At 47.1% G+C, this 230,686-nt stretch carries 182 protein-coding genes and 6 tRNA genes (1 of these 188 cut by a window edge); 57 read left to right on the forward strand and 131 right to left on the reverse strand.

The genetic code is table 11. The features are described from left to right. The first annotated feature begins 139 nt into the window (after window positions 1–139). A complete protein-coding gene (locus BMZ56_RS12845) occupies window positions 140–331 on the forward strand; it encodes an SGNH/GDSL hydrolase family protein (RefSeq protein WP_090627308.1) in 192 nt (63 codons plus the stop codon). Window positions 332–340: 9 nt separating this feature from the next. On the opposite strand, the gene BMZ56_RS12850 is transcribed toward BMZ56_RS12845, so the two are convergent. From BMZ56_RS12850 to BMZ56_RS12860, 3 genes are all read right to left on the reverse strand, one after another. Beyond that, the gene (locus BMZ56_RS12850) at window positions 341–1,303 is read right to left on the reverse strand and encodes an SGNH/GDSL hydrolase family protein (RefSeq protein ID WP_245893234.1); all 963 of its coding nucleotides are present in this window, start codon (window positions 1,301–1,303) and stop codon (window positions 341–343) included. Between the two features lie 123 nt (window positions 1,304–1,426). After that, window positions 1,427–2,119, reverse strand: coding sequence for a LemA family protein (locus BMZ56_RS12855; RefSeq protein WP_090627311.1), 693 nt, complete (start codon window positions 2,117–2,119; stop codon window positions 1,427–1,429). Window positions 2,120–2,134: 15 nt separating this feature from the next. Further along, entirely contained in the window at window positions 2,135–2,740 is a 606-nt protein-coding gene (locus BMZ56_RS12860) for a hypothetical protein (protein ID WP_090627314.1), read from the reverse strand. Window positions 2,741–3,025: 285 nt separating this feature from the next. On the opposite strand from BMZ56_RS12860, the gene BMZ56_RS12865 reads away from it, so the two are divergent. After that, on the forward strand, window positions 3,026–4,810 hold the full coding sequence (locus BMZ56_RS12865; RefSeq protein WP_090627316.1) for a tetratricopeptide repeat-containing sensor histidine kinase: 1,785 nt from the start codon (window positions 3,026–3,028) through the stop codon (window positions 4,808–4,810). An 11-nt stretch (window positions 4,811–4,821) separates the two neighbouring features. After that, window positions 4,822–5,574: a LytR/AlgR family response regulator transcription factor gene (locus BMZ56_RS12870; protein ID WP_090627319.1), complete on the forward strand. Its 753-nt coding sequence runs from the start codon at window positions 4,822–4,824 to the stop codon at window positions 5,572–5,574. Window positions 5,575–5,578: 4 nt separating this feature from the next. Here the strand turns inward: BMZ56_RS12870 and BMZ56_RS12875 are convergent, their stop codons facing one another. From BMZ56_RS12875 to BMZ56_RS12900, 6 genes are read right to left on the reverse strand one after another with little or no spacing between them, the layout of a single operon-like run. Beyond that, a complete protein-coding gene (locus BMZ56_RS12875) occupies window positions 5,579–6,457 on the reverse strand; it encodes a glycerophosphodiester phosphodiesterase family protein (protein WP_090627885.1) in 879 nt (292 codons plus the stop codon). Window positions 6,458–6,467: 10 nt separating this feature from the next. Further along, window positions 6,468–7,064, reverse strand: a complete 597-nt coding sequence (locus BMZ56_RS12880) for a histidine phosphatase family protein (protein ID WP_090627321.1) — start codon at window positions 7,062–7,064, stop codon at window positions 6,468–6,470. A gap of 2 nt (window positions 7,065–7,066) precedes the next feature. Further along, entirely contained in the window at window positions 7,067–8,542 is a 1,476-nt protein-coding gene (locus BMZ56_RS12885) for an FGGY-family carbohydrate kinase (protein WP_245893232.1), read from the reverse strand. Continuing rightward, window positions 8,503–9,948 carry an FGGY-family carbohydrate kinase gene (locus tag BMZ56_RS12890; protein WP_090627324.1) on the reverse strand — a complete coding sequence of 482 codons (1,446 nt, stop codon included), beginning with the start codon at window positions 9,946–9,948 and terminating at the stop codon, window positions 8,503–8,505. The genes BMZ56_RS12885 and BMZ56_RS12890 overlap by 40 nt, the downstream gene beginning before the upstream one ends. 2 nt (window positions 9,949–9,950) lie before the next feature. Continuing rightward, entirely contained in the window at window positions 9,951–10,955 is a 1,005-nt protein-coding gene (locus tag BMZ56_RS12895; RefSeq protein WP_090627327.1) for a 2-hydroxyacid dehydrogenase, read from the reverse strand. 42 nt (window positions 10,956–10,997) lie between these two features. Further along, entirely contained in the window at window positions 10,998–12,263 is a 1,266-nt protein-coding gene (locus BMZ56_RS12900; RefSeq protein WP_090627330.1) for an MFS transporter, read from the reverse strand. Between the two features lie 112 nt (window positions 12,264–12,375). Here BMZ56_RS12900 and BMZ56_RS25995 point away from each other — a divergent pair, with 112 nt between their 5' ends. Both BMZ56_RS25995 and BMZ56_RS12905 read left to right on the forward strand, forming a co-directional pair. After that, a complete protein-coding gene (locus BMZ56_RS25995; RefSeq protein WP_256213832.1) occupies window positions 12,376–12,504 on the forward strand; it encodes a hypothetical protein in 129 nt (42 codons plus the stop codon). A gap of 270 nt (window positions 12,505–12,774) precedes the next feature. Then, window positions 12,775–13,539: a DeoR/GlpR family DNA-binding transcription regulator gene (locus BMZ56_RS12905; RefSeq protein WP_090627333.1), complete on the forward strand. Its 765-nt coding sequence runs from the start codon at window positions 12,775–12,777 to the stop codon at window positions 13,537–13,539. Here BMZ56_RS12905 and BMZ56_RS12910 read toward each other — a convergent pair. Continuing rightward, the gene (locus BMZ56_RS12910) at window positions 13,536–13,886 is read right to left on the reverse strand and encodes a hypothetical protein (RefSeq protein ID WP_090627335.1); all 351 of its coding nucleotides are present in this window, start codon (window positions 13,884–13,886) and stop codon (window positions 13,536–13,538) included. The two genes, BMZ56_RS12905 and BMZ56_RS12910, sit on opposite strands and share 4 nt — an antisense overlap. Before the next feature lie 94 nt (window positions 13,887–13,980). Here BMZ56_RS12910 and BMZ56_RS12915 point away from each other — a divergent pair, with 94 nt between their 5' ends. Further along, window positions 13,981–15,162 carry a glycosyltransferase gene (locus tag BMZ56_RS12915; protein ID WP_090627338.1) on the forward strand — a complete coding sequence of 394 codons (1,182 nt, stop codon included), beginning with the start codon at window positions 13,981–13,983 and terminating at the stop codon, window positions 15,160–15,162. Here the strand turns inward: BMZ56_RS12915 and BMZ56_RS12920 are convergent. Continuing rightward, on the reverse strand, window positions 15,144–16,427 hold the full coding sequence (locus BMZ56_RS12920; RefSeq protein ID WP_218146556.1) for a dipeptidase: 1,284 nt from the start codon (window positions 16,425–16,427) through the stop codon (window positions 15,144–15,146). The genes BMZ56_RS12915 and BMZ56_RS12920 overlap by 19 nt on opposite strands. Before the next feature lie 90 nt (window positions 16,428–16,517). Between BMZ56_RS12920 and BMZ56_RS12925 the strand changes: the two genes are divergently transcribed. The 4 genes from BMZ56_RS12925 (at window position 16,518) to BMZ56_RS12940 (ending at window position 20,922) form a co-directional block, all read left to right on the forward strand. Beyond that, window positions 16,518–17,072: a TetR/AcrR family transcriptional regulator gene (locus tag BMZ56_RS12925; RefSeq protein WP_090627341.1), complete on the forward strand. Its 555-nt coding sequence runs from the start codon at window positions 16,518–16,520 to the stop codon at window positions 17,070–17,072. A gap of 29 nt (window positions 17,073–17,101) precedes the next feature. Next, window positions 17,102–18,019, forward strand: coding sequence for an NAD(P)/FAD-dependent oxidoreductase (locus BMZ56_RS12930; RefSeq protein WP_090627343.1), 918 nt, complete (start codon window positions 17,102–17,104; stop codon window positions 18,017–18,019). Window positions 18,020–18,121: 102 nt separating this feature from the next. Further along, on the forward strand, window positions 18,122–19,459 hold the full coding sequence (locus BMZ56_RS12935) for a M16 family metallopeptidase (RefSeq protein ID WP_090627890.1): 1,338 nt from the start codon (window positions 18,122–18,124) through the stop codon (window positions 19,457–19,459). Between the two features lie 32 nt (window positions 19,460–19,491). Continuing rightward, window positions 19,492–20,922: a M16 family metallopeptidase gene (locus tag BMZ56_RS12940; RefSeq protein ID WP_090627346.1), complete on the forward strand. Its 1,431-nt coding sequence runs from the start codon at window positions 19,492–19,494 to the stop codon at window positions 20,920–20,922. Window positions 20,923–21,036: 114 nt separating this feature from the next. On the opposite strand, the gene BMZ56_RS12945 is transcribed toward BMZ56_RS12940, so the two are convergent. From BMZ56_RS12945 to BMZ56_RS12955, 3 genes are all read right to left on the reverse strand, one after another. Next, entirely contained in the window at window positions 21,037–23,028 is a 1,992-nt protein-coding gene (locus BMZ56_RS12945) for a RagB/SusD family nutrient uptake outer membrane protein (protein ID WP_090627348.1), read from the reverse strand. Between the two features lie 21 nt (window positions 23,029–23,049). After that, a complete protein-coding gene (locus BMZ56_RS12950) occupies window positions 23,050–26,580 on the reverse strand; it encodes a SusC/RagA family TonB-linked outer membrane protein (protein ID WP_218146557.1) in 3,531 nt (1,176 codons plus the stop codon). A gap of 189 nt (window positions 26,581–26,769) precedes the next feature. Further along, window positions 26,770–27,900: a FecR family protein gene (locus BMZ56_RS12955; protein WP_090627350.1), complete on the reverse strand. Its 1,131-nt coding sequence runs from the start codon at window positions 27,898–27,900 to the stop codon at window positions 26,770–26,772. 165 nt (window positions 27,901–28,065) lie between these two features. On the opposite strand from BMZ56_RS12955, the gene BMZ56_RS12960 reads away from it, so the two are divergent. After that, on the forward strand, window positions 28,066–28,653 hold the full coding sequence (locus tag BMZ56_RS12960) for an RNA polymerase sigma factor (RefSeq protein WP_090627894.1): 588 nt from the start codon (window positions 28,066–28,068) through the stop codon (window positions 28,651–28,653). A 321-nt stretch (window positions 28,654–28,974) separates the two neighbouring features. On the opposite strand, the gene BMZ56_RS12965 is transcribed toward BMZ56_RS12960, so the two are convergent. Beyond that, window positions 28,975–29,496, reverse strand: a complete 522-nt coding sequence (locus BMZ56_RS12965) for an NADPH-dependent FMN reductase (RefSeq protein WP_090627353.1) — start codon at window positions 29,494–29,496, stop codon at window positions 28,975–28,977. 125 nt (window positions 29,497–29,621) lie between these two features. Between BMZ56_RS12965 and BMZ56_RS12970 the strand changes: the two genes are divergently transcribed. Genes BMZ56_RS12970 through lepB form a run of 5 tightly spaced genes read left to right on the forward strand, consistent with a single transcriptional unit; the run spans window position 29,622 to window position 34,388 of the window. Next, window positions 29,622–30,419, forward strand: a complete 798-nt coding sequence (locus tag BMZ56_RS12970; RefSeq protein ID WP_090627355.1) for a ParA family protein — start codon at window positions 29,622–29,624, stop codon at window positions 30,417–30,419. 6 nt (window positions 30,420–30,425) lie between these two features. Further along, entirely contained in the window at window positions 30,426–31,349 is a 924-nt protein-coding gene (locus tag BMZ56_RS12975) for a ParB/RepB/Spo0J family partition protein (RefSeq protein WP_090627357.1), read from the forward strand. After that, on the forward strand, window positions 31,349–32,125 hold the full coding sequence (locus tag BMZ56_RS12980) for a DUF5683 domain-containing protein (protein ID WP_090627359.1): 777 nt from the start codon (window positions 31,349–31,351) through the stop codon (window positions 32,123–32,125). The genes BMZ56_RS12975 and BMZ56_RS12980 overlap by 1 nt, the downstream gene beginning before the upstream one ends. A 49-nt stretch (window positions 32,126–32,174) precedes the next feature. Beyond that, complete coding sequence (gene dapB / locus BMZ56_RS12985) at window positions 32,175–32,924, forward strand: 4-hydroxy-tetrahydrodipicolinate reductase (protein ID WP_090627361.1); 750 nt, start codon at window positions 32,175–32,177, stop codon at window positions 32,922–32,924. Window positions 32,925–32,963: 39 nt separating this feature from the next. Next, entirely contained in the window at window positions 32,964–34,388 is a 1,425-nt protein-coding gene (lepB, locus tag BMZ56_RS12990; protein WP_090627363.1) for a signal peptidase I, read from the forward strand. A 25-nt stretch (window positions 34,389–34,413) separates the two neighbouring features. Here the strand turns inward: lepB and BMZ56_RS12995 are convergent, their stop codons facing one another. After that, window positions 34,414–35,133 (reverse strand): pyridoxine 5'-phosphate synthase, encoded by a 720-nt coding sequence (locus BMZ56_RS12995; protein ID WP_090627365.1) that lies wholly within the window; start codon window positions 35,131–35,133, stop codon window positions 34,414–34,416. 61 nt (window positions 35,134–35,194) lie between these two features. Between BMZ56_RS12995 and cdaA the strand changes: the two genes are divergently transcribed. Beyond that, complete coding sequence (gene cdaA / locus BMZ56_RS13000; RefSeq protein WP_090627367.1) at window positions 35,195–35,977, forward strand: diadenylate cyclase CdaA; 783 nt, start codon at window positions 35,195–35,197, stop codon at window positions 35,975–35,977. 66 nt (window positions 35,978–36,043) lie between these two features. On the opposite strand, the gene BMZ56_RS13005 is transcribed toward cdaA, so the two are convergent. The 4 genes from BMZ56_RS13005 to BMZ56_RS13020 form a co-directional block, all read right to left on the reverse strand. Then, on the reverse strand, window positions 36,044–36,892 hold the full coding sequence (locus BMZ56_RS13005) for a DUF2911 domain-containing protein (RefSeq protein WP_090627369.1): 849 nt from the start codon (window positions 36,890–36,892) through the stop codon (window positions 36,044–36,046). Window positions 36,893–37,094: 202 nt separating this feature from the next. Further along, window positions 37,095–38,390: a sugar MFS transporter gene (locus tag BMZ56_RS13010; protein WP_245893230.1), complete on the reverse strand. Its 1,296-nt coding sequence runs from the start codon at window positions 38,388–38,390 to the stop codon at window positions 37,095–37,097. Between the two features lie 385 nt (window positions 38,391–38,775). Beyond that, window positions 38,776–39,288 (reverse strand): DinB family protein, encoded by a 513-nt coding sequence (locus BMZ56_RS13015; protein ID WP_090627373.1) that lies wholly within the window; start codon window positions 39,286–39,288, stop codon window positions 38,776–38,778. Then, complete coding sequence (locus tag BMZ56_RS13020; protein WP_090627895.1) at window positions 39,269–40,489, reverse strand: sensor histidine kinase; 1,221 nt, start codon at window positions 40,487–40,489, stop codon at window positions 39,269–39,271. Before BMZ56_RS13020 ends, BMZ56_RS13015 begins: the two co-directional genes overlap by 20 nt. A 231-nt stretch (window positions 40,490–40,720) precedes the next feature. On the opposite strand from BMZ56_RS13020, the gene gltX reads away from it, so the two are divergent. Next, window positions 40,721–42,244, forward strand: a complete 1,524-nt coding sequence (gltX, locus tag BMZ56_RS13025) for a glutamate--tRNA ligase (RefSeq protein ID WP_090627375.1) — start codon at window positions 40,721–40,723, stop codon at window positions 42,242–42,244. A gap of 276 nt (window positions 42,245–42,520) precedes the next feature. On the opposite strand, the gene BMZ56_RS13030 is transcribed toward gltX, so the two are convergent. Together BMZ56_RS13030 and BMZ56_RS13035 are read right to left on the reverse strand one after the other, a co-directional pair. Next, window positions 42,521–45,406, reverse strand: a complete 2,886-nt coding sequence (locus BMZ56_RS13030; RefSeq protein WP_090627377.1) for a DEAD/DEAH box helicase — start codon at window positions 45,404–45,406, stop codon at window positions 42,521–42,523. 318 nt (window positions 45,407–45,724) lie between these two features. Beyond that, window positions 45,725–47,944, reverse strand: a complete 2,220-nt coding sequence (locus BMZ56_RS13035; protein WP_090627379.1) for a helix-turn-helix domain-containing protein — start codon at window positions 47,942–47,944, stop codon at window positions 45,725–45,727. A 279-nt stretch (window positions 47,945–48,223) separates the two neighbouring features. Here BMZ56_RS13035 and BMZ56_RS13040 point away from each other — a divergent pair, with 279 nt between their 5' ends. The 5 genes from BMZ56_RS13040 to BMZ56_RS13060 all read left to right on the forward strand — a co-directional run bounded on the left by BMZ56_RS13040 (window position 48,224) and on the right by BMZ56_RS13060 (window position 53,757). Continuing rightward, entirely contained in the window at window positions 48,224–50,647 is a 2,424-nt protein-coding gene (locus tag BMZ56_RS13040) for an ABC transporter permease (protein WP_090627381.1), read from the forward strand. A gap of 84 nt (window positions 50,648–50,731) precedes the next feature. After that, complete coding sequence (locus tag BMZ56_RS13045) at window positions 50,732–50,980, forward strand: FeoA family protein (RefSeq protein ID WP_090627383.1); 249 nt, start codon at window positions 50,732–50,734, stop codon at window positions 50,978–50,980. Further along, window positions 50,977–53,061 carry a ferrous iron transport protein B gene (gene feoB, locus BMZ56_RS13050; protein ID WP_090627385.1) on the forward strand — a complete coding sequence of 695 codons (2,085 nt, stop codon included), beginning with the start codon at window positions 50,977–50,979 and terminating at the stop codon, window positions 53,059–53,061. Before BMZ56_RS13045 ends, feoB begins: the two co-directional genes overlap by 4 nt. 1 nt (window position 53,062) lies before the next feature. Continuing rightward, window positions 53,063–53,236 carry a FeoB-associated Cys-rich membrane protein gene (locus BMZ56_RS26175; protein WP_090627387.1) on the forward strand — a complete coding sequence of 58 codons (174 nt, stop codon included), beginning with the start codon at window positions 53,063–53,065 and terminating at the stop codon, window positions 53,234–53,236. A gap of 20 nt (window positions 53,237–53,256) precedes the next feature. Then, complete coding sequence (locus tag BMZ56_RS13060) at window positions 53,257–53,757, forward strand: cupin domain-containing protein (RefSeq protein ID WP_090627389.1); 501 nt, start codon at window positions 53,257–53,259, stop codon at window positions 53,755–53,757. Between the two features lie 5 nt (window positions 53,758–53,762). Here BMZ56_RS13060 and BMZ56_RS13065 read toward each other — a convergent pair whose 3' ends face one another. The 31 genes from BMZ56_RS13065 to BMZ56_RS13215 all read right to left on the reverse strand — a co-directional run bounded on the left by BMZ56_RS13065 (window position 53,763) and on the right by BMZ56_RS13215 (window position 104,060). Next, window positions 53,763–54,935 carry a glycoside hydrolase family 76 protein gene (locus tag BMZ56_RS13065; protein ID WP_218146558.1) on the reverse strand — a complete coding sequence of 391 codons (1,173 nt, stop codon included), beginning with the start codon at window positions 54,933–54,935 and terminating at the stop codon, window positions 53,763–53,765. Window positions 54,936–54,967: 32 nt separating this feature from the next. Continuing rightward, entirely contained in the window at window positions 54,968–56,683 is a 1,716-nt protein-coding gene (locus BMZ56_RS13070) for a GMC oxidoreductase (protein WP_090627394.1), read from the reverse strand. A 44-nt stretch (window positions 56,684–56,727) separates the two neighbouring features. Further along, window positions 56,728–57,243, reverse strand: a complete 516-nt coding sequence (locus BMZ56_RS13075) for a gluconate 2-dehydrogenase subunit 3 family protein (RefSeq protein WP_090627396.1) — start codon at window positions 57,241–57,243, stop codon at window positions 56,728–56,730. Window positions 57,244–57,326: 83 nt separating this feature from the next. Continuing rightward, window positions 57,327–59,489, reverse strand: a complete 2,163-nt coding sequence (locus BMZ56_RS13080; RefSeq protein WP_090627401.1) for an alpha/beta hydrolase family protein — start codon at window positions 59,487–59,489, stop codon at window positions 57,327–57,329. A gap of 50 nt (window positions 59,490–59,539) precedes the next feature. Continuing rightward, the gene (locus tag BMZ56_RS13085) at window positions 59,540–61,168 is read right to left on the reverse strand and encodes a RagB/SusD family nutrient uptake outer membrane protein (protein WP_090627402.1); all 1,629 of its coding nucleotides are present in this window, start codon (window positions 61,166–61,168) and stop codon (window positions 59,540–59,542) included. A gap of 13 nt (window positions 61,169–61,181) precedes the next feature. Then, window positions 61,182–64,556 (reverse strand): TonB-dependent receptor, encoded by a 3,375-nt coding sequence (locus tag BMZ56_RS13090; protein ID WP_177195146.1) that lies wholly within the window; start codon window positions 64,554–64,556, stop codon window positions 61,182–61,184. Window positions 64,557–64,750: 194 nt separating this feature from the next. Next, entirely contained in the window at window positions 64,751–65,923 is a 1,173-nt protein-coding gene (locus BMZ56_RS13095) for a FecR family protein (RefSeq protein WP_090627406.1), read from the reverse strand. 66 nt (window positions 65,924–65,989) lie between these two features. Continuing rightward, entirely contained in the window at window positions 65,990–66,667 is a 678-nt protein-coding gene (locus BMZ56_RS13100; protein WP_090627409.1) for an RNA polymerase sigma factor, read from the reverse strand. A gap of 18 nt (window positions 66,668–66,685) precedes the next feature. Then, window positions 66,686–68,881, reverse strand: a complete 2,196-nt coding sequence (locus tag BMZ56_RS13105; protein ID WP_090627411.1) for an alpha/beta hydrolase — start codon at window positions 68,879–68,881, stop codon at window positions 66,686–66,688. A 51-nt stretch (window positions 68,882–68,932) separates the two neighbouring features. Continuing rightward, window positions 68,933–70,300: a dipeptidase gene (locus BMZ56_RS13110; protein WP_090627414.1), complete on the reverse strand. Its 1,368-nt coding sequence runs from the start codon at window positions 70,298–70,300 to the stop codon at window positions 68,933–68,935. A 127-nt stretch (window positions 70,301–70,427) separates the two neighbouring features. Then, window positions 70,428–72,146 carry a RagB/SusD family nutrient uptake outer membrane protein gene (locus tag BMZ56_RS13115; protein WP_090627416.1) on the reverse strand — a complete coding sequence of 573 codons (1,719 nt, stop codon included), beginning with the start codon at window positions 72,144–72,146 and terminating at the stop codon, window positions 70,428–70,430. Window positions 72,147–72,155: 9 nt separating this feature from the next. Beyond that, window positions 72,156–75,512 carry a TonB-dependent receptor gene (locus tag BMZ56_RS13120; protein ID WP_177195147.1) on the reverse strand — a complete coding sequence of 1,119 codons (3,357 nt, stop codon included), beginning with the start codon at window positions 75,510–75,512 and terminating at the stop codon, window positions 72,156–72,158. A 246-nt stretch (window positions 75,513–75,758) separates the two neighbouring features. After that, a complete protein-coding gene (locus BMZ56_RS13125; RefSeq protein WP_090627422.1) occupies window positions 75,759–76,961 on the reverse strand; it encodes a FecR family protein in 1,203 nt (400 codons plus the stop codon). A gap of 115 nt (window positions 76,962–77,076) precedes the next feature. Beyond that, window positions 77,077–77,658 carry an RNA polymerase sigma-70 factor gene (locus BMZ56_RS13130; protein ID WP_245893229.1) on the reverse strand — a complete coding sequence of 194 codons (582 nt, stop codon included), beginning with the start codon at window positions 77,656–77,658 and terminating at the stop codon, window positions 77,077–77,079. Window positions 77,659–77,762: 104 nt separating this feature from the next. Continuing rightward, complete coding sequence (locus tag BMZ56_RS13135) at window positions 77,763–78,833, reverse strand: DUF6807 domain-containing protein (RefSeq protein WP_090627424.1); 1,071 nt, start codon at window positions 78,831–78,833, stop codon at window positions 77,763–77,765. Window positions 78,834–78,855: 22 nt separating this feature from the next. Next, on the reverse strand, window positions 78,856–80,235 hold the full coding sequence (locus BMZ56_RS13140; protein WP_090627427.1) for a Gfo/Idh/MocA family protein: 1,380 nt from the start codon (window positions 80,233–80,235) through the stop codon (window positions 78,856–78,858). 289 nt (window positions 80,236–80,524) lie between these two features. Beyond that, a complete protein-coding gene (locus tag BMZ56_RS13145; protein ID WP_218146559.1) occupies window positions 80,525–81,964 on the reverse strand; it encodes a sulfatase in 1,440 nt (479 codons plus the stop codon). Next, window positions 81,957–83,417 (reverse strand): RagB/SusD family nutrient uptake outer membrane protein, encoded by a 1,461-nt coding sequence (locus BMZ56_RS13150; RefSeq protein ID WP_090627432.1) that lies wholly within the window; start codon window positions 83,415–83,417, stop codon window positions 81,957–81,959. Before BMZ56_RS13150 ends, BMZ56_RS13145 begins: the two co-directional genes overlap by 8 nt. A 35-nt stretch (window positions 83,418–83,452) precedes the next feature. Then, complete coding sequence (locus BMZ56_RS13155; protein ID WP_218146560.1) at window positions 83,453–86,776, reverse strand: TonB-dependent receptor; 3,324 nt, start codon at window positions 86,774–86,776, stop codon at window positions 83,453–83,455. Window positions 86,777–87,043: 267 nt separating this feature from the next. Next, window positions 87,044–88,210 (reverse strand): FecR family protein, encoded by a 1,167-nt coding sequence (locus tag BMZ56_RS13160; protein WP_090627434.1) that lies wholly within the window; start codon window positions 88,208–88,210, stop codon window positions 87,044–87,046. Between the two features lie 129 nt (window positions 88,211–88,339). Continuing rightward, window positions 88,340–88,936: an RNA polymerase sigma factor gene (locus BMZ56_RS13165; protein ID WP_090627437.1), complete on the reverse strand. Its 597-nt coding sequence runs from the start codon at window positions 88,934–88,936 to the stop codon at window positions 88,340–88,342. A gap of 110 nt (window positions 88,937–89,046) precedes the next feature. Further along, complete coding sequence (locus tag BMZ56_RS13170; protein WP_090627439.1) at window positions 89,047–89,238, reverse strand: cold-shock protein; 192 nt, start codon at window positions 89,236–89,238, stop codon at window positions 89,047–89,049. Between the two features lie 104 nt (window positions 89,239–89,342). Then, entirely contained in the window at window positions 89,343–90,809 is a 1,467-nt protein-coding gene (locus BMZ56_RS13175) for a sulfatase family protein (RefSeq protein WP_218146561.1), read from the reverse strand. Further along, window positions 90,806–92,644: a sulfatase-like hydrolase/transferase gene (locus BMZ56_RS13180; RefSeq protein ID WP_090627441.1), complete on the reverse strand. Its 1,839-nt coding sequence runs from the start codon at window positions 92,642–92,644 to the stop codon at window positions 90,806–90,808. Before BMZ56_RS13180 ends, BMZ56_RS13175 begins: the two co-directional genes overlap by 4 nt. A 44-nt stretch (window positions 92,645–92,688) precedes the next feature. Beyond that, the gene (locus BMZ56_RS13185) at window positions 92,689–94,116 is read right to left on the reverse strand and encodes a sulfatase family protein (protein WP_218146562.1); all 1,428 of its coding nucleotides are present in this window, start codon (window positions 94,114–94,116) and stop codon (window positions 92,689–92,691) included. A gap of 39 nt (window positions 94,117–94,155) precedes the next feature. Then, window positions 94,156–95,526 carry a sulfatase family protein gene (locus BMZ56_RS13190; RefSeq protein WP_090627443.1) on the reverse strand — a complete coding sequence of 457 codons (1,371 nt, stop codon included), beginning with the start codon at window positions 95,524–95,526 and terminating at the stop codon, window positions 94,156–94,158. 13 nt (window positions 95,527–95,539) lie between these two features. Further along, complete coding sequence (locus tag BMZ56_RS13195; RefSeq protein ID WP_177195148.1) at window positions 95,540–96,868, reverse strand: sulfatase-like hydrolase/transferase; 1,329 nt, start codon at window positions 96,866–96,868, stop codon at window positions 95,540–95,542. Between the two features lie 17 nt (window positions 96,869–96,885). Next, window positions 96,886–98,445 carry a RagB/SusD family nutrient uptake outer membrane protein gene (locus BMZ56_RS13200; protein ID WP_090627449.1) on the reverse strand — a complete coding sequence of 520 codons (1,560 nt, stop codon included), beginning with the start codon at window positions 98,443–98,445 and terminating at the stop codon, window positions 96,886–96,888. Window positions 98,446–98,449: 4 nt separating this feature from the next. Then, window positions 98,450–101,809: a TonB-dependent receptor gene (locus BMZ56_RS13205; protein WP_218146563.1), complete on the reverse strand. Its 3,360-nt coding sequence runs from the start codon at window positions 101,807–101,809 to the stop codon at window positions 98,450–98,452. 223 nt (window positions 101,810–102,032) lie between these two features. Beyond that, entirely contained in the window at window positions 102,033–103,169 is a 1,137-nt protein-coding gene (locus BMZ56_RS13210) for a FecR family protein (RefSeq protein ID WP_090627451.1), read from the reverse strand. Window positions 103,170–103,268: 99 nt separating this feature from the next. Further along, window positions 103,269–104,060, reverse strand: coding sequence for an RNA polymerase sigma factor (locus BMZ56_RS13215; RefSeq protein WP_090627453.1), 792 nt, complete (start codon window positions 104,058–104,060; stop codon window positions 103,269–103,271). Between the two features lie 177 nt (window positions 104,061–104,237). On the opposite strand from BMZ56_RS13215, the gene BMZ56_RS13225 reads away from it, so the two are divergent. Together BMZ56_RS13225 and BMZ56_RS13230 are read left to right on the forward strand one after the other, a co-directional pair. Continuing rightward, the gene (locus BMZ56_RS13225) at window positions 104,238–110,306 is read left to right on the forward strand and encodes an alpha-2-macroglobulin family protein (protein WP_090627457.1); all 6,069 of its coding nucleotides are present in this window, start codon (window positions 104,238–104,240) and stop codon (window positions 110,304–110,306) included. A gap of 5 nt (window positions 110,307–110,311) precedes the next feature. After that, window positions 110,312–111,286, forward strand: coding sequence for a helix-turn-helix transcriptional regulator (locus tag BMZ56_RS13230; protein WP_090627460.1), 975 nt, complete (start codon window positions 110,312–110,314; stop codon window positions 111,284–111,286). A gap of 23 nt (window positions 111,287–111,309) precedes the next feature. On the opposite strand, the gene BMZ56_RS13235 is transcribed toward BMZ56_RS13230, so the two are convergent. After that, window positions 111,310–111,783 carry a DinB family protein gene (locus BMZ56_RS13235; protein WP_090627905.1) on the reverse strand — a complete coding sequence of 158 codons (474 nt, stop codon included), beginning with the start codon at window positions 111,781–111,783 and terminating at the stop codon, window positions 111,310–111,312. A 141-nt stretch (window positions 111,784–111,924) separates the two neighbouring features. Here BMZ56_RS13235 and BMZ56_RS13240 point away from each other — a divergent pair, with 141 nt between their 5' ends. Together BMZ56_RS13240 and purU are read left to right on the forward strand one after the other, a co-directional pair. Then, on the forward strand, window positions 111,925–113,790 hold the full coding sequence (locus tag BMZ56_RS13240; protein ID WP_090627462.1) for a DNA topoisomerase IV subunit B: 1,866 nt from the start codon (window positions 111,925–111,927) through the stop codon (window positions 113,788–113,790). A 9-nt stretch (window positions 113,791–113,799) separates the two neighbouring features. Further along, a complete protein-coding gene (gene purU / locus BMZ56_RS13245) occupies window positions 113,800–114,642 on the forward strand; it encodes a formyltetrahydrofolate deformylase (protein WP_090627465.1) in 843 nt (280 codons plus the stop codon). On the opposite strand, the gene BMZ56_RS13250 is transcribed toward purU, so the two are convergent. The 4 genes from BMZ56_RS13250 to BMZ56_RS13265 all read right to left on the reverse strand — a co-directional run bounded on the left by BMZ56_RS13250 (window position 114,611) and on the right by BMZ56_RS13265 (window position 117,470). Then, a complete protein-coding gene (locus tag BMZ56_RS13250; protein WP_090627468.1) occupies window positions 114,611–114,967 on the reverse strand; it encodes a cupin domain-containing protein in 357 nt (118 codons plus the stop codon). The two genes, purU and BMZ56_RS13250, sit on opposite strands and share 32 nt — an antisense overlap. Further along, on the reverse strand, window positions 114,967–115,860 hold the full coding sequence (locus BMZ56_RS13255; RefSeq protein WP_090627471.1) for a class I SAM-dependent methyltransferase: 894 nt from the start codon (window positions 115,858–115,860) through the stop codon (window positions 114,967–114,969). The genes BMZ56_RS13250 and BMZ56_RS13255 overlap by 1 nt, the downstream gene beginning before the upstream one ends. 103 nt (window positions 115,861–115,963) lie before the next feature. Continuing rightward, a complete protein-coding gene (locus BMZ56_RS13260) occupies window positions 115,964–116,716 on the reverse strand; it encodes an ABC transporter ATP-binding protein (RefSeq protein ID WP_090627473.1) in 753 nt (250 codons plus the stop codon). Window positions 116,717–116,735: 19 nt separating this feature from the next. Further along, complete coding sequence (locus tag BMZ56_RS13265) at window positions 116,736–117,470, reverse strand: MlaE family ABC transporter permease (protein WP_090627475.1); 735 nt, start codon at window positions 117,468–117,470, stop codon at window positions 116,736–116,738. A 143-nt stretch (window positions 117,471–117,613) separates the two neighbouring features. On the opposite strand from BMZ56_RS13265, the gene BMZ56_RS13270 reads away from it, so the two are divergent. From BMZ56_RS13270 to ispG, 5 genes are read left to right on the forward strand one after another with little or no spacing between them, the layout of a single operon-like run. Continuing rightward, window positions 117,614–118,333 carry an SDR family NAD(P)-dependent oxidoreductase gene (locus BMZ56_RS13270; protein ID WP_143072921.1) on the forward strand — a complete coding sequence of 240 codons (720 nt, stop codon included), beginning with the start codon at window positions 117,614–117,616 and terminating at the stop codon, window positions 118,331–118,333. A 12-nt stretch (window positions 118,334–118,345) separates the two neighbouring features. Next, complete coding sequence (locus tag BMZ56_RS13275) at window positions 118,346–118,909, forward strand: PspC domain-containing protein (RefSeq protein WP_090627480.1); 564 nt, start codon at window positions 118,346–118,348, stop codon at window positions 118,907–118,909. A gap of 9 nt (window positions 118,910–118,918) precedes the next feature. Then, entirely contained in the window at window positions 118,919–119,872 is a 954-nt protein-coding gene (locus tag BMZ56_RS13280) for a toast rack family protein (RefSeq protein WP_090627482.1), read from the forward strand. Then, window positions 119,872–120,486, forward strand: a complete 615-nt coding sequence (locus BMZ56_RS13285; RefSeq protein WP_090627484.1) for an RDD family protein — start codon at window positions 119,872–119,874, stop codon at window positions 120,484–120,486. The genes BMZ56_RS13280 and BMZ56_RS13285 overlap by 1 nt, the downstream gene beginning before the upstream one ends. Window positions 120,487–120,522: 36 nt before the next feature. Then, a complete protein-coding gene (ispG, locus tag BMZ56_RS13290) occupies window positions 120,523–122,529 on the forward strand; it encodes a (E)-4-hydroxy-3-methylbut-2-enyl-diphosphate synthase (RefSeq protein WP_090627486.1) in 2,007 nt (668 codons plus the stop codon). A gap of 35 nt (window positions 122,530–122,564) precedes the next feature. Here the strand turns inward: ispG and BMZ56_RS13295 are convergent, their stop codons facing one another. The 3 genes from BMZ56_RS13295 to BMZ56_RS13305 form a co-directional block, all read right to left on the reverse strand. Beyond that, entirely contained in the window at window positions 122,565–123,077 is a 513-nt protein-coding gene (locus tag BMZ56_RS13295) for a T9SS type A sorting domain-containing protein (protein WP_090627489.1), read from the reverse strand. A gap of 210 nt (window positions 123,078–123,287) precedes the next feature. Then, a complete protein-coding gene (locus tag BMZ56_RS13300; RefSeq protein ID WP_090627491.1) occupies window positions 123,288–124,979 on the reverse strand; it encodes an amino acid permease in 1,692 nt (563 codons plus the stop codon). A 68-nt stretch (window positions 124,980–125,047) separates the two neighbouring features. Further along, window positions 125,048–125,722 carry a hypothetical protein gene (locus BMZ56_RS13305; protein WP_090627493.1) on the reverse strand — a complete coding sequence of 225 codons (675 nt, stop codon included), beginning with the start codon at window positions 125,720–125,722 and terminating at the stop codon, window positions 125,048–125,050. Window positions 125,723–125,832: 110 nt separating this feature from the next. On the opposite strand from BMZ56_RS13305, the gene tyrS reads away from it, so the two are divergent. Next, the gene (tyrS, locus tag BMZ56_RS13310) at window positions 125,833–127,116 is read left to right on the forward strand and encodes a tyrosine--tRNA ligase (protein ID WP_090627496.1); all 1,284 of its coding nucleotides are present in this window, start codon (window positions 125,833–125,835) and stop codon (window positions 127,114–127,116) included. A 221-nt stretch (window positions 127,117–127,337) separates the two neighbouring features. Beyond that, window positions 127,338–127,889, forward strand: coding sequence for a hypothetical protein (locus BMZ56_RS13315; protein ID WP_090627498.1), 552 nt, complete (start codon window positions 127,338–127,340; stop codon window positions 127,887–127,889). A gap of 168 nt (window positions 127,890–128,057) precedes the next feature. Here the strand turns inward: BMZ56_RS13315 and BMZ56_RS13320 are convergent, their stop codons facing one another. Next, window positions 128,058–128,798 carry a DUF4397 domain-containing protein gene (locus BMZ56_RS13320; protein ID WP_090627500.1) on the reverse strand — a complete coding sequence of 247 codons (741 nt, stop codon included), beginning with the start codon at window positions 128,796–128,798 and terminating at the stop codon, window positions 128,058–128,060. Window positions 128,799–128,920: 122 nt separating this feature from the next. On the opposite strand from BMZ56_RS13320, the gene BMZ56_RS13325 reads away from it, so the two are divergent. Both BMZ56_RS13325 and lolA1 read left to right on the forward strand, forming a co-directional pair. Next, a complete protein-coding gene (locus tag BMZ56_RS13325; protein ID WP_090627503.1) occupies window positions 128,921–131,509 on the forward strand; it encodes an FtsK/SpoIIIE family DNA translocase in 2,589 nt (862 codons plus the stop codon). A gap of 2 nt (window positions 131,510–131,511) precedes the next feature. Next, the gene (gene lolA1 / locus BMZ56_RS13330) at window positions 131,512–132,168 is read left to right on the forward strand and encodes an outer membrane lipoprotein periplasmic chaperone LolA1 (protein WP_090627505.1); all 657 of its coding nucleotides are present in this window, start codon (window positions 131,512–131,514) and stop codon (window positions 132,166–132,168) included. Between the two features lie 6 nt (window positions 132,169–132,174). Here the strand turns inward: lolA1 and BMZ56_RS13335 are convergent, their stop codons facing one another. After that, window positions 132,175–132,981 (reverse strand): lytic transglycosylase domain-containing protein, encoded by an 807-nt coding sequence (locus BMZ56_RS13335; RefSeq protein WP_090627508.1) that lies wholly within the window; start codon window positions 132,979–132,981, stop codon window positions 132,175–132,177. A gap of 245 nt (window positions 132,982–133,226) precedes the next feature. Here BMZ56_RS13335 and BMZ56_RS13340 point away from each other — a divergent pair, with 245 nt between their 5' ends. Together BMZ56_RS13340 and BMZ56_RS13345 are read left to right on the forward strand one after the other, a co-directional pair. Beyond that, window positions 133,227–134,372: a pseudouridine synthase gene (locus BMZ56_RS13340; protein ID WP_090627509.1), complete on the forward strand. Its 1,146-nt coding sequence runs from the start codon at window positions 133,227–133,229 to the stop codon at window positions 134,370–134,372. Window positions 134,373–134,410: 38 nt separating this feature from the next. Next, entirely contained in the window at window positions 134,411–134,881 is a 471-nt protein-coding gene (locus BMZ56_RS13345; protein ID WP_090627511.1) for a pyrophosphohydrolase domain-containing protein, read from the forward strand. On the opposite strand, the gene mnmL is transcribed toward BMZ56_RS13345, so the two are convergent. From mnmL to BMZ56_RS13420, 15 genes are all read right to left on the reverse strand, one after another. Next, window positions 134,868–135,818, reverse strand: a complete 951-nt coding sequence (gene mnmL / locus BMZ56_RS13350; protein ID WP_090627514.1) for a tRNA modification radical SAM protein MnmL/YtqA — start codon at window positions 135,816–135,818, stop codon at window positions 134,868–134,870. The two genes, BMZ56_RS13345 and mnmL, sit on opposite strands and share 14 nt — an antisense overlap. 110 nt (window positions 135,819–135,928) lie before the next feature. Then, window positions 135,929–140,209: a DNA-directed RNA polymerase subunit beta' gene (rpoC, locus tag BMZ56_RS13355; protein ID WP_090627516.1), complete on the reverse strand. Its 4,281-nt coding sequence runs from the start codon at window positions 140,207–140,209 to the stop codon at window positions 135,929–135,931. A 34-nt stretch (window positions 140,210–140,243) separates the two neighbouring features. After that, complete coding sequence (gene rpoB / locus BMZ56_RS13360; protein WP_090627519.1) at window positions 140,244–144,053, reverse strand: DNA-directed RNA polymerase subunit beta; 3,810 nt, start codon at window positions 144,051–144,053, stop codon at window positions 140,244–140,246. Between the two features lie 178 nt (window positions 144,054–144,231). Further along, complete coding sequence (rplL, locus tag BMZ56_RS13365) at window positions 144,232–144,612, reverse strand: 50S ribosomal protein L7/L12 (RefSeq protein ID WP_090627521.1); 381 nt, start codon at window positions 144,610–144,612, stop codon at window positions 144,232–144,234. Window positions 144,613–144,686: 74 nt separating this feature from the next. Then, a complete protein-coding gene (rplJ, locus tag BMZ56_RS13370; RefSeq protein ID WP_090627523.1) occupies window positions 144,687–145,205 on the reverse strand; it encodes a 50S ribosomal protein L10 in 519 nt (172 codons plus the stop codon). Window positions 145,206–145,207: 2 nt separating this feature from the next. Then, a complete protein-coding gene (gene rplA, locus BMZ56_RS13375) occupies window positions 145,208–145,906 on the reverse strand; it encodes a 50S ribosomal protein L1 (protein ID WP_090627525.1) in 699 nt (232 codons plus the stop codon). Window positions 145,907–145,928: 22 nt separating this feature from the next. Continuing rightward, window positions 145,929–146,372: a 50S ribosomal protein L11 gene (gene rplK, locus BMZ56_RS13380; RefSeq protein WP_090627528.1), complete on the reverse strand. Its 444-nt coding sequence runs from the start codon at window positions 146,370–146,372 to the stop codon at window positions 145,929–145,931. A gap of 153 nt (window positions 146,373–146,525) precedes the next feature. Beyond that, window positions 146,526–147,071, reverse strand: a complete 546-nt coding sequence (gene nusG, locus BMZ56_RS13385) for a transcription termination/antitermination protein NusG (RefSeq protein WP_090627530.1) — start codon at window positions 147,069–147,071, stop codon at window positions 146,526–146,528. A 17-nt stretch (window positions 147,072–147,088) separates the two neighbouring features. Beyond that, complete coding sequence (gene secE, locus BMZ56_RS13390) at window positions 147,089–147,283, reverse strand: preprotein translocase subunit SecE (protein WP_090627533.1); 195 nt, start codon at window positions 147,281–147,283, stop codon at window positions 147,089–147,091. A gap of 19 nt (window positions 147,284–147,302) precedes the next feature. Beyond that, window positions 147,303–147,373, reverse strand: a tRNA-Trp gene (locus BMZ56_RS13395). 89 nt (window positions 147,374–147,462) lie between these two features. Continuing rightward, a complete protein-coding gene (gene tuf, locus BMZ56_RS13400) occupies window positions 147,463–148,650 on the reverse strand; it encodes an elongation factor Tu (protein ID WP_090627535.1) in 1,188 nt (395 codons plus the stop codon). Between the two features lie 64 nt (window positions 148,651–148,714). Then, window positions 148,715–148,786: transfer RNA gene (locus tag BMZ56_RS13405), tRNA-Thr, on the reverse strand. Window positions 148,787–148,860: 74 nt separating this feature from the next. Next, window positions 148,861–148,933 (reverse strand) — tRNA-Gly (locus BMZ56_RS13410). 5 nt (window positions 148,934–148,938) lie between these two features. Continuing rightward, a tRNA-Tyr gene (locus tag BMZ56_RS13415) sits at window positions 148,939–149,019 on the reverse strand. 9 nt (window positions 149,020–149,028) lie between these two features. Then, a tRNA-Thr gene (locus BMZ56_RS13420) sits at window positions 149,029–149,101 on the reverse strand. Between the two features lie 239 nt (window positions 149,102–149,340). On the opposite strand from BMZ56_RS13420, the gene BMZ56_RS13425 reads away from it, so the two are divergent. Beyond that, window positions 149,341–150,495 (forward strand): BamA/TamA family outer membrane protein, encoded by a 1,155-nt coding sequence (locus BMZ56_RS13425; RefSeq protein ID WP_090627537.1) that lies wholly within the window; start codon window positions 149,341–149,343, stop codon window positions 150,493–150,495. On the opposite strand, the gene BMZ56_RS13430 is transcribed toward BMZ56_RS13425, so the two are convergent. Further along, window positions 150,496–152,007, reverse strand: coding sequence for a hypothetical protein (locus BMZ56_RS13430; RefSeq protein WP_143072922.1), 1,512 nt, complete (start codon window positions 152,005–152,007; stop codon window positions 150,496–150,498). Window positions 152,008–152,735: 728 nt separating this feature from the next. Beyond that, window positions 152,736–155,438, reverse strand: a complete 2,703-nt coding sequence (locus tag BMZ56_RS13435) for a zinc-dependent metalloprotease (protein ID WP_245893227.1) — start codon at window positions 155,436–155,438, stop codon at window positions 152,736–152,738. Window positions 155,439–155,705: 267 nt separating this feature from the next. Here BMZ56_RS13435 and BMZ56_RS13440 point away from each other — a divergent pair, with 267 nt between their 5' ends. Continuing rightward, a complete protein-coding gene (locus BMZ56_RS13440; protein ID WP_090627906.1) occupies window positions 155,706–156,128 on the forward strand; it encodes a secondary thiamine-phosphate synthase enzyme YjbQ in 423 nt (140 codons plus the stop codon). Window positions 156,129–156,179: 51 nt separating this feature from the next. Here BMZ56_RS13440 and BMZ56_RS13445 read toward each other — a convergent pair whose 3' ends face one another. From BMZ56_RS13445 to BMZ56_RS13500, 12 genes are all read right to left on the reverse strand, one after another. Then, window positions 156,180–156,869 carry a YiaD family glycine zipper/OmpA-like lipoprotein gene (locus tag BMZ56_RS13445; RefSeq protein WP_090627544.1) on the reverse strand — a complete coding sequence of 230 codons (690 nt, stop codon included), beginning with the start codon at window positions 156,867–156,869 and terminating at the stop codon, window positions 156,180–156,182. A 103-nt stretch (window positions 156,870–156,972) separates the two neighbouring features. Continuing rightward, window positions 156,973–157,722, reverse strand: coding sequence for a peptidase associated/transthyretin-like domain-containing protein (locus BMZ56_RS13450; protein ID WP_090627546.1), 750 nt, complete (start codon window positions 157,720–157,722; stop codon window positions 156,973–156,975). 76 nt (window positions 157,723–157,798) lie between these two features. Then, window positions 157,799–158,197 (reverse strand): hypothetical protein, encoded by a 399-nt coding sequence (locus tag BMZ56_RS13455; protein WP_090627550.1) that lies wholly within the window; start codon window positions 158,195–158,197, stop codon window positions 157,799–157,801. Between the two features lie 30 nt (window positions 158,198–158,227). Beyond that, window positions 158,228–159,649 (reverse strand): 23S rRNA (uracil(1939)-C(5))-methyltransferase RlmD, encoded by a 1,422-nt coding sequence (gene rlmD / locus BMZ56_RS13460; protein ID WP_090627552.1) that lies wholly within the window; start codon window positions 159,647–159,649, stop codon window positions 158,228–158,230. Window positions 159,650–159,832: 183 nt separating this feature from the next. Next, complete coding sequence (locus BMZ56_RS13465) at window positions 159,833–160,414, reverse strand: TetR/AcrR family transcriptional regulator (protein ID WP_090627554.1); 582 nt, start codon at window positions 160,412–160,414, stop codon at window positions 159,833–159,835. A gap of 3 nt (window positions 160,415–160,417) precedes the next feature. Continuing rightward, on the reverse strand, window positions 160,418–160,840 hold the full coding sequence (locus tag BMZ56_RS13470) for a hypothetical protein (RefSeq protein WP_090627556.1): 423 nt from the start codon (window positions 160,838–160,840) through the stop codon (window positions 160,418–160,420). An 8-nt stretch (window positions 160,841–160,848) separates the two neighbouring features. Continuing rightward, complete coding sequence (gene pheS / locus BMZ56_RS13475) at window positions 160,849–161,886, reverse strand: phenylalanine--tRNA ligase subunit alpha (protein ID WP_090627558.1); 1,038 nt, start codon at window positions 161,884–161,886, stop codon at window positions 160,849–160,851. A gap of 102 nt (window positions 161,887–161,988) precedes the next feature. Continuing rightward, window positions 161,989–162,438 (reverse strand): single-stranded DNA-binding protein, encoded by a 450-nt coding sequence (locus BMZ56_RS13480; RefSeq protein ID WP_090627560.1) that lies wholly within the window; start codon window positions 162,436–162,438, stop codon window positions 161,989–161,991. A 22-nt stretch (window positions 162,439–162,460) separates the two neighbouring features. After that, on the reverse strand, window positions 162,461–163,513 hold the full coding sequence (mutY, locus tag BMZ56_RS13485; protein WP_090627561.1) for an A/G-specific adenine glycosylase: 1,053 nt from the start codon (window positions 163,511–163,513) through the stop codon (window positions 162,461–162,463). Between the two features lie 31 nt (window positions 163,514–163,544). Continuing rightward, window positions 163,545–164,387 (reverse strand): glutamate--tRNA ligase family protein, encoded by an 843-nt coding sequence (locus BMZ56_RS13490; RefSeq protein ID WP_090627563.1) that lies wholly within the window; start codon window positions 164,385–164,387, stop codon window positions 163,545–163,547. A 290-nt stretch (window positions 164,388–164,677) separates the two neighbouring features. Further along, on the reverse strand, window positions 164,678–165,538 hold the full coding sequence (locus BMZ56_RS13495) for an alpha/beta hydrolase (protein ID WP_218146564.1): 861 nt from the start codon (window positions 165,536–165,538) through the stop codon (window positions 164,678–164,680). A 62-nt stretch (window positions 165,539–165,600) separates the two neighbouring features. After that, entirely contained in the window at window positions 165,601–166,812 is a 1,212-nt protein-coding gene (locus tag BMZ56_RS13500) for an alanine dehydrogenase (protein ID WP_090627568.1), read from the reverse strand. Between the two features lie 213 nt (window positions 166,813–167,025). Here BMZ56_RS13500 and BMZ56_RS13505 point away from each other — a divergent pair, with 213 nt between their 5' ends. The 4 genes from BMZ56_RS13505 (at window position 167,026) to BMZ56_RS13520 (ending at window position 171,236) form a co-directional block, all read left to right on the forward strand. After that, entirely contained in the window at window positions 167,026–168,954 is a 1,929-nt protein-coding gene (locus tag BMZ56_RS13505; protein WP_090627570.1) for a polysaccharide biosynthesis protein, read from the forward strand. A 72-nt stretch (window positions 168,955–169,026) separates the two neighbouring features. Next, window positions 169,027–169,704, forward strand: a complete 678-nt coding sequence (locus BMZ56_RS13510) for a tetratricopeptide repeat protein (protein WP_090627571.1) — start codon at window positions 169,027–169,029, stop codon at window positions 169,702–169,704. Further along, window positions 169,704–170,189, forward strand: coding sequence for a 6,7-dimethyl-8-ribityllumazine synthase (gene ribH, locus BMZ56_RS13515; protein WP_090627573.1), 486 nt, complete (start codon window positions 169,704–169,706; stop codon window positions 170,187–170,189). The genes BMZ56_RS13510 and ribH overlap by 1 nt, the downstream gene beginning before the upstream one ends. A gap of 297 nt (window positions 170,190–170,486) precedes the next feature. Then, on the forward strand, window positions 170,487–171,236 hold the full coding sequence (locus tag BMZ56_RS13520; protein ID WP_090627575.1) for a hypothetical protein: 750 nt from the start codon (window positions 170,487–170,489) through the stop codon (window positions 171,234–171,236). Here the strand turns inward: BMZ56_RS13520 and BMZ56_RS13525 are convergent. After that, on the reverse strand, window positions 171,233–171,631 hold the full coding sequence (locus BMZ56_RS13525; RefSeq protein WP_090627577.1) for an RNA-binding S4 domain-containing protein: 399 nt from the start codon (window positions 171,629–171,631) through the stop codon (window positions 171,233–171,235). The genes BMZ56_RS13520 and BMZ56_RS13525 overlap by 4 nt on opposite strands. A 181-nt stretch (window positions 171,632–171,812) precedes the next feature. Between BMZ56_RS13525 and BMZ56_RS13530 the strand changes: the two genes are divergently transcribed. The 3 genes from BMZ56_RS13530 to folP are packed head-to-tail and all read left to right on the forward strand — an operon-like array spanning window position 171,813 to window position 174,117. Beyond that, window positions 171,813–172,631: a 2,3,4,5-tetrahydropyridine-2,6-dicarboxylate N-succinyltransferase gene (locus BMZ56_RS13530; RefSeq protein ID WP_177195149.1), complete on the forward strand. Its 819-nt coding sequence runs from the start codon at window positions 171,813–171,815 to the stop codon at window positions 172,629–172,631. Window positions 172,632–172,673: 42 nt separating this feature from the next. Beyond that, window positions 172,674–173,252, forward strand: coding sequence for an L-threonylcarbamoyladenylate synthase (locus tag BMZ56_RS13535; protein ID WP_090627579.1), 579 nt, complete (start codon window positions 172,674–172,676; stop codon window positions 173,250–173,252). 58 nt (window positions 173,253–173,310) lie between these two features. After that, window positions 173,311–174,117: a dihydropteroate synthase gene (gene folP / locus BMZ56_RS13540; RefSeq protein ID WP_090627581.1), complete on the forward strand. Its 807-nt coding sequence runs from the start codon at window positions 173,311–173,313 to the stop codon at window positions 174,115–174,117. A 9-nt stretch (window positions 174,118–174,126) separates the two neighbouring features. Here folP and metG read toward each other — a convergent pair whose 3' ends face one another. Continuing rightward, window positions 174,127–176,202: a methionine--tRNA ligase gene (gene metG, locus BMZ56_RS13545; RefSeq protein WP_090627583.1), complete on the reverse strand. Its 2,076-nt coding sequence runs from the start codon at window positions 176,200–176,202 to the stop codon at window positions 174,127–174,129. 157 nt (window positions 176,203–176,359) lie between these two features. On the opposite strand from metG, the gene BMZ56_RS13550 reads away from it, so the two are divergent. The 4 genes from BMZ56_RS13550 to BMZ56_RS13570 all read left to right on the forward strand — a co-directional run bounded on the left by BMZ56_RS13550 (window position 176,360) and on the right by BMZ56_RS13570 (window position 181,546). Further along, complete coding sequence (locus tag BMZ56_RS13550) at window positions 176,360–176,767, forward strand: DoxX family protein (protein WP_090627584.1); 408 nt, start codon at window positions 176,360–176,362, stop codon at window positions 176,765–176,767. 290 nt (window positions 176,768–177,057) lie between these two features. Beyond that, window positions 177,058–177,129, forward strand: a tRNA-Glu gene (locus BMZ56_RS13555). Between the two features lie 297 nt (window positions 177,130–177,426). Beyond that, on the forward strand, window positions 177,427–180,486 hold the full coding sequence (locus BMZ56_RS13560; RefSeq protein WP_090627586.1) for a DEAD/DEAH box helicase: 3,060 nt from the start codon (window positions 177,427–177,429) through the stop codon (window positions 180,484–180,486). Window positions 180,487–181,183: 697 nt separating this feature from the next. After that, window positions 181,184–181,546, forward strand: a complete 363-nt coding sequence (locus BMZ56_RS13570; RefSeq protein ID WP_090627588.1) for a DUF2200 domain-containing protein — start codon at window positions 181,184–181,186, stop codon at window positions 181,544–181,546. A gap of 69 nt (window positions 181,547–181,615) precedes the next feature. Here BMZ56_RS13570 and BMZ56_RS13575 read toward each other — a convergent pair whose 3' ends face one another. The 8 genes from BMZ56_RS13575 to BMZ56_RS13600 all read right to left on the reverse strand — a co-directional run bounded on the left by BMZ56_RS13575 (window position 181,616) and on the right by BMZ56_RS13600 (window position 186,571). Continuing rightward, complete coding sequence (locus tag BMZ56_RS13575) at window positions 181,616–182,746, reverse strand: IS481 family transposase (RefSeq protein ID WP_245893226.1); 1,131 nt, start codon at window positions 182,744–182,746, stop codon at window positions 181,616–181,618. Between the two features lie 66 nt (window positions 182,747–182,812). Next, entirely contained in the window at window positions 182,813–182,953 is a 141-nt protein-coding gene (locus BMZ56_RS25615) for a hypothetical protein (protein ID WP_177195150.1), read from the reverse strand. A gap of 25 nt (window positions 182,954–182,978) precedes the next feature. Next, window positions 182,979–183,395 carry an SRPBCC family protein gene (locus BMZ56_RS13580; protein WP_090627589.1) on the reverse strand — a complete coding sequence of 139 codons (417 nt, stop codon included), beginning with the start codon at window positions 183,393–183,395 and terminating at the stop codon, window positions 182,979–182,981. A 34-nt stretch (window positions 183,396–183,429) separates the two neighbouring features. Then, the gene (locus BMZ56_RS13585) at window positions 183,430–183,921 is read right to left on the reverse strand and encodes an anthrone oxygenase family protein (RefSeq protein ID WP_090627591.1); all 492 of its coding nucleotides are present in this window, start codon (window positions 183,919–183,921) and stop codon (window positions 183,430–183,432) included. 11 nt (window positions 183,922–183,932) lie between these two features. After that, on the reverse strand, window positions 183,933–184,106 hold the full coding sequence (locus BMZ56_RS25450; RefSeq protein WP_143072923.1) for an SDR family oxidoreductase: 174 nt from the start codon (window positions 184,104–184,106) through the stop codon (window positions 183,933–183,935). 81 nt (window positions 184,107–184,187) lie between these two features. After that, window positions 184,188–184,967 carry a helix-turn-helix domain-containing protein gene (locus BMZ56_RS13590; RefSeq protein ID WP_090627592.1) on the reverse strand — a complete coding sequence of 260 codons (780 nt, stop codon included), beginning with the start codon at window positions 184,965–184,967 and terminating at the stop codon, window positions 184,188–184,190. Window positions 184,968–185,059: 92 nt separating this feature from the next. Next, window positions 185,060–185,713 (reverse strand): CPBP family intramembrane glutamic endopeptidase, encoded by a 654-nt coding sequence (locus BMZ56_RS13595; RefSeq protein ID WP_090627594.1) that lies wholly within the window; start codon window positions 185,711–185,713, stop codon window positions 185,060–185,062. 90 nt (window positions 185,714–185,803) lie between these two features. Beyond that, window positions 185,804–186,571: an oxygenase MpaB family protein gene (locus BMZ56_RS13600; protein ID WP_090627596.1), complete on the reverse strand. Its 768-nt coding sequence runs from the start codon at window positions 186,569–186,571 to the stop codon at window positions 185,804–185,806. A 210-nt stretch (window positions 186,572–186,781) separates the two neighbouring features. Here BMZ56_RS13600 and BMZ56_RS13605 point away from each other — a divergent pair, with 210 nt between their 5' ends. From BMZ56_RS13605 to BMZ56_RS13625, 5 genes are read left to right on the forward strand one after another with little or no spacing between them, the layout of a single operon-like run. After that, the gene (locus BMZ56_RS13605) at window positions 186,782–187,105 is read left to right on the forward strand and encodes an ArsR/SmtB family transcription factor (RefSeq protein WP_090627598.1); all 324 of its coding nucleotides are present in this window, start codon (window positions 186,782–186,784) and stop codon (window positions 187,103–187,105) included. A gap of 2 nt (window positions 187,106–187,107) precedes the next feature. Next, entirely contained in the window at window positions 187,108–187,575 is a 468-nt protein-coding gene (locus BMZ56_RS13610; protein ID WP_090627600.1) for an SRPBCC domain-containing protein, read from the forward strand. A gap of 6 nt (window positions 187,576–187,581) precedes the next feature. Next, complete coding sequence (locus BMZ56_RS13615; RefSeq protein ID WP_090627602.1) at window positions 187,582–187,962, forward strand: DoxX family protein; 381 nt, start codon at window positions 187,582–187,584, stop codon at window positions 187,960–187,962. A 19-nt stretch (window positions 187,963–187,981) separates the two neighbouring features. After that, window positions 187,982–188,548, forward strand: coding sequence for a DUF4256 domain-containing protein (locus BMZ56_RS13620; protein ID WP_090627604.1), 567 nt, complete (start codon window positions 187,982–187,984; stop codon window positions 188,546–188,548). Window positions 188,549–188,604: 56 nt separating this feature from the next. After that, the gene (locus BMZ56_RS13625) at window positions 188,605–189,309 is read left to right on the forward strand and encodes a thioredoxin domain-containing protein (RefSeq protein WP_090627605.1); all 705 of its coding nucleotides are present in this window, start codon (window positions 188,605–188,607) and stop codon (window positions 189,307–189,309) included. Here the strand turns inward: BMZ56_RS13625 and BMZ56_RS13630 are convergent. The 6 genes from BMZ56_RS13630 to BMZ56_RS13655 form a co-directional block, all read right to left on the reverse strand. Then, the gene (locus tag BMZ56_RS13630; RefSeq protein WP_090627608.1) at window positions 189,290–189,646 is read right to left on the reverse strand and encodes a DUF488 domain-containing protein; all 357 of its coding nucleotides are present in this window, start codon (window positions 189,644–189,646) and stop codon (window positions 189,290–189,292) included. The two genes, BMZ56_RS13625 and BMZ56_RS13630, sit on opposite strands and share 20 nt — an antisense overlap. 7 nt (window positions 189,647–189,653) lie before the next feature. Further along, complete coding sequence (locus tag BMZ56_RS13635; RefSeq protein WP_090627610.1) at window positions 189,654–190,043, reverse strand: group III truncated hemoglobin; 390 nt, start codon at window positions 190,041–190,043, stop codon at window positions 189,654–189,656. A 135-nt stretch (window positions 190,044–190,178) separates the two neighbouring features. Further along, window positions 190,179–191,750 carry a calcineurin-like phosphoesterase C-terminal domain-containing protein gene (locus tag BMZ56_RS13640; protein ID WP_245893225.1) on the reverse strand — a complete coding sequence of 524 codons (1,572 nt, stop codon included), beginning with the start codon at window positions 191,748–191,750 and terminating at the stop codon, window positions 190,179–190,181. Between the two features lie 99 nt (window positions 191,751–191,849). Beyond that, a complete protein-coding gene (locus tag BMZ56_RS13645; RefSeq protein WP_090627613.1) occupies window positions 191,850–192,998 on the reverse strand; it encodes a metallophosphoesterase family protein in 1,149 nt (382 codons plus the stop codon). A 65-nt stretch (window positions 192,999–193,063) separates the two neighbouring features. Further along, complete coding sequence (locus BMZ56_RS13650; RefSeq protein ID WP_090627615.1) at window positions 193,064–193,249, reverse strand: hypothetical protein; 186 nt, start codon at window positions 193,247–193,249, stop codon at window positions 193,064–193,066. Then, entirely contained in the window at window positions 193,246–193,560 is a 315-nt protein-coding gene (locus tag BMZ56_RS13655; RefSeq protein ID WP_090627617.1) for an RNA polymerase sigma factor, read from the reverse strand. Before BMZ56_RS13655 ends, BMZ56_RS13650 begins: the two co-directional genes overlap by 4 nt. 246 nt (window positions 193,561–193,806) lie before the next feature. Between BMZ56_RS13655 and BMZ56_RS13660 the strand changes: the two genes are divergently transcribed. After that, window positions 193,807–197,193: a HEAT repeat domain-containing protein gene (locus BMZ56_RS13660; protein ID WP_090627619.1), complete on the forward strand. Its 3,387-nt coding sequence runs from the start codon at window positions 193,807–193,809 to the stop codon at window positions 197,191–197,193. A 56-nt stretch (window positions 197,194–197,249) separates the two neighbouring features. Here BMZ56_RS13660 and BMZ56_RS13665 read toward each other — a convergent pair whose 3' ends face one another. The 23 genes from BMZ56_RS13665 to BMZ56_RS13775 form a co-directional block, all read right to left on the reverse strand. Then, window positions 197,250–197,939, reverse strand: a complete 690-nt coding sequence (locus BMZ56_RS13665; RefSeq protein WP_090627621.1) for a hypothetical protein — start codon at window positions 197,937–197,939, stop codon at window positions 197,250–197,252. Window positions 197,940–198,089: 150 nt separating this feature from the next. Then, on the reverse strand, window positions 198,090–198,806 hold the full coding sequence (pgl, locus tag BMZ56_RS13670; protein ID WP_090627624.1) for a 6-phosphogluconolactonase: 717 nt from the start codon (window positions 198,804–198,806) through the stop codon (window positions 198,090–198,092). Between the two features lie 110 nt (window positions 198,807–198,916). Beyond that, complete coding sequence (gene zwf / locus BMZ56_RS13675) at window positions 198,917–200,419, reverse strand: glucose-6-phosphate dehydrogenase (RefSeq protein WP_090627625.1); 1,503 nt, start codon at window positions 200,417–200,419, stop codon at window positions 198,917–198,919. A 188-nt stretch (window positions 200,420–200,607) separates the two neighbouring features. Beyond that, a complete protein-coding gene (locus tag BMZ56_RS13680) occupies window positions 200,608–201,069 on the reverse strand; it encodes an RpiB/LacA/LacB family sugar-phosphate isomerase (RefSeq protein ID WP_245893224.1) in 462 nt (153 codons plus the stop codon). Between the two features lie 129 nt (window positions 201,070–201,198). Further along, window positions 201,199–202,464 (reverse strand): glycoside hydrolase family 99 protein, encoded by a 1,266-nt coding sequence (locus BMZ56_RS13685; protein WP_090627627.1) that lies wholly within the window; start codon window positions 202,462–202,464, stop codon window positions 201,199–201,201. An 11-nt stretch (window positions 202,465–202,475) separates the two neighbouring features. Next, a complete protein-coding gene (locus BMZ56_RS13690; protein ID WP_143072924.1) occupies window positions 202,476–203,711 on the reverse strand; it encodes a hypothetical protein in 1,236 nt (411 codons plus the stop codon). A gap of 22 nt (window positions 203,712–203,733) precedes the next feature. Further along, window positions 203,734–204,999: a hypothetical protein gene (locus tag BMZ56_RS13695; RefSeq protein ID WP_218146565.1), complete on the reverse strand. Its 1,266-nt coding sequence runs from the start codon at window positions 204,997–204,999 to the stop codon at window positions 203,734–203,736. 11 nt (window positions 205,000–205,010) lie between these two features. Beyond that, window positions 205,011–207,257, reverse strand: a complete 2,247-nt coding sequence (locus BMZ56_RS13700) for a GH92 family glycosyl hydrolase (protein WP_090627631.1) — start codon at window positions 207,255–207,257, stop codon at window positions 205,011–205,013. A gap of 48 nt (window positions 207,258–207,305) precedes the next feature. Next, window positions 207,306–208,643, reverse strand: a complete 1,338-nt coding sequence (locus BMZ56_RS13705; protein ID WP_218146566.1) for a glycoside hydrolase family 99 protein — start codon at window positions 208,641–208,643, stop codon at window positions 207,306–207,308. Window positions 208,644–208,807: 164 nt separating this feature from the next. Next, window positions 208,808–209,548: a DUF3823 domain-containing protein gene (locus tag BMZ56_RS13710; RefSeq protein WP_090627633.1), complete on the reverse strand. Its 741-nt coding sequence runs from the start codon at window positions 209,546–209,548 to the stop codon at window positions 208,808–208,810. Between the two features lie 22 nt (window positions 209,549–209,570). Then, window positions 209,571–211,499, reverse strand: a complete 1,929-nt coding sequence (locus tag BMZ56_RS13715) for a RagB/SusD family nutrient uptake outer membrane protein (protein ID WP_090627635.1) — start codon at window positions 211,497–211,499, stop codon at window positions 209,571–209,573. A gap of 97 nt (window positions 211,500–211,596) precedes the next feature. After that, window positions 211,597–214,740: a SusC/RagA family TonB-linked outer membrane protein gene (locus tag BMZ56_RS13720; RefSeq protein WP_090627637.1), complete on the reverse strand. Its 3,144-nt coding sequence runs from the start codon at window positions 214,738–214,740 to the stop codon at window positions 211,597–211,599. A gap of 318 nt (window positions 214,741–215,058) precedes the next feature. Next, the gene (locus tag BMZ56_RS13725; RefSeq protein ID WP_090627638.1) at window positions 215,059–215,493 is read right to left on the reverse strand and encodes a hypothetical protein; all 435 of its coding nucleotides are present in this window, start codon (window positions 215,491–215,493) and stop codon (window positions 215,059–215,061) included. A 400-nt stretch (window positions 215,494–215,893) separates the two neighbouring features. Beyond that, entirely contained in the window at window positions 215,894–217,843 is a 1,950-nt protein-coding gene (locus BMZ56_RS13730) for an FG-GAP repeat domain-containing protein (RefSeq protein ID WP_090627640.1), read from the reverse strand. A 10-nt stretch (window positions 217,844–217,853) separates the two neighbouring features. After that, window positions 217,854–218,765, reverse strand: coding sequence for a sugar phosphate isomerase/epimerase family protein (locus BMZ56_RS13735; RefSeq protein WP_090627642.1), 912 nt, complete (start codon window positions 218,763–218,765; stop codon window positions 217,854–217,856). Window positions 218,766–218,767: 2 nt separating this feature from the next. Then, window positions 218,768–221,041, reverse strand: a complete 2,274-nt coding sequence (locus BMZ56_RS13740; protein WP_143072925.1) for an outer membrane protein assembly factor BamB family protein — start codon at window positions 221,039–221,041, stop codon at window positions 218,768–218,770. Window positions 221,042–221,321: 280 nt separating this feature from the next. Then, window positions 221,322–222,563, reverse strand: coding sequence for an MFS transporter (locus BMZ56_RS13745; RefSeq protein ID WP_090627645.1), 1,242 nt, complete (start codon window positions 222,561–222,563; stop codon window positions 221,322–221,324). Window positions 222,564–222,580: 17 nt separating this feature from the next. After that, entirely contained in the window at window positions 222,581–223,018 is a 438-nt protein-coding gene (locus BMZ56_RS13750; protein ID WP_090627647.1) for a nuclear transport factor 2 family protein, read from the reverse strand. 11 nt (window positions 223,019–223,029) lie between these two features. Then, window positions 223,030–224,007, reverse strand: coding sequence for a hypothetical protein (locus BMZ56_RS13755; RefSeq protein ID WP_218146567.1), 978 nt, complete (start codon window positions 224,005–224,007; stop codon window positions 223,030–223,032). Window positions 224,008–224,017: 10 nt separating this feature from the next. Further along, window positions 224,018–226,192 (reverse strand): pyrroloquinoline quinone-dependent dehydrogenase, encoded by a 2,175-nt coding sequence (locus BMZ56_RS13760; RefSeq protein WP_218146568.1) that lies wholly within the window; start codon window positions 226,190–226,192, stop codon window positions 224,018–224,020. A gap of 12 nt (window positions 226,193–226,204) precedes the next feature. Beyond that, window positions 226,205–227,578, reverse strand: a complete 1,374-nt coding sequence (locus BMZ56_RS13765; protein ID WP_090627652.1) for an enolase C-terminal domain-like protein — start codon at window positions 227,576–227,578, stop codon at window positions 226,205–226,207. A 182-nt stretch (window positions 227,579–227,760) separates the two neighbouring features. Then, the gene (locus BMZ56_RS13770) at window positions 227,761–230,325 is read right to left on the reverse strand and encodes a Kelch repeat-containing protein (RefSeq protein ID WP_090627654.1); all 2,565 of its coding nucleotides are present in this window, start codon (window positions 230,323–230,325) and stop codon (window positions 227,761–227,763) included. A 210-nt stretch (window positions 230,326–230,535) separates the two neighbouring features. Next, window positions 230,536–230,686: the end of a hypothetical protein gene (locus tag BMZ56_RS13775; RefSeq protein WP_090627655.1), read on the reverse strand. 2,462 nt of this gene lie beyond the right edge of the window; only the last 151 of its 2,613 coding nucleotides appear in the window; the start codon falls outside the window, past its right edge; it ends in the stop codon at window positions 230,536–230,538.

Here is a 230,686-nt window from a genome sequence, read left to right on the forward strand (position 1 = left end):
TGATGAAACCCGCTTTCGTGTTCGATGGCAGGAAGCTGCTCGCTGACAACCGGCTGGCCGACCTGGGATTCACCTATTACGCGATCGGGGAATAGAACGATCTGATTCATACCGCCCCAATCTTACTGCTTATTATGAGATGTATCGGTCGGTCGCCAAAGAACTGAAAACAGGACTCATCGACCATTATAGCAACTGGCAGGCGCTGTTGAGCCAAGGGGAAGCTGTGTTTCTAACATATGTCCCTGATGGTTTACATCCCAATACAAAGGGGAACCGGGAAATCCTTGCAGCGCATATCCTCGCTTCCTGGGGAATTAAAGCACCCTAGAAATGAGTGCTATTTATGTAGGTTACGTATTTCCCGCTCGATTTTCCGGTATTGCTTTTTCGCTTCTTTTATCGCAAGCCCTTTCTTCATCCCAGGCCTTTCGTGGCCGGTATAGGTAAGCCATGCATCTTTCATGATCGCCTGTCGCTTACTCACCAACCCATACAACTCACCCATCGAGGGCGTACTGCTGAGGTAAGCTTCCCGTGAAGGGGATTGATTAACAGTGGGATTGAAATAAGATATTAAGGTTTTCGCCATCAGCCAATGGCCCTCCTCGCCCGGATGTACCCCATCGTTCGCCAACCGAAACGCCGGATCTGCCTCACGTCGCTCCTTCAGATAGGTACGCATCGGAAAATGGAGATCGATTACCTCCCAGCCCTGAGTTTCACGTTGTTCCAGCAACCAACGGGCATACTGATCCAGCACCAGGTTATATCCTCCGAGTCCTTTTTCCGAATCGTCGTGTACGGGAGGGGTCAGAAAAATAACACGCTTCACTCCTACTGCTTTCAACTCGCTTCGCAGGCGTTCCATGCCAGTCTTATACGCTGCAAAACGTGCTTCATCAAAAGGCAGGTAGATACCGTCGTTCATCCCGTAACAGGCAAAGACCACATCTGGTTTGGTCTTTTTTAACACGCTATTCAACCGACTAAAGAGGCAGGGCCGTGGAAACGCGCCATCGGCATGATTGGGCTCGCTCAGTCCAGACACCGTTTCACTCGGCAATCCCGCGTTAATGACTTCTGCCTTCGACGTAGGGTACTGCGTGATGTAAAAACTTTCGAAAAATGTTATATAATCGCCTGCGTACGTGATGCTGTTACCCAGAAAAAGAATCCGCTTCGCGTTCGATAGTGGATAAGCATCTACGTCGGACTGTGCCATGGCCGGAGCGGCCAACAATAACAACCAAAGAAAGCCACTGATCTTATTCATTTTACCCATGCCTGCTAAGATTGGCATTTCATGGGAAAATTACAAATAGGGCAATGTTTACAGCAGGCACCGACTTACTGTGCTTCACAAGGAGCTTCGGCTATGCATAGGTAACCTCGGAGGATGAGTGAAGCGAGTCTTCCGAAACCTCTACCCATCGCCTGCACTATTTTTAGGCGGAGCGGAATCTTTTTGCGACTCCTTTACTTTATCCACCAGCTCTTTGCCCGCCTTGCCCGCTTGTGTTGCCAAACCGGCGATCTTGTTGCCCGCCCCGGTAAATAACTGCTGCAACCGCTCGCCATCATCGGTTTTAAAATCTTGGAGTGAAGTGATCTCATTCATTCCCGACACGTCAAACTGTAAATATGGCGCTTCAGGAAATCCCATGGCCCGCGCCATGAAAACCGTGGGAATCCGCAGTCTTTTGGTATTGTATTCCTTTACCGCGTGGTTATATTTTTCGCGGCTTTCCTGAATGTTCTGCTCGCAGTGCTGGATGCTGTCCACCAACCGGTGGTACTGCTCGTTGGCTTTCAGGTTGGGGAATTTTTCGGCAATTCCTTGTACAGTAGCCAAGACGGTACCCGACTGCTGATACGAACTGGCCAAATCGGTAGCCGACGTATCTTGGGAAACCTTGAGCTGAACCAATTGTTCACCCTCCTGGTAATTTTTCACCACGTCGATCAACTGATTGATCAAAGCCAGTTTTTTACTGATGGCAACCTGCGCATTGGAAGCCTTTTCGCGCACATCCTGTGCCAATTTCTGCAGCGCATTATAGGAACCAGCTGCTAATAGGAGAATAAGTACCAGAAGCGTAATCAATACAAACATCATGAAAATAATAGTATGTTAACGATTTTCATTGGAAACCAGGATGGGCACGTAAAATTCACCATCGGTGATAATCACTTCTTTCAAATCCGGATAGGTGGTATAGGCACGCATCGAAAACGTGCCTTTGACCGTCTTATCGCTGATTTGGCTGAACTGTGCCGTGGCATCATCTTTCACCTCAAAGGGAAGTGATGGCAATTGATAAAGCTGTGCATAATATTTTTCGCCTGATGCGTTGTAATGTGAACCAAAAACCCTCGAAATACTTTGATGGTATTCGGGCCATTCCAGTCGCTCGGAGAGTCGGTAAATCGTACCCGTTTCAAGCGGCACGGCATCCGTCACGGCAACGAACACCGCATCCCGATTCTGATCGTCTTCGTGCATGCGTCCTTGTATGAGGCATTGCCTGGCGTCCGTATCCGGCAACGTAAGAAATATCGCATAGACCAATTTTTCGTCTGTATATTCATGCCCCACCCCATTGGCTTTATATCGGATGTAATACGCTCCAGGTACTTCCTCTTCCTCGCCGGGTCCGTCGTCCGATTTGCTACACGCGCCGATCAAAAGTCCCAAGCAAACCAGGATTGCGGTAAAACGTAATGGATAGCTGCTCATTGTTTATTCCCTTTCTTCTTATCAAATTGAAGATTATTCCGCCAAAAAAGCAACCATAAACGAGCAACTGCGCACAGCGAATGAGTAATTGCCACCCTTGGGAGAATAGGTGTTACTTCTCAATGGCGGCGGAGAGATTCAGGGATTTCGCTATCAGCAAAGCAACTTTGGATACGCCCCGCAACTGGAAGACTCGCTCCGCTCATCCCCCTAGATTGCTCATGCGTATCCAAAGTTGCTTATTCAAGTAATTTTATCTAAGTTTGATTTAGAATTCATTGACGAATGAAGCAACTGGCAACCTATATCTGTATCGCGATGGCCTGTTTGCCTGCGTCCGGGCAAACGCTGGTTGATTCCCTGAAAAATAAACTGGCCAATCATAGCTCGGAGGATACCGTCCGCGTAAGTTTACTGCTCAATATGGCCGATGCGCTCGTGTGGAATAATCCGCAGGAAGCATTAACATATGTAAATCAGGCCACCCAATTAACCGACAAACTCGGTTGGCAAAAAGGTAAAGCCTATGCCTTACGTCAAGAAGGTCTTATCTATTACGAGCAATCAGACCCTATCCGTGCGATGGACCGGTTTCATGCGGCCCTGAAGGCTGCACAACCGCTGCGAGACCAAGCTTTCGAAGCTTCCATTTACAACAACATTGCGAATATCTACAGCGATCTGAAACAATACGACAAGGCGCTGAACCATTACAACCACTTATTAGCCATTTCCAAAGAACTCCAGGATACGTCCAAAATCGTCATTGCCACCGTAAATATAGCCAGCGTATACATCGAACGGCAACAGCTGTCGATAGGCATCGACAACTTGACCACAGCCCTCTCGCTGGCTCGGGCCACCGGCAATCAGCGGTTTGAAATGGCTATCCAGAATAACCTGGGCCGTGCACTGGCTAAGCAGGATAACGATGAATTGGCGCTTGAACACTTCAACGCCTGCCTGGACCTCGCCGAGCAGTTGGGCAGTGACGGGATCAAGGCCAATGTGCTCAATAGCATCGGTGAAATCCTATTTAACCGGCACCAATACACCGAGGCTGAACACCGGAGCAAAGCGGCCCTCACATTGGCGGAAAAAGTGGGTGCCCTTGAATGGCAGGCCAACGCCTGGCGGACACTGAGCAGCATTCACGAACGACAGCACAAGCCCAACGAAGCATTGCACGCGTACAAGCAGTTCATCACATTGCGTGACAGCGCTATCAATGACGAGAAAAAAGCAGAGATTGCCCGCAATGAAATGCAGTTTGCGCTGGAAAAACAAGAAGCGGTAGCAGCTTCTGAGATGGGCCGTCAACGTACCATCACCTATGCCATCATCGGCATAGCCCTGGTAACCCTGGGCGCACTTATAGTGGGGTGGCGCTTTTACAAGCATAGACGCGACGGCGACGAGCGTAAGAAAATTGCCGAATTTGAAGCGCTGGTGGCCGACACGGAAATGAAAGCCCTACGGGCGCAAATGAATCCTCATTTCATCTTTAACGCATTGAATGCAATTGGTAACAGTATCGCCGATCAAGATTTTACCACCGCCGGAGATTACCTCAGCCGCTTTGCCAAACTCATTCGGCAGATCCTCGAAAATTCAGAGCGCAAGGAAATCCCTTTGGCCGCAGATTTAGCCGTATTGGAAGGATACATCCAGCTCGAAGCGATGCGCTTACGCGGAAAATTCACGTATGCGATAAACATCGCCGGAGACATTGATCCCGAAAATACCTTGGTGCCCCCGCTCATTTTGCAACCTTTGATCGAAAATAGCATATGGCATGGGATTCTTCCTAAAAAAGACACCGGACATATAGACATACGGGTGCAAAAAGATAGTGATTCGCTTTGCTATATCGTAGAAGACAATGGCGTAGGAAGGGCTCCTGTAAACGGGCAGACCAATACGTCTAAACGGTCCCTTGGAATTGCGTTAACTAAAGCACGGGTTGACATTGCGGGCGCGCATCAAAATAAAACGGCTGCCATTTTGTTTAACGACTTACCGAATGGACTGGCCGTAACGGTGAAACTACCGCTGTCCTTGCAATTTTAATTCGAATTTCTATGATTGATGCCATCATTGTAGACGACGAACCGCACTGCATCCAACACCTGCAGCGGCTCCTGCAGCGCCATACCCAGGGCAAAATACGGTTACTGGGCTCGTTTGAGGACGTCGCTCATGGGGTCGACGCGATCAAAGCGCTGAACCCCCAATTGCTGTTTCTAGATATCCAATTGGGTGAACGGACAGGGTTTGACCTGCTGCGCCAGCTAGATACCCGTCGAATATCCGTCATTTTTACTACCGCATACGATCAATATGCAGTGCAGGCATTCAAATTCAGCGCAATTGACTATTTACTCAAACCCATCGATGGCGATGATCTTGTAGAAAGCGTACAGCGCGCTGCAGACACCCTAACTAAAAAGGAAGCTGCTACCCGATACGAGCTTTTATTGCAACACCTCGATCATCCTGCGGGTGTACCGGCCAAAATTGCGCTTCCATCCATGGAAGGATGGGACTTTACGCCGATCGCCGAAATTATCCGATGCCAGGCACAGGGCAACTATACGTTGTTTGTCCTGCAAGGAGGAAAACAGCTTTTGGTGTCCCGAACGTTAAAAGGCTACGAACAGCTGCTGGAGAGCCAGGGGTTCTTTCGTGTCCACCACGCACACTTAGTCAATCTAGCTCACGTTAACAAATACCACAAAAGTGGGTTTTTAACCCTAAACGACGGCTCGACCATAGAAGTATCCACCAGAAGGCGGGAAGCTTTTCTGACCCGGATAACTGCGCGCAGCAGATGAAGTCTTATAGTGCCTCAGCTACCTCGATCGGCAAATCAGACTCCAGAATCGTCGCGCCATCGGCAAAGACAGCCCGGTATGCTTCGGCACGAGCCTCTTTTGTTTCGAGCTTGTCGTAGGTGGGTGCTGCGGAAATCATACACATCACTCCTTCGGCATGCAACAACCGGTACAATTCCTGGTTCTCCGGTTTAATCTTTGGACCGATATAAGCGATCATGCGGTTAAAAGGAATCCCGGCGGCTTTGTATTCCTGAAATTTTTCAGTGGTGAGAATGTGGGCTGAGAGCATCTGATTGCTGTTCTGATCGAGGTAGTAACGTGCTTCCTCCGGCGAATGGACAGTAACCATCACAAACGAGTAGGCATCGTGCTTGCGGATAATTTCGGCGGTTTGCTCCAGCGGAAGGTCCTTATGGTCGAGATTCAGGACCGTTTTGCCCCTTGCCCATTCAATCGCGTCATCCAACGTAGGAATACGGTATCCGGTCGTGTTGCCATCGCGGTCTTTCAAATGCAATTGTTTCACTTCTGCCCAGGTATAATCGGCCAGTTTACCCGTGCCGGTTGTTGTCCGATCCAGCGTGGCATCGTGCATGAGTACCACCACACCATCTTTGGTAAGACGTGGATCGATTTCAAAAAAAGCCGGTGCATGCCGCAATAATGCTTCCATGCCTTCGATGGAATTTTCCGTCAAACCCTGTTCCACCGTTCCCCGGTGGCCGCTGATAACCGTTTTCCCTTTCGTATACTTAAAAAACCGGTGCAGCTGCTTGGGCGACTTGAAATCCAACCGATGGAGGAGGGGTTGTTCCTGTGCATAAGTTTGGGATCCTACCGTCAAAATCAATAAAAGCCCTACTAAAAAACGTGTGTTCATAACCTTATCTTTATGCATTTAATTTCAAGAGCGAGAATCCCTCCGCATCGCCAAACCGGACGACCGTTATCGCCGAATTCTCCTGAGCGATTCGCCGGTAGTGCTTCAGCGGCATGCCCAGCTTCCATGCCAGGTACAACCGGTTGACCCCATTGTGGGCTACCACCAGCACATGTTGTCCATCGTGCTTTCGCATCATTTCCGCGAAGAAATCATCCACGCGGCGCACCACATCCAATGCCGTATCGCCGGAGCCACCGGCCTGTGTATGATCCGGCGACTCACTCCACAATGTCCATAGATCAGGGTCTTCCGATACAAATTCGTCGCGGGTCTTGCCCTCCCAGGCACCGAAATCGAGTTCGATCAACCGAGGGTCTCTGATAACGGGCAGTTGATTTCCGCTGGCAATTTCCGCCGTGATATACGCACGTTTCAAAGGCGATGCATATACGGCATCTATCGGATGTCCACGCAGTGCTTCTGCTACCCGTTGTGCCTGCGAAATCCCTTTTCCCGTCAATTCGGCGTCTATCCTCCCGCAGTAGCGGTTTCCATCGGCGTTGTAGGTCGTTTCTCCATGCCGGAGCAAATAGACAGTCAGCATACTCAAATATATTTCCGTTTTTTCAATTCATCAATAAACCGACGGTAATTTAGCTCGTAAGCGGTTACCAACGCGGGTTGGGGTTCTATTTTCCGTTCAACAGCGGTCATCCGCGCAGCGGCTTCGGCTAGGGAGGCATAGTATGTTTTCGATGCCGCCGCAATGGCGGCACCTACTGCCCCGCTGGCTTCCTTGCATTTGTAAATAGGCAGATTCAGCACATTGCTTCGGATGGTCAACCACACATCACTGTTACTACCGCCTCCAGCCGTGTACACAGCCGCGGGACGCTCCCCCGAGAGCTGTGCAATCAATTCGTAAGCAAGCCGCTCGATGTAGGCGACACCTTCCATGCTGGCTGCAAACCGCTCGGCTGGTGCCAGCCCTTCGGGGACAAATCCTTTGGCATCCGCTGCGATGAAGGGAAAACGCTCTCCCATCTGTTTCAGCGGCCAAGCCAGTTGCCCGGTGGGAATCAGTGAAGCGGCTTCCTCATCCAATCCCCGCAGATCCACACCGAAGTCTGTGGACACCCAATCGGCACCGGTGTTACTTGCTCCGCCCGGCATCCAGTAGCCATTGGGATGTCGGTGACTGTATAACCGACCCGCCGGATCGTTGATCGCAGTAGTGGTAACACCCTTGATGACCAGCGTCGTGCCAATCGTCGTATTCCAATCGCCGGGCTTCACCGCACCGGAAGCGACCTGTGAAGCACAACCGTCTGTCATCCCAACGATTACCTGCGCCCGGTGAAGCCCCCATCTGGCTGCCAGTTCATCGGTAAGATAGCCGATGGGGGTTCCCGACGGAACCACTTGCTGAAGCCAGTCCCGCTGGAGGGGTAAGTGGGTGGTGAGATATGCCGGCCAACGGTAGTCAGATACGTTGTAACCCGACTTTAGCGCGTTGGTGTAATCAGTCACGTCATAAACGCCACTCAACTGCCCCACCAGGTAATCCGCAGCATGCACCCACTTTCGGATAGCCGCTGCTTTGTCGGGATAGGTTCTAACGAACCACACCATTTTAGCCAATCCGCTCGACGCACCGAATCCCGTGTATCCATCGCTCACAAACCGCTCCGCGACCGCCACACATTCACGGCTAATTGCTGCCGAACGTGGGTCGCTATACATCAGCGCAGCATGCAGGGGCTTATTTCGCTTATCCAGCGGGATGACCGTTCCCGAGGTCGAGTCAACCCCGATGGCCAGGATATGGTTGCGGTCGATGTCCGGTGTGAGCGATTGCATCAATTCATCCAGCACTTCAAAAGTTTTTAACCTCCATTCTTCAGGCGATTGCTCCTGCCGCGATTCAGCCGTCAACACCAAAGCCCGGGCAGCTTCCGCCAGCACCATTCCCGACTCGCTCACCAGTGCTGCACGTACGCCCTGCGTCCCTACATCAATGCCGATAAAGCTGTTTTCCATCCCTACCTGATCTCCCTGAACGTATTTCGTGCGCGTTTCCATTCGGCGTACAGTTCCAAAAATAACGCCCGGTTCTGCGGTTCTACCTCTTCCAGCAATTGCGGATCGGCAGGTTTCAAACCCAATGCGCCGGCACAGATAAACGCCCCACCTAGCACCGACGATTGACGATACGTATCGCGAATCCTGACTTTTTTATTGGTCAGGTTGGCGATGAACTGCCTGAGTTTACGGCTTTGCACCCCTCCTCCACACGCCCAGATATAATCTTTCTCATGAGGCGACACACCGCACAGCACGTTGTAATTTTCAAAAATACTGCATGCAATGTCCCACAAAATAGCAAACACAAATCCGCCCCGGGTGAGCTGGTGCGATACCGGTGCGTTGAAGATAAACCCGCCCTTGGTCAGCGGCGTGTCCTCGTCAGCCACCAACGAACCAAGCGAAGCCACACACTGCGAATAGGACGCCTCATCCAGCTCCTTTTCAATAACTTCATAGGGTTCGTTTGGGTAAAAAATCTCTTTGAGCCGCTGGTAATTAAGTCCGGTTACACCTGCATTAGCTTCTAACATGAAGCTACTTTCGTCGACATAGCGACCTGTCCAAGTACGCTGCTGGTCATCGATCACGTACGCGTCCACCACCTGGATGATGGGCGTGGTTGTACCTGAAACCACCACGACATCATCGGTATCGGGTTGCAGGCTATGGATAGCCAATTGGGTATCCGCGCCTCCCACCACCACCACGGCCTGTGGAGCGATTGCCAGCCTCTTCGCAACGTACGACAGTATGTTTCCCAAAACGGTTCCTGCCGATTTCAGCGGCGGTAAAAGCGAGGGCGGAAGGTTAAACACATCGCAAAGTTCTTCCGACCAGGCTTTGGCGTTGACATCGTAAAGCAGTGTTTCGGATGCCTGGGAATGTTCGTAACCCATTACACCAGAAAACTGGAATTGTACCCAATCGCTGATACTCGTAAACGAAACAACGCGATTCCATAACTGACTCTTCCGCTCGCGCAAACCGACCAACTTCAACGCCGAAAAAAGCGCGGTGGGATACCGGCCAGTCAGCGTATACATACGGTCTTTGTCGGCAATCATCGATTCCCATTCTCTTCCCCGGTTATCGTGGTTGGACATGCCGATCAATGGCTGTCCTGCCGCATCGACTGCAACAATGCCCTCGCGTTGGCTGGTGGCGGTTATCGCCAAAATCTCTACAGCACCGGTTTTCGCAAGTACCGTTTTCACCAATTGATTGATTTGCTTCCACAATGCCTGCGGATCGAAATAGATGGAATCCGGATAGTCGTCCTCTTTCACATACTGCACGTTCTCACGTGCCAGGCCCAAAAGCTCGCCACCCGTAGAAACGACTGCTGCGCGCACATTTCCTGTACCGATATCTACTACTAAAAATGCTTTTTTATGCTCCATGCTTATTTACTAACCGTTGATGACACCTCCCTGTTCACGAGCTGCCGGACCTGGTGGTTTTCTTTCCGAAAATATTCGTCCAGCACGCGGTTCATAATCGCTACGTGGTGGTCTTCCACTTCATGGGTGGCACCAGCGATGTGGGGTGTAGCCAACACATTCGGATGCCGGATCAGCCGGTAGTCCGTTTCATCCGGCGGTTCCTGATCAAAAACATCCAATACCGCTCCGCGGATACGGTTCTTTTCGATAGCTTCCAGCAAGCTGTTGCGGTCTACCACCACGGCGCGCGCCGTGTTGACAAATATCGCGTCCGGTTTCATCAATGACAATAATTCCCCTCCGATCATGCCCTTGGTTTCGGAAGTAACCGGAAGATGGATGCCGACCACATCGCTGGTCCGGAACAGATCTTCCAACGACTGCTTTTTAAATGCTGGATCGTCTGACGTAAAAAACGGGTCGAAATATGTAATCTCGCAGGGAAATGCCTTCAATATATTTGCGATGGTCTGACCCACGGCACCAAATCCGACCATTCCTACCTGCTTTCCAGCCAACTCATTGCCTTTGAACTGGAGGTATGACGTATGTGCTCCTACCCCCCACTGGCCTTCTTCCAACCATTGGATGCCGTTGAGCGTATGCCGCATCAAGGTAATGACATTGGCGATAAACAGTTCGGCCACGGCCTGAGCGTTACGTGCTGGCGTATTGAATACGGGAATGTTCCGTTGGGTGGCTACCTGCACGGCCACATTGGACGGCGTACCTCGGCAAACGCCAATAAATTTCAAGGCTGGGTGTGCATTAATCACTTCTGCGGTCACCTCATCGTGTTCCGTAATGAGTGCCTCGGCTTTCGTTTCGTCCAGTAAACCAATAAGCTCGTCCGGCTTATATCCTCGCCCATGGGCTTTCCAAGGCCGATAAACAACCTCTCCAAATAGTTGTGTCAATTCTTCTCTGCCTTTCTCATGGTAAGGCGCCGTAATCAGTATCCTCATAAACTATTAGTGTTTGGTATATCGCATGTAACTATGCTATCGTTAATCTGCCACAGATGTTCCTCCCAGCACGGAATCTGATGCTGGCATCGTAATAAACCGGGTAAGCAACGCGCTCAAGAAATACAATCCGGAAAGCACCCAAATCACTCCCTCGTCACCAATGATGCCAATCAACCCACCGACGATAGCCGGCCCAACGAAGACCGGTAGGCCGGCTCCCAAGTTGAGGATGGCCATGGCCGCTCCCTTGTCCTTTTTGACCAATGAAGGTACGAGTGCCGAGAGGGGTACATATCCCGCTAGCAAGCCACCCCAGAGTACACCGCTGAACAGCACTGCCCAAAAATCGCCGCCGAACCACACCGGCGAATAAAAGAACAACAGGGTGGTAAGACCACATCCGACACCACCGAACCACATAATGGTAGTACGCCACCCCAAGCGGTCGCCCACGAATCCGAAAATCAGGTTGAAAGCGATGTTGCTGGTAAAAATAGTGCCCCAGATCTGCAGCCACTCCTTGGTGCTGAATCCGTGCGTCGCCATGTAAATGGGCAGGAATACCGGGAAGGCAAACTGTGCCGTGGTGTTGATAACCCGTACCAAACCACCCAAGAACACTTTCGGCTCTTCCCGCACGATCGTCAGTCCTTTAAGCAGTTCTTTTGTTTTTGAACCTGCATCGCCTGAAGGGATAAACCGGTCTTTATTCAACACTAACGCAAAGAAGGCACCTACCAATACCCAGAATATGGAACTCCAAAGTGTGTTTTGGTACCCCATAAAGTCAATAGCCCAGCTTGAATAATAGGCCCCGAATACATTCAGTCCACCGGTAAACACAAACCAAAACCAGCCCACTGCCCGGCCCAACCTGTCTTTGGGCGTCCGGTAGGTAATCCACACCAGAAATGAATAGGCAAAAAGCGGATATCCAAATCCGCGGATGGCGTAGGTAACCAGCATGACCGGATAATCCAATTTGGCCATTCCCAGTCCAACAAATCCGATGGTACCGATTATATAGAGCAACAATCCCATTCCCATGGCCTTCCGCGGCCCGTAACCCTCAGCCAGTACACCCGAAAACCAGGAAGAAATGGCGATGGTGATACCATACACCGTAAATAACAATGCCGATTGTTGGATGGACATGCCATGCTCCAATAGGTACGGGCTCAGCCATCCCTGCTCCACCCCATCGCCCATCATGAAGATGATGATACCGAGATACCCCCATGCCAGCGGTTTTGGCAGACCAAGTCTGTCGATCCACGTGGTGTTTTCTTGCGTTTGTAAATTCATCGGTTAACTATAATTGGTTATTGTCGTTTAAAATTTTGCCGAATATATTAAATTAAATATAATTAAATAAATTAAAACAAAATTTAACTTACAAAAGACACCTATCCCACAGATGAACAAGTACCAAAACGAAGGTAATCGCTCGGATAGGTTCTGCAATGCCATACAGAACAGCACGTTCCTGTTAGTCGATCAGCAGTTCCATCGCGGCCACTTCGACCGCTTTAGGCTCCACGGTTGAAGTGGTGGTCACCGGTAATCAGCCGCTGAAGCGACATCACCCTAACGATTAAGCATCCCGTACGACAAATTTAACAAAATAAAATATTTAAAAACAAAATAAAATAAAACAACACTAAAAACAACGCATTCACTCCCTGACAGTTTCGACAAAATGCACCATTTAGCCCGCGGTAAAAATAGCAACCGTTTCATTTATAAAGAAAAATAAACTATTATTGCAAGAAAGAACCGTTTCGAGTTGTTAAAATAAATTTAACATTTTTTAAACATGAAGAATATTACCAAACGACATCAATTTATTTTGGAGCGGCTCAAGAAAAAGGGGCAAATCACGATACCGGAACTGATAGACCTTACGCAGGTATCGGGTGTTACGATCCGGAAAGATTTGAAGTTTTTGGAAGACAAAGGACTTATCTTCATTACCCGGGGGGGTGCATCGCTAACCAACCCGTATACGATTGATCGCCCTATTTACGAGAAAGCGACCATCAACTCCGACCAGAAGAAGAAGATTGCGCAAGCGGCCGTCAAATTAATCGGTGAAAATGATGCAATTATCATCGGCTCCGGTACGACCGTATTTGAATTTGCGCATTACCTACATCCTGCCAAGCCCCTTACGGTCATTACCCCTGCGATCAAGGTAACCATGGAGCTTTGCAACCGTCCCAATGTGGAAGTGCTCCAATTGGGTGGGCTTATCCGGCCGAATTCATCGTCGGTAGCGGGCGCTTATGCCGAATACATGCTTGATCTCGTATCGTGTGGGGTGCTCTTTATCGGGGTGGATGGCATAGATTTCGATTTCGGCCTTTCCATCAGCAATCTTACAGAAGCCAACATTAACCAAAAAATGATCAATGCATCGCAGATTGTGGTGGTGTTGGCCGATAGTTCAAAATTCGGCAAGCGTGGCATTGGAAAAATTTGTGAGTTGGAGCAGGTACAATATATCGTGACTGATCAAGGAATATCCGACAATATTGTTAAAGAACTTCAGGAACGGGGCATCAAAGTTATTGTGACCTAGTCCTTTCTTTTCACAAGTAAAATCTCGTCGTCTTCCAACAGCAAATAACCATATTCGTAGCAAAATCGATATTGAAGCCCTTTCCCTGTTTCATACATCTCGGTGATGTACTCGAAATTAAACCCCTCACGCATGAGTGTTTTCCACGTTACCTTTGCTTTACCATCGGGATTTAGGATTTCCAGAATTCGCCGATTGCGCTTCAAAATACTGTTTACTCTCCGCAGATAGTTATTTTCTTCGCTGTTCCGTCTATTGTTGTAATTGCCGCGGCAACCGTCGTCGCAGAATTTCTTATCGGCACGTCCTGCAAGTGGCCTGCCGCAGTCCAGGCATTTCTTTTCCATAGGCAATGGTTTCGTTTGATAGCTGTTTAAAAGAGATGCTTTAAAGATAGGAATTTTCTCACATTTTGTAGCTTTGCTTTCTCATTTGGCATTCATGCGCATTCTCATCATACATAATCACTACCAACACCCCGGCGGGGAAGACACCGTTGTTGCACAGGAGAAGCAGCTGCTTGCCCAAACGGAACATGTAGAGCTGCTTGCTTTCCACAATCGCAAGGGCTGGCAGGGTATGTGGCAGACGTTTTGGTCGCCCTGGAATATATGGGCTGGTCAGCGAGTGAGGCGCGCCATCAAACGGTACAAACCGGATATCATCCACATCCACAACCTGCATTATGCGGTGGGGCCAATTGCGATCCGTATTGCTAAACGGCAGGGGGTGCCGGTGGTGATGACGTTGCATAATTACCGTCTTATCTGTCCATCCGCGACATTATTCTTCAATGGAGAGCTGTTTATCAACAGTCTACAGGCCCGATTTCCATGGCGGGCTGTCCGATTGGGAGTGCACAGCCATTCCCGTTTGAAGACGTTCTGGCTGGCGTTGACGATCTGGCTACACAAAAAGTGGGGCACCTGGCAGATGACGGACCGTTACATCACGCTCACTGATTTTGCCAAACAATTATTTATCGATTCCTCACTTGGCGTTCCGGCCGAAAAATACGTTACAAAACCAAACTTTGCCGCAACAGACGAACGGAGGGATCACCCAATGGATCAGTCGGAAACGGACCATTTTCTATTCATTGGCAGACTTACGGAGGAAAAGGGAATAAACATCCTTTTGAAGGCGTTTGCCGGTATGGACTTCCGTTTGCAGGTCGTGGGCGACGGCCCTTTACGGAACACCGTGATGGATGCTGTCCGAACATCGCCCAACATCACGTACCTCGGCGCACTCGAACGGGCCGCCATTACGCCATTACTCACGTCCTGCACAGCACTCATCTTCCCCTCTATTTGGTACGAAGGAATGCCGATGACTTTACTGGACGCATTTGCAGCAGGCACTCCCGTGATCGCCAGCGATCTGGGCGCCATGCGGTCTATGGTGAACGATGGGCAAAATGGATGGCTTTTCGCTCCCGGAGATGCCCAAGCACTGCGTGAAAAGGCGAAGCTTTGGCTGGACACAGACAATGCCTATCGGCAACACCTGGGCAATGGAGCCAGGCTGTCTTATAAATTATTATATACGGCTAAACGGAATCAGTTGTTGTTGGCAGCTATTTACGGCGCTGTGATCGAATCTCACCGCCGGGGGAAGTAATTCAGTTCCTTTGCCACGCGTTGCGCTTCTTTCATCACACGGAAAAAATTACCGCCCCAGATTTTTCGGATGTCTTCTTCGCTATAACCGCGCTTTACCAATTCATAGGTAATGTTGCCAGCTTCACTCACATCGTACATTCCCCTAACACCACCACCGCCATTCAAATCAGCACCGATACCCACATAATCAACTCCCACCAGCTCAACGATGTGATCAATATGATCTGCCACTTGTTGCAGGGTAGCCAACACGGTCGGATAGTTTGTATTGATTTCCTGCAAAGCAGCGCTTCTCGCTTCCCGCTCTGCGTCTGTCAATTCATTTACCCGCGGATATTTTTTCTGAAGTGCTTTCATCGCGGCTACACGTTTGGGATTTTCGCTCTTTAGGTAACCGGTGTACATGTTCATCTGGATCACCCCACCTTTTGCTGCCAGTGCCTTGATCATCTCGTCCGACAGGTTGCGTCGATGCCCATATAGGGCTCTTGCAGAACTATGGGAGGCCACAATGGGTGCTTTTGACAGCGCTAGGCAATCCCAAAAAGTTTCATCTGAAGTATGCGAAATATCCACCAACATGCCCAGCCGGTTCATTTCCTTGACGACTTCTTCGCCGAACGCACTCAACCCATGATGTTCTGCACCCTTGGGATCGGTGGATGAGTCGCAGATATCGTTGTTACGCGTGTGCGACAACGTCATATACCGCGCCCCCCAATCGTAATACGTTTTGAGTAACGAAAGGTCACGCCCGATGGCCCATCCGTTTTCAACACCAATAAATACGGCACGCTTCCCTTCCTTTTCCAGCGCATAGGCGTCTTCGGGCGTAGTGGCAAGCCCGGCTAGATCCGGATGATCTGCGACATTTCGGTGAATAACGTCAAACAGTACTTTAGCCCGTCTTTTCGCAGCTGCATTACCGGAATCCGTACGGGGTCCCTGCCCCAAATACACTGCAAAAAATAGTGCGTCCATGCCTCCCTGCTTCATTCTCGGAAAATCAACACGCGACCCGGTAGTCCGCGAATTATGCGTTTTTGACAGATCGAAGCGGGGGTGTGAAACCATATACATGGGTACATCCGCATGTGTGTCCAATGTCAGAACCGCGGCATGAATTTCAGCTGCTTTTGCCTTAATCGCCGGGTCATCGTACGTTTGCGAAGAAACAGGGCAAGCCGCCAGCATTAAACTGCTGAGTGCCATGGAAAAGGCGAAATAGCCTTTTGCTACCGACGGTAATTTAGCAGATTTCATGCAATAAAGGTAAATAAAAGATAACATGACATCAATATGTCACACAAATGAGAAATTAGTCTTTATTTTGTGACACAAAACAACAACGCCATGCAGGATACCAGGCAAAAAATCATTGATGCAGCAATCAGCGTTTTCAATGACGATCCATCGGCCGCATTGGAGCGGGTCGCCGATAAGGTTCCCGTCACCCGTCGGACGCTCCACCGGTATTTCAATGATCGGAATGATTTATTAACTGCGTGCAGCCACGACATCCGTAAACGATGCAGTGAAGCGATGGATCAAGTGTTCCAACAGCCTTTGGAACTGATTGTGCAACTGGAGCAGGCGCTTTACGCTGCAATAGACTGCGGTGCTAAATACGCATTCTTCCATAAACTACATGGCAGTGAAGGTCATAGGCACCAACACAACAACAACGACTGCGCCACCTATGACGCCATGCACGAGCGCCTTCTTCAATTCATCGTTCAGTTACAGGACGCAGGCATCGTTACCAAACACGTTACCGCAGCATGGATCTGCGACTTTTTCACCGGTGTGGTTAACACCGCTGTAAAGGCACTCGCCTCCGGTACGGTTGCCGAACAAAGTCAAAAGCAATTTGCCTGGTTTTCATTTAGTAACGGGATTAGAGGATAGAGACAATCACCGTCATCAATTATTCAATCATGGAAAATAACTCTTTTTTTGAAGTAGTCATTATAGGCGGAAGCTACGCTGGATTAGCTGCCGGAATGGCGTTAGGCCGCGCCCTGCGCCGGGTGCTCATTATCGACGGGGGCAAACCCTGTAATGCGCAGACACCTCATTCACATAATTTCCTTACCCACGATGGCCATACACCGGCACACATCACCGCATTAGGGCGGGAACAGGTGCTTGCTTATCCCTCGGTAACGTTGGTAACAGACGAAGTACGTAATGTAACCGGCGTCGACCGGGATTTCCAGATTGAAATGACGTCCGGAAAACGAGTAAATGCCCAGAAGGTATTGTTTGCCACCGGAATCAAAGACCAACTCCCTGAAATAGAAGGCATCAAAGACTGCTGGGGGATATCTGCCATCCACTGTCCTTATTGTCATGGTTACGAATACCGTGATATGCCGACAGGCCTTCTTGTCAATGGAGAAATGGCTTTCGAAAAAGCACGGCTGATCCATCACTGGACGAAGCAATTAACATTGTTTACGAATGGCAAAAGCACGCTTAACCCGACACACACGAATCAGCTTTCTGCCAGCGGGATCGCCATCGTCGAAACGCCGGTACGGCAAATTGCACATACCGGCGGATTCTTAACCCACGTAATACTATCAGACGAAACCACCGTATCCTTGAAAGCGCTTTATGTTTCAGCTCCTTTTGTACAGCATTGCCCGATTCCTGAAACATTGGGTTGCGAACTCCTGCCAAGCGGACACCTCAAAGTAGACGACTTCCAACGAACCACTGTGCCGGGCATCTTTGCAGCGGGCGATAATGCTGTGAAATTTAGAAGCGTAGCATTGGCGGTGGCTACAGGTACTGGCGCTGGGGCTTTCATTAACCACGAGCTGATTGAGAGCGGTTATACGAAAACGTAACAACAAGCTCGCTTTTTCTTCCAATAATGGTAAACTTGCATTATGTTTGGTCAGCGTGTAGGCGCTTTTAACGGTAAGTCACATATGAATATAGTTTCGCAAATGAAAAAAATCCTATCCATCACTGCGTTTTTCGGCCTGCTACTTTGCAAAGGAGTCGTGGCAGATGCGCAAAGTCGCATTGAATTCAAGGAATTCAAGCTAAAAAACGGCCTTACAGTACTCATGCACCGGGATCATACAACGCCGATTGTGGCCGTATCGGTGATGTACCATGTGGGCTCAAAAAATGAAAATCCTGAACGGACAGGGTTTGCACATTTCTTCGAGCATCTACTTTTCGAAGGTACCGAAAATATCGGGCGCGGTGAATTCATGAAAAAAATTGAATCCATTGGCGGTACGCTCAATGCATACACCACAAACGACATCACCTACTATCACGAGGTAGTCCCCGCCAATTACCTGGAAACCGCGCTTTACATGGAGAGCGAACGTATGCTCCATGCCAAAATAGACACTGTAGGTGTAGAAACACAGCGTAATGTGGTAAAGGAGGAAATGCGCCAACGGTATGACAACCAACCTTATGGTACGATTCTGCGGGAAACCTTCAAACGTTCGCATCGGGTGCATCCCTATCACTGGCCCGTCATCGGCTCGCTCGATCATCTGAATGCAGCCACGCTTGATGAATTCATGCAATTTTACCGCACCTATTATGTACCGAACAACGCCGTGCTTTCCATAGCGGGCGACATCGACTATGCCCAGGCCGAAACCTGGATACGGGCATACTTTTCCGAGATACCGGTCGGTATTGGAACCATCAACCGGCCCAACATAACCGAGCCGAAACGCACGCAGGAAATAAAGGATGTGGTATACGACAACATCCAGCTGCCCGCCGTGGTACTAGCTTATAATCTCCCCTCGAAAAAGCACCGCGACTCGTACGCGCTGAACATGCTCTCCACCTATCTGACCGGCGGAAACAGTTCGCTGCTGACGAAAGAGCTGGTGGATAAGCAGCAGAAAGCCGTGGCAGTAGCCGCATTCCCGCTCGACCTTGAAGACGGTGGGGTATTCCTCGCCTATGCTGTTGCCAACATGGGCATATCAGCAGATACGGTGCAGCGGGCGCTTGATGAACAGATTGAAAAGGTCATTGCCAGCGGCATCTCGGAAACCGATTTTCAGAAATTGCAGGCACAGACAGAAAATGACGTGGTTAGCCGTCATGCTTCGGTGGCGGGAATCGCCGAAAGCCTGGCCGAGGCCAAGACCTTCTTCGGCGATGCCGACGAAGTAAACCACGAAATGGAGAAATACAATAAAGTGACGCGCGAAGATATCCAACGGGTAGCAAAGCAATACCTGGCCCAGGAAGGCCGTGTGGTATTGTATTACCTACCAAAATCTGAAGAACCGAAACAATAACCGAGTGTTTTTCACTGCTAACAAACAAAGACATGAAGAAAATCAGTATATTTCTATTCGCTTTAGCCGGTACCTGCGCCACCGCTTTCGCGCAAGTAGACCGCAGCAAATACCCCGAGCCTGGCCCGGCTCCGCAAATTAACATCGGCGATCCGGTTACATTCACACTGGATAACGGCCTGAAAGTGTTTGTCGTGGAAAATCATAAGCTGCCACGGGTGACCTATTCGCTCATGATTGACCGCGATCCCATCCTGGAAGGGGATAAGGCGGGGCTTACATCCCTCGCAGGCGATATGCTCATGGGCGGTACCACCACCCGCAGTAAAGAGGAGCTCGATGAGGCCATCGACCGTATCGGAGCCCGCATAAATGCGACTTCTACCTCAGCCAGTGCATCTTCACTGAAAAAGTACAACGGGCAGCTACTCGAACTGTTTGCCGACGTCCTTTTCAATCCTGCCTTCCCTCAACCCGAACTCGATAAGCTGAAAAAGCAACTTATCTCATCGCTTGCAGCGGCAAAGGACGATCCCAACAGCATTGTCGGCGTCGTGCGCAATGCGGCAATGTACGGAAAAGATCATCCCTATGGGGAAACGGAGACGGAAAAGACCGTACAAAACCTAGCGGTAGCGGATTTTAAAAACTATTACAACACCTATTTCAAACCGAATGTCGCTTATCTGGCCATCGTTGGAGACATCACGGTGACCGAAGCTAAGCAACTAATAAGCACGTATTTTACCGACTGGCAAAAAGGAGAAGTACCCAAACACGAATGGTTTGTTCCCCAATCGCCGCAAGGAAATAGGATAGTACTGGTAAACCGCCCTGCGAGCGCCCAATCCGTTATCAACGTAGGCTATCCACTGGCGCTGAAACCCAACAATCCGGATGTCATTGCCGTCAATGTGGTAAGCCGCGTGCTTGGCGGTGGCTCTTCCGGGCGTTTATTCCTCAACCTCCGGGAAGACAAAGGGTACACATACGGTGCCTACGGAGGCATCACGCCGGACGAACTGGTGGCCAGACTCAACGCCAGTGCTTCCGTGCGCAATTCCGTGACCGACAGCGCCACCGGTGAATTTATCCACGAATTGAACCGGATCGGGAAGAAGACCATCACACAGGAGGAACTTGACCTCGCCAAGGCCGCCCTCGCCGGCAGCTTCGGCCGGTCGCTTGAAGATCCTTCCACCATTGCCCGGTTTGCCATCAATACGGAACTGCAGCAGTTACCGAAAGACTACTATAAAAACTACCTCAAAAACATGGATAGCCTCACATTGACCCAGGTAAACGATATGGCCGCCAAGTACGTGCGTGGCGATAACCTGCAGATTACCATTGTGGGGAAAACAGACGATTTTGCCGACCGGATGAGCGCATTTGGCAAGGTGCAATTTTATACGACTACTGGCGACCCGGAAGTGATTATCAACGGGGGGGAAGATCAGTGACAAAGAATTAAAATAAAGAGCAACCGCCGGTATGGCAAATTGTACATACCGGCGGTTTCGGGCCGAGGTAAATAGATTCCCAGCAATGCGTTTACGCACCGCTTCTACACCTAACTAATCCTCCGTCTTATCCTCATCGGCCACGGCGTCCTCCCAATTATCCCATTTGGGGGTATTGGGATTATAACCGTCGTATCCATAATTCTGGCTCAGTTCACCTTTATTGTTGGCGGTGATTGCTGCATAAGGAATCGGCCAGTACATATTCTTTTTATCCATGGTGTAGTTAGGGTTGCTATTACCCGTAGCGTTAATCTGAATCGGGCCTTTGTTATACATACTATAATTTACAATGCGTTGATACCAATAGCTTCCGCCTTGCGAATCTGTACCGCTTTGCTGGTCAAACGTTTCGAGGTTGTACGTATTACCCCATTCATCGGGTTGACCACTCCGGGCCAGGCAGAGGGAAACACGTTTCAATTCCACATTGCGCCATTCTTCCCAGTATAGTTCACGGGCGCGCTCGTTCATAATGTCACCGATCGTAACCGTACCCTGATACAATTGGCTTGCCTTTGCACGTTCCCTCAGCGCGTTCAAATCGTCCTTAATGGTACCGTCGGCCGGATTCAGGTAATACTTGGCTTCTGCCCGAAGGAGATACGCCTCTGCCAAACGGTAGAGGTACCAGTCTGCATTTCCTCCGTTTGTTGCGCCGCGAAGACCGTCGGAGCCGGTTATATTCGCTTCATTCACCGGATCGTCTAAGAACAATTTGTAGTGTGGAACGTCAAACCAACGGCGGATCGTGTCGCTGCACAACAAGGCACCATTGTCTGGATTGAACAGCGTAACCGGGTTTCCAAATTCCGAGGATTCTTTGTTATTGACGCGGTAATCTTCCATGCGCACCCAATTGCCCACTTCTGAATTGTGGCGTAAATCCGTTTCATCCATCACACCATTGACGCGCCACATGGCATGGGTATGAAAATACGTGGGGCGAAACGTAGCAATACCACGGCCAAATGCCCGCATATAATCATAATTCGGATTGTAATCGGCCTGGCTGCGCCGGATGTTCAACAGGGCTTGCTTGCCATCCTTTGTTTGCACCCTCCCGTCAAAAAGAAAAGGATATAGGATGCGCATTGTCAGCATTTTCACGAATGCTTCTGCATCTGCACCCCGATTGGGCATGCCCATGATAACCTCCCGATTGGATGCGATCAACTTGTTTTCAGCACGGTGCAAATCCCAGATCACATTACGCGTGATCGGCCAAGTCTCCGGTTCACCTCCATCATTGAACGTTCCGAAATTATCCCGCATCAGCGAATAGCCTGATTGGTCAATTAAGATATCGGTTTGTTCTTTGGCTTTGGCGTATTCTCCTGTTGCCAGGTAGCATTTGGTTAGCAACATGCGGCAAGCTCCTTTATTGATCATACCGGTCAGACCCATATCCTTCTGATCAGGCACCCACTGCACGGCAAGCTCCATATCCCGGGTGATCATTTGCAGAATCGCATCACGCTTGGTACTGCGGTAATTTTGCTTAGGCACCTCCGACACTTTCGTGATCAGCGGTATGTCTCCAAATTCAAATACCAACGCCATGTAGCGGAAGGCACGGTGAAAATATGCTCTGCCCTTGTAAGCATTTTTCGTTTCGTCATCCAAGCTTTCCACCTGATCAACAAATTGGATAATGGTATTTGCATACATAATCCCTTTATAAGTTTCTTCCCAAAGATACCAGATGCTATTGGTCCGATCGAGGTTCTGGTAAGACGTTTCACTGGTGGGCGTGAGCATATTGGCTATGTCGCATAGCATGTTACGTTTGTCCGTTGCGCTAGCCACCATCAGTTCAGAAAAGATGTATTCCGTTCCGAGTGTCAGCATTTCATTGTGATCCGTTGCCCAATATCCTTTGAGATGACGGTCACATATGGCCATGGCCGACATCAATCCCGACTCGGTGCTGAACGTGGCATTCGGCTCGTAAAACGACAGCGGATTGGGTTTCAGGAAATCTTTTGAACAACTATTCATTATTAGGACGCCTCCCGTAAAAAAGGCTACAATAAATTTCTTCATATCATTCACATTAATAAGCGGTTAAAAAACCAAATTCAGTCCCAACGTATAAAGGCGCGTAGCCAATCCTCCGAATCTACCTTCATTATTATTAAAATCCGGACTGACTTCAGGATCTCCGTATTCCCAATCTTTTGCCCACGTGGCCACGTTGCGGATGGTACCGTAAACCTTGACACGGTTCAATTCCAATTTGGAAGACCATTTTGTTGGTAAGGTATACCCTACTGAAATATTCTCCAGTCGGATAAATGAGCGGTCATACAATTTTCCGGCACCGGCCGCTCCCGTAGGCCCTTTGGCTTCAATGCGGCCATAGTCGTTGGTGGGGTTGTCTGGCGTCCAATATTCCTTTGCCGTCACATTCTGCAATGCGTAAGCCATACGTCCCCCATCATCATCGTTGTTGAGGTAGTTACTAAACAAACTCTTATGCCCCATATACGAATAGACATTGAACGAAACACTGAGGTCTTGCCATAAGATAAACTCATTGCGTAACGACCAATGGAAAGGCGCTATGGTTTCGCCGAGGAATTCCTTATCGCGATCGTTGTATACATGGGTAACAGAGCCATCTGCATGGGTCACATCGTCGGCCGTATAGTTGTTTGCTACTTTCGGATCGCCGGGTGCCTGTCCGTACTTTGCAGCTTCCTCAGCTTCGGTAGCCTGCCAGATTCCGGTAACACGATAGTCCCAGATGGCCCCGATGGGTTGTCCGATAAACCAGCTGTTTGAAAGATCGTCCATTTCCTTGGTCCCAACCACATTCCCCGCCGCATCCAATACATCTTCGTATTCATAGTAAAGATGTGTGATCTGATTCTTATTAAAGGAAAAACCGAATGCTGTAGACCATTGGATGTTATCTTTTCGAACATTCAGGGTATTTAGCGTTAACTCTATCCCGCTGTTATCCACCTGGCCGAGATTAGTCGTAATATTCGTAAACCCGGTGAAGCTCGGCAGACGCTGATTCATGATCATGTCATGGGTTTGCATGTCATAATACTCGATACTTCCGGTGATCCGATCGTTGAGAAAACCAAAATCAAGTCCGACATTCCACGATGCGGTTTTTTCCCACTGCAGATTCGGGTTTGCCAGTCGGTCGGCGTACAAATACCGGTATAATTCCAACTCACCGGATGAATTTATATAGCCATGCATTTTACCGGCTCCCGCGGAAAGGTTGGCTAACGCAACATAGGGATTGGCCAATGACCGGTTGCCATTTTCACCATAGGATACACGCAATTTACCCGTGGTCATGATGTCGTTCCACTTGAAAAACTTTTCGTTTGTGAATGACCACGCTAGTGCAACTGACGGAAAAACCGCATATGGATTGGATGTACCGAAAGCAGAATATCCGTCCCGGCGAATGGATGTGGTCAGCAAGTAGCGGTCATTGTAGGAATAAAACAACCGGGCCAGCAAGCCATCGGCCGTCTGGTGCGAGTCGTCGCTTTCGTACGAACTGTTTTCTTTGCTCCCATTTTTGGTGTTGTGAAATCCTAGCGCGTCGGACGGTAAAATATTTCGGGCTTCGATGCGGTCCTTCCAGAATTTCAGCTCTTCAGCCTCCTGCACAAGCGTCACAATAAAGTGATGTTTTTGATTGAACGTCTGATCCCATGAAATGGTATTGTTAAGCGACCAGTCAAAACGCTTTGATTGCTCACGGTTTGCTCCACGCGAGGCAGGGTCGGAACCTGGCAAATCTGCCGACATGAAATAGCGATCGTAGAAAAATTGATAGCGGGGCGACGCATTGAACGAATAGGTGATATTAAAAGGAAGCTTTACCTTGGCATGCAAGATACTGTTGAGCACGGTATATCCTTTTTCCAATTCGAGGTATTGAGTCTGGAAATCGTAGTTATATCCTCGTTGACTATACTCGGAACTCAAAGGGAATTGCACTGGGTTACCCAGCTCATCTGCGTAATCAGCATAGGGGCTGTTGCGCATCAAATAGTCCAGATCAACATTCACGTTTCCATCCGACCTATTTTGAAAATTTACATTTGCGCCGATCTCGAACCAGTCGGTCACTTGGGCATCCACTTTCATGTTTGCACGTACGGACTGATAATTATCACTCACAATCGCTCCCTGGTTCTTCAGATATCCCATCGATAGGTAGTAGTTCATTTTATCTCCGGCACCGCTAACGCTGGCGTTATAATCTTGATCGATACCAGTCCGGAAGGTGCGATCAACCCAATCCACCGTTTTTCCGGCAAGTAGATTCTGGAGTGCATTGCCTGTAAATCCCAGCCGCCTCGCCCAGATACTCAGATCTGACTCATCTGCTCCGTTGGTGGTATATCCGCGCCAATCGTCAATGGAAACCGTTGACGGCAGCTGGTCGGGCTGCATAAAAAAGCCGGGTTGGTCAGCATAAACGCCCGTTTGATAAGCTTCATATATACCTGTTTCCGGATTGACACCATACGTATTCTTTGCGTACCAATCCTGCCGGTGTTGTAGATATGCTTCCGGACTGAATCGCCCCCGGAAATCGCTGGGTTGCGTCGTACCGATATTTGCAGTCATATGGATCACCGGCTTACCTTGTTTCCCTTTTTTTGTATTGACGATGATTACGCCATTTGCCGCTTTTGCCCCATAAATAGCTGCAGCCGAAGCATCTTTGAGCACGTCAATCTGTTCGATATCATCGGGGTTGATTTCAGATAGTTCTCCGTAGAAAATCATTCCATCGAGGATGAGTAATGGATTATTGTGGCCCCCGTCGTTGTAGACAGAGCGTCGTCCACGGATATTTATTTCGCCCCCTCCTTTAGCCGACGGGCTATAACCTACCCGTAAGCCGGGTGTACCGCGCAGGATATCCTGAACGGTCTTCGGATTTTCATTGGCAATTTTATCCGGACGGATTTGAACGATGGAACCGGTGAGGTCTTTCTTTTGCATCGTACCATATCCCACCACCACCACCTCCTCTAGATCACTGACCTCCTGCGTTAAAATGACATCAATGGTGGTGCTGGTTCCCAGAGGCACTTCCTCTTTTTTGTACCCGATTAAGCTTAACACCAAAATGCTGTTGGGTTGAGGAGCTCGTATTTCAAAATTACCGTTGTAATTAGTTTGCGTACCGCCTGCAGTACCCTGGATACTAACCGTTACACCCACTAACGGATTTCCCTCTTCGTCTGTCACCCTTCCGGAGACGAGCTGCTGAAGGTACCTCGTAAGCCCAGATTTTGTGCGCTGGAGGCTTGGCGATCTAACTCTTACTACAATGGTATTCTTATCGATGGTATAGGTAACAGGCTGGCCTTCGAAGACTTCTTCGAGCATCTCTTCTAAGGGAACGTTGTTGAAATCGGCTGTAATTGCAGAAGTCCCCGACAGTGTCAGCGGATTATATAAAACATTATAACCGCTTGCTTTGCGAACCGTTTGGAGCATGTCTTCAAACGAACTGTTGTTAAGCTGCACGGTGATCCGTTGAGCAAAAGTAAATGCGTTTACGTGTATGGTGCCAATAATTGTTAGCACGACCATCAATTTCATGACCTTTACGATTAAGGCATTAAAGACATTACATCTATTTTGTAATGCGACATAGAAGTTATACATTTGGTTTACATGGTTTGTAACAATAAAAAATGTGCAAAATCCTCATTTTAATGTACGGCCAAGTAATTATACCGGGAGCGGGTCCAGCGCTCCTGGTATTTTCGTTGGCGTTGCTTGGTTAACTTATTCCATAACAATCACCCTCCTTCCATCTATTTTGAAATTTACCGTACCTGTCAGTGCGAGCAGATTCAATACGTCCTGTATTTGATCGAATCTCGACATCGATCCGGAAAACTGTTTATCATGCATATTGCCTTGATAGGACACCTCTATATCATACCACCGGGCTATTTTACGCATCACGCTTTCCACAGGTTCGGCATTAAACAGAAAATACCCAGCCTTCCAAGCGATAGCTTCTTCTGGGTCAAACGGTTCTTTTCGTACCTGCTTCTGGTGCTTATCAAAAACTGTCCGTTGACCCGGACTTAACTGATAATTTTGTGCTTCGATGCTTACACGCACTTTTCCCTCCAGCAACGCCGTTTGTTGCTCCTTCTCATCCGGATAGGAAGTAACCACAAATGAGGTTCCTAACACATGGATAGTTTGTCCATCGCACCGTACTACAAACGGCTTATCCGCTTGCTTTTCCACATCAAAAAACACCTCTCCCGACACCTCTACCAAACGTTCATTGCTATTGAATTCCAAGGGAAACCGAATGTAAGAATCCGCATTCAGCCATGCGGTTGTACCGTCGGCTAGCTCAATCTTAAACTGTCCGCCCCTGGGCGTACGGATGGTATGGGTTTGGTTGGCGGAAGGATTGGTTTCCGCTCTTGACGGATCACCGTAAACCAACAATCCATCGTCCAGTTTACGAATGGCTCCGCTACCGTGTCCTGCAAGCTGCGCGCCATCGGCTTGATCCAGCTCAACCTGCGTACCGTCTTCTAATGTCAGTAATGCTTTATTACTGCCAGGCTGGATCGATTCTTGCATTGCGAGTGTCGAATTTGCCAATTCCTGACGGATGTTTAAGCCTATAAAAACGGTTATCCCGATCAACAGTACGGCAGCAGCCGCATAATTGTACCAACGGATGCGCCTGCTTGTGATTTGGTGAAATAACCGCTTACGGATACGATGCCTGACCTGAGTCTGATTTCCCATAGCAGCCTCATCCCAGGGTGTATCCGTTAGCTCGAATGCATCGCGATACGTTTCCAGCAACCGAATTTCGTCTGCCGTACATTGCCCCGCAACATACTTTTCATATAAGGCCATATAGGCGTCCTTGGTCATCATATTTTCGAGGTCTATCTTTATGATAGAGTCAACATACGTTCGGTACACACACAACCTTTCGATTTTCTTTTTTAATCAATTTTCTTTTTCTTTGTCCAACGCTGATGAAGTACTCGTATTCACTTACCGTGATTCAGTTTATAGGCCAATTGTAAATACATGTCCATGAGAACACATTCCGACGCCGAGCTATGGGAAGCGGTAACCCATAATAGCAATAGCGCATTCTCGCTCTTATTTGATCGATATTGGTCGGTTATTTACAAAACTGTATTTTCATATATCAAAGACAACGAACAAAGCGAGGAAATTACGCACGATATTTTTCTGAACCTGTGGCGTGGCCGGCATACGTTGATGGTCCACTCGTTTCCGGCTTATTTACGCGCATCAGCACGATACCATGTCTATCGGTTCATGAAATCTGCCAAAGCATCTCCCATCAGCTATGTTGATGACTGGGATGGAATTCCAGCTCCGAAAGTGACCAACGCCGGCGATGAAAGAATAAACGCTGCTGAGTTGGAAACCGATGTGGACGGACTGCTGACGGACCTACCCATCAGGTGCAGAGAGATTTTTCTTTTAAGTAGGAAGGAAGATTTAACCAATGACGAGATAGCCGGTCGACTGGGTATCTCGAAGCGTAGCGTTGAGAACCAAATCACCCGTGCACTCAAGCACCTACGAATTCAGCTCAAAGCGCTCATTCTGATCGTTTACGTTGCGTTGTACGTCTATCTCTCCGGATAGGCGCTGATTCCGTAAAAACACCCGCTTACAGATCGTTTCATCCTTTTATCCGCTCATAGAAATGAATGCACACTGTGTTGCCATTAACCAGCTATTGACTTGCCCATGACTCCTCAATTAATTAGTATATAATAGGTACATAATAGGGTTTTTATAGGGACTTCATAGGGGAAAACACGGATAATTTACCTATAATTTATCTATTACCTATCATTAACATTTCTATTAATTTAGGAAACGGTAGTCAGTCAAGGTGAAAATAGGGTACACGTAGTCCAAGGGGCACGATAATCACCCAGCAGTTAATCATTAGAAAAGATTTTAGAACCGGATAAACTCTTCGATCTGTTCGTCTGTAAAACGCACGGTATCCTCTTTGTAGAGATTGCCGTCGGCATCGAACTCCTGAAAGATGTGCGGGATATGGATTCGTAAGGGAAGTACATTCAGCCGTACATAGTGACAAACGCCGGTAAAATGGTCAACGCCCCGTATATTGCCGTACTTGCCGCTGGATAACCCGACCAATGCCGCTTTCTTATTAAAAAAACTATCCGGGAATTTACAGGCATCCACAAATGTTTTCAGAATGCCGGGAAAACTACCGTTGTATTCGGGGATGACGAAAATAAACTTTTCGGTCGCCATCACCCGGTCTTGATACGGCTGAAATGTGTCGCTCCGGCTTTTATACATCTCCGAAGAAATGAAATCAGCCGATAAATCGGCAAGGGAAAGAATATGAGCTGCCACTCCTTTTTCCATCAGCTTTTGCTGATAATAACTGGCCAATTTAAACGTATTACTATGTGGGCGGTTGGTACCGGATATGATGGTAATCATGATGGATTAAATTAAAAAAGCGTATCTTAGCCCCTCGCATTCGAACTTGCTAAAATGCCCCAAAAGTACAAATTAATGAATACTTTTGAGGCGTAAAGCACAAAGCGCGTTAATTTTCATTACTCATGGGCAAAATCATAGCAATCGCTAATCAAAAAGGGGGGGTAGGAAAAACCACTACCTCCATCAACCTCGCTGCCAGCCTGGCCATACTTGAATACAAAACCCTGTTGGTCGACGCAGACCCACAAGCTAACTCGACTTCCGGGATCGGATTTGACCCGCGCACCATTAAATCCAGTGTGTACGAATGTTTAATCAATGACCTGGACCCACATGAAGCCATCCAACATACAGATACGCCGAACCTCGATCTGTTGCCGGCCCACATAGACCTGGTAGGCGCTGAAATTGAGATGATCAATCTGCACGAACGGGAATTTAAGATGCGGAATATCCTGGATCAGCTGAAAAACGAATATGACTTTATTGTCATCGACTGCTCCCCTTCGTTGGGTCTGATCACCATTAATGCATTGTCTGCCTCTAATTCGGTCATCATCCCCGTGCAATGCGAATATTTCGCGCTTGAAGGATTGGGCAAATTGCTCAACACCATTAAGATCGTCCAGAACAGGCTGAATACAGCTTTAGAAATCGAAGGCATCCTGTTAACGATGTACGATGTGCGGCTCAGGCTTTCTAACCAGGTCGTCGAGGAAGTGAGGACACACTTTAACGAACTGGTTTTCGATACGATTATTCAGCGTAATACACGACTGAGTGAGGCTCCCAGTTTCGGTATCGCAGTAATCATGCACGATGCTAACAGCAAGGGCGCCATCAATTACCTAAACCTTGCGCGCGAGATACTGGAAAAAAATAACCTCAATAAGGAAGAAAACGAACACGTAAGCGCATAATATAACATGGCAGCACAACAACGGAAAACAGGATTGGGTAAGGGATTAAGTGCACTGCTCGACGACTCGGAAGAAGTGATCAAGCGACCATCCGAAAGCAAAACGGTTGGCGACGTAAAAGAACAGAAAATACCTGCTGGAATCAATGAAGTACCGCTTTCGCAGATTGCAATCAATCCCTTTCAGCCACGGACGGACTTCGATGCAGAAGCGTTAGGCGAGTTGGCGGATTCCATCAAGCTGCAAGGGCTTATACAGCCCATTACGGTACGGCAAGTGGAAAATGGGACGTACCAATTAATCAGCGGGGAGCGCCGATTACGGGCAGCGAAATTAGCCGGTCTGATGGAAATACCGGCCTATATCCGAACGGCCAATGACCAGCAAATGCTGGAAATGGCCTTGATAGAAAACATCCAGCGCGAGAATCTCAACGCCATTGAAGTAGCGCTGAGCTTCCAGCGGATGATCGAAGAATGTAATCTCAAGCAGGAAGAACTGGGCGAACGGGTGAGCAAAAACCGTTCGACGGTGACCAACTACCTGCGCTTACTCAAATTACCGCCGGTGATACAAGCGGCGATACGGGATGGCCAACTCAGCATGGGACACGCACGTTCACTGATCAATGTATCTGAAATCGACAAGCAACTCTACATCTTCCGGGAAATCGTCAAAAAGGGATTGTCTGTCCGGAAAACCGAAGAATTGGTGCGGGACATTCAGCAGCGAACCCCCGTGCAATCCGGCAAACGTGACAAGACCACTCCCCTATCTTTCCAATATCAAAAGGTAGAGGATGACCTCGCTTCCAAATTTGCCACACGGGTGAAACTCAAAGTGGCCGGCAAAAAAGGTACCGGCGCCATCGAAATTCCGTTTCACTCGGAGGACGATCTAAATAGAATTCTTGAATTACTGGACTGGTGATGAACAGGCTATTAATCATCCTGTTATTGTTGGTTGGAAGTTTCACTATCCTTCGAGCGCAGGAACCAGACAGTCTGCGGCGCGACACCATTCCGAAGGTTGCCCCCAAAACGGCCACACCCGACGTTACCGACAGCCTTACCGTAACGGCTGTGGGTGACTCTACTGCGGTGGATACCACGGCAGCCGAAACCCGTCGCGAGCGGAGACAACGGGAGAAGCGGGAGCGTGAAGCCAAAGAAGAAGCGCAAACTGTATTCAAGGATTCGGCGCGGCTCGCCTTGGAAGCCCTGTCGGTACGCCCCTGGAAACAATCACTGATGGTCCCCGGGTGGGGGCAGATTACAAATGGTGGATGGTGGTGGCTCAAAGTACCGGTTATCTATGGCGGGTTTGTTTCTGCCGTACTGGTGTTTGAGTTCAACAACCGTTATTATCACGATATTCTGGAGGAAGTGCAATACCGGATCAATAATAACCACGCCGTTCCTCCCAACACGAAATTCCCCAACCGGCCTGCGGGACAGCCAACAACGGATTTCATGATTATTGCGAAAGATGCGTATCGCCGGAATCGCGACCTCACGGTACTGGTCACCGTCGGTTTTTGGGGCCTTCAGGCCGTAGAGGCCTATGTAACATCCATGCTTAAACATCGCTGGAATATAGGCGATGATTTGAGCATCAAGGTTTCCCCGACTCTTTTGCCGCAACCTGGTTCCGCCTGGGCCTATCAACCAGCCGCAATTGGCTTTAAGGTGAAAATGAATTTTTAACCATTTATACACATTTTATACTAAGTTTGCGTATTAGCAACTAACGTACATGAACATTGCATTACTCGGATACGGAAAAATGGGGCGGCTCATCGAGAAATTTGCCCTGCAACGCGGTCACCACATCCATCTCATTGTGGACGAAAATAATCGGCCTGACATCAGCGCGACTGATTTTGAAGGAGTGGATGTAGCCATCGATTTCAGCCAACCGGAAGCTGCTGTAGCGAATATCAACCTGTGCTTTGAAGCTAATCTACCTATCGTCGTAGGAACAACCGGTTGGTACGACCAGCTCGACGATGTAAAAAAAAGGTGTTTGGATGGTAACAAAACGTTGATGTACGGCTCTAACTTCAGTATTGGCGTGAATGTCTTTTTTCACATCAATAGATTATTGGCAGCCGTGATGAATCCCTATAAGCAATACGATGTTCAGGTGGAAGAAATTCACCATACGCAGAAATTGGATGCCCCGAGTGGCACCGCGATTACGATTGCAGAAGGGATAATTGAAAACACCGATTCGAAAGCGGAATGGATAAACAACCTGATAGGCGAGGGCGATGAAATCATTCCAAAGGGTCAACAACTGTTGATTGAAAGCCATCGCATTGACGATGTACCCGGTACGCATACCGTTCTCTATAGTTCGGAAGTCGATCAGATTGAATTTAAACACACCGCACATAGTCGGGCGGGGTTCGCTTTGGGGGCAGTAGTTGCCGCCGAGTGGATAGCCGGTAAAACCGGATTTTACCAAGTAAACGAAATGTTTAACTTTGGCGGGCATATTTAACACATCGGATAAACGCATTTAACAAAAACCTGATTATATATGGGATATTTCGTCTTTGCCATCATTCTCATCCTCATCCATATTGGGCTTTGGAACCTTTTCATCAAAGCCGGACGCAAAGGTTGGGAATCACTCATCCCCATTTACAAGGAATTTATCATTGCCAAGCACATAACGGGGCATCCCAGTTGGTGGCTTGCCCTATTATTGATTCCGATTGTCAATATTTTTATTTTTTTCGGTTTGTATCTTGATTTAGTCAAGGCATTTGGCAAACGTCGTTTTTGGGAATATGCAGCCACCATTCTATTACCCTTTGTGGTACTGCCCTGGTGGGGCAAGGATGCGAAGACGGTTTATCTTGGCAAATCATTCACTCCTGAGTTCAAAGAAAAGTATCCGTACAAAAAGACCGTAGCGCGTGAATGGGCCGATGCCATTGTGTTTGCTGTAGTTGCTGCCACGCTTATCCGGGGCTTTCTCATCGAGGCATACATGATTCCTACCGGCTCAATGGAAAAGAGTCTGTTGGTGGGGGATTTCCTCTTTGTAAGCAAACTGAACTACGGTCCGCGTATTCCGATGACACCCATTGCCTTCCCCTTTGCACATCATACCATGCCGCTCATCGGGGGAAAAGCATACTGGGAAGGCGTAAAAATAGGTTATAAACGATTGCCGGGATTCCAAGAGATCGAACGCAACGACGTCGTGGTATTCAATTATCCAATGGAGGCCGACCCGCCCTTCAGCCGACCGATTGATAAGCGTGAAAACTACATCAAACGGGCGGTGGGTATTCCGGGAGATACGCTTTCGCTACGCGAATCAATTGTATATGTCAATGGAGAAAAGGGATTTGTACCTCCTCATGGACAGATGGATTACTATGTATATACCGATGGAACCGGCTTAAATCCACAACGATTGCTGGATATGCGCATTGAACATAGCCCCTATGCCCGGGAACCGTATCAGCTTTTCCTAACCAAAGAGGCGTATGAAGAAGTAAAAAGCTGGGCGAATGTAACCAAGATCGTCCCGAACATCCGGCATCGGGATACGGAAGAACCCGGCATATTCCCGAATAACCCCTTGTACCATTGGAACATCGATAATTTCGGACCGATTATCATTCCCAAGAAAGGCTGGACAATTACGCTTGACAGCTTGACGATGCCGCTTTACGAACGTGCCATCCGCGTATACGAGGGCAATGAACTGGAAAGCCGTGCAGATGGTGTTTACCTAAACGGCGCAAAAGCGGATACCTATACATTCAAAATGAATTACTATTGGATGATGGGCGACAACCGTCATAACTCTGAAGACGCACGCTCGTGGGGCTTTGTACCGGAAGACCACATCGTAGGGAAAGCCTTATTTGTATGGCTGAGCTGGGATAAGGACGGTACATTCTTCGACAAAATACGGTGGAACCGGATTTTCATGGGAATAAAATAGTACTTGCGGGCCACAAACGTCCGATTCAACTACTGCTGGCGGCTAGGTACCGTTTTATTGTTTCTTCCAGTCCTAAATAAAGTGCATCTGAAATCAGTGCATGGCCGATGCTCACTTCCAGCAATCCGGGAATGTGTTGCACAAAGTACGGAAGGTTGTGAAGATCGAGATCGTGCCCCGCATTAAGACCGACACCGATTTGCTGGGCCACTTTGGCTGCTTCAGCATACAACGCGATTGCTTTAGCGGGATCGTTTAGAAACTCCTTTGCATACCCTTCGGTGTACAACTCTACGCGGTCAGTTCCGGTTTCTGCGGCGGCGGCAATCATTTCGGGATGGGGATCCACAAAGATCGAGACCCGGATTCCCTCCCCTTTGAACAGCGCACATATATCGTGCAAATACGTGCTGTGTTTGATGGTATCCCATCCGTGATTTGAAGTGATCTGCCCCGGTTCATCAGGGACTAACGTGACCTGAGCGGGTTGGGTATCCAACACCAACCGAACAAATTTTTCTTCGCGACAGTTACCTTCGATGTTCAACTCGGTTGTAAGGGCCGACTTCAGGTCGTAAACATCCTGATAGCGAATGTGCCGCTCATCGGGCCGCGGGTGTACGGTAATACCCTGCGCACCAAACCGCTCGCAGGCCAGTGCAGCCTGGAGCACATCCGGGTTATTCCCTCCGCGCGAATTACGGAGCGTTGCGATTTTATTGATATTAACCGAAAGTCTTGCCATAGCGATCGTTTTTTACAAAGGTATAAATTAACAAAGAGGAATTTATTAAATTGCGTGAGTTATGGAGAGCTTCGACTTTAGTTTCCGATTACTGGATATCATAGACATCATCTTAGTCGCCGTAATCCTGTATTACATATATAGCCTGATCCGCGGCACCATTGCGGTTAACATTCTCATTGGATTGGGGCTTATTTATGTAATTTTTCTGCTTGTCAAACAATTCAACATGCATCTCCTTACCGAGATTTTCGGTGGGTTCATCAGTGTGGGCTCATTGGCCCTCGTTGTCGTTTTCCAGCAGGAAATCAGGCGCTTTCTTATCCATATCGGCAAGAATATCTCTGTACGGCGAAAAAACTTCCTGTGGTCGATCTTTGTGAGCAAAAAGGCAGCGGAGCAGGATCACCGCACGCATCTTAAACCCATTATCGATGCGTGCAGAAGTATGTCGAAATCCTATACGGGAGCCTTGCTCGTTTTCGCCAAATATTTTGATGAGGAATATTACCAAAGCAGCGGCGAATACATGGATGCACAACTTTCGAAACGGCTGTTAGAAAGTATATTCCAAAAAAACAGCCCCTTACATGATGGGGCTGTTGTGATCGTAGATTTCAAAATAAAAACTGCCAGTTGCGTTCTGCCGTTATCGGACAGCGAAGATTTACCGTTGCATTTCGGCTTGCGCCATCGCGCCGCCATCGGTGTTACCGAAGTGAGTGACGCAGTGGCTGTGGTCGTCTCGGAAGAGACGGGAGAAATCTCGTTTGCCAAAGATGGCAACGTCAACATGAACATCACCCACGAGGAACTGGAAGAATTATTGAACGCTTCGCTTTAAATGAATTAGCCCATGGCAGTAAACCATGGGCTAATTCATTTAAAGCCGTCAATCGGTGGTTTGAAACTATTTTTTCGCTTCGGCCAATACTTGTCCGTTCAACCGGATGTATTCCTGATTATTTTGTTGTGTTGCAATTTCTATTCCCTGTTGGGCAGTAGTTGCTGCACCGGCTTTGTCACCCGCTTTTAGTTGGATACGAGCCTTCCAATATTTGATATAAGGAGCCGGATTGGGTGCCTTATCGGCTTCATTCATCCAAGCAAGTGCTTTTTGGATATCCTTATTGTTGTTATAATAGTATTGAGCGGCTTGCATATAGGGCTTCTTCTCCCCTTTCATTGCCTCGTCAATGGCAGCCATAATTTCGGCATCCTGATCCACCACCAAGTCAAAACTGATCTTTGTTTTTTCCCAGGCAAGATTCAGCTTCGCACTTTGGGGTTTCACGTCCGAAAAATCGATTGTAAAGGTTTCAATTGTCCTTTTAAGTTGCTCGGGTTTGACGGTGAAGCGCAGTACATCTTCTTCCGGTTTATACGAATACGCTCCCCACTGCTCACTATTCTTGCTGAAAATAACCGTCCATTCACTTTTCCCGGGTATAGTCAACAGCCCATATTTACCCGGCTCAACCGGATGGCCGGCTACCATTACCTTATCTTCAAACGTAATGGTGGGGATGCCATTTGCTCCCGTGCGCCAAACTTTATCATAGGGCTCCAAACCTCCGAATATCTTTCTGCCGTTCGTATTTGGACGGCTATAAGTAAGCGTGACGTTGCGAATACCCAATCCCTGAATAAGGGTTTGCATACTGCTTGCGGGCGGAAGTTTCAACTGGGCTTTCACAGGGTACCCGGCTGCCGCAATAATTAGAGCCAGAACGGCTGTCTTTACTAGGCGTTTCTTCATATTTGCTTATTGATAGTTACAACTGCCCCGAAGTTAGGAATTATTGGCTAGGAGTGGTCAACATTACCGAAATATTACAATTCGCATGTAATACATCACGTTATCATGCGTTTTAAAAGTGATATTCCACAAGAAAGTCCTGTTTTCCTGCGTCGCTTTTACTTTGACGCAGGAAAATCAGGCACAATTCCTTTGGTTATTTTCACTTAGAAATCCGCGTTTCGCTTAATCGATGTCCGTAACTCGCGAAGTAAAGGATGTAAAGGTAAGCGGGAACCATCGCATACAGAAATGCATGCTGAAAATCTATGCCCAGCGTGTCTTTTAAATATCCATATACCAATGGCCAGATGGCACCCCCCGCGATACCCATGATCATCACTCCGGATCCAACTTTGGTAAACCGGCCGAGCCCTTTAATACCCAACGGGAAGATTGCCGGCCACATCAACGCATTGGCAATGCCTAATAATGCGACAAAAACATAGGAGGTCATTCCCGAGGTGAATACCGAAATAGTGGTGAAAGCAATGCCGACCAACGTACAGATCCTAAGTGCAAACTGTTGGGAGATGAATCTGGGAATGGTAGCAATCCCGATAAAGTAGCCCACAAGCATACAACCGAGCGTAAATGCAGTACCATATTTTACAAAGAACGGAGGCAGCGATAATAACCGTCCATATGTCCCAATGATATCACCTGCCATCACTTCTACCGCAACGCAAAAGAATATCGCCAATGCTCCGAGGAAAAGATGAGGAAAATGAAAGATGCTGCTCTTCTTCTTTACATATGCATTTTCCTCCACCGCTTCTTCTTTGTTTACGTCAACATCGGGCATTTTCACCACAAATACAACGATTGCCAGGATGGCTACACCAATCGCCATTCCAATGTATGGGCTATGGATCCTTTCGGAAAGCTCGGCCAACAATGCATCGTGTTCAGGCCCTACCTTAAGGTCTTGTATTTTACTGGAAATTGTATCATAATCTTTTAACAGTATGCTTCCCAAGACAAAAGGGACAATGATACCGGCGGTTTTATTGAAAATCCCGACAATAGAAATACGCTGTGCTGCACTTTCAATGGGACCTATGATGCTTAGGTACGGGTTGATCGCAGTCTGGAGAAGTGCCATTCCAGAGGCCTGGATAAATATAGAAACTAAAAACAACTCATAGCTTAGCTTGGAGGCCGCCGGTAATATTACCAACGCGCCAATTACGATTAAAAACAGACTGAGCACAATTCCGTTTTTAAACCCGATCTTGTCCAAAATCCAGGAACTGGGAAGTGCCAAAAAGAAATAGGCAATATAAGAAGCAAATAAAATAAAGAAAGCCTGCAAATCTGTTCCTAAGTTAAAGGCTAGTCTGACAAATGGAATCAGTGCTCCGTTTGCCCAAGTTATGTAACCTAGAATAAAAAACAGTGCGCAGCATATAATCATTGGCAATAATGCTGTCTTTTGTTGAGTTGTTATCGGGTTCATTGATTTAAAAATTTACTTTTCATTAATTAGGTCGCTCGTATAGTTCAGAAACCTTCCATTCCACAAGACTATAAAATAAAATCAATATTTAAAATAAAAAAGTCACGCAAACGGTTGTTTTGGCAATGGTTACTGGTTAATTGTTAATCCGGACGAAGGAAGGATCCTGAATTCCGTTGAAAATAAAAATGAAATGTGAATCATTGCCAACGGAGGACGGTGCTTAATGGGGGTACTATTATCGTCAGCAAAAATAGGAAACGCCCTGAAGTTATCAGGGCATTTCCTACACCTAAACCGTATCATAAAACCATGGAAATGGTTTTGTAGATACTTTAACTACAAAAGACAGGAAAAAAGGTTTAAAGTTTTTTATTTTTCGCAATCACTCGTGCAGGTAACGTTCGCGAATGATGTTACGGTGATGATTGAGATGGCCCGCAATGATATACAGAAACGCCCGGACACTGATCAATCGCTCAGAAGCGATGCCTTTACGGGCCAGCTCGTGATCGTTGAAGCTGCGGAAAAGCATCAGATTTGATTTTCTTACTAACACAAACTCATCCGATAGGCTTTCCAAGGATCGCTCGTTGAACCGCGCATTAGCTACAAAATCATCGGGTTCAAACCCGATCAGTTCTTTGGTATCATTCCGTGCAAAGCGCAGCGCCCGGTACGCCATAACCCGTTCAGTATCTATCGTGTGCCCCACCACCTCTTTGATGGTCCATTTGCCTTCGGCATAGGCATACTCGGATTTGCCCGGTGGAATGCTTGCCAGAAATTCTGGAAATGCGGTAATTTGTTCATTGAGTAATTCCATCACGTCGCCGGTAATGGTTTCAATATAATCGGAATAAATCGCGGGGTATTCATCAGATTTGAGCGGGTTCATACGTTTGGCTACTTGGTAATACGATTCTAAATGTGGTTCCTTTATCTATTTCTGACTCCTTCACAAAAATGTGCCCTTTGTGATATTCGATCATCCGTTTGGTTAGACTCAATCCCAGTCCCCACCCACGTTTCCTTGTGGTGAAACCTGGTTGGAAGACGGCATCAAACTGCGCACGGGGTATTCCTTTTCCGGTATCGCTAATGTCTATAAAAATTTGCTCTTTTGCAATATTTTCTAAAATAACAATGTCTATCCTTCCAGCAGATTCAATGGCATTTGCCGCATTTTTCAAGAGGTTTTCAAGCACCCAGTCAAAAAGCGGCACATTGAGCATGGCCTGTACCTTGGTTTCGCCGGAGACATTGAACACAATTTTGTCGCTTGTTCTGACCTTGAAATAATTAACAAAATCAACGACAACTTTATAGACGATATAGTTATGTAATACCGGGGTGGAACCAATTTTCGAGAAACGGTCTGCCACAATTTCCAGTCGTTTCACATCGCTTTCCATCTCGATAAGCAATGGATCTTTCTCCGCATCAAACTTGGTCCGGACCAATTCCAACCAAGCCATGAGCGACGATATGGGGGTCCCCAACTGATGGGCTGCCTCCTTTGCCAAGCCCACCCATACCAGGTTCTGTTCAGATTTGCGGATGGAATTGAACACCGTATAGGCGATTCCCAGAAAAATAGCGATGAGGGTAAGTTGCACATATGGAAAGACACGAAGCTGGGTGAGTAGCAGCGAATCTTTGTAATACACAAACCATTGACCTCCATTTGGCAGGTTGATGATAATAGGCGAATGGCTTTTTTTCATGATCGTGAGTTGCCTATTGAAGTACGTGGGATCATATACTAAGTCTTCGCCCTCAGCTTCCTCCAAAATATTGGTTTTGGTTGAATCCAGATCACGCCAATAGATAATACTATCGCGCGCATCGGCGATGATGGCGGGCATCGACAGACTATCACGTACCGCCGAAATGAACGTGATCATTTCATCGTCAAAATCCGGCATCGTGATGATGTTCCGCATGCTCATGGCCCATACCTCCGCTTTGGTCCGCTCCGATTTAGACAGATTCCTTACCAGATAATTGGTATATAGCAACGACGCCCCCGCAATGAGCGCGGCAAGAATCAATAGGGCAAACTTCCATCGTTGCTGGTTATATTGATAAGGATTCATTTCGCCAAAATACATAATTCCGCCAACAATGATATTTTTGGCAGTCGTATTTTTCTCAGGGACTTCGCTTTTAAACATTTTGTTGGCGCACTTTGGCACGCAACGCAACTGGAAGACTCGCTTCGCTCATTCCCAAGGTTGCTCATCCAAAGCTGCCTTCACCAAAGGCAATTCCGGTATTTTTTATGTTTCCGCCACAAAAAAATTGGTCAATTTAGCTAAGTTTGCAACATGGATCAAGACAGGAAAGTGAGGGTGCGTTTTGCGCCGAGCCCCACCGGGGGATTGCACTTGGGTGGCGTGCGCACGGCATTGTTCAACTACTTATTTGCCCGCCATAACGGGGGAACGTTCGTGTTACGCATCGAAGATACAGACCAGACCCGCTTTGTAGAAGGTGCCGAGGCATATATTCAGGACTGCCTTACGTGGTGCGGCATTGAGCCGGATGAAAGTCCGCTTCACGGAGGTGAGTATGGCCCCTATCGGCAAAGTGAACGAAAAGAAAATTATCGGTACTATGCGGAACAGTTAGTAGCTGATGGCTATGCCTATTATGCATTTGATACCGCAGAAGAATTGGAGACACAGCGCAACTTGCAGCCTAATTTTAAATACAGCCATGAAAACCGCACACAACTGCGTAATTCACTCAGTCTTCCTGCAACGGAAGTCCAACGGCTGATTGCCGAAGGGCACCCCTATGTCATTCGCATCAAGATGCCCGTGGGTGAAACCATTGGTTTTGAAGATATGATCCGCGGCGTCGTCAGTTTTGACTCATCTTTGGTGGATGACAAGGTGTTGCTGAAAGCCGACGGCATGCCTACGTATCACCTCGCGGTGGTCGTAGACGATTACCAGATGGATATCACCCATGTGTTCCGGGGCGAAGAATGGCTGCCGTCAGCCCCCGTGCACATCCTATTGTGGGAATACCTTGGCTGGCGTGGCAGCATGCCCCATTGGGCGCATTTACCGTTGATTCTTAAGCCCGATGGCAATGGCAAACTGAGCAAGCGGGATGGCGACCGACTGGGATTCCCTGTGTATGCAATGAATTGGCAGGATCCAAAAACGGGAGACCTTACCCGGGGATTCCGCGAGATGGGATTCCTTCCCGAAGCTTTTGTCAACATGCTTGCCCTGTTGGGGTGGAATGACGGAAGTGATCAGGAGCTTTTTTTCAGGGATGAATTGATTTCCAAATTTTCGGTAGACCGCATTAGCAAAGCTGGAGCCAAATTTGATTTTGAGAAAGCCAAATGGTTCAACCACGAATGGATAAAACAAAGTGAAGATGAGGTTCTCCTCCCCCAGCTGAGCGATGTGCTGGCGGAGCATGGTGTGCTGGATGTCGACCGAGCATACCTTTCCAACGTATTGCCGCTGGTGAAAGAGCGACTCACTTTTCTTTCGGATTTCTGGGAACAGGCTTCTTATTTTTTCAGGCAGCCAGACAGCTATGACCTGGCTTCGGTACAGCCGAAGTGGACGGCTGAAAAAACCGCATTCTTCGCCGAGATGATTACCAAACTTGAAAATTTCGAACCCTGGCACAGCGCTGAATTGGAGAGTTTTTACAAATTGGCCATCCAAGCTTCCGGCATGAAGGTGGGCGAATTGATGCTACCGTTCCGTATTATGCTGGTAGGCGGGAAATTCGGTCCGCACGTTTTTGACATCGCTGCACTTTTGGGGCGAGAGGAAACTGTGGCCCGGATGAAAAAAGGCCTAGAAGCGTTCATTACCTAGGGATTACCTTCGGTGAGCTCCCGTTGGTCGGTTTCGCTTTTTAAAAATTTTCGTGCCTTTTCAGTTTAACCTTCGGTACACGTTGACCCTTTGGTATGCATCGCAACTTGGAATTGCTATCGCTACGCTGGCAATTCCGAGGTTGCCATGCATACCAAAGGGATCTCGGTACTGCCCCTGAACCCATCCGGTGTTTAGGCACACTGCAGAGCAAGCCTTGGATAGGCAAGCGTAGCGCAGCAGCGGATCCCACCTTGCGAGCAGTGTGTTTAAACATTACCCCAGCAGTTCCCTGATATCCTCCGGCGTGAGCGACTTGATAAAACTCTCTTCCGTAGTAATGAGCGTATCGGCAATGCTTTTTTTTCGGTTTTGCAGCGCCAATATCTTTTCCTCTACGGTATCTTTGGTAATAAACTTATAAATAAATACGTTACGCGTTTGCCCGATGCGGTGTGTGCGGTCTATCGCCTGCTGTTCTACGGCGGGGTTCCACCAAGGATCCAGGATAAACACATAGTCCGCCTCCACTAAGTTAAGTCCTACTCCCCCGGCTTTGATTGAAATGAGGAAAAGTCGCGTATCTTGGTTTTCTCGGAATTGCTTGACCACTTCTTCCCGGTTTTTGGTCGCACCGTCGAGGTAGGCGTAGCCGACCCCATGTTTATCAAAGTACTGTTTGAAAATAACCAGCTGTTTGACAAATTGTGAAAATACAAGCACCTTGTTACCCCGCTGGAGCACGGTTTCCAGGGTATGGATAACGCTCTCGAACTTACCGGATTCACCCCGGAACGTGCTATCAACCATCCGCGGGTGGTTAGCCAGCTGACGCAACTTGGTGAGCCCTTGCAGGAGTGCAATCTGCGGGGTTCTGGCTTTCTCGTCGCCAAGATTCTCCAAAATCGCATTCCGGTATTCCGATTTCACACGTTCATACTGTTCGGCCTGTTGCTCACCCATGGTGCAGTAGAATACTTGTTCCGATTTGGGAGGCAGTTCAGTAGCTACCTGGCTTTTGGTACGCCGCAAAACGAACGGTTTAATAATGGCCTGCAATCGTCTCGCCTTTTCCTCGTCTTTCTTTTTTTCAATGGGCTGCACAAATTCTTGCTGAAAGTAGTGGTAACTGCCCAATAATCCCGGGTTGAGAAAAGCCATCTGCGACCATAAGTCGGCCACGGAATTTTCAACGGGCGTACCGCTCAGCACCAAGCGATGTTTACTTTTAAAGCTTTTTACGGCTTTAAAAGATTTCGAAGCCGGGTTTTTAATAATCTGGCTCTCATCGAGAATGACATAATTGAAATAAAAGGCACCCAGCAATTCTTCGTCGCTGCGGGCAATCCCATAGGTCGTAATTACCAGGTCATATTGCTCGAAAATACTCGGTTCTTTAGTCCTGCCGATGCCGGTATGCACGAGAATACGCAATTCGGGCACGAATTTATCTGCTTCGTTTTGCCAGTTATAAATCAGTGAGGTAGGCATTACAATGAGCGAAGTCAATGGTCCTTCGCGTTGCGCAGCAAGTTCCTTTTGTTTTTGCAGGAATGCCAATGTCTGTATGGTTTTCCCGAGACCCATATCGTCGGCTAAACAACCACCAAACCGGTATTTCTGAAGAAAGTGAAACCAATTGTAGCCGGCCTTCTGGTAAGGTCGCAATGAGCCGTTAAATTGCTGGGGCTCTTCGATCTCTTCAATGGCATCAAAATTTGCCAATTGTTCCAGCCTCCGGTCCATCGTTAGCGCGGTGCGCTCAGACAGGTCATTGAGTAATCCCAAATGATACTTACTGAGCCTGATTGCCTTTTTGTCTTCGGAAAACTGAAACAGGTGATTATACTGCGCAAACCATTCTTCGGGAATAACCGCTATCTCGCCGTTGGGCAGTATAAATTCCTTGATGTTATTCAATAAATGGTTGCGCAGCTGGATGAAAGGCACTTCGTAATTTCCAAAGCGGGCGATTGCCTCTACGTCAAACCAATCGTTACTCTCCTTAACCGTCAAATCAAGCTCTGTACGCCCAAAGAAAAATCGTTTATGCGGGTCTTCCTGTACAATTTCATAGCCTAACCGAGTGAGTTCGTCGTTTTTATCGCGGAGCCAGTCCATTACGGATACGCGTTCGTCTGTAATCGCGATGGGCTCCAAGTTACTGAATAGCGTATTGGTCCGATGCAGCCCCCTGTCCAACAATTCCTGCATGCGTTTTTCTTCCCATTGCAGCGACCGTTTGATCCGATGGAAGGTATATTGATCTGCAGCTTCATCATACTGCATGCGTACGGTCACCTTGTTTTCGCCTCCCGAAGCGAACAAATAAGGACCGTAGCGGAAATTCAGCTGCAGTTGCGACGTCCCATTTTCTACATACAGCAATTTAAGTATCGGTACGGCATCGTGCTGGTGGGTTTCGATGGAAAAGCCTTCGGCATACACGTGATGCTTCTCAATCAGCCCACGCACGAAGGTCTCGAAGTATTTCCGCTCGGTAGCGCGGGCAACTGATATGTACCGTTTTTGTAGAAAGGGAGACAACTTCTTCCCTTCGAGCGGTTGATCGAAGTGATAAAGTACGTTCTCAAGAAGTAGCCACGCCTGCTGGTTGACGATTACCTGGGCGTCTTTATACATAAACTCAATACGCTGCCCACCGTATTTGAGGGTAGGGAAATAGCGGGTCTCCTCGCCATTGCGCCTAAAATGAAACAATACAGATGCCGGCTCGGGAGCAATCTCAATCTGCTGGTCGGCAGCATACCCATCTTTACTCATCAAAAACAGCGGCTTCCCCTTCAGCAGATCCAAAGCCTGCAGTAAGCGCCGCTCGATTTTCGGCCGGATGTATTCGTAGAATTTATCGTCAAAAATCCGGGAGAAAAAATCAGCAGGTCGAACCGGCTTTTTATGGTACTGTTTAATGATATTCGTTTGCTCGATCTCGTCCAGCAGCTTAATCAGCTTGTAATCCACCTCATCCAATACGCGGGCATAATCGGTTGCCGTGTGGCTGAAGATGCGTCGATGTGTCAGGGAATAGCCACCGTTGGGATTGAGCTGCACAATATGCGGTTCAATTAAGCATCCCAAATAGGGATGTTCACAAAGGGAATAGACCAATCCATAAGGCTGTGTAGTATCGACTTGCTGCATTTACAATAAGGTATCCAAAAAAATAAAGGTGTTAAAGATACGGAAATCTTTGAATAGTTACGGTGCGTTTAGCAAGACTATGAAAATATCTGACGGACAAGTCGTTAGTTAAATAGAAAAAGCCGCACCCAAATTAGATGTGGCTCAATATCTCTATTAGCGGCAGAATAACCTCCGCTATTTCTTCTTCTTAGCGAGATCAGCGCGGACTTTCCGGACGAAATCAATGGAAGTTTGGGACGCACGGGCAGCTTCCTCATCATCGAAACCGAAATCCAGAATAAGGTTCGCAACCACAGAAGCCTTCCGGGGTATACATTATCTGGTTAACGACGCCTGTGCAATCCGTATTTCGATATATTCCACTTCGTTACCCAGCATCGCTTTGAGAACGGATGACGGTTTCCCCGGATTTTGCTGCACTACCTTACGGGCGGTATCTAATTTACCGGCGTCCATTAATTGATGGGCTTCCACTCCACGGCCGATGAAATCCAGGAGATGCCCAATAATGGTATTTCGGGTCAAGCCACGTTCCGTTGCGATATCGTCGATTGATTTTCCGGCCTGAAATAAGTCAAAACTGATGCGTTTGGTTTCTCCTTTGACGACCTTTGGCTTACCGATATTCTCCGGAAGTTCTTCAGCTTTTATTTCAATGGCATTCAACCGCTCAGCTTTGCCCATCACCTCCTGCAAGGCATCGCCTTTGGCGAGTGCTTCTGCAATGATCAGACATTGCGTCAATTGCTCCTTTTTCCGTTTGAAATCAACATACAATCCCTTCAATTCTTCCACATATTTCTTTGTACGCTTTTTAATCGTCCACGCAGCGATGTGTGCATCCAACGCAGTGATCAGATCGTCTTCGATCCGGGGCAGAAACCAAGCGACGGCCTTTTCTGTGCGTTCATGAATCTTAACATAGTCGCTTTCTCCTTCTTTATTCAACAATCCATTTAGCTGATTACGGAATTTATCGGCTACTTCCCGCTGTGCCCGACAAGCGATCGACAGTGTCTGAAGAAACTCATAGGCAGCGGCTTGATCGGCAATGTTCCGGCTTTCCAAATCGGTTAATACCCCCTGGCTGGCTTCTACCAACCGGTCCCATTTAAAACTGTGCAGCAAAATGTGCCCTAAGTAGCTTCGTTGAGAGGCTTCCAGGATTTTGGGCATATCTTCGTCGGCAGGCGTAGCTTTTGAAAAGTCGGCCACCTGCCTGTCCGTACGGATGCTGTGCGACGGGATGCGGGAATGAAGTACCAGCCCATCCAATTTCCGCAAGCGGCTCAGCGCCACATAAACCTGCCCGGCAGCAAAAGATGCTCCGGCATCAATGATGGCTTTATCAAACGTAAGTCCCTGACTTTTGTGGATGGTGATGGCCCAGGCCAGCCGGAGCGGGAACTGTGCAAACGTACCCAACACTTCTTCCTCAACCCGGTCTTGCACTTTATCGTAACGGTATCGGATGTTTTCCCATTCCTCCCGTTTCACCGTCACGGCATCGGTACCGTCTTTGAACTCCACCATCAGCACATCTCCCGTGGAATCTATGTGCTTCACATAACCGATTTTACCGTTGTAATACCGCCGTTCGTCTCCGCTGTCGTTGCGGATAAACATCACCTGAGCTCCAACTTTCAACCTTAATTCCACCTCAGCTGGATAAAGTGTTTCCGGAAAATCCTTCGAAACCTTCGCTTCCAATGTCACTGTTTGCTCCGGCAGCGCCTCCAATTCCCGTTTATTGATTGCATCTGCCCGGTGATTGTGCGTCGTCAAGGTAACATAGGGATCGTCCTTCGCCGGCATAAAATCTGGATTATAATACGTATTGAGTACATCCAGCTGCTCAGAAGTGCAACAATTGTTGCGGATATCGTTGAGTATATCAATAAATGTCTGTTCACTCTGCCGGTATATCTTTTTGAGTTCCAATAAAACCGGCGGCTGGTCGCGAAGCACCTTAGCGTCGAAAAAAAACGGGCTTGGGTAATAGCGGCTCATCACTTCCCGCTCCTGTTCTCTGACAACGGGGGGCAATTGATACATATCGCCAATAAATAACACCTGCAGGCCGCCGAACGGACGTGCATCGCGCCGCACGTTTTTCAAGATGGTGTCAATCGCGTCCAGCGTGTCTGCCCGAAGCATGGAAACTTCATCGATGACCAACAAATCTATTTCCTGCAACAGCGCGCGTCGTTGCTTGGTCAGTTTCACTTTACCAAACAAGCGGCGACGGTTGTAGATATGGCTATCATGATCATCCCACGCCAGTTCGTAATCTTCGATGTACATGCCGAATGGGAGCCAAAACAAAGAATGTAGCGTGGTGCCTCCCGCATTCATCGCTGCCACACCTGTAGGTGCAGCCACCGCCATTTTTTTATAGCTGTGCTGTTGAATGTATTTCAGAAAGGTTGTTTTTCCTGTTCCGGCTTTGCCTGTAAGGAATAGGTTGCGATTGGTATGGTTCACAAACGATACCGCTTGTAGAAAAGCCGTGTTTTGCACATCTACTGCTGCCATAGTGGTATTGAAGGTTTAAATTTAAAATGCCAACTGGCAAGGTAAATAGCAAATGTACTAATTTCTACTGAAATACTCAGGCGTTTAATACTTAAAATCGCGTATGAGTAAACGCTGTTCGGATATGAACAGAAAAGTGTTCGATACCGAACACTTCTTTTCGGTCAAAAAAATCGTAAAAAACTTAAAAACAACCTTTTACAAAACTGGCTTGGTTGCTGTGTTTGATCGTCCGAAACTAGGACGCAGCATACACAGTTTGCAAAGGAGGTCGAGCGCATGTTACAAAATCATTTCAAAACCGCGTGGCGGAACATCATCCGTCAAAAACAAGCATCCCTAATCAACTTGCTGGGGTTATCACTCGGTATCGCTTCTGCACTTATCTTATTTGTGATTGTCCACTACGAGTGGAGCTACGACCGATTCCATACAAACTACGACCACATCTATCGGATCGTGACGGATACACGCTACGAAAATTCGGTCGACTACAATGCCGGAATCCCCTACCCCACACCGGACGCCCTCCAGGTGGACATGCCACAGGTTAAAGCGATTGTGCCGCTGCATGCAACGGGAGCTCAGGTAGACGCCCCTGATAAGCTACCGGAAAATCCAGTCCATAAATATTCGGAACAAGTGATGTTTACCACGGCGGATTTCTTCCAGCTTTTCGATGCAACGTGGCTGGCTGGAAATGCAGCAGCGCTTTCAAAGCCGAACACGGCAGTTCTCGACCGCGAAACCGCCACCCGGTTTTTCGGCGCTTGGCAACAAGCCGTGGGCCAACAGATTCAATTAGCCAATGCAGTCCCCCTACAGGTCGCCGCAATCGTTGAAGATGCACCCCGTAATAGCAATTTCCCCTATCACCTCCTGGTTTCCTTTGAAACACTTCGGGCAAATGCGGCGCTATTCGGATACCACCTCAACGATTGGAATAGCCTAAGCAGTAGTTTTCAAACGTTTGTGTTACTCGATAAAGGTCAAAACGTGGAAACTGTCGGACAGCAGTTAGACATGCTGACCAAAAAATACTTTGAAGGCAGGGATAGAGCTTCCAAAATCCTTCACCTCCAGCCGTTAAGCGACATCCATTTTGACCCGCGTTATGGAGCCACGGTCAATCAACGCATGGTCAAGCGGTCTACGCTTACTACATTGGCACTGATCGGAATATTCGTGCTCATCATGGCTGCCATCAATTTCGTGAACCTCAGCACCGCACAGGCGCTCGGAAAAGGAAAGGAAATCGGCGTGCGAAAAGCGTTGGGTGGCTCCCGGAATAGCCTGATCACACAATCCTTTGGAGAAACCTTCCTGCTTGTTTTCCTTTCAGTGTTGGTTGCCTTAGTCCTGACCTACTTCGCATTGCCTTACATACATCACGTATCTGACATACCCGAAACCCCATCCTTATTGCAACCTTTTACCCTGCTATTTCTAGGTATCACGTTAGTGGCAATGACCTTCTTATCCGGTTTGTATCCCGCAGTCATCCTATCTGGGTTCAAACCCGTCCTGGCGCTTAAAAATAAAATAAATACCGCTAAACTGGGAGGTATTTCCATGAGAAAAGGGTTAGTTGTAGTACAATTTGCCCTTGCTCAATTGCTGATGATAGGCACGCTGGTGGCCGTCAGGCAGATGGCATTTGTGCGCAATGCCGATCTTGGTTTCAACAAGGAAGCTGTTTATACGGTACAAGTACCGTCTGATGACAGTACCCATCCACGTATGTCTGCATTCAAGCAACAGTTGCTGCAATTGCCCCACGTCCGTTCGGTGAGCTTTGCCAGTGATGTTCCTTCATCGGACAATAAGTGGTCGTCCAATTTTTATTTTGATGGCAGTGAATCGGAGAAACACATCACGTTCCCCACGTTTTTGAAGTTTGCCGATGCTGACTATTTTGAAAATTATGGCTTGGCATTTCTCGCTGGCCATCGGTATGCGGAAAGCGATACACTTCGTGAAGCAGTGATTAACGAAGCCATGGTGCAGAAATTGGGTTTATCCGCTGCGGAAGATGCTATTGGTAAACGCATACGTATCGGTTTCAGTGATACATGGATGACCATTACCGGTGTGGTAAAGAATTTTATACCCAATTCATTGCGAGAGGAAATCGGCCCGATCATCATCGCCCCCTCCAAAGAACAATACTATGTGGCTGGGATCAAGCTTGACAAGGAAGCAGGAAAGGAAACGCTCCAAGCGATCAACCGTCAATTCGATCAACTTTATCCGGAACACTATCTTCAAGCGGGCTTTCTCGATGAAAGCATCGCCCGGTTTTATGCACAAGAAGAAAAAATGGCATTGGCCTATCAACTGTTCGCACTCCTGGCATTGGTCATATCCAGCATTGGACTGTATGGAATGATTTCTTTTATGCTGGGGCAAAAGGTGAAAGAGATTGGCATCCGAAAAGTCCTTGGCGCCAGTGTAGCCAGCATCGTTTACCTATTTTCCAAAGAATTTATTTACCTGGTGGCGATCGCGTTCTGCATAGCAGCGCCTGTGGCCTACTATTTCATGTCCGGCTGGTTGAACCATTTTGTCTTCCGTATTCATTTGGGTCTCGGATTATTTCTAGTGGTTATGTTGACCGCACTCATACTGGCCCTGCTGACCATCGGTACCAAAGCGCTCCGTGCGGCAATGGCCAATCCGGTGGATTCACTGCGCGACGAATAATGTAACCACAAGGTTATTCAAATTTCCTCATTTAGATTCATTTTAAATTGGTACTTTTGGAAATTGATATCAAATGAGCGCGCAATGTCCCAGCATAAATCCATTAACCATCTGCAAAACGGAGAGACCGCCACGATTGTAGGATACGGTTCCGATGAAATTCCCATTAAAATCTATGAAATGGGTCTGCTGCCGGGGGTAACCCTAACCAAGAAGCAACAGCTTCCGTTCAATGGCCCGGTATACCTACGCATTGAAGACAACCCCAATGCGATTGCGCTACGGAAATCCGAGGCAGATCTTATCTTAATCGAATCGTTAGTAAAAGCATGACGGAAATCAAGATTGCCCTGGTAGGCAACCCTAACGTTGGAAAATCGACGGTATTTAACCGATTGACCGGATTGCGGCAAAAAGTCGGCAATTATCCGGGGATAACCGTAGAAAAGAAAACGGGGAGCTTTGCTCACCAACAAACCCGATACCATGTCATTGACTTACCGGGCGCATACGGCATCCACCCCTCGTCATTGGACGAGGAGATTGTCTACGACGTATTGATCGATAAAACGAACCCCAATCATCCCGAATTGGTCGTGGTGATCGGTGACCCGTTTAATTTGAAACGGGCGGTCTTCCTGTATCAACAGATCCGCGAGATGGGACTGCCCGCCATCTTTGTAGTCAATATGATCGACGAGGCAGAGCGATCGGGAACATCCATCGATGTTAATAAACTGGAAAAAGCGTTGGCAACAAAGGTGGTGCTTACCGATGCGCGTTCCGGCAAAGGTATCGACCAATTGAAAGCTGCGCTGGCCTTTAAACCCAACGGGTATGCGCCTTCATTTATGATTCCGGAAGAGTTTACCGCCGCCACCCAATATGTGAAGGAACGGACGGGACCATCGAATGAGTACATCGCTTGGTTATACCTATCGCAGAAACAAAATAAGCACCTGGATGATAGCCAAGCGCAAGAAGTAGCAAATGCCCGGCAGCATCATGGTCTCAACTATCACCGCCTGCAGATTCAGGAGGCCTTGGCAAGGCACGCGTCGTTGGAGAAGCAATTAGCCGGTGTTGTCAAAGATCCTGCAAAGAAAAAACAATATGTAACCGAGCGCGCTGATAGCGTCCTTACGCATCCCTTTTGGGGATATGTTATCTTTTTTGCCCTGCTGCTATTGATTTTCCAAGCTATTTACACATGGTCGGGCCCCTTTATGGATGCTATTGACAGTGCATTTGCCTGGCTGGCTTCCAGTACAGCAGCGTGGTTGCCCGCAGGTCCGATTAACGGACTCATCACAGACGGTATTATTACGGGTATCGGCGGGATTGTCATTTTCATTCCTCAAATTGCCATTCTTTTTATTTTTATCTCACTGATGGAAGAATCGGGTTATATGAGCCGCGTGGTCTATCTCATGGACCGGTGGTTGCGGCCTTTCGGACTGAGTGGCAAGAGTGCTGTCCCCCTGATGTCGGGAGCAGCCTGTGCCATTCCGGCCGTGATGTCTGCACGTACGATCGAAAACGATAAAGAGCGATTGATCACGATCTTGGTAACACCCTTTATGACGTGTTCCGCCCGCCTACCGATTTATATTGTCATTATCGGACTGGTCATCCCGCACGAAAAGGTAGTAGGTCTCGATCTGCAAGGGTTGGTATTATTTGGCATGTACGCATTGGGTATCATCGCGGCATTGGGAAGTGCGTGGGTACTTAAACAACTGATGAAATCGAAGTACAAAAGTTACCTGATTCTGGAGATGCCTACTTACAAATACCCCGTAGTGCGTAATGTGCTCTTGAATGTTTGGGACAAAACCAAGGGGTTTGTGCTGGGTGCAGGGAAAATCATCCTTGCCATCAGTATCATTCTGTGGGTGTTGGGATCATTTGGCGTGAGCGAACGGTTTATAAACGCCGAAGAAATTGTACAGACTGAAAAGCCGGGCCTCAGCGGCGAAGCGTTTGAAAATGAAGTACAGTCCCAAAAACTCGAATACTCGTTCCTTGGCACCATGGGCCGCTTTATTGAACCCGTGATCGAGCCACTCGGCTACGATTGGAAAATGGGCATCGGACTGATTTCATCGTTTGCTGCCCGGGAGGTTTTTGTAAGCACCATGGCAACCGTGTACAGCCTGGGCGGCACGGATGACGAACTGACCATCCGCGAGCGCATGGCTGCGGAGATGAACCCGAATACCGGTAAACCGGCCTATAATTTTGCATCGGGTATATCGCTGCTCTTGTTTTATGCATTTGCGATGCAATGCATGAGCACCATTGCTATTGTCAGAAAAGAAACAAATTCCTGGAAATGGACCTTCATCCAGTTGGCATTTATGACAGGTATTGCGTATATTGCCGCTTTAGTGGCGTATCAATTGTTAAAATAATATGGACGCGATCACGATTCAATACATAGCTGTAGGTGCTTTATTTCTGGTGGCTGTTGCATTTTTGGTCAGACGGACGCGCCGCTCTTTCGGGAATAAAGGAGGTTGTTCCAAAGGCTGCGGATGTGAATTCTCTGAAACCAGCATGGAGAAATCAAAAAAAGCAATATATTAGCCCCTTTAAAAGATAAGCCGATGACTTACCAAATAAAGGAAGAACTTTTCAAAGAAATAGAAGGAACTCTTACAAGCCAGGGATTCCAGGTTGTGCAGCAAGACCAAACCCGTCCTTGGGGAGGCTTTTTCGTGATCGAGGAGTCGCAGGCACAGCAGTTTGCCAACACCTACTTTAATGGACTTGACGTACAGGATCTTAAGATATCCGGCAAGCTCAGTCCTAAAATCCTTGTTGTTGCCCCGGGGAAGCGCCTTTCTTGGCAATACCATCATCGTCGGGCTGAAATCTGGCAGGTAGTGCGTGGCGTGGTTGGGGTAGTGACCAGCGATACGGATGAAGAGCACGAACTGCAAATCCTGAATCCGGGTGATGTGATCCGTCTGAATCAAGGAGAGCGCCATCGTTTGGTAGGATTGGACGAATGGGGGGTGCTTGCCGAAATCTGGCAGCATACCGACGCGCAGAACCCGTCTGACGAAGACGATATTGTGAGGGTTCAGGACGACTTCGGTCGGTAAACTTCTTAGGGAAGATTACTTATACGCGCGTACATTTCTACCATTGCCGCTTGATCAAGTAGCCATTTCCGGGATTCCTCGTTGACGTCTTTCCATTCCTGGCCGAATAATCCGTCTGCTGATCGGGCATGTTGCCACGCATAATCCAGGCTTTCGGAGAAGGCGTCCAGATAAGTCCGGTTACCATCTACGTCAAAAAGCTGGATATATCCCCGCAGCATCACGGCAATAAACCAATTGTTACCGGATTTTAATATCTTGTGCGATTTCTCATCCGCACTGCCGGTAAATGTTTCGAAAAAGAGATGGTAGCCGCTTTCGGCAATCCGTTGGGCATCGGCAAGGTAACCCGAATCTCCTGTTACGCGGTATAGCAATACAGCGGCTTGCAGCATTTGACCGCTGTTGTAGGGATATTTACGTTTGTCGACCTTTCCCTGAAGATTTACATGATCCCAATACAAGCCGTCGTCCGGATCCTGCAGCCACTTTTTCGTCCATGCATACCATTCTTTGCCCCGATGGAAATAAATGCTATCATCGGTTGCCTCAAACAATCGTAGTGCAAAGACCGCCGCCGGCGCATTGGAACACGCATTTTTGGATGCTTTCTTCTGTTCACACCAGTAGACGCCTCCGCCTAGCAACGTGTCTTGACCGCTTATAATGAATGTCCAGATTTCGGTTGCTTGATCCAGGTACTTGCGGTTGCCGCTATGGAGATACAACTCGGTAAAATCGATGCCCAACCAGATGTTGTCGTCATAAAAACGGTCGGAATGCCCCTTGGAACGAATATAGGAGGCATATGCCGCAGGCTGCCTGGTATCATCGTAATAGGCCTGTAATCCCGGCAATATTCGATTATCGATCCAATGGAGATATGCCGTATCGCCCGTGCTTTCAAAAAGTGCGTTGGCCGCGGAAAGTGTTCCTGAAAACGGCCATAGATAGGCATAGGAATTGGTAGACGAACTCCCCTCTCCTGCCAGGTAATCGGCCCGGTATGTATCATCATCGGGATAATTTTCACGAAGCAACAATGTGTTGTCTGCCGAATACTTCGCGTAAATCGTATCAAATACCGTCTGTGCGCGGTGAAGTTGTACCTCGCCAACGGAACCATATTCCTGGCTTATCCCTTGTGCGGGTTGAATGAAGGTTAAGAGCGTTATCAAATAAACCCAGCGACGAATCGCGTATATACACATTATAAGTTTCCCTTTTTCATTTCATCCATCGCATAATTCGCGGCTCTTGCCGTAAAGGCCATGTACGTAAGTGTCGGATTCTGGGTAGAGGTAGAAGTCATACACGCTCCATCGGTAACGAACACATTCTGGCACGCATGCAGTTGGTGCCATTTATTCAAGAGTGAGGTCTTCGGATCGTGCCCCATGCGCACCCCTCCCATTTCGTGAATGTCGTTACCGGGCCTCCGGTTATCATCCCGTGTCTGGATGTTGGTGAAACCAGCCTTTTCGTACATCTCAGTCATCTGATCGTAGTAATCCTGTCTCATCTTCCGATCGTTTTCGTCGTAATCTATCGAAATACGCAACAACGGAATCCCCCATGCATCCTTTTGATCGGCATCTAAGCTTACGAAATTCTCCGCTTTGGGTATGGTTTCTGCCATCATATGCGAATGCACCCGCCACGGTCCGAGTGTTGCATTCAGCATACCGTCTTTCAATGCGGTGCCTACACCCGACGTATCGCGTATTTCCGAACGGCTTGCCCCAAAACCGGCTGCCCAGCCACGCAGGAAATCGGTTTCCTGCCGATACACATTGCGGAAACGTGGAATGTATCCGCCACCGGCAGGATTACGTCCATCGGTACGGTATTGTTTTAAGCCATCATACTCCGCACCAATGGTAGCTGTATAATTATGAAACGCTACATATTTGCCCATGAGGCCATTGTCATTGCCCAATCCTTGAGGAAACCGGTTGGAAATGGAATTCAGCAAAATTAGGTTGGTATTCAAAGCCGAGGCATTTACAAAAATGACCTTTGCAAAAAACTCCATTTCCTCTTTGGTATTTGCATCAATTACTTTAACACCTGTTGCTTTGCTTTTGGTTTCATCGTAGACGATGGAATGCACCACCGAATGAGGCCGCAATGTGAGGTTACCCGTTTTCTGTGCCCAGGGAATGGTTACGGCATTAGCACTGTAATAGCCGCCGAAGGGGCATCCACGCCGGCAAAGTAGGCGATTCTGGCATTGAACCCGTCCCTGCTCGATGTGGATGGGATTCGGCTTCGATATGTGTGCGCACCGTGCACTGATGACGTGGCGGTTTTTATAGTGTTGCCTGACCGACTTGCTGAAGTGATCTTCCACGGCATTGAGTGGATAGCCAGGCAGGTGGTCGCCATCTGGCAATTCAGGGATCCCGTCGTTGTTGCCCGACACGCCGATGAAACGCTCCACATAACTATACCAGGGATCAATGTCTTTATACCGGATGGGCCAATCGACGGAAAACCCATCGCGCGCAGGTCCTTCAAAATCGAAATCGCTCCACCGCTGCACCTGCCTGGCCCACAATAGTGATTTTCCACCCACTTGATAACCCCGTATCCAGTCGAAATCCTTCACCTGGACGTAGGGATGTTCGTCGTCCTTTACAAAAAAATGTGCTGAATCTTCCTTGTAGTTATAACAACGGTTCGCGATGGGATTCCGCTGCTTATCTTCGTACGGCATTTCCAGCCGGTGTTCAAATTCATAGGGGTACATATTGGTCGTGGGATAGTCCTTTACGTGCTCGACGTTGCGACCCCGCTCCAACAATAGCGTTTTTAACCCTTTTTCCGTAAATTCTTTGGCGGCCCAACTGCCGCTTGCGCCGGAGCCGATTACAATGGCATCAAATGTCCGTTCCTTAATACTGTCTATTGCCAGGTTTGCCATGGATGTTTCGTTGTTTGTTTAGTTTTAGCAGTTTGAATCTAGGACTATGCCGGTGCATATCCATTGTACCGACCCGGTACGAGTTCATATTTCACCAGGTTGGTCATCACATACTGGGAATTCAGATAACCCTGTATGGCCCTGCGTTTAGTGATCGAGAAGAACTGTTTCAGGTCTTCATCGGTACTTTCGCCGATTTTACCGAGCAACGCTGTGCGTCTATCCGTGTCAGCGACAGCAAACTCGTTGCCCAGTTCTTTCCGGGACCACGTTGAAAATGCCGACAATCCCTTTGTAAACTGTTTTTGTTCTTCGGGAGTATGGCAATCATCCACCATCTTCAGGACAAAGAGATGCAGCAGCAACTCCTTGCCGCCGGGTGTGTCGGTAGCGGGAATAAGGGTTTCCGTCAGCTCGGCCAATAATTGTTCGTCGTCTTCACTGATCGAGAGATTCGTCAAATCAATGCTGGCTTTTCCCGATTCACGGAAACAGGCCGGAAGCACTAAAGTACCTCCGGCGATGTATAAGAATGTGCGTATGGCTGCTCTACGATTCATTGTCATCGCTAAATTTTAATCTTCAATATTACGAAAATTATTCTTTAAAGTACTATCGTAGGGCATGCGCCTGTTTCACAGGCTTAAAATTTTTGAAGCCACCTGGCTATTTCATTAAACATTCCCTTATTGCTGACCGAGATGTTAGAAAGATTTGACATGAAATCACCAGAGTCGCTTTCGAAATTTTCACTAGCAATGATTTCCCCTGCACCATTCCGCAAATTAATCAATAATACCGGCTTAGTTTGGGAAAACCCGCGACGTAAGTGATCCAAGTCATAGTGAGCGATTATTCCATCAGCCGCTGAAAGCACATATCGCATGTCATAGTCTTCAAACTCAACCAAAGACTGGTATGATTTAAGTGGATCTATCAATACGATTGACCGGAAATCTGCTTCACGAACGAAGGCAGTATGCAACAAATCTGTTGTCAACCCGCCACTGGCCATACCGATAATGGATCTATGTTCACTTTTTATCCAATCTATTAATAGGGAGATTTCCTGCATTCTTATCCCCAACAAAGATCTATTTACGAGTATGCCTGCATACCATAAATTCAACGGCACCTCATCAATAATCGCATCACCCCGATCTAGATATCCATTCCCCAATTCACCGTATCCGCTTAAATCGGGTACAACCACATCATAGCCAGCAAGGGCAAGCGAATCGATAAATCCCCCCTTTTTAATTCCTTTAGCCTTACCTTGATCATCCAACATTAAAACAACCGGCTTCTCGCGGTCGTTTGCGTGAGCTTTTAACCAGAGCACAGGAATAAAATATCCAGAGGCTGTCTTCAAAAGGAACCTTTCAATATCGTATGCTTCTTGATTATAGCGCCCACTGAATATCGGGCTTTCGGGCGCTGTTGGCTTTTTAAATCCGGTGACATCATAGACACGTGTTAACAAATCTTTTGTAGTTACTATTTCTTTTCTTTGGTCGATTGTTTCGCTTAACTGAAGTTTGGCAAGCGAGTGCAATGTGTGACTTTTCATCGCTAAATCTAATCGGCCACCTTCGGTCACAAATAATTCTTCTTCACTAAAATAAGCTACATTTTTATCGATAGAATCCCCCGGATTATCCAGATATTTTTGGAAAAAATGATAACCAGCTTCCCGATTGGCCCGTGTAGAGGCATGGCCGGCATCATCTTCCACCATGCTAATATGTCCGGGAGCACCCAGCGCATTGTAGGCTCTGCTGGCTTCTTTAAAAACATCCCTAGCGCCCTGAATACTAAAAATATCCCGGGTGGTGGTGATCATCCGCATTGGCTTCGGGGCAAACATGATCACTAAATCTGTTATATCCAATCCATAAAAAATACTCTTGGAAAAATTTTGTTCAGCATCTTGTGGGCCACCGCTTACCAACAGTTTTTTATAACTTGTGATATAACATTCGGGCGCGGCGGCTTTAATACGTGGATCAAATGCTGCAATATACGCCGTCTGAGTTCCTCCTCCCGAACGGCCTGTAATACCAATCCTTGAGGTATCTACTTCGGGGCGACTGCAGACATAGTCAATTGCACGGATTCCATCCCAAATAAAATAATACGCTGGTGACCTGCCGAGCAAAAAGCTTTGGCTACCTGGATACGAGTGCTCGTGTGTAGGACCGAATGTTTTCCGGTGTTCATTCGATGCGTATTGCTTACGCTCACCCTGACCTATGGGATCAAAGGCAAATACGGCAAAACCCTTCTTTACATAATTTAAGATAACATGCTGATAGGCCTCACTTCTGAATCCTTGCGGGCTGTGTCCACTGCAATAGACTATGACTGGTAATTTTGATGCATGTTTAGGAGGAAGGAAGAAAGCTCCCGTCACGTAATATCCTGGGAGGGATTCGAAATAAACTTTCTCAACGACAACATCTTCCCGGTTAATTACTTCAGTAACTACGGCATTCAATGGCCCTTTCTCGGGAAGGGGTCCTAAAATGTTTTGGAAAGTTTGCGTAATCTGTTGCTGCCTATTCTTCCAGCCTTCCGCTGAATTAAGCGTTCCTATCAATGAATCCCTCGTGTCAAGAAGATCAAGCGCATCATCTGCTAGGTATTTATAAAGCCATTTATCTGGATTATCAAAATACCGCCATTCAGGAAAAATAATTCCTTTTTCCTGTCCAAAAGATGCCGAAAACGAAAACTGTAATATAAGATATACGCCAAAGCATACGCGCTTAGCGTACTTAACAACATGAATGTGAAAGCAATTCATAAAATTAAGTTAATATAAAATAAGTCAAATAAAATCCGGCGAAACTCCAACTAATATCCGGAATTTTGAGTAAGCAAACTATTCCGCTCTATTTCGGATTGCGGGATAGGGACCAGATAATTACGCTCACTAAAACCTCTTTCCTGAAAAACTTCAGGTTTGTATGTTTTTTTTCCAGTTGAACGATCTAATGTTATAGACATTCGCATAGCATCTACATTCTCCGTTTCCTCGGCTATTTTCCATCGCCTCACGTCAAAAAAACGGTGCTCTTCAAAAACCAATTCGATGCGTCGCTCATGCTGAATTCGTTTCAATAGCCCAACACCGCTGTCCAACACCGGCGGCATCTGAACACTTTCCCGTTGACGTATCGTGTTTACGTAATTACGCGCCGTATTCTCATCTCCTAAGTGATACATCGCCTCGGCATAATTAAGCAGAATCTCACCATAGCGGATATATATCCAAGGAGTATTACCAACATTGCTTGCACTGGGTCGAGAAATTGACTCATCCACAAATTTACGCACGCTATAACTTGTGAACGATGCATTCCAACCTTCCGTACCTTCAGAAGAGTCCATCCCTCCCGGCACATAACTTTCTATCCGGCGATCCTGCCAAGGCGCCCCATCATATAATATGCAATCGTAAAAACGAGGGTCTCTGTTCTCATATGGAGCCTGAGGATTATAATCGGGGTCATCCGCGGGCAATGTTCCTTTTTTTGTTTCATAAGCATCGACTAAATTATGCAATGGATTAACCTGTCCGTATCCTCCCGATCCATTTGGATAAAAGTGCAGCTCAATTCTTGTTTCTATCGAGCGGTTGTTCTGGAATTGCCTTGACCAGATTACCTCTTGGTTGAATGGGGTTGTGAACAACGATTTATAATCGGGGTAAAGCGAGTAAATGCCCAAATCGATCACCGCTTTTGCCGCCTCTGCTGCTTTTATCCATTTGGCCTGATCATTTTCGGGATTATTCAGCGGACTGGCTGCATACAGTAAAACGCGCGATTTCAACGCCATAGCAGCGCCCTTGGTGATACGGCCTATGTCCTTACCACTGTACTGTAATGGAAGGCGTTCTTCCGCTGCTTCAAGCTCAGCGACAATGAATCCGATGCATTCATCATAGGTGTTCCGCTCGACCCGAAAGTCGTCGTGAAGTCCAAATACCGATGTGATAAGCGGCACACCACCATAGAGACTGACTAACCTGAAATACGCATAGGCACGCATAAATCCTACTTCGCCCCGAAACCGATCCTTGAGCGATTCATCGATAGGCGCATCGTCGATAGATTCAAAGAACACGTTACAATTCGTGATCAGATTATAAAATTTGCCCCAATGGTCCAACGCTGTGTTGTTTACCGGAGAAAGTTCGCCCCTGTTTATCAAATGATAGGTTTCTCTGCCACGCCTATATGCTTCATCCGATAATGGCATCATGTAATAGTCAACCAGAAAGCCGTGTCTCACATCATAGCAATTATTTACAAAAGCTTCTATTAGTTTCTCATCTTGCCATACATCCGCCTCCGATACTTTATCTAAAGGTTTTCTGTCTAGAAAATCCGCTTTACACGAGGCCATCAATATCGTAACCAGTATACTATAAAACACCAGTCGATTGGTAAAAATACGTTGATTTATAGGTAATTCCATGATAGGTTTCAATTTAAAATGATAGATGCAATCCGAGATTGTAAATCTTCTCCTGGGGATAAAATGCTCCCGTTTCACTTCTTCCTTCTGGATCAAAATATTTCAGTTTGTCTAAAGTGAAAAGGTTAAATCCATTTAAATAAATCGATAATGTTTTAATTTTAAGGCGTGCTAATCTTTCAACCGGAAATGAATAGCTCAACTGTAGATTTTTCAACCGGACAAAAGTCGCATCCCGCACCCAGAATGTTGAACGATAACCACTGATTTCCGCTTCGTAGGTTGGCAGCCGGGGGAACGATGATTGTGGATTTTCCGGCGTATACCGATTATCGAGCCATTCTTGAAGCGAATTGCCCGCTAGTCCCGATTGCAAAAACAGGTATTGTTCGGCCTTTGCCTGTCCCTGAAAAAGCGCATGGAGTGAAAAACGCTTGTAACTGACATCGGCCGTAAAACCAAAGGTCAATTGGGGAACGTTGGTGAGTTCGTTCCTGATTTGGTCTTTCGCATCTATTACGCCATCGTTATTTACATCCCGGTATTTTAAATCGCCGACTTTGGTTCCCACTGGATGGGGAGAAGTTTCTATTTCTTCAGCGGATCTAAAAATCCCGATCGCATCGTAATACAGGCTGGTACCCATCGGGTAACCTGTCCGCATTTGCCACGGCTGTTGATTTTCCGCTTCATCGATATCGATTATTTTATTCTTGGCAAACGCCACATTTGCTCCTATTCGGTAGCCAAATTCCGCTTTTTGTTTTCGATTACTGTGATATACCTGAGCTTCAAACCCTTTGTTTTCTACAACGCCAATGTTTTCATTGGGAAGTACAAGTCCGGTATAAACGGGAATGGAAGCATTTCTTGCTGTTAAGATATTGTTTCTCCTGGTTCTGAAAACATCCAGCTCTATTCCTAACATCTCTTCCCATAACGACGCATCCAGTCCGATATTCAATGCATGTGCCACCTCCCAGGTTATATTCGGATTGGGTGTCACTCCTCTTGAAAGGCTGATTGCCGGGTCAGCAAAATAATACTTCTCGCCAAATGAATAAGTAGACAAAAATTGGAAAGCATCCACTTGGTCATTACCCATTTTACCGATGGATGCTCGTAATTTCAAGTTGTTCAGAAAATCCCATTGATCCAAAAAATCTTCTTCCGATAATCGCCATCCAACAGAAACCCCGGGAAAGAAGCCAAATCGCCTACCCGCTGGAAAATTCTGCGAACCGTCATACCTAAAGTTAAAATCTATCAGATAACGTCCTTTAAATTCGTAATTCAATCTGCCAAAAAAATTCCGTCGAGCAATTTCATAGGCCGATCCGGAATTGTCTTTGTTTTCGGCTCCGCCCGCATAAAGTTGGTCTATTGCGCCACTCAGATAATCCCGCCTATAAGCCCAGAAATCACTTCCTGTCGTTTCTGTTTGCTCGGCGGCAATAAAGGTACTTAGGGTATGACCTTCAAAGCTGGCATCGTAATTGAGCCGCGCATTAATTGTTGTCCTGCTCGAATTTAAAAAAGTTTGCCGTAGATCAGGTTGTGCGACAGGCCCTCCTAATTGCTTTGTATATACATCCGTATCGGGATTATAATTATATACTTCCCATGGAATCCTGAAGAGCTTCTCCGTTCTGAAATGGCGATCATGTGCCACAAAACCATCGATCTTTAGTCCGTCCACCCAAGGAACTACAACTTCGTAGTTAAAGGTAGTTTGATAGATGTTGTCCAGGTTCCTTTTATATCCCGTTGCATTCGTTGACATAACCAGCGGATTTTCACCCCGCTCTATTCCCGGCGCAAAAGAACCATCGGGATTATAAACCGGCAAAAAGGGGTATGTCCGCCAAATGGAATGGAAAATCGTTGCAGGATCGACCGAAGGCAGCGCCTGTTGTTCTTGCCGAGCAGTTAAATCCAAAGAAACTTTGATGTATGCTGAAATCCTTGCGTCCACATTGGATCGTATGCTGTAATTTTTGTAAGAGAGATCGCTGTTTTTAAGGATACTGTTTTGATTCGCAAGATTCCCGGAGATATAATACGTCACATTTTCGTTTCCACCATTTACAGATAGATTTTGTTGTGTTTGACTGGAAAAATCTTTTAAAGCGGCTTTTTGCCAGTTGGTGTTGGGATAACGGATGGGATCGCTGCCAACCCTCATCTTTTCAATTTCTTCCTGCGTAAAACGTTCGGACTGTCCCTGCTCTACGAGCAACTCATTCATAAATACCGCATAACTTGGCGCGTCGGCCATTTTTGCCAATCTTGTTGGTTGGGAAAAACCCTGATTGAGTGAATAGCTTATGGTGGGTTTTCCTATTTGGCCACGTTTGGTGGTGACGAGAATTACGCCGTTTGCCGCTTGCGCACCATATATTGCGGCAGACGCATCTTTTAACACCGAAATAGAAGCCACGTCATTCGGGTTAATCTGACCTAAACCAGATCGATCCCAAACGCCATCAATAACAATCAGCGGCGCATTATTGCCCAGCGTGCTCTGTCCGCGGATCAATATCGAGGCCCCAGTACCCGGCAATCCACTGGTGTTTGATGCAATAACTCCTGGAAGCCGTCCCGCCAATGAATTGGAAAGATTAACCGCCGGACTCTTCGCCAAATCTTCTCCTTTTGTCGTAGCAACCGACCCGGTAAGCGTTGCCCGCTTTTGGGTGCCATACCCAACCACCACCACTTCATCCAAATCACTGATTGCCGCTTTCAATGTGACGGAAACTGTCGATTGACCCTTCAGGATTAGCTCGCGGGTTTCAAATCCGACCGCCGAAAATATTAACGTCTTATCCGCTTCGTCCACACTTATTTGAAATTCACCGTTGACAAGACTGGTGGTTGCTATTGAAGAACCACTTACAGTTATTGTTACACCTTCCAATGGTGTCCCCTGCTCGTCCCTGACTATTCCGCGGACGGTTTGCTGCTGAATTTGAATATCCTTAGGTTTGTTTTCTAAAACATGCTCCACTTTTGAGATCAACGTGCCATCGGACATAATCAATATATTTTTTCCATCAATGGTGTAAGTCAATGCCTGTGGTTTTAGGACCTGTGTTAAAAAAGTCGGCAATGGCATGTCTTTTGCATCAATTGTAATTGGATTAGCAGACTTCATTAGCTGATCACTGTATACCACCCAATACCCTGTTTGCTTTTCTATCTCGTCAAAAAGTTGCTCAATTGGTTGGCGTTTTACTTTTAAAGTAATGGTTTGGGATAGTGACGCAGCACTGAGATGCAGGCTCCCTATCAACAATAGTATCCCTGTTATTCGCATTACACGCAATAATTGGTTCTTCGCCGGGCAGGAGTGGGTCCTACCATCCGGCAATACATAATTTATCATTAACTTTGTTACGTTTGGATAGTTTATAATCCGGTTTTCTAATAAATGGTCATAATCGGTATATCCGAACATCGCGAGGGGGTGGTACCAACACCTCCTCGTCCTGTATTCAATAAGTACGTTTCTATCTCTACATCATATGGTCCTCCTTGTTTAAAACTCAATTTTATGGGTTTTCAGTGGTTATCTGGGTGTCATTCGATGTGCAGTTTTTCATGCTCAAAACGGAACCGGATACCGGATCCCTTGAATAGCTTTAATACGTTCGTTAAATTAACATTACGTGACATTTTGCCGGAAAATGTTTGGGAGGGAATCTCCCCTTCATAAACCAATTCAATATCATACCACCGGCTCATCTGCGCCAGCACCTCCACAAAAGGGGTCCGTTCGAAATGGAAATAGCCATCTTTCCAAGCGATAAAAGGTTGTACGTCCACTTGATTTATCACCATTCCTTCGGGTTGTACAACGCTTTGTTGGCTAGGCTTCAACACAGCCACCTGGGGCTGTTGGGTAGTTACGGCAACGCGTACCTGGCCTTTTACTAACGTGGTTCTGACCGTTGCTTCCGCTGCGTATGCAGACACATTAAATTGCGTACCGAGTACCTCAATGGTTTGCCCCCGCGTTTTGACGAGGAACGGCGCCATTGTTCCCTGCTTACTTACGTCAAAGTAGGCTTCGCCCTCTAGCTCTACAACCCGCTCATTGCTTTTGAATTTGCTTGGATAACGCAAGGTGCTCTCTGCATTTAACCAAACGCCGGTCCCATCAGGAAGCGTAATCTGATAGGTGCCGCCGCGGGGTGTACTGAGGACGTATTCATCCACTCCTTCATTCACATATTCTTCTAATACCGTAGTGCCGTCGGTATAGGCGACATCGTCTCCCATCACGATACCTGTCTGCGTTTCATTTAAGTTGATCGTCCGCCCATCTGTCAAAGTTAACGTCGCCCGATTCCCCCCCGGCAGTGCGTCATTTTGCATATCAATGGTCAATTCCATCGGTTTCCCACTGTTGATCCGATACCAATAAATTCCCAATCCCACAGATAGAAACAGCAATAACATCGCAGCCGCAGTATAATACCACATCCACTTTTGGGTGTTCGCCGCTCCTCGTAGCTTGTTTCCGATTTTTGCCAGTTCACTTTCCGTATCGGTATCCCGCAACTCCAGCAAGTCAAAGGCCAGTTGGTTTTCATCTGAAATCCGCTCAACTAAATTCCGGTTGCTTCCATTGACAGCGAGCCATTGATCCACCTCCGCTTGTTCCTCCGCGGCCAAAGGTTCTTTTCTAGCGTATTTTTCCAGAATTTTCGCGATACGGAAGGCGTTATATAGCTTGTCGTCAGCTGGCATGTCTTTTCCAATGTATACGATAGAAACCGGAAAAAACTTAATTTATCTAAAAGGCGTATGATTTTTTTAAAGAAAAAACAACAAAAGTGCTAATCCATTGCCGGAAAGCCGTTTTTTTAATAGGCCTACACCGCGTGACTTCTGGTTGTTTACTGTGCTTACGGAGATGTTCAATGCTAGGGCGATTTCTTTGGGGGTTAATCCGTCTTCATAAGCCATTTTGATAATTCGACGGCATTGTTCAGGCAAGGTATTGATCGCCAGGGCCACCTCACGCAAGACTTCCGAGTAGATAATTTCCTCCACCACAGCATCTTCCACTTCGTTCACCGTATTCAAATATCGTTCATGCCTGCGGTTCCGCACCTTTTCCTTTTCTATGTAGTTCAGACAGGCATTCCGCGTTGCTATGTACAGAAATGCTTTTACCGCTGATAAATCCGAGAAATTAACACGCCGTTGCCAAAGTTTAAGAAAAGCATCTTGCACGATCTCTTCGGCCTGGCCTTTGGGTAAACCAATTGCCAATCGCTTTGCAAAGAAACATAAAGCCGGATGAAACATCCGGAATAGCGCATCGAAAGCCGTAGGGTTGCCACGGTGCAACTGCCGTATCAGATCCGCGTCGTCGTTGAGATGAATGGCCTCCATGGTATCAAACACAACAAAGGTAACGATATTGTTGATTGATACGTATTCCTTCCAATCATTCGACCCCCGCAGCCGGATCTTCTGTAAGACCAACTAATTTCTACATCCGCATTATTTTATCCAAGCTTCATAAAAATCAGGTAATGTTTCCGCTGACTGCTGAGGAATAATCACAAGGTTATCTTCTGCCTTTCCCTCAGTATATGCCGTACGTATTACCAGTTGATCGGTCTCCACCCCACTGAAATTGCTATTACCGGCACCGTCGATCATTCCCACCACCATCAGCTTCCGCGGTGCAAGGCTTGCCGCAAGATCGGGAAGGTCATAGGCTTTTAGCGCTCCAGGAACGAAACTGTGGATAAATCTCGGTTGATAAAAACGGTTCATTACAATTGACCGGTAAGAAGACAAAGGTTCGATCAACGCGATACGGGTGATTTCCTTATTAAACGCTGCAGCATGCAAAAGGACGGATGTCATTTCTTTGTGGGCAAGACCATATACCTCATCTATGTCATTATCTTCTTTTAGCACCGCGAGCAACCTTGCGACATCACCGGCTTGTACCCCAACTATACTTCTCGCAATCAATGTCGAAGCGAACCAGTTAAGGAGATAAGTCCGCGGGGATTGTGCACTTCCTTGGCCTATTTCACCCGTTCCCAACATATCCGGAGCCAGCACGGTAAAACCTTTTCTTACGAACCATTCAATTTCTTCGCCTGGGAATGCTTCCGCTGATTTTCCAGAAGGATGGAGATAAAGCAGTGCCTTTCGGTTCGGGTGTGCTGGTTTCATCAACAGATAAGGAATTACATATGCACCCTCTCCTTTTATAAAATATTGTTCTACGACATAGTCTGCTTTTTGAAAACGCCCTGTAAGTACCGGTTCCTGTTCTTCTGCCGGCTCCCTGTATCCTGAAAGCTTCTTCGCAGCATCCAGTACCTTCGGCGGGTGTGCCCCAAGGTTGTTACGGGAAGATTGTAGTTTTGCCTCCAATTGTTCTCCAATTGTCCGGTTTAAACTAAAAACAGTTTCGCTTTCCAGTGACGTTGAAAGTTGACCCGTTTTGGTCACTTGTATCTCCTCGTCACTGAGGAGGATGACTTCCTCATCTTTTGCGCTACCGGGATTATTCAGGTGTTTCTGAAAAAAAGCGTACATGGCTTCTCTGTTTTTCCGGGTAGATGCATGGACAGTGTCATCGGTTACCATGCTGAAATTCTCCGGTTTATCATATGCCTTATAAATGCGTGATACTTCTTTCGTGGACTCTTTAGATCCCTGAATACTAAATATATCACGGCTTGTAGTGATCATCAATGCAGGTTTCGGGGCCCTGGCCAATAAAAAATCCGGTTGGTCTATTCCCCTTTGGACCACATTGAATAAGTTTTGCTCTGCATCCTGCGGACCCTTCGTCTGCAACAACCTGGTAAACGTAGTAAGGTAGTTCTCGGGGGCCACGGCATAGATACGAGGGTCTATCGCAGCAATGTATGCCGATTGCGTGCCGCCGCCTGAACGCCCCGTCATACCAATCCGTTCGGAATCTATCTCCTTACGGGTCAACAGATAATCCACCGCCCGGATACCATCCCATATCATATAGCTTGCCTGCGAAGCACCGGTAATAAAAGCCTGCGCCCCGGAATAGGAATGCTCTTCCGTCAGCAAAGCAATCGATTTGCCCGTTTTCGGGTCGTTGTACTCCAATCGCTCGCCTTGCCCCACCGGATCAAACGCAAACACGATAAAGCCCTTTTTAACCAGGTTCAATATCACATGTTGATAGGTTTCGGACCGGTACCCTGTAGCAGAATGGCCACTACAGTAGATGACAACGGGTGCCTTTGCTCCTCTTTTTAATCCATCGGGAATAAACAAAGACGAGGTCACGTAAAACTTTGGCCGGGATTCATACACAATATGTTCGACCTTATATCCATCTTTTTCGATCACCTTCACAATCTTTGCATTCAAAGGTGTCTTTTCCGGAAATGGTCCCATAATATCCAGCAATGTCTCGCGCACGAATCGCTGCCACTCTTTCCAATCAGCTAATGTCGTTAAGGTGGCAATTTTACCGGAGCGCTCGGTTAAATATTCATAAGATTGCGCTGAGAGATGTTGGTATAGGGAATTAGGGGCATCGCTGAAATGGAGCCATTTACCCGTCAGCACATCATATTGATTTTTGTTCAGTTTATGCTGGGCTACCGCCGTCCTATATGCAAGTAACGCAAGCACCATAAATAGGAACGGCATGTTACATTGACTTAAGAATCTTTTACGTTTCATATACGGGGTTAATATCGTGAATAGTATTGTTTATGCTGTTAATTCATCCTGTTAAGCAAGCGCTGCCCTGGCAACCCGTAACGCATTGCCTCCTAATATTTTCCGTATCTCTTCATCTGCATATCCCATTTGAACCATTCCTACCGTAAACAACGGCCAGTTTGTCCATGCCAAACTTTGCCGCATTTCCGTGGTCTCTTTGAAAGGATCTTCAGGCCACAAAGCTTCCCACCGTGTTCTCGGCCGCCTATAAGCAGGAACCTGACCCTTCTCTTCTTTGGCAAAAGACGATGTATAAGCCACATCTGTCCCGATACCTACATGGTCGCTGCCAAACTTTTTCACCACATAATCGATATGTTTCATCATGGCAGCAATATCGCCGCTGCCACCCAAAAATCTGGGGATGCCGCAGATTCCGATGTATCCTCCGGTATCGGCAATAGCTTTGATAACAGGATCCGGCTTCGACCGGATATGTTCATACACCGCCGTGGCCGAACTATGGCTTGCCACCATTGGTCTTTCAGAAAGCTGAGCAGCCTCCAAGCTGGTTCGCCAACCCGAGTGGGCAACGTCTACAATAACCCCAACACGGTTCATTTCCTTCACGACTGCACGGCCAAAGTCACTCAGCCCGGCATTGCCCTTTTCCGCACAACCATCGCCAATCACATTACGGCGGTTATAGGTTAGGTGCATCATGCGGATACCCAATTGAAAAAACACCAGTACATACCGCAGCTCCTCTTCCACCGATGCCCAATCTTGCGGCAACGGTACACCATTTCCAGTAAAATAGAGTGCATGTCTGTTCTCTTTTTTTGCTCGTATAATATCATCCGGCGTGACGGCTTTCGCTACAAAATCTTTCAGCATGTCTGTGGTATACGTAAAATGAGCAAGCCGTTTCAATAATTTCTTCACTTCATTACCCTCTTCTCCTGAATTTTGGAACACACAGGTTACACCGGCTACTTTCCACGCGTTTTCAAGCTCAAGCCGTTCCCGTTCATTCTTTACAAAACGGGTCATGGACATATTTTCCTGCATATCCTGAATTTCTAGAGGGGAAGCCTGACTATCAATAGCAACCGTCAACGCTCCGCCATCTACAGCTGCCCGGGGCATAAAACCATAGGTATCGAAAACAAGGGCATCTCTATGCAGCTCAAGTCCGTGTTCCAGTTGCTTTTTAGTAGGTTTAAGGATGGATAAGGCAAGGTCATAATCTGCCTTCATGCTAGCGTTCATCTGAAAAGCTTGTTGCGGGCTGCTCAATAGGTTTCCAAGTTGATCCCCGAATCCCGAAATAAGGGCCGCTTCTGATGTATATCCCTTCGGTATCCCAAGAGCCGCCAGACCAAGCCCAGCAAGACCTCCAGTTATTCTGATAAAATCCCTACGGTTGTTTTTCATATAAAATTGCTTTATACGTATCCATTTTAAACAGTAGCTGCTGATGCGCCAGCGGTATTTTCAAGAAAGCCATTATGCATGTCTTTAAACAAACACGATGGCTTTCGTTAACCTGCCGGTTATTCTGCTATAAATTTTCATAACCCGGGTTCTGAACCAATAGCGGATTTTTTTCAATTTCGGCCTGTGGTATCGGCATCAGGTAGTTCCGATCATTAAAATTTCTCGGTTGAAAAGTTTCCACTTTATAGGTTTTCTTTCCCGATGCATCTTTTATAATCGTCATTCGTTCTGAATCCTCGCTTAGCACCTCCGGCGCTATTCTCCAACGGCGCACATCAAAATAGCGGTGTTCTTCAAAGGCAAGCTCTATTCTCCGTTCGTTCTGTAGCCTTGCCAATAAGGCAGTACCACTTTCTGTAACCTCAGGCATATCCACACTCGGTCGCTGACGAATTTTGTTGATATATGCTCGACAAACTTCCTCATTTCCCAGGTTATACATCGCCTCGGCATAATTGAGGTAAATCTCCGCAAGCCGGCAAAAGGTCCATGGCGTGCTACCTGCATTCGCCGCTGACGGATTCGTAATTGATTCATCTAAAAACTTTCGTTCATAATAGCCGGTAAGGGTGGCATTATGAGGCGATAAAGCCCCTTCATTGGAATCTTTCCCTCCGGGCAGAAACGTTTCCACCTCGCGTCCTTTAAAGGGGGCTCCGTCGTATAAAATGCTGGCATAGAAACGGGGATCGCGGTTCACATATGGATTTTGGGGATCGTAGGTGGGATCGTCTTTTGGCAGTTTCCCATTTAACGTCTCGTAATCGTCAACGATGTTATGCAATGGATGTACCTGTCCAAAGCCGTTATACCCATTCGGATACTGGCTCAGCTCGACATAGGTTTCGCGATCTACCTCCGTATTAAAAGGTCTCGACCAGATGATTTCGGAATTATAAGCCGCCGATTCCAAAAATAAGGTTTTATAGTCTGGGTACAGTTCATAGATTCCCAGATCGATAACGGCTTTCGCGGCATCAGCGGCTTTTTGCCACTTTGCCAGATCGGTATTGCTAACACTTCGATCGTAGTAGGGGCTGGCGTCATATAACAACGCACGGGAAAGTATCGCCATCGCCGCACCTTTGGTGATCCGGCCTTTGTTGGCAGCATCGTAATCAAGCGGAAGTAAATCAGCAGCCTCTTCCAATTCTTTCACGATGAAGGCCATACACTCGTCGTAGGAGTTTCTTGGCACATTGAAATCATCTGCTAAAGCGAAAGGGGTCGTAATCAACGGAACACCGCCATAAAAGCTAATGAGCCGAAGATACGAATAGGCCCGTATGACTTTCATTTCTCCGATCATTCGATTCTTGATCCCTTCTTCAATGGGTGCATTTTCAATGTTGGCAAAGAAAACATTGCTTCTTGTAATCGGACTATAATATCCAGTAGCATTGTAATTAGGGGATGCAAGGGTTAATGTCCCGATCCAGTAATTTTCAAAGATACCGGGAGTAGACGGCGTTACATTTCCCGAGGTAATGATTACATAATCTTCCCTTCCACGCTGATGGGTTTCATCGACGGTGCTCTGCAGTTGCCTGCCACCGGGTGCCTCGAACCCCCGAGGTAACGACCTATATACATTGTTCACATAGGTTTCAATCAATTTCGCATCTTGCCAAACACTTTCGTCCGAAAACTTATCCAAGGGCCGCTTCGTCAAAACCTCTTTTGTACAGGAAGATAAAAACGCCCCGCTAAACACGATGATCATCGCGTACAGCAACGCGAATCGGTTTGTTCTGATTTTGCTGAAAATAGTGATCGTATTCATGGTTGTCTTTTAAAAAGTAAGGTTAAAACCTAGATTATATATCTTGCTTTGCGGATAGAAGTCGCCGGCCTCTGACGTGCCTTCCGGGTCAAAATTCTTTAACTTATCCAGGGTGAACAAATTGTTCCCATTGACGTAAACCCGCAAATGCTTGATTTTAATCCGCGATAGCAACTCCTGTGGCACTGTGTAGCCCAGTTCCAAGGTTTTCAATCGCGCGAAAGAAGCATCTCTCAGCCAAAAAGAAGAACGCTGTCCGTTTACCTCAGCGGCAAGCGACGGCAGTCGTGGATATTTGGAATCCATGCTACCGGGGCGATAGCGGTTTTCGATTAACTCTTGGAGGGAATTCCCGTTAAGACCTGCCTGCGTCCAAATATATTGCCAGGCCCTGGCCTGCCCTGCAAAATTGGCAAACAAGGAGAAATTCTTATAATCCATGGATAAATTAAGGCCAAAGATCATCTCGGGTATATTGGTTTTATCCATCCGTACCATATCCGACGCATTGATCACCCCGTCATCATTGATGTCCTCGTACTTAAGATCTCCTACAACGGTTCCCAGTACGACCGGGCTTGCATCCACTTCTTCCTGTGTTCTGAAAATGCCGATTGCCCGGTAATAGTTATTAGCACCGATGATGTGTCCTTCCGCTTTTTGCCAGTCAGGCACATTGGATGCTTCGCTGACGTCAATGATCTTGTTTTTTGAATAAGAAATATTTCCGGCGACACGATAGGAGAAGCCGTCTGTTCTTTTGGCATGCGACAACTCCACTTCAATTCCTTTGTTCTCTACTACCCCGATGTTTTCATTGGGCAAAACAAGACCGGTATACGCGGGCACGGCAAGATCCCGTTTCGCCAGGATATTGGATCTTTTCGATTTAAATACATCCACCGTAAAGCCCAATGCACTGTTCCAAAGATCACCATCCAAGCCTATATTGGTCGTTCTCGCCACTTCCCAAGTAATAGTTGGATTAGGAGTTACTCCGCCTATCAAACCCGGCGCAAGCGAGGGTGTCTGTCCTAAATTATACCCCTGAACCCCGATTGTATACGTAGAAAGGTATTGGAATGCGCTAACCCGGTCATTTCCAATTTCTCCCCATGATGCCCTTAATTTGAGGTCGTTGATAAAATCTAATCTCTCTTTTATGAAACTTTCTTCAGAGATCCGGTAAGCGGCTGAAACGCCGGGGAAAAAGCCGTATTGTTTTCCTTCGGGAAAAATCGCCGAACCGTCGTACCGGAAGTTAAAGTCGAACAGGTACTTATCTTTATAGCCATAACTGACCCGGCCAAAAAAGTTTCGGCGTCCCGTTTCAGATGCGGTACCTGTCGCTTCCTGATCCTTCAGATCGCCGGCAAACAACTCGTCAATAGCCGGTGATATGTAATTCCGGCGGAAACCCTGAAAGTTATTGCTATACCCTTCCGACTGTTCTGCAGCGATGAAGGAATTGATGCTGTGATCATTAATCTGCTTATTGTATTTAATGCGGAAGTTCAGCAACGTAGACCTGCCATTGGTCATCCCCTGCCGTAGCTGTGGCAATAAAATACCACCGCCCAATAACGACGTATAAGTATCCGTGGATTTATCGTAATTATAGACCGTCCACGGAGTCTGAAAGTTTTTAGTAAGATCGATGTTGTTGATGTAGGCAAAGAAGCCGTCTATTCCCAAACCATCCACCCAAGGGATCATAACATCAACGGACGCTTTTGCTTGATACCGTTGAGATCGTTCGTTGTTATTTCCTGTTGCTTCACCCGACATAATCGCGGGGTTATTTCCTCTTTCGAGACCCGCTGAAGGCAATCCGTTGGGATAGTATACCGGTTGATAGGGAAAATTAATACGGGCAAACTGAAAAGTAGTTGTTGTACTGAACGCAGGATAGTTTCCATCATCTAAGCCGGCATTCACGTCCAAACCGACCTGGATGTATTTATTGATTTTTGCATCCAGATTGGAACGAAGCGAATAGGTCTTAAAATTCGTACTTCCATTTTTAAAAATCCCTTTCTGGTTAGCAAACGATCCGGAAACCGAATACTTCACGTTCTCCGTGCCTCCCCGTACGGATAGGTTATGCTGGCTTTGCGGCGTTGCCTTTCGAAGCACGGCATCCAGCCAGTTGGTATTGGGGTAATTTAATGGGTCGCTACCATCCCTGAATTTCTGTAGTTCTTCGTCCGTATAACGAGGCGACTGATTTCTTTCTACTAAAAGCTGATTCACGAATTCACCGTATGTATATGAATCGGCCATTCGAGGTACACGTGTCGGTGTGCTGATTCCTTGGTTAAAGGTATAATCGATGGTCGGTGTACCGATTGACCCTCTTTTTGTCGTGATCAATATGACACCGTTTGCCGCCTGCGCGCCATAAATAGCAGCCGATGCATCTTTTAATACAGAGATGGATTCGACATCATTTGGGTTGATCTGTGCCCATCCAGCTGATCCCGGAATACCGTCAATAACAATCAGTGGTGTATTGTCTCCTGTTGTACTCCGACCTCGGATTAAGATACTTGCGTCGTCTCTTCCCGGCTCGCCCGAACGGTTGGAGGCCACGACGCCGGGGAGCAGGCCGGAAATTGAGTTAGACAGGCTCACTGTGGGGCTCCTTTTCAACTCTCTGTTACCCACGCTGGCCACCGAACCGGTTAAGGTCGCCCTTTTTTGTGTGCCATAGCCCACTACCACTACTTCATCCAAACGGGAAGTACTTTCTTTCAGGGTTACATTCAGCGAAGTTTGGCCGGCAATGCTGATTTCTTGGCTTTCATAACCCACAAAAGAAAAAACCAAGGTTGCATTTCGATCCAAAACGTCCATCGAAAACATCCCTTCCACATTGGTCGATGTACTTTGTTGCGTTCCTTTTTCCTGAATGCTCACGCCGGATAGGGGTTCTCCATTTTCGTCAACCACCTTGCCTTCTACCTTGAATTCTGTAATCGGGGCGACATTAAGCCGGAGACGACGAGACCGTGCAGAAAAACGCTGTAAACCAACGGATTTTACTGAATAAGCTGCGGCTATCTCCTTCTTGTTTTTCCGCTGAATTACGATTGTGTGGTCAACAATGCTATACGTCAACGACTGATTTTTCATCAGCTCGTCCAACACTTCCGTTACAGCTACGTTGTGAAGATCAACGGATATATTCCTGATCTTTTTAACCAGCTTGTTGTCATAAAAAAATTTGTATTCACTTTGTTGTTCGATCGCACTGAATGTCTCCGATAGCGGAACATTTTTTACCGATAGCGTGATTTTTTGTGCAAAACCAAGGGCGGATACCTGTAAACAAGCGACAGTAAGGAATAAAACTGTTAGGTTCATTAGTATCAACAGTTTGGGAAAGAGCCGCTTTTCTTTGCACGGTTCTTTCCCGGGTAAAAATATTTTCATAATTTCGTTTGTTTTGGATTAAATCAGTTGTTTTTAGTCAAGAACACATTTTCTCTCCTCACATTCTGTGATAGAGAAGGGATCCAAAATTCCAACCGTTCCGAGTCGCATTCGGAACGGTTTTATTAACGTGTATCCCTCGGTCGTTTTTATTCATCCATAAGCATACATCCTATTTTATTCCGTTACAATTAATTTATTTTCTTCAACTCTAAATTGGACACCGCCCAGTTCCAGTATCTTAAGTACTTTAGAAAGCTTCGCGCTCCGTTCAAGCTTTCCCACAAATTCATAGTCTTTGACCGGTGCTTCGTACACGACTTCAATATCATACCACCGAGAAATCTGGCGCATCAGTTCGGCCAACCCGGTATTGTCAAAGCGAAAATATCCATCTTTCCATGAAACAATGGATTGTGTATCCACCCCTCGTATCGTATAGGGCGACACAGCAGCCGACTTTCTATTTTTCGATCCCTGGTTAACCTGTATTTGCTGCCCTGGTTTTAATAAGATACCGCGCCCTTTATCCCTCCCAATATTGATTTTGATGCTTCCTTCCAACAATGTTGTTTCGATCGTTTCTTCGTCGTCGTAGCTGATGACGTTAAATCGGGTACCCAGCACTTCAATCGTTTGATCGCCGGATATTACTTTAAATGGAATTCGTTTGGTCCCCTTGTTTACCTTTGCCACCTCAAAGTATACTTCACCCGTAATTTTCACGATCCGTTCATTTTCAGCGAAAGCACTGGGAAACCGAATAGATGACAGTGCATTCAACCATACGTGCGTGCCGTCGGGCAACTGAACTTGGTATTGCCCTGCTTTGGGTGTCGAAAGGATGTTGTAAGAAAGCGCTTCTTTTACGGTGCTTCCCGCTTTGGCGCCCGGTTGAGAACGGTATACAATTTCTCCTTCTTTCGTTTTGGTAATAGCCGTTTGTCCTTCTTTCGCCAATGTGCCGATCTTCGCATCGTTCAATGTTATCTTTTCGCCATCTGCGAGCGTTAAAATCGCACGGTTATCACCAGGTAAAAAATCGTCTACAGACGATATGGCAGGTTGTTCTCGTCCGGCTTTGTTGTTATAGAAGTATATGCTTAAGGCACAGACGATCAAGATTGTGGCAGCGATGCTCATTATCCACCGCCTTCTTTTCCTCATACCGTTATGATCATTTGCCTCTTTTGAATCCCCAATGGGAAGTGCCTGCCAGATTTCGTCGAGCGCTGTATTCAGCTCGTCTTCGGCCAATGGAGCTGACCTCCGGGATTTCGCCAGTGTTAGGTACCAGGTTTCCAATAGCGCTTGCTCCTCGGAAGTCAAGGTTCCTTCTTTGTGTTTTTTTAGCAATTCGCGTGCTTGATGGCCTTTCATTACCGTTTCAATTCGTCATATACCAATAAGACGGGTAGAAACAAGCTTGGTAGTAGAAAAAAATAAACTATTTTTTGAGGGGGATAAACCAGCGTTAAAAATGGATTCACCTACATTAAAAGAAAAGTAAAAAAGCGAGGACAAGGTAAATCTTATGCTTCAGAATCCGTAGTGCATTATTCATTTGCTTTTTGACGGTTTTATCTGAAATATCCAGCTCAAAAGCAATTTCTTTGTAAGACAGGTTGATGCTTCGGCTCAGTTCAAACACTTTTCTCATCTTCGCAGGCAATAGTGCCACTTCTTTTTCGATTTGCTCCCTCAGCTCCTTCTCCCGAATCCAGTCGTCCGTCATACACTGCCCTTCTTCCAAAAACTGCTGGAGGGAATCAATATATTTCTCCATTACTTTTTTATGGGAAAAAGTAGCTAGAATCTGATTTCTGAGTGCAGCATATAAATACGCCGATAACGACGATCGTATTTCTATTTCCTGTCTTTTTATCCAAAACTTTGTAAAGAGTTCTTGCAGGGCATCTTTGGCTTCGTCCTCATCTTCCAATAACCGGCGCGCATGAAGAAACAACACGCCATTATAGCGCTTATATAGGGCCGCAAAGGCCTTTTCATCGCTTTCCCTAATAAGCGTTACTAGTTCCCTGTCACTTTGCTCGTCGTATAGAAACATACCAATCATATAAATCGTCAATGACCATGTAAATCACCTGCTTTCGCTCATTGACGAAGAAGGACAGTTTTTCTTATCCGTTCACCGATCTGATTTTACCGCTTCTATTCAAATTAATAGTTACGGGCAAATTCATCTGCATAGGCATTTATCTGTTCATCGGTTAAAGGGAGACCTCCACCAACAATGATCCTGTAACGCATGGTCAACGACTCTCCGCTAGCAAGGGTATAATTCAGTTCTTCAGCACCCCCAGTAAAATCTTTCACACCAAACGGGTTTGCCGCAAACAAACCATAGCCTCGCGCATGCCAATAGGTCGGATAATTCAGGTTTTTTGGATGGTCAACAATCACCAATGAGATTTGTTCGTCGTCGATATTTCCATAGAGGTCCATCCATTTTGCCCGGGTGCCCCAAACGGCCTCTCCCGTTACGCCTTCACTGCTTCGGTAATTTCCAGTAATCCCTTCATTCGACATTGAGGTTACGGTTGTGGGATTACCGTGGACATCTGTCAGGGTTACGTCTTCTTTCGAGGGCAGTTCCAGTTGGCGTGCCACCCGGATGCCAAAGCTCCCCTCCTTTGTATCTTTAAAAAGCACATCGCCGTTTGTAGCCGTCCAAGTAGCGACACGATCTATGATCCGAACCGAATCTTCTGCGATAAAATGGAAGACTGTATGTTCTGATAGGAGTTCATTTCCTTTTGGATCCACCCAGCTGGCATTGACCTCCATGGATGCTTTGCCTGCTCCTTCTTTAAGTGTCCCGATACTAACGTGTTGGATCGCTCCACCGTTAATCTCGTTTCTTTTTCCAGTTGAGCCATTGCCCCAGAAGTCAAATCCATTGACATTTCCGTAATTGAACCAGTTGCCCACCTGATGTCGGTGGTCTTGGCGTTCGCCCTGCCTGGTTTTTATCGGAAAACCGCGTGTAACCGGCGTTCCCTTGGCCGTCAGAATCGGATAAAGAATGGGCTTGTACACGGAATCCGGCCACCAATAGGAAGTAAAAAGCTTTCCGTCAACCCTCACATCCACCTTGTTGCCGGCCTCATCTTTCTCAAAAGTGACTTTCAGCGCTTCCTTTTCATCCTGATCCGATGTCTTCGTACCCTGGCTGCAGCCAAACGAGAACAAACAAACTACCCATCCGGCTAAAATCGGTTGTATCTTCATTTTTTTATTTTTTAACGGATTCTTAAACTTCGTTGGGAACGATATAGGGTGGCCGGTATACACGCGTAAGCATGGCATCAGCCTGTGTGTCATTAATAAATTTCTCATTATTCATATCACCACCCATAAAATGCAGTTCTCTTTTTACCCGATAGGAAATATTGGCAAGCAACGCCAGCGTCGTCGAGTAAAACCCTTCGTTAATATCACAATGCAATAAGGAATCTTTACCAGCGCGTATGGCATCGACAAAATTCACATAATGTTCACTTCCACCCGCAGCGGCCCGAAATGTAGGGTCGGCTACCTGCGCTGAAACTTCTTTAGAACCGGCAAAAGGCTTAGACTCCCGTTGGCGAAAAGCCTTCCAGGTGCTGCTATTTAATTCCAGGTAGCCTTCTGTACCGTAAAATATATTGCCCACCCGTATATCCAGGCTTGATTCTCCGTTCGAATATCGCCCCCGGGTTTCAAACTCCAGCATTTTGCCATCATCATACGTAAACAACGACGTTTGGGTATTGGGGGTTTCCTGCGCACATTCTTTCGGATCGATGCCATAAATACCGCCTGCGGAATAAATGGAAATGGGGTGTTCGTTTTTATTGAGACCCCACCGGGCAATATCAAATTGGTGTGGCCCCTGATTACCGGTATCACCGTTTCCGGTATCCCAGAACCAGTGCCAATTGTAGTGGCCCCGCTTTTCATTGTATGGACGATAAGCCGCAGGTCCCAGCCAACGGTCATAATGCAAGCTTGCCGGCGGCTCGCTGTCTTTGGCGATCCCAAAAGAATCACGGGGTTTAATACAGGTGCCCCGGGCCATATATACGTCACCGATTCCACCGTCGTGGAGAAACTTCATCGCTTCCATTACATTTGGAATCGAGCGGTTCTGAAAACCTACCTGCATCCTAATGTTGTATTTTCGGGCGGCTTCGATCATCTTACGGCCCTCCCATATGTTATGGCTGCAAGGTTTTTCTACATACACATGTTTGCCGGCCTGCGCAGCCCATATGGCTCCCAACGCATGCCAGTGATTGGGTGTGGCCATTGATACAGCATCAATCTCCTTATCGTCAAAAACCTTCCGCATATCCCATTCCATTACGGGTTTAATGCCGGTTTTGTCCTGTACCGTTTTGGCTCCTGCATCCCAAAATTTCTCATCCACATCGCACAACGTTTTCAGCCGCACATTATGGCTATCCTTCAGACCGCAGAAACGGCTGATATGGTCTGTACCTCTTCCACTAATACCGATCACCGCCACCGTAAGGCGATCGTTGGCCCCGAGTATCGAAGCATACGATTTAGCACTGAAGCCCATCCCTCCGATTCCTAACGCGGCGCTTCCGATCAGGCCTTTTTTAATGAATTCTCTTCGTTTTGTCATTGTTTTGAATATATGTTAATGATGGGTGTAAAGTTCTGTCCCCGAAAGGTCCACTTCTTCGCTATTGGCTCTTAAAGTGGCACAATAGTTATAATGAGTTAGTATATCCTTCTGAATGAATGCAGTGCTAAGCTTTCAGAAGGATATACAATACTATTAAATCAAAATCATAAAGCAGCGTAACTATCCAATAAAATATATGGAAACGTTCCCGGAACTAGGTTTAGGAATTGTACATCCGGCTATTCATAAGGTGACGGCCGGATGTACAAAAACGATTCAATCTATATTAAGCACCATTCGCCTCCCGATAGTTGGGATTTGCTTCGGGCAGCGCAGCGCCTACCTCCCGCAACCAAATGGTCAATTCATCGTCCAGCGATTTGACCTGTTCTTCCTGACTAGCTGCAAGATTTCGCGTTTCAGCCGGATCTTCCGCAAGATCAAATAATTCGTATTTTGTGCCCTGGTAGCGCTTGATCAATTTCCAATTATCTTTTCGGATGATGCTGTAGGGTACTTCTTCCTTGTATCGGTAATGGGGAAAGTGCCAGTAGAGTGCATTGCGATTCAACGTCGCATTGTCAAACAACATTCCTTTTAAGCTTACACCATCGACGATGCTTCCTCCCGTCCGTGCACCCGCCAGCTCGCAGAAGGTAGGGAACCAATCGTGGCTGATGACGGGCATGTCATTGACAACCCCAGCCGGAATTTTACCAGTAAATCGAACCACCAGCGGTATCCGGATCCCTCCTTCGTAGGGGAAGCCTTTGCCCGAACGGAGCGGCGCATTGTCGGTGACCCGCAGCAAGCCACCATTGTCGGATGTAAAAACGATCAACGTATTTTCGCTGATTCCCAAACTATCAATCGTGCGGGTAATCGTTCCGACGAGCTCATCCATGCTTTCGATCAATGCCGCATAAACCGGGTTATCTTGGTTGGTAGAAGTTTTATTTTTGTATTTTTCAACCAGCTCAGGCTTCCCCTGTATCGGTGTATGCACGGCATAATCGGCCATATTTAAAAAGAAAGGCTTGTCTTTATTCGCGATGATAAAATTTGCCGCTTCGTCGGCCAACCTGTCTTCGAGGAATTCGCCTTCTTTTCTGGGAGGCAGGTTAGGAATCCCAGTCAGTTTATCGTTATCGTAAGGATCAAAGTAGGATGGTGGCTGCCCATAATCACAGCCGCCAATGTTGACATCGAATCCCTGTTTCTCAGGGTACCAATCGTCGGTTCCTAGATGCCATTTGCCAATATGCGCTGTGGTATATCCTTGCCCCTTGAGTACCTCGGCGATCGTTGTTTCTTCCAATGGCAGCCACAACGGGTTTGTCGGACAAAGCAACGAGTCATCAGGCGTACCTTCATAGCTAAGCGTATACGTTTTATCAACTGGTATTTCGCCGCCCTGAAACCGTGCCCTGATCCAATCGGTGATACCCAAACGGGCGGGTACTTTGCCGGTCATCAGCGCAGCCCGTGTCGGCGAACAGATCGCGGCAGCGGCGTATGCCTGTGTAAAGCGCATCCCTTCGGCTGCCAACCGATCGATATGCGGTGTCTCGTAATACGTGCTCCCGTTGCAACCGACATCGGCCCAACCCAGGTCGTCAATGGTAATGAGTACGATGTTGGGCTTATCGGTACCCGTATCGCTACCCGATTGGCAGGATGTGCCGAAAAGTAAGAGCAGGCACATGGAAATCAGTGTTTTATTCATAACCTTCATTTTGTATCAAATTTGAGTTTGCTTCTAGCTCACGCCGGGGAATCGGATACCTGACGTGATGTGGCATTGCCTGTTTTCCGCGTTGCCGCGCCAATTCAATCAATTTACCATGCCTGACCAAATCCTGCCTCCTCAATCCTTCGGAAAAGAATTCCCACGCCCGTTCCTGCAACAGATGATCGCGGAATGCTTCCTCCGTGGGCAGGTCATCTAATGTCAGCAACGGTACACCTGCCCGTTCCCGTATTTGATTCAGCAAATCAAGCGGCTCGCCATCTGGTCCATTCAGCTCGTTGAGTGCCTCGGCCCGACTGAGCAAAATATCGGCGTACCGGATAATGGGGCAATCATTGCCATGGAAAGCTGCTATGGCCGCCGGATCTGGCACGAATTTAAAACTCCTCGCATTGTCAAGCGGCTTTCCTGCGCCGTCCTCTAGGAGCAATACCTGCTTTCCCTGTGTGTCGGTATATTCATTGACAAACATCAGCCCCCGGCGGTCGTCCGGATGAAATGACTTTACAAAACTTGTATAACTCCGGTATTGTGCTCCGTAATTCTCCCAGTTGGGTAACACGGGATAGTTGGGGGGAAACGCATGCGCCATGTACGTATTCCCATTTCCCGAGAGCGGTAAATACGGATGGACAAAAATGAATTCGCTATTGTTTTCGTTGTCAACCGTAAAAAGCTCCTCAATGGTGGGAAACAGGGCATATCGATTTAAAGATATGATCTCTTCGGTAACATCCACTACTTGCTCCCACTGCTTGGTGTTTAACAAAAATTTACATAAGTAAGCAAGCGCTGCACCCTTGGTAGCCTTACCTTTCAGATCCTGTATCGGCGGAAGTACATTCGCAGCTTCCCGCAGTTCGGTGGTCACAAATTCCGCAAAGGCCTCCTCCGTAGGTCTACGGGGCTCCATATCCAGGGTTTCCGTCGTGGTAATGAGTGGCACCGGACCAAACAGATCATAGAGATGAAAATAGGCCGCAGCACGTATGAACCTTGCTTCACCAATGAGCTCTGCAAGCCGTTGTTCGGGGATAGCCGTGACTGCGGATGCATTATCGAGCAGCGAATTGGCATTCCGGATCGCACGGTACATCTTGGACCAGGAGTTGCTGAAAAAAGCATGTGAATCGTCCCACTGAAAATTCACAAAAAGAATGGCCTCGCGCTCAAATCCACCGCCACTTTCCAATGCGATGTCGGTGGGAAATTCGGCAAATGTGTGGTTAAACTCCCTGATATTCCCCTTGAATTGGAGTTCACCATAAGCGCTCACCAATACGCTGTTTATGCCTTCCTCCGTTTGGAGCAGCTTGCTTGGATCGTACTCTGTATAGACTTCTTCTTCAAGGAAACTTTCGCATGCAGGGCATATAAGGGCTACAAATGCCCCTAAAAGCAACCGATAATAGTTCGTCATTCGTTTCATTTCTTTCAATATTTTGGTATTCCTTAGGAGGATCTTCAGAAAGTAAGATTTACTCCCAAACGGAACGTCCTGTTCAATGGATAACTGTTGTATGAGGTCCTCGCAATGCCGATTCCCGTTGCATTGCCATCGCGACTGTTTGCATTGGCATCGGGATCGAACCCCTCAAAATCCGACAGGGTAAACAGGTTGTCGCCAGCGAGGTAAAGTGAAGCCCCAGAAATAACCTTTTTACCACGCAGTGGAAGCTGATACGCCAACGTCACCGACTTAAGCCGGATAAAGGAGGCATCTGCAATGGTTAGCGAATTGATCGCCCTCGCTCCGCCGTAGGAGCTGGGGTTTACGCCAGAAGGATACGTGGCACCGGGATTATCCGGTGTCCAGCGGTTGAGGTAATGGCTTGCAATCCGATTACGATTAAAATTGATGGGATAAAGCGATTCAACGATATTTGCATCAAGCGCTTCGATACCTTGAACCGCATTCAGTTGAATATCCAGTCCAAAGCCCTTATATTGAAATGAGTTGGTAAAGCCAATGGTATAGTCCGGAAAAGGATCTCCGAGAATAACGCGATCGTCTGCGTTAATCACGCCATTGCCGTCGACATCCTTAAAAATGGGGTGTCCGGGAAGCGCGTCGGGTTGCGCCGATCCAGCAATATTATCCCCCTCCTGAAAGATGCCTGTAATCTCATACCCATAAAACGCACGGATCGGAACGCCCCTTCTGACGATGGTAAAATTATTGATAAACGTACCGATGTTGCCGTCAATGATCTCCGGGATAAAATCGGGCAAGCTGGTTACTTTATTTTGCAGCAACGATAGATTAAAAGCAGTGCGCCATTCAAACGGTCCGCTGGTATTGAGCGAGAACAGTGAAATTTCGACACCTGAGTTGCGTACGTTTCCAAAATTGACGCGCGTACTGGCAAATCCAGTGGTAGCAGGTACGGGTTTATTAAATAACTGATCTTTGGTATTCTTGATGAAATACTCAACGGCACCGGTCAGCCGGTTGTCCCACAGGCCAAAATCAAGGCCTAAATTGATTTCTTCGGAGGTCTCCCAACGCAGCGCTGGATTGGGTATCCGCGCCGGCGCGGCCCCTTGCACAATACCGTCGCCCAATATCGCTGAAGATGAAGCAACAAACGTTTGAAACGTTTCAAAATTGTTAATACCTTGATTTCCTAACCGTCCAAACCCAGCCCGCAGTTTCAGGTCGCTCAGAAATGCGACATTTTCCATAAAAGCTTCTTCACTAAGGCGCCATGCAAGGGCTACCGAGGGGAACAGGGCATATTTGTTGTCCGCGGCAAATCGTGATGTGCCATCGGCACGAAGGGAAGCGGTCAGGAGATACCGCTCATAAAACCGGTAATTAACCCTGCCGAGAAACGAATTTAACCGATTTCTTGAGCGGTTACTGTTCAGCGTAAATTGACTTCGATCACCGCTTTGCAATTGATCAACGCCGGTCACGTCGGAAAGGAAGTTTGCTGCCCCCGAGCTGACTCCCCGGTTGTTGAATTCTTCAAACGTCACACCGCCCATCAGCGAAAGATGATGGGCATCCGTAAGCTGCTTATCATATTGCGCCAGGAACTCTGCCAGCCACCTGTTATTTTCATTGGTCGCGATGTTTGCGATCCCGCCGGATGCCCTGCCGCGCTGGGTCAGCCGACTGTTGTAGCTGTCGAAACGCCGGTTAGTGAAATCGGCCCCAAAACGGACCGTCGCCGTTAACCCGTCCAGCACCTCGTAGTCGGCAGCCACCGTACCGAAACTGCGGAATAAGGTTTCTTCCTCGTTAATGCCGTGAATGAGCGCAAGGGGATTCTCCAAAGCAATAAGTGGATTTAGTAGGTATCGGCCATCTTCATCAACACCGGCACTCAGCGTTGGGTCAAATTGCAAGGCTGTATTGATGGGGCCCGCATTCTCATTCGCGCGGTTGTCTTCATAAATGGTATTGTTCACCCACCGGTTGGTATTGAGATTAAGATTTATCTTTAGTTTGTCTGTGGGCGAGATTTCATAATTGAATCGCGCGTTATACTTATCTAAATTCGACCCCAGCACCACGCCATCCTGATTAAAATAGTTTAACGAAATATAATACCGCGAATAGTCGCCGCCGCCGGAGACCGACAAGCGATGATCTTGGGCCGCAGCTGATCGGAAAACCTCATCCTGCCAATCCGTACCGGAGCCTGCATGATCAATTTGTTCCGCCGTGTAAATCGGATCCGCTCCCTGATCCGCCAGAATGCCATTCAGCACCTCCATATATTCGCGTGCACTCAATACATCGATTTTCTTGGCGACGTCCTGGATTCCTACGTAACCATTGTAGCTTACTTGGGGCTTCCCTTTCCTTCCTTGCTTCGTAGTAACCAACACGACGCCGTTAGCGGCCCGTGTTCCGTAGATTGCCGCTGCAGAAGCATCTTTCAAAACTTCGATAGACTCGATATCTCCGGGGTTCAATGCGTCAATTGTCGCACCCGGTAGCCCATCCACCACGACCAATACGTCATTGTTGCTGTTAATCGATCCCGCACCGCGAATGCGGATGTTCGTTGTCGCGCCTGGAGCCGAGCTTCCCTGACTGATGTGTACGCCGGCCGCTTTCCCGTTCAATAGCTGCAAGGCGTTGCTGGTTACACCCTGCGAAAAATCCTTCTCCTGAAGCGAAACAACGGAGCCGGTGAGATCCCGTTTACGGGAAGTTCCGTACCCCACTACCACCACTTCATCCAAATCACTTACCGAGGCACGCAACGTCACGTTGATCACAGATTGACCAGCCACCGGGATTTCCTGCGATTGAAAACCAATCGCCGTGAACATCAGCACACTTTCCCTGCCTTCCACGGTCAACTGATAACTACCATTGGCATTACTTGTCGTTGCACGCAATGTTCCTTTGATTCCCACTGTAACACCTTCCAATGGATTGTCCGACTCATCCACTACCCTACCTCTTACTTCGGCCTGCTGTATGGCATCGTTGTTCACTATTGGTAATGGCTCCGAGCTGCTGTTTTTTTGCACCGGATGTTTGCTGATGACAATCGTTTTACCCTTTACTACCCAATCCAACGCATACCCTTTCAACAACGCATTCATGACGTCATCCAGCGGTGCATCCTCGATGTGCGCGCTTACTTTGGTATCCGCCAGTTCCTTGCCCTTCAGTAAAAACAAATAACCACTTTGCTGGCGGATGGACTCCATCGCGTCCGATAGCGGTATCCGACTCACATTCAACGTTATGCTCTGCGCAACGCTGCTGGCTGCGGCCTGAAATACCGCTCCTATGGTCAATAAAATTGCTAATTTCATCATCAATAGCAATCGATAGGTCAAAGGCTTGTTAAAGCCTTTAACACATGCATTAAAATTCATATGTTTGTATCGTTTGGTAAGCTTATTAATTAATATACCTTGCTGCATTTGCAGTAATTAATTGGTAACCGTCCAAGCCTATATCGGATAGTGTTCGCCGCACTATCCGGTTTTATGGACTTTTATCCATCGTTCAGGTCTGTAATTTCATCATAATTTCCTCCTTTGGCTAGTTAGTGAATCATTCTGTTTGTTGAGCTATTTCCGCTAGGGAAGTACAACTACTTTATTTGTACCGCCTGTTTTATCGATCTTAAAATTCAAACCACTTTGACGCAGCAAATCCAGCACATTAGCGAGCGATTCCTGGCGGCTGATGGCTCCGTAGTAATAGGTAACCGGAATGGTCCCCTGGTATTCAACGGTTACATCATACCACCTACTGAGTTGATTCATAACCACCCGCAGTTCGGTTTCATTAAAGCTGAATAGACCTTCTTTCCAGGCAATAACCGAAGCGATATCTGCGCGATTTTTCTTTAAGTGGGCATCTATCAACGTACTTTGTTCGCCGGGCAGCAATCGCATAGACAGGCATTGACTTTCGGCAGCAACTTGCACAATCCCTTCCACCAATGTAGTTTGCACTTGTTGTTCATCGGGATATGCTGAAACGTTAAATTGCGTGCCGAGCACCTCTACCGTCTGCCCGCTGCTTACCACCTTGAATGGAACGCCTTTCGAAACATCAAAGTACGCTTCCCCTTCCAGTTTCACAATTCGCTCGCTTTCTGCAAACCGGCTCGGGTACTTCAACGTAGAGGAAGCATTCAACCACACGTTTGTGCCGTCGGAAAGCGTCACGCGGTACGTTCCGCCCTTTGGCGTAGTCAGAATCAATTGGCTCACCGATTCATGGGTTGCCCCGGTTGCTTGCCTATTCTGCACTGGAGTTCCATCTAGGTAGGTAATCTCACGGCCAATGACAATACCGTCCTGTACCTCGCTCAGATCAATTGTATTTCCATTTTCCATAGCGAGCGTTGCCTTATTACCTCCAGGTGCAATATCTACCGTGTTTACAATCGCGGGAGAGCGATCCACCGTATAAATCGTAAAAAACCAGATTCCGATCAACATAAACAGCAATACCGCCGCCGCAACGGCGATGCCATATGTCCACTTCGTTTTTGATCGAGAAGGCATGGATGTAGAAATATCGTTTATTAACCGATGGTGAATACGTTTCAGCGCTGCATCAACTTCTGGCGGATTCTCCTTGGCGATATTGCTTTTTGCTAATTCCCGTAAAATACGTGGTCGAAGGGATGAACTTTCACCTGTCAAATGAAAATGCGCTAACAACATCCGGACTTCTTCCGGGCTGCATTGCTTGTTGAGATAACGTGTGTAAAGATCATTCAGATCCTGCATACAGACTTATATTGGTTTATGAGGATATACGAATGGACCGCCAAATCCATATGCTTAAATTTACTCCTTTTTAAAATAAAACTACAAGCCACTGTAAAACAGCAGAATAAATTTAATCACGAGGCCGTATTATAACGAAAATATAAATAGAAAAAACAGGGGATAACTATGGGGATAATGCTTCGCCAGCTCGCTACGCAGGAATTTGGTGGCTTTTACGATGTGATCGTTCACGGTGCCCTGGCTGATACCAAATAGATGGGCAACTTCCGAATAACTTTTTCCTTCCAATTTGCAAAGCATAAATATTTCCCTGCGTCGGGGAGGCAGCTTTTGCATCACGGATTTAATGATAACTTGATTTTCGGCACAGTTTATTTCTTCAACCAATGAACCGAAGCGCTCGGTGGCAGCGGAAATCAGTTCTTCCTGAATTTTCTTGTCAAGCGCCGCCCGCCGATAGAAGTCAATTGCTAGATTGGCGGCTATTCGCCTTATAAATGCGGGAAATGACTTATCGACATTGATTTCCTCCCGCAACTGCCATATCCTGAGAAAAACATCGTGGGTCAGCTCTTCAGCTACTTCGTGCTGGTGTACCAGCCGATGCAGATTTAGGTAAATAGGCCGTTTATATTGATGATAAAGCTGTTCAAAGGCTTGGTGACTGCCCTTTTTCAGTGCATTTACCAAATCAATTTCACTTTTCCGATCATCGTGTGGCATTCAGATCATTGGTTAATCAAGCGAAGATAACGACAAAACGGGGTAAATACAAATTAAAAAAGCTGCCTTAAGGGGCAGCTTCAATGAAAACCAATCTTATTGACTTTCTTTTAGATGAGCTTTACGTTCACCGCATTTGGGCCTTTTTTGCCCTTTGCGATTTCGAAAGACACATCGTCTTTCTCGCGGATTTGGTCAATCAGACCCGACACATGAACGAAAACATCCTCACCGCCACCAATCGGAGTGATGAAGCCGAAACCTTTGGTCTCATTGAAGAATTTTACTACGCCTTCTTGCATTGTGGTATAAAAATAAAAATTAAATAATAGCGAAGCTACGCATTATTTATGCCAAACTAACCTGATGACCACAAAAAAATCTTTTAACGTACTCGTACAGTGCTTCAATGTGGTCCTTTATTGAACGTACGTATTGCTTCCTTTTCTGTTCCGGGCATCACTCCGCGAACCCGCTCTGTTGGCAACGGTTTGCCCGTTTCTCGATCAAACCAATCCGCCGTGAGACGATCCGGTGTTGTATCGTCGGTCTCCTTCCGCCAACGTTCCATCATGGCACGGTGCTGCTCCAATTCACGCTCATACCCAGGAAGCGACGCAAGATTAATCAACTGATCGGGATCAGATCGACAGTCAAACAGCTCCTCCCGGGGGCGGGGCGTAACGAAGACATCTGCCTGAGCGACTGTAAGAAAACCGGCTTCCCTGGCATGCTTTAAGTCCGTGAAAGAAGGACTGCCAACTGCGTCCGCCGGCCCTTGATTGGATAGTGCTGGGCGCATGTTTACTACATACAAAAAATCGCGTGTCCGAACCATTCGTTCTAATGCTTCGTAGTCGTGCCAGTTGTGCTCGGCAAAAACATAATGACGAACTTCCCGATCAGGTTGGTCGAAAAGCGGGGCAAATGACACCCCTTGGAAGCTCCCGGTTACATCTACGCCTGCCAACTCCAGCAAAGTGGGCGCAATGTCAATCGTGCTTAACAAGCTTTGGCTCACAACGCCTTCGGATGGAATACCTACGGGCCATTTAACGACAAAAGGGGTTTTCGCACCGCTGTCGTATAGCCGTGTCTTTGCACGGGGGAAGGGCCGGCCATTATCCGAAAGGATAATAATGAGCGTATTATCGGCTATGCCCTGCCGCTCCAATTCTGCCTCCACCTGCCCAATGGACCGATCGAATCGACTGATCTCGTCGTAATAAGCTGCCAAGTCCTCACGCGTACCGTCTGCATCGACCATGTAGGCAGGAACAACCACTTTATCAGAGATATGACTACCACTCAGGTCATTCGGCCCCCATGGCCGATGGGCATCATACGAGGCAAACCACATAAAAAAAGGCTTGTCTTTGGGACGATTCTGCAAGGTTTTCACCCAGAGTGCCTCTCCTCCGTCTCCATTCAATTTATTATTCTCCTGTATCAGATCGAATCCCAGCTTTGCCGATTCCCCCATGTGCCACTTGCCGGCTTGAGCAGTATAGTAACCTGTGGTATGTAACAGCCCGGCAAACGTCGGGATGTCTTGGGGCAACGGTGTATGCAGTTCCGCCGCTCCCGTATTATGCGGATACCGACCCGATAGAATACTGCACCGACTTGGGCTACATGAGCTGGTGGTTACATAGGCATTGGTAAAACGGATTCCTTCCGCTGCGATACGGTCGATATGTGGCGTCTGAACAAACGGGTTTCCATAACATCCCAGATCATCCGCTCCGATGTCATCGGCAAGGATAAGGACGATGTTTGGGCGCTGGTGTTGGCAATAGACCATCCCAACTAGTCCGAATACCCCAAAAAAGATCAGTGTACCTTTAAAAAGAATGTGATACGCAAGCCTCATAAAAACTCCTCCATCGTCTTGACAAATCCCTGTGCTGCGCGAATATCATATTCATTTCCTTTGGGATTGGCTGCGATTAACCGATGGGCTGTTTCCAAAGCTGGCAGCGCATCGCTGCCCAAGGTCTGCAACACGTTCAATGCCTGTACCCGCGCCATCCGATTGTCATCCGAAACCGCTTGCGTCAAGACGTCTATGGCCCGATCCCGGTCGTCCAGGTAATAAAGCGCTTCTGCGGCGGCAATCCTCACGGACACTTCCGGGTCAGCCAGTACGTGCAGCAGCCTGGATCTGGCCGGTGCGGCTGCTCCTTCCAAAATCCGACATCCGGTGGCTGCCCAATAACGGACAACCGGATTACTATCCTGAAGCCGTTCTGTTAGCGATGCTAAAGACCTAGTATCCTTTGAGGCGGCCATTGTGGCTGTCTCCAATACCCGATCTAGTGGGTACCGATTACTCCGAGCGAAATCATACAGGGGCATGGTATCGGAGATATCGGCCATCATTGGCTCGGGGATGAACCCCACATCCTTGGATGCAATCATCCAATTTGTCAATGCACCGCGCATCCGCTCCAAAACTTGTTGATAGTTCGGATCAGCGGCCAAGTTGCGTACGTTATCTGGATCAGCATCGGTATCATAAAGTTCTTCGAAAGGTTTAGGTTCCCAAAATGCGGCCTGGGCAGCATCCAATGTTCCTTCCCGATAGGCCTTTTCCCACGAAGGCATCGAAGGTGCACGCCAAAGGTATTCAATATACTGGCCATAGATTTTATGCGGCATGAAATTGCAGGTATATCGGTACTTTGCATCTCTCACGGAACGGCTCAGATCAAACCGCTCATCCATCCGGCCTCGGAATGAAAACGCATACTCCGGTTGTTCATCCGACTGTTTACCCAAAAAAGGATGTCCCTGCATGTATTCGGGAATCTGTACCCCAGCCAGGTTCAGCAGCGTCGGTGCAAAGTCAACAAAACTGACAATACGCTCTTGCCACGTTCCCGGGCTGCCGGGGGCCAAATGAGCATACTTCTTAGGAACCCGGATAATCAGCGGCACACGCAGACCCGACTCATACAAAAACCGCTTACTCCTGCCCAACACCCCGCCGTGGTCGCTATAGTAGAAAACGATTGTATTTTCGGCTAGCCCTTCCCGCTCCAGTTCATCCAGAATTCCACCCACCCATGTATCCATTTGCGTGATCCGGTCATAATATTGCGCCCAGTCACGTTTCATTTCAGGTGTATGTGGATGATAAGGCGGAATTGGAGCCTTTTCGGGATCATGCATGAGTGTATCCAGTCGCTTGTGAATGGAACTTTCGTGCGAGATTGCTGTATTAAAAACGGCAAAAAAAGGTTGGCCGGGCTTCCGATTTTTATAGGTGGCTTTGTTGGACGACTCGTTCCATGCCGCATCCATCCGGCCTTCCAACGGAGACAAGTTATAATCCGTCTTCGAATTATTTGTGGTATAGTAACCTGCCTCACGTAGGTATTCCGGAAACAATCGGATCATATCCGGTATCGGATACTGGCTGCGCATGTGCTCGGTCCCCATCGATATGGGAAATACACCCGTGATTAGTGTAGACCTTGAAGGGGCACATACGGGAGCGGTAGAGAAGACCCGTTTGTATCGCACACCTTCGGACGCCAACTTATCCAGTCGCGGGGTCGTGGCAAATGTATCGCCATAACACCCTAAAAACGGACTGTTGTCCTCGCTGACAATCCATAAGATATTGGGACGCCCCGGTTGTGCATATGTACACAGACTCCATCCGATGATGAGTGCACCAAGGAATAACTGATGAATATTCATTCGATAAAACTACACACAATGCTTAAAAATTGCAACCTAACTATTTACCGCTCCAATTGATTGATTACCGGCTTAACAGTTGCTTTGTGCTTTTCCAGCAAAGCACTTGCTTGCGCGATAACATCCTTGTGTTCATTGGCAATGTTATACTTTTCCGAAGGATCGTGGTTCAGATCAAACACCAGCGGTGGGGTGTGTAATGTCTTATCCTGACTTCCATACTCATTTTGTGTGACGAAATGAACTTTGTAGTTGCCTGTCCTCACAGCGTATATTTCGGTATCCCGGTAATAAAAGATCTCTTTGCGGGGGCTTTTTCCGTTTTCAAACAGCACCGAAGATAAATCGTAACCATCGTAAATCCGGTCTTGGGGAAGATCCTTGCCGACAATCGATGTGAAGGTTGAAAATAAATCCAATGTACTGCCCATATCCATCACCACACCGGGACTGATTTTTCCCGGCCACCAAAATATTCCGGGCACTCGCATTCCACCTTCAAACGTGCCGCCCTTTCCCCCTTTCAATAACCCCGCGCTTCCGCCATCTTCTTCAAACGTCAACCACGGACCGTTGTCCGAAGCGAATACAACCAATGTATTCCGATCCAATCCGCTCTCCTTCAACGCAGATAACACCTCGCCAACGCTCCAGTCAATTTCTTCGATCACATCGCCGTATCGTCCCCGGATACTTTTTCCCTCGAACGATTCAGACGCAAACAATGGCACGTGCGGCATGGAATGTGCCAAATACAAGAAAAATGGCTTGTCTGTATGGGAACGGATAAAGCTCACGGCTTCTTCCGTATACCGTTTGGTGATGGTATGCTGGTTTGCCGGACGCTCCAGTTCTTCTGAATTGCGCACTAAAGGTACATGGAAGTAATCTATTTTCGGATTTCTCAATAACTCAAAATAGTTTCCTTTTTCAACCTTATCCATATCATTACTATAGGGGATCCCATAATAATAGTCAAATCCGTGCGCATTGGGAGCATATTCCGGAAGATGCCCCAAGTGCCATTTTCCGATTGCAGCCGTATTGTATCCAGCGCTTTTCAACATTTTCGCCATCGTTATTTCGGTAGACGGAAGTCCGCCTTTTGAATCTGGGAACAAAACCCTTCTCTTCTCGCTACACATACCTGATCTGATTGGCAGGCGACCTGTCAATAATCCTGCCCTACTGGGTGTGCATACGGGTGCCGCCACGTAAAAATTGGTCCACCGCTGCCCTTCAAACGCCATTTGATCCAAGTTGGGCGTTCGGATGGTCGGGTGCCCGAATGCACCGATGTCTCCATACCCCATGTCATCGGTAAAGATGACAATGATATTGGGGTTCCGATTCGACTCTTGGGCAGAAAGATAAGTTACCTGCTGCACCGTCGCCATTATCAGCAACAAAACAGTTCTCAAACCGACCCGCGGACCGTTAAAACCGCTTACATAATCAGCAATCGTTCTCATATTTTATGTGTTTAAAATTAATGGATAGGATTCGCAATCTCACTTTGTTTTCGTCGGTTGCCACGGTACCGTACCCCCCTGTTGTATCTGATTCATCAATAATCCGTTCAGTTCTTTGTATTTCTCGGGATATTCCTCAATCAGATTCTTGGTTTCGTAAGGATCGGCATTCAAATCGTACAGCTCTTGCCTGCTAAACGGACTATTTTGCAGCAACTTCCACCCTCCCCGTTGAACGGCCTGAATGGTAAGCCCTCCATACCTCGTTCCACCTTCTCTTCTGACAAAATAAAACAGGCGATTTTTGTCATCCGCCATCTTTTTGTGGGTCAACAGGGGCAAAAAGCTTACTCCATCTGCTCCTGCTATCGGTGATGTACCAATTAAGTCTGCCAATGTCGCAAATATATCCATCGTCATCGCGCGGTAATCCGTCACGCTGCCCGGTTGGATATTTTTCTTCCATACAACCCCTGTAGGAACACGGAGTCCGCCTTCATAGACACTTTGCTTTCCATCCCGCCATGGACCATTATTAGCGCTGTCCGCTAATAGTCCGCCATTGTCACTTGTAAACAGGATCAACGTGTTGTCGTATTGTCCGGTTTCTTTCAGCGCGGCAATCACTTTTCCGATACCATCGTCCAAATGTTCAATCAGTGCCACCAATCGTACCCTTTTTGCCGAGATACCCGGTTCCCTTTCACGTACGCGCGTTAGCCATTCGTCCGGGGGTTGTACCGGAAAATGAGGGGCGTTATAAGCCAAATACAGAAAAAAGGGCACATCGTTTTCTGCCTGCTCGTGAATATAGTTAACAGACCATTGGGTAAATAAATCAGTAGCATGCCCCGGTGGATCAATGAGTGTCTTATTCTCACGCATGTAGTTCATCCCATGCCTTCTCTTAACCACATAATCGTCCATCATATCCCCCAACCAGCCATGAAAATAGTGAAACCCCTGGTCGTTTGGAAGATTGGGTGCCTCCAACCCCAAATGCCATTTGCCGATCAACGCCGTATGATATCCATTGCTTCTTAACATTTCGGGAAGCAACATCGCAGACGTGTCCAAAAACCCCCAACTGTCCGTTGCGTGCGTGCGGATCACACCGGGTACCCCGGCACGATCCGGAAAGCGGCCCGTCATTAAGGATGCTCTGGTTGGCGAACAAACAGGCGCATTCGCGTAAAAATTATCGAATCGGAGGCCATCTTGTACCAATGCGTCAATAGCCGGTGTACGAAGATCCTTGGTGCCATAGTAAGAAACATCTTGATATCCCTGGTCATCCGTCAGAATGATCAGCACATTGGGCAGCGAATCCCGCTTTCCCCGCTGAGCATTTACATTGATATGGGTTGCTACCATTGAAATCACCCATAGCAGCCTAGCTAACTTATTCATTACTTATCCCTTTTTATAATGTTTTCATTGCCTCGGGTTGCCCCACCGAACGTTCCCATTCAATGAGGGCATCGCCTAATTGCCTTTTTATATCCGGATAGTCGTCTGACACGTCTTTTATTTCCCCGAGATCCGACTCCAGGTTAAACAAGGTGGTATCCGCTTGATCGATCCACAATTTCCATTTGCCGTTTCGAGCCGCTTTCTGTTTGTTATACCGCCAAAAAACAGTACGCCGCGTGGAAGCGCCTTTCCCGTCGAATAAAATCGAAGAAAAATCGATACCGTCAAACACAACCGACGAAGGTGTTCCCGCATTACAAAGGGATAATACCGTAGGTAATACGTCCATTGTCAATAAGGTCTCGCTTGATTCCCCGGGGGAGATCCGGCCTTTCCAATAAGCTATTGCAGGCACACGATGGCCTCCTTCCAGTAAACTACCCTTCGCGCCATTCAGCATACCGTTATTTCCGATGGGTTCCGCGCCGTTGTCTGAGATAAAGAGGACAAGCGTTTTTTCCTCGAGATCGTACGCTTTCAATGCAGCCATGATTCGCCCCACACCCTCGTCCATCACTTCGACCATCTCCTTATACGTCGCGGATACATTCTCTGTACTACCCTGATAAGAGAACGATTTACCGGGGAAACGATAAGGTGGATCTTTTCTTCCCTGAAGTGGCACATGAGGCGCCTCATGCATGACCATCAGGAAAAAAGGTTCAGCCGCATGATGTTCGATAAAATTCTCGGCGTGATCCGTAATCAAATCCGTTGAATATCCTTCTTCGTAAACCGAGTCTGTATTGTGCCACCAATCATAGATGCCTGCGTTGTCATAATGAGAATGATAATCGATGTTTCCACTGAGGTAACCATGAAATTCGTCAAAACCGTGATATACGGGGTTGAACTCATTTTTATACCCTAAATGCCATTTTCCCATCAGGCCCGTTGCATACCCATTTTGCTGCATGATTTCTGCGAGCGTGAGTTCCGCGGTATCCAAGCCTAAACTTCGCGTTTCCCCCCGCACATATATCACGCCTTCCATGCCTGAACGTTGCTGATAATGCCCCGTTAAAAGTGCGGCTCTGGTTGGGGTGCACACCGGTGCATTCGAATGAAAATCCGTAAATTTCAGGCCATTTGCAGCCAATTTGTCAACATGAGGAGTTCGGACATTTTTATCTCCATAGCAACTCAATCCACCGTAGCCCAAGTCGTCAGCCACAATGATAATTACATTCGGCTTATTATCCGTTCTTGTTTTACCGCAAGCATACATCATCAAAATAGTGACCGCAATACAGGCTCGGTATGTACTTAATCTCATCATTCTGTTAGTTGGATTACTCACCATCCCGGGTTTTGTGTAAGGTTCTCATTAAGTGACAACTCACTATCGGGAATGGGCAGCAGATTATAGAAATCCAGGTACCCGTCCGGGAATTTGGTTTCTATAACATCGCCATTATGATCTTTTATCTGCAAGGGGTATAGCTCATCACCCATGTTCCATCGCCGGATATCGGACCAATACAACCCTTCCAAAGCAAATTCAATGCGTCGTTCATGCCGCAACCGCTGTCTTGCTTCCGCTTGGGTAAGCCCCAGGGGTAACAGGGAAATTTTCACATCATCCCGTCCCGTCCGAATCTGGTTGATTAAGTCAATTGCTTCATCTATGTTTCCACCCGTTTCAATAATCGCTTCTGCTTTGGACAGGATTACATCGGCATAACGCAGTACAATGTTGTTGATGTAGGACTGACCAGACGGGGGTAATGCAGATTCGTCATCGACACGATATTTACGGCAGCTGAGGTGTTTGAGCCGGTTGCCGGGATGATTGAACGCACCACCGGGATACAAATAGTCGGGGAATCGATGGCCTAATATGTAAGAACCTGGTAAAACCACCGTAAAGTACAAACGCGGATCTCTTCCTTCAAATGGGTTGCTGGGATCAACAGGTGCTCCATTTACCGTTTCATAAGCATCGACCAGATCATCTGTGGGCACGTATCGGCTTCCACGCGTCCAACTGCCCGTACCCGTGCCGCAATATTGATCGTGTAGAGATCCTTGCGAATTCTCTCCTACCATATATTGTACGTCGAAAATTACCTCCATGTTATTTTCATTTTCCGCGTTAAATAACCCTTCATAACTTGGAAATAGCCCGTACTTTTTCAATGCTTCCAATTGCTCAATTACAGCTAATACTTCTTCATAGTTATTCTGATATAAATAAGCTCGCATTTTCATACCCAAAGCCGCTCCTTTAGTCGCCCGGCCTACTTCCGGGGCATCTACATCGAGGTTGGCTATCGCGACATCATAATCGTCCACCACCTGACGCCAAGTGTCTTCGACCGAAGCACGGCGAACACTCCTTGCTGAATCAGCGGATAAAATGCCGTTGACAATCGGAACGCCTCCGTAGGTATCGGCTAATACGGCATAAGCTAATCCCCTGAGAAAATGAGCTTCGCCCAGGTACATTGACTTTGCCTGTTCGTTGAGGTCGACGGATTCTATGGATTGGATCAGAAAGTTTGTCCTGAAAATGATCGAATAAGGGCGCGTCCAACGAAATGTGATCATCTGCTGATCACTTGACCTCAATTGACCATTTCCTGCTTTCGCTATCGGGGTATTTCCCCAGTTATAAGCGTTTGGGGTAGCGCCGTCAAGAACTCCAAAACCAAAAAGACCTTGGTCGTAAACGGAATTTTCGCGCAGCAGTGCATAGGTACCGTTTAACAACATCTTGATATCTGCTTCGTTTTCTGGGAAATTTGCAGATGTAATCTTATCTTCTGGGTAAATACTCAAAAATTCATTTACACAGCCGCCCAACGTCATAGCGGTAACAAATAAGAATGAGGTTACTATGTATCTTAATTTCATCGCATTAAAAACTAACGTTAACACCAAATGAGACAATTCGCGGAATGGGATACATATTCTGTCCATTGTTGAACGTATTTCTTTCTGGATCATACCCTTCGTATTCGTCGTTACTGACAAGCGTGAATACATTTTGTGCATTCGTGTAAACATACAGCTTTTCGATCCCTATCCGCGTTAATGCCAATGTTGGAATTGCATAACCTAACTGTATATTCTTCAGCTTAATATAACTGAGATCCTGAACCCAATAGGAAGATTCAGAAGCATCCCAAGCATTGTTGAATTTCAGGCTCGGCACGTCGGTATTCGGATTGTCGGGGCTCCAAGCATTTCTCCATCTGGTAGAAATCATCCGATTCTCCCAATCCATGTCTGTAAAATTATTCTGCGTATATAGGCTTACGTCAGAAACACCCTGAAATAGTAGGTTCAGGTCAAAGCCTTTATACCGAAAACCGGCAGACAACCCAAAGGTGTACGTTGGGATGGTGTTTCCTAAGCCCGTTTTATCTTCAAAAGTCAACCGCCCGTCATTGTTAAGGTCTTCAAACTTCAAGTTACCGGCTTTGGGTGTAAAGCTATTTGCATGCATATGCTGTTTGGCCTCGTCATTTGACTGGTAAACACCAATTGCTTTGTAGCCGTATAATGTGTTGTAAGCATACCCCTCCCGAATCAGATATAATTGATCCGGCGAATCACCGTCGTTGAATCGAGTTACCTCATTGTCAATGTACGTCAAATTTAACCCGACGTTAAACCCGAATTGATCGCGATCCGTCTTTCGGTTATCATAATTGGCTATAAACTCGATACCGTTATTCAGCATCTCGCCCACATTTTCATGCGGGGCTGTCAAGCCTCCCAAAATCAGCGGAATCGGCAGCTGCACGATAATGTCTTTCGTACGTCTTTTGAAATAATCCACCTCAATGTTAAGCCGGTTATCAAATACGCCCATGTCCAATCCGAAATCCAGCGTGGATGTTGTTTCCCAAGTAATGTTTTCATCAACCAACGCTGTCACCGCTGCTCCCGGCGAGAAAACATCACCGTAGCTATAACTTAACTCATTGCTCTGCGCGATGACCGTCAAAAATGGCCAGTATCCGGCAATGTTCTGGTTACCCAGTTGTCCCCAGGATGCGCGCAATTTTAAATTTGAGAATACATCGATATCCCGGATAAATGCTTCATCAGAAAGCCGCCATCCCAATGAAAAACCCGGAAAAAGCCCCCAGCGATTTCCAGCTTTAAACCTGGATGAAGCATCGGCCCTAAAATTAGCCTCAAATAAGTAACGACCCATATACGCATAATTAACCCGGCCGAAGTAAGAAAACATACGCAAACTGGTCATGTTACCTTCTCCTCGGATCCCGGTAGTTCCCGCATCCACTTGCGTCAGCCCTTCCTTGGGAGGCGAAGTTCTCCTCGCATATAGATTTTCAATCTTACTATCTTCTAATTGGATGCCTGCGATCGCTGAAATTTCATGACCACTCGAAAAATCCTTTGTTAGATTTAAGGTACTAAACAAATTATTATTGGTCGAACCCACATGGGTCCGATCGATTTCCAACCCTTCCCGATTGAAATTTTTGGTAATGGTCTCGATGCCGGTATCGGTGTATCCAAAGACACTGGTATTGTACTTATCGGTCAGGTCCCAATCCCGGTTTGAAGCAAAGGTGGTTCGGAACGAAAGTAGATCACTTAGTTTAACATCAACGTTAACATTGAGTGTCAATATGTTGTTACCTATTTTGTTTAAGCCATTTGCCGCATCGATCAGTGGATTCCGATTGTCATACAACAGACTTCCATCCGCACCGATGGCTTGCACCGAACCGTATCGGCCATCGCGTGTGTAGGGAGCTATATAGGGAGCCGCACCGCTCAACATTTCAAACACACGCCCCATCGAACCGTACGTAGCGTCGGCATAGGGTTCTTTCGATTGCCGTCGTAAATAGTTAATTCGACCACCCAGTGTCAGCCAATTATTTACACGGGAATCGACATTCAACCGCATGCCGTAACGTTCGGATACTGTATTGGGCACCATACCTTGCTGGTTCAGGTAGTTGAAGGAGAAAAATGAGGATGTCTGTGCGGTGCCTCCCAGGATCGAAACATTGTGTTCGTGCATGGCAGCTGTTTTAAAAAGTTCGTTAAACCAATCGGTGCTCGGATATTTGTAGGGATCATCTCCATTCCGAAAGGCTTCAATCAATTCATCGGAAAACAACGGCGCAGACCCTTCGTTCGTCAATGCTACATTTGTCAATTCCATACTTTCCGCGCTGTTGTCAATCACGTCGTATCGTCTCCCAAGCGATTGGAGACCGAAATATGAGTTTAAATTGACCGTCATCTTTTCGGAAGACTTTCCCGATTTGGTTGTAACCAATACCACCCCATTTGCCGCCTTTGATCCGTAAATCGCCGCACTTGCTGCGTCCTTCAGCACGGAAATACTTTCGATGTCGTTCGGATTCAATTGATCAAAAGATCCTTCAATACCATCTACGATAATTAACGGATTCGAGTTATTCAAGGTTCCCCAACCCCGTATCCGCAACTGAGCGCCATCTCCTCCCGGCTTTCCGGAATTTTGGCTAACCCAAATTCCAGAAGCCGTACCTCCCAGCGCTTGCGATGCGTTTGTAATCGGGCGATTATTGAGTTCGTCGTCAAACTCGACCATCGAAACCGCTCCCGTGAGATTTACTTTTTTCTGTGTGCCGTATCCTACTACCACCACTTCATCCAGATCACTAACTGTCGCCTTCATCGAAACATTGATACGATCCTGATTACTTATAGACCGCTCTACGGATTCAAAGCCGACGTTTGTGAATATCAATACGGTCGCCCCGGTAGGGACTTCAATGCGATACATTCCGCCGTCGTCAGTAGTAGTAACGGCAGACGTACCTTTTACCGAAACCGTCACTCCTGCCAACGGTTGCCCTATGTCATCGACCACCGTGCCACTTATCGTCCGTTGAGGCTGTACAAGGGGAACGTTATTTTCTCGATAGTTAGCTGGCAGCCGATGCTTGGTGTCCGGTTTAACGAAAATACTCGTACCATCGATTCGATAGGTAAGTGATGCAGGCTTCAACACCTTGGTTAAAAAGGTTTCCAATGGCATTTTTCGTGCGGTGATACGGATTGGTTCTGATTCAAGTAAGATTTCATCACTATAAAGCACCGTATACCCTGTCTGGTTTTCAATGACCGAAAAAATCTGCTTTAAATGAATATGCTTCCGATCCAGCGTAATCGTTTGCGACAATGTTTCGCCACTCAGGTGCATTGTACCCAGCAAAATCCATAACGCTGTGAACCTCATAATTAGGAAAAATTGTCGGTTAATCGCATGAGGCATGAGAATCCCCCAGCGTAACAATACATAATTTATCATTACCTTTGTTAAGTTTGGATGGTTTATAATCCAGTGATCATCTTGTTTATAATTTTAGTCCGAACATACGGAGGGATGGAGTCAACATCTCTCCGTTTTGTTTTTTAGTACTATCTTATCTAGCCATTTTCCTCCTTTTTTAGCCTCGTTATCATTCAATAATCAAACGGCGTCCCACCAATTGGAAGGAGATGCCCGATCCTTCGAAAAAATCCAATACGCTCGATAAACGTGCATTCCGTTTCATTTTACCACTGAACGTTTTATTGGGCTTTCTCCGGTACTCAATATCAACATCATACCACCTGGCAAGCTGTTCCAATACTTCGTCGAACGGTGTTTCTTCAAAACTGAAAAAACCTTCCTTCCAAGCAGTGAACTGCTCGATTGACACCTCGTTGATCGCTGTATTTCCGTCGGTGATGACGCTCTGTTGTCCCGGCTTCAATGTATTGTCAGCGCCCGCTCTTAAATTGGTTATCTTAACGCTTCCTTCAACCAGCGTTGTCTTGATTGCAGGCTCATTATCATAGGCGGTAATGTTAAATTGGGTACCCAACACTTCCAGGTTTTGGCCCGCTGTGGCGACACGGAAGGGGCGTTTCTTATCCTTTGCCACCTCAAAATAAGCTTCTCCTTTAAGCTGTACCGCCCGCTGGGCGTCTCCGAAGCGACTGGGATATCGCAACGTAGATTCCGAGTTAAGCCAGACCTTAGTCCCATCAGGCAACGTAACTTGGTAGGTTCCACCTTTTGGAATTTTCATGGTTAGGTGTTGGATCCGCGAAATCGACTCTTTGCTAAGCACCAAACTTCCGTCTGTGTACCTCAATTCTTCCCCGACGACGATTCCCGATTGCGATTCACTCAGATCAATGGAACGGCCATCTGCCAGAACCAACGTTGCTCGATTGCCTCCCGGTAAAATAGCTACCGGCGTATCCGGTTGCGATTTCTTTACCTCTTCATTATATAGTAGAAAAAAACCAATAAAAAATACAACAATTGCCGCTGCAGCATAGGGAATCCATTTACGGATCTTAATACCACTACGCCTTAGTTGTTTCTGATTTACAATGTATTCGTAAATCCGTTGTTGTGCTAAACTTTCTGAAGAACCTGTATTACGATTCGTTTTGGCCTGTTGCCAATCTGAATCCAGGAGTTCCTGAAGCGCCTCATCGTATGAAAATTCCTGTACGATAGACTCCCATTCGGAGCGTTCGTCATCAGTAAGCGCCTGCACTTGATACTGCCGGTATAAGTATTTGAGCCGTCCAAGGTCCATAACTTCGGTCTGTTTAACTCATTAGTCGAACCTAACCAACTTTCGAGGTAATTGATCAGTCAAAAAAAACACAACACGCTGTCATACAATAAGATATTTTTAGTTCAGATTAAAGATGAGCAACCAAACAGCCACGTCAATGTGATGTAGCTTCAAATAGTCTCGTAAAAACCGTAAGGCGTGTTTCATGTGACTCTGCACTGTTCCGGGCGCAATATCGAGTTGTCGGGCCGCCTCTTCGTATTTTAATCCTTCTTGGTGACAAAGTTGATAGACTCTTTGCTGCTGGGGAGGCAGCAGATCAATTCCTTCTTCAAGAAGCCGTCGAACCTCTCGCAATAATACACGCTCTTCTGTTTCTTCGCTACTTTCCTGCCACTGCTCTTTTAAATTCCGCTTTACAGCACGGGCACGTTGCAGCTTGCGTAACGCATCTATGGTGCGCCTTTTGGACAACGTCTTCAAAAATGCTTCTACATTCCGAATCTCGCGAAGTCCATCCCCCTTTTGCCAAAATGCAAGCATCACTTCTTGGGCTACCTCCTGCGCGCAATCAACGTCTAACAACACCCGAAATGCAAATGCCTTGATTTTCGGGAAGTAGTAATCATACACTTGCTTGAAAGCAAACTCATCGCCCGCTGCAATCTTGAACAGCAGTTTTCTATCTTCTGAAAAACATGTTGCCTTCATGATGGCTATAATATGGTCAGTGCTAAGATACATCCTTTTTCTAAATGGAAGAGATAGCCAACAGCCGACATTAACAATCTCCTGTTGACATTGCATCATATGCAACTTCGCATTCCCTTCCAAATAGCTATGTTCGGCATTAACTAATAACGGAGTAAAAGTATAGTAAATTAATAGATTAAAAAACGCACAATTCATACCCACAAATCGTATAAATTATACGTTTTTCCGTACGAATCAATAAGGTCGAAAATTTTTATGGAATTTTTCTCGCTGTAGCATCCGTGTGGCACAATGCGTCCGTATTCTGTATAATATGACGCAATTTTAGTTAAGTTTGCATAGGCACATCGAGGCACATTAATTTCTATCAGCATGATTCGCAGTATCTTATCGTTTGTTTTGGTTATCACCGTAGCGACTACCATGGCACAAAAATCACTCACGCTATCGCCGTTCGAAAAAGAATGGGAGCAAATAAATTCCCTCATCGAAAAAGGACGTCCCCAATCGGCAGCTGAAATTGCCCAGAAGATTTTAGCTGCAGCACAGCAGAAAGACGATGGTCCGAACGCCATTAAGGCCCAACTTTTTTTGATGGGTGTGGACGAAACCATACAGGACGATGCGATGACACACAACATCCTGAAAATTGATTCTCTGATTCAAATCAGCCAAGGGGCCGAAAAAGCGCTATGGCAAAGTATCAACGGTGAGTTGTATTGGCAATATTACCAGCGTAACCGTTGGTCGATATTGAACCGGACACCATTGGCTGGAGATCCTCCTGCTGATATTGCCACGTGGGACGCAGCTACCTTGATTCACAAAGCAAGCGAGCTTTATCAAGCTTCCATTCTGGATCGTGAAACGCTGCAAAAAACACCGGTAGAACGTTATACGCCCATCTTAACCCAAGGAGAAAATACCCGCCATCTGCGACCTACGTTATACGATTTCCTTGCATTCCGTGCCATTGATTTTTTCCAAAACGATGAAAAAGATGTGATAAAACCCGCCTATCAATTCCAGGTAGACGGTACACTGTGGTTTGAAACCGCTGAGCGTCTTGCAGATGTGAAGGTAAATCCTGCCCATCCCGAGGCATTGCATTTCCGTGCACTGCATACCTACCAGCAACTGTTGGCTTTCCATCTCAACGATCCGAAGCCCGATGCATTGATCGATGCAGATCTCCAACGGCTTGCCTTTGTGCATCGGTATTCCGTACATCCCGAAAAAGATAGCTTATATTTACATGCCTTAGCGCGATTGGAAAAACAGTATCCGGATGTACCTGCAAGCGCACAGGTATCTTATCAAATCATCCAGTTCTTGTACGATAAGCCATCAACCGATTTATCGAACAAGACAGATCTCCCGGCACTGAAAAACCGATTAGATGCCCTTATTGCTCGCTTTCCGAATACCGAGGGCGCAGCAAATGCCTCGCATTTGTTATTCCAAATCAATGGTCGATCGCTTACTATACAAACCGAAGAAGTGGTGCTGCCCGATGAAAACAGCAAAGCATTGATCTCCTATCGAAATTTGGATAAGATATACATCCGCATATACAACCTCGGCTCACCGATGGACCTCCAGCAAAATGGGTTAACCGATGCGCAACGTGCAAAGTTGCTGAAGACAAATCCCGAACGGTCGTGGGAACAGTCGCTTCCGGGGTCAAAAGATCTTTATGAACATCGAGCGGAGGTAAAAATAGATCCCCTTGCCGTAGGTACTTACATATTGGTGGCTTCTGCAACACCTGATTTCCAAGCCGCAAAAAATATACTGCATGCTACGTCATTTCAGGTCTCAGCCATCAGTATGGTGACCAATGACACGAAAAATGGAAAATGGTTGTTTGCATTGCATCGCAAATCGGGCATGCCATTGCGTGGTGCGACGGTCAACTATTGGGGCAATCAATGGAATGGCAAGAAAAGAGAATATACGTATATCAAACTGGGCCAAACAAAAACAGACGAAGACGGAAAAGCGCTGGTTAAAGGCGATGGGGAGCAACAAGCGGCCTTATATGGATCGAATTATATGCAGGTGACGCGTATCACAATTGCTCACCACGGTGATTCCTTGCAATTACCCGGTTATTATTATTTGAATCGCGATGAAGACGACCAACCTGAAACAGATAACCACCTCTTTTTCTTTACCGACCGCTCCATCTACCGCCCCGGCCAGACCATTCATTTCAAAGGTATCCTGATAGAACGAAATAGTAAACACAAAACCAATCGGGTGCTACCCAATGAACAGACAACGGTAACCTTGTACGATGCGAACAACCAGGAAGTGACGTCCGTCGAATTAACTTCGAATGAATACGGTTCATTCTCCGGTACATTTACCGCACCGGAAAGCGGCCTTACCGGCCAAATGCGCCTGGGCAATGACCTCGGTGCTGCCTACTTTTCCGTCGAGGAGTACAAGCGGCCAAAGTTTCAGGTACAGTTCGACTCGCTGAAAGCGAACGTTGCGCTCAATGAGGAGGTAACGGTTAAAGGCAAAGCCCAAGCCTATGCGGGAAACAATATCGACGGAGCTGAAGTCCGCTACCGTGTGGTAAGACGCGCCCGTTTCCCCTATTTTTGGACGTTTTACCGGTGGGGACAACCTCATTCGCCGGAAATGGAAATTGCAAACGGCACGCTGACTACCGATGTGGACGGTGCATTCGAAGTGTCCTTCTCCACCCTGCCCGACAAACAAATTAATCCGAATACATGGCCGGTCTTTACATACACGGTTTATACCGATGTAACGGACATTAATGGCGAAACACAAAGCGGCTCCCAAGATGTCAACGCAGGCTATCGCTCCTTGCAAATCCAGGCATCGATCGATGAGTACCTCAACCTGAAGCAACCGCAAAAATTAGCAATCAGCACGCAAAATCTCAACGGAGTCATCACGCCTTCGGAAGTATCCATATCCATCCGGCCGTTGCGCTTTCCAGGAAAACTTTACAGAAAGCGATTGTGGGAAAAACCCGATCAACACCTGCTATCGGAAGCGGAATTCCGGGCGACGTTCCCAGATGATGAATATACCGACGAATCAGACCACCTCCAATGGCCCGAGGAGGAAGCAATCTGGAATACCGCCATCAGCACAGCGACCACCAACGAGGTAATACTGCCAGCTAGCCTTTGGAAACACGAGGGTTGGCATGTGATCGAGCTGAAAACAACCGATCCACAAGGCAATGAAATCATCGAAAAAAAATACACATACGCCGTCGATATCACCGCAGAAACAAGGCCGCAGACACCATTGCTCGTATACGCCGATAAAACTTCTTTGCAGCCCGACGAGTCGTTGGAGGTGGTGGTCAAAACTGGCCCGGACAGCACCTATGTATTGGAAACCAATACCGACATCGATCCCGAATTTACAGCATTTACCGAATGGCAGCGGATTGACCGACGCTTAACCGAGAAAGATCGGGGTGGCCTTGAGTTCTCGTGGTTGTACGTACACAACAACCGTGTTTATCAGACCTCGCAACGCATCGCGGTTCCCTGGTCTAACCGGGACCTCCAGTTGGAATGGGCTACTCACCGGGATAAACTGCAGCCCGGCGAAGCGGAGGAATGGCACCTGACCATCAAAGGCAATAAAAAAGAGGCCGCAGCGGCGGAATTACTGGCCGGTCTATACGACGCGTCCCTGGATGCACTGAAGCCTCATAATTGGCAATGGAACCGCTTTCAGGACGAAAATTCCTTGTACGGCTATTGGAATGCTACTCAAGGATTCGGGAGATCCAGCGGTAACACGTGGCTCGACAATCTACAAAACGTGGTTCCGATTTCTTTTGATAAGCGATACGATGAATTGGACGGCCTCATCAGTCTGATCTATCCGGTTAGGAACCAATTAATGGTTCGCGGCCTTTCCGGACGCGTATATGGAGTGGCCACCCCGCAGGCAAAAAGTGCAGGCAACGCCGACGCAGCACTGGAAGAAGCTGTCGTAGTTGGCTACGGAACACAGGAACAACAAAGGTTGACAGACGTCTCCGAAACCGACGAAGCTGCCGAATCGGTGGAAGAAACCGAAACAACACCTCCCGTGCGAACCAACCTGCAGGAAACCGCATTCTTCCTTCCGCATCTCCAAACGGATGCAGAGGGGAATGTGACCTTCAAATTCACCTTGCCCGAGGCACTCACCGAATGGAAGTTCATGGCGCTGGCGCATACCACCGATTGGAAAACCGGGTACCTGCAAGGCCAGATCAAAACCCAGAAAGACCTGATGGTCATGCCTAACCTACCACGCTTTTTACGCCAGGGCGACGATATTCGCATCAGCAGCAAAATCAGCAACATCAGCTCGGGCGACCTACAGGGCGTAGCCAACCTGCAATTGCTGGATGCCGAGACGCTCCAACCCCTGGCTAGCTTTGGCGACAGACCGGTCGAAAAGGAATTTGATGCCCCTGCCAACCAAAGTACCACCGTTGATTGGGTGATCCACGTCCCCGAAAACCATTTTGCTCCTGTTGTGGTGCGCATCACCGCCAAAGCGGGTAACTTTACCGACGGTGAGGAAAATACACTGCCCGTCATTACCAACCGCATGCTGGTAACCGAAACATTGCCACTGCCCGTACGCGGCAATGAAACCAAGACATTTACCCTCGAAAAGTTGGCTGAACAGTCGAGCAATACTCTGGTCAATCATGCCCTGACGGTCGAGTTTACCGGAAACCCCGCATGGTATGCGGTGCAGGCGCTACCCTACCTGATGGAATATCCCTATGAATGTGCCGAGCAGGTCTTCAATCGCTTTTATGCAAATGCCCTCGCAGCCCACATCGTGGGGCAGGCACCTAAAGTGAAGGCTATCTTTGACCAGTGGGCAACCCGTGATACGGCTGCACTGCTATCCAATTTGGATAAGAATCAAGAATTGAAGTCGGCCTTACTCGAAGAAACTCCCTGGGTGATGGAAGCCAAGAATGAAACCGAACAAAAACACCGCATTGCCCGGTTGTTTGAAAGTCATAAGTTGGCGCAGGGACTACAGCAGAATTTAGCCAAATTGGCCGAAATGCAACAGCCAGAAGGAAGCTTCCCATGGTTCCATGGGATGATGAGCAACCGCTATATCACCCAATACATTGCTACCGGTATTGCCCGGCTGCGGCATCTTGGCATTGAAGCAGCTGCTTCAGATGCAGCGACGGAGATATTGACGAAAGCCATGGGTTTCCTCGATCAGCAAATTAAAGCGGATTACGATGCCTTACTGAAAAACGAAGCAAAATTGGCCGATCAGCACATCAGTTATCCGCAGGTCCAGTACCTTTACCTGCGCAGCTTCATTGATAACCCAGCTCTTCCCGAAGAAAGCCAAACGGCCTATGCGTACTATTTTTCACAGGCAACAACTTATTGGCCTGAATTCAATCCGTATCTAAAAGGTCAGCTTGCCCTTGCTTTGCATCGGGGCAACAATCACAATATTGCCAACGAAATCATGACTTCCCTCCGTGAGACGGCCATTCAAAACAACGAAATGGGCATGTATTGGAAATCCATGCCCCGTGGATATTGGTGGTATGAGGCCCCCATTGAGGCTCAGGCATTGCTGATCGAGGCCTTTACAGAAGTGGCCGAAGATACCAAGGCGGTAGACGATCTCAAAGTATGGCTCATCAAACAGAAGCAAACCCAATACTGGAGCACCACGAAGGCTACTTCCGATGCCATCTATGCCCTGCTATTGCGGGGCAGCGATTGGCTCGTCAATGAGCCCGCGGTAACCATTTCGCTCGGTAAAGAAACGATCCGGTCTACCGAGATCAAAACAGAAGCCGGTACCGGTTACTTCAAAAAACGCTACGACGGCGATGCCATCACGGCTGATATGGGCAATATTTCCGTCAAGGTGGATAAAGCCCAAAACGAAGGCGTGGCCTGGGGTGCCGTCTACTGGCAATATTTTGAAGATCTTGATAAAATTACCGGAGCGGAAACGCCATTGAGCCTACGCAAGCAGCTCTTTATCCAACGAAGTACCGACAAGGGGCCAGTATTGGACGAAATCACGGCAGATAACCCGCTGAAAGTGGGCGACAAGGTAACCGTGCGCATTGAACTGCGTGTAGACCGCGACATGGAATATGTGCATCTGAAAGATATGCGGGCAGCTTGCTTCGAACCCATCAATGTGCTGAGCGGCTACCGTTACCAAGGTGGACTGGGATATTATGAGAGTACGCGCGACGTGGCAACCAACTTCTTTTTCGATCACCTGCGTAAAGGAACGTATGTATTTGAATATCCCGTATTTGTTTCACAAGCAGGCGATTTCTCGAACGGCATCAGCACCATCCAGTGTATGTATGCACCGGAGTTCAGCAGCCACAGCGAAGGGATTCGGGTACAGGTACAACCCCAAAATTAACGCACATGGCCGTAGACACCGCCAAACGGTTTGATCGGATTGTGAACATCTACATCCAGTTACAATCCAAACGCGTGGTAAAGGCGCAGGAGCTTGCCGACCGATTCGGTGTGAGCTTGCGTACTATTTATCGGGATATCCGTAGTCTCGAACAGGCGGGTGTTCCCATTTTCGGTGAGGCAGGATCCGGCTACAGTATTGTGGATGGATACCGCCTGCCACCGGTACTGTTTACAAAAGAAGAGGCGTTGAGTTTTGTGGGCGCCCAAAAGCTGATGGGGAAATTTATGGACCGCAAGCTGCAAGAACATTACGAAGCGGCGCTGTATAAAATCAAGGCAGTGCTTCGGATGACCGAAAAGGATTGGTTAACCAACATTGAATCCAAAATTGTCATGGCCAAACCTGGTTATGAAATTTTCAACGCCAATGTTCCCCATGCCTTAAGCACATTGTTCGAGAGCATTGCGCAACGCATCAAGGTTGCGCTGTCTTACAAGGGCCTGCGCGATGAATTGCCGCAACACCGGGTAATTGAGCCCGTGGGCATGTTTCACGAAATGAACTATTGGTATATTTATGCCTATTGTCATGCACGCAAGGCCTATCGGCAATTCCGCGCCGACCGCATTGCCCAACTGCGGTTGTTAGGCGAACCGTTTGAACAGGAACATCCGACGTTGGGTCAATTTATGGAGGAACGTGAGCAGGCGCGTAACCAAACGCCCAAAACAAAAGTCCGCATCCGTGTAACGAAGGACCTAGCCGGCTACCTGAAATGGCAACGCGGCTACCATGGTTTTGTATCCGAGCGCGACTGCGGATCGCATGTAGAAATGGAATTTGAAACGCAAGATACCCGCGATGAGTTTCCTCGCTGGTTGCTCATGTTTGGCGATGGTACGCAGGTGATCGAACCGGACAGCCTGCGCCGACGCATCGCCGAAATACTCGAAGCCGCGGCCGTTAACTTTCGTTAGGCCGCGGCTTGTCACGATCGATTTTACCGTTCCCAGAAAAAAGGTGGCTGAATTTCCAACGCACGGAGATACACATATCCCTGTGCGCGGTGGTGGATTTCATTGTCGATAAAATAAAGGATGTTTTCGATAATCGGAAAATTGAACTGCCCGAAAAGATTAAATGTCTCGTGGAAGTCTGCCTCGGAAATCTGATCGAAAAGCGCATCAATACGCGGCGTAGCCTCATCCCACCGGTGCAATAACGCTTCCTTGGTGGTGATATCGGGCTGGCTTTCTTCGTAAGCACCTTCGGCGCGATTCACGATACCCTCCAAACCCGGAACAGCAATGGAAAGCATCTCCTTAGCTAAGTCGGCAAATGGCCGCATCCCCCCTACTGAAAAGGTAAATAGCTTGTCCGCCGGAAATGCCTCGATAACCCGGCGCGTCAGCCGGCGATGCCCCTGCCAATGATTCAATAACTCTGCTTTGCTTAAAATTTGTGAAGTACTCATAACTTGATGTTTTTGATCCATGACACAAAGAAACCATCCGCCGATGACAACAGTCTGTCAGCACGCCTCCAAGAAAAAATCAACAAAATTCAGTATTATTGCAAAACGAAATTTAGCTGATAGCCGAAAGCTGATATAAAAATGACCGCATACAACGAAGATAGTATCCGTTCGCTTGACTGGAAAGAACATATCCGGTTGCGTCCGGGGATGTACATCGGTAAATTGGGCGATGGTTCTGCCTACGACGATGGCATCTACGTATTGCTGAAAGAAGTAGTGGATAACTCCATCGATGAATTTGTGATGGGCGCTGGAAAGACCATCGAAATCACCGTAAACGAACATAAGGTATCCGTACGCGATTTTGGGCGCGGCATTCCGATTGGCTCGGTAGTAGACGTAGTCTCCAAAATCAACACAGGTGGGAAATACGATAGCAAAGCTTTCCAAAAATCAGTAGGCCTTAACGGTGTAGGTACCAAAGCGGTAAACGCACTTTCCACCTCCTTTACCGTGCAATCGTACCGCGAAGGCAAGACCCGTATCGCCGAATTCAGCAAAGGCGAATTGGTAAAGGATGAAGAAAAAACCACTACCCAACGGAATGGTACGGCCGTAACATTTTATCCGGACGACAGTATTTTCCGTCATTACCACTACCGATTGGAGTTTGTGGAAAACATGATCTGGAATTATGTCTTTCTTAACTCAGGCCTGACCATCAATTTTAACGGGCAGAAATTTGTTTCCGAAAATGGCCTTAAAGATCTCCTTGAGCGCAACATCGACGCAGAATCCATGCGCTATCCTATCATTCACCTTAAAGGAGATGATATTGAGGTAGCCATCACCCACGGCCAGCAATACGGCGAGGAATATTATTCGTTTGTAAATGGCCAGCACACCACACAGGGAGGCACACATCAAGCAGCATTCCGGGAGGCATTGGTCAAAACTGTACGGGAGTTTTACAAAAAGGACTTCGATGCCTCGGATATCCGTGCTTCCATCATTGGGGCTATCGCCATCAAAGTACAGGAACCGGTTTTTGAGTCTCAAACCAAAACCAAACTCGGTTCTCAGAATATCGGACCCGAAGGCCCCACCGTGCGGACCTTTATCAATGATTTTGTAAAAAAGGCCCTGGACGACTACCTGCATAAATATCCGGATACCGCCGACGCCTTGCAGAAACGCATACTACAGTCCGAACGTGAACGCAAAGACATTGCAGGTATCAAGAAGTTGGCTAACGAACGAGCAAAAAAAGCCTCCTTACATAACCGGAAGTTGCGCGATTGCAAAATTCATTACGGAGAAAACCATGAATTGGCACAGCAAACCACGTTGTTCATCACCGAAGGGGATTCCGCCAGTGGTTCCATCACCAAGTCGCGCGATGTACAGACACAAGCGGTATTCAGCCTCAAGGGCAAACCCCTGAATGCATTTGGCCTTACCAAAAAGGTCGTGTATGAAAACGAGGAATTCAACCTGCTGCAGCATGCGCTCAACATTGAAGATGGGCTCGACGGACTGCGTTACAACAACATTGTCATCGCTACGGATGCCGACGTCGACGGGATGCACATTCGGCTGCTGCTGATGACCTTCTTTCTCCAGTTTTTTCCGGATTTGGTCAAGGCGGGCCACGTGTCTATCTTACAGACCCCCCTTTTCCGCGTGCGTAACAAAAAAGAAACCATCTACTGCTACAGCGATGAAGAACGCCAGCGCGCCATTCTCAAGTTAGGGGGTAAACCGGAAATTACCCGCTTCAAAGGGCTTGGAGAAATTTCACCGGAAGAATTCGGCTTGTTTATCGGAAAAGACATGCGATTGGATCCTGTGATTCTCTTGAAGGAATTGAAAATCATTCAATTGCTGGAATATTACATGGGCAAAAATACGCCTGATCGACAGAAGCATATTGTAAACAACCTGCGCATTGAGGTAGACATTGCCGAAGATCGAAAGACAACAGAAGAAGAGCTTGTAGCCTAACGATACGCAATGACGAACCAAACGCTTATTCTTATTCAATGCCGCGATGCGGTTGGCTTGGTAGCCACCATTTCTAATACTGTCGCAAATCACGGTCTTAACATCGTCACCATGCGGGAATACGTGGATGAAGCTGCCAACCGCTTCTATGTGCGTATCGTTTGTGCCGGACAAGCCGAAGATAACGACCGGCTCACCGCCGATTTAACCGTCGCATTACCCGAAGGGGCAACGGTCGTGGTAAATCCGCCAGAGCAAAAACGGCTGGCCATCCTGGTAACCAAAGAGCATCATTGCCTAGGCGACATCATTGTTCGCCACTTTTTCAATACGCTGGACGCGAAAGTTTGTTGCGTAGTGGGAAATTACGATACATTACGTGCATTTACCGAACGGTTCGATATCCCGTTTCATCACATCAGCCATGAAAGCAAGTCGAAGGAACAGTTTGAGGAAGAAGTGGCTGAAACCGTTGAAACGTATCAACCCGATTACTTGGTTCTCGCCAAATTCATGCGCATTCTTTCTTCGGATTTTGTATCGCGTTATCCCGGACGGATCATCAATATTCATCACTCGTTTCTCCCTGCATTTATCGGCGCCAATCCGTATAAGCAGGCACACGAAAGAGGCGTGAAACTGATTGGTGCAACGGCCCATTTCGTGACCGACGATCTCGACCAAGGCCCGATTATCGCTCAGGACATTAAGCCGGTGAACCACAGCTTTACCGTAAAAGACATGGTCAGAGCGGGAAAAGAAGTGGAAAAATCGGTGCTTAGCAAGGCGCTTAGAATGGTCATTGAAGACCGGGTGATCATCACCGGGAATCGGACGGTGGTGTTTGAATAGGAAGAAAATCTTCGCGAACGGGCGTAAATGAGTCAATGAGTACCCCCTCCTCCAAACACAAACAGCCATGAAGCGCATCAGGCGGAATCAGGCAGCTATCGCCAGACGCCATGACCACCATTTGGTCTCCAATGGTGTATTCAAAACGGCCCGCCTCCACGTAACTGATTTGGGTATGCGGATGCTGGTGCAATGACCCAATACTTCCGGCTTCAAAACGTACCTTGACTATCATGAGATCCGGGGAATGAGACATGACTTTACGGCTAACACCACCCCCCAACGTTTCCCAGCTAACTTCCTTATCGTGCGTAAATAAGTCCATCAAAATTTCCTGAATTTACCAAAAACACCCAGGGGTAGCTTACTTCCCGCTGTCGCCTGCAGGTAAAGCTCACCTGTATCCAGATTCTGTACAGTTGGCATTGCCGATTTAACCAAGTTTTCGACGATCACGGAGGAAAATCCCAGCGAATATGTATTGAGAATCAAAAAGTGCTCCTTAGGATCGAGTAGCTGTACCACATCGCGCATCATTTCCGCAATATGATCTTCGAGTTTCCACTTCTCCCCTTTCGGACCGTGCCCATACGCAGGTGGGTCCAGAATCACACCTTGATAGCGGTTTCCTCTTTTGAGTTCACGCCTGACAAATTTAAGTGCGTCTTCTACCACCCACCGGATATTCGCAAGTCGCGATAATTCCTGATTCTCGTTGGCCCATGTAACTACTTGTTTGATAGAATCCACGTGCGTCACATCGGCACCTGCCGCCCGCGCAATTAACGAGGCTCCGCCCGTATAGGCAAAAAGATTCAATACTTTGGGTTGTTTCGTAGAAAATGACTTGACCGTCTCGGAGATATAATCCCAATTCACCGCTTGCTCCGGAAAAATCCCTACATGTTTAAATGACGTGAGTCCAAGGCGGAACTTGATGCCGACTTCTGGATTACGGTATCCGATGTGCCACCGATCTTGCAGTTTCGGATTCTTTTTTATCCAATCGCCACTGGTAGCCGATCGCCCCTGGAAACGGATATCGTGCCGTTTAGCCCACTCCGATTCAGACAATCCTTTCGGCCATACGGCCTGGGGTTCCGGACGGATGAGTATGACATCGCCAAAGCGTTCCAATTTTTCGAAATTGCCGCAATCGATTAGTTCATAGTCTTCCCAGTACTGGGGAGTAAGAAGTTGGATGCTGTTTGCCAAGATAAAATTACTTTTTTACTTTCAGGCAAAGATAAGAGATATAGGTGGTTTCACGCAGAGAACGTCAAGGATTTCGCAAGTACGCACCGTTGTGTGAACCTACGTATCAAAACCGCTCCTTGGCTGCCTTCATAAAAGGACTCGCGAAAACGAAATTATTTAACTCTTCCACATCCGTATGGGCGATTTCCTTGTTAGACCCTTCCCACCATTTCTGGCCTTTATAGAGAAAGAGAATGTAATCCCCGATCCCCATTACCGAATTCATATCGTGGGTCACGACAACCGTAGTACATTGATATTCATCCGTCAGCTCTGAAATCAGCTCGTCAATCAGAATGGCCGTTTCGGGATCAAGGCCCGAGTTTGGTTCATCAACAAACAGATACTTGGGGCTCATGCTGATGGCCCGGGCTATCCCCACACGTTTTTTCATCCCCCCTGAAAGCTCTGCCGGATACAGTTTATTGCGACCTGCGAGGTTTACCCGCTCCAGGCAGTAGTTGGCCCGATCTACCTTCTCACTCCGGCTCATCTCGCTGAACATTTCCAGCGGAAAGATAATGTTCTGCTCAACGGTCATCGAATCAAACAATGCGGAATTCTGAAACAGCATCCCAATCTCCTTCCGGATGGGGATCCGTGCTTCGAAGTCCATCCGCGTAAAGTCTTCTCCGTTATATATTACCTTACCCTGCTCCGGAGCATGCAACCCAACCATGCATTTCAATAATGTGCTCTTGCCCGACCCCGATCCCCCAATGATCAAGCTGATTTTACCGGGTTCAAACTTGGCATCTATGCCCCTTAATACATGGTTATCGCCGAACGATTTATGGATATTTTGAACTTCTATCATATGAAGTAACGGTAACTAGCTAAAGCATCAATGCCGTGACAATGTAGTCGGCGACCAAAATAGAAATACAGCTGATGACTACTCCACGGGTGCTGGCTTGCCCGACTTCCAAGGCTCCACCCCGCACATAAAAACCCTTGAAAGCCGAAACCGATGTGATAATAAACCCAAATACAAATGCCTTGACTAGGGCCACCGCGACGGTATAACCCCTGAACCCATCCGTGATACCGTTTAGGTAATCCGCCGGTGTGACCGCACCGGAAAGGGATCCCCCCAACAGTCCACCCATCAACGCCAGGAAAATAGACATGATCACCAGCACCGGAATCATCGTAATACCCGCCAATATTTTGGGGAGAATCAGGTAACCGGGCGCATTGATACCCATAATTTCGAGTGCATCAATCTGTTCGGTAACACGCATGGATCCAATTTGGGAGGAGATGGATGACCCCACTTTTCCGGCCAATACCAATGCCGTAATCGTAGGACTTAATTCCAATATACTCGAGTCGCGGTTAATCTGCCCGATGACGGAGGTCGGAATCAAATCTGAAACCAATTGAAAGGCAATTTGCATAGTCATTACCGCACCGACAAATGTAGAAATGATGGCAATCAATCCCAACGAGCCTACCCCAATTTCATTCATTTCGTGAATGATTTCCTTCCAATAAATTTTCCATTTTTCAGGCCGTCTAAATACCGCTCTCAGCAGTAATAAGTATTGACCGAAGTAGGTAAAAAACATAATTCGCTATCCAACGTTAATCAACAGGCGGCAAGCAATACCGGCTAAATATACACGTTTTACCGATATGAACGAAAATAAGCGCCCCATTGTTTGACCTACTCGCTGATAAACTTCTTAACTTTGACATCAAACGCATTGCCATGCCACTTTTTACTGATAAAACTGCGCTGATAACGGGCGCAACCAAGGGAATGGGACTCGCCATTGCCGAAAAGCTTGCTGAATGCGGCTGTAATTTGTTATTGTCCGCCCGCAACCGTGAATCGCTTGAAACACTGAAGATCCGGCTAGAAGAAAGCAATCCGGACATTACCGTGCAGTACTTTGCTTGTGACTTTGGGGATAATGAACAGCTAACAAAGCTGATTCATTGGGTAGAAGAGCGAATCCTTCGTGTAGATATCCTCGTGAACAACGTGGGCATATTCAGACCAGTTTCCTTGCTAAATGAATCCGATGAAGACTTCGATCTGCAAATGCAGATCAATTACCGTACCCCCCATCGGTTGTCCCGGTCGGTTGCCCGTAGTATGTGCAAAAACCGCAAAGGTCACATTTTCAATATCAGCTCTATAGCAAGCAGAGAGCCCGTTTCATCTGCTGCCACCTACACTGTAACAAAATATGCGGTGCGGGGTCTAACTCAGGTATTGCGGGATGAAGTTAGGCCATATGGAATAAAGGTGACTGAAATCATACCCGGTTCTACATTGACGGCTTCATGGGAAGGAACAACGGTTCCTGCCGATCAGTTTATACTGCCAACAGACATCGCTACAGCGATTGTAACCTGTCTGCAGGTAAGCGTAGGCGCCCACGTGGATGAAATCGTGATAAAACCTCAATATGGTAACAGCTAAAATGGATGGATCATGGAAAAAAAACTTCAACGAATCCCCCACGAAGGAGCAGTGGCTGGTGTTTGCGCAGGATTAGGTGTCTATTTCGGAATAGATAAAACCTGGGTAAGGCTGGCATTTGTACTTAGCGTTTTCTTTTCGGGTTACATGGGTATCGGGCTATTAGGACCGATTGTTTATATTGTTTTATGGATTGTTCTTCCTGTAAAAGCATTCTCGTTGCCACAAGACCCGTTCGATGTAAACTACCGGGAAAAAACAGACCCAGCATTCACAACTTATCCCCCCTATACACCGAAAACTCCCAACAGAGGAATTTCAAAAGACAGATACATAGCCGGATTAATTCTATTAGCGGTAGGAATATTTTTCCTACTCCATCAATTGGATGTGTTTTACTGGCGCGATTTTGCCCGCTATTGGCCGGTACTCATCATCCTCATGGGATTAGCAAGCATTGTAGGGGCCTTCAACAGCAGGCAACCTATCTTTCGGCGTGAAAAAGAAAACAGGCCGAGCCAAGAACCCGAACAGCCGATAGATGGTAGCGACGAAGAACATTCTTACACGAAATGAGCCAAGATCATGAATAAAGAAAAATTGAGTTGGGGACTTATCCTACTGTTTGTGGGGGGTGTCCTGTTACTGAACAACTTAGATATCATCAATTTTTACTGGCGATCGGTATTCAGTATGTGGCCAGTGATCCTGATTGTCGTTGGAGTAAATCTATTAGTGCCACGGCGGGGTATCGGAAATGCCGTATCCATTGTCGTTACGATAGCTGCTTTGGCTTTTCTCGCTTACCGTGGCATGTTTCCTCCCCGCAGCGACTGGTGGGTATTCGACAACAAAAGCTGGCATAACGAAAGCAGACCATCGGCAACCGATGGAAAGCGATTGGAAAAATCCGATCAAACATTTACCCATGACTATGACGCTACAGTGACCACCGCACATCTTACGATTAAGGGAGGAGCCGTAGAATATGAGATCGAAGGCCTCACCGACAAACTGTTCAGTGCCGAGGCAACGAGTACAATTGGGACACATTATTTAGAAACCACAACAAATGGTTCCAATGCAAACCTCACCTTCCGAATGACGGATCAGAAAAAGGGCAATTGGAATGTAAATGGCGATGAAAATTGGGCTAAAATCAGTTTAAATGTTAACCCTATTTGGCATATCAACCTTGATATGGGTGCCGGATCGGCCGAGTTTGACCTGACAACGTATAAAGTAGCCAGCCTGCATTTTAAAGGGGGGGCGGCCTCTTTTGAAGCCAAAATGGGTATGCCTTTGGAAGAAACGGTCATTACCGCAGAATCGGGTGTGGCCAGTGTCGAAATTGAAATCCCGAAAGCCGCTGCATGCCGAATTGTAATTAATTCCGGTCTTTCCTCACGAGATTTCCCGGGCTTTACGAAACAAAATGACGGCTCATATATAACCGAAGGGTTCGATCGTGCTAGCAACCGGTTTACCGTGAATCTAAAGGGCGGGCTTTCCTCCTTTACCGTAAAACGGTATGACTAATGAATCCTTCCGATCAATATGAGGTGGTTATCCAAGGAAAACCCAAAGGACCGTTTTCGCTGGAGGAATTGCGTGCGATGAACCTCCACCCTACGGACTTTGTAAAACCGGTAGGGCACCCCGAATTTAAAGAACTGCGGGAACTGGAGACGCTCAGCAACCAATTGAACGTTGTCCATCAATCCACAGCGCCGCAATATTTCGCTTCACTGGATATGCGCCTGCTTTCTACGGCTATTGATTATTTCTTCGCATTTTGTGGCTATGCAGTCTTGGCTGCCATCTACCTCGGCGGCACCGCAAATGACCAAACACGCATTCCCACGCTTATCATGGGCCTTTCACTTGTTCCCATTTTCAAGTTTATTGCATGCGTTATTCTAGAAGGTTCCAGGAAACAGGCATCCATCGGCAAAATGCTTATTGGTGTGAAGGTAACCGATGAACAGGGCAAGCCGGTTGGCTATGGCAGGGCGCTGGCGCGTAACCTAGCTAAACTGGTCGGTGTTGCAACACTGGGCTTCGGCTTCCTTTCGGGTTTCTTCGACCGGAGACAACAATGCTTACACGACAAAATTGCAGGTACACTGGTGATTAAAGATCGGTTAATCTGAATATATTAATCATTATCCCTAACTTTGTAACCGGATATGGATACAAAAACAGGAAACATCTTACCGGGAGGTTATTGTCATTCGTTGACCGAATATTCCAGGTGGCATACCCGCGAAGTGGCCATTGGTGACGTACCCTTGGGCGGCAAGAATCCCATCCGTATCCAGAGCATGACCACCGTCGATACCATGGACACCCTAGGTTCTGTGGAACAGACCATTCGTATGGTAGACGCAGGCTGCGAATACGTACGTATTACTGCACCCAGTATCAAAGAAGCGTACAACCTAGCTGAAATTAAAAAAGAGCTTCGCAAACGGGGTTATCCTGTTCCATTGGTTGCGGATATTCACTTTACTCCCAATGCGGCGGAAGTGGCCGCGCGCATCGTCGAAAAAGTACGCATCAATCCGGGCAATTATGCCGATAAAAAGAAATTTGATCAACTCCATTATACCGAAGCGGAATACAGCGCCGAATTGGAACGGATTTACACCAAATTCGCGCCGCTTGTAAAAATCTGTAAGGAATACGGCACAGCCATGCGCATTGGCACGAACCATGGGTCTCTTTCGGACCGCATCATGAGCCACTACGGGGATACGCCGGAAGGTATGGTAGAGTCTGCAATGGAATTTATCCGTATCTGCGAAGACCTCAGTTATTTTGACCTCGTTATTTCCATGAAATCCAGCAACCCTCAGGTGATGGTGCGTGCATACCGATTGTTGGTGGAAAAAATGGTAGCCGAGGGAATGAACTATCCCCTGCACCTCGGTGTTACTGAAGCAGGAGACGGTGAAGATGGGCGTATCAAATCCGCTGTAGGCATTGGCACACTTCTCGAAGATGGGTTGGGCGATACGGTCCGTGTGTCATTGACCGAAGAACCCGAATTTGAAGCCCCCGTAGCCATTGCATTAGTAAACAGGTATACCAACCGTCAACGAGAGACCGCCGTTCAAAAAGCAATGGATAACACGCTCCCAGTGCCCATGGCTCAACCCGTTATCCAGCCTTACATGACTGCCGAAACGAATGCATTTATAGGCGGTTCACTGGTACCACGGGTTGTCGTCGACATTTCTCAGACAGCACTAAAGGACCCCGCAATCCTCACGGATGTGGGGTATAAATATGACTGGTTGCTTGACAAATACCATATGGGTGAACAGTCGGTTGATTTTGTTTATCTGGCAGATCAACTCCCCTCATTTACGATGCCTGGGAACCTCAAGCAGCTTTATGATTATCCTACCTGGAAAACCATTAAAAATAAGGCTAATATCCATCCGGTATATACCTTACGAGGGTTTATAGAAGCCGATCTGCGGGATCCCTATCTTAATCTGGTACGGATCAGCTATGCCGATTTGGCCACTTCCGAGTTTGAAGCCCTACCAATCGATAAAACGATCGTCTTTTTGCTGGAAACAAACGTAATCCATGGGATGGCAGACCAACGCCTGTTTTTTGCTGCGCTGTCTGAAATCGGGTTGAATAATCCTGTCATTATCCGCCGGCACTATCCGGCCCAAGAATTTTCTGCAGTGCCGGGCGATTTGATGGATCCGGAAGAACCGCTATCAAAGTTACAGGTTTATGCAGCAACTGATTTCGGAGCACTCCTAGTGGATGGAATGGGCAGTGGTATCTGGATTGATTCGCCCGCCACGCCGATTGACAAATTGGTATCTGCTTCCTTCGGAATTTTACAAGCTACTCGCTCCCGGATTTCCAAGACAGAATATATTTCTTGCCCGAGTTGCGGCCGTACACTTTTTGATCTGCAAGAAACCACACAAATGATACGCAGCCGCACAAACCACCTGAAAGGACTCAAAATCGGGATTATGGGATGTATCGTGAATGGCCCGGGGGAAATGGCCGATGCTGATTATGGTTACGTGGGTGCGGGCCCCGGCAAAATCACGCTCTATCGTGGCAAAGAAGTCGTTAAACGAAACGTTTCTTCAGAAAGCGCCCTGGATGAACTTATCGAAATCATACGCGAAGATGGTCGCTGGTTAGACCCGGAATGAATTTTTGGTAGTATACTCCCCAACGGGGTAAGTTGTTACAAGACAGAGATACGCTTGACGACCGTTTCTGTACCCGCGGATACACGAATAAAATAGAAACCGTTAGTTAATTTATTACTCGTATCGAAGACATGGCTTTGGGAGCCCGCATCAAGTTCTTGATTTAACAAGGTCATCACCTCATTGCCCAATGCATCCATTACCTTAATCGATACCGAGATTTGTTTGCTCAGTCGAAAAGATAAACTGATCTGATCGACAACCGGATTAGGAAATACTTTAACACTGCTCAACAGCTTTTCATTATCCGCAGGATTATTGCCGATACGAAAGGGAAAAAAATTACGTAATGAAGAAAAAAATGACCGTTGAGCACGTTTTTCCGAATCGGACAATAGCAGCGTACTGGATTGGGATTCGCCTTGTTTCGCCACACGTGTGGTATCCGTTGCAGTTGCCACAGAATGCTGCACAGCATTGGCTTCCCCGGCAAAAACCGTAGCGCTTACTGTTAGGATAACAACGATGTGGTGTAAAAACTTTCTCATATATTTCTGGTCAGATTACGGCGAAATGATCTGATTTGACTTAAATTTAATCATTCACCACTCCCAAACCGTATTACAAAGGTAGAATAAAGCGTCTAAACTGTGTAAACAAAGATAGAAGTTTTTTATTAATTTAACAATTTTTAACACGTTTTGACGTTGAAATACGCATAGTACGCAATTCGGCACCTAAAGCAACAGCCATTGATACTATTCCTTGATGCTATTCAACTTGGAATGCCGATAACCGTACCCGAAGTATACCAGCAGGCCGATAAGCAACCATACCAAAAAAATAAACCAGTTGCTCGCACCCAGTTGCGACATCAAGTACAGGTTGATAAGAATTCCCGCAACGGGCAACACCGAAAACCGATGCCTATACCCCAGGATACAAAGTGTGACCCAAACTAACCAAAATACGATGATAAGTATTTTATGTTCTAGGATTTCGGCAACCGACAGTCTGCGCCATTCTGCAATTGTTTCTTGCCCGTATTGGTAAACACTCCATACGGCGATTAATAACCCAATCGTGATCAAATATTTGCCGTTGATATAGGGCACCCTGAAACGGGATTGCCTGGAAATGCCCGTATGGTCCATGTACAGCACGCCGGCACATACCAGAATAAAGGCGAAAAATGTACCTACACTTGTCAGATCCACAAAGAAATCCATTTTGAAAAATAAGGCAGGCACGGCCACCAGAACACCCGTTACGACGGTGGCAAAAGAAGGCGTTTTATATTTCGGGTGGATCGTAGCAAAACGCTTCCAAAGCAGGCCATCCCGGCTCATTGTCATCCAAATACGCGGTTGAGCTAATTGGAAAACCAACAGCGCACTCGTTATTGCAACGACGGAAGTGACGGATACAATTCCTGCCATGTAGTCCAAGCCTACGTATTCAAATACATAGGCCAACGGATCCTTGACATTCATTTCTGTGTAATTTACCATACCGGTCAATACCAAGGTAATTAACACATAGAGCACCGCACAAATCAATAAACATAAAATCATGGCCTTAGGCAGGTCCCGTTGCGGATTTTTACATTCCTCGGCCGTGGTGGAGATGGAGTCAAATCCGATGAATGCGAAAAATACCGCAGCCACACCACTCAATACACCTTCGACGCCGTTTGGTGCAAAAGGGGTCCAATTTTCGGGCTTAACAAAAAAAGCACCACCGAAAATAACGAATAAAATAACGCCTATTTTTATAGCCACCATCACGTTGCTTGCCGTGCGCGATTCCTTAATACCGATATAGACGAGCCAGGTTACCAAAAAGGTGATAAGGCCAGCCGGTAGGTCAAATATTAGGGGAAAATCACCCCATTTAGGAGCCTGTTCATAAGCAGCGGCTGCTCCCCGTTCAATCCCGGATAGCGAATCAAGCCCCTGCGTTTGCATTTTTGCGTAAGCTTCGGTAGCATACCCCGGTGCCATGGTAAGCCATCCGGGCAAATGAATACCGAATCCCTCAAGCATGCTTACAAAGTATTGCGACCACGAAATAGCCACCACCATGTTTGATACGGCATACTCCAGAATAAGTGCCCAGCCGATAATCCAAGCAAACAGTTCGCCAAATGCAACATAAGCATAGGTATAGGCACTTCCTGAGACAGGTACGGTACTGGCAAACTGTGCATACGACAATGCCGTAAACACACAGGCAATCGCTACGAAAACAAACAGCAACGACACCGCTGGCCCACCGTTAAAACTAGCCAATCCGATCGTACTGAAAATTCCCGCACCTACAATGGCCGCTATTCCCAGCGAAACCAGGTCACGGACACCCAATATTTTAGCTAGCCCCCCACTTCCATCAGACTGCGATGCCCGGATAATTTGCGCTACATTTTTTTTGCGGAAAAGTTTATTCGCCATACAACGGTACTATAAAGCCCATTTCAATCGGTCAAACTTAGGGAAAAATACCGAAAGCTTGGATAAGCTTAGGAAAGTTTGGATTGGATCTCCTCAAAAATAAGGGGAAATTCGTCATCGAGTTTCATCGCGTAGTTCGTGATAACTTCTGTGATCCGACTGCATTGATCACCATCCAGTTGCACATCCCATAAGCGACGACAGATTGCGATCATCGCATTGGTGATCTGACCAAACTCACGGTAGCTAGCCATGTATTGCGCACGCATGAAGCTGTTGAAATACGTAAAAAAAAATGTTGTGTCCGGAACATCGCATAATTTCAGGAAACGGTCTGTTACGTCTCGATCCGCCGCGGCCAGGTATTCGTAAAAATCCGATTCGTGCACCCACTTGTGGTGGAGTAACAGGTGGTCAAGGAGCAGTTCCAAAGCAATGTGTGACAAGAACGAGGGGCGGATCACCGTGGTTTCCACAAGCGGGGCAAGCAAGATCCTCAACTGATGGGTGTGATCATAGAAAAAAGAGGAACCATGAAAATAGCGGTCGGCCTCTACGTGCCGCATCCATCCGTGGTAAATATGCTGAAGTTTAGGATTGTTACCGAAACGGTCTTCGTACTTTTGAGGCAAAACATTTACATGCCTGTCGGCATTCTTAATAAGATCCGGCAATATGCACCCGAGCACCAATTCGGGATTATGGCTATAACGTTCGAAGTAATAATGTGAAAGGAAATTCATCCGCCACTTTCCAATTATTGAGCACTTATTGTGCCAAGATAACGAATTTCGCCGATATTCTACTATCTTTGCCGCCGTATTAATCAGGCAATTTAATCGTACAAATAACCATGGGTTTTGTTGATGAATTACGTTGGCGGGGCATGTTGCATGATATCATGCCCGGCACCGAAGAGGAGTTGCAAAAAGGGAAATTGGCCGGATATATAGGCTTCGACCCTACGGGCGATTCCCTGCACGTCGGCCATCTCACGCAATTGATGACATTGATTCATTTTCAGAAAGCGGGACATCGGCCGGTTGCTCTCGTGGGCGGCGCCACCGGCATGGTTGGCGATCCATCGGGAAAATCCGCTGAGCGGAATTTACTGGATGAAGACACCCTGAATCACAACATCGCCTGCCTGAAAAAACAGCTGGCCAAGTTTCTTGACTTTTCAGATGCCGAGCAGGGCGCCATCCTAGTAAATAATTACGATTGGTTCAAAAGTTTCCATTTCCTTGACTTCATACGGGAAGTAGGTAAGCACATCACCGTAAATTACATGATGGCAAAAGACTCGGTCAAAAAACGCCTTGAAGGGGATAATGGATTATCTTTTACCGAGTTTTCGTATCAATTGATACAGGGATATGACTTCTATTACCTTTGGAAGCATCATGGGTGTATACTCCAAATGGGAGGCTCCGACCAGTGGGGCAACATTGTCACGGGCACAGAGCTCATCCGCCGCAAAGACAGTGGTACCGCCTATGCGCTTACGACCAAACTGATCAAAAAAGCCGACGGCAATAAATTCGGCAAAACCGAAAGCGGTGCGGTGTGGCTGGATGCCAATAAAACTTCCCCCTATCGTTACTATCAGTTCTGGCTAAATGCCAGTGACGACGACGCGAAAAACTGGATTAAGATTTTCACATTGAAATCCGAAGTAGAGATTGACGCGCTGATCGCTGAGCACGACGCGGCTCCTCACCTGCGTATCGTCCAAAAAGCCCTGGCTAAAGACATCACCATCCGCACGCATTCCGAAGCGGATTACGAAACCGCCGTGAAAACATCCGAATTCCTGTTTGGCAACGGGTCGTTGGAGTTTCTGGAAGGAATGTCCCATTCGGCTGTATTGGATGTGTTTGATGGTATACCACAATTCCATCTAGCAAAAGATCAGCTGAGCGAAGGCATCGACATACTGGAGCTTTTAGCTGTTTCTTCCTCCATCTTCCCCTCCAAAGGTGAAGCCCGCAAAATGATACAGGGAGGTGGTGTATCGGTTAATAAAATTAAAGTCAATGATAGCAATCAACGGTTCTCACTGGAAAATTTGGTTAATGACAGGTATCTGATCGTCCAACGAGGTAAGAAAAACTACTTTTTACTGATCACCACATAGCCATCCGTCCGCTATTGCCCGCGAAGTCGCAAAACCGCGACTTCGCGAAACCGCTCCCTTATACCTGTAACATACAAACCACTTAGAAAACGACAAGCTCACCTGTAGCATTTTTTCGATTCGATACGTTACCTAAACGTTGATGAACATGTTGGCCGTTTTGCCGATCCTACCCAATTAGCCGCTCCGATTTAATTAACCCGCCATCAAACCTTACAATTATGAATTTACAAAAAGGAACCTTGCTTCTAGCGATCTTCGCCTCACTTGCACCTAGCTGTTCTAAAAGCGACCTGTCTCCCTTGGAGCAACTAACGTTTAAACTGGTCATACTAGACGAAAATGGTGAGAAACGCAACGTATTGAAAAATGGGGGAAATTTTTCCGTCGGCTTTGAGGTAGTCAACCATTCAGATGATTCCGTATCTCTTTCCCACGAAGATGGAAAGAAGCTGTATGAGCAGTTTTATAAACAACGTGATTTCTTAGCGATCTACCGAAAAGAAAGCGCGGAAAATAGTCAGGGGGCTGTGTTTATCGGAAAACCGTATGATTCAAGTGTTGAACTTTATTTTACTGACAACCTCCTGCCGGGCTGCTTTATAGATATTGCTCCGTCGGACCGTCAATACGTCTTTCTGGTTCCATGGACTACCAACCCAGCCAATCAGGCGATCCCAACCGGTAGTTATTATTCGTCTTTCCACGATAAAGTCCTAATAGAAGATGTCGAAATTTCCATTGATACGAAAGTCGAGTTCAAGGTCAATTAAATCCAATAGTTTCCTACGCGGACTCGTTGAGAAACACACTTCGATTTGGGTTGGCTTACTGTATTAAGAACGGAATTCAATAAATTGCACAAAAAAACCGCTCCCGGGGAGGGAGCGGCATCCGCCTCTCGGCAGATTCAATCAACCTAAACTTTATGGAGAAAATCGTTAATGGACAATAATATCATGGCCAAATTCCAACGCTGCATCGCCTTCATTTTCAAGTAGCCCACGCACCCATATGGAATAGATCAGCCCTGCTTTGGGTGTGAATTCGAAGGTGTGAACCACATTACCGCTGCTGTGCTCCTCGAACCGGATCGTATAGGCCTCTCCGCCGTCAACGGCAACGAAATCACTGGCTTCCTTGAACGCTTGGTCAGTGACCATCACCACATCGCCTGCTCCCTCAATCTCGAAATCCAGTGGAGGCGCGTCCGGACTAAGATGTATACATCGAATCTTTGCTTTTCCCCCCTCCGGTGCGGATAAGTCATCGTTGGTCACCACCAATTCGATATCATCTTCACGTCCAACTACATACAGTGAATAAAACTGACCCGGAATAAACTGTGCATTTTCCTTCGCCAGCAGCCCGCTGTTTGTCGTATTCCCCCGCTCAAACACCCTAACCGTCCGCGCACCTGGCCATGCCCGCTTATAGGCCAATGTATCGCGATAGGCAAAATCTTCAACTTCACCGGTCTCCGGAACATAATTCAGCCAACTCTCATTCAAAGCGATATCCAATTGATCCGATCCCGGGACGGCATTCAATGCCCGTACTGCCGAAATCTGATATACGCCATTGTCGTCTTTCAAACAACCACCTAGTGTCACCAATCCAACAGCAAAAATTAAGATGGCAACCGCCCTGCTACTTTTCACTGTTTCGCCAAATCGTCTCATTAAAATTTTACGAATCTAAATACCTCTCTGCTTATCTAAATACATAACGGGTATCACAAACAGAATGCTACAACCTGCGCAAAAAATCCGTAAGTTTGTCTCAAACATAACGTATCGTTTCGATGTCGGGAAAAGGGAATTCATTCAGAAAAAACACACAGCATGATACGGAAGGCAAGCCCTCCCTGCGCAAAAAGAGTGAGCGTAAGCCAAGATCCAATGCCCCATCAAATCACGCACTAGGCAATAAATTGGTAAAGATAATAGGCCTGTTTTCACTCATATTATCCGTATACTTTCTCATCGCTTTTATCTCCTATTTGTTCACCTGGCAAGAAGATCAAAGCTATGTTTCCGCAGCCAATGGCGGGTGGCATACATTATTCAAAACCCGGGAAGAATTTGCCCTGGCGGGTATCGAACCGCCAGTTGTGCAAAACTGGATGGGAAAATTCGGGGCATTGCTTGCTCATCAGTTTATCTATAAGTGGTTTGGCATCGCATCCTTTATTTTTGTAGGCATCCTATTTGTCATTGGATACCGATTATTATTCAAAGTAAAACTTCTGTCTATTTGGAAAACCTTCGGATATTCCGCCTTTACGATCATCTTTCTGTCGCTCACGCTTGGATTTATCCATGGGTTTGTAACCAATTATCCGCACTTTCTTGAAGGCGAATTTGGATTCTGGTCCAATCGATTGCTTGCTGCGCAAATCGGCGTGCCGGGAGTTGGCGGATTGTTGATCTTTACCCTGTTAACGGTGCTGATTGTGTTCTTCAATTTTGACTTCAGATTCAATAATAAAAGCCTTGGGTCTTCCGTATCGCAATCCCTGGAAAAAGAGCCAACCAACCGATCGCGTGATCAAGAGCAGTATGCGCATGAATCTGAGTATCGGGTTGACCCGGTAGAATTTCGGCTAAATAAAAACAGGGAGCTTGCCGAAGAAGAAGTGCCGGCTACCAATCAGTTGAAAACAGCTGCCAGCCCACACAATGACACCGAAAAACTGCAACAGAATTTAACCGCATCCCCGAAGCCGAAACCGGAGGAGGTGAAAGACGGGTTAGATTTTTCAATCGAAAGACCCGAAGAAAAATTAAAAAACGAACTGATTACCCCTCCTCTTACGGTATCTCCTATTAAGGAAGAAAAGCCCAGTACAGCAGATGAATTGGTGGAAAAAGTAGGCCAGTATGACCCAAAATTGGATTTATCCAGTTATCAATACCCTACGCTGGATTTGCTGCGCGATTACGGTTCAGGCAAAATTACCGTCAATAACCACGAACTGGAAGCTAACAAAGACAAAATCGTTGATACACTGGCTAATTACAACATAGAGATCGCAAAAATCAAAGCTACCATCGGCCCCACGGTTACACTCTATGAAATCATTCCAAAGCCCGGCGTCCGCATTTCGAAAATCAAAAATCTGGAAGATGACATCGCGCTGAGCTTGGCTGCATTAGGCATCCGCATCATTGCCCCAATGCCCGGTAAGGGAACCATAGGCATCGAAGTACCCAACAGTCACCCCGAGATGGTTTCGATGCGTTCGGTTTTGGCAACGGAGAAATTCCAACATACCGATATGGACCTGCCCATTGCCTTGGGGAGAACCATCTCAAACGAAGTCTATATTGCTGACCTCGCCAAAATGCCCCACTTGTTGGTGGCTGGGGCCACCGGACAGGGTAAATCAGTCGGCATCAATGCCATCCTAACGTCGTTACTATACAAGAAGCATCCGGCGGAACTAAAGTTTGTATTGGTCGATCCGAAAAAAGTCGAGTTATCGCTGTTTAAGAAAGTAGAACGCCATTTTTTGGCTAAATTACCAGGGGAAGAGGACGCCATCATCACGGATACTAAAAAGGTGATCAACACGCTGAATTCGCTTTGTATCGAGATGGACGCCCGCTACGACCTGCTAAAAAACGCACAGGTGCGCAACCTGAAAGAGTACAACGCTAAATTCATCAATCGTAGGCTCAATCCCGAAGAAGGCCATCGTTACCTGCCATTCATCGTGCTCATCGTCGATGAGTTTGCCGACCTGATGATGACAGCAGGCAAGGAGGTCGAAACCCCTATCGCCCGGCTGGCACAATTGGCCCGCGCCGTGGGCATCCATTTAGTCATCGCTACACAGCGGCCATCGGTAAACATCATTACCGGTACCATCAAAGCCAACTTCCCCGCCCGCTTGGCCTTCCGGGTACTATCAAAAGTAGACTCCCGCACCATTCTCGATTCGGGGGGCGCCGACCAACTGATCGGGCGAGGCGACATGCTGCTAGCTACCGGAAGCGACCTGATACGGATACAGTGTGCATTTGTAGATACGCCTGAAGTAGAAGAGATTTCCGATTTCATCGGTGGCCAACGCGGCTATCCATCGGCATTGCTGCTACCTGAATATGTAGGTGAAGATGGCGAAGGCGGCATCGAAGATTTTGATATGCGAGATCGCGACTCCATGTTTGAGGATGCCGCCCGCCTCGTAGTATTGCACCAACAGGGCTCCACATCGCTTATCCAGCGCAAACTTAAACTCGGATACAATCGCGCTGGACGGATTATTGACCAACTGGAAGCTGCAGGTATCGTAGGGCCATTCGAAGGCAGCAAAGCACGGGAAGTACTTTTCCCTGACGAATATTCATTGGAACAGTTTTTGGATGGGTTGAAGAAAGACGCATAAAGATGAAACTAGCAACCATTAGCTGTTCGGTACTTCTGTCCTTTTCTGTATTTGCCATTCATGCCTATGCACAGACAGATGCTGCCGCTAGGTCCTTACTCAATAAAGTAACGCAAACCTACGAAGGATATAAATCCATTCGAACCGATTTCACCCTCACCGTTCAGCAACCCCAGCAAACGAACTACACGGAATCAGGTACCCTTACCATGGTAGCCGAAACAGGCAAATACCGCATCACAACCAACAGTCAAGACATCGTTAGCGACGGGAAAACGCAATGGATGGTTCTTAAAGACGAACAGGAAGTGCAGGTAACCGAAGCCGACAATTCGTCGGGGGCCATTTCGCCTGCAACGATCTTTTCCTTTTATACCAACGGATACAAGTATGTCTCCGCTCCAAACGAGCAGGCCGGCGGCATCCCGTTGGGGGTGGTCGAACTATCACCTGAAGACCCGCAAACTCCATATTTTAAAATTAAGTTACGCATCAACAAGTCTACAAACCTGATATACGATGTAACAATATTTGACAAAAGCGGAGTTAAATACACCTATACGCTCAAAAATACCAAGGCCAGTCCTTCAATCCCCGCCGATACCTTTGTATTTAAGCAAACCGATTATCCAGGAATGGAAATAGTGGATCTCAGATAGCTTCCCCTACAATTTGTGGGACGCATGGGAATCGCTGTCGGTTGCATCAGCCAGTAATGTATTCGTGCGATATCCGTGCCGGTTTGGATGTTCGATGATTTCCTTTACTGAAATCAGTTTGTATACGTAACTGCCGGTTTCACGATTTAACTTTAGCCGAAAATAGTTATCCTCATTTTGCCGATTGATGGCGCGCAATAAATTACCCTCACCGATATTAAACGCCGCCGCCACCAGTGTCCAGCTATTAAACTCGCGGTACAGCGCCTTGAGATACTTAGCCGCCGCCAAAGTCGATTTCTCAACATCCTGACGTTCGTCTGTTACGTTATCGACCCGCAGCCCAAACGCCTTCGCCGTATTTGGCATAAACTGCCAATATCCGGAAGCTCCACGATGGGACGTGGTGCCGCTGGTGAAACCACTTTCCACCAATGGAATGTACTTAAAATCCTCAGGAATTCCATGTTGGCGTAAGATCGTTGCCACCCGCGGCAATGTCTTTAACGCTTTATGGTGCAGAAGATGCGACTGCCGCGTCGCAAATGAATATTCTTTGAGGTGTTTCAGCATCTTCTTCTCGATTAGCCTGTCGCCCAATGGCAACGTTTCGTCTGCAAAATTCAGCGATGCAAAATAAGGGGTGTTGCGGATATTGGAGATATCTTCTTGCAACAATTCTCCTTGAGATAGAGAGTCGTGCAGCAGCGCGTCGGGTGTTTCTGTATTGGCTACGAGATTGTATGAATACAATTTTGAAAGCAACACCAACGATAAAACCGCGCTACAACAGAGCAGTTGTTTCTTTATCATTTATTACCTTTTCTGTAACACATCGCAAGAAATTAAATAAGGCCATGTATTACTTAATCCAAAAAGCTGGGGACAAAAGTAAAAATTATGATATTAATATACAAATAGTTACGCAAATCCCCCCTGTTTTTTAACATTTATTAACGTGAGCAAATCTGCTATTTCTATGTAAAAAACATCGGCTATTGTCCTTAAGACCATATTTTTGACTACCTTTGCAGTTCACATTTTTTACGGTAAAAATCATGCCATTTAGTAACAAACGGAACAGTCGTGACGACAAGTCCAAACGCCCCGGCCCCGGCAAATCAACCTCAAGCTTTTCGAAACACAGCGACCACAAATACCGGAGCCCGAATGCATCAAAAAACGATGGCAGGGAAACGACAAAAAAATCAATCGATTACCGGGACAAGCGATCTGACGGGGAACAGAAGCCATTCGGTTCTACCGGCGAAAGAACGTATAGAAAGGAGAGAACGTATGGAAAAAACACAGAGAAGCGCTCGTACGATAACGACAAACGTCCATACAACAGTGACAAACGTCCATACGACAACGATAAACGTCCCTATGACAGCGGAAAACGCACCTATGGCAATCGCCCCTACGATTCTTCAAAAAAGCGCCGTGAACGAAGCGATGTTTCATTTAAACGCGAACCAGAGAGTGATGGCCTGATACGGCTGAATAGATACATTGCCAATGCAGGTGTCTGTTCCAGACGTAAAGCCGATGAACTGATTGAGGCTGGAGTCATTACCGTAAACGGAGAAGTTGTAACTGAATTGGGTGTGAAGGTCGATCCTTCCAAAGACGAAGTGCGTTATAACGGTGAACGCCTCAAGCGCGAAAAGATGGTATATGTTCTACTCAATAAACCAAAAGACTACATTACCACCACCGATGATCCCCAGGAACGGCGCACGGTTATGCATTTGGTGGCTAAAGCATCAAAAGAACGGATTTACCCAGTAGGTAGATTAGATCGTAATACGACGGGACTGTTATTGCTAACCAACGATGGCAACCTGGCGGAAAAGCTTTCGCATCCACGAAACAGCGTTGTCAAGATCTATAACGTGGAATTGGACAAGAATCTCACACAAGGAGATCTCAATAAAATCTCGTTCGGGTTGGAATTGGAGGATGGCCTCATTAAACCTGATGCCATAAGCTACGTACAGGGCGGCAGCAAACGGGAAATAGGTATCCAGATTCATAGTGGAAAAAACCGGATCGTTAGACGTATCTTTGAGCACCTTGGATATGACGTTATTAAACTGGATCGGGTGGTTTATGCCAATCTCACGAAAAAAGATCTCCCCCGAGGCCGTTGGCGATACCTGGAAGAAAAAGAAATCATCCAACTCAAACACTTCATCAAGTAGCTTTTTTACTTTTTATTTTTTACTTTTTACTTTGAAAAATGACTGACCCGAAAACGCTAACTTCTGTTGCTGAATTCCACAAAACATTCAAACATCCCATACTTGAGAAGCCAACGATCCCCAATGAAAACCGTTGTCGGCTGCGGGTTTCGCTGATTGCTGAAGAACTAAAAGAACTGGAAGAAGCCATTGCAAACAACGACCTCGTTGAGGTAGCCGATGCGCTTTGCGACATTCAGTATGTATTGTCCGGTGCCGTATTGGAATTTGGCTTGGCTGATAAATTCAGTGCGCTATTTGATGAGGTACAGCGATCAAACATGAGCAAAGCTTGCAAATCGCTGGCAGAAGCAGAAGAAACAGTCCGGTATTATTCAGAAGAGCGAAACACCCCTTGCTTTTACGAAAAGCAGGATGGCTTGTATTTGGTTTACCGCACGGAAGACCGTAAAACTCTCAAATCCATCAAGTATTCTCCCGCCGATTTACGGGCAATTATCGAGCGATGAATTTAGCCCCTTGGTAGGCACCTTGCCGCTCTAATGCTTTATCGATATAGGTCTGGATCGCGGATTTTCCTTTACCCCAATTGGGTGCAATGAGTAATTCCTGATCGGCGAGTCCAAACAGCCGTTGAATGACGATATCAGGCCGCAATAAGGGAATAAACTCACAAAGAAAATCGGTATATTCCTCCAAGCTGAACACGTGAAACGGGTTTCGCTTGTATTGGACACCCATGATGGATCCCTCAACAATATGTAGGTGATGCAATTTCACAAACTTAATTTGTGGAAAACGGTTAATTTCGTCGGCATACCGTAGCATCATTTCCCGGGTCTCCCAGGGAAACCCGAAGATGGTGTGCACACAGATATCCAACGGACTGCTTTGTACCAATCCGAGTGCCGTTTCCAATTCCTCGTGTGAGCACCCACGGTTTATCCGATTCAATGTATCGTTGTAAATGGATTCCATCCCCATTTCCAGGTCCACATCATACCGATCGGTATAGCTTTCCAACAGCGCTACCTTCTCAAAATCGATGCAATCGGGCCGTGTGCCGACTGACAGTCCCACCACGTGTTCCGGAGCAACACTTAACGCCTCATCGTACATCGCCTTCAGGTAATGTGCAGGGGCATACGTATTCGTATTGGGCTGGAAATAAATAACAAATTTCTCCGCGCCATAACCATTTATCGCTCGTTGGATACCTTCTACCACCTGCTCACGTATCGTGGGCAGCTTACGTGCAGAATCGGGTGTAAACGAATCCACGTTGCAATAGGCACATCCACCATATCCCTTGCTCCCGTCCCGATTCGGACAGGTGAAATTACCGTCTACGATGATTTTGAACACCCGTTTACCATTGTATTTGGCACGTAAGTATGCACCATAATGGTTGTAAGGCTTTTGTCCGATGTCAAGCAAGGTACCCATAGCGATGGCAAAGATACGATAAAAACAAAAAACCGTCAGGCAAGTACCTGACGGTTTCTATAAATTTTCCGGCGACTACCGGCCACTCGCCACCGGTCACCGGCAACTAGTTAATCTTCCTCCTTAGAAGCCAGCAGTTGATCGTACTCTTCCTGCGAACCCACGATGATGCGTTCGTAGTCTCGTAAGCCCGTTCCAGATGGAATCAAATGCCCTACGATCACGTTTTCTTTCAAGCCCAACAAGTTGTCGCGCTTTCCAGCAATAGCCGCTTCATTGAGTACTTTAGTGGTTTCCTGGAACGATGCCGCCGAAATGAACGACTTCGTACCCAAGGAAGCACGGGTAATCCCTTGCAATAACGGACTGGAAGTAGCGGGAATCGCATCACGAACTTCCACCAACTTCAGATCACGGCGCTTCAAGCTGGAATTAACATCTCGCAATTTGCGCAATGATACAATCTGCCCGGGCTTCAACTCATTGGAATCTCCGGCTTCTACTACCACCTTCTTGTCATAAATGGCGTCGTTTTCTTCCATGAAATCCCATTTGTTGACGGCCTCTTTTTCGAGAAAACGAGTATCACCTGGATCTTCAATTTCCACTTTCTGCATCATTTGGTGCACAATGGTTTCGAAGTGCTTGTCGTTGATCTTCACACCCTGCAAGCGATAAACCTCCTGAATACCGTTTACGAGGTACTCCTGCACAGCCGATGGACCTTTAATGGCTAGAATATCTGCCGGAGAAATAGACCCGTCGGACAGCGGCATACCTGCTTTCACGAAATCGTTATCCTGCACCAAGATGTGTTTGGACAGCGGTACCAAGTACTTCTTGATTTGTCCATCACGTGATTCAATGGAGATCTCCCGGTTACCGCGCTTCACGCCTCCCAAACTCACCACACCATCAATCTCGGTTACAACAGCTGGATTTGACGGGTTACGAGCCTCAAACAACTCTGTAACACGCGGCAAACCACCCGTGATATCTCGCGTCTTACCAGTAGAACGCGGGATCTTCGCCAAGATAACCCCTTCTTTCACCGAGATACCATCATTGACAGAAACGTGTGCCCCCACCGGAATGTTGTACGTGCGGATGACCGCCCCTTTGCTATCCAGTATCTTAATAGCCGGGTTTTTGGTCTTATCGCGGGTATCAATAATCACTTTCTCGCGGTGTCCGGTTTGTTCATCGGATTCCTCACGGAATGTAATCCCTTCAATAATGGCTTCAAACTCAACCTTACCGCCGAATTCTGAAATAATCACAGCGTTGTATGGGTCCCATGAACAAATACGTTGCCCCTTGGTTACCGTGTCACCGGCATTGACATAGAGGAAAGAACCATAGGGAATGTTGTTGGTCATCAACACTTTCCGGGATTCCGGATCAATAATCCGTACCTCACCGGAACGGCCGATCACTACCTGATCGGGTCCTTCTTCTCCTTCGTGTGGTACGGACCGGATGTTTTCCAGTTCGATAATACCATCAAATTTGGCCAATATCTGTGATTCCGCAGCAATGTTTGAGGCGGTACCACCCACGTGGAATGTACGAAGTGTAAGCTGTGTACCTGGTTCACCGATAGACTGCGCGGCAATTACACCCACGGCTTCTCCCTTTTGTACCCGTTTGCCAGTAGCCAAGTTACGGCCATAACAAAGCGCACAGACACCACGTTTGCTTTCGCAGGTCAATACCGAACGAATTTCAAGGCCTTCAACCGCTGAAGCTTCGATTTTTCCGGCTACTTCTTCATCGATGTCCTGATCGGCAGCTACCAGCAAATCACCGGTCACCGGATCGTACACATCGTGCAGGGATACGCGCCCGAGAATCCGATCGTATAAAGGCTCAATAATGTCCTCGTTATCTTTCAGCGCCGTTGTATATACTCCTCTTAAACCACCACAGTCTTGGTCGACCACAATCATATCCTGGGCTACGTCGTGCAAACGACGTGTCAGGTAGCCCGCATCGGCCGTTTTCAATGCCGTATCCGCAAGACCTTTACGTGCACCGTGCGTAGAAATGAAGTATTCCAGTACCGACAATCCTTCCTTAAAGTTGGAGAGAATCGGGTTTTCAATGATTTCCCCACCGGAAGAACCTGATTTCTGCGGTTTAGCCATCAGCCCCCGCATGCCGCAAAGCTGACGGATTTGCTCCTTGGAGCCCCGGGCACCGGAATCTAGCATCATGTATACGGAATTGAACCCTTGGTTGTCCGTTGAAAGGATTTCCATCACATTCGCCGTCAACCGGTTGTTGATGCGTGTCCAGATATCGATGATTTGATTATATCGTTCGTTGTTGGTGATGAAGCCCATGTTATAGTTATTCATCACGTCTTCCACTTCTCTCGTAGCTTGTCCGATCAAATCAGCCTTTGCATCAGGGATGTTCAGGTCTTGCAAGTTGAACGACAAACCGCCTTTGAATGCCATCTGGAAACCTAACTCCTTAATGTCATCAAGGAACTTGGCCGCACGTGCCATACCGGTGATTTTTACTACTTCACCGATGATATCCCGCAGGGACTTTTTGGTCAACAGTTCATTTACGTATCCGATTTCTTCGGGAACTACTTGATTGAACAATACCCGTCCGACAGTAGACTCGATGACGCGTTCTTCGATCTCACCTTCCTTATTTCTAACCTTGGTTTTTACCTTGATAAAAGAGTGAAGATCAATCCGCTTTTCATTGTGTGCAATGATCACCTCTTCGGCAGAATAAAACGTCATACCTTCCCCTTTCATCACGCGCTTATCATCACTCTTACGGCCTTTGGTCATATAATACAGACCCAACACCATGTCCTGCGAGGGAACGGTGATTGGCGTACCGTTCGCTGGGTTGAGAATGTTGTGCGAAGCCAACATAAGGATTTGCGCTTCCAGAATCGCTGCATTGCCCAAAGGCAGGTGCACAGCCATCTGGTCACCGTCAAAGTCGGCGTTGAACGCCGTACATACCAACGGATGCAATTGGATCGCCTTACCTTCGACCAACGTGGGCTGAAAAGCCTGGATACCCAAGCGGTGCAGCGTAGGTGCTCGGTTAAGCAGCACAGGGTGTCCTTTCAATACATTTTCAAGGATATCCCATACCACCGGATCCTTACGGTCTACGATCTTTTTCGCAGATTTAACCGTTTTCACAATGCCCCGCTCGATCATCTTACGGATGATAAACGGTTTATACAGCTCGGCGGCCATGTCCTTCGGCAGACCACATTCGTGCAATTTCAGGTTTGGACCTACTACGATAACCGAACGGGCCGAGTAATCCACCCGCTTACCCAATAGGTTCTGGCGAAAACGGCCCTGTTTTCCTTTCAGGATATCAGAAAGGGACTTCAACGCCCGGTTACCTTCTGTTTTCACCGCATTCACCTTGCGGGAATTGTCAAACAACGAGTCTACCGCTTCCTGTAACATCCGCTTCTCGTTACGGAGAATCACCTCTGGCGCTTTGATTTCCATCAAACGTTTTAACCGGTTGTTCCGGATGATCACCCGACGGTACAAATCGTTCAAGTCAGAAGTCGCAAAACGGCCACCTTCCAACGGCACCAACGGACGGAGTTCCGGTGGAATGATCGGCACGATCTTAACGATCATCCATTCCGGACGGTTCTCAATACGATCCCGTGAACCACGGAATGCTTCCACCACCTGCAGGCGTTTCAACGCTTCGTTCTTGCGTTGTTGCGAAGTTTCGTTAGCTGCCTGGTGGCGCAGGTCGTACGAAAGCTGGTCGAGATCGAGTCGCTTCAACAGCTCTTCTAACGCTTCCGCGCCCATTTTAGCAATGAACTTCTGTGGATCCGTGTCATCAAGGAACTGATTTTCTTTGGGCAGCGTGTCCAAGATATCAAGATACTCTTCTTCGGTAAGGAAGTCCATGTAGTTAATACCGTCTTCTTCCTTTACACCTGCCTGGATAACCACATAGCGCTCGTAATAAATGATCATATCGAGCTTCTTGGTAGGCAATCCCAACAGGTAGCCAATTTTGTTCGGCAACGAGCGGAAGTACCAGATATGCGCTACCGGAACCACCAAGCTGATGTGTCCCATGCGCTCACGGCGTACTTTCTTCTCGGTTACTTCCACGCCGCAACGATCACAGACAATCCCTTTATAACGGATACGTTTATACTTACCGCAGTGGCATTCGTAGTCCTTTACCGGACCGAAAATACGTTCGCAGAACAAACCATCACGTTCGGGCTTATACGTCCGGTAATTGATCGTTTCCGGTTTGACCACCTCACCACTGGAGCGTTCCAGAATGGTCTCCGGAGAAGCCAAGCTAATGGTAATCGAGGTGAAGTTGCTTTTTATTTTATTATCTTTTTTGTAAGACATACTTTCGTTTCTAAAGTTAACGCGATATGCTCAATTAATCCAACGTGATATCCAGTCCCAAGCCACGCAGCTCGTGTACGAGTACGTTAAAGGATTCGGGTACCGATGGAGTTGGTAAGTTATTGCCTTTGACAATAGACTCATACGTTTTGGCTCTACCTACCACATCGTCAGACTTAACCGTCAGGATTTCCTGCAGAATGTTCGACGCACCAAATGCTTCCAGTGCCCACACCTCCATCTCACCGAAACGCTGTCCACCAAACTGCGCCTTACCGCCGAGGGGTTGCTGCGTGATGAGCGAGTACGGTCCGATGGAACGCGCGTGCATCTTGTCGTCCACCATGTGACCGAGTTTCAGCATGTAAATCACACCTACTGTGGTCGGTTGGTCAAAACGTTCCCCGGTCAGTCCGTTATAGAGGTATGTCCGACCCGATTCCGGCAGTTCTGCTTTGGTTACCCATCCTTCGACTTCTTCTGTGGAAGCTCCGTCAAAAATCGGCGTTGCAAATTTGATCCCGAGTTTTTGCCCGGCCCAACCCAATACCGTTTCATAAATCTGGCCCAGGTTCATCCGCGATGGTACACCCAATGGGTTTAACACGATGTCTACCGGCGTGCCGTCTTCCAGGAAAGGCATATCTTCGTCACGTACAATCCGTGCAACAATCCCTTTGTTACCGTGACGGCCGGCCATCTTATCACCCACTTTCAGCTTGCGCTTCTTAGCGATAAATACTTTGGCCATCTGGACAATACCTGAAGGCAGCTCATCACCCACGCTGATCGCGAATTTATCCCGCTTATAAGCACCCAGTTCTTCGTTTAACTTGATGTTGTAGAAGTGTAGGGCCTGCTTGATCAATTCGTTCTTATCATCGTCAGTGGTCCATCCTGCCGGATTGATGTTGTTATACTCAAGATCAGACAAGATTTTCTGCGTAAACTTCGCTCCCTTCGGAACCAACAGCTCTTTATACACATTATAGACTCCTTGGGAAGTCTTACCGTTTACGATAGCAAACAGTTTATCCACCAATTTATCCTTTAAGGTCTTCAAAGCTTTCGCATGTTGGGTATCCAATTGGTCGAGTGCCTTTTTCTCCTCTTCCTTCGCCATCTTCTTCGCCCGTGAAAACAGTTTGGTATCAATGACCACGCCGTTGATGGATGGTGGAGTTTTCAGTGATGCATCTTTTACGTCGCCGGCCTTGTCACCAAAAATGGCACGAAGGAGTTTTTCTTCCGGCGATGGATCCGATTCACCCTTCGGTGTAATCTTACCAATCAGGATATCGCCTTCACGCACTTCGGCACCGATCCGGATGATACCGTTTTCATCCAGGTCTTTGGTCGCTTCCTCCGATACGTTCGGAATATCTGCCGTCAGCTCCTCTTCGCCACGTTTGGTATCGCGAACCTCCAATTCAAACTCCTCGATATGCAGTGAAGTAAAGATATCCTGACTTACTACACGTTCAGAAATCACAATAGCATCCTCGAAGTTGAATCCCTGCCAAGGCATGAACGCAACTTTCAAATTGCGGCCCAGGGCCAATTCACCATCTTGAGTCGCATAGCCTTCGCAAAGAACCTGACCCTTTTCAACCTTTTGCCCTTTCTTAACGATGGGCTTCAAGTTAATGCACGTACTTTGATTCGTCTTCTTGAATTTAATGAGTTTGTAGGTCTTTATATCATCATCAAACGACACAAGCCTTTCGTCCTCATTCCGTTCGTAACGGATTTTAATTTCATTTGCGTCTACGTATTCCACCACGCCATCCGCCTCAGCGTTAATCAGCGTACGCGAGTCACGGGCTACACGTCCTTCCAATCCGGTCCCAACAACGGGTGCTTCTGGACGCAACAACGGCACAGCCTGGCGTTGCATGTTGGATCCCATCAGCGCACGGTTGGCATCATCGTGTTCCAGGAACGGAATCAACGAGGCCGCAATGGACGTAATCTGGTTGGGCGCAATGTCCATCAAATCCAGCTTTTCCGGTTCAATTACCGGGAAATCACCCTCGTAGCGCGCCTTTACCCTCGGTGTGATGAAATTACCCTTATCGTCATACTCCGCATTGGCCTGTGCAATGGTCTTGCCATCCTCGTCTTCTGCGGAAAGATAAATAACCGGTTCTTCAACCACAACCCGTCCTTCTTCAACCCGCCGATAGGGCGTTTCGATAAATCCAAGATTGTTTATCTTCGCGTGAACGCAAAGCGAGGAAATCAACCCGATGTTGGGTCCTTCCGGCGTTTCAATCGTACATAACCTACCGTAGTGCGTATAGTGTACGTCACGCACCTCAAAACCCGCGCGTTCGCGAGACAGACCACCAGGCCCGAGCGCAGACAACCTACGCTTGTGCGTGATTTCAGCCAACGGATTGGTTTGGTCCATGAATTGCGACAATTGGTTGGTACCAAAGAATGAATTGATAACGGACGACAACGTCCGTGCATTGATCAAATCCGTCGGTGTAAACACCTCATTATCGCGAATGTTCATCCGCTCACGGATGGTACGTGCCATCCGCGAAAGTCCAACGCCAAACTGCGAATACAGCTGCTCGCCCACGGTGCGCACACGGCGATTGGACAAGTGGTCAATATCATCAACCTCCGCTTTCGAGTTGATCAGGTTGATCAAATATTTCACAATCGCGATGATATCCTCGCGGGTAAGCACCTTTGTTTCATCCGGTGTATCCAGTTGAAGTTTACGGTTAATGCGATACCGTCCGACATCACCGAGGTCATACCGTTTATCCGAAAAGAACAGACGCTCGATGATCCCCCGTGCGGTTTCCTCGTCAGGTGGTTCTGCGTTACGCAATTGCCGATAGATGTGCTCTACGGCCTCTTTTTCCGAGTTGGATGTATCCTTCTGCAACGTATTGTAGATAATGGAATAATCCGCCGCATTGGCCGTATCTTCCTTCGTCAGGATGATCGACTTCACCCCTGCGTCGATAATGAGGTCGATGTGCTCATCTTCCAGGATGGTTTCCCGCTCCAACACCACCTCGTTACGGTCAATAGAGACCACTTCACCGGTATCTTCGTCCACAAAGTCTTCAATCCACTTTTTCAATACCCGCGCGGCCAGTTTACGGCCTACATATTTTTTAAGCCCGGATTTGCTCACCTTCACTTCGTCGGCCAATTCGAACAACTCCAAAATGTCCTTATCGGAATCATAACCGATCGCACGTAAAAGTGTAGTTACCGGGAACTTCTTTTTACGGTCTATATACGCATACATGACGTTGTTTACGTCTGTAGCGAATTCGATCCATGACCCTTTGAACGGGATAACCCGCGCCGAATAGAGCTTCGTGCCATTGGTGTGCCGGCTTTGGCCAAAAAACACGCCCGGAGAACGATGTAATTGCGAAACAATTACACGCTCAGCGCCGTTGATGACAAAAGTCCCTTTCGGGGTCATGTAGGGAATCGTTCCCAAATATACGTCCTGCACGATGGTTTCGAAATCTTCATGTTCCTCATCGTTGCATGACAGGCGGAGTTTTGCCTTGAGCGGTACACTGTAAGTCAGTCCGCGCTCGATACACTCCTGAATACCATAGCGTGGCGGATCAATAAAATAATCCAAAAACTCAAGTACGAAAATGTTCCTTGAATCGGAAATGGGAAAGTTTTCGGAGAAAACCTTAAACAGCCCTTCTTGGTGGCGGTTGTCTGAAGTTGTTTCAAGCTGAAAAAACTCCCTGAAAGATTCCAGTTGCACATCCAGAAAATCGGGATAATCAATCACCTTTTTACTGCTTGCAAAATTTACTCTTTCTTTTTGAATACTTTTGTTTGCCAAGGGAATAAGAATTTAGTTTAACTATTTAAACTGTTTTGTTGCTGCTTTTTTTACCAATGTCTGGTCTCCAGATACAGCGCTGGACCTATCGATTAGGAGGAAAAGTCATAAATAGGAATAGACTCTGACGAAATTCACGTCAGAGTCTAACCCATTCAGGTGCGTTGTATGATCCGAATTAGTTGATCTCAACAACAGCTCCTGCTTCTTCAAGTTGCTTCTTCAAAGCTTCAGCTTCGTCCTTAGCAACACCGGTTTTCAGTTCTTTCGGTGCACCATCAACCAAGTCTTTCGCTTCTTTCAGGCCAAGGCCTGTCAAATCTTTCACCAATTTAACAACAGCCAATTTCTGGCCGCCAGCTTCCTTCAGGATTACGTCGAAAGAAGTTTTTTCTTCAGCAGCAGCAGGTGCATCGCCACCTGCAGCAGGACCAGCAACAGCAACTGCAGCAGCAGCCGGCTCGATGCCATACTCATCCTTCAAGATTTGAGCTAACTCGTTAACTTCTTTTACTGTCAAGTTTACCAACTGCTCAGCAAACGCTTTTAAATCTGCCATTTTATTTTAAATTTTTGAATTTACTTTTTTACTATTTTGTTAACTATCCGTCGGGTATTTTGACTGAGGAACCCTTAACCTCTTTCCTGTAACGTTTTGACCAATCCAGCCAATGTGTTGCCTCCCGACTGGAGAGCCGAAACCACATTTTTGGCCGGAGACTGCAGCAAGCCGATGATGTCACCGATCAACTCATTCTTCGATTTGAGTTTGCTCAGCGCATCCACTTGGTTGTCTCCAATGAAAACCGCTGCATCGATGTAAGCTCCTTTCAATACAGGCTTATCGCCACTCTTCCGGAGCTCTTTAATCAATTTAGCAGGTGCATTACCGGTTTCGGAAAAAAGCATCGTAGAAGAACCCTTCAATACGCTCAACAATTCTTCTGAATCCACACCCGCTTCTACAAGCGCCTTCTTGATCAAGGTGTTTTTTACCACCTGAATGGCTATACCACTGTCGAAACACTTACGACGGATGCCATTGATTTTAGCCACGGTCAAATCAGCAGTATCGGTAATGTAAAAATTACCGTACGATTTAATCTGTTCAGCCAAAGCTTTAACAATTTCTTGCTTTTCTTCTCTTTTCATGATTAAATTCCTGCTACTGATTTAGTTTCAATCTGAATACCGGGGCTCATGGTAGAAGAGAGGTAAATACTTTTGAAATACGTTCCCTTTGCCGCTGACGGCTTCAACTTAGAAATTGTTTGCAATACTTCTAAGGCATTTTCATAAATCTTATCCGATGAAAAAGATGCTTTGCCTATGGAGGTATGAATAATTCCAGTCTTGTCTACCTTGAAATCAATTTTACCCGCCTTGACTTCTGTAACCGCTTTACCTACATCGGTTGTTACCGTGCCGGTTTTCGGATTAGGCATCAAGTTACGCGGGCCGAGGATACGGCCCAACTTACCTACCTTAGCCATTACACTGGGCATGGTAATAATGATGTCAATATCGGTCCATCCGCCTTCTATCTTACTGATATAGTCGTCCAATCCCACATAGTCTGCTCCGGCCGCCTTCGCTTCTTCCTCTTTATCGGGAGTACAAAGCACCAGCACGCGGACGGTTTTACCCGTACCATGTGGCAAAGTTGCGATACCCCGTACCATTTGATTGGCTTTACGGGGATCTACGCCAAGGCGTACATCGATATCCACCGACGCATCAAATTTGGCAATAGTGATATCTTTTACCAAGGCGGAAGCCTCCTGCAAAGAATATGCTTTACCAATTTCAATCTTGGATAGTGCCGCTTTCTGATTTTTCGTTAATCTTGCCACTTTCTTAAACTGATTTCGTTAATTAATTGTTCCAGGGCGCATTACCATTTACAGTAATCCCCATACTACGCGCCGTCCCAGCTACCATCCGCATCGCCGAATCCAGTGTAAACGCATTCAAATCAGCCATTTTATCTTTCGCAATGGTTTCCACCTGTTCCCAGGTAACCGAACCTACCTTTTTACGGTTAGGCTCACCAGAGCCTCCTTTCACACCCGTTGCCTCAATTAATTGAATGGCCACCGGAGGAGTTTTAATGATAAAATCGAATGATTTGTCGCTGTACACCGTGATAACAACGGGCAATACCTTGCCGGGCTTGTCTTGGGTGCGTGCATTGAACTGCTTGCAAAATTCCATGATATTCACCCCCTTGGCACCCAAAGCGGGACCCACCGGGGGCGACGGATTTGCAGCGCCGCCCTTCACTTGTAATTTTACTAACGCACTGACTTCTTTTGCCATTTCTCGATGTAAATTTAATTAATAAATGTTTGTTAGTAAGTTGGAAGCATTTAACGTAACATTTAGATTTTGAAGCGCTTATCGCTTAATTGCACAAGCACCCCAAAATGGAGTGCAAAGGTACAAAAAATTTTATAAATAAAGCAACGATGCTTATTCTTTTTCTACTTGTATATAATTCAGTTCCAAAGGCGTCTTGCGGCCAAATACCTTAACCATCACCTTCAGCTTCTTTTTCTCTTCGTTTACCTCTTCGATTTCTCCGGTAAATCCATTGAATGGACCGTCGTTTACCTTGACGAGTTCACCTACATAAAAAGGCACATTCATCAATTCGCCCTGTTCGGACATTTCATCGACCTTGCCCAGGATCCGGTTGATTTCGGCAGGCCGCAAGGGAATGGGGGTGCCGTCTTTATCCCCTAAAAAACCAACAACACTGTTAATGTTCTTAATTACGTGTTCCAACTCACCATCCAACGCCGCTTCCAGCAATACATACCCCGGATAGAAATTGCGCTCCTTAGCCACCTTCTTTCCGTCTCGCATCTGGTAATACTTTTCCATCGGAATCAGCACCTGTGGCACCAGATGATTGATCCCCATGCGGTTTATTTCTGCCTCTATATATTGTTTTACCTTCTTTTCCTTACCACTTACGGCCCGTACAACATACCATTTCAGTGCTTGATCTGCCATTTCTTCTTTCCCAGCAATTAAGACCTAATATTATAAAACAACTCCAGCACAGTACTCGATGCCTTATCCATAGCAAAAATCACTAACGCAATGATAATTGACGCCACCAATACCACCACGGCCGAACTTTGCAGTTGAGACCACGTCGGCCAAGTGACCTTCTGACTCATTTCTGTATAAGAGTCTTTTATAAATTCAAGTACGTTTGCCATTTTTTACCATTCGTTTTTGCACGGGCACCAGGATTCGAACCCAGATCAAAGGTTTTGGAGACCTCTATTCTACCATTGAACTATGCCCGTGTGTGTCTTCATTCATTAGACACGATTAGCTAATCAGTCACGTACTGATTAGCTAATCAGTTGGAATATTCAATCCCGAGGGGACTGTTTTACTTGATAATCTCAGTTACCTGTCCGGCACCTACGGTCCGACCACCTTCACGGATCGCGAAACGAAGACCTTTTTCCATTGCGATCGCGTTGATCAATTTTACAGTGATCGTTACGTTATCGCCAGGCATTACCATTTCCACACCATCAGGAAGCGCGATCTCGCCTGTTACGTCTGTGGTACGGAAATAAAATTGCGGACGGTATTTGTTGAAGAACGGTGTATGACGGCCACCCTCAGCTTTTGACAATACGTAAACTTCCGCTTTGAATTCGGTGTGCGGAGTTACAGAACCTGGTTTACAGATTACCATACCCCGACGGATATCGGTTTTTTCAATACCGCGCAACAGCAGACCTACGTTATCACCCGCTTCACCGTAGTCGAGGATTTTGCGGAACATTTCCACACCTGTTACCGTTGATTTCAGGTTTTCAGCACCCATACCTAGAATCTCAACCGGGTCACCGGTATTGATTACACCACGCTCGATACGTCCGGTGGCAACCGTACCACGACCAGTGATCGAAAATACGTCTTCAATCGGCATCAGGAACGGAAGGTCTGTCAACCGCGGAGGAATCGGAATGTAGTTATCTACGGCGTCCATCAATTCCATGATTTTTTCAACCCACTGCGGCTCACCATTCAGGCCACCCAATGCAGAACCACGGATTACAGGAATATCATCACCCGGATATTCATAGAATGACAACAATTCGCGGATTTCCATTTCAACCAAATCCAACAACTCAGGATCGTCTACCAAATCCACCTTGTTCATGAATACCACCAAAGCAGGTACACCTACCTGACGAGCCAACAGGATGTGCTCGCGGGTTTGGGGCATCGGACCGTCGGTAGCAGCGACGACGATGATAGCGCCGTCCATTTGCGCAGCACCGGTAACCATGTTTTTTACGTAGTCAGCGTGTCCGGGGCAGTCAACGTGCGCATAGTGACGATTGGCTGTTTGATATTCTACGTGCGATGTATTGATGGTGATACCACGTTCTTTTTCTTCGGGGGCAGAGTCGATGGAATCGAAAGAGCGGGCTTCAGAAAGTCCTTTGTCTGCCAGCACTTTTGTAATAGCGGCGGTAGTAGTTGTTTTACCGTGGTCAACGTGACCGATCGTACCAATGTTTAAGTGCGGCTTACTGCGGTCAAATTTCTCTTTTGCCATGTTTTATGCGAATTAGTAATTTAAAATTTTATTGTATGATGTTAACTATTATGTTACTCTTACGAGCCAATGATGGGACTTGAACCCATGACCTCTTCCTTACCAAGGAAGTGCTCTACCGCTGAGCTACATCGGCTTTGTGTTTACAATCAAAATTCCCTGCCAATTCACTTTTTAGTGGCTTGACAGAGACATGATCAACACCTTATGAGCGGAAGACGGGTCTCGAACCCGCAACCTATAGCTTGGAAGGCTATCGCTCTACCAATTGAGCTACTTCCGCTGAAGTGGGGGGAGAAGGATTCGAACCTTCGAAGCCGAAGCAACGGATTTACAGTCCGTCCCATTTGACCGCTCTGGAATCCCCCCAGATTTTAGAGCCCCCTGCCGGGATCGAACCAGCGACCTACTGATTACAAGTCAGTTGCTCTACCAGCTGAGCTAAGGAGGCATAAATATTTCAAAAAACACGCGTTCCCCACATTCCGGCTCACCAGCTACCCGCAGTTACCTGCCGGTTTCCAACCGCTGACAAACAAACTAAGGAGGCAAAAACCTTCAAAAAACGCCCTTTTCCTTTAGGGACTGCAAAGATATACAAACTTGTATTAATACAAAAATAATTTACAAAAATATAGATAGGCCCACGGGTTATCGGTTAATCCGTATCTTCGCCGCAGAAATTGTGCTATGGAAATGGTTCGACGTTACCTACTTTGCCTACTTATCGGGATTACTACGCTTCCTGCTCTCTCACAGGAAAAAAAGAGTCTTTGGGATCATAAACTTATTAAGCGATTTGTTTCACCCGAAAAGGATAGCACGCGATCGGCCGGATTTATCGTTGTCCCGGCATTGGGATACGCACAGGAAACCGGATTGGAATTTGGCTTAGCCGGCGTTTACAATTTTTATCTCGACAAGACAGACACCACCATCCGAACATCCAACATCACCTTTATCGGAACCTTTACCACCGAGCGGCAGACCAATCTCAAGCTGGAATCGGATATATGGACCACAGGTAACCAATACCACTACACCAGCGAACTCCGCTTCCGGAATTTTCCATTCAATTTCTATGGGATTGGCAACCAAACGAATGAGCGGGATGAGGACGTTTTGCTCATGCAACTGATCCGCCTTCGTTTTGAAGGTGAACGCAGACTGGCTCCCAATTATTATGCAGGAATTAACTTGGCTTACGAGCGTTTCGCTTTTTCCGACCGTGAAAACGGCGGGATATTCCAACAGGCACCTCCTTATGGGCAAATGGGTGGTGGGCATTTCCTGTTGGGCATTTCCCAACTGTATGACACGCGCGATATCAACACCTACACCACCCGAGGGTATTACGCCCGTGCCAAATATGCTTATTCACCCGGATTTGGTGACGGCAGCCGCTTTAAGGGGAGCATCCTAGACGTAGACTTACGCGCGTTTCTCCCCTTATCCGATCAATTGACGCTGGGATTCAACGGTCACTATAAAACATCAATAGGCTCACGCATTCCCTTCTATATATACCGTGAGCTGGGTGGCGATATGATGATGCGTGGCTATTACACAGGCAGATATCGCGACCGCAGTCTGATAGCCGCCCAAAGTGAACTCCGTTATCGCTTTCACCCGCGGGTAGGCGTCGCCGGCTTTATCGGAACAGGGTCCACCTACCATGATGGTTGGCGAAATGCGCGGCTTATTCCTTCTTATGGCGGTGGTATCCGCTACTTTTTTGATCTGGAACATAACAGCAGTGTCCGCCTTGATTATGGAATCGGAGAGCAACGCCCCGGCGAAAAGCGCCAGGGCGGTTTCTACCTGTCATTGAGCGAGGCTTTTTAATCAAAACTTCTGTTCGATCGTATCATCCCAGTCGGGGTTGATATCGATGGCAAAACGGTCTAAATCCCCCAATAGTTTTCCACTAAATAGCAGTTGTACGTTATTACGGATACTTTCGGCCACTGTTACGCTACGCAACACCTCCTCGTCCGCTCCATAGGCCGTAAGCTCATAATTAACGTCGTAGGTATGCCCCTCGTCAATCAATCCAAAAAACTGGTGGAAAGCTATTTGGAAATCCTCCGTCGTCTCAAAATCACTGAAGGCGATCGATTGGGCATCGGACATGGGTAAACCGGATGGGATTCCGAAAGGTGTATATAGGTAGTTTTCATGGCTTCTGGTCACTGTGATTTTCGTTATCTTTTGTAAATCGCCCATCAGATCCGCAAAATTAAATTTGATCAAACTGAAACACCGTGTCAGCACAGCCGATTCTGCTACGTCGGTATCCCCTACTTCTAAATCCGATCTCAACAATGCATACGTAACCGCCCGATGATCATCAAACTCCTGTCCGAAGTAAAACTCACTTGCATGGGTAAGATCTTCCGGCAGAAGTAAGCTTCGATCGGATTGATAAGCCAGAAACAAGACGTCATAGGTACCTTCGGTTAAATTCATTGTCAATAAATCGCCTTCCTCCAGCTCGTCCATTGCAAATTTTTGTTGGGCTACAACCGTTCCATCGTCAGATGAGAATACGTAATAGTGCAATGTACTCGGCATCGACGGATCGGTCTCCGTTACCACTTCGCCATTGTATACACCGGAAAGGCGGATGTTATCCAGTTTAACAACACCCGCACTCTCGTTGTAATCATTGTCATCGTCACGGTTACCGGCTAGAAAATCAAATTTTAATTTTAGTACGTCAACGCCGATAAATTGTGGAAAAACGCTAATATCAAAAGTATATTCATTTCGGGCTTGAGCCCCCATCTTCTCGAATTGATTATTTTCAGCCAATACTTCATAGCTATCGCCGCCGTCAATCGAATAGGATAATAAGAAGTCTTTGGGTCCCGTATTAGAGCTACTGATATCAAAGCTGAAATCCGCAAAAGAACTGATTCCAACCACGGGCAGATTCATTTCAACTGTTTTTACACCTTTCATACTCAACGCGTCGCCGGCCTCATATACGTCGGAAGCAAACCCTGTCCCAAACTTCAAATCCGCGTCCGCCTCAACCCCTACACCTTTCTCATCCACCGCAATGTCCGGCTCTAACGTTTCGTCATTAAAAGACCAATAATAGAGGTACTGCGATTCGGGGCTTGGTGCAAGGTTATGCAACGCCTGCATCCCCATATCCGAGAGAGCCATACCTCTCTTTATATACCGACCGGACAAAGACGCAACTTCGGATTCGAAGCCCGATAACTTAAAAGTAATTTGACGCACATCGTCTTTCTCCGACGGCGGTATCGGAACATCCCGGTGACAGCCGACCAATAAAAACAATTCTGCAAAGCAAATTTGGTAAAAGGTTTTTTGTAAAGACATCATAATTATGTTGAGTTAGTGAATCCATACAAGAAATCCTATCTTCCTGGATAGACCTAACTCCCCTAATTACCTAAGTTGTATTGCCAGTTTAAGAAGCCGGAATTTAAGTCCAGTGTTTAGAATCCACCCGAAAATAGTTGATTTTAAACGGAATGACGCCACCAAAAACGAACTGCTAGGGAATCTTTACAATGCCAGCAACATGGATTAACAATTAAAACAATTGATCAATTCAAAATTAGCCTGTTGAACAAGAAATTAATAAGAGCGCCTATTGGCGTAACTCTTCAAATACTTGTATATATCAAACAGAATTAACAGATTTGCATAATCAACGCAGCATCATAAACAACCCCGTACCGTGATAACTTAGGTCAAGACAAGATCTATACCAAGGGGGCACCTTCTTAATACCTACTTCGTAATGAGTCCAAGGTGAGTCCAAGGTGAGTCCAGGATGAGTCCGGCTTTTTCTAGGAAAAACCGGACTCATCTTAGACTCACCACATATCCAATACGGGTTCAGGGATAAGGAGGTATGAAGCAGGTGCCGGGCAGGTATTTGCTTTGTCCGACGGATGGTGGAACGATGCCAAATAAAAGAAGGCAGTGGGATTGGTTTGTTGTAAAATTACGGATCTGGGAGGATGTATACAAGAATTCGTGCACCTTTCTTGGCTAACCTATTTTCAACCAAAAGACGCACGAATTCTCAAGAAAACACCTGCTTAGGATGCTTTATCTACCGATAGCGCTTTATCAATTAAGAATACCAGGTTCTTCCGGTGTGCATCGGTTTGAAGGTCGGCTCCTGAAGCAGCGCCAGCCAATTTCGATTTTATTGCCCTGAGCGTCAGCAGTGCCGCCGCCTTGCTCGCATGATCATAACCGGTTTTAGCCTCCAAAATACCGCTCAGCGCCGACACATAGTCCGTTTGGAGGTTCTGGCGGATCAGATCGACCGAACCACCCAAATCTGCATCAAAAATATTCATCGTCAGATCCTGCATCACCTCCGCTACCGAATATTCGTTGCCATACAGGCTGCTGTTGCTGATACGCGAAAGTGTTGTCGGATGCAGGATGTGCGAAAGTGTACTCACCTGCAACGACCGGAATGTATTCTGTGGTTTGTAATCCTCTGTACTGCTAAAGAAATTGAATCCGCGGCGTTGCGGTTGAAGGTAAGGGAACAACGAATAGTCTTCGGCAAAGGCATCCGGTGCGTAAATATATTTGCCGAGTAATGCCATCGCTTTCTTTTGCACTTCCAACGGCACAGGTGTATAGGGTTTTGCATCGGTACGCTGCCCTACGAAACTACGATCTACATAAACCCCACCGATGTAGCGGCTGATGGCAGCAGCCATGCTAGACCGCTGGCTGTTGAGCTGGCCGTAACGTTGTAACAACTCCTGGTAGCTTTGATTTGGCCTACTGAACCGTTCCTTCAGTTTTGGCATCATGTCGTTCACCAGCAGAAACCGTTCTTCGCCATACGCCATCATGTCGTTGGAATGATCGTTGACATTTACACGTGGGTCGATCGCTTTGCCGGGACTACGCATATCATCGGCATCATTACCGAAAGCCAATCGGGGGTCGGTGCTGCGACTCAGAATTTTATCCAAACCTTTTTCTTCTTCCTCAGGAGAAAAAGGTGTGTAACCATATTCGATCGCCCAGATATCATAGGGCCCTGCCTTTGTCGTATAATAATCTCCTTGTTTGCTGCGATCGCGGCTTACATTGATCGCAGGATAATCCATTACTGAACCTTGCAGCCCGATCTTCCGTGTTAGTTTTGTATCGTGCAGCTGTTCGGGACTTAACATCTGGCTGGCTCTCATGTTGTGGTTTAAGCCCAACGTGTGACCCATCTCATGCATAATCAGGTAGTACAGGAACTGCTTGTGCATCTCTTTCACCGTCGCAACCTGTTTGGCCTCCCCGGTTTCCGCATCCAATGTCTCCACGACAGCCATCCCCGTTTGGTACTGCATGCTTAATTCGTTGGCTAGGTTACACATCGCCATCCGGTTCACCTGAGAATGGTGCACATATTCCGCTTGAGGAACTATTGCTTGTTCCGGATGTTCCCAAGGCAAGGCCCCCAAAGCTGCGACACCCCCATTGAACAGGTCATCGTAGACCGGTGTACCTGCGCCCGACTTCCATTCCACCGTAATATCTGCTCCCAGAATCTGTCCGGTCAGCGGATTAAAGAAACTGGGGCCGATCGCACCATAACTCGGTTTGCTGGATGATTTCCAACGAATTACATTGTATGCAATGTCTGCGGGATCCCAGTCTGCATCGTCCGGCATTTCTTTCATGACAACCGCATTTTTAAAACCGGCTGCTTCGAATGCTTCATTCCATTTTTCGCCGGCCTCCTTGATAATCGGCCGGTATTCCAGCGGCGTTGTATTTTCAATCCAGAATACGATCGGCTCGACGGGTTCACTGATTTTAGCATTCGGATTTTTCTTCTCCAGGTGCCAACGGCTGATGAAATCCCGATATGGTGTGGGAGATACCGACGTCAAATCATCCACTTCGGCACCGAAATACCCTACACGTGGATCATCCCGCCTGGGTCGGTAATTATTCTGAGGCACTTCCAGAAAAGAGTGCTGCATCCGGATCGTTACATATCGTGCATCCGTGATGTCCTTTCCTCCACCGTTCATAGGTGTCGGGTTGTCGTAAGCAAGCCGTACAACGATGTCAGTATTTTTTGGAAACGACCGCACCGTGTCATAACTTGATTTTGCGACATTCAGATTGCCCAGATTGAAAACAGCAGTAGGAGGTATCCCCGGTGGGATAATCGGCTTCACCCGATCCAATTTATCGCTGATGAACAATCCATCGATCGGGATCAGATAGCCCGCACTGTCTGAAGCCGCTATCTTCTCCGAATAAAAAACCGCATCGGCGACGTCCGCATTGGCCGCCTTGCTCACCGGATTGTCGGGATTGTAATAAAATGACGTGTTTTTTCGTAAAAACTCAATCCGATCGTTGTTCTTGCGGACACTGAACAGCCAGGTATCCCGGATCATATTCTGGTTGAGATACAAAGCGGTGGGTCCTCCCATTGAGAAACTTTGATAAATAAATTTTTTGCCCAACTGCTCCTTCTCCAGGTAAAGTTGCAAACTTGCTGTCGCTGTGTCACGGTATAGGGTAAAAAGTCCATCTACCTTTTTGCTCGCCTTTACTTTATCCTCGATCGACGGCTTTTCGGGCTTCTTTTTCAAGGAATCCGCCGCGGCTTTCTTAGTACTGTCAGGCGGTGCCACTTTAGCGGTGTCCGGTTGCTTTTTTGACGATGTATCCTGTAGCGCATACATCCTTAGACTACCTGAAACAGGGGCAGCGAAAAATAGACAGCCCACAACGGTTAATAGCCATACATACTTCATAAGATTTAGTTAAAATGTGATACCATTCATGTGCGAATAAGGAGTGCTAACCTTGTGCATTTCGGATAAGACACCCCAACGCTAGTTTTATTGCATACGAACATCGGAAATTATAGCTGCATCATTCGTAACTTTTACGTTACACCACAATTCAATCGATGAAGCATTGCCAGACGTGGACCGAAATCAAGTAGGTTATTGGTAATGGTCTGGCCGAAATTGGTAGATTTGAAAAAAACAAATCCTGGATTGCTACTTATTACAATTATGGAAATTTTTCAGAAAGAAGTAACCCTACGCGAACGATCCCGCGGTTTTCACCTGATCACATCAGAAATCCAACACAATTTATTGCCGATTTCACATTGGAAAGCTGGCGTATGCCATGTTTTCATCCAGCACACGTCAGCGTCATTGACGATCAATGAAAATGCCGATCCGACAGTTCGAATAGACTTTGAGATGTATTTCAACAAATCAGTACCTGAAAACGACCCCGATTACCGCCATGATTACGAAGGAGCGGATGACATGCCCGCTCATATCAAATCTTCTTTAATGGGAGCGTCTGTGAGTATTCCGATCCAGAAAGGGGTACTTGCTTTGGGAACCTGGCAGGGGATATACCTCTGCGAACACCGCAACCAGGGCGGCAGAAGACGACTTTTGATTACAGCTTGGGGGAATTAAAAAATGCGGTTTAGTCAATAAACCGCATTTAGATTAATAAGTCGCCTTCACTCACACACCGGCTTCTTCCTCGGCCTCTTTTTTCATCTTATCATTGGCCACGATAACGATTTCTACGCGGCGGTTTTCTGCCCGACCAGCTTCGGTACTATTGTCTGCAATGGGCTCGTGAAAACTTTTACCTTCGGTTTTGACACGTCGGCCAGCAAGGCCCTGCGAAACCGCATAACTTTTAACCGATTTTGCCCTGCGTTCCGAAAGGCCTTGATTATACGTATCCGTTCCCTTATTGTCGGTATGACCGATCACCAAAATATCTGTATTCGGATTATCATTTAGATTCTCAACCAGCTTGGCAATGTTGGTTTTTGCATCGGGCTTCAGATCGGTTTTGTCGAAGTCAAACAAGATGCCCGAGTCAAATTTCACAATGATTCCCTCGTCTGCCTTAATCACTTCAGCGCCCGCTACGGTACGCTCAATCTCCGCAGCCTGCTTGTCCATTTTTTTACCGATGAGTCCACCGGCAACACCCCCCAGGGCAGCTCCCGCGAGTACACCTACGGCCGTGTTTCCTGCCTTCTTGCCGATAATTGCTCCTAAGGCACCGCCAGCTACGGCTCCTGTGGCAGCTCCTTTTTGCGTGTTGCTCATCGATTGTATAGTGCTGCAGCTTCCCAACAGCATAGCCGAAGTGGCCACCGAAAGTCCAAATAGGGCTATTTTTCTATTCGTTATCATAGTTACTTATTTTGTTTGATTCATCAAATGCAAACCCGATGCCAAACTATGAGGTGGAGCGTGGGTACCGTTGTCCACACGATTGTTGGCGGACTGACACCGCTTACTTATCGGGCTCAGCTTCTAACGTAGGAAGTTTAGGGGCAGGTGGTCGGCCATCGCGGTCAAATTGTTTAAAAGATTGGACGATATAAGCTGTTATGTCATACTCGCCCCAGTATTGTGCTTTTTCGTAAGATGGCCGATACCAAATCATAAAATTCGTAAGGTCATCACCCTCCAAGCCCGTAAGCTCGTGAATTTTTCCCCGGCTGAATTTCCGATCTACATCAGTTTCGGCCAATTCCTTTTCCATGTAATTGCTGAAACGCCTGGCATTCCGTGGTGTCCGCCCCAACAACTCATACAAAGACGTAATCGGGTTAAAAATGTAAGCCAAGGCCGGAGGTTTTCCATCAAAATAAACGCCTTGCTTACGGTATCCGCGCATCGCATCGCGAAGCTCTGCTTCTTTGCTCATCCGGTTAACATCAACCTGTTCCAGCAGAATACTCCCTGGCGTCATGTCAATAAGTATATCGCTTAACGTCTTTATCTCGGCGATAGCAGATTGGTAGCCGATGCTGTTTGCTACGAGGGTATCCCCTACCGAAGCCGTAATTTCAAATGTCCCTAAACCGCTAGATGCCGAATTCTGACCGGTATTTTTGTTGGTGATGGTGGCTCCTCCCAGCCGTTTGCTCGTGCCAGCCTCTACGACGATACCCCGAATAACTCCCGATTCCTGAGCAAAAAGCCCGATTGGGAGCACGCTAATGAAAACAAACAACAGTATGTTAGTCAGACGTACCATGTATACTTTTCATTTGACTGATTTTTATACCAAACGTTTAACCTCAGCTTTTTCTTATGCCTATCAATGCAAGCGATCAGGCTTTGTAAGGATAAAATACAAAATTGGCTCCTTCGGGAACGATTGCAAAGATGCACATAAAATCTTCGGGCTTTTTGTATTGCTTAATGAAATGCGCTTTCCGGTCTTCCTTGATGATGCCCCGCTCTACAAACTCCTCCAAAGTAGATGCATGGATAGACCAATCGGTGCCCAGCTCATTCTTATCCAGTATCAGTTCACCCATAGTCACTTCATGCTGATGGGCAATGAAGATGGGATAGGCGGACAGCCCTTCTGCCATTATTTCAACAGCAATCTCCTTGATGGATTCCGCGTAAAAATCCAGATCGGCTTTGAGGCTCTTCAGCGGACTTTCCTTTTTTGGCTGTCCGTCATCGCCCGCCTGCGCTCCGAGTAAATCCTGCAATTCCATGGGAAGAAATTAAAAATTGAAAGTTGAAAATTAAAAAGTTGCACCTTTCAGACCGAGCAATACCACGTTCTCCACGTGCTGAGTGTGGGGAAACATATCTACCGGCCGGATCCGTTTGACTTCATACTTTTCGTTAAGTAAAGCGAGATCCCGGGCCTGAGTTGCCGCATTGCAACTCACGTATACAATTTTTGGCGCCTCCATTTCCAGCAGCCGTGCCACAACATCGGGATGCATTCCGGCTCGTGGTGGGTCGGTAATCACTACATCTGGCTTGCCGTTCGCTTTGACAAACTGTGGTGTCAATACGTCTTTCATGTCTCCGGCGAAAAATCGGGTATTTCCGATACCATTTATCTGCGAATTGATTTTGGCGTCTTCGATGGCCGAAGGCACATATTCCACGCCGATGACCTCACGCACATGTCGGGCAACGAAGTTGGCAATCGTCCCGGCTCCAGTATAAAGATCATACACGCGTTCATGCCCTTTAAATGATGCAAAATCACGTGTTATTTTGTAAAGTTCATAAGCCTGCGCTGAGTTAGTCTGATAGAATGATTTGGCACCGATCTTGAACCGAAGTCCTTCCATCTCCTCAAAGATATGGTCACGCCCTGCATAGACATGAACATGCTGGTCAAAAATGGTGTCATTTTTCTTTTCATTGAGAATGTAAAGCAAGGAAGTAATCTGTGGAAATTCGTTGGCAAGGAAAGTCATGGTCTTTGCGACGGTATCCGCATCGGCATAAGCAAACACGACGATTACCATCAGCTCACCGGTGGAAGCTGTCCGGATTATGAGGTTACGCAATGCGCCCTCATGCTGCCGCAAGTCGTAAAAAGAAATTCGTTGCTCCAGCACAAACGCCCGTAATTTATTCCGGATTTCATTGGATGGCGATTGCTGTAAATGGCAGTGTTCAATATCCAATATCTTATCGAACCGCAGGGGCACGTGGAATCCCAGCGCATTTGGCTGCGCCATTGTCTGTTCATCCTCCACCTCGGTAAACCACCGCTTGTTGGAAAATGTATATTCGAGTTTATTACGATAATACTGTGTTTGCGGAGCAGGTAGAATTGTTTCCATTTCGGAGGTATCTATTTTACCCAACCGCGACAACGCATTGTCCACGCTTTTCTGCTTGTAGATCAATTGGGCATTGTAGTCCATATGCTGCCATTTGCAACCGCCGCATATACCGAAATGCTTACAAAAAGGAGTGATCCGGTGCAAGGAAGGTTGAATTATCCGGGAAATACGCGCTTCGGCAAAGTTCTTCTTTTTGCGCATCAACTCCACATCAACCACATCACCCGGAATCGCTTTGTCTATGAAAAGAACGAGTTCCCCGGATTTACCTACCCCCTTGCCTTCTTCGGCAATATCGGTAATCGATACATCGGATAGCGCCCGTTGTTCAGGTGTGATTTTTCTTCTGCTCATAAGGGTGCAAAGATACGGGTTTTTCACGCATCTGTGTTCTTAAACGGAAACATATTGATGGTTGCAGGATGCAGCCGGAGGATAAAGCATCATCTGCCTGGGTATCCCCACCAGCCAAACCAGGAACCAGGTAATAACCTGACCTAGTATCCGTAAAACCCAGGGATTAACCGGCGAATAAATTCAATTGCCATCCACGGTCGCTTTGACGAGGTACGGCAGAATTTCTTTTTGAAAGGAGACGAAGTTTTTCCGAACGTCCGCTTCGCTGACGGAGGTAAACGCAAACGAGAACACGATGTTCTTGCTGGCTTTAATGAGAAAGGTCAATCTTTCGGGTTCAACGGCTTCGCCAATTTCGGTATTGTTAATAAATGAACTGACCAGAAGGAACTCCAGGTCATCAGACAAGGTATGGAGGTATTCCTGCGTGTTCGTCGACTCTCGTATAAAATCCCAACCGAGAAATTCGTTACATATCGTGTAAGTAAGGCGGCTGACCCGCAGAATGGTATTACTCAGGTAGGTTTCAAGATCGGCCTCCCGGCTGTATTTGCCAAGCAAATCATCAACGCTTTCCCGGATATAGTCCATCAGGATTGCGTGAAGCACCAGTTCCTTGCTATCAAAATACTTATAAATCGTCGCTTTGGCAATTTTTGCTTTCCGCGCGATTTCGTTGACACTTGTCTTCTTGTAACCGTAGCGCCTAAAAAGCTCCCGAGCAGCCTTCTTGATAGTCTCCTTTACTTTATCGGCTTCCATTTATTAATTTGAAACGATTAAGATATCCCCATTTCTCCTCACATAATAAGGTCGTAGGGGGCATTCCGCAATGGCTGATGGCGAACCATTGGTTAAAATATATTTAGCACCCGAACAAGGATCTACTGCAACCGGCCCATCTCCTTCCAGTTCCACAGCACATCTTTTCCCAGGGTTAACGGTGCTACATCTATCAAAAGCTACATATTCACGATCACTTACCTGCATCACAATGAGTCCAGCAATCCCCCCCCGTTCAGCTCCCAAAGCTACAGGTTGCATCAGCAGCAGCAGCTCGCTGAATTCCACCAAAGAGATTGTTGTATTGAATGGGCGATAATCAACCACATTGCATCCCCCTTTCTTACACGAAACCGGCACAAGAAAAGCCGTAAACGCAAATAGGTATGTAACGGCCTTTTTCATCTTTACCGTTAGATCAACTCGGTTTCAAATTGTTTCAAAAACCGCACGTCATTTTCGGAAAATAATCGCAAATCCCTGATTTCATACTTAAGATTGGTAATCCGTTCAATCCCCATTCCAAATGCAAAGCCTGTGTATTTGGTGCTGTCAATGCCACAATTTTCAAGCACATTGGGGTCTACCATACCACACCCCAGAATCTCCACCCACCCGGTATATTTACACAGGTTACATCCTTTCCCTTTGCAGATTGTACAGCTGATATCCATTTCAGCAGATGGCTCAGTAAACGGAAAATAAGAGGGACGGAAACGCACTTGGGTGTCGTCCCCAAAAAGCTCTTGCACGAAATGATAAAGCGTCTGTTTAAGATCCATAAAAGAGACCCCTTCGTCTACATAAAGCCCCTCAACCTGATGGAAAAAACAATGCGCACGGGCCGAAATTGCTTCGTTTCGGTACACCCTTCCAGGCATGATCGAACGAAAAGGAGGCTTGCCATTTTCCATCATTCGAACCTGTACCGACGATGTATGCGTACGTAATGCGATGTCATTACCCGCTTGCTTCTTGATGAAAAACGTATCCTGCATATCCCGAGCAGGGTGTTCAGGCGGAAAATTCAGTGCAGTAAAATTATGCCAATCATCTTCGATTTCTGGTCCCTCGGCTACTGTAAATCCTAATTTCTTAAAGATCTCAACAATTTCCTTCCTCACCAGCGAAAGCGGATGCCGCGAACCAATCACGACTCCATCTCCGGGTAATGTAAGATCGCCGATTTCCTTTTTGGATACCTTGGCACCTGAAGCAAATTGCTCCTGAAACGTCTTGTATTTCTGCTCAACCGCTTGTTTAAATTCATTCAGTGTCTTTCCGAGTACCCGCTTCTGGTCGGCCGAAACGGTTTTAAACTCTTCGAAAAGGTCACGTATCACGCCCTTTGCCACCATGAACTTCAACCGAAAGGTTTCCAACTCCTCAGGAGACTGGGGGGCAAACTGCTCAATTTCTTCGGTATACTGCTGTATTTTGTCTTGCAACATGACGCCAAAGATATGAAAATTCTCTTTAGCTATCAGCTTTCGGCGATCAGCTTTCGCTTATCAAGTTTCGGCGATCAGCCGTCGGCGTGTGTAATATTGCTATTAAAATAGGGCGTCTTCCTCGCCGTCGTTCTCCTTAAAATCCACGTCCGACTCAGTATTTGCGCCCCCGGTTTTCTTGGCACTCAGGTCGTCTACTGCATTATCCGGGGTATCAAAATCGCTTTTGCGGCCAAGGAGCGTAAAATTATCAGCCACCACTTCGGTTGTATAACGCCGTACCCCCCCTTTATCTTCGTAGGAACGTGTTCTTAACTTGCCTTCTACATAAACTAACTTCCCTTTAAATAAATACTTTGCGGCAACCTCGGCCAATCCGCGCCACATGACAATGTTATGCCACTCGGTCTGTTCCACCCTCCGCCCATCCTTGTTATACATCTCCGAAGTGGCCAGCGGGAAACTTGCAACCGTAACGTTGCCGTCTAAATGACGGATTTCGGGGTCTTTTCCTAAATGACCTACTAAAATAACTTTATTGACGCCTGACATAATTTAGGTATATTTTGGTAATTTATTCAATACTATAATTTTTTAAAAAAGAATAAATAAGCTTCGGTTTAGCTAATGTACCCAAATCTTTTATAAAAACATAATTCCACTTCTTTTTTTTGTCAACGAATTGCCCGTGCATATCCACTGCGATAAACTGCGCGAACAGGTTTTGATGGCTTAATACATGTTTTACCGGTCCTGTTATTAATCGTAGATCGACCCTTGTGCCAAATGCTTCGACAACCTTGGCATCCGTAGCCAATTCCAGCAGGTTTACTTGTTGGGGTGTCTCAACCAACGGCAATTCATACAGGTTTTCCCAGATATCGCCCTTTTCCCGTTTGTTTACCAATATTTGATCGTCCTTCATTACAACGAAATAGTTGAAATAACGGTTACGGCTCGTTTTTCCTTTAATTTTAACTGGAAGTTGATTCACCCGTTTTTCAGCTAACGCCCGACAGTCAAATCGGAGAATACAACCTCCACAGTCCGGGCCACTGGGCTTACATTGAATGGCGCCGAATTCCATGATTGCCTGATTATAGAGACCAGGATGGGTTGGGTCTAGTAGGTCGTTGGCCAATGTTAAAAAAAGCTTCTTTCCCTTCGAAGCATTTATCGGCTCGTCAATGCCAAAATATCGGGCCAATACCCGAAACACATTGCCATCCAAAACCGCCTTTGCTTCGTTAGCTGAAAAAGAGGCTATTGCTGCCGCGGTATATTCGCCTATCCCCTTCAACTTGACAAGATCGCTGTATCTATTTGGGAAAACACCTCCATACGCCGCCACTACAGCTTTGGCGGCATGATGCATGTTACGCGCGCGTGAATAATATCCCAACCCCTGCCAATGAAGGAGTATCTCTTCCTCCGGTGCATCCGCAAACGCCGCAACGGTGGGATAATGCGATAGAAATCGGTGGAAATAAGGCAACCCCTGCGCCACACGGGTTTGCTGCAAGATTACCTCCGAAAGCCAGATCACATAAGGATCTGCAGTGTGCCGCCAAGGCAGGTCGCGCTTATGCGTGTTATACCAAGCGATGATTTCTGCGGAAAATGCCATGGGACAAAGGTCCTAATTTTTTGTGAAGTCGTCAGAGATACCTGCGCCAATTTACTCCAAATTGTTCCCAATCGGATACCACTTCCGATATTCCTATCAATTGTCCTACCTTCTGATAAATGTCTTCTGCGGTTTGTCCCTGCTTACGGAGGTATTGTATGGAAGTTGCTCCCGACGACTTTGATAATTTTTCGCCTCTAGCACCCTTCAACAGGACGTGGTGATAAAACGTGGCTGACACGAAAGAATCATAGCCCAGTAAACCTGCCAGATAAATCTGTGCCTGCGTAGATTCACGCAAGTCTTCTCCCCTTACGATCAGATCGACACCACTCTGTACATCATCCACCACGGAAGCCAATTGATAAGCCGGAAAACCATCGCGCTTACGTACGACAAAATATTGCATATTAGGTGGAAGCGTTGCCCCGGATGTATCAATGCGCCAATTGTAACCCGGATTGTCCAAAGACAATCCTTTGTCGCGGCACGTTCCCATATAAACACCATCCGGATGACGTGCAAAAAGCACGGAGCGGGAGCATTCACAGGCAAATAAATGTCCTTGCTGCCGTAGTTGCTGCAATGCATCTTCATACAACTGCATCCGGTGTATCTGCGAATATGTATTTTTATAATCCGCATAGGTCCTGGGCCCCTCGTCCCAGGGGAGTTTCAAAAATTCCAATGTCTCAAAGATATCGTCGATATAGTTTTGCTTCACCCGCGCTTGATCCAAATCATCGATACGCAATAAAACGTGCGCACCCGTTTGTTTGGCTAGAGCCGCAGTTAGCGCAAAAGAGAGCACGTTACCCAAATGTAAGTATCCGCTTGGAGTTGGTGCAATACGAGTACGTTTGAATCGGTTCATAAGAAAGCCCAAAATTACAGGTTTAACAGGGCAAACTGTACGCTTTTGGAACACGGACTGTTCACTTTCGGACACCCCTACATCCCACAAAAATGATATCTTTTTGATTTTCTACTACTTATATTTCAGGCACGCTCTTTATATTTTTTTTAACAGCGATGCAACTTCTCGTAGTATAAAGCGTCTATAATACAATGTGTGTTTGTGAATCACTGGTTAGCTGGTATCGCTCCCCGCGATCATCCAGCTTCCAGATGGTTCATTGAATGACACACCTAGACTATTGCCTACTATATCCCTTCTAGCCAAACCATAAAATGATCAAACCACTTATCCGAAGTCGTTTTGTTATGAAGGCCAAATCCGTGCCCGCCTTTCGCATACCGAGTCAGCTGGGCGGTAATTCCATATTTCTCCAGCGCTTTTATATAGGCTTCACTGTTGGCAATTGGCACAGCGGTATCGTCTTCCGCATGTACTAAAAAAGCCGGGGGTGTATTTTTGGTAACCTGCAGTTCATTAGAAAACAACCGAACGTCTTTGGATTTGGGTTCGCTGCCCAACAGATTCTTTTTAGATCCTCCGTGGGTTAATCCCTCCTGCATACTAATTACGGGATATAGCAGTAATGAAAAATCGGGACGTAGCGATGTCCTTTTTGGATTGTCGATCACGGCTTTCTGGTAGTGGGTAGAAAGTGTAGCCGCCAAATGCCCGCCTGCGGATGATCCGGCAATTCCCACTTTGTCCTTTGCGATGCCCCATTCGTCTGCATGTTCCCGCACCAGCTGAATGGCACGCTGCGCATCCTGCAGGGGGCCGATACGTTTATCGATCATAATTTCATCACTCGGCAACCGGTATTTCAATACGAAAGCAGTGATACCATGCTCGGCAAGCAGCTTTGCGATATCGTGTCCTTCATGAGTGATTGCCAATATACTATACCCCCCACCGGGGCAGATGATAATCGCCTTACCCGTATTGGTGACACCCACTTTTGGAAAATATGCCGTAAGCGTCGGCACCGTCACCCCTGAAACGCGGCTTATTCCATTGGCGTCCGTGGTCAACGTCTCCTCCATAGCGGATGGTTTACTGTTCGGTACCGTATCGTCGTACAAATTAATGACGGTTTGCCCAAATGCCATATTGCAAAATAATAATCCACAAACAGATATTAGCTGAAATCCTCGCATTGATTTATGTGTATTTAATGGTTAGAAACAACAAGTAAATCCAAATCCTTAGGGGTAAGGTTGAATTTATTGGCGATGTCTTTATTTGTTAGGTGTCCTTGATAAAGGTAAATCGCGTTCCTCACGCCTGGCTTCGCCCAGATCAGGTTCATGATACCTCCCATCTCACCAATATCCAACAGAATGGGAGTAAAAATATTGGTAAGGGCATAGGTAGCCGTGCGCGCCACGCGGGAGGCAATGTTTGGCACACAATAGTGAATGACATCGTACTTCCGGAATACGGGTTTCTCGTGGTTGGTGATTTCGGACGTTTCAAAACACCCCCCCTGATCAATACTCACATCTATTAACACTGAGTTCGGCTTCATTTTGGCAACCGTATCTTCGCCTATAATACAAGGGCTCCGACCGTTGGTGGCACGGATGGCTCCAATGACAACATCGCAGCCAATCACCGCCTTTCGGAGCACGATGGGTTGGATGACGGAAGTAAATACGCGGCTTCCCACATTGTTTTGTAAGCGCCGCAACCGATAGACCGAGCTGTCAAATACTTTTACCTGCGCGCCCAATGCAATCGCCGTCCGCGCAGCAAATTCTCCCACGGTTCCCGCTCCCAAAATAACCATTTCCGTAGGAGGCACTCCCGTAATACCTCCCAACATCAACCCCTTGCCATCGAAGACATTACTTAGGTATTCAGCAGCAATTAACACCGACGTCGCTCCTACAATCTCACTCATGGCCCGGACTACGGTGAGCGTATTGCCCTCGTCTCGCAGGTACTCGTACGACAATGCCGTAATTTTCTTTTTCATGAGCGCCTGCAGATGGTCGAGATGCATTAACGAAGGCTGCTGGGATGACAGCAAAACCTGGCCATTACGCATCATATCAATTTCCGCCAATGTGGGTTGGGCGATTTTAATAATAATATCGGCTTTATAAACCTCTTCTTTGTTTTGGACAATCAATGCTCCTTGCTCACTATAGTGATGGTCGAGAAAGTTGGCCGATTCTCCAGCACCACTTTCCAACACCACCTCATGACCGTTTTCAATAAGCAGCGCAACAGACAAGGGAGTCAGTGGCACCCGGTTTTCCTGAAAACTGATTTCCTTAGGGATCCCAATATAGAGGCTATTTTTCCTTTTTTCCCTCTCAAGCATTGCTTCCTGAGGCTGTAACAATGCCTGACGCGCCAATTTCGACAGCTCACTCATGATGCGCTCACTTTATCCATAAAAATTCGGGTTCAACATGCGAAAATAAAGAAACTTTTAATAAAATCCCGGCAAACTGTGTGCGATTGGATTAAATCGATTACTCAACTTACTTAACAATAGCAACTTAAAAAATCAATACCACTTGTTTAAAATGATAAAATAACTATATTTGAGCCGCAAATTAATTGCTCATCGCCTTAATCATGTTGGATGTTTGATAAATTTAACATCGTTCCCCGTTGGATTATTTTTACGCTCGATTTGTGCTGCAGTGCCTTTGCGCTCTTTTTTGCGGCGCTTCTGCTAAATAGTTTCACATACGACACCATCCATTCCACCGATTTTAACCGTAAACTCTTGGCGGTCTTATTTGTGAGCACCATGGTGTTTTATCGATTGAAGATGTACGCCGGTATCGTTCGCTATACGAGTGCGCTTGATTCCGTTCGGATTTTGTCGTCCGTATCCCTTTGTATCGTTGCACTATTTCTACTCAATGTGGTTCTAGTGGCCCTTAACCGATCTCCTTTGCTATCCAACAGCCTGCTAATCGCATATGGCCTGATGAACTTCTTACTGTTGATTACCTACCGGTCGACGGTCAAGCTATTCTTTCTATATATAAAGAATATGAAGATGAACCGCAGGCAAACTGTCATTTACGGGGCTGGCGACGTGGGAATTGCTGCCAAACGCACGTTAGACCACGATCATACGTCCAACAATGTGGTCATCGGGTTTATTGACGACAACCTCCAAAAGGTAGGTAAAATCATCGATGGAGTACGTATTTATCCTACTGATTATTTTGAGCAACTTATTAAACAGGACAAGGTAGACGAGCTGATTATTTCTTCCCATAATATTCCCATCGAAAAAAAAGCCAGCATCGTTGATCTATGCTTGGAACGGAATATCAAGGTCCTGACGATGCCGCCTGTGCATCGCCTGATTAATGGTGAGGTGACGCCCAACCAAATCCAGAAAATGCGGATTGAAGATTTACTTGAGCGGGAGCCCATCAAAATAGACAACCAATCCATCCGGCAGCAACTGTCGGGCAAGCGTATATTGGTAACGGGTGCTGCAGGTTCCATTGGAAGTGAAATTGCACGCCAGTTGGGAAGATTTTCGCCACAGATGATCATTTTGAACGATCAGGCCGAAACACCATTGCATGAGCTGCAACTGGAGCTAGAAGATTTGCAAAAAAACCAGTTATATCATGCCTTCATTGGGGACATCCGCGATCAAGATCGGATGGAAGCCCTTTTTAAAACCTTCAAACCACACTATGTATACCATGCCGCGGCCTACAAGCATGTACCTATGATGGAAAATCACCCTGTGGAAGCGGTACGCACCAATATTATGGGCACTCAGTTGCTTGCGCGCTTGGCTGTAGCATACGGGGTGGAAAAATTTGTCATGATTTCCACAGATAAAGCCGTAAATCCGACAAATGTCATGGGCGCCTCCAAACGGATCGCCGAAATATATGTACAAACGTATTTTCAGCACCTTTCGCAAAAAAACGAGCTGTTCGGTAATCGAGAAGAAGGACATACACGCTTCATCACCACACGGTTTGGCAATGTGTTGGGCTCGAATGGTTCGGTAATCCCCCGATTTAAGTCCCAGATTGAAAAAGGGGGTCCGGTAACCGTAACGCATCCCGAGATTACACGGTTTTTCATGACTATACCTGAAGCATGCCAGTTGGTATTGGAGGCAGGATCGATGGGGAAAGGTGGTGAAATCTATGTGTTTGATATGGGAAAATCGGTGAAAATCGTAGAGCTGGCGAACAAGATGATCAAATTATCGGGCCTTGTTCCCAATAAAGACATCAGTATCCAGTACTCAGGATTGAGACCAGGCGAAAAATTATACGAAGAATTACTGAATGACCTGGAAAACACGCTACCCACACATCACCACAAAATCATGATTGCGAAAGTGCGGGAGTACGATTTTGACACCGTAGAATCCCGCATAGGCCACTTGATTAACCTCACAAAAAGCCAAAACGAACGGGAGATCGTATTGAAAATGAAAGAACTGGTTCCCGAATTCAAGAGCAACAATTCTGTTTACCAAGAGTTGGACAAAAAATCCGAAAGCGATTATGACATCTGAACAACTGTTGGAAAAAAGCCTTGGATATAATTTGTAAAAGTGTATTTTTGCAGTCCGAATTTTAAAACAGAGATGTCAGACAATAGAAAACGTCATACCACCGCTCCGGCTCCGGCCAGAAAAAGCGGCAGCTTCATTTTGGAGAACCAAAAAAGTTTGGTATTCATCATCGGGGGAATTGTTGTATTGGTGTTGCTCTACATCGGTTATCAACGGTTCTATTTAGCCCCACGTGCCGCAACAGCTGCCGATCAGCTTTTCAAAGCCGAAACCTATGCCACGGTGGATTCCTTACAACAACGGGCCATTGATGGTGATGGTTCCTATCCGGGTTTTAAAGAGATCGCTGACGAATACGAAAACACGAAATCAGCTAACATCGCAAATGCTTATTTAGGCGGATTATATTTGCGCCAAGGCAAGTACCAAGAGGCTGCGAATGCATTGGAGAAATACACCAATACAGGTAGCGTGGTGCTCGACCCCTTAGTTATTGGCCTATTGGGAGATGCATATTCCGAACTCAAAGATTACAAGAAAGCAGCTTCCTATTACAAAAAAGCAGCAGAAAAAAACTCGAATACATTTACTTCTCCGCTGCTTCTTAAAAAACTGGGATTGGTATACGAAGCGCAAAACGACTTTAAGCAAGCATTGGAAACCTATAAACGCATTCAGTCCGATTTCCCCGAAAGTCAGGAAGCTACGGCTATAGAAAGCTACATTGCACGGGCTGAAGCACGGCTATAATGGCAACCCAGAACAAAAATCTATCCGATTTCTCCCATATGGAGGTTGCTTCGGCAAGTCCATACCGGTTTGGCATTGTGGTATCGCAGTGGAACGCCGAGGTAACAGGTCCTTTGTTAGAGGGGGCGTTCGACGCGTTGACAACACATGGTGCACACGAACACGCCATTAAAATCATTCAGGTGCCCGGCAGTTATGAATTGACCAGTGGTGCAGATATGCTACTCCGCGATACGTCGCTGGATGCGGTAATTTGTCTAGGCTGTGTAATCCAAGGGGAAACCAAACATTTCGACTACATCTGCAGTGCCGTAGCTCACGGAATTACCCACGTGGCTTTGAAACACAATAAACCCGTTATTTTTGGCGTTTTAACGACAGACAACCTCCAGCAGGCATTGGATAGAGCCGGTGGAAGGCATGGCAATAAGGGTGTGGAGGCAGCAATTACGGCGATTCAGATGGCGGCATTAAGTGCTACTTGATTTGATCTTGTGTAGGTATATAAAAAAGGGGAATTCGGTACCAATTTTATGGTATTCGCTGACTTAATAAGCTAAATACGATGAAAAGGACGTTAATTGTTTGTGTTATACTGACTATAGTGGCTTCGTTATCGTTACAGTCCTGTTCAAGAAAAACCTGCCCAGCCTATAATTCATATCCTAAAACAAAACGAGTCCGGTAGTTGTTACCATTGTTTGAATATTATATTGCTATCATTCGTGTTTTTTGCGTTTTCAACATAGCTAGCAAGCTATTTGAAAAAAAGAGTTAAAGAGATGATGCACAATTTCACCAAACTCAAACTGAACCTCTTCTTCATGCTTCTTGGCGGTATTGCAACGGCATTCGGCCAAGGCTCCCAAACCGGCCTTGCCAATAAACTCTGGGAAGCAATCGGCGGAAAAGAAAATTGGCAAAATGCCCGTTACTTTATGTTTAGCTGTATCGGTGGAGGCAATTCGTCTTTTACACAAGGAGAACGGACGTACCTTTGGGATAAACAAGATGGCTATTGCCGCTTTGAGGGAGTTACCACGGACGACGAATCGGTTATCGCATTGTTTAATATCAAAACCCACAAAGGTACTGTGTACATTAACGGTGAGAAACTGTCAAATCCCAAGACTTCAGCAGACGTAATTAAAGAGGCTTCAGCGGAATTTGAACGGGATGCTTACCTGCTTTTCTTACCCACCGTGCTGGAGGGCGATCGTGTTTCCCTGACAGTAACCGGCGAGAAACTGATCGGATCCCAACGCTTCACCGTAGTGGACATTAAAAACCATAAAACAAGTTTTGAAGCTACCGTTGACGGTCAGCTGTATGTAGATGCTCAAACCGGACGGGTCCAACAATGGCTATCACATCAGGATCAAAATCGATTTGCTGTCAGCGGATTCAAGGACATTGGAGGAGGATTGGTTCTGCCTACACGCTTTACTACAGACGATACGACCCACAACATTAGCTACCCCATTGCCGCAGCGCTGGTAAATATCGAGGCGCAGAAATTCAATATCCCTTAGTCTTTATCCCACCCGTCATTTTTCAGTTCATCAATTTCCCGGCGGTCCTTTTTCGTCGGGCGACCTGCTCCGCGATCCCGCTTCAGCATCGGCGCATGGTACATAGCCTTATATCCATAGGTTTCCTCCAAGGGTGTGCGATCCTGATAAAAGTTGGCCGCCGTTTTTGCGTCCACCCGCTTATCCAGCAGTGCTGTTACCTCCACTACTTTCTTTTCCACCCCCTTCTGTATGTGGTAGGTGTCGCCAATTTTCACCACATGGGATGGCTTGACATTCTGACCATTGAATTTCACCCGGCCAGCTTTGCAAGCGTCTGTTGCCAAACTTCGTGTTTTGAAGATCCGGATAGCCCAAAGGTACTTATCCACGCGTAGCTTTTCAATCTCAGCCATGAGACAAACTTAGATAAATCCGCGTTTATATGCAATAAACTGCATCGTATATAAACGCGGGTTGATGAGCTTGCTCGGTGCTGTTAACGGACGACTTCGCAAGGAAAAATAGGAATAAAAAAGGTGAAGTCATTATAATTTGCTTTCTTTGCAGCCTATAAAGTCTGTTACGCTATTCATTATGATCAAAGAATTGAAGAAACTGATTGAAGATGCCTGGGAAAATCGGCAATTTTTGGAATACAAAGAGTACCAAGAAGCCATCGAGACCGTCATCCAGCAATTGGATCGGGGTGAATTGCGGGTGGCGGAACCCATTGGATCGCGCTGGCATGTCAACGATTGGATAAAAAAGGCGGTTATCCTGTATTTCCCCATCCGTCAGATGGCAGTTATCGAAACAGGGCCTTTTGTTTTCCATGATAAGATGCAGCTCAAGACCAATTACAAGGAACTGGGTGTGCGCGTAGTTCCGCACGGAATCGCACGTTATGGGGCGTATTTGGCAAAAGGGGTTATTATGATGCCTTCTTATGTGAATATCGGCGCCTATGTAGATGAAGGCACCATGGTCGACACATGGGCAACCGTAGGCTCCTGTGCACAAATCGGCAAAAATGTACACCTTAGTGGTGGTGTGGGCATTGGTGGCGTTTTGGAACCTGTACAAGCCGCTCCTGTGATTATTGAAGATAACGTATTTGTCGGATCGCGTGCCATCGTCGTCGAAGGCGTGCACGTAGAAACCGAAGCCGTACTAGGTGCCAATGTAGTGCTTACTGCTTCGACCAAAATCATCGACGTAAGCGGTCCCGAACCCATAGAATACAAAGGTATTGTACCGGCACGATCGGTGGTTATTCCGGGGTCTTACACCAAAAAATTCGCCGCGGGCGAATACCAAGTACCCTGCGCATTGATCATCGGCAAACGCAAGGAGTCGACCGACAAAAAGACCTCGCTCAACGATGCCTTACGGGAGCACAGTGTAGCAGTTTAATGAGGGAATGTGGATAACACATTTGACGGATATTTATCGATTATGTCCAATAGCATCCCTGTATCTGACATCAACAGAGCACTTGATGTGTTGCGTGCGGGAGGGCTGATCCTCTACCCTACGGATACGATATGGGGTGTCGGTTGCGATGCCACCAATCCGGCCGCTGTGGAGCGCGTATATCAGCTTAAAGGGCGTGATCAACGCAAAAGCTTGATCGTATTGTTGGATAACGAGAATAAGCTGCCGGGTTATGTGGATGAAGTACCTGAAATCGCCTACCAACTCATCGAATATACCGAACGTCCGCTTACGATTGTGTATTCGGGAGCCAAAAACTTGGCTTCAAACTTAATCGCGGAGGATGGCAGCATCGGGATTCGGATCGTGAATCATCCTTTTTGCAGCCCCTTGCTCCAACGCTTCCGTAAACCGTTGGTATCTACGTCGGCAAATCTCAGTGGGCAACATGCCCCGAAAAATTTCTCAGAAATATCCCAGGAAATCATCAATGGTGTGGACTATGTAGCGAGCTATGGTCAGGATGATGATCGGGAAAAACAGGCTTCCATGGTGATGAAGCTGGAACCGGGAGGTAAGTTCTCGTTTCTCCGCAGATAACGAATAGGAAAAAGTTTTATGTATGTTTGCGTAAGATCATAACGGGTGATCAACTAAGATGAATGCAGGTGGCAAACTGATTGATCTCTCCTCGCCAAAAGTAATGGGTATCTTGAACATTACACCGGATTCCTTTTACGACGGCGGGCGATATAACTCGACGGAGGCGGCATTAATACATGCTGAAAAATTACTTACGGCAGGTGCCGATATCCTTGACATCGGAGCGTATTCTTCCCGTCCCGGCGCTGCAGATGTAACGGCAGATGAAGAGCGAACCCGACTCCTCCCGGTGATTGAGGCTGTTACCCGCCGATTCCCAGCAAGCATCCTGTCCATAGATACCTTCCGCGCCGAAGTGGCGCGTGCCTGCATTGAAGCAGGGGCACATATCATCAACGATATTTCCGGCGGCACATTGGATGGACAAATGTTCGCCACAGTTGCGGAATTACAAGTGCCTTATGTCCTCATGCATATGCGGGGTACACCTGACACCATGCAACAGCTAACAAACTACGTAGATCCGGCACAAGACATTACGCTATTCTTCGGAACACAAATAGCAGCGCTACGGCAACTGGGTGTTAGGGATATCATCCTGGATCCCGGCTTTGGCTTTGCCAAAACATTGCAGCAAAACTATGACCTACTCAACCGGCTGGAAGAGCTCCATGTTCATGGATTACCCATCCTCGGTGCCGTATCCCGCAAGTCAATGATCTATAAAAAGCTAGGCATAACCCCGGAAGAAGCGTTAAATGGCACCACAGTACTCAACACACTCCTCCTGACGAAGGGCGTGCAGATCCTTCGTGTGCACGACGTAAAAACCGCCAAAGAAGTTATCGCATTAATGACCTAATAACCCCGATTACCGGATTACGCTTCCCGTTTGCACTGAGGTGTGAGGAGCCACAAAATCCAAACGGCCGTCGGCATCTTCCACCATTAAGATCATGCCCTGCGACAGAATGCCCTTGATTTCACGTGGCTCAAGATTTACCAAGATGGATACCTGTTTTCCAACGATTTCTTCGGGGTTGAAAAACTCTGCAATACCCGACACAACGGTACGTTTGTCGATGCCGGTATCGATCGTCAACTTAAGCAATTTTTTAGTCTTGGCTACTTTCTCTGCCGCAAGAATTTTCCCCGAACGGATGTCCATTTTTACGAAATCCTCAAAAACGATGTTACTTTTCGCTTCGGGCAATTCCTTGGTGAGTTTTGCGTTGGTTTCCTTTGCCTGGCTAAGTTTTGCCAGCTGAGCCTTCACCTGTTCGTCGGTTATTTTTTCAAATAGCAGTTGTGCTTGTCCCAGCTGATGTCCCGCCGGCAACAGGGTATTACTCCCGGCATCCCGCCAACCGCGCTCGGAAAAATTAAACATATCAAACATACGTTGCGCAGTACGCGGCAAAAATGGTTGTGCCATAATTGCCAAATTGGCTGCTAATTGCAAACTCACGTTTAAAACAGTTTTCACCCGCTCTTCATCGGTTTTGATGAGTTTCCAGGGTTCAGAATCGGCTAAATACTTGTTGCCAAGGCGCGCTACATTCATAAACTGCGCCAATGCTTCGCGAAAACGGAATTGAGTAATTGAGCCAGCAATGTGTTTGGGGTAACGTTCCAATTCTGAGAAAATTAGCCGATCGGTATCCGTCAAGTCACCAGCCGGCATTACTTTGCCATCGAAATACTTGTGCGACAACACCAGTACACGGTTTACAAAATTACCAAAAATAGCCACTAGCTCATTATTCACGCGTGCCTGGAAGTCTTTCCAGGTAAATTCGCTATCCGATGTCTCGGGCAGGATCGATGTCAGCACGTAACGCAATTCATCCTGTTTACCCGGAAATTCTTCCAAATACTCGTGCAACCATACCGCGTGATTGCGCGATGTAGAGAGCTTATCCCCTTCGAGGTTCAGAAACTCATTTGCGGGTATATTTTCCGGCAATATGTATTCGCCATGCGCATGCAGGATACTCGGAAACGTAATGCAATGGAACACGATGTTATCCTTCCCGATGAAGTGAATCAAGCATGCATCATCCGCTGGATCCGGCTGTTTTTTCCAATACTTCTCCCAATCATTCCCGGTGTCCAACGCCCATTGCTTTGTCGCGGAGATGTAACCGATCGGAGCGTCGAGCCATACATATAATTTTTTGCCTTGGGCTTCCTCCAGCGGTACATCTACGCCCCAATCCAGATCGCGTGTCATGGAACGGGGCTGTAATCCGGATTTGAGCCACGAACGGCATTGTCCGTATACGTTTGGCTTCAGGACGTCTTTTTTTCCCTCCAACAGCCACTTTTCGAGCCAGGGCTGGTATTTGTCCAGTGGCAGATACCAGTGCTTGGTTTCCCGAAGTACCGGCGGCTTGCCGCTAAGTGTGGAAATGGGATTGATCAGATCGGTTGGATTAAGAGAGGTACCACACTTCTCGCATTGGTCGCCGTATGCGCCGTCATTTTTACAATTGGGACAGGTGCCCGTGATGTACCGATCCGCCAGGAACTGATGGAATTCCTCGTCATAATATTGCTCGGTCACCTGTTCGATAAACTCCCCTTTCTCGTAGAGATTCAGAAAAAACTCCTGCGAAAGCTCGTGATGTATTTTCTCCGAAGTGCGGTGGTAGATATCAAAGGAAATCCCGAATTGCTCGAAGCTATTTTTGATTTGGGTGTGGTATTTATCGATGATGGCCTGAGGGGTTGTCCCCTCCTTCTTCGCTTTAATGGTAATAGCGGCGCCATGTTCATCCGAACCGCAGACGTATACCACATTCTTTTCATTAAGGCGCAGAAAGCGTACGTAGATGTCTCCGGGAATGTAGGCACCTGCAAGGTGTCCGATATGCAGTGGACCGTTGGCATAAGGCAATGCCGACGTAATCGTATAACGTTTGAAAGGAAAAGTAGTGTTACTCAATGTATTGTTGTTATTTAGTAGGTAACGGATTCAATTTTACAGAAAAATGAATCCCGCCGTTTGCATCTTTGCGCAAAGATAAGTCAATTTGCGCGTAATAAAATAACAGGAAGAATAAATTCACGTTTCATCGTTATCATTCAAAATAAAAAACAATATGGCTGCACTATCGTCATGGAGCAATTTTAAAAACACAGGTATGCTACTTGTCCGGATCGGCTTGGGTGTGATGTTCATTATGCACGGGTATCCCAAGTTATTGGGTGGACCCAAACTATGGGAAGGAGTCGGCGGCGCCATGGGAGAGATTGGCATTACCTTTTTACCATTGGTTTGGGGATTGCTGGCAGCCCTTGCGGAGACCTTGGGGGGATTGTTCTTTCTCATCGGCTTCTTTTTTAGACCTGTGGCGTTAACCATGGCGTTTACCATGCTCATTGCTTCCTTACACCATTTGGGTGCCGGAGATGGCTTAAAGGGTGCATCGCATGCCATTGAGATGGGGATTGTCTTTTTAGGCTTTGCGTTTATAGGTCCCGGCAAATACAGTGTAGATAAACGATAAATCCTGCGCAAAGAGATCGACTTTCGGGCAATTCGCCCTTTATACCCCTAATGAAGCGTAGCAGCCTTTATTGATGCCTGGTTGCAGCATGTTGGATACAGTGTGATTAGAGATCATCCAACCAGCAGCGGCATGGGGTAGCAGGTAATTCATGATGAGGCATTTTTTGTGGTTCGGCAACTATTTAATGATTACTTACAATTTCTGTAAAAAATTTCTTGCAACGAACGGAAATACTCCTATCTTTGCAGACCGAAAAACAGAGGGCTGTGGTTCGGATTAATAAAAAAGGCCCGTTCGTCTAGGGGTTAGGACGCAAGATTTTCATTCTTGAAACAGGGGTTCGATTCCCCTACGGGCTACTTAAGGAGATTCCATATAATGGATTATCTCCTTTTTTTATGCCAATAAAAATCTGTGAACCATCCTGTTACCATCCAGTCATTTGGCATTCGGTTTTGTGACCACAATCCTTCAGCTATCGTGTAAGACTGCCTAAAAAACTCGCTTCAGGTGTCTTCACGGCATTTTTCCAAGTTCGATTTCTCATTGGGATGGGTATTTAATCGTTGCCATGTTGTGTGGCTTTATTATATATTTGTTAAAAGTAAGTCTTACGCTAATAAATTGGAGGTTTGGCCGATTTAGAAGAATAAAAATTGAAACAACAAGCTATTTTACAGTTTTGGAGGGATGTTGAAATCTTTGATCTTCCCGATTTTAATGAAGATGCTTCACTTTTGGCAAGCGGCGACCAATTACCGTGGTTGGAACAACATCGCCCTGCAAAAAAACACTATAAGTGGCGCTATACGCTGATCTTTGGAAAGATTGAAAAGAAACAGATCATTGACCATCTCAATACCTTACTGAAAGCGGACATTACCAATGATTGGGAGGAACCAGCACGGGGACATAGCTGTTTTTCTGCATTGATACTGGACGAAGAAGGCTGTCCTCAACAAGACAGCTATGTTGCCGCAAGCTATACCTTTGGCATCCATGCCCTGGAAAAGGAAAAAGAACTTTCTTCTGTGGCCGAAGCTTTAGGTCAGGCACGGGAAGATTTTTTGGAACGATACAATATTCCACGGGGAATTTCCGAAGAAGATATTGAAGAAACAACGAGAGGAGAAATTGTTTACCACGAACACCTGAAAAGAGAGGTAAGATATTTAAAAGAACACAATCCTTGGTGGAAGGACGATATCAGGATTTTTGTTTTGATGGAAGAGGTACCCAAAGACAGTGAGCCTAATTCGGGATTTCTGAACAGTTTCTATCTGGATGATTTGAACTACCTGTCTTCCCTTGAAGAAAAAAAACTTGGGATTGCCCTTCAAAGCTACCTCACTTTAAAACCTTCGAAGAAGCAGCGAAAGGATTTGATCCAAAACAAACAGCTACTTCTTGAAACGATAGCTCCCAACCTAATGACATCGGGTCGGTGGCCATCCAACATCGAATATGGCCTCTATTCTGCCCAGGTCGGTGCCGTTAATACCATTTTTGCAAACTTACGGAACGGTGAGGGATTGCAGGGTGTAAACGGCCCACCGGGCACTGGTAAAACCACGTTGCTGCTCGATGTCATTGCAGAGATTATCGTTGACCGAGCGAAGGCAATTTCAGGGCTAGGGTGTAATGATCTATTTGGAAAGGGGTATATAAAAATTGAAAAGGAATCCGGCTATACCCAATATACGTATAACCTTGCCCCTGCGTTAAAAAGAAACTTCGGTATTGTCGTTGCCAGCAACAACAACGCTGCCGTAGAGAATATCAGCAAGGAACTTCCGCTCAAGAGCAAGATTGATGTATCGATATTTCCGGAGGCCGATTATTTTTCGGAATGTGCAGGGACTATTATCGACGAAGAAAGCTGGGGTGTATTGGCTGCAGCATTAGGAAATTCCAAAAACAGGAATACGTTCAAAAAAGCATTCTGGCAATCCGACAGGGATAAAGATACCCTTGGGTTCAATGATTTGCTGCACTCGGTTTACAAGGACGCTGAAAATGATGACGTAGACAGATACTGCGAATTATTCGAGCAATACAATCAAACCTTCCAGTCTTTGTTCAATGAGTTTGGCAAGTTTAGGAAAGCTGCCGACTCGTTTCATGGGCAACTGCCTTTGTATATCGAGCGCAAAAAGAAAAAATCAAGACTCGAGTATGAACGGAGAGAACTAACAGAAAAGCTGTCCCGGCTATCAACAGAAAGACAGTGTATCGCTGAAAAAGAAGAGCGAACAAAAAACGATGCCGACCGGACGTTATCCTTGTCACATCTGCATAACCAACGCAAACCTTCTTTTTTCTTTATTCAAAAGCTTTTTAAGACAGGCAGTTTTCAGAAATGGGACGCTGAAGCGGAAAAAATACTGACAGGATTGCAGCGCGTAAATGCTGAGCTAGCGAAGATCAGAAAGGAACTTGATGAAAACAATAAGACCATCCACTCTCTGCAATTAAGGCAAAGGGAGTGTCGTGCTTCGTTATCCAAGTTAGCGTCCTTTTTTGCCGAATATGAAAGCTTAGCAACAACATTAACTGAAAAATATGGGATAGCTGCCAAAAACTTGGTTAATATCGATTTCCATCAAAGCGATCTGTCTGAGGTCCATCTTCTTAATCCCTACCATTCACCGAAAATTGCCAAGTTAAGAAGTGATATATTCATCGCCGCACTGCAGTTGCACCGTGCTGCCATTCTTGTAAATGCCAAAAAAATCAGGAACAACCTGATCGCCTATTTTGAGATGACAGCTGGATGGGTCAAAGTAGATAAAACTATCGCTCAAAACCTGTGGGACACCTTTTTCCTTTGCGTGCCGGTCGTGTCCACCACACTAGCATCGGTAAGCAGGCTTTTCCCCCAGACGAGCAAACAGCAGATCGGCTGGCTGCTTATCGACGAGGCAGGCCAAGCGACCCCACAGTCGGCGGCCGGATTGATACACCGTGCCAAACGATGCGTTATCGTTGGAGATCCGTTACAGGTAGAACCCGTGGTTACCATCCCCGAGAAATTGGTTTCAAAGCTCAGAAATGAGTATACTGTCAAGGTGGATTGGTCGCCCTATCGGGTATCCGTGCAGCAATTGGCAGATAGGGTATCCTTATCAGGAACATACATGGATGTTGGAGACCAAGATGAGAAAATATGGACAGGTTTCCCGCTGAGAACCCATAGACGTTGTGACGATCCTATGTTTTCCATTGCCAATGAAATTGCCTATGGCAACCAAATGGTAAAAGCTATCAACGCCAACTCCGACGAACCATTTATTGGGACATCGTGCTGGTTTGATATTAATACCGAGCCTACGCTTATCAACAGGCACGTGGTGAAAGAAGAAATCGACTTTTTGATCCAAAAGATTTCTGAATTGCGAAGGACGGGTTATGCTGGTAATATTTACGTAATTTCCCCGTTCAAATCCATTGCTTCGTACTGTAGTGAGCAGTTGAAAGGTCAAAAGAAAGTGGCTTCCGGAACTATTCACAAATTTCAAGGCAAAGAGGCCGATGTTGTTTTTCTGGTACTGGGGAGTGACCCCAAATCTGCCGGGGCGAGAAACTGGGCTTCCCAGAAGCCAAATATGTTGAATGTCGCATTGACCAGAGCCAAGAAGCGCTTCTATGTCATCGGAAATAAAAGGCTATGGGCATCCTGCCGTTATTTCAATACGATGGCTAAAGTACTGGAGTAAGGTCTTCTCTTTCGTGTTTTTCAAAGAAAACACTTCCCGTCCATCTTTGATCAGTGTAAGTATTCCGGCATTCACCAATTCTCCAAATACATGGTTAAGGTTATTCAATAAGTTTCTCTTCATAAGGATATGCGAATAGTTTATAAACAAATATAAAATGATTCCCCAGTATTAAAATCGGGAGACCAAGTAAGCCCCATCCATGTATCGGATACTAATTGTCTACCATGAGACGCTTTTTAATTGTCGTACTTAATCCATTTTCAGTAGTACGAAATGACGCCATATTCGAACAAATGTGTAACCTGACTATGCCGCAAACCATGTGTCTCCGTCAATGCAAAAGATTATTGCGTATATTTGGGAGTTAACGGTCATTTGCCAGATAACTGCTACGAGTGAAAAAAGATATAGGTTCATGTCAATTCTTACAGAAAATGGATAAACAGAGGTAGAAAAATTACACGCGAACTTATTAATCTGAGCAGGTACACCAACGGCACAGCCAAAACAAAAGAAATGGCAAACTTCAAAGAAATGTACAAAAGCCCACTTTTTGTAATTTTGATTACTTATTCCGAAGTGCTACCCATCGGTTTAGTGGTTGCACTGGTAAGTGCTTTGATTTTAAGAAAGAAACAGCATACACAAACAAGTATGTAACAATAAAATTCACTCATTTAATACAAGAACAGAAATGCAAATAACTGACAAACATAATGAACGCATTGCAAAAATGACTTTCTCATCGGTGTATCCGCATTATGTAACAAAAGTAGAAAGCAAAGGTAGAACCGTTAAAGAATTGCACCAAGTGATTGAATGGCTGACAGGATTTGATGAGAAAAAATTGCAAAAACTCATTGACGAAAAAGTAACGTTTGAAACGTTTTTTCAACGAGCAAAATTAAACCCAAAGGCACAACTAATAACAGGTGTAATTTGTGGTTACAGAATAGAAGAAATTGAAAATCCGTTGACCAAACAAGCAAGATATTTAGACAAGTTGGTGGACGAACTAGCCAAAGGACGAAAAATGGAAAAAATTTTAAGAACCTAACAATTATATGTAATAGCCACTACTTGATCTGACAGTCATGGGTTTTAAAAAACTGTCAGTTGTTCTCTGCTAATATACTCCATTTTCTTCAAACCCGACAGACTCATTTTGTGGCACGCCCTCTCTCTGTGTGGAGGAGGGCTTAGGCACAAAATGGTCTTCGGATAATGCTTCCAACAACTTTTCGTGCGCTAACGGTTTGCTCTGCACAAACGTCTGCATTGGAGTTTTTCCGTAGCAGTATTTTCCCGTATGGGTGCGCTCATTGTTGTAATAGACCATCCATTTGTCCAGATCATGCTGTAATTCGTCAATGCCCCGGTATACCTTTTTCCGGAATGCAACAGCGTAGAACTCTTCCTGGATGGTCCTGTGAAAGCGTTCACAGATTCCGTTGGTCTGCGGGCTTTTAGCTTTTGTCTTGCTATGGTCTATATCTTCGATGGCAAGATAGAGCTGGTACTCGTGGTGTTCCCTTGCACCGCAGTATTCTGTGCCCCGATCGGTTAACACCCGGAGCAGTCTCAGGTCATGCTCTTCATAAAAAGGCACCACACGGTCGTTGAGCATATCGGCGGCCACCAAGGCGTTTTTACGGTCATACAACTTTGTAAAGGCCACTTTGGAGTAGGTGTCGATGAACGTCTGCTGGTAAATATGGCCAACACCCTTGATGTTCCCAACGTAATAGGTGTCCTGTGCGCCAAGATAACACGGATGGTGCGTCTCGATTTCGCCCACGGCCTTTTTCTCTTCCCTGGCACGTTCCAATGCGGCCAGCTGTGCCTCGGTCAGCACAACGCCTTCCTGTGCCGATTTGGCTTCCAGTGCTTTTAAACGAAGTTTGAAAGTATGGAGATCGTGACGCAGCCAGATACTCCTGACCCCGCCCGGGGAAATAATGACACCTTTTTTCTTCAGTTCGTTGCTTGCCCGCAGTTGGCCAAACGCAGGTTGGTCTATGGCCATTTCAACCGCTGCACGTTCGACATGTTCCTCAACCCTGTTCTTCAGGATCGGCTTACACCTGGAGATTTCCTGCAGGGCTAATTCGCCTCCTTGTTCATACAATTCCTTGAAACGGTAAAAGCTATCACGGGAATAGCCCATCACTTTGCACGCCTTCGATACGTTGCCCAGATGCTGTGCAAGCTCTAATACTCCTAACTTGTTCTTGATGATTTTTTGTTGTGTTGTCATATTACTTAATCTGTTAAAGTTACTTTTCTAATCGTAACTGTCAGATTAAGTCGTGACTAATTCAAATTATACCTCTCCTTTTGCCGCTTTTCCTCCGTCGCTATGGCCGCAAACATAGACGCTGTCCAGTTTCATCTCGTCTATCATTTTAGAAAAACAGAACGAACACCATAATATGGCTAACATGCCTAAGGTTATTGTCCTCATCGCGATACGTTTTATGGTTTCTTTGTCAGCTTGCTTCGGTATATTTCTTAAAACTATCCAGAATTGCCTGCCATCCTTCCCGTTGCATTTCAATTGGGTTTTCATTTTCGGCATCAAACGTTACGGTCATTTTGGTGTCGCTATTTTCACCCGTAAAGATGATTTCGGCCTTTCTTCCATCGGTCATGGTATAGGCAATGCGTTCGTTTACCTTTACGTCATCGTATACACCTTCAAAGTCAAAACCGAAGCTACCATCCTTGGCCTCCATTCTCGAAAGGAATTTGCCGCCGGCTCGCACATCATTTTCCGCTTTTGTGGTATGCCAATCGTCTGAAGCATTGTTCCATTTTACAATATGTTCCGGGGAAGTATACCGTTCCCATACTTTTTCCACCGGTGCTTTTACCGTGGTTTCCACTGTAATCTTTGTTGCGTTCATGTTCTATTGTTTTTGTTATTGATGAATTATTTTTTTACGTTTTTAACTTAAGGGACAAAATCGTCAGTAAAAAGCTGAGAATTGCCGCTATCGTACGGATTAAATTCAATTGGTTCCAAGGACGCTCAAACCGTTCCCTCAACGAAGATAGCTCTTGCGGAGTAGCGGTATCCATATTAAAACGCTCCAGCATATTATTTAAAGGCACATTCCCCAATATGGTTACCCCAAACACCCCCACAATATATACGGCGGTAGCCGACAGCAATAACCAAAATGAAAAATGAACCGCTGCCCGATAGGAAAGCCAGGTGGCCAGCGGCAGAACCATCAGGCTACCCATAAAACTCACAAAAAACCAGGCGTTCAATATGGCGGTGTTAATCGACTGGAACGTCATTACGTATTCCCTGTCGGGCAGTTTACCCAACGCTCCCGTTACGGAACAGGCATAGCTGTAAAATAATCCCGCTACCAAACCCGTCAGCAATACCACTACGATTTGAACAAGCTGATAAAAAGCCATCGTTGTTGATTTTAGCTGTTCCAAACCCCGACTTGACTGGCTTTCCCCGGTTTGTCCCAGTCAAAAGGAGGGTTTCCATTCCTGGAGCCAGCCCGGACCGGAATTCCCATTTTTTGGAGTTTGCCTGCCGCCCGTTTCCCGATTTTCCCCGTTGCACCCAATACCAAAATTTCGTTTGCCATCATCTTTGCTTTTTCTATTTAAAAAACTATCGACAAAAATATAGGGTCGGTAAAGCCAGAAATTGAACAAATCGGACAAAGCGCCTATTGTGATTTTTTTAGCTGCGAGGGTTTTTTCCCTGTGAATTTCCGGATGTTCCGTATAAAATGCGATTGGTCGGCATAACCGTTTTCGTAGACTACATCGGTCAGTTTCGAATAGCCTCCCGTGGCAATCTGATCCAACGAGGTTTGGAATTGTGTGATCTTTGCAAATTTTTTCGGCGATATCCCAACGTAATGATTGAACTTTCTTCGCAACGTTCTTTCCGTGGTATTCAGGCGACTTGCCAGTTCATTTACGGCGATCAACCCCTTATGGTCCTGGATCATTTGAATGGCCTGCTCTATTTTCCGGTATTCTTCCATTCCCTTTTCCCGGGCAAGTTCAGAAAGGAATTTGGCGATGTTCTCTGTTTTCAGCTTTATTGCAGAAGGAGTGGTTAGCGCGCCTAATGGGTTTTCGATTGCTACCCCTTTGATCTTTGAAAGGTCGGCACAATCATCATTCAGTTTCTTGGTATCGATATCAAATAACAATTTGGCGGCGGAAGGATATAGCTGAAAGACAATCATTAAGTAGGGTGTTCTGATTGAAAGCTCGTAAGGTGCGATCATCTGGCCGTATAGAAAAAATGGGCTGAGTATTTTCTTCCGGGGAAGTAGAAATCCCTTTTCGAACTGCAGGTATACGACTCCCGGATAACCATCCGCAAAAAAAGTAAGCGTAGTGTCTCGGGAAGCAGTCGGTTCTTCGAGAACAAAAATTTCCTTAACGAACAATTCCAGATCGTTATCAGCTATTATTTTTGTGGCGTCTATCAAATGCTAAATCGCTTTGTTTCGCAAATCATGTCTGCTGTTTGACGACAAATAAGCTTAATCGTTACGTTTCTTAACGATGCTTCTTGACGGAGTCATATGTAATTTAAATAGATGGCAGAAAGCATCACTACATCGTATAGAATATGGAAGAAAATTAAGTACCATAGATTTCCATTGAAGACGCTATACATCCATACGGAGAAAACAGCGCCAACAAAAATACTTAGCATCGCACCCCACCCTTCCTGATAATGATACATTGAAAACAATGCACTCAGTAATAATCCGGAGGTCCAAAAGGGCCATTTGCTGCCAGCAAACATTACTCTGAGACGGGTGAAAATAAAACCTCTGAAAACAATCTCCTCATACGGAATCACTAATATTCCAGCTACCGCAATTAAGCACAGCAGGCTGATGATATTACCTCTCACAAAATCAAAATCAGTAAGGTTAGGTGGCGCAAATCCCAGCAGCGAAAGAAGTGGAGCAGCGATCCATAGCGAAAAAAAGCCGTACGCAATTCCGATACTTCCTCCTACCAAAAATGAATTCAGCGTAAGGTCCTTGAACCTAAATCCGATAGATGAGAAGTTTTCTCCATAAAATTTTAAATATCCCCAAATCAACGGCAATATCACCAGAACGTAGGTAAACATGGGGAATATCCCTGTATGGGGTAATACCAAGCAGACAATAATCAACAGCGTGTCCGTTATCCATCTTGTTTTTCCTATGGCGGTCATAACAATTAGATTAAAATTTTCCCAGAAGTTACATGCTATTTCAACAGCCAAGCCACTTACCAGGTCTGATAAATTATTTCAATCTTATTGTCAGCTATTGAAAAAACGATCCAATGCTGCGATCTCCTTTTTATACGCCGGGGGTAATATCGCATTTTTCAGCAGGGTTTTCATCCGGAATACGGCACTAAACTTGTATACATTCAGTAGGCCCGCTGCAAATGCGCTCTTCCCAAGTCCTAACAGTACGTTTACGTTTCCGGGCACCAAGAGCGTTTGCATTTGTTTTAGGATCAAAAACCTGAACCATCCCAAATGTTTTCGATACTGCTGATAAAGATCTTTAGTGAACGGACCGTTTAATAGGTTTTCATGCAAACCAGAAGCCCGCATAGCTAGCCATTGCTGATAATCTAAAGGCAGGCCTTGAAGCTGCATGCGTAATCCTACGCGGTAAAAAACGTTGAATACTTCCTCTTTTTCATTCCGACTTAATTTTCTTTCCAACAGCTCATACGCTCGGATGGAGTAATCAATCAACATAAATAGCACATCTCGGTAAGCCCAATCCGGAATATTCCTTCCGCGTTGCCTCTCGACCTCCCTATGAATGCCCGAAATCTTATCAATGGCAAGTAAGGCCTTTTCCCGCTCAGCAAATACAATTTGGCGCGCGTAAAAAACGGTCGAAAACAAACGTTTAAGTGGATCAGAAGGAAGGCGTCCCGTAAAATAAAGCCAGTCGACGGCTTTGTTCAACGCAAACTCAGCTGCTGCACCGGCAAAAATCATCAGAATGGTATCGCCACTTCCCCATATTCTGCGTACGATCGAATCCTTGTCTACAAAATGGGCCATATACTTCCGAAATAATTTCCTCCAACACTCACAAATTTAAAACTTCTATTTAACTTTGAAAAAAAAAGTACTTTTAAAAATACAGATAAACTAACCAAACAGTTGCTAACTGCTCGTTCGGAACCTCTCCAATGCATCATCTTAAAAAAAACAAAAAAAATTTGCGCAGTTAAATAACTGCATATATATTTGCAGTCAAATAACTGCACAATGGAATTACGAAGAGATGTATTTCAAGCCATCGCCGATCCCACCCGGAGAGCAATTATTACCTTGGTTGCGCTCCAAGCCATGACACCCAGCGCAATTGCCGAAAATTTCACGTCTTCCAGACAAACCATCTCCAAGCACATACAAATCCTCACGGAATGTGAAATACTCCGGCAAGAGCAAAACGGCCGGGAGATTTATTATCAGTTAAACCCAAAAAAAATGAAAGCAATTGCGGATTTCATTGAACCCTTCCGAAACTTATGGGATGACCGGTTCAATAAACTGGAAGCAGTAATGAAAAAACACCAATCAGAACAATAAGTATGGAACGAAAAACAAAAATACACGCCGAAGAAGGAAAGCAGGAATTGCTGATAACCCGGGAATTTGATTTACCTGTAGCGTTGCTTTTCAAAGCGTATGTAGTACCTGAAATCGTCGAACAATGGATGGGAACGAAAGTGCTGAAACTGGAAAACAGAAAACATGGCAGCTGGCGATTCGAAACCAGCGATGCACAGGGAAATGTTGTATTTCAATCCAACGGAGTTATCCATGATGTAGTACCGAATCAAAAAATCACACGGACTTTTGAAATGGACAATACCCCCTTTGCCACGCAGCTTGAATTCTTGGAGTTTGAAGAACTTACAAGCGATACCAGCAAACTCACGATGCATATTGTATTCAGGTCTGTGGCAGATAGAGATCAGTTGCTCCAACTACCTTTTGCACAAGGCATCAATATGGCACATAACCGGCTACAGGAAGTTGTAGCCCAATTAAACTAACTTATCATGACAAAACGCACTAAAATCATCTATTGGATTGCCACCGCATGGCTTTCACTGGGAATGCTCTCGACTGGAATCGTCCAGTTAATCAAACTAAAAGAAGAAGTAGAAAACATCACACAGCTGGGATACCCTGCCTACATACTTACCCTTCTTGGAATCTGGAAATTTTTGGGTGTGATAGCCATACTTATCCCCAGATTCCCATTGCTTAAGGAGTGGGCATACGCCGGCTTCTTCTTTGCCATGTCCGGCGCCATTTTTTCTCATTTAGTCGCCGGGAATGGTGCGAAAGAGCTCTTCGGACCGACCTTATTGCTCGTCTTAACCATCCTATCCTGGTACTTCAGACCCGCAACCAGAAAGATAGACGCTATCGCTTAACAAACAAACTCCTATTCAAATGACGAACGACAAAAAAGAACTGCTACCCGAACAACGTGAAGAGCTACTCGATACGCTGAAAACCCGTTTTGAGAAAAACATGAACCGCCATAAAGGTGTTCAATGGGCCGATGTGGAGGCAAAGTTACTAGCTGATCCCGAAAAACTATGGACACTCGATGAAATGGAAGTAACGGGCGGTGAACCCGACGTAGTTGGCCACGATGGGAAAACAGACGAGTATATTTTTTTCGATTGTTCGGCGGAAAGCCCCAAAGGACGTCGAAGCCTCTGCTACGATCGGGCAGCCTGGGAATTCAGAAAAGAACATAAACCCCAAAACACCGCACTGGACATGGCAGCTGAAATGGGCATAGACATTTTAACTGAAGAACAATACCGGTCATTGCAGCAACTTGGGAAATTTGATACCAAGACGTCAAGCTGGGTGGAAACACCCGCCGATATCCGGGCGCTCGGTGGTGCCATCTTTGGTGATTTCCGCTTCGGAAGAGTCTTTATCTACCACAACGGTGCTGAGTCTTACTATGCCGCCAGAGGATTCCGTGGATCACTACGGGTCTGAGAATTCCAAAGAAATGTGCATATTTGTAAATTACATAAATTACAAATATGCACAGCATGAATAACTTGGCGTTAATCTTTCTCCTTGCTTTGGGACTGGGCGGCTGTACCGGCAGGCAAACTCAGCAGGAGTCAAGCCGCCTTTCTGCTACCGATTTTTCAGAAAAAATCAGCGAAACAGAAAACGCGCTGATTCTGGATGTGCGGACTCCCGAAGAATTTGAGAAAGGACACCTGGAAAATGCAGTCAATATCGATTGGAAAGGAAGTGATTTTGATCGCAACGTTTCCAAATTCGAACCGTCGACTCCGGTATTCGTTTATTGCCTAAGTGGTGGCAGAAGCAAAGCGGCGGCGGACCATCTAAAAGAAATCGGGTTTGAAAACATTACTGAATTAGCCGGAGGAATGATGGAATGGCGGGCAAACAACCTGCCTGAAACAGCGCCTGTTACCACAGAAAACGGGATGAGCTTCGCGCAATACCAAACCCTCCTGAATTCCGACAAATTGGTATTGGTAGACTTCTATGCCGATTGGTGCGAACCTTGCAAAAAAATGGAACCTTACTTGAAAAAAATAGCCAACGAGATGGCAGATAAGGTTACGCTCGTCCGCATTGATGCGGATGAAAATCAGCAATTATGCAAAACACTTGATGTTTCCGCTTTACCGGTTTTGAAGCTGTATGAAAACCAGGAGATTACCTGGGAACATGAAGGATACATTGACGAGCAAGGTGTCAGGAACCATATTCCATAACAAAATCGGCAAGTACCACCGCCTGATTATGCTGTTCGTCTTTTGCGCCATATAATAACGTTATGGTATCTTTTTCTCTCAGAAGGTCAACTAGTTTTTCCACGGCATCGTTTTCTCCCAGCTCTTTCCGATACCGCTGTCCGAATTCCTTCCATTTTGCAGGATCATGGCCGAACCAGGTCCGTAGTGCCGTTGACGGGGCAATCTCTTTCAGCCAAAGGTCTATCCGGGCATCTTCCCGTTTCACACCCCGTGGCCAAAGACGATCCACCAATACACGGAATCCGTCTTTTGAATCGTACGGCTCATATATTCGTTTTATCCCGATCTTTTCCATAGTGATGTCATAACAGTGGTTTAGCTGTATGCTGACGATAATATTCGATCTTGAACAGAAACATTTCTGCCATTTTCTCCGCCCGCCATTTAGCTTCTTCCGCCTTATCGCCCGCAAAAAGATCATCCACCGTTTGGCGCCACAAGCCGAGCCAAGCACTGAAATGTTCCTTTTTAATCGGCAATTCCGCATGCGGGGGAAACGGACCTCCGAAATAGGTATGCTCATCCAACAAAACCGTCTGCCAAAAGCGGTACATTTTGTCGAGGTGCTCGGGCCACCGCCCCTGAATTACGCGATGAAAGATCGGACCGATCAACCCATCTTTTTGAACGCTTGCATAGAAAGTATCTACCAATAATTTAATATCCGTTATTGTTTTTATGTCTTTCTTCATGTCGACTCTCTTTGCTATCCGCTCGCAGCTTGTTACAAAATTCGGCAATTAATCCGACACAAACAACAACGTGCGACCGATCGAAATCGGCCGCACGTATCGTCAAGTTGATTATTAACTAAATTATTTGCATGGTTACAACGGATCGGCCAAGCGATAAGAGCTCTGCTGAATAAAGGTTCTTCCGAATAAATCCGTAGCGCGTACTTCAATCCGGTGTTCACCCACGGGCAGATTGGTGGGTATGTTGCCGCGCCAAAGGTGTGTGCTGACCACCGCGTTTGAGGGCCGACGTCCCGGCATCAACGCTTCCGTGGTATCCCAGCGGTAGAGCAACCTGACAAACTCGGGATCGGGTGCCTCAATGTGGTTCATTGGCTTCCATTCACCGTCATCAATGCGATATTCCACCTTATCATCTTTATATCCCATGAAGAAGTTGGCAAAAATACCCGACTGCGTACCCCGGCCCTGCGCCACAACCTTTGGATGGAAAAGTTTGATCTGAATGTCTTTCGGTTGGCCAACCACCTTGTAGTCGACGGTGTATTGATTGTCATTGATCGTTAAAAATGCATATCCCTTTGGCGTACCATCGCGCATGGTCGAAACAGGCACCCCCTGTTCGTTCAGCTCGCCCGAATACCAGTCGCCAGAGGTTGTACCGGCATTGTACTCGTGAAACGGCCTGTCACCGTGCCAGCCATCTTCTGCCCCATAGAAATTCTGACGTTGCAGATGGGTGTGTGCCGACATCGAAAATACATTCGGATATTCGCGCAGTAAATCAAACAACCGTTGACGGTCCGCATTGCGGAACGAGCCTTCCTCTTCGTGCAGCAGTGGGATATGAAAAGCAAGCACCACCAGTTTATCCTTATCGACGTATTTGAGGTCATTCTCCACAAAATCCAATTGTGATTTGCGAAATCCACCCCAATATCCTTTCTCGTCCCGCGGATCGGGGTAAAGAATGTCGTCCAATATAATAAAATGGGCGTTACCATAGTTGAAAGAGTAGTTAGCCGGACCGACGCTGGCTTCAAACGTTTCATCCGCCAACGAATCAGCCACAGCATCGTAGTCCATATCGTGATTACCCATCAAGTTATACCACGGAACACCTATCTGGGCCGTGGTCTTCAAATAAGGCCTATGCATGGACAGATTGTCGCCCACCAGGTCGCCCAAACTCAAACCAAAGGCAATGTGCTGGATTCCTTTCACCTCTCCCACGACTGCCCGATTGAAATTTTCCATATCTTCATCGGTATACGGCTGCGGATCGCCAAATATCAAGGCCGTAAATTCAACAGGCTCCTGCTTTTTGACAAGCGGGAAATCCACCGACTTTGGCAGCGGTCCTGTCGCCTCCACGCCACCGTATTTCAACGTAGGCGATCCATTGGGCTTGTGAATGTAATAGAATTTTGGTAGATTATTTTCGTCCACGGGTACTGTATACCCCGCCGGTTTGACAACAAAAATGATGTTATCATCACCAATGGGCAATTGATACCGGCCGTCCGCATCGGTAGCGGCCACCTGTATTCCGTTGCTTACCGCAACGCCAGCAACACCCTGTTCACGGCGGTCGCGCTCGCCATTGCCGTTTGCATCATCGTAAACATAACCCGTAACGGTAGATTGCGCATACAGTACGCTGGCAGAAACCAGCATGACAGGAATTAACATTAATTTTCTCAAAACAACTTGTATTTTAATTAACCATCTACTAACAAGTGGCAAATAAACATTTCCGGTCGCAACTTAATGTTAACCCTATGCTATCTTATGGTTACCTGCTCAATAAAATGAATAGGCCTTGTTGCGTATCGGCACAAAAAATCGCTCAAACAGCGTGGCTTTCGGCTGATTTTGCATCCGGATATCCGGGCACATGGTATAGTATTCACCCACCAGCAACAATCCATTTTCCCTCCTTTCAATAGTTATCTGCAGAAAGCCGAACCGATCGTCGCAGAAATTCTCCAACCGTACCTGATGTCTATCCGTGTCAAGATCTGCAACCCTCGGGTCTGCAACCGACGCTATGGGATGTAAATCGGCATAACCTCCGGCCCCCGATACAATATAGGGAACCGAGCTTCCATCTTCATACGTTTTGGTAAACCGCTGATAATTATGAACGTGACCACTAAAGACAATATCTGGTCTCACATCGGCCGCTTTAAAGGCCTCTTCCAGAAACGCAATCATTGCCGGACTGGATCCGTGGTTGGTATCCGCCGAATACGGTGCATGATGAAGGCATACAATAAGGGCTTGGTCAGGCCGATGCATATCGGCATTCCTCAGTTCTTCGATAAACCATTCACGCTGTTCCGCTGTGATTGTGCCATGCTTCGTAACATTGGAATATAACCCGATAAAATGCGCAAGCGGTGTCTGCAATGTCCAATACACATTCGGTTGTATCATACTGAGCCGCTTACTTCCTGCGGCAAACATAATCTTACGCCGATAGGTATCACAGAAAACATCCATGAACGTATCCAAGCTCTGGTAGATAAGTGTGCTGTCTGGATTGATATCCCCATCGTGATTCCCAGCAATGGCAAATATCGGTGCCGGATACTCTTCATACGGCATAAAAAACTGCTTCGGATATTCACTGGCTTCACCATGATTGTAAACGACGTCGCCCAAGTGGAATAGGAAGGCCGGCTTTTCGGAAGCAGATGAATGTTCACTAGCCTGTTGGGCAAGTGCGGATGCGATGCGTGCCTGAAATGCCGAATGCCGTAAACTTCCCGTATCGCCAACCATGTGAAAACTCATCCGCTGCTTCAAAAACCAACTCACATCGCCCAGTACCTCCCGGATATTCAATCGGTAGGGATACGTTCCAGTTGGGTGGGGTAAGGGTTTAACGACGTGGGAATCGTCCGGCAGGTGATTCAAAAATACAGGAGTTGTTCGCTTCAAGTTCATCACCCCAAAGTTAATACGGGTATATTAAACCCGTGTTAACGGAGCGATAAATAGCTGTTTTTGATTTACCCTATTACCGCAAAGATGGAGGTCAACGCCATTGCAGCCACAGCAATCCATACGACGATGCGTTGTTTGGCTTTTCGGGATGACAACAGGTACTGCGTTTGGACATGGTAGCGAAGACCTATAAGCAATTGATGAATCATCTGGGAGTCTTCGACGGAACTCAGGCCATCTCTCTTTTTCATTTATATTTTAAATGTTTATCGCGGAAAAGTAGCCCCCATGAAACCGGAAGTTTATTTCTCTGCGGTCTTCCCAACCCATTAGCAATGATATATTCCACGACCGTTGTTGACAGTCCAGGCAAATGCCTGCGTCTATTCCAGAATTCGGCAAACAATCCCTTTACCTGTTCGAAGGCTACATTTTTATCTCCGGTTTCGCTCAGCAGCGATAGGTATATTGATTTCCAATGCCGATTACAGAACGCATAAAATGCATGTTCATCCGATCGGCGGATCCGGGCAATCAGTTCTCTGTCGACGATGTTTTCCACATAGCTAAGTTAGTATAGCAATGCAACCAAATCAGGTACAGGATGTTATGGTTTTGTTAAAAAAACACTTAACGAATAACTCAACCGCTTTACGTTCACATGTTCCGCCAGTCCGACTATGCAAAAATGAAGATACATATGGCTATTTCCCACAATCCTACCTATATTTAGCAGCACTAATTGAAAAACGTTAGTCATACAGTTACCGCTTTCGCTCATAAACAAGAATTGAATTAAATAGATTTCATGAATAAAACAGTTATTGCAATAGCTGCTGCCATCCTATCATGGAGCTGTGGAAACAAGAAGAGCCCTTTACCTGCCAAGGAAATGGATCCCACTCGTGCCGCCGAGTTAGCGGAAACCATCGGAAATCAAATCAATGCAGAACTGGACAGCGGCCTTACCCTGAAACTGTGGGGGGTTGATTCGTTGATCATCTCGCCGATCGCGATTGACGTAGACGACCATGGCCGCTTGTTCTACACAACCACCGACCGGCAAAAACACTCTGAATTTGATATCCGAGGTCACCGCGATTGGGAAATACCTTCCATCGGCCTGCAAACCGTAGAAGACCGACGGGCATTTTTACGTGACGAACTTTCTCCCGAAAACAGTGCCCGTAATACCTGGCTTGCCGACCTGAATGACGATGGTTCGCACGATTGGCGCGACCTCACCGTAGAACGGGAAAAAGTATACCGAGTGGAAGATCGCTCGGGAGACGGTGTAGCCGACCGTTCGCAATTGGTGGTGGATGATTTCCATGAAGAGGTGACAGACGTTGCAGGAGGCGTTTTTTCGGACGGAGATGACTTATACGTAACCGTTGCTCCTGACTTATGGAAACTTATCGATAAAAATGGCGATGGCATCCCGGATGAAAAGAAATCCCTGTCACATGGTTATGGGATACACGTCGGCTTTTCCGGCCACGGCATGTCAGGCATAAAAATGGGACCCGATGGGCGTCTCTACTGGCAAATCGGCGATATCGGTTTTAATGGCACCGGACCTGACGGAAAAAAATGGGAATACCCAAACTGTGGTGTCATAGCTCGTGCCAATCCCGACGGCAGCGATTTTGAAGTCTTTGCTTATGGTATCCGGAATACGCATCAATTTGTGTTTGACGAATACGGCAACATCATCAGCGAAGATAACGACGGCGACCACCCCGGTGAAAAAGAACGCCTGGTTTATATTGTTAACGGATCGGACGCGGGCTGGCGCAGCAATTGGCAATATGGCAAATACCGCGATCCCGACAACAACCCCTATAAGGTGTGGATGGATGAAAAGATGTACCTACCCCGCTTTGAGGGGCAAGCCGCATACATTACGCCCTGCATCAGTAATTTTGTGAGCGGCCCTACCGGACTGGTTTACAACCCTGGGACAGCACTTGGTCCCAAATACAAAAACACGTTCTTGATTGCCGAATTCGTAGGCAGTCCGTCCAATTCGGGGATCCACAGTTTCAAGCTGAAGCCCAAGGGCGCTACCTTTGAATTGGGTGAACACAAAAAGATTCTGGGCGGTGTATTGGCCACTGGCCTCGATTTTGGCCCAGACGGTTCATTATACGTAGCTGATTGGATCGATGGGTGGGATACACACAACTATGGCCGTATCTGGAAGATGGACGATGAAAGCGGTGCGTGGGCCGCCATCCGCGAAGAAGTAAAAAATCTATTAGCTACGGACTTCAGCAAAAAGCGCAATACAGAGCTGGGTGACCTCCTCCGGCATGACGACATGCGTATCCGGCAAAAGGCCCAATTTGCGCTAGTAAAACGAGGCAAAAAGGGATTCAAAATATTCCAACAGGCGCTTACCGAGGCCGACCACCAGTTGGCACGTGTGCATGCCATTTGGGGAATCAGTCAACTGGCACGAACGGACGCACAATACGCCAATTCACTACTACCCCTGCTCAAGGATGCAGACCCGGAAATACGAGCCCAAGCTGCCAAGTGGTTGGGGGACATCCGCTATAAAGAAGCGGGAAATGAGCTGTTGCCGTTATTGAAAGATACCAATAGCCGAGCCCGCTTTTTTGCGGCAGAAGCCCTGGGACGGATCCAATACGAACCCGCCATTTCGCCAATCATTGCCATGTTGGAGGCAAATAACGATGCCGATGCCTTTCTGCGCCACGCAGGTACGCTGGCACTGGCACGGATCGGCAAACCGGAACCCATCGTCGCGTTAGCGAATAGCCCCTCACGAGCGCTGCGTATTGCCGCTGTCGTCGCCTTACGGCGCATGGAGGATTCGGGTGTTGCCCACTTTCTTGACGATTCCGATGAGTTCGTCGTAACGGAAGCCGCCCGCGCAATTAATGACGATTTGTCAATCAAAGATGCTTTGCCCGCGCTCGCTAATTTACTGGGCACAACCTCCTATACCAACGAGGCGCTGATCCGAAGAGTGATCAATGCCAATCTCCGGGTAGGCCAACCGGACAATTTACAACGCCTTATCCAATATGTGCAAGGAAGCAGCCATCCTGCACCGATGCGCACGGAAGCGTTGGACGCCATTAGCACCTGGGCAAAACCTTCTGTGGTAGATCGTGTAGATGGCCGTTACCGAGGTCCCGTTGAGCGGAATGTGAATGAATTAAGGGCACAAAATGCCGATTTCTTCATCCACCTACTCAACGATCGAGAATTAACCGTCAGGCTGAGTGCCGCCAAGGCGATCGGCAAACTCCAAATCAGCCAAGCAGCCGATAAACTGGCGACGGGCCTGAAGCAAGATCGGGCAGCCGCCATGCGCGTGGAATGCCTAAAAGCACTTGTAGCACTCGAAGCGCCACAGCAGGAACAGGCGATTAAACGGGCGCTCGCCGACCGCGAAAAATCGGTACGGGTGGCAGGCCTTGATTTATTGGAAAATATGACGATCCCTAAACCTATAATGGTCGATTTACTGACCAACGTCATCGCTACTAAAACAACGGAAGAAAAGCAGGCTGCGATCATCACCTTGGGTAAAATGCCACTTGAAAACTCCCAAGTCACGTTCAGCAGCTTATTGGATCAAATGGAAAAAGGCCGACTACGCAGCGATGTTTATTTGGAGTTAGGTGAAGCGATAGACAGTACGCACTCCGAAGCGCTGATCGCGCGCTACGATTCTATTGGTCAGCATTTCTCTCCCGATGAGTTGCTGGCGTCCTATGCAAGCAGTTTACAGGGCGGCAATCCGGATAGAGGACGGCGGATTTTTTTCCAGCACTCGCAAGCGCAGTGCATGAAATGTCATTCATACGACGATCGCGGTGGCAATGCAGGTCCGCGCCTCAACGGGGTTGCCAACCGGCTAACACATGAACAGCTGCTTGAATCCATAATCGATCCCAGCCGTCGCATTGCACCGGGATTTGGTGTAGTTATACTGGAACTGAAAAACGGACAAACCCTATCCGGTATCTTCCAGGGCGAGGATGAGCGCGGCGTAAAGATCAGGAAAGGACAGGAGTCCGATCAGCTAATCCCCCAAAGTCAAATCCAAAAGAAAACATTTTCACCGTCGAGTATGCTCGATATGAAAACCATTCTTTCCAAACGTGAGATCCGCGATGTGGTAAGCTTTTTGGCTACGTTGACAACAGATGATTAACATAAAAATGCTGCACCGACAAAAACGGTGCAGCATCTATAACCATTAAAGTGCAATTAATTCGCGTAACGAATTCCGGCTTTACTTTCTTTTCCTTTGATTTTCCCGGTTTTCAACAAGTGATTCAACCGGAAAGCTACTACTTTTCTGAGTTTAGAGAGTCCATAATCGGGCTCCAAACCATTGAGGTACTCGATCAATTCCTCTTTGGTGCTATTGCGTTTTTGACCCAATGCATAACGGATTTTTTCGTCCATTGTACCACTTGGTTCGAAAGTTGAAGGGATTGGCTTTTTTTCTTCGTCCACAACCGCGGGAACTGTCGTCACGGCGGATGCGCTCGCCGGCTTATCTGCAACACGTGGTTTACGGACGCTGCTAACGGGTTGCTTTTCTGTCTCCAGCACGTCCGCAGTACCGGAAGCAGTCGGAACAGTTTTTCTTGAACGGGTTCGCTTGCTTTTAACGACCTTTGGTGGAGCAGGTTGGCTAGCAGCAGATTCAACCGGAGCAGGCTCAGAAACGCCCTTAACGCCTTCAATAGCTTCAGCTACCTTTTTCCGGATCGCCTTTACGGCCTTTTCCAGCTTCTTTTTATTCTTACTTTTGCCCTTCTTACCAGACGGCTTTTCATCGATATCAATCGAATTCAATACCTTTTCAACCTGCTCCAATTCCTTCTTTAACGACTTTTTTCGCTCTCGCAAGTAGGTAAGTATTTCGCTGTTTGAAACTTTTGACTTCATAAGAATATAATCTGTTCTTTAGTGGCCTCATGGAACCTGCATTTTCATCGCCTTATGCAGTAGGCGCTGACATGGCAGGTTTCGCCATGTTATTTTCAATTGCTTTTTTCAAAAGTATTCATTTTTAACCAAATAACAAACCTTCAACCGCTAAATCCTTGCCGCTGCGGCTTCATCCACGAACCAGGTAATCCGACCGTCTGCAGTAGGAAGGAGTTGAGCGGGATACTGTTCCGCATTGCGCTCACCCTGTAAAACTTCATATAACGCATCTGCTTTATTTGCTCCATAGGCGATGACAGCAATCTGTTTTGCTTGATTGATCAACGGTACCGTGAGTGTGATGCGATACATATCCTGTGCATGGAGGTAATAAGCCGCTACCCATTTGTCGTATTCATGTAATACCCCTGTATGTGGAAACCAAGATGCGGTGTGTCCATCGGCCCCCATACCCAACAAAATCAGGTCAAAGCGTCCTTCGGGGTCGAGATGAAGATGTAATGATTGCTCATATTTCCGTGCAAATTCATCCGGAGAGGCTCCATCGCCCCACATCGGAAAGATCTGGTGTTGAGGAACCGGGACATGCGACAGCAGTGTCTCAAAAGTCATCCGCGCATTACTCCGCTCGTCATCGAGTGGTACCCACCGCTCGTCGCCCCAAAAAATATATACCTGCTCCCACTGTACTTCATCACGGTAAGGCGACGAAGCCAACAACCTGTATAAGCCGACGGGAGAAGTCCCTCCGGTAAGGGCTACGGTAAAACGCCCCTTTGCTGCAATGGCGGCCTTAGCGGCCGTTATAAATAGTTTTGCAGCTTCAGTATTCAGTTGCTGCAAATCATCGAATTTTCTAACCATTTTTTCTCTTTTTCAAAATTGTAAAGCTGCGGAGCCGCTTATCTCGAAACTGCGAATCGCAAAATTGTGAAACCGCAGCTTTGCGACTCAGCGACTTTGCAGCCATTTGTCTACGTATGCAGATTCAATGCCCAAATATGTCCTTGACGGGCAATCAAAGCCTCAGCACTTTCGGGCCCCCAAGCTCCCGCAGCATAATTGGGGAAATCCAGTGAGTCCCTGCTCTCCCAGGTTTCCAATATAGGGGTAATCACATCCCATGCTTCTTCCACCTGATCCGACCGCATGTACAGGGTGGTGTCGCCCCGCATCGCATCCAATAGAAGCGTCTCGTAAGCTTCCGGTGTCTGAGTCGAACAGGTATCGTAGTTAAATACCATTTCCGCCGGGTTGAGACTCATCTCCAAGCCTTGCTTTTTAGCCGTAAATCGCAGCCGGATATCCATGGTTGGCTGGATGTTAATGGTCAGCCGATTGGGCATGAGATTACCCGCTTGCGACGATGAAAAGGTCGAATGCGGCACCGGACGGAACTGGATCGTAATGGACGAAGTTTTTTCCTGCATACGTTTGCCGGTACGCAGGTAGAAGGGCACACCCTGCCAGCGCCAATTGTCTATGTAAAGCTGTACTGCCGCATACGTTTCTACGTTTGAATTGGGATTAACTCCGGCTTCCTCACGGTAACCCGGTACTTTCTTTCCGTTTATCCAACCCGGACCGTATTGTCCCCGTACAGCGTATTTATGCACCTCTTCGTGCCGTAATCGACGAATAGCGCGCATTACATCCACCTTTCGGTTACGTATCTCTTCTGCTTGAAACGAAATAGGTGGCTCCATCGCGACCATACATAACACCTGCAACAGGTGATTCTGAATCATATCCCGCAACGCACCGGAGTTTTCAAAATAGCTTCCTCGGTCTTCCACACCCACCTGCTCTGCTACAGTTATCTGGATATAGTCGATATAATTGCGGTTCCATAGCGGTTCGAAAAGCGCGTTCGCAAAGCGGAAAGCGAGAATATTCTGGACGGTTTCTTTACCCAGGTAGTGATCGATGCGATAGATCTGTTCCTCCTGGAATGTATTGCCCAACAGCTGGTTGAGGGCCACAGCGGTCTGCTTGTTGTATCCAAATGGCTTTTCGACCACAATCCGGTCGGATGCCGGTACATTAGCCAATTTATGCTTGCTGATGTTGACGGTGGCCGCCTCGATGAATTGCGGGGCAATGGACAGGTAAAACAAGCGGTTGGCCCGTATGCCCCATTCCTTATCAAAAGCATCCAGTTTTGCTGCCAACCCTTTGTAGGCCGCCTCGTCGTTAATGTTCGACTCAAAGTACGAAATGGCGGGCATAAACGTAGTCCATTGCGCGTCATCGGGTTTTCCCTTGCGGGAAAATTCGACCAGTCCTTCGTATAGGTGTTCCCGATAGTCTTCGTTGCTCAGCTTGGTCCTGCCGAGTCCAATGACAGCGAACTTCTCAGGCATCCATCCGTCAATATATAAATTGTAAAAAGCGGGTATCAGTTTTCGCTTGGTAAGATCTCCTGTTCCACCGAAAATCACGATAATCGTGGGGGATAGTTTTCTACTTGATTTCATCAAAATATATATATTGTTTTTAGTGGTCTGATGGAACCTGCATTTTCATCAACACTCTTACTTTTAGCGGTGATGAAGCTCGCTCGCCTGGGGCTTTGCGGGTTTCATCGCTTTCTTTATGAGGCATTGACATAGCAGGTTTCATTTTTTGGTTTAACATATTTTTTACTTCACTTTACCGCTTTCCCTTATTGACCGGAGCGATTTTCCAAGGCGATCACTTTTTGCAGGCGCCGCTCGAAACGCTCGCCTCCGTCATAGTTGGCGCGCAGGAAAGCAGTCACCAATTCCCAGATCAGCATCGGCCCAACGACACGCCCACCGATGCAGATTAGGTTCATATCATCGTGCTCCACCCCTTGGTGGGCCGAATAGGTATCGGTGATCAACGCGGCGCGCACACCGGGTATTTTGTTGGCTGCAATGGATACACCTACGCCACTGCCGCATACAGCGATACCGCGATTTACCTCTTTTTTAGCTATCGCGTTCGCCAGCGGCACAACAATATCCGGATAATCATCCGCCGGATCATAATCCAACGCCCCGTAGTCATGCACATCGTAGCCCGCTTCGGTAAGCCGAAGGACTAAATCACGCTTATGATCAAAGCCGGCATGATCGGCTGCAACACCTATTTTCAGCGCCATATATCGACTAATTAGTAACTCGCCGCCCTAAAATCGAATACCGAATTTAGGGCGGGTCAAGTTAGCCAAAAAATCCATATGCTGCCTAACTGTTGTGTCAAAAATTGAAAAGGAAGGCCAAAGCAGTACTTACCGGTGAGGCCGCTTGGCTCCGTATCCCGAGTTTCCATGAAACCAAGCCGCAGCCTGACCAGCCAACCAAAGGTAATGATCAGTAGGAAGATCGTCTTCAATACCAACGAATCGAAGGCCGTCATCGCCGTTAAGGGGTGTGTCCTTTTCATTGGCGGTCTTAAAAATAGCCGTACCTTCGTCAATCTCATCAAACATCGCGATATACAACGATTTAGCTCCGGCTTGTTTAGCTGCAACCACTTGTTGCCAGAAAAAATCACCTTTCAGACGGGGAATCTGATGGTATATCGTTGGATCGTGGCGCATATTGCCCCAGCTGAATCCGGCAAAAACCAGCGGCACGTAATCCACACCATTGGCAGCGCACCAGGCAACATCCGCCACCACCACCGACGGATCAAAGGTTTTGCTGTTGTAGCGGCCTACGGCCCAGGGCATGACGACGTCTACTTTCTTGATGAGCGCATGCAACGCTTCCGAAGGCTCGGTATCGCGGCCCAGGTTACTCCAATAATACGGTACGCCAAGCATGACGGATACCGAATGTTCGGGCGATTTTAACCGCTCAATCAACCGATCCGCATCCGCGATGGTGTACCGCCGACGGTCGTTGAACCCGACTCCCCAGATGGACATCATGGGCCGACCATTATGCCACAGGTAAGTGGGGTTTACCACAGGGTCGGTCAGCTTAAACGTTGCTACCAGTTCTTTCCAGTCGGCTTCTACCAAGGCAATGTCTTCGCTGCGGCAGCCGCTCAGGTCATACATCACACTGATGGCCCTGCCGTATTTCTTGGCGGCTTTCAGCGCACTCTGGAGCACCTTATTAAAATGCCGCTTACCCGAAGCGCTTTTAATTTCGGCTACAAAGCGCTGCATATGAACTCCGTCAATACCATACTCCTTCATCCATTTGAAATGGAGGTCTACGCTTTCTTTGTCGTAGGCACTGTATAAGTATGCATCGCTGCCATCCGCAAACGTAAACGGCGACTTGTACTTTTTCTTGTATTCACGCATATCGGGCCAAAAATCCACGCTGCTGACTCCCGGTTCAAAAGCGCCGCCCCGCCCCCGGTAGTGATACCATCCCCGGTGGGAGTCATCTCCCTCAGCGGCAAACCATCCCTGGTAACCGGCCATCACCAAGCCAGTATACGACGGATAGACGGGTTTTGCTTTGTTTATAGTTTTGGCTGCCAGCACAGGTAAGACACACAAAAGCACCAGCACAGAGGCAATACATTTCTTCTTCATGTTATTTTTAGTTACTTGGGTTGAATAATTCGGTTATAAAGTTCCTCGTTGTGGTCTACACAAGCCACAGCCTGTATGACGGCTTTCGGGTTATCTACGGTCATCGGATCCGCCGCCGTGTAATTGCGCATCCGACATCCGAAAAGCGAAATCGTTAGCCGCTTGTCACCTTTTACCCACAGAAAATCATAGGACTTTTCCAGATTTGTGAGTGCACCATTTCCTCCAGAAAAAGCCTCCACATTCGAAAGGGCTGTATGACCTTGCCCTTCGATGATGATGGGGCGTGTTTCTTCCAACGTGTTTCCCGCATTAGCGATGATAGAACCCTGCGCAATCTGCCAGTTCCGGTTTTTGGTATTCGCCCCTTGCTTGAGGATCCCTACGGCAACACAGTCCAGGTTGAAGTTGGTCAGTTGTCCATAGCTTTCTTCACCAAGGTGAATACCACCCCAGGTGGCAAACGTAAATATATCGATCAATTGGGCGTTGTCGGTATGATTAACGCTATATGCAAACGTTTTACGGTCTACTACGGAATCAATAACCGCTTTCGAGAACCGGAATCCGATTTCACGCATAATGGCCGGATTGACGTGGCAATGCAAAAATCGGGGAATATCGTAGCAATAATCAATACGGATGAACTCACCACTCAGCGGATACCCGTAACAGTGTTCGATCAGGATTAACTCACATTTAAACGTTGGATCGGCATTGAAATCCATTGCGACATATTCACCATAGAATGTCAAATCAGCCAACTTAACTCCCTGTGTAAACGCCGTTTTATTCACCTGTATCGTGGGAGGATAAGGAATGACTTCGGCCGGATTATCGAGCTCCTGTTCGGAGTACCAAAACTGGATGCCTTCGATTCGCGTACCCGATTCCACCACAATAAACGGCTTGCTGGCGTCTGTAATGTTGAACACACTACCTACCGGCCGCTTGGCATCCGGATGCCGCGTACCCCTTGGGGTGGGACCATTGGCCCCCACGAGCGAAACATTTTTCTTCAGCACGATCCCACCATCAATGGGATAAGGTACTTCTACCGGTTCGATATACAGTGCTGCCCCGCTGCGGGTTGCCCAGTCTATCGCTTTCTGAAGGTTCTCGGCATTCACGGATGCGGCATTGGTAGGTAGCACCCCAAACTCCTGAATACTTTTCATCTGTGCCCATGCAGCTGATGATACACCAACTGCTAAAAAGAGCATAAGTACAAAACGTCTTTGTTTCATGGATCTGGTATTTGATTACGGATTAATTATGTTCCCAAATTTCTTTGATCGTATTTTCTTGGCCCTTACCCATCGGGCAGTTGGGGCTTTGTGTATTCGCGCGGTACCGGTTGGTATCGGCACCGGTGATGATACGGCTGCCGGGCATCTGCAAAAATCCATTCGGATCGGTTGTTCTCACCCAGTGGTAGGCGTAGTGGAGAAACTCGTTCCGGTACACTTCGGGCTGCTTATGAAACCAAGTAATCTCATCGTATCCCCACGCATAATGGTCCTTCCAGTTTGGCTCGTCCCGATGCTTGCTAATACCGAAATTATCAAACTCAACCAGGTACACGCCGTGATCGCAACTCCACCCGCTGGGGGTAATGCCCCCTACGGTTTCCCGGTAGATCCCATCGTAGTAACCTACCTCCAACTGTACCTGCTGCGGTTCGTTGATGATTTCCTTCAAACGGAGCGGGAAGGAAACGAAGTCAAACAGCAGCTTGCCATCCAGCACCATACCGCCATTGGGTAAATGGGAATCGCAGATTACCGTGCCGCGGCGGGCCACGGTCAATGCGGCCGTGCGGACATTGTCCAGCAGCTCCTTCCACGCGATCAACGCCTTCTCTCCCCCATCCATGGCCATCAATTGCGCCTGCCCGAAATGGATGGCTTCGATGCCCACTTCCATGTACCGGCGTGCCAGGTAATAAAAAAACAACCGGGTTTCTCTTTGGGTGATATCCGGCACACTGCTTCCCTTACGCCAGTGATCCACCAGACGGCCCTCGCGGTTGAGCATCGACCGGTAGACGAAATTACGCTGTTCTACAGGTAGCCCGAATGCCTCGAACACCCATGCAGGAATCGCGATATCTTCCACTTTTTCGGTCACGATTTCAAAAATACCCGCCTGGAAGACCGCCGTACTGTCGTATGCATGGTAGTCGTCGATCGCCGCTTTGGCATTGGCCCAGAAAGAAGGCGTCTGGAAAAAATGCTCCTTCCCCCACGAGTAGATGGACCGGCCGATGAACTTTGCGCCGATGTGCTTCAACATGCGGTAGTCGTCGTCTTTATTCGGATAGGGGCCATCGTTGTAACACCCCTCACTGGCTACCACCTCAGCTTGCGTAATACTTCTGCTAAGGTAATTTTCCAGCACCTGCCGGGAGATAATGCCATTGGCAAAATTATAGGATGAATCGCCCTTTGCCTGCTGCGCATGCGCGCAGTTACCTCTTGGCAGTGACAGCAAGCTGCAAACAAAAACAAGCGATATCCACGTACGTTTTCTCATTCGCTTTTATGTTATTTCTGAGGTGCAATGCCCCACGATTTGTTGGCCTTGTCGCCCATCACCAACTCCAGCTTTCCGCCATTGATTAAATCGGTATGCGACAACCATGGAGTATCCAGTGTCTTGCCATTCAGTTTGGCACGTTGGATGTATTTATTCGTATCTGACACATTTTCAGCAATTACCTCAAATAGTTTTCCATTGGCGAGCTTGACCTGCGCCCGTTCAAATACCGGGCTTCCGATGGAGTACACCGGCGTGCCCGGCGTAACCGGGTAAAATCCTAATTTTGAAAAGACGACAAATGCCGACATCCCGCCCCCGTCTTCGTCGCCCGGTACGCCCATCAGGTCGTTCCGGAACCATTCATTAAGCAAGGTCCGGATCCGTTTCTGCGTCTTCCACGGCTGGCCCGCATAGTTGTAAAGGTAAGGGATGTGCAGCGACGGCTCGTTGGCCATCGAAAACTGCCCTACGTTTCCGGTATGATCCGGAAGCTGTGCATAGAAGTCCTGTTTTGATTTACCCAAGGGCTGGTTGAACATATCATCCAGATTTTCAACAAATTTTTCTTTGCCCCCCATGAGTGCAATCAGGTCGGGAATGTTGTGCTGTACATCCCAACGGTAAATCCAGGCGTTGTTTTCGCCGTAATATCCCCTTGCACCCAGTCCGCCGGAAAATACATAGTCGAAGGGTTCGATAAATTCGCCCTTGTCATCCTTCGGGTGGAAAAAGTGGGTTTCAGGGTGGAATAGGTTCCGGTAATTAAAGGATTGTTTGAGGAAAAACTCATATTCTTCCTTTTTTCCGAGTGCTTTTGCGAGCTGCGCAAGACACCAGATGTCGTAAGAAGTGCCCAATGTCACGGCAACCGGCTGTCTTCTTTCGAAGTTGTTAACCTCCGGAATGGTCTCTTTTTCGCCCTCTCTTAACGCCGGAATGTAGCCATGTTTTTTGAAAAATGCGTCCAGTTCGCCTGCCGGTGCACCCGACCAGGGTGCCAGCGTTTTTTCGGTAATTGCGCCTTTTGCCGCTTGGTAGGCTTTCTCCAGATCAAAGCCTTTCAATCCTTTCACGTAAGCATCCAGCAGCGTCGCTACCCCGTGGTTGGAATTCATCCGCCGGCTGTCGCCGTTGATTTCCGGAAACGTAGGCAACCAGAAATGCTCCATTTGCTCGGCCATCGTTACAAATGAATGAAGGATGTGCTCTTCTTTTTTGGAATCGATCAATACATTTAGCGGATGATGTGCCCGGTAGGCGTCCCAGATCCAATCGTCCGTGTAAAAAGGGATGCCCTTGTCGGCATGCACACGCCCATCGAATGCACTGAAATAGCGGCCGTCTTCTGAAATATTCACCGGCCGCTCAAACGTGCGGTATAGAGATGTGTAAAAAACAGCTTTGTCGTTGTCGGTACCTCCGGTTACTTCAATTTTGCCAAGTGCATCGTTCCATACTTTCTTACCGGCTTCCTGCAATGCCGTCAGGTCGTAATTTTTTATTTCGCGGTGTACATTTTTCCGGGCCTGGTCCGCATCAATGAAAGAGATGCCATACCGCAGGCGCAGCGTTTCGGTACCGTCACCAAACTGAAGGACGACACAGGCGCTCCGCCCTTCGGCCACTGTGCCCTCGGTTAGCTTTCCGTCCCGCAAGACAGACACCTTGCGGGGTGCGACCTCGGGCTCCAGGTAAATATAAACATGGGTGCGGTTGCCGATGTCCTGGTACCCCGATAATGCCTTTCCGTCCCATTTCAGGGTTCCATTACGTGAATTTATCGCCAGGAATACCGACTCATCCCGTTCAAAATCGAACTGATATAAGGCAGACTGATGGGATGGTGCAAAGCCCACCTCAATCTGCTGCTCATCCAGGTACACCGAATAAGCGTAAGGCCTGATGTCTTCGTTGTCGTAGCTATAGGAAACAACGGGCTGCAAGGCTGCCGTACTTTCCTGAAAAGGACTTAAATTGAAAGCCGAACTACCCCGGTGGCTGGTAATAATCAGCGGGAGCCCCCGCAACCGGTCGCCCGTGTAGTCATGCCGCTCGGGATAAACGCGTAGGAAACTATTGGGGAGGTGAACGGTAGGATAGGTTGGCACCAACAGGTGGCTGATGTTGCCCATGTAGGGGTTCACATACGCCACCGGCGATTTGTCATCCGCCACCGATTGGCCACGGCCTGCCATTGCTCCCCCCAGAAATAAACAGATAAAAAAAATGAGTGTTACTTTTTTGTTCGTCATACTATCGGCTATCATATTTATATATTGTCCTTATTATTGTTTGCAAGGTTATCGGTCGGGTTTAGTCGATCCGTATCCCGATTCACCATGAAACCAATTGGCCGCTTGTCCGGTAAGCCACAGGTAATGGTCTGATGGTAAATCCTGTTCAATGCCCATAAATTGGAGCGAGCCATTAAGTGGCACTTCGTTCTCACGCGCACATTTAAAAATGGCGGTCCCTTCATCCACTTCATCAAACATGGCAACATACAGCGATGCTGCCCCGGCCCCTTTTGTCCCGGCTACCTGCTTCCACAGGAAATCTCCTTTTAACCGTGGAATCGAATTATATTGAGAGGGATCGTTGTGCATATTGCCCCAGCTGAATCCCGGGAATACCAAGGGTACATAATCCACACCGTTTTGCTTACACCACATCAAATCGGTGACCATCGTGCCCGCCGCGTTATTGTAGCTATCGTTATCATATCGCCCCACTGCCCAGGGTAGGACGATATCTACTTTTTTGACGAGCTCGAGCAAGGCTGGATCATTCTCAGTATCTCGGTCTAACGTACGCCAATAATACGGTACACCTAGCATGATGGACACCTTATTAGAAGGACCCTTTAGCCGGTCGACCAACCGGCTTACGTCGCTGATGGAATACTGCCGGTTATCATTAAATCCCACGCCCCATATGGTCACAAGGGGTTTTCCGTTGTGCCGGAGATATGTGGGATGCTCGAAATTATTAAACAGATCGAATGTTTGCTGCAGTTCGTTCCAATCCTCTTCCAGATACGCCACATCCGCACTGCTCGAACCGCTCAGGTCGTACATCACACTGATTGCCCGCTCGTATTTCTTTGCCGCCTTCAAGGCATTGGCCAACACCTGATTGAAATGTCTCTTTCCGGCTGGATTGGATGGTTTAATCTCGGCCACAAACCGTTGCATATGCACACCGTCCAATCCGTATTCTTTCATCCATTTGAAGTGGAGGTCCACACTCGCTTCGTCATAGGGGCTATACAGATACGCATCCGAGCCATCTGCATATTGGAAGGGGGATTTATAAGTTTTCGTGTATTCCGTAACATCCGGCCAAAAGTCAATGTTGGTGACACCGGGCTTAAACGTACTGTTAGGCCCTTGGTAATGATACCAACCCCGGTTCGAGTCATCCCCTTCTGCAGCAAACCAACCTTGGTATCCAGCCATAACCAATCCGGTATACGATGTATACAAACATCCCGTTTCGTCGTATACCGTTTCGGGGATTTCCGAAGTCTCCTCATCCGGGTCCGGAGCAGGTTTGCTATCCTTGGAGCAGGCGGCTCCTAAAAGAACCACACAAACAAAGAGGGTCGAGTTGAAAAATTGGTTGCATTGAATCCGCATAATTGAAAGCTTATGGCACTAAAAATGGTTGCCCACCACGTTCGTGATGAACAACCATTCAAGCTGAAACTACCCTGTTGATCATCACTTAATTCAGCGCAATTAACTAAACTCATTACGTTCAAGTGATCATCGTTGGGCATACTCATTTAAAACAACGCCTGCTATCGGGGAACATCCACCCTCACAATCTCTGTATAATTATATTTCCGATTCGCATCGTTCACGTTAGCCCCCAAACGGACGTAATACGTATAACCCGCTTTTACAGGTAATGGGCCGATGGTATACACATTGCTGGTTTCGGAATCACCCACCTCGTCTTGCCACGATTTGTTGATTTGTATCCGTTTGTTGGAATACTCACCAATGTCAATGTTACTATTCGCACCTGCACCACAAAACGTCGTGAGGCTCAGGAATGGCTTGATCTCAACGAGATTCGGCAATCCCGTACGAATCGGAGCCTTGAGCCGGCAACTCATAAAAAGGTTGGTTCCTTCTAAGTGAGTCTCAAAATCAAGCAATTGCAGGTACGGCGTCACGGTAAATTCCTGTTCCGTCGTTCCGTTCAGGGTAACGTTTTTTACGGTATCGGTAACCGGCCAGAACGGGCCACCGTAGGGAAGCATGTCGTAGGTTCCGGCAAACAGTTTACTGTTGTTATAGGAACCATCCTGCTTCACCGGCAAATTTTGGTTGGTCGGCTCCGAGGCCGTCCAGCTTCGTTCCCAGATACGGATGCTCCAGTCGTTTTGCGAGGAGAGCAGATTTTCCCCGGTGTATGAATCAATGACACGTCCGTGGATACGTGCACTCGGAGCATCCCAGTTGTCGGCCTTGTAACACGAGGTAACCGACAATAGCATTACGCCTAAAATTGAATAGATGATTAACTTCTTCATAATACTTGTATCAACACGTTAACTAATAAAGCGGATTCTGTGGCAGCAAGTTATTGTTCTTGCCGATTTCACCCCAGGGAATCGGTTCATAATAACAACTCTTGGAGGCATTCCATTGGCGATTAAACCGGTTGTCTTCGTCGAGGTAAATGTATTTCCCTTCGTCGGCCACATAATAACAACTCAGTAGCCGTTGCCGGAAATTGTTTAGGATCTGGTCAGCCGTCCGCCAGCGGCGGATGTCCCACCACCAGTGGTTTTCAGCATACAGTTCGCGTGCGCGTTCATCGCGGATAAACTGCAGCGATTTTTCGAGCGAATAGGTGTAGTTCGCCTTATTGATGCTACCGATGTTGGTCATCGTCATATCGATTGCCGGACGGACCACCTTGGCACCTGCACGTTCGCGGATCTTCGCAATGTAATCGAAGGCTTCCTCGCGTTTACCCAATTCGTACAGCGCTTCGGCGGTATTCAGGTAAACCTCACCCAAACGGAACACCACCCAAGACTGATCGCTTCTCCAGTCCCGGACATCAGCGGTCGCCATGTCAGGGTTGATGTACTTGCGGATAAACGCCGACCCGAACGCATTATTCTCGCCGCCTTGATCCTCGAAATTCCCATGTGCACCGGTAATGGTATAGGTCACGCCGTTGATTTCGGTGGTCCAGCCCTTACCGCCCAAAATGCGGTTGCCGTTGCTGTTGATCGGTGCCGAGTTCACACCACGTTGGATATCAGTGGCGACACCGTCGAACGTCCGGTAGATGCCGCGCTGGATGCTGAACGTCTTTCCCCGCAACTCATCCCCGTCCAGGTACATGGTACCACGCGCACGGGGTTCCATTCCATCGCGGATGTCACCCCGGCTGTCAAAGCGAACGGGGGTTCCGTCCGGATTGGTGTAGGCCGGCATGTCGTACAATTCCATGAAGTCGAGTGGCACGAAGCTTTCTGCACCGACAAAGGAGGACATATCGGGTGCCGGAGACATCAATGCGTCGTAATTATGTTGCAACGCGTTGCCACGCGGCGAATTTCTATTGTATTCTTTGAGAAAAATGGTTTCCGGCGAACTATCGTCAAGGAACAGCCTGGCAAAATTGGTTGCTTTGTCTTCAAGTTTGTTATACAGCGAATAAGGACCCGTTTCTACCACTTTCCCGGCTGCTACCGCATACTCGAAGAACTCATTTGCCTGTGAAGGCTCCATGCCTGCCAAGCCTTGCTGGGTAGCAAGTTCAGTGGCCTTAAATCCCAGTGATTCGGTATATTTTGCAACGGAACCGGCGTACAACATCGCGCGAGACATCAAGGCGGCGGCTACATATTTATTGGCACGGCCGGTTTCTTTTGTATCGCTTAACATGTTATCAATCGCAAATTGCAGGTCGTCGTGAATGAATTTCCATGTATCGTACTCCGTATTACGTGACACGTTCAATACCTCAGAACTTGCCAGCGGATCCTGGACTTCGGTTACGATCGGAACCCCGCCGTAACGCTTCGCCATGCCGAAATAGAAATAAGCCCGCAGGAAATGGGCTTCGCCCATCAACTTATTAAACGTCTCGTCGGGGAACTTGTCTTTATAGTTCGGGAAACTTTGGATAAAGTTATTCACTTCGCGGATGCGGTCGTACGGCCAGTAGCCGAACCCATCGTTATCGACACTGATCCAGGTATTGAAATACTCGCCGCTCATGGCACCCTGGCTGTTTTTCTCTGTACCCCAGTCGTTTTTACGGTAGCCGTCGTTCGCGTAATACTGAAAATCTTCAATGGGCAGCCAATTGTAAAGCCCGGTGAAGTACATCTTTACGCCGTATTCGGTTCCGAAAAGTTCCGGCTCACCCATGATCCCTTTCGGCTCCAAATCCAATTGCCGGCATTGGGAGAATACGAGCGCACCTAACAGTGCGATATATGCTAACAATCTCTTTTTCATCAGAAAATAATTTATTTTAATGGCCTAATGGAACCTGCATTTTCATCGCCTTTTTAGTCAGTAGGCGCTGACATGGCAGGTTTCATCTTCATAATTTTTAGAATTTAATGCTTGCACCAAACGTGTACGTTTTATTGTTCGGATAATTGTACAAGTCAACATCACCCACTCCGGGTTCGTTGTTGATCCGTTGACCCGGACGTTCCGGATCCATGTGATCAAGCCCCGTAAACGTCAGCAGGTTGTATCCGCTGAAATAAATCCGCAGGTTCTTTACCCCTGCTTTCGATACCCAACGATCAGGCAATGTGTACCCCAATTCGGCGGTTTTCAGCCGCATATACGCTGCGCTCTGAATCCCGTTCGTTCCGGTGCGGCGACCATCGTGGCCGGTAACCGGGAAAAATCCGGGGACCCATTCTGTGCTTGCGTCAAAATAATCGGCGTTCGGATCAACCGGACGCCAGCGGTCCATGAAAAACGACAGCGTATTTTGTTCGCCGAAGGGTAACGCCTCAACCAGCAGCTCGTTGTACTTCACGAAGACACCATGTACACCCTGGAAATCGAGCGCAAGATCGATCCCCCTCCACGAAGCACCCAGGGAAATCCCGTAGTTGAATACCGGTAATCCGATGGAGGCGATGGGATGGTTATCCTGATCGTTAATGACTCCGTCTTCGTTCCAGTCGTTCAGGTACCAGTCGCCCGGCAGCGCGCCCTGTCCCTGAGGGACGGAGAAATTGCGGATGTCCTCATAATTGGTAAACATGCCGCCCGATTCCGTTCCCCACCAGATATTGGTGAAACGGCCTGCGGTGCGGTTCCGCCAATAATCATATGAATTGTTGGCTGGCGTTTCAAGCCAATCAGTTCTTTTTATTCTGGTGGCAGAAATCTGGCCGCCTACGTTGTAATAAAATTCATTGACCCGGCTGCGGTAGTCCAGCGAAACCTCATACCCGTAGTTCCGGTCGCCATTGAGGTTTTCCTGTGGCAAATTGGCCCCTACGGTCGCCGGAATCACTGCACCGCTGGTGGCCAGCAGCCCCGAACGATCACGCTGGAACACGTCGAACGTAGCATTCAGTTTGTTCTGCAGGAAACTTACATCCAAGCCAACATTATACGATTTGATTTGATACCATGTTAAATTGGGATTCGGGATGGGTTGCGTGGTAACCCCTCCTTGAAGACCGCCATTAAACACCCATCCAACCGCGTTGGGGTCAAGGTTGTAACCCAATGTAGGCGGATAGTTACCAGCTGCATTGTCGTCGCCCATCTCTCCGTACGAAGCGCGAATCTTCAATTCATTCACGAAGTCCACATTGTCTTTCATGAAATTCTCCTGGCTGACGCGCCAAGCGCCTGAAACCGACGGGAAGAATCCGAAACGATTTCCTTCGGGGAAGCGGGACGATCCATCGTACCGGAATTTGAAGGCGAACATGTACTTAGCCGCATAGTTATAATCGATCTGGCCGACCATCGATTTGCTGGAACGGTCGCCTACACCGCCGCCCTGCGCACGCTGATTGGCGTCTGCTCCCGCAAACAGGTATTCCGAATCGACGTGCATTTCCCGGAACGCACTGAAGCTATCCCAGTTGCTGTAGGTTTCTTCGTAAAGCAGGAAGTTGTTAAAGTTATGCAAGCCAAAGGATTTGTTGTAAAACAGACCTAACTGCATGTTGGTATTGTTGTTAATGTTGACCCCCCGGGTGACAGTGGCCGGTGTACCTTTTTGAATGGGCGAATAGGTATCGCTATCCCGATTATACTGATAGACGGTGAACACACGGTGGTAGTTATGGTAATCGGGCAAGCTAACCGCGTAATCATACGATCCTTTTGCAGATAGGCCATCCACTCCCGGAATCTGATATTCCAGCTGGAACGTTCCGTTGAACCGGCGATCTTTGTTGAGGTTGTACCCTACGTAATCGGCATCGGTCTGTACCATCGGGTTCACACTTTCGTTCAGCACCTGAGGATCACCATTGGGATACTGCGGGTTGTCGTTCGCATAGAAAGGCGCATTCGGGCGGGTCAGCCATGTGTTTTTATAAGCCGTCCAATCGACGCCATTCGGCTTCGTGGTATTGAGCATGATGCCGCCGAGGGATACCCGGGCTTTCAACCGTTTGGTAATCTGTGCATCAATATTCGAACGCATGTTCCAACGATCGGAATTGTAATCGTCGCTTCGATAAGAACCGGATTGCTTTGAATAACCGAGGTTAAAGAAATACTGTATTTTGTCGCTGCCCCCATTAACACTCAGGTTATGTTGGGATTGCGGCGTTGTTTTCTTGAATACCTTGTCCATCCAGTTGTAGGAGGTCAATGTGCCGTCCAGGTAAGGTTGGAATTGTTCCTCGGGTACAAGGGCATTGCGGCGAACCATGTAGTTGCCCCCGAAATCCTGCCAGTTTCTCTCGTTTCTTAACGTAAAATAATCAATGGCATTGGTCGTTTGGGGAACATTCAGAAACTGTTGCAGGGAAGTGTTGGTGCTGAACGTAATGTCTACCTTTCCGCCCATGTCTCCGCCGCTTTTGGTGGTTACCAAAATGACCCCGTTGGCAGCACGCAAACCATAGATCGCGGCCGTACCGTCTTTCAAAACCGATACGCTCTCAATTTCATCGCCGCTCATCCGTGAAAAATAATCTTTGTCGCGGGGAATACCATCCACCACCACCAACGGATCACCCATCCCACGGATATCGAGACGCGTACTGTAATCGCCCGGCGCGCTGCTTCGCTGTTGAACACGCAAGCCCGGTACTTTACCGGTCAGCATGTTTACCACGTTTTCGTTTTTCGTACGGATCATGTCGTCGCCGCCGATGGAGGATACCGCACCGGTCAGGGTTGCCTTGGTCGTTGTGGAGTAACCGGTAACGATTACCTCATCCAGTTGCCCTGCTTCATCCGCCAGTTGGACAGATATGGACGTCCGGTTGCCAATCTGTTCAGTCAGCGTCGTCTTGCCTACGTATGCAAATACCAGGGTAGTAGCTTCGCCGGATACCTGGATGTTGTATGCACCTTCGTCATTGGTGGACGTAGCCTGTTGACGTCCGGCAGCCGTGTTGGCCACCACACTCACGCCTGCTAATGCCTCACCGGTTTGGGCGTCGGTTACCCGTCCTTGAATGGTCCGCGTTTGGGCCAAGCCGTACAGCGGAGCAAGCGTGATTAATAAATAAAATAAGTAAGTTAGTTTTTTCATCCCAAAATAAATAATTGGTTAAATAATTGCTGATTAAGTGGTATCTGAGCATAATTCCCGTTTGCTATGATCGCTCAGATAAGTCTCGCATCGTAAAAGCAAGACTACGTCGGTGGTGGTGGATCATTAATGGTTGTTTTCATCGTTCTTAATTTTAATTTAATTTCCTATCCTAGTTTCAAGGCGTTGCAGCTGCTGAGATAGAAAAAGAGCCTCATCCCCATTTTTCCTAAGCAGCGATAAACAGAATCTAACTACCGAATTCACGGTTATAAATTCTGATCTTTTAATTCTCAAAACTCGAGAAGATATCATTTGCTATAGAGATACAGCTAATACTGTAGCATATGAAAAGTTAATGGTGATATTATAGAATGTGTGGTAGATAACGTCGTTAACGCTTTCTGAATCATCGTCATCAGAAATGGAAAAATTGACAAACTCACTAAACGTATCAACGAATATATCATACGTGCCAGTGGGTAGCGATATACTAGTAGAACCGTTTGGAGGTATGCTCAAATAATAGGTTTGATTAGTAGACGTATTGTGAGCCTGTATAGATACACTTTTATTTAGGTCGCTAATGCCCCATAAAGTACCATCAGCTAAGACTGCATCTGATTCTTTGCTTGGCTCATTGCTTAGTTCAGTTTGTTCTGGTTTTACTGCCGTTTGCGTTTGCTTCTCTTTCGCAACTGCTGAGATAGCCAACATAGCACTGCCCAGCATTAATAACATTAATTTTTTCATCACAAAATAGATAATTAGTTAATAATTGTTGATTAAGTGTGTCTGAGCATGTTTCTTGTTTTCTATGATTTGCCCAGATAAGTCTTGCATCGTAAAGCAAGGCTACGTCGGTGGTGGATCATTGTTTGTTGTTTTCATCGTTCTTAATTTTAATTCAAATTCTCTTGCTTGCTAATTTGGGTGCCTCCGCAGCAGCCAACGTTGATCGAAACGAGGACACAAAAGAAGCTTCAAGCCTATACCGGAAACTAACTCGTAATTGAAATCAAAAATTTATAATTGCACGCATTGGTTACCGCAGTTCATAAAGCCGTTTCAAGGATACACGCATAACCATAACAAATAATTAACAAAAGATTAACGAGATTAATACATTGGACAAAAACCTTATAACCAACTGTTAATCAATGTCTTTATTCCAAAAAATAAACGTACCCCGATTCGTAGATGAAACGATTTCCAGTTTACCGTCTCGATTCAAATCGACGGTTAATAAATCAGATCCGGCGCCCGAACGATTATGCACCAATTCCGGTTCAAAGCGTGCACCACCTGGTGCCTGGGCATCGCGGACCGTGCGGAAGCAATACAATACGGCAGGTCCCTGTGGATCGGGGTCAAGGTGCGTATCCAAATGCGACCAGTAGCGCTTACCTGCAATGAAATCGGGAATGCCATCGCCATCGATGTCGGCGAAAGTAGTACCATGCAGTTGGGAAAACGTTACCCCGCCTGCGTTGTCCGTCGAATAATCATCCATGATCATATGACGCGTAAACGCAATCGCTCCGGATGCATCTCGCTGTTGTTCATACCAAGCCAAACCAAAACCATGGGCATTGAGACTGGTTACTACATCATTCTCGCCATCTCCATTTACATCGTATACTGCCATGACGCTGCCACCCATTCCCCCACCTCGATGACCGTAACGGCCAAATGCAACGGGATGATAGGTCCAAGTTTTACCGGCATCCAGCTGCTCGGGCTGCTCCCACCAACCATTTGGATTGATAATATCCGGACGGCCATCGCCGTTGATATCCCCGACCCCAAATCCGTGGGCAGTATAATATCCGGTTTCGGAAACCAGGTATACTTTCCATGGCTTGCTGGGATCAGCCGGATCAAACTTTGAATATTTCAATGCCCGGTCGCCACTGGTTCCATAGACGATCTCCGGCCGGCCATCGTCGTCGATGTCCTTGAAAATGGTCACTTCGGAATTTATGTTACCTGGAATGACGGCATGCATTTCCCACCGGCGGGATTCACCCTTGGGATTGAGATACAGGCGTCCGAACGGTGATGCCGAAAAGACATCCGGCCAACCGTCGCCGTTAAAATCATACGTATATTGGCAATTTACTTCGGAAAATTGCTGGGAAGGATTATAAGTAACTCCTTGAAATATTTCCCGGTACATAGTAAAATCCGGACCATAGTAAACGTGGGGGCCGGCCACGACATCCATGTTACCGTCTAGGTTGATATCGGCCGCCGCCGAGCTGAATGAATAGTACATATCGCTCAGCTGCTGTACTTCATACCGCGTAGAAGATGCTTCCTTCGGTGTATAACGAACGGCAAGATCCTTGTATTTGAAGTCTTTGTAACGTACCACCGCTTTGCCCTTTACGTATAATGCGATGGGTCCGTATTCACCAAACTCCTCATCTGCCGCACCGCCGGGGCCAATTCCGTCGTTAATGAACCCCCTTAGGATATTCATATCCAGCACACATTCCAGCTGGTTCCATCCGTTTCCCTGAAAAGCCGTCTCAGGCCGGGGAATGGGCAACACCGGCCCGGCATTCTCCCCGCTGCGATTTGGCTGCCGTTGCCTCTCCTGACGATTGTCATTGGGTGAATTGGTGGCATTAGGATCGGGCGGTGGCGCCACCCGCATCATCCCCCCGGCGCGCCGCAATAGCGTACGGCCCACCTCTCTTCCCTTATCGTCCAATACCAATCCGTATGCAGCCGATTCATCGTGCCGCAGCGAGACGAAGATGCCTTTCCAGCCGCCGTCTGTTTTTTCAAGCCGAAGCAAAACACCCGCTTCTCCGTCGCCCTCCATCTTCACCAGGGTATTGAATGTCACATCCTGAAAGGATCGATCTAATAACAGCAAACTGGCCGTTGTATCGGTTGACTTGCCTATCCATTCACCCTTCTCAGCACGCCAATCTGCCGTTCCGACTTTGTTCCAACGGGCCAGACTAGCTCCTTCGAATGAATAGTCAGGCTTAAAACTAAGGCCCCGCCCATGGGTCTCACCCTCCTGTGCATAGGAAACCCCTGCAACAGAAGCCAGGGTAAGCAGTATGATAAGAATCTTCTTCTTCATAAATCTTACGCTATTTAATATGATTCCTTACATGTTCGATGCCCCATCTGGCCACGTCGTCATAATCAATATCCTGAAATTTGCCACTCCACTGCGCAATTACATAGGTACCCTTGAATCCCGCTTTTTCGGCCAATTGAATACATTTGTCAAAATCATAGGAGGTATGCTCCATGTGATCGTTGAAGTCTACCATTTTTGCAGAAACGACGTGGGCATACGGCAAAATCTTGGACAGGGATTCCATCATGACTTCCTCCGTATACTGGGGAATGTAGTTACCAAAATCGGGCTCCGTATATACCCCCGATTCCCGGGCGATCTGCACGTGTTTATCGGCATCCATCTCTATCCCGAAATGGTTGGCCGTAATGATGGTCAGCTTTTTCCGTTTCGCATAGTTGTTCAGCTCCTTCAGCGATTCAATGCTTTTTTCGACTGTACCCTTTGGCGAGCCGGGATTTATCCGTACGCACTTCGACCCCAGAAACGACGCGGCATCCATCCATGCTTTTACATCCGCGATACTTTGCCGCCGTTCAGCTTCGTCTGTAGCCGCAAGGTCATAGGAAATCCGGTCGATCTGTATATTCAGCAATTCCGACTTAGCCGATTTGATCTTGTCACGCAGTCTACCCAGGTAATCCGGTTCCAACGATTCGAAATGTTCATTCCAGAATTCGATCTTGCGAATGCCGAATTTATCGCGGTGGTGCTCGGGGACATCCAACAGGGTCAGTTCCTCTTTGATCGCGTTCCATTGCTGGGGTTTTGTACGTTGGAATCGATACCTGAAGAGCAGTGTGCCGAGGGCGATACGATCCATCTTGGACGTAGGTAATCCAATCTTACCCAAGGTGGGCGATACCCATGCCGATAAGACGATTCCTCCGGTGCTAAAAATAAATGCTTTTCTATCCATAATTATTTCTCTTTTTTGGGTAATGCATATACGATATACCCTTTGGGTACGTCGGATTCTGCTTTCGATTTGTCTTTCAAGCTGCCGACCGAACAGACGACCAAGTACTGCCTGCCATCCACTTCATACATGGCAGGAAGACCTCCGGGATTGCTTCTGCCCAATTCCGCAGACCACAGCATACTTCCATCATCCGTATTGTAGGCATAAACCCGTCCATCCAAGCAAGTGGAAAACAGCAGACCTGTTGAAGTGACGACCATCCCCTTGCCTTGTGAGCCGTTGGGCATGCTCAGGTTGTTACTACCTGGTATGCTGTCGTCATTTCCCAACGGGATTTTCCATTTAATTTTACCTTCATTCAGATCATAGGCGACAATAAGCGACCAAGGCGGTGTCAGTAGGTTAGGCACCCCCAACCCCCAATTATTGGTTTCGACATATTCGGACCTCGGGCCGGTATACGCACTGGGGTAATCTGTCATGCGTTGCCCACCGGACGGTGGGAGATCAACGGGAACGCCGCCAGATGCCACCACAGGGCCGTCGGGCAACTCCACCCTATCGTCATCCCTGTTCCCGCGCCCTCCCGGACCTCGTTGTGCTTCAGGAGTAACATAGGCGTAGATCGCCGCGATCTCCGTTTCAGTAAGGTGGGGAAAGCCGGGCATGCGACCCTTACCGACTGCCATAATACCTTTAAAGGCTTCGGCGTTCACTTTCGTGCTTAAATTTATCAGTGTGGCCCCCAATCCGTCGATACCGGCCCGATTTTCGCCGTGGCAAGCTTGGCAATGTTGCATATACAGCGCCTTTCCCTGAGCCAACCTTTCGGGCGAAACACCGGAATTTCGCCCGCCACCAAACCCGGGGCCACCCCGCTGGGGAGCGGATTCCCGCTTTTTAAGGCTGTAAAAATCGACAAGCTCTTGCGTTTGCACATAGACAATCCCGTTTTTGGGGTCCGCAGCGGTATTGCCGAAGTTTGCTCCGCCCACCGCGCCGGGATTAGTAACCACCTCGTACTGATCCGAAAGCGGATGGAAAAGGCCATTCTTTGCGGCGGCTACCCGTGCCGTCCATTTCGCTTTATCGGCCGGCGGAAAATAAGGATTGATGTCATCAACGGTTACCAACTGACGATTGAACGGCGGAACGACGGTCGGAAATGGCTGTGTAGGCCAAGCCGTTTCATTGGGCATATCGCTGGCAGGTACCGGCCGCTCTTCAATCGGCCATAGAGGTTTGCCCGTTACCCGGTCAAACACAAAGAGAAATCCATGTTTGGAGGCAACTGCCACGGCATCTATTTTTTTCCCACCGTGGTTGACGGTAATTAATTGGGGGGCCGCTGTCAAGTCATAGTCCCAAATATCATGATGAACCGTCTGGAAATGCCACAGCCGTTTGCCGGTACGCGCATCCAATGCCAAGATGCAATTGCCAAACAAATTACTGCCCGCTCTATCCGAACCGTCGTAATCATAAGTTGGGGAACCGATCGGAAAGTAAGCAATGCCCCGGTCTTCATCCACGGAAATCTCTCCCCATGTATTGGTGCCCCCCACATACTTATATGCTTCCGCTGGCCAGGTGTCATAGCCATATTCACCGGGATGCGGAATGGTGTGGAATACCCATACCAGCTCCCCGGTTATGACATTGTAGGCACGAAGATGGCCCGGGCCCGAGAACAAATTTTCGCCCGGAGCGGATCCGAGAATAATCAAATCCTCGAACACCTTACCCGGTGTGGTCGATGTGGCCCGGCCAAAGGTAGCCGGGTCGCGATCCAATCCCTGCTTGAGATCGACATACCCACCCTTGCCAAACGTGGTAATCGATTTACCGGTGTTTGCATCAATCGCTTGCAACGTGTTATTCAAGCAGATCAACAACCGTTTTTCTTTTCGATCTTTACGCTGCCAGAAATTGACGCCCCGTTGTATGATGCCCCGCAGGTTGGCATGTATCCACAGTTCCTTCCCAGTTGCGGCATCGATGGCCACTAAGGAGTTATTTTTCGCCAGCACATACATCACGCCATCGACAATGACTGGATTGAAGCGGTAGTTTACGTTGTCGCCAGTTGGGTATACAAAGGCAATCTCCAGTTGATTCACATTCTCCCTGGTAATCTGCTTGTAGTCGACATATTTCGAGTGGTCCGGTCCCCCGCCGTAATCACTCCACGCTTTATACCGCGTAGCGTGATCCGGATGACAGGCCCAGCACACGGCGAGAAATAAAGTTCCCAAAATCGCAGTTCTTTGCATGATTGTCATTTAGTTACAATTGGTTAAATGAAGGCTCCTCTATTAAATCGATTTAGTAAATCACCTGTCCCATCGAAATGTCGATGAAAAAACTTCTCGTTTATTTTAGTGAACCCGAATGATATAATTGGCTATTTAAAATTTCAGTCAAGATTAATCTCACAGGCATAATAAATCATTAACAAAGCATTAACACCTGTTGATAGCGTTTAACAATCAACACAAATAGCTGATTATCAAAAGAAATTAAATAAACGAAGCAATGTAACTTTCGTATTAACTAGGCGGTTCTTTTTATCACGATTATCGTAAGTATAGCTGAAGAAAGCAATGCAGCTGACATCAGGATATAGGATGCTCCGAAACCACCGGTATAACCATTCAGATACCCGACAATATAAGCTCCCCCAAATGAACCTAGAGCTCCCATACTGTTTATCAGCCCCAACGCTCCCCCCGCTACATTTCTTGGCAAGATCTCGGTTATTACAGCGAAGAAAGGACCATAAGGCGCATACATAGCACCTCCAGCTATTACAAGCAAAACAAAAGATAGCCAAAAATTACTGGTCCCAAGCAGGTAAGACAAGTAAAAAGCAACTGCTCCCACAAGCAGGAACGGCCAAATGAACAGTTTTCGATTCAACGTTTTATCCGAATAATAGGATGCGCCAAGCATCGCTATAATTGCCAAGACATAAGGCACGGCCGATAGCCATCCGGTCGTAACGATGTCCATATTGGGTGCCGCTTTAATGATCGATGGAAGCCACATTACAAAACCGTACAGTCCCAGGCTCCAAAGCAGGTATTGAAGGCATAGTAAAATTACCGCTTTGGACCGAAACGCCTCTGCATAGTTCTTGACGGCTTTTATACCTTGTTGCTCTTCACTCAATTGGTCTTCGATCGCCTTTTTTTCGGTTTCCGTCAACCAATTGGCATCTTTGGGTTTCTCATCGATCATCTTCCACCAAATAACAGCCCATAGCATAGCTGGAAGGCCTTGTATGATAAACATCCAACGCCAACCCAATGAATCGACCAAATAACCGGAAAGGACCGACATCCACAGCACCGTTGCCGGATTGCCCAAAATCAGAAAGGTATTTGCCCGCGAACGCTCCCGTTTCGTAAACCATTGGCTCAATAGAATCAGCATGGCAGGCATTACCGCACTTTCTACCACCCCCAACATAAAGCGGATAAAAATCAATACGGAAACGTTACTCACCATCCCCGTGGCTGTCGCAAATCCTCCCCACAGGATCAATGACCAAAAAATAAGTTTCTTTGCGCTCTTATGTGCAGCGTAGTGAGCCCCCGGAATCTGGAAAAAGAAATAGCCCAGGAAGAAAAGCGAACCCAGCAGCGACGACATTCCCGGCGTAATATTCAAGTCTTCGGCCATGCCGCCTGCAGCGGCAAAACCGAAATTCGCCCGATCGAGGTAAGCAAGACTATAGGTAATAAAAACGACCGGTATAATCCGATACCACCGTGAGGAAGCTAAGGTATTCATCAGAAAATAATTTAGTTTTAAATTTTAACCGCCTGCCTGGCTACCAAACGCAATTTCCCTTCATTTTGAACCCATACCATCAGCACCTTAAGTTTGGCTATTCCGGGTTCTTTGCCCGCATCATGGGTATGTCCAAACAGCTCGTGCCGCACAATGGCAGTATTGCCGACCACATCGACGGTCTGTGCGGAAAATTCCAAACTTGTAAATTTAAACTTCCCGCTCACCATCGAAGCAATGCAAGTTTTCTGGTTCTCTATCAATCCATTGGAATGCCCGTAAGTCAACGACTCGTCCAACAATTCTTCAAATACCGCTTGGTCGGGATGCAGCATTACTTCGCGGAACGATTCAACAGCCGCAGCCACGCTGGTTTCTGATACCCCTGTCTCACCGGGCTGATTACAGCTCGTAGCCATCGTTGCAGCCATTAATACGATTAATGTTCTTTTCATAACTTTTAGATTTAATTTTTACCCTGATCGTATGCATACGTTATGGTCCAATTGAATGTTTGGCCAGGTTCTACCCGTACATCAATATAGGGTTCCGGACAAACGGTTGTCGGACACGACCAAAAAACCATTTTGGAAATGGGCCTGTCGCCCGTAATTTTTACGCTGGCTCCGGTTTTAATATTTTGCACGGTAATAGCATAGTCAACCGATCGTCCGCCTCCTAGATCTGCAAAATAGGCTTGTTCTCCACGCTGTAACTCCCTTAGAAAAACAATTTCATTACCTCTCAGCTTTACAATGTCGCCTAATCCTCTGGCGTCTATTGGATGTAATTTGTCTCCTGGAACTCGAATGCGATAACCCGGCCCAGCAGGCTCGCTGTCTATCACAAAAAAATTATGATTATACACCCGTGTTTCGATAACTTTTTTACCCGTGTTTTCCAAAGAATGCGTCAGCATCATTTTGGATTCCCCAGTTGGCAAGCTTACCACCTTTTTGTATACATAAGCGTAATCCGATTCTTCGAGCACATGGGTAAAGGATACCTGCTGCCTCCGGGTGTCCACGTACCAAACACCTGGGTCCGCAAGCGTATACCGTCTATGAAATGCATACGGCTTCTCATCCGGTTTTATCAAGCTCCCCACACCGATTTTCACAAATTTACCTCCAACCTGAGTTTGTTCAAATCCGAGGGGATTAAATTCTTCTACCGGACCGACAATGCCATCGTGCCCCAAGGGATCGTGGTGAGCAAACCATTCCCCGTAATATTGATGCCCCGCATATGCTAACTCAGGGATTACACCCGACCAGTCAAATCTTGTTCCTCGGTAATAGCCTTTGTTTATATCCGGAAGATAGATCGTTGCCTGTATCAGCTCATTGGTGATCGTTACCTGCGGGAAGGGATGATCGGCCGGATTTGCGGCTACCGACAACAACCCCATCAATGACAATAAGCAATATAACTTCATCCGCATAAAGGTCTTATTATTTAAGCGCAAAAGCGATATAATTTCCACCAAGTTTTGCTCCTCTCGCCCCGCCTGCCGCAATCACTACATACTGCCTGCCCGCTACTTCATACGTAATCGGTGTAGCAAATCCACCGGCAGGCAATTGATATTCCCATAAAATCTCACCGGTTTTTTTATCAAATGCCCGGATTCGTTCATCTCTTGTTGCCGCAATAAAAACCAATCCACCCGCTGTCACAATGGGACCGCCGTAACTCTCTGTTCCCGTAACGGGTATACCCTTTTCGGTCAATTCGGGGAATTCCCCAAGTGGCACCCGCCAAACGTATTCGCCCGTATTCAGATCAATTGCATTCAATGTACCCCAAGGCGGCTTTACTCCGGGGTAGCCATCCGGATCGGTTAGTCTTTCCCATACTTTTTTGACATATAAGGGCTTAAATCCAAACGATGGTGATTCGGCACGGTTTTGCGCCTTACCCTGCTGAACGCCTGTAGCGGGGCGGGATACCGCCCGTGGGTTACGTACATATTGGACAATAGCTTCTCGGTCGTCATCGGGTAAATGCTGAAAAGAGGGCATCCTTCCGGTCCCGGCCGTGACAATTTGTTTCAGTTGAGCGTGAGACATCCGATTGCCAATTTCTGCAAGGCTGGGGAACTCCAAGCCATTGCCTCTCCGATCGCCCCCATGGCAGGATGCACAGTTAATCGCATAAAGTGCATTGCCCCTGGATAAGGACGCCGTTTCCCTATTCAATGATACCGTATCGATCATTTGAAGCACCCAGGGCTCATCGTTTGCGTTGATATACAACACCCCCTCGGGATCTGCCGCGCTCCCGCCCCACTCGGCGCCGCCGCTATAACCGAATAGCAGCGTTCCCGAAGTATCAGGTGGCGTAAATTTATGGTCCGAGCGGTATTTCAGATACTGTGCTTTGATATACGCGTGTGATTCGGGGGAAATGTCGGTAATATCCGCTTCCGTGAAAACTTGTCTGGAAAAGGGCAAAGGCTTCAGTGGAAACTTCTGCGTGGGATAGGGATGCTCGCCCGGAAGCCCATGGGTCGGCACCGCCCTTTCTTCAACAGGAAACAGTGACTTGCCTGTTTCCCGGTCTAGCAAATATAAAAGTCCGTCTTTTGTAGCCTGCGCCACCGCATCTATCCGTTTCCCATCGTGATTTACGGTAACCAAATTGGGTTGGCATGAGATATCTCGATCCCACAAATCGTGGTGTATGACCTGGTAATGCCATGCTAACTTTCCGGTTTGGGCATGAAGGGCCACTACACAATTGGCAAATAGGTTGCTGCCTTTCCGGTCGCCCCCATAGAAATCGGATGCCGGTGACCCCGTACCAAAGAATACCATTCCGCGCCTTTCGTCTACGACCATACCTGCCCAGCTGTTGGCTGCGCCTATCTTTTGGTAAGCACTATCGGGCCACGTATCGTATCCCGTTTCACCGGGATGCGGGATCGTATGAAACACCCAGCGTAGTTCGCCGGTGATTATGTCAAACGCGCGGACATATCCAGGGGCGGCATTGCCCGACTCCGAGACCGCCGACCCTACAATGTACACATCGCCATAGATCACCCCCGGACTCGTGGCGTTGATCGACAAGCCGACGACGTCGTTTTCCAGTCCTTTTGCGATTCCCTCATACAGGTTTACGACTCCCTGCTCGCCAAAACTTAGTACCGGTTCACCGCGAATTGCGTCAACTGCATATAAATTTGGTCCGACCGTATACAATATCCGTTTGTCTTCCCCTTTTTCCCAGTAAGCAACTCCCCTATTGACGTGAATCCTGCTTTCAGGCGGTTCGAATTTCCACGTTAATTCGCCGGTGGCCGCATTCAGCGCAAATAGTTTCAACGCAGGGGTTGTACCATACAACATACCATTGACCACAATGGGCTGGCACTGGATCTGCAGCGCCCGTGGCTGCTTGCCGGCCTCGGGTTCCTCGGCGGCATTAAACATCCAAGCGACTTCCAATTGATCAACATTACCAGTATCGATCTGATTGAGTGGCGAATACCGATTGCCCGCCTTGTTTCCTCCATAAACAGGCCAATCCGTTCCGGTTTTGAAGGAATACGTATCCCGTTCCACGCAGGCCATATGCCCCAAACCTACAATCAGCAGGTAACTGCAAAATCTTGTTCGCGTCACAGAAAAACCAATTTATGGCCGTATGATGGTACCATCGTATTTACGGATGGTCCACTTCGATCGGGTTCCAATCGGATATTTGGCTGCTTCCTTTTCATTGATATCAACACCCAGGCCCGGCGTTTCGTTGACGTTAAAATATCCATTTTCAATAGTCGGTGTACCGGGAAATACCTCGTGTACCCGTTCGTTAAAAAACTGCGATTCCTGGATTCCGAAGTTCCAAACGGCGATGTTGATGTTATTGTTTGCCGCATGTCCTACCGGCGACGTATCGCCCGGTCCGTGCCAAGCCGTACGGACGTTGAACCATTCGCCGAGCCTGGCAACTTTCATGGCCGGTGTAATGCCTCCGATCTGTGAAATATGGATGCGGATAAAATCAAAAAGCTGGTCGGCCATGTAATCCCGGAACTCGTTGATATTATTAAATAATTCGCCCATGGCCAGCGGTACAGTGGTTGCTACCCGAAGCTTTTTAAACCACCCCATATTTTCCGGAGAGAACGGATCTTCAATAAAAAATGGCCTGTATTCTTCCAACCGCTTAATCATATTGATCGCCTCAATCGGTTCGACGCGCTCATGGACGTCATGCAGCAACTCAATATCTTCACCAAAACGCTTCCTCACTGCCTCAAACATCTTGGGCACATTCTTCAAGTAAGTACGCTGATCCATGAACTCGTCTCCCGGCTTTCCATAACCTGCCTTTTGGAAATCCGGCACGAAGTCTTTGTTCAGCCCCACCCCACCGTATCCGCCTTGCTGGATGCGGATGTGTCTGAATCCACGTTCAATGTATCGACCTACACTTTCACATATTTCCTCGAAGTCGCGCCCACTGGCGTGTGCATAGGTATCGATGGCGAAACGTGTTTTCCCGCCTAAGAGTTGATGCACAGGAACATTTGCACGTTTGCCTTTGATGTCCCAAAGGGCTTGATCCAATCCAGACAGGGCATTATTCAGCACCGGACCGTTTCGCCAATAGGAACTTACATAGGCCGATTGCCACATGTCTTCAATATTGTCTACATCTCTGCCCTGGCAAAATTCATTTAAATAGGTGTCAATAGCCGGTATCACAACGGCGGCGCGTTGTGTATAGGTCGCGCAGCCTAATCCATAGAGGCCCGGCTCGGAAGTTTCCACTTTTACGATGACCAGGTTATTTCCACCGGGTGCGGTAGCGATTGCCCGAACTTTTGTGATGGTGACAGGAGCGGCTCCCCGAGCATATTGAGGTGTTTCCCGATCCAATGCGTTGCCCTTAGAAATAGACGTTCCGCCAAGCAAGCCAAACATACTTGCAGCCGAACCCATGCCGAGCATCTTGAGCATATCCCGGCGATTAGCGAATGTTGCGTTGTTTTTAGATTCCATATTGGTCAATGGTTTTAAGAATTGGTATCATGCGATTTATCGTCGCAAATTTTCCCAAGACTAAAACAAATCCGATAACAAAGCATTAATAAAAGCTTAATGACGCGGTGAGGTCGAACCTATTCCACCTAAAAACCTCGGCGCTAGGCAATAAAAATCACACAAGAAAATGATCGAAAAAACTAGGAAAGAATCATCTTGTAGTCTTTACCGAATTCCTCCCCATAAATATGGCGATATTCATTGCAGAAATTTTCAAATGTTTGCGTGGCGAGCGAGTGGTTACCCATATAGGCTAGGGCTTTGCACTTGATGATCATAGCCTCTTCGTGAACGGGATCGAAGTAAAAAATATTATTGGCCAGTTCAACCATAAATTCCGGATCATCTGAAATAGCTACATTCTCTGCAAAACGCATATAGGTGTTGATCACCTGGATCGAGACCTCTGCTTTAAACGAGTCGAGCCATTCATAGTCCGTTTCAGAAAGAAATCCACCTCGTTGAACAATAGTCGACAATTCTTTGATACGATCTTTAGCTAACCGATCTTTGTTGGTCACAATCGATAAGTAATTTTTGTAATCGATATAAATATCGCTATCGGCCTGAAATCTCCAGTATCCGGTTTCTTTAGAGATCTTCGTGCTTCCCAATCGTTCTAAGATGGTATTAATTTTCGCAATATTGACAGACCGGTTGTTACGGGCACTATCCGTAGATTTATCAAACCAGAATTGTTCCGTTAATTTTTCCGAACTGATACCCCTTCCTCGTCGCAACGTGTGGAGTAATACGACCAGAAATATTTCCTTGATAAGCGGCGTGAAACTGCGGGTCATATCGATTCCTTCGGAGTCAAAAAGCTGCAAATCTCCACCAAAAAGAAATATACTGCTTCTATCTTGTCTTTGTTCCATTGTGTTCACAAGAGAGATCGCTTCCCCCTTAAGTTCCGCCACCAACGGCGGACTGGAAATGGGCACCTGCTTCGCTTTCACGGCTCTTTTCCGTATGAAAACGTAAGCAGCCAGTAACCCCACCACACCCAATGCAACGTATAACCAAATCCGCATACCCCAACCCTTCGATAGGACCTTATTCGTTGTGGCATCATAGGGAAGCGGTGGACTAAATAGCGAATAAATTTTGGCTACCGCGAGATCGTCCTTTTGATCATAATACAAAGTGACCGCCGCAAAACGCTTGCTATCGGGACAATAATACAAATCAGAAAAAGATTGGATATCGTGGAAGGAATACGGAATAGGTGCTGCCAGCTCTCTCAAATCGGGTTGAGTCAACGAACCGACGACCAACTGTAAATTCGCATTGTATTTATGTTTAGGAAATACGAGCCCATAGTACTGACCGGCTTCCTCATCAACGATCAGCGAATTGGCCCATACAAAATCCTCTTCGCCCGGATTAAGTTCATAGATTTTCGAAAGCGTTTTCTTTTTGACGTCAAAAAAAACAAGATCGTAAATGTTTTTTGGATTGAGCATTTGCTGACCCGAGACACTTCCATAACCTCCCAGAATATAGGCACCGCCTGGTGTAGCACCCAATGCGGCAAGGTAACGTGGGACAAGCGGTTCTCCACCAACCGCAATCGGATGCCAGGTTCCGTCCGGCGCGTACCGTTGAATTTCGTTCTTGAATAGAAAATGGCCGTATCCTCCGACAAAATACAAACTGCTATCCACCGGTGAACTGAATTTGTTGAAATGAAGATAACTCGTCCCTTCCCCAGGATAGATAAAGTTTTTTGACCATTTTAATGATGCAAAATCAAAGACCGAAACGGTTTTCTGATCGATGCATATATTCAACAGTTGATTGTTCAATGTGTCAAAAAAAGATTGATTTCCATTAATCAATAGCAACGGTCCAGATTGATAATGGTAAACGCTGCGCTGGCCTGTTGGAATATGAATACGTAACAGCGAGTCTCTTCCGACTACGAAGATACTTTCCGTCCGCGGATCAAATGCCGAACTAGCCTGTCCGCTTATTTTGACATCCTGAAGCAATCCCCACTCATAATGGGATCGCTTGATCCATTGGGGATTGACGACCGAAGCGGTCATTCCCCTGATCACGTCATTTACCGCTGTGCCTTTTTCCTCATCCAACGGCCAATGATGCAACAGGCGCCCTCCCTCCCGGATTTGAACATTCCGTATCTTCATTGCAGGTACATCGGTCGTCTTGAACTCCTTGTAATCGTTATATCCAAACAAGACTTTCAGGCAACCGCGAATATCGATGGGCAATCTCTCAGTGTAAACACTGTCACCACATTTTACCGTTATTAAACTCGCATGCGTATCCAGTTTAATCGCAATGGGAATCCAGCTGTTAAAAAGTTTGGCAGAATCGATGTTAAAGGCGATGTTAGAAAATTTTCCGCCTAATACGATTTTGAAATGCTTCTCTGCATTTGTTGAGCGATCATAAAGCAAATCAATATTTGTTTTGTCATCGGCGATGATCCGAACAACGTAACCAAAATAATCGGAACGGTTAGGCATGAACGAGAGCTCGAATGCCAACTCGGTGTCATCGTCAACACATAGCTGCTTACCGCTGCTTAAATCCAATCCCGTCCGCCGGTCCAGAACAGCCTCATGGCTAGCAAAACCCAATCCGTATTGGGCATTACCATCCAGCGGAAATATAACCATACTTCCCAGGATACAATAACAGATGACATAAAAAGCCCCCGGTTTCAATGCCCACATAGATTTATAGATTGCAGTTTGTCGATAGCCAATAGACATCTAAATCATAAAGATGTACTGTGGATATCTGCTAGCGATTATTTTCGCCTTCCAAATATCGACAAACTTGCCAATATCTGCAATGGATGCATTCTAAATTGTCAAATTGGGCGCGTCTACCGGAACTTATCTGTTTGACCGCAAGCCCTCCAGGCCTTTTAGGTTTTACAACTAGACACCTCTTTTAAGGTGGATGATTTTATAGGGTGTCTCCTTATTGACGTTGGGATAGATGAATCCTTTACCATTGGCATCCATAACTTCTATTACATACATCAGATCGTATTGCGGATCAATTTGACCGGCGGGTATTGTTGCCTGG

Source organism: Parapedobacter indicus (assembly GCF_900113765.1).
Taxonomy (GTDB): domain Bacteria; phylum Bacteroidota; class Bacteroidia; order Sphingobacteriales; family Sphingobacteriaceae; genus Parapedobacter; species Parapedobacter indicus.

Bases quoted from the DNA above. Each gene is read 5' to 3' on its own strand.
- BMZ56_RS12845 (WP_090627308.1), top strand. From the start codon at position 140: ATGTATCGGTCGGTCGCCAAAGAACTGAAAACAGGACTCATCGACCAT.
- BMZ56_RS12850 (WP_245893234.1), bottom strand. From the start codon at position 1,303: ATGCCAATCTTAGCAGGCATGGGTAAAATGAATAAGATCAGTGGCTTT.
- BMZ56_RS12855 (WP_090627311.1), bottom strand. From the start codon at position 2,119: ATGATGTTTGTATTGATTACGCTTCTGGTACTTATTCTCCTATTAGCA.
- BMZ56_RS12860 (WP_090627314.1), bottom strand. From the start codon at position 2,740: ATGAGCAGCTATCCATTACGTTTTACCGCAATCCTGGTTTGCTTGGGA.
- BMZ56_RS12865 (WP_090627316.1), top strand. From the start codon at position 3,026: ATGAAGCAACTGGCAACCTATATCTGTATCGCGATGGCCTGTTTGCCT.
- BMZ56_RS12870 (WP_090627319.1), top strand. From the start codon at position 4,822: ATGATTGATGCCATCATTGTAGACGACGAACCGCACTGCATCCAACAC.
- BMZ56_RS12875 (WP_090627885.1), bottom strand. From the start codon at position 6,457: ATGAACACACGTTTTTTAGTAGGGCTTTTATTGATTTTGACGGTAGGA.
- BMZ56_RS12880 (WP_090627321.1), bottom strand. From the start codon at position 7,064: ATGCTGACTGTCTATTTGCTCCGGCATGGAGAAACGACCTACAACGCC.
- BMZ56_RS12885 (WP_245893232.1), bottom strand. From the start codon at position 8,542: ATGGAAACGCGCACGAAATACGTTCAGGGAGATCAGGTAGGGATGGAA.
- BMZ56_RS12890 (WP_090627324.1), bottom strand. From the start codon at position 9,948: ATGGAGCATAAAAAAGCATTTTTAGTAGTAGATATCGGTACAGGAAAT.
- BMZ56_RS12895 (WP_090627327.1), bottom strand. From the start codon at position 10,955: ATGAGGATACTGATTACGGCGCCTTACCATGAGAAAGGCAGAGAAGAA.
- BMZ56_RS12900 (WP_090627330.1), bottom strand. From the start codon at position 12,263: ATGAATTTACAAACGCAAGAAAACACCACGTGGATCGACAGACTTGGT.
- BMZ56_RS25995 (WP_256213832.1), top strand. From the start codon at position 12,376: ATGAACAAGTACCAAAACGAAGGTAATCGCTCGGATAGGTTCTGCAAT.
- BMZ56_RS12905 (WP_090627333.1), top strand. From the start codon at position 12,775: ATGAAGAATATTACCAAACGACATCAATTTATTTTGGAGCGGCTCAAG.
- BMZ56_RS12910 (WP_090627335.1), bottom strand. From the start codon at position 13,886: ATGGAAAAGAAATGCCTGGACTGCGGCAGGCCACTTGCAGGACGTGCC.
- BMZ56_RS12915 (WP_090627338.1), top strand. From the start codon at position 13,981: ATGCGCATTCTCATCATACATAATCACTACCAACACCCCGGCGGGGAA.
- BMZ56_RS12920 (WP_218146556.1), bottom strand. From the start codon at position 16,427: ATGAAATCTGCTAAATTACCGTCGGTAGCAAAAGGCTATTTCGCCTTT.
- BMZ56_RS12925 (WP_090627341.1), top strand. From the start codon at position 16,518: ATGCAGGATACCAGGCAAAAAATCATTGATGCAGCAATCAGCGTTTTC.
- BMZ56_RS12930 (WP_090627343.1), top strand. From the start codon at position 17,102: ATGGAAAATAACTCTTTTTTTGAAGTAGTCATTATAGGCGGAAGCTAC.
- BMZ56_RS12935 (WP_090627890.1), top strand. From the start codon at position 18,122: ATGAAAAAAATCCTATCCATCACTGCGTTTTTCGGCCTGCTACTTTGC.
- BMZ56_RS12940 (WP_090627346.1), top strand. From the start codon at position 19,492: ATGAAGAAAATCAGTATATTTCTATTCGCTTTAGCCGGTACCTGCGCC.
- BMZ56_RS12945 (WP_090627348.1), bottom strand. From the start codon at position 23,028: ATGAAGAAATTTATTGTAGCCTTTTTTACGGGAGGCGTCCTAATAATG.
- BMZ56_RS12950 (WP_218146557.1), bottom strand. From the start codon at position 26,580: ATGAAATTGATGGTCGTGCTAACAATTATTGGCACCATACACGTAAAC.
- BMZ56_RS12955 (WP_090627350.1), bottom strand. From the start codon at position 27,900: ATGATGACCAAGGACGCCTATATGGCCTTATATGAAAAGTATGTTGCG.
- BMZ56_RS12960 (WP_090627894.1), top strand. From the start codon at position 28,066: ATGAGAACACATTCCGACGCCGAGCTATGGGAAGCGGTAACCCATAAT.
- BMZ56_RS12965 (WP_090627353.1), bottom strand. From the start codon at position 29,496: ATGATTACCATCATATCCGGTACCAACCGCCCACATAGTAATACGTTT.
- BMZ56_RS12970 (WP_090627355.1), top strand. From the start codon at position 29,622: ATGGGCAAAATCATAGCAATCGCTAATCAAAAAGGGGGGGTAGGAAAA.
- BMZ56_RS12975 (WP_090627357.1), top strand. From the start codon at position 30,426: ATGGCAGCACAACAACGGAAAACAGGATTGGGTAAGGGATTAAGTGCA.
- BMZ56_RS12980 (WP_090627359.1), top strand. From the start codon at position 31,349: ATGAACAGGCTATTAATCATCCTGTTATTGTTGGTTGGAAGTTTCACT.
- dapB (WP_090627361.1), top strand. From the start codon at position 32,175: ATGAACATTGCATTACTCGGATACGGAAAAATGGGGCGGCTCATCGAG.
- lepB (WP_090627363.1), top strand. From the start codon at position 32,964: ATGGGATATTTCGTCTTTGCCATCATTCTCATCCTCATCCATATTGGG.
- BMZ56_RS12995 (WP_090627365.1), bottom strand. From the start codon at position 35,133: ATGGCAAGACTTTCGGTTAATATCAATAAAATCGCAACGCTCCGTAAT.
- cdaA (WP_090627367.1), top strand. From the start codon at position 35,195: ATGGAGAGCTTCGACTTTAGTTTCCGATTACTGGATATCATAGACATC.
- BMZ56_RS13005 (WP_090627369.1), bottom strand. From the start codon at position 36,892: ATGAAGAAACGCCTAGTAAAGACAGCCGTTCTGGCTCTAATTATTGCG.
- BMZ56_RS13010 (WP_245893230.1), bottom strand. From the start codon at position 38,390: ATGAACCCGATAACAACTCAACAAAAGACAGCATTATTGCCAATGATT.
- BMZ56_RS13015 (WP_090627373.1), bottom strand. From the start codon at position 39,288: ATGAACCCGCTCAAATCTGATGAATACCCCGCGATTTATTCCGATTAT.
- BMZ56_RS13020 (WP_090627895.1), bottom strand. From the start codon at position 40,489: ATGAATCCTTATCAATATAACCAGCAACGATGGAAGTTTGCCCTATTG.
- gltX (WP_090627375.1), top strand. From the start codon at position 40,721: ATGGATCAAGACAGGAAAGTGAGGGTGCGTTTTGCGCCGAGCCCCACC.
- BMZ56_RS13030 (WP_090627377.1), bottom strand. From the start codon at position 45,406: ATGCAGCAAGTCGATACTACACAGCCTTATGGATTGGTCTATTCCCTT.
- BMZ56_RS13035 (WP_090627379.1), bottom strand. From the start codon at position 47,944: ATGGCAGCAGTAGATGTGCAAAACACGGCTTTTCTACAAGCGGTATCG.
- BMZ56_RS13040 (WP_090627381.1), top strand. From the start codon at position 48,224: ATGTTACAAAATCATTTCAAAACCGCGTGGCGGAACATCATCCGTCAA.
- BMZ56_RS13045 (WP_090627383.1), top strand. From the start codon at position 50,732: ATGTCCCAGCATAAATCCATTAACCATCTGCAAAACGGAGAGACCGCC.
- feoB (WP_090627385.1), top strand. From the start codon at position 50,977: ATGACGGAAATCAAGATTGCCCTGGTAGGCAACCCTAACGTTGGAAAA.
- BMZ56_RS26175 (WP_090627387.1), top strand. From the start codon at position 53,063: ATGGACGCGATCACGATTCAATACATAGCTGTAGGTGCTTTATTTCTG.
- BMZ56_RS13060 (WP_090627389.1), top strand. From the start codon at position 53,257: ATGACTTACCAAATAAAGGAAGAACTTTTCAAAGAAATAGAAGGAACT.
- BMZ56_RS13070 (WP_090627394.1), bottom strand. From the start codon at position 56,683: ATGGCAAACCTGGCAATAGACAGTATTAAGGAACGGACATTTGATGCC.
- BMZ56_RS13075 (WP_090627396.1), bottom strand. From the start codon at position 57,243: ATGAATCGTAGAGCAGCCATACGCACATTCTTATACATCGCCGGAGGT.
- BMZ56_RS13080 (WP_090627401.1), bottom strand. From the start codon at position 59,489: ATGAATTGCTTTCACATTCATGTTGTTAAGTACGCTAAGCGCGTATGC.
- BMZ56_RS13085 (WP_090627402.1), bottom strand. From the start codon at position 61,168: ATGGAATTACCTATAAATCAACGTATTTTTACCAATCGACTGGTGTTT.
- BMZ56_RS13090 (WP_177195146.1), bottom strand. From the start codon at position 64,556: ATGATAAATTATGTATTGCCGGATGGTAGGACCCACTCCTGCCCGGCG.
- BMZ56_RS13095 (WP_090627406.1), bottom strand. From the start codon at position 65,923: ATGCCAGCTGACGACAAGCTATATAACGCCTTCCGTATCGCGAAAATT.
- BMZ56_RS13105 (WP_090627411.1), bottom strand. From the start codon at position 68,881: ATGAAACGTAAAAGATTCTTAAGTCAATGTAACATGCCGTTCCTATTT.
- BMZ56_RS13110 (WP_090627414.1), bottom strand. From the start codon at position 70,300: ATGAAAAACAACCGTAGGGATTTTATCAGAATAACTGGAGGTCTTGCT.
- BMZ56_RS13115 (WP_090627416.1), bottom strand. From the start codon at position 72,146: ATGAATACGATCACTATTTTCAGCAAAATCAGAACAAACCGATTCGCG.
- BMZ56_RS13120 (WP_177195147.1), bottom strand. From the start codon at position 75,512: ATGAACCTAACAGTTTTATTCCTTACTGTCGCTTGTTTACAGGTATCC.
- BMZ56_RS13125 (WP_090627422.1), bottom strand. From the start codon at position 76,961: ATGAAAGGCCATCAAGCACGCGAATTGCTAAAAAAACACAAAGAAGGA.
- BMZ56_RS13130 (WP_245893229.1), bottom strand. From the start codon at position 77,658: ATGATTGGTATGTTTCTATACGACGAGCAAAGTGACAGGGAACTAGTA.
- BMZ56_RS13135 (WP_090627424.1), bottom strand. From the start codon at position 78,833: ATGAAGATACAACCGATTTTAGCCGGATGGGTAGTTTGTTTGTTCTCG.
- BMZ56_RS13140 (WP_090627427.1), bottom strand. From the start codon at position 80,235: ATGACAAAACGAAGAGAATTCATTAAAAAAGGCCTGATCGGAAGCGCC.
- BMZ56_RS13145 (WP_218146559.1), bottom strand. From the start codon at position 81,964: ATGAATAAAACACTGATTTCCATGTGCCTGCTCTTACTTTTCGGCACA.
- BMZ56_RS13150 (WP_090627432.1), bottom strand. From the start codon at position 83,417: ATGAAACGAATGACGAACTATTATCGGTTGCTTTTAGGGGCATTTGTA.
- BMZ56_RS13155 (WP_218146560.1), bottom strand. From the start codon at position 86,776: ATGATGAAATTAGCAATTTTATTGACCATAGGAGCGGTATTTCAGGCC.
- BMZ56_RS13160 (WP_090627434.1), bottom strand. From the start codon at position 88,210: ATGCAGGATCTGAATGATCTTTACACACGTTATCTCAACAAGCAATGC.
- BMZ56_RS13165 (WP_090627437.1), bottom strand. From the start codon at position 88,936: ATGCCACACGATGATCGGAAAAGTGAAATTGATTTGGTAAATGCACTG.
- BMZ56_RS13170 (WP_090627439.1), bottom strand. From the start codon at position 89,238: ATGCAAGAAGGCGTAGTAAAATTCTTCAATGAGACCAAAGGTTTCGGC.
- BMZ56_RS13175 (WP_218146561.1), bottom strand. From the start codon at position 90,809: ATGAGGCTTGCGTATCACATTCTTTTTAAAGGTACACTGATCTTTTTT.
- BMZ56_RS13180 (WP_090627441.1), bottom strand. From the start codon at position 92,644: ATGAATATTCATCAGTTATTCCTTGGTGCACTCATCATCGGATGGAGT.
- BMZ56_RS13185 (WP_218146562.1), bottom strand. From the start codon at position 94,116: ATGAGAACGATTGCTGATTATGTAAGCGGTTTTAACGGTCCGCGGGTC.
- BMZ56_RS13190 (WP_090627443.1), bottom strand. From the start codon at position 95,526: ATGAATAAGTTAGCTAGGCTGCTATGGGTGATTTCAATGGTAGCAACC.
- BMZ56_RS13195 (WP_177195148.1), bottom strand. From the start codon at position 96,868: ATGATGAGATTAAGTACATACCGAGCCTGTATTGCGGTCACTATTTTG.
- BMZ56_RS13200 (WP_090627449.1), bottom strand. From the start codon at position 98,445: ATGAAATTAAGATACATAGTAACCTCATTCTTATTTGTTACCGCTATG.
- BMZ56_RS13205 (WP_218146563.1), bottom strand. From the start codon at position 101,809: ATGAGGTTCACAGCGTTATGGATTTTGCTGGGTACAATGCACCTGAGT.
- BMZ56_RS13210 (WP_090627451.1), bottom strand. From the start codon at position 103,169: ATGGACCTTGGACGGCTCAAATACTTATACCGGCAGTATCAAGTGCAG.
- BMZ56_RS13215 (WP_090627453.1), bottom strand. From the start codon at position 104,060: ATGAATTGTGCGTTTTTTAATCTATTAATTTACTATACTTTTACTCCG.
- BMZ56_RS13225 (WP_090627457.1), top strand. From the start codon at position 104,238: ATGATTCGCAGTATCTTATCGTTTGTTTTGGTTATCACCGTAGCGACT.
- BMZ56_RS13230 (WP_090627460.1), top strand. From the start codon at position 110,312: ATGGCCGTAGACACCGCCAAACGGTTTGATCGGATTGTGAACATCTAC.
- BMZ56_RS13235 (WP_090627905.1), bottom strand. From the start codon at position 111,783: ATGAGTACTTCACAAATTTTAAGCAAAGCAGAGTTATTGAATCATTGG.
- BMZ56_RS13240 (WP_090627462.1), top strand. From the start codon at position 111,925: ATGACCGCATACAACGAAGATAGTATCCGTTCGCTTGACTGGAAAGAA.
- purU (WP_090627465.1), top strand. From the start codon at position 113,800: ATGACGAACCAAACGCTTATTCTTATTCAATGCCGCGATGCGGTTGGC.
- BMZ56_RS13250 (WP_090627468.1), bottom strand. From the start codon at position 114,967: ATGGACTTATTTACGCACGATAAGGAAGTTAGCTGGGAAACGTTGGGG.
- BMZ56_RS13260 (WP_090627473.1), bottom strand. From the start codon at position 116,716: ATGATAGAAGTTCAAAATATCCATAAATCGTTCGGCGATAACCATGTA.
- BMZ56_RS13265 (WP_090627475.1), bottom strand. From the start codon at position 117,470: ATGTTTTTTACCTACTTCGGTCAATACTTATTACTGCTGAGAGCGGTA.
- BMZ56_RS13270 (WP_143072921.1), top strand. From the start codon at position 117,614: ATGCCACTTTTTACTGATAAAACTGCGCTGATAACGGGCGCAACCAAG.
- BMZ56_RS13275 (WP_090627480.1), top strand. From the start codon at position 118,346: ATGGAAAAAAAACTTCAACGAATCCCCCACGAAGGAGCAGTGGCTGGT.
- BMZ56_RS13280 (WP_090627482.1), top strand. From the start codon at position 118,919: ATGAATAAAGAAAAATTGAGTTGGGGACTTATCCTACTGTTTGTGGGG.
- BMZ56_RS13285 (WP_090627484.1), top strand. From the start codon at position 119,872: ATGAATCCTTCCGATCAATATGAGGTGGTTATCCAAGGAAAACCCAAA.
- ispG (WP_090627486.1), top strand. From the start codon at position 120,523: ATGGATACAAAAACAGGAAACATCTTACCGGGAGGTTATTGTCATTCG.
- BMZ56_RS13295 (WP_090627489.1), bottom strand. From the start codon at position 123,077: ATGAGAAAGTTTTTACACCACATCGTTGTTATCCTAACAGTAAGCGCT.
- BMZ56_RS13300 (WP_090627491.1), bottom strand. From the start codon at position 124,979: ATGGCGAATAAACTTTTCCGCAAAAAAAATGTAGCGCAAATTATCCGG.
- BMZ56_RS13305 (WP_090627493.1), bottom strand. From the start codon at position 125,722: ATGAATTTCCTTTCACATTATTACTTCGAACGTTATAGCCATAATCCC.
- tyrS (WP_090627496.1), top strand. From the start codon at position 125,833: ATGGGTTTTGTTGATGAATTACGTTGGCGGGGCATGTTGCATGATATC.
- BMZ56_RS13315 (WP_090627498.1), top strand. From the start codon at position 127,338: ATGAATTTACAAAAAGGAACCTTGCTTCTAGCGATCTTCGCCTCACTT.
- BMZ56_RS13320 (WP_090627500.1), bottom strand. From the start codon at position 128,798: ATGAGACGATTTGGCGAAACAGTGAAAAGTAGCAGGGCGGTTGCCATC.
- BMZ56_RS13325 (WP_090627503.1), top strand. From the start codon at position 128,921: ATGTCGGGAAAAGGGAATTCATTCAGAAAAAACACACAGCATGATACG.
- lolA1 (WP_090627505.1), top strand. From the start codon at position 131,512: ATGAAACTAGCAACCATTAGCTGTTCGGTACTTCTGTCCTTTTCTGTA.
- BMZ56_RS13335 (WP_090627508.1), bottom strand. From the start codon at position 132,981: ATGATAAAGAAACAACTGCTCTGTTGTAGCGCGGTTTTATCGTTGGTG.
- BMZ56_RS13340 (WP_090627509.1), top strand. From the start codon at position 133,227: ATGCCATTTAGTAACAAACGGAACAGTCGTGACGACAAGTCCAAACGC.
- BMZ56_RS13345 (WP_090627511.1), top strand. From the start codon at position 134,411: ATGACTGACCCGAAAACGCTAACTTCTGTTGCTGAATTCCACAAAACA.
- mnmL (WP_090627514.1), bottom strand. From the start codon at position 135,818: ATGGGTACCTTGCTTGACATCGGACAAAAGCCTTACAACCATTATGGT.
- rpoC (WP_090627516.1), bottom strand. From the start codon at position 140,209: ATGTCTTACAAAAAAGATAATAAAATAAAAAGCAACTTCACCTCGATT.
- rplL (WP_090627521.1), bottom strand. From the start codon at position 144,612: ATGGCAGATTTAAAAGCGTTTGCTGAGCAGTTGGTAAACTTGACAGTA.
- rplJ (WP_090627523.1), bottom strand. From the start codon at position 145,205: ATGAAAAGAGAAGAAAAGCAAGAAATTGTTAAAGCTTTGGCTGAACAG.
- rplK (WP_090627528.1), bottom strand. From the start codon at position 146,372: ATGGCAAAAGAAGTCAGTGCGTTAGTAAAATTACAAGTGAAGGGCGGC.
- nusG (WP_090627530.1), bottom strand. From the start codon at position 147,071: ATGGCAGATCAAGCACTGAAATGGTATGTTGTACGGGCCGTAAGTGGT.
- secE (WP_090627533.1), bottom strand. From the start codon at position 147,283: ATGGCAAACGTACTTGAATTTATAAAAGACTCTTATACAGAAATGAGT.
- tuf (WP_090627535.1), bottom strand. From the start codon at position 148,650: ATGGCAAAAGAGAAATTTGACCGCAGTAAGCCGCACTTAAACATTGGT.
- BMZ56_RS13425 (WP_090627537.1), top strand. From the start codon at position 149,341: ATGGAAATGGTTCGACGTTACCTACTTTGCCTACTTATCGGGATTACT.
- BMZ56_RS13430 (WP_143072922.1), bottom strand. From the start codon at position 152,007: ATGATGTCTTTACAAAAAACCTTTTACCAAATTTGCTTTGCAGAATTG.
- BMZ56_RS13435 (WP_245893227.1), bottom strand. From the start codon at position 155,438: ATGAAGTATGTATGGCTATTAACCGTTGTGGGCTGTCTATTTTTCGCT.
- BMZ56_RS13440 (WP_090627906.1), top strand. From the start codon at position 155,706: ATGGAAATTTTTCAGAAAGAAGTAACCCTACGCGAACGATCCCGCGGT.
- BMZ56_RS13445 (WP_090627544.1), bottom strand. From the start codon at position 156,869: ATGATAACGAATAGAAAAATAGCCCTATTTGGACTTTCGGTGGCCACT.
- BMZ56_RS13450 (WP_090627546.1), bottom strand. From the start codon at position 157,722: ATGGTACGTCTGACTAACATACTGTTGTTTGTTTTCATTAGCGTGCTC.
- BMZ56_RS13455 (WP_090627550.1), bottom strand. From the start codon at position 158,197: ATGGAATTGCAGGATTTACTCGGAGCGCAGGCGGGCGATGACGGACAG.
- rlmD (WP_090627552.1), bottom strand. From the start codon at position 159,649: ATGAGCAGAAGAAAAATCACACCTGAACAACGGGCGCTATCCGATGTA.
- BMZ56_RS13465 (WP_090627554.1), bottom strand. From the start codon at position 160,414: ATGGAAGCCGATAAAGTAAAGGAGACTATCAAGAAGGCTGCTCGGGAG.
- BMZ56_RS13470 (WP_090627556.1), bottom strand. From the start codon at position 160,840: ATGAAAAAGGCCGTTACATACCTATTTGCGTTTACGGCTTTTCTTGTG.
- pheS (WP_090627558.1), bottom strand. From the start codon at position 161,886: ATGTTGCAAGACAAAATACAGCAGTATACCGAAGAAATTGAGCAGTTT.
- BMZ56_RS13480 (WP_090627560.1), bottom strand. From the start codon at position 162,438: ATGTCAGGCGTCAATAAAGTTATTTTAGTAGGTCATTTAGGAAAAGAC.
- mutY (WP_090627561.1), bottom strand. From the start codon at position 163,513: ATGGCATTTTCCGCAGAAATCATCGCTTGGTATAACACGCATAAGCGC.
- BMZ56_RS13490 (WP_090627563.1), bottom strand. From the start codon at position 164,387: ATGAACCGATTCAAACGTACTCGTATTGCACCAACTCCAAGCGGATAC.
- BMZ56_RS13495 (WP_218146564.1), bottom strand. From the start codon at position 165,538: ATGGCATTTGGGCAAACCGTCATTAATTTGTACGACGATACGGTACCG.
- BMZ56_RS13500 (WP_090627568.1), bottom strand. From the start codon at position 166,812: ATGAGTGAGCTGTCGAAATTGGCGCGTCAGGCATTGTTACAGCCTCAG.
- BMZ56_RS13505 (WP_090627570.1), top strand. From the start codon at position 167,026: ATGTTTGATAAATTTAACATCGTTCCCCGTTGGATTATTTTTACGCTC.
- BMZ56_RS13510 (WP_090627571.1), top strand. From the start codon at position 169,027: ATGTCAGACAATAGAAAACGTCATACCACCGCTCCGGCTCCGGCCAGA.
- ribH (WP_090627573.1), top strand. From the start codon at position 169,704: ATGGCAACCCAGAACAAAAATCTATCCGATTTCTCCCATATGGAGGTT.
- BMZ56_RS13520 (WP_090627575.1), top strand. From the start codon at position 170,487: ATGATGCACAATTTCACCAAACTCAAACTGAACCTCTTCTTCATGCTT.
- BMZ56_RS13525 (WP_090627577.1), bottom strand. From the start codon at position 171,631: ATGGCTGAGATTGAAAAGCTACGCGTGGATAAGTACCTTTGGGCTATC.
- BMZ56_RS13530 (WP_177195149.1), top strand. From the start codon at position 171,813: ATGATCAAAGAATTGAAGAAACTGATTGAAGATGCCTGGGAAAATCGG.
- BMZ56_RS13535 (WP_090627579.1), top strand. From the start codon at position 172,674: ATGTCCAATAGCATCCCTGTATCTGACATCAACAGAGCACTTGATGTG.
- folP (WP_090627581.1), top strand. From the start codon at position 173,311: ATGAATGCAGGTGGCAAACTGATTGATCTCTCCTCGCCAAAAGTAATG.
- BMZ56_RS13550 (WP_090627584.1), top strand. From the start codon at position 176,360: ATGGCTGCACTATCGTCATGGAGCAATTTTAAAAACACAGGTATGCTA.
- BMZ56_RS13570 (WP_090627588.1), top strand. From the start codon at position 181,184: ATGCAAATAACTGACAAACATAATGAACGCATTGCAAAAATGACTTTC.
- BMZ56_RS13575 (WP_245893226.1), bottom strand. From the start codon at position 182,746: ATGACAACACAACAAAAAATCATCAAGAACAAGTTAGGAGTATTAGAG.
- BMZ56_RS25615 (WP_177195150.1), bottom strand. From the start codon at position 182,953: ATGAGGACAATAACCTTAGGCATGTTAGCCATATTATGGTGTTCGTTC.
- BMZ56_RS13580 (WP_090627589.1), bottom strand. From the start codon at position 183,395: ATGAACGCAACAAAGATTACAGTGGAAACCACGGTAAAAGCACCGGTG.
- BMZ56_RS13585 (WP_090627591.1), bottom strand. From the start codon at position 183,921: ATGGCTTTTTATCAGCTTGTTCAAATCGTAGTGGTATTGCTGACGGGT.
- BMZ56_RS25450 (WP_143072923.1), bottom strand. From the start codon at position 184,106: ATGATGGCAAACGAAATTTTGGTATTGGGTGCAACGGGGAAAATCGGG.
- BMZ56_RS13595 (WP_090627594.1), bottom strand. From the start codon at position 185,713: ATGACCGCCATAGGAAAAACAAGATGGATAACGGACACGCTGTTGATT.
- BMZ56_RS13600 (WP_090627596.1), bottom strand. From the start codon at position 186,571: ATGGCCCATTTTGTAGACAAGGATTCGATCGTACGCAGAATATGGGGA.
- BMZ56_RS13605 (WP_090627598.1), top strand. From the start codon at position 186,782: ATGGAATTACGAAGAGATGTATTTCAAGCCATCGCCGATCCCACCCGG.
- BMZ56_RS13610 (WP_090627600.1), top strand. From the start codon at position 187,108: ATGGAACGAAAAACAAAAATACACGCCGAAGAAGGAAAGCAGGAATTG.
- BMZ56_RS13615 (WP_090627602.1), top strand. From the start codon at position 187,582: ATGACAAAACGCACTAAAATCATCTATTGGATTGCCACCGCATGGCTT.
- BMZ56_RS13620 (WP_090627604.1), top strand. From the start codon at position 187,982: ATGACGAACGACAAAAAAGAACTGCTACCCGAACAACGTGAAGAGCTA.
- BMZ56_RS13625 (WP_090627605.1), top strand. From the start codon at position 188,605: ATGAATAACTTGGCGTTAATCTTTCTCCTTGCTTTGGGACTGGGCGGC.
- BMZ56_RS13630 (WP_090627608.1), bottom strand. From the start codon at position 189,646: ATGGAAAAGATCGGGATAAAACGAATATATGAGCCGTACGATTCAAAA.
- BMZ56_RS13635 (WP_090627610.1), bottom strand. From the start codon at position 190,043: ATGAAGAAAGACATAAAAACAATAACGGATATTAAATTATTGGTAGAT.
- BMZ56_RS13645 (WP_090627613.1), bottom strand. From the start codon at position 192,998: ATGAACTTGAAGCGAACAACTCCTGTATTTTTGAATCACCTGCCGGAC.
- BMZ56_RS13650 (WP_090627615.1), bottom strand. From the start codon at position 193,249: ATGAAAAAGAGAGATGGCCTGAGTTCCGTCGAAGACTCCCAGATGATT.
- BMZ56_RS13660 (WP_090627619.1), top strand. From the start codon at position 193,807: ATGAATAAAACAGTTATTGCAATAGCTGCTGCCATCCTATCATGGAGC.
- BMZ56_RS13665 (WP_090627621.1), bottom strand. From the start codon at position 197,939: ATGAAGTCAAAAGTTTCAAACAGCGAAATACTTACCTACTTGCGAGAG.
- pgl (WP_090627624.1), bottom strand. From the start codon at position 198,806: ATGGTTAGAAAATTCGATGATTTGCAGCAACTGAATACTGAAGCTGCA.
- zwf (WP_090627625.1), bottom strand. From the start codon at position 200,419: ATGAAATCAAGTAGAAAACTATCCCCCACGATTATCGTGATTTTCGGT.
- BMZ56_RS13680 (WP_245893224.1), bottom strand. From the start codon at position 201,069: ATGGCGCTGAAAATAGGTGTTGCAGCCGATCATGCCGGCTTTGATCAT.
- BMZ56_RS13685 (WP_090627627.1), bottom strand. From the start codon at position 202,464: ATGAAGAAGAAATGTATTGCCTCTGTGCTGGTGCTTTTGTGTGTCTTA.
- BMZ56_RS13690 (WP_143072924.1), bottom strand. From the start codon at position 203,711: ATGAAACAAAGACGTTTTGTACTTATGCTCTTTTTAGCAGTTGGTGTA.
- BMZ56_RS13695 (WP_218146565.1), bottom strand. From the start codon at position 204,999: ATGAGAAAACGTACGTGGATATCGCTTGTTTTTGTTTGCAGCTTGCTG.
- BMZ56_RS13700 (WP_090627631.1), bottom strand. From the start codon at position 207,257: ATGACGAACAAAAAAGTAACACTCATTTTTTTTATCTGTTTATTTCTG.
- BMZ56_RS13705 (WP_218146566.1), bottom strand. From the start codon at position 208,643: ATGCGGATTCAATGCAACCAATTTTTCAACTCGACCCTCTTTGTTTGT.
- BMZ56_RS13710 (WP_090627633.1), bottom strand. From the start codon at position 209,548: ATGAAGAAGTTAATCATCTATTCAATTTTAGGCGTAATGCTATTGTCG.
- BMZ56_RS13715 (WP_090627635.1), bottom strand. From the start codon at position 211,499: ATGAAAAAGAGATTGTTAGCATATATCGCACTGTTAGGTGCGCTCGTA.
- BMZ56_RS13720 (WP_090627637.1), bottom strand. From the start codon at position 214,740: ATGAAAAAACTAACTTACTTATTTTATTTATTAATCACGCTTGCTCCG.
- BMZ56_RS13725 (WP_090627638.1), bottom strand. From the start codon at position 215,493: ATGAAAAAATTAATGTTATTAATGCTGGGCAGTGCTATGTTGGCTATC.
- BMZ56_RS13730 (WP_090627640.1), bottom strand. From the start codon at position 217,843: ATGAAGAAGAAGATTCTTATCATACTGCTTACCCTGGCTTCTGTTGCA.
- BMZ56_RS13735 (WP_090627642.1), bottom strand. From the start codon at position 218,765: ATGGATAGAAAAGCATTTATTTTTAGCACCGGAGGAATCGTCTTATCG.
- BMZ56_RS13740 (WP_143072925.1), bottom strand. From the start codon at position 221,041: ATGCAAAGAACTGCGATTTTGGGAACTTTATTTCTCGCCGTGTGCTGG.
- BMZ56_RS13745 (WP_090627645.1), bottom strand. From the start codon at position 222,563: ATGAATACCTTAGCTTCCTCACGGTGGTATCGGATTATACCGGTCGTT.
- BMZ56_RS13750 (WP_090627647.1), bottom strand. From the start codon at position 223,018: ATGAAAAGAACATTAATCGTATTAATGGCTGCAACGATGGCTACGAGC.
- BMZ56_RS13755 (WP_218146567.1), bottom strand. From the start codon at position 224,007: ATGCGGATGAAGTTATATTGCTTATTGTCATTGATGGGGTTGTTGTCG.
- BMZ56_RS13765 (WP_090627652.1), bottom strand. From the start codon at position 227,578: ATGGAATCTAAAAACAACGCAACATTCGCTAATCGCCGGGATATGCTC.
- BMZ56_RS13770 (WP_090627654.1), bottom strand. From the start codon at position 230,325: ATGTGGGCATTGAAACCGGGGGCTTTTTATGTCATCTGTTATTGTATC.